The sequence below is a fragment of the Azotobacter tropicalis genome, assembly GCF_059739045.1.
Window position 1 is genome coordinate 3073670 of the sequence record NZ_AP046059.1, and the last position, 225950, is coordinate 3299619.

General features: G+C 68.0%; 193 protein-coding genes, 1 tRNA gene, 21 pseudogenes and 2 riboswitches (2 of these 217 running past the window's edge). Of the genes and pseudogenes, 97 read left to right on the top strand and 118 right to left on the bottom strand.

The genetic code is table 11. The features are described 5' to 3' along the window. The 9 genes and pseudogenes from fhuB to Atro_RS14545 all read right to left on the bottom strand — a co-directional run. A protein-coding gene (gene fhuB, locus Atro_RS14505; RefSeq protein WP_497923334.1) for a Fe(3+)-hydroxamate ABC transporter permease FhuB crosses the window boundary here: on the bottom strand, window positions 1-850 show its start. 1163 nt of this gene lie to the left of the window's left edge; only the first 850 of its 2013 coding nucleotides appear in the window; the start codon lies at window positions 848-850; the stop codon falls past the left edge of the window. Next, complete coding sequence (gene fhuD, locus Atro_RS14510) at window positions 847-1725, bottom strand: Fe(3+)-hydroxamate ABC transporter substrate-binding protein FhuD (RefSeq protein WP_497923336.1); 879 nt, start codon at window positions 1723-1725, stop codon at window positions 847-849. Before fhuD ends, fhuB begins: the two co-directional genes overlap by 4 nt. Continuing rightward, on the bottom strand, window positions 1725-2492 hold the full coding sequence (locus Atro_RS14515; protein ID WP_497923338.1) for an ATP-binding cassette domain-containing protein: 768 nt from the start codon (window positions 2490-2492) through the stop codon (window positions 1725-1727). Before Atro_RS14515 ends, fhuD begins: the two co-directional genes overlap by 1 nt. A gap of 358 nt (window positions 2493-2850) precedes the next feature. Then, window positions 2851-3222, bottom strand: coding sequence for a helix-turn-helix domain-containing protein (locus tag Atro_RS14520; protein ID WP_131298734.1), 372 nt, complete (start codon window positions 3220-3222; stop codon window positions 2851-2853). Window positions 3223-3227: 5 nt separating this feature from the next. Further along, window positions 3228-3530 carry a type II toxin-antitoxin system HigB family toxin gene (locus Atro_RS14525; protein WP_497923341.1) on the bottom strand — a complete coding sequence of 101 codons (303 nt, stop codon included), beginning with the start codon at window positions 3528-3530 and terminating at the stop codon, window positions 3228-3230. Window positions 3531-4381: 851 nt separating this feature from the next. Continuing rightward, a complete protein-coding gene (locus Atro_RS14530; protein WP_497923343.1) occupies window positions 4382-5131 on the bottom strand; it encodes a hypothetical protein in 750 nt (249 codons plus the stop codon). Between the two features lie 90 nt (window positions 5132-5221). Continuing rightward, on the bottom strand, window positions 5222-6025 hold the full coding sequence (locus Atro_RS14535) for a restriction endonuclease (RefSeq protein WP_497923345.1): 804 nt from the start codon (window positions 6023-6025) through the stop codon (window positions 5222-5224). Window positions 6026-6577: 552 nt separating this feature from the next. Beyond that, complete coding sequence (locus tag Atro_RS14540; RefSeq protein WP_497923347.1) at window positions 6578-7420, bottom strand: TIM barrel protein; 843 nt, start codon at window positions 7418-7420, stop codon at window positions 6578-6580. Between the two features lie 38 nt (window positions 7421-7458). Further along, window positions 7459-7662: pseudogene (locus Atro_RS14545) on the bottom strand (methylmalonate-semialdehyde dehydrogenase (CoA acylating)); the annotation flags it as partial. Window positions 7663-8059: 397 nt separating this feature from the next. On the opposite strand from Atro_RS14545, the pseudogene Atro_RS14550 reads away from it, so the two are divergent. Continuing rightward, window positions 8060-8991 (top strand): annotated as a pseudogene (locus Atro_RS14550) (MurR/RpiR family transcriptional regulator). Between the two features lie 8 nt (window positions 8992-8999). Here the strand turns inward: Atro_RS14550 and Atro_RS14555 are convergent. Beyond that, on the bottom strand, window positions 9000-9284 hold the full coding sequence (locus tag Atro_RS14555; protein ID WP_497923349.1) for a hypothetical protein: 285 nt from the start codon (window positions 9282-9284) through the stop codon (window positions 9000-9002). A 709-nt stretch (window positions 9285-9993) separates the two neighbouring features. On the opposite strand from Atro_RS14555, the gene tpiA reads away from it, so the two are divergent. Beyond that, window positions 9994-10749 (top strand): triose-phosphate isomerase, encoded by a 756-nt coding sequence (gene tpiA, locus Atro_RS14560; RefSeq protein WP_497923351.1) that lies wholly within the window; start codon window positions 9994-9996, stop codon window positions 10747-10749. A 218-nt stretch (window positions 10750-10967) separates the two neighbouring features. Beyond that, a pseudogene (locus tag Atro_RS14565) lies at window positions 10968-11845 on the top strand (oxygenase MpaB family protein). A gap of 72 nt (window positions 11846-11917) precedes the next feature. Here the strand turns inward: Atro_RS14565 and Atro_RS14570 are convergent. After that, on the bottom strand, window positions 11918-13225 hold the full coding sequence (locus tag Atro_RS14570) for an MFS transporter (protein ID WP_497923353.1): 1308 nt from the start codon (window positions 13223-13225) through the stop codon (window positions 11918-11920). 227 nt (window positions 13226-13452) lie between these two features. Between Atro_RS14570 and Atro_RS14575 the strand changes: the two genes are divergently transcribed. Both Atro_RS14575 and Atro_RS14580 read left to right on the top strand, forming a co-directional pair. Then, a complete protein-coding gene (locus Atro_RS14575; RefSeq protein ID WP_497923355.1) occupies window positions 13453-13602 on the top strand; it encodes a hypothetical protein in 150 nt (49 codons plus the stop codon). A gap of 494 nt (window positions 13603-14096) precedes the next feature. Continuing rightward, complete coding sequence (locus tag Atro_RS14580) at window positions 14097-14567, top strand: calcium:cation antiporter family protein (RefSeq protein WP_497923357.1); 471 nt, start codon at window positions 14097-14099, stop codon at window positions 14565-14567. Here Atro_RS14580 and tnpC read toward each other — a convergent pair. The 3 genes from tnpC to tnpA all read right to left on the bottom strand — a co-directional run bounded on the left by tnpC (window position 14521) and on the right by tnpA (window position 16772). Next, complete coding sequence (gene tnpC / locus Atro_RS14585) at window positions 14521-16032, bottom strand: IS66 family transposase (RefSeq protein ID WP_497927609.1); 1512 nt, start codon at window positions 16030-16032, stop codon at window positions 14521-14523. The genes Atro_RS14580 and tnpC overlap by 47 nt on opposite strands. Window positions 16033-16113: 81 nt before the next feature. Beyond that, entirely contained in the window at window positions 16114-16449 is a 336-nt protein-coding gene (tnpB, locus tag Atro_RS14590) for an IS66 family insertion sequence element accessory protein TnpB (protein ID WP_497923359.1), read from the bottom strand. Further along, the gene (gene tnpA, locus Atro_RS14595) at window positions 16446-16772 is read right to left on the bottom strand and encodes an IS66-like element accessory protein TnpA (protein WP_497923361.1); all 327 of its coding nucleotides are present in this window, start codon (window positions 16770-16772) and stop codon (window positions 16446-16448) included. The genes tnpB and tnpA overlap by 4 nt, the downstream gene beginning before the upstream one ends. Before the next feature lie 321 nt (window positions 16773-17093). Between tnpA and Atro_RS14600 the strand changes: the two genes are divergently transcribed. Next, window positions 17094-18842, top strand: a complete 1749-nt coding sequence (locus tag Atro_RS14600; protein ID WP_497923362.1) for a SulP family inorganic anion transporter — start codon at window positions 17094-17096, stop codon at window positions 18840-18842. Window positions 18843-18900: 58 nt separating this feature from the next. On the opposite strand, the pseudogene Atro_RS14605 reads toward Atro_RS14600, so the two are convergent. The 13 genes and pseudogenes from Atro_RS14605 to Atro_RS14665 form a co-directional block, all read right to left on the bottom strand. Continuing rightward, a pseudogene (locus Atro_RS14605) lies at window positions 18901-19067 on the bottom strand (integrase arm-type DNA-binding domain-containing protein); the annotation flags it as partial. Between the two features lie 155 nt (window positions 19068-19222). Further along, window positions 19223-19299, bottom strand: a tRNA-Arg gene (locus Atro_RS14610). Between the two features lie 155 nt (window positions 19300-19454). Further along, complete coding sequence (locus Atro_RS14615) at window positions 19455-21530, bottom strand: multicopper oxidase family protein (RefSeq protein ID WP_497923364.1); 2076 nt, start codon at window positions 21528-21530, stop codon at window positions 19455-19457. Window positions 21531-21829: 299 nt separating this feature from the next. Then, window positions 21830-22081 (bottom strand): multicopper oxidase domain-containing protein, encoded by a 252-nt coding sequence (locus tag Atro_RS14620; RefSeq protein WP_497923366.1) that lies wholly within the window; start codon window positions 22079-22081, stop codon window positions 21830-21832. After that, on the bottom strand, window positions 22078-23889 hold the full coding sequence (locus Atro_RS14625) for a multicopper oxidase family protein (protein ID WP_497923367.1): 1812 nt from the start codon (window positions 23887-23889) through the stop codon (window positions 22078-22080). The genes Atro_RS14620 and Atro_RS14625 overlap by 4 nt, the downstream gene beginning before the upstream one ends. A gap of 279 nt (window positions 23890-24168) precedes the next feature. After that, complete coding sequence (locus tag Atro_RS14630) at window positions 24169-24669, bottom strand: hypothetical protein (protein WP_497923369.1); 501 nt, start codon at window positions 24667-24669, stop codon at window positions 24169-24171. Window positions 24670-24710: 41 nt separating this feature from the next. Next, window positions 24711-25106: a calcium-binding protein gene (locus Atro_RS14635; protein WP_497923371.1), complete on the bottom strand. Its 396-nt coding sequence runs from the start codon at window positions 25104-25106 to the stop codon at window positions 24711-24713. 85 nt (window positions 25107-25191) lie between these two features. Then, a riboswitch (cyclic di-GMP riboswitch) is annotated at window positions 25192-25266 on the bottom strand. Window positions 25267-25382: 116 nt separating this feature from the next. Continuing rightward, window positions 25383-26129, bottom strand: coding sequence for a TerC family protein (locus Atro_RS14640; RefSeq protein ID WP_497923373.1), 747 nt, complete (start codon window positions 26127-26129; stop codon window positions 25383-25385). An 88-nt stretch (window positions 26130-26217) separates the two neighbouring features. Then, entirely contained in the window at window positions 26218-27522 is a 1305-nt protein-coding gene (locus Atro_RS14645) for a CitMHS family transporter (protein WP_497923375.1), read from the bottom strand. Window positions 27523-27881: 359 nt separating this feature from the next. After that, on the bottom strand, window positions 27882-29336 hold the full coding sequence (locus tag Atro_RS14650; RefSeq protein WP_497923378.1) for a TolC family protein: 1455 nt from the start codon (window positions 29334-29336) through the stop codon (window positions 27882-27884). After that, window positions 29333-30595 carry an efflux RND transporter periplasmic adaptor subunit gene (locus Atro_RS14655; RefSeq protein WP_497923379.1) on the bottom strand — a complete coding sequence of 421 codons (1263 nt, stop codon included), beginning with the start codon at window positions 30593-30595 and terminating at the stop codon, window positions 29333-29335. The genes Atro_RS14650 and Atro_RS14655 overlap by 4 nt, the downstream gene beginning before the upstream one ends. Continuing rightward, window positions 30595-33888: an efflux RND transporter permease subunit gene (locus Atro_RS14660; protein WP_497923381.1), complete on the bottom strand. Its 3294-nt coding sequence runs from the start codon at window positions 33886-33888 to the stop codon at window positions 30595-30597. Before Atro_RS14660 ends, Atro_RS14655 begins: the two co-directional genes overlap by 1 nt. 490 nt (window positions 33889-34378) lie before the next feature. Continuing rightward, entirely contained in the window at window positions 34379-34999 is a 621-nt protein-coding gene (locus tag Atro_RS14665; RefSeq protein ID WP_497923383.1) for a recombinase family protein, read from the bottom strand. Window positions 35000-35473: 474 nt separating this feature from the next. Here Atro_RS14665 and Atro_RS14670 point away from each other — a divergent pair, with 474 nt between their 5' ends. Next, a complete protein-coding gene (locus Atro_RS14670; protein ID WP_497923384.1) occupies window positions 35474-36808 on the top strand; it encodes an OprD family porin in 1335 nt (444 codons plus the stop codon). A 15-nt stretch (window positions 36809-36823) separates the two neighbouring features. Here the strand turns inward: Atro_RS14670 and Atro_RS14675 are convergent, their stop codons facing one another. Beyond that, window positions 36824-38497 carry an AMP-binding protein gene (locus Atro_RS14675; RefSeq protein WP_497923386.1) on the bottom strand — a complete coding sequence of 558 codons (1674 nt, stop codon included), beginning with the start codon at window positions 38495-38497 and terminating at the stop codon, window positions 36824-36826. A gap of 123 nt (window positions 38498-38620) precedes the next feature. Here Atro_RS14675 and Atro_RS14680 point away from each other — a divergent pair, with 123 nt between their 5' ends. From Atro_RS14680 to Atro_RS14710, 7 genes are all read left to right on the top strand, one after another. Continuing rightward, entirely contained in the window at window positions 38621-39025 is a 405-nt protein-coding gene (locus Atro_RS14680) for a MerR family transcriptional regulator (protein WP_497923387.1), read from the top strand. 25 nt (window positions 39026-39050) lie between these two features. Further along, window positions 39051-40232 carry an isovaleryl-CoA dehydrogenase gene (locus Atro_RS14685; RefSeq protein ID WP_497923388.1) on the top strand — a complete coding sequence of 394 codons (1182 nt, stop codon included), beginning with the start codon at window positions 39051-39053 and terminating at the stop codon, window positions 40230-40232. A gap of 131 nt (window positions 40233-40363) precedes the next feature. Further along, window positions 40364-41971, top strand: coding sequence for a carboxyl transferase domain-containing protein (locus Atro_RS14690; RefSeq protein ID WP_497923390.1), 1608 nt, complete (start codon window positions 40364-40366; stop codon window positions 41969-41971). A 12-nt stretch (window positions 41972-41983) separates the two neighbouring features. Continuing rightward, window positions 41984-42784, top strand: a complete 801-nt coding sequence (locus Atro_RS14695) for a gamma-carboxygeranoyl-CoA hydratase (RefSeq protein WP_497923392.1) — start codon at window positions 41984-41986, stop codon at window positions 42782-42784. Next, entirely contained in the window at window positions 42781-44727 is a 1947-nt protein-coding gene (locus tag Atro_RS14700) for an acetyl/propionyl/methylcrotonyl-CoA carboxylase subunit alpha (protein WP_497923394.1), read from the top strand. Before Atro_RS14695 ends, Atro_RS14700 begins: the two co-directional genes overlap by 4 nt. Before the next feature lie 116 nt (window positions 44728-44843). Beyond that, a complete protein-coding gene (locus Atro_RS14705; protein ID WP_497923395.1) occupies window positions 44844-45743 on the top strand; it encodes a hydroxymethylglutaryl-CoA lyase in 900 nt (299 codons plus the stop codon). A gap of 183 nt (window positions 45744-45926) precedes the next feature. Next, entirely contained in the window at window positions 45927-46604 is a 678-nt protein-coding gene (locus tag Atro_RS14710) for a potassium channel family protein (protein ID WP_497923396.1), read from the top strand. Between the two features lie 36 nt (window positions 46605-46640). Here the strand turns inward: Atro_RS14710 and Atro_RS14715 are convergent, their stop codons facing one another. The 6 genes and pseudogenes from Atro_RS14715 to Atro_RS14740 form a co-directional block, all read right to left on the bottom strand. Continuing rightward, window positions 46641-47705 carry an NHL repeat-containing protein gene (locus Atro_RS14715; protein ID WP_497923397.1) on the bottom strand — a complete coding sequence of 355 codons (1065 nt, stop codon included), beginning with the start codon at window positions 47703-47705 and terminating at the stop codon, window positions 46641-46643. 172 nt (window positions 47706-47877) lie between these two features. Next, window positions 47878-48953: pseudogene (locus tag Atro_RS14720) on the bottom strand (AbrB family transcriptional regulator). Between the two features lie 106 nt (window positions 48954-49059). Further along, on the bottom strand, window positions 49060-50037 hold the full coding sequence (locus tag Atro_RS14725; RefSeq protein WP_497923398.1) for a Bug family tripartite tricarboxylate transporter substrate binding protein: 978 nt from the start codon (window positions 50035-50037) through the stop codon (window positions 49060-49062). 260 nt (window positions 50038-50297) lie between these two features. After that, a pseudogene (locus tag Atro_RS14730) lies at window positions 50298-51819 on the bottom strand (tripartite tricarboxylate transporter permease). 1 nt (window position 51820) lies between these two features. After that, window positions 51821-52279, bottom strand: a complete 459-nt coding sequence (locus tag Atro_RS14735) for a tripartite tricarboxylate transporter TctB family protein (RefSeq protein ID WP_497923400.1) — start codon at window positions 52277-52279, stop codon at window positions 51821-51823. A 46-nt stretch (window positions 52280-52325) separates the two neighbouring features. After that, entirely contained in the window at window positions 52326-53306 is a 981-nt protein-coding gene (locus Atro_RS14740) for a Bug family tripartite tricarboxylate transporter substrate binding protein (RefSeq protein ID WP_497923402.1), read from the bottom strand. A 379-nt stretch (window positions 53307-53685) separates the two neighbouring features. On the opposite strand from Atro_RS14740, the gene Atro_RS14745 reads away from it, so the two are divergent. From Atro_RS14745 to Atro_RS14755, 3 genes are all read left to right on the top strand, one after another. After that, window positions 53686-54357 (top strand): response regulator, encoded by a 672-nt coding sequence (locus tag Atro_RS14745; protein ID WP_497923404.1) that lies wholly within the window; start codon window positions 53686-53688, stop codon window positions 54355-54357. 13 nt (window positions 54358-54370) lie between these two features. Then, the gene (locus tag Atro_RS14750; protein ID WP_497927690.1) at window positions 54371-55774 is read left to right on the top strand and encodes a sensor histidine kinase; all 1404 of its coding nucleotides are present in this window, start codon (window positions 54371-54373) and stop codon (window positions 55772-55774) included. A gap of 296 nt (window positions 55775-56070) precedes the next feature. After that, entirely contained in the window at window positions 56071-56394 is a 324-nt protein-coding gene (locus Atro_RS14755; protein ID WP_497923406.1) for a DUF2790 domain-containing protein, read from the top strand. Window positions 56395-56929: 535 nt separating this feature from the next. Here the strand turns inward: Atro_RS14755 and Atro_RS14760 are convergent. Both Atro_RS14760 and Atro_RS14765 read right to left on the bottom strand, forming a co-directional pair. Then, window positions 56930-57751, bottom strand: coding sequence for an amino acid kinase family protein (locus tag Atro_RS14760; protein ID WP_497923408.1), 822 nt, complete (start codon window positions 57749-57751; stop codon window positions 56930-56932). Between the two features lie 11 nt (window positions 57752-57762). Beyond that, a complete protein-coding gene (locus Atro_RS14765; RefSeq protein WP_497923410.1) occupies window positions 57763-58575 on the bottom strand; it encodes an amino acid kinase family protein in 813 nt (270 codons plus the stop codon). Window positions 58576-59237: 662 nt separating this feature from the next. Between Atro_RS14765 and Atro_RS14770 the strand changes: the two genes are divergently transcribed. The 3 genes from Atro_RS14770 to Atro_RS14780 all read left to right on the top strand — a co-directional run bounded on the left by Atro_RS14770 (window position 59238) and on the right by Atro_RS14780 (window position 62471). After that, a complete protein-coding gene (locus tag Atro_RS14770; RefSeq protein WP_497923411.1) occupies window positions 59238-59549 on the top strand; it encodes a DUF2790 domain-containing protein in 312 nt (103 codons plus the stop codon). Window positions 59550-59862: 313 nt separating this feature from the next. Continuing rightward, window positions 59863-60603, top strand: coding sequence for a hypothetical protein (locus Atro_RS14775; RefSeq protein WP_497923413.1), 741 nt, complete (start codon window positions 59863-59865; stop codon window positions 60601-60603). 221 nt (window positions 60604-60824) lie between these two features. Further along, entirely contained in the window at window positions 60825-62471 is a 1647-nt protein-coding gene (locus Atro_RS14780) for a glycosyl hydrolase family 28-related protein (RefSeq protein ID WP_497923415.1), read from the top strand. A gap of 41 nt (window positions 62472-62512) precedes the next feature. Here Atro_RS14780 and Atro_RS14785 read toward each other — a convergent pair whose 3' ends face one another. Continuing rightward, window positions 62513-63025, bottom strand: coding sequence for a hypothetical protein (locus Atro_RS14785; RefSeq protein ID WP_497923416.1), 513 nt, complete (start codon window positions 63023-63025; stop codon window positions 62513-62515). A gap of 229 nt (window positions 63026-63254) precedes the next feature. Here Atro_RS14785 and Atro_RS14790 point away from each other — a divergent pair, with 229 nt between their 5' ends. The 4 genes from Atro_RS14790 to Atro_RS14805 all read left to right on the top strand — a co-directional run bounded on the left by Atro_RS14790 (window position 63255) and on the right by Atro_RS14805 (window position 66799). Further along, a complete protein-coding gene (locus Atro_RS14790) occupies window positions 63255-64391 on the top strand; it encodes an efflux RND transporter periplasmic adaptor subunit (RefSeq protein ID WP_497927691.1) in 1137 nt (378 codons plus the stop codon). A gap of 5 nt (window positions 64392-64396) precedes the next feature. Further along, window positions 64397-65617, top strand: coding sequence for an ABC transporter permease (locus Atro_RS14795; RefSeq protein WP_497923419.1), 1221 nt, complete (start codon window positions 64397-64399; stop codon window positions 65615-65617). Continuing rightward, window positions 65610-66332, top strand: coding sequence for an ABC transporter ATP-binding protein (locus tag Atro_RS14800; RefSeq protein WP_497923423.1), 723 nt, complete (start codon window positions 65610-65612; stop codon window positions 66330-66332). The genes Atro_RS14795 and Atro_RS14800 overlap by 8 nt, the downstream gene beginning before the upstream one ends. Window positions 66333-66541: 209 nt before the next feature. Further along, entirely contained in the window at window positions 66542-66799 is a 258-nt protein-coding gene (locus Atro_RS14805; protein ID WP_497923428.1) for a DUF2790 domain-containing protein, read from the top strand. Window positions 66800-66919: 120 nt separating this feature from the next. Here the strand turns inward: Atro_RS14805 and Atro_RS14810 are convergent, their stop codons facing one another. The 5 genes from Atro_RS14810 to Atro_RS14830 all read right to left on the bottom strand — a co-directional run bounded on the left by Atro_RS14810 (window position 66920) and on the right by Atro_RS14830 (window position 76037). Further along, complete coding sequence (locus Atro_RS14810; RefSeq protein ID WP_497927692.1) at window positions 66920-69490, bottom strand: M10 family metallopeptidase C-terminal domain-containing protein; 2571 nt, start codon at window positions 69488-69490, stop codon at window positions 66920-66922. An 889-nt stretch (window positions 69491-70379) separates the two neighbouring features. Continuing rightward, complete coding sequence (locus Atro_RS14815) at window positions 70380-71654, bottom strand: OprD family porin (protein ID WP_497923431.1); 1275 nt, start codon at window positions 71652-71654, stop codon at window positions 70380-70382. A 311-nt stretch (window positions 71655-71965) separates the two neighbouring features. After that, window positions 71966-73543, bottom strand: a complete 1578-nt coding sequence (locus Atro_RS14820; protein WP_497923435.1) for an aldehyde dehydrogenase (NADP(+)) — start codon at window positions 73541-73543, stop codon at window positions 71966-71968. Window positions 73544-73706: 163 nt separating this feature from the next. Further along, a complete protein-coding gene (gene araD1, locus Atro_RS14825; protein ID WP_497923437.1) occupies window positions 73707-74702 on the bottom strand; it encodes an AraD1 family protein in 996 nt (331 codons plus the stop codon). Between the two features lie 33 nt (window positions 74703-74735). Beyond that, on the bottom strand, window positions 74736-76037 hold the full coding sequence (locus Atro_RS14830) for an MFS transporter (RefSeq protein WP_497923439.1): 1302 nt from the start codon (window positions 76035-76037) through the stop codon (window positions 74736-74738). Between the two features lie 185 nt (window positions 76038-76222). Between Atro_RS14830 and Atro_RS14835 the strand changes: the two genes are divergently transcribed. Next, the gene (locus Atro_RS14835) at window positions 76223-77959 is read left to right on the top strand and encodes an IlvD/Edd family dehydratase (protein ID WP_497923441.1); all 1737 of its coding nucleotides are present in this window, start codon (window positions 76223-76225) and stop codon (window positions 77957-77959) included. 102 nt (window positions 77960-78061) lie between these two features. Next, window positions 78062-78784: a FadR/GntR family transcriptional regulator gene (locus Atro_RS14840; RefSeq protein ID WP_497923443.1), complete on the top strand. Its 723-nt coding sequence runs from the start codon at window positions 78062-78064 to the stop codon at window positions 78782-78784. A gap of 6 nt (window positions 78785-78790) precedes the next feature. Here Atro_RS14840 and cho read toward each other — a convergent pair whose 3' ends face one another. The 9 genes from cho to Atro_RS14885 all read right to left on the bottom strand — a co-directional run bounded on the left by cho (window position 78791) and on the right by Atro_RS14885 (window position 84313). Then, entirely contained in the window at window positions 78791-79639 is an 849-nt protein-coding gene (gene cho, locus Atro_RS14845) for an excinuclease Cho (protein WP_497923445.1), read from the bottom strand. A gap of 81 nt (window positions 79640-79720) precedes the next feature. Then, complete coding sequence (locus tag Atro_RS14850; protein WP_497923447.1) at window positions 79721-79903, bottom strand: hypothetical protein; 183 nt, start codon at window positions 79901-79903, stop codon at window positions 79721-79723. A 204-nt stretch (window positions 79904-80107) separates the two neighbouring features. Continuing rightward, window positions 80108-80287, bottom strand: a complete 180-nt coding sequence (locus Atro_RS14855) for a hypothetical protein (protein ID WP_497923449.1) — start codon at window positions 80285-80287, stop codon at window positions 80108-80110. Between the two features lie 300 nt (window positions 80288-80587). Continuing rightward, window positions 80588-81004, bottom strand: a complete 417-nt coding sequence (locus Atro_RS14860; protein ID WP_497923451.1) for a hypothetical protein — start codon at window positions 81002-81004, stop codon at window positions 80588-80590. After that, window positions 81001-81390, bottom strand: coding sequence for a hypothetical protein (locus Atro_RS14865; RefSeq protein ID WP_497923453.1), 390 nt, complete (start codon window positions 81388-81390; stop codon window positions 81001-81003). The genes Atro_RS14860 and Atro_RS14865 overlap by 4 nt, the downstream gene beginning before the upstream one ends. Before the next feature lie 137 nt (window positions 81391-81527). Beyond that, window positions 81528-81971 carry a 3TM-type holin gene (locus Atro_RS14870; RefSeq protein ID WP_497923455.1) on the bottom strand — a complete coding sequence of 148 codons (444 nt, stop codon included), beginning with the start codon at window positions 81969-81971 and terminating at the stop codon, window positions 81528-81530. After that, window positions 81968-82450: a hypothetical protein gene (locus tag Atro_RS14875; protein ID WP_497923457.1), complete on the bottom strand. Its 483-nt coding sequence runs from the start codon at window positions 82448-82450 to the stop codon at window positions 81968-81970. Before Atro_RS14875 ends, Atro_RS14870 begins: the two co-directional genes overlap by 4 nt. A gap of 228 nt (window positions 82451-82678) precedes the next feature. Next, on the bottom strand, window positions 82679-83362 hold the full coding sequence (locus Atro_RS14880; RefSeq protein WP_497923459.1) for a polysaccharide lyase family 7 protein: 684 nt from the start codon (window positions 83360-83362) through the stop codon (window positions 82679-82681). 543 nt (window positions 83363-83905) lie between these two features. Next, window positions 83906-84313 (bottom strand): hypothetical protein, encoded by a 408-nt coding sequence (locus tag Atro_RS14885; RefSeq protein ID WP_497923461.1) that lies wholly within the window; start codon window positions 84311-84313, stop codon window positions 83906-83908. 548 nt (window positions 84314-84861) lie between these two features. Here Atro_RS14885 and Atro_RS14890 point away from each other — a divergent pair. Then, entirely contained in the window at window positions 84862-85344 is a 483-nt protein-coding gene (locus Atro_RS14890; RefSeq protein ID WP_497923462.1) for a helix-turn-helix domain-containing protein, read from the top strand. After that, a complete protein-coding gene (locus Atro_RS14895) occupies window positions 85328-86206 on the top strand; it encodes a hypothetical protein (RefSeq protein WP_497923464.1) in 879 nt (292 codons plus the stop codon). The genes Atro_RS14890 and Atro_RS14895 overlap by 17 nt, the downstream gene beginning before the upstream one ends. A gap of 26 nt (window positions 86207-86232) precedes the next feature. Here the strand turns inward: Atro_RS14895 and Atro_RS14900 are convergent, their stop codons facing one another. After that, a complete protein-coding gene (locus tag Atro_RS14900; RefSeq protein WP_497923466.1) occupies window positions 86233-86469 on the bottom strand; it encodes a hypothetical protein in 237 nt (78 codons plus the stop codon). An 86-nt stretch (window positions 86470-86555) separates the two neighbouring features. Here Atro_RS14900 and Atro_RS14905 point away from each other — a divergent pair, with 86 nt between their 5' ends. Next, a complete protein-coding gene (locus Atro_RS14905; RefSeq protein WP_497923467.1) occupies window positions 86556-87086 on the top strand; it encodes a hypothetical protein in 531 nt (176 codons plus the stop codon). A 195-nt stretch (window positions 87087-87281) separates the two neighbouring features. Here Atro_RS14905 and Atro_RS14910 read toward each other — a convergent pair whose 3' ends face one another. Beyond that, window positions 87282-88199, bottom strand: a complete 918-nt coding sequence (locus Atro_RS14910) for a LysR family transcriptional regulator (RefSeq protein ID WP_497923468.1) — start codon at window positions 88197-88199, stop codon at window positions 87282-87284. 158 nt (window positions 88200-88357) lie between these two features. On the opposite strand from Atro_RS14910, the gene Atro_RS14915 reads away from it, so the two are divergent. Then, on the top strand, window positions 88358-89275 hold the full coding sequence (locus Atro_RS14915) for an aldo/keto reductase (RefSeq protein ID WP_497923469.1): 918 nt from the start codon (window positions 88358-88360) through the stop codon (window positions 89273-89275). 7 nt (window positions 89276-89282) lie between these two features. Next, window positions 89283-90596 (top strand): NTP/NDP exchange transporter, encoded by a 1314-nt coding sequence (locus Atro_RS14920; protein ID WP_497923470.1) that lies wholly within the window; start codon window positions 89283-89285, stop codon window positions 90594-90596. Window positions 90597-90608: 12 nt separating this feature from the next. Here the strand turns inward: Atro_RS14920 and Atro_RS14925 are convergent, their stop codons facing one another. Next, window positions 90609-91070 (bottom strand): OsmC family protein, encoded by a 462-nt coding sequence (locus tag Atro_RS14925; RefSeq protein ID WP_497923471.1) that lies wholly within the window; start codon window positions 91068-91070, stop codon window positions 90609-90611. 113 nt (window positions 91071-91183) lie between these two features. Here Atro_RS14925 and Atro_RS14930 point away from each other — a divergent pair, with 113 nt between their 5' ends. Then, window positions 91184-91882, top strand: a complete 699-nt coding sequence (locus Atro_RS14930; RefSeq protein ID WP_497923473.1) for a cytochrome b/b6 domain-containing protein — start codon at window positions 91184-91186, stop codon at window positions 91880-91882. Between the two features lie 20 nt (window positions 91883-91902). On the opposite strand, the gene Atro_RS14935 is transcribed toward Atro_RS14930, so the two are convergent. Beyond that, the gene (locus tag Atro_RS14935; protein ID WP_497927693.1) at window positions 91903-92358 is read right to left on the bottom strand and encodes a c-type cytochrome; all 456 of its coding nucleotides are present in this window, start codon (window positions 92356-92358) and stop codon (window positions 91903-91905) included. 205 nt (window positions 92359-92563) lie between these two features. Here Atro_RS14935 and gabD point away from each other — a divergent pair. Together gabD and Atro_RS14945 are read left to right on the top strand one after the other, a co-directional pair. Then, window positions 92564-94014, top strand: a pseudogene (gabD, locus tag Atro_RS14940) (NADP-dependent succinate-semialdehyde dehydrogenase). 57 nt (window positions 94015-94071) lie between these two features. After that, window positions 94072-95145, top strand: a complete 1074-nt coding sequence (locus Atro_RS14945; RefSeq protein WP_497923475.1) for an FAD-dependent oxidoreductase — start codon at window positions 94072-94074, stop codon at window positions 95143-95145. Window positions 95146-95208: 63 nt separating this feature from the next. Here Atro_RS14945 and dibA read toward each other — a convergent pair whose 3' ends face one another. Continuing rightward, the gene (gene dibA / locus Atro_RS14950; RefSeq protein WP_497923477.1) at window positions 95209-97128 is read right to left on the bottom strand and encodes a phosphodiesterase DibA; all 1920 of its coding nucleotides are present in this window, start codon (window positions 97126-97128) and stop codon (window positions 95209-95211) included. A 573-nt stretch (window positions 97129-97701) separates the two neighbouring features. Between dibA and Atro_RS14955 the strand changes: the two are divergent. The 3 genes and pseudogenes from Atro_RS14955 to Atro_RS14965 form a co-directional block, all read left to right on the top strand. Next, window positions 97702-98211, top strand: a pseudogene (locus tag Atro_RS14955) (GGDEF domain-containing protein); the annotation flags it as partial. A gap of 280 nt (window positions 98212-98491) precedes the next feature. Beyond that, the gene (locus Atro_RS14960; RefSeq protein WP_497923479.1) at window positions 98492-99760 is read left to right on the top strand and encodes an OprD family porin; all 1269 of its coding nucleotides are present in this window, start codon (window positions 98492-98494) and stop codon (window positions 99758-99760) included. A 163-nt stretch (window positions 99761-99923) separates the two neighbouring features. Further along, window positions 99924-100247, top strand: coding sequence for an ArsR/SmtB family transcription factor (locus Atro_RS14965; RefSeq protein ID WP_497923481.1), 324 nt, complete (start codon window positions 99924-99926; stop codon window positions 100245-100247). Here Atro_RS14965 and aguA read toward each other — a convergent pair. The 3 genes from aguA to Atro_RS14980 form a co-directional block, all read right to left on the bottom strand. Then, the gene (gene aguA / locus Atro_RS14970) at window positions 100217-101341 is read right to left on the bottom strand and encodes an agmatine deiminase (RefSeq protein WP_497927694.1); all 1125 of its coding nucleotides are present in this window, start codon (window positions 101339-101341) and stop codon (window positions 100217-100219) included. The genes Atro_RS14965 and aguA overlap by 31 nt on opposite strands. A gap of 15 nt (window positions 101342-101356) precedes the next feature. Then, entirely contained in the window at window positions 101357-102235 is an 879-nt protein-coding gene (gene aguB, locus Atro_RS14975) for an N-carbamoylputrescine amidase (RefSeq protein ID WP_497923483.1), read from the bottom strand. Between the two features lie 124 nt (window positions 102236-102359). Beyond that, window positions 102360-103736, bottom strand: coding sequence for a glutamine synthetase family protein (locus Atro_RS14980; protein ID WP_497923485.1), 1377 nt, complete (start codon window positions 103734-103736; stop codon window positions 102360-102362). A 273-nt stretch (window positions 103737-104009) separates the two neighbouring features. Here Atro_RS14980 and Atro_RS14985 point away from each other — a divergent pair, with 273 nt between their 5' ends. The 4 genes from Atro_RS14985 to Atro_RS15000 all read left to right on the top strand — a co-directional run bounded on the left by Atro_RS14985 (window position 104010) and on the right by Atro_RS15000 (window position 108204). Beyond that, window positions 104010-104762 (top strand): gamma-glutamyl-gamma-aminobutyrate hydrolase family protein, encoded by a 753-nt coding sequence (locus Atro_RS14985; RefSeq protein WP_497923487.1) that lies wholly within the window; start codon window positions 104010-104012, stop codon window positions 104760-104762. A gap of 33 nt (window positions 104763-104795) precedes the next feature. Beyond that, on the top strand, window positions 104796-106157 hold the full coding sequence (locus Atro_RS14990) for a glutamine synthetase family protein (RefSeq protein WP_497923489.1): 1362 nt from the start codon (window positions 104796-104798) through the stop codon (window positions 106155-106157). Window positions 106158-106225: 68 nt separating this feature from the next. Beyond that, entirely contained in the window at window positions 106226-107599 is a 1374-nt protein-coding gene (locus Atro_RS14995) for an aspartate aminotransferase family protein (protein ID WP_497923491.1), read from the top strand. Between the two features lie 233 nt (window positions 107600-107832). Next, a complete protein-coding gene (locus Atro_RS15000) occupies window positions 107833-108204 on the top strand; it encodes a hypothetical protein (RefSeq protein WP_497923493.1) in 372 nt (123 codons plus the stop codon). A gap of 13 nt (window positions 108205-108217) precedes the next feature. On the opposite strand, the gene Atro_RS15005 is transcribed toward Atro_RS15000, so the two are convergent. After that, a complete protein-coding gene (locus tag Atro_RS15005) occupies window positions 108218-108409 on the bottom strand; it encodes a hypothetical protein (protein ID WP_497923494.1) in 192 nt (63 codons plus the stop codon). Window positions 108410-108564: 155 nt separating this feature from the next. Here Atro_RS15005 and Atro_RS15010 point away from each other — a divergent pair, with 155 nt between their 5' ends. The 4 genes from Atro_RS15010 to Atro_RS15025 all read left to right on the top strand — a co-directional run bounded on the left by Atro_RS15010 (window position 108565) and on the right by Atro_RS15025 (window position 112921). Further along, on the top strand, window positions 108565-109719 hold the full coding sequence (locus tag Atro_RS15010; protein WP_497923496.1) for a polyamine ABC transporter substrate-binding protein: 1155 nt from the start codon (window positions 108565-108567) through the stop codon (window positions 109717-109719). A gap of 264 nt (window positions 109720-109983) precedes the next feature. Continuing rightward, the gene (potA, locus tag Atro_RS15015; protein ID WP_497923498.1) at window positions 109984-111135 is read left to right on the top strand and encodes a polyamine ABC transporter ATP-binding protein; all 1152 of its coding nucleotides are present in this window, start codon (window positions 109984-109986) and stop codon (window positions 111133-111135) included. After that, a complete protein-coding gene (locus Atro_RS15020) occupies window positions 111132-112031 on the top strand; it encodes an ABC transporter permease subunit (protein ID WP_497923500.1) in 900 nt (299 codons plus the stop codon). Before potA ends, Atro_RS15020 begins: the two co-directional genes overlap by 4 nt. Then, window positions 112028-112921, top strand: a complete 894-nt coding sequence (locus tag Atro_RS15025) for an ABC transporter permease subunit (RefSeq protein ID WP_497923502.1) — start codon at window positions 112028-112030, stop codon at window positions 112919-112921. Before Atro_RS15020 ends, Atro_RS15025 begins: the two co-directional genes overlap by 4 nt. 43 nt (window positions 112922-112964) lie before the next feature. Here Atro_RS15025 and Atro_RS15030 read toward each other — a convergent pair whose 3' ends face one another. The 5 genes from Atro_RS15030 to Atro_RS15050 are packed head-to-tail and all read right to left on the bottom strand — an operon-like array spanning window position 112965 to window position 116812. After that, window positions 112965-113594: a glutathione S-transferase family protein gene (locus Atro_RS15030; RefSeq protein WP_497923503.1), complete on the bottom strand. Its 630-nt coding sequence runs from the start codon at window positions 113592-113594 to the stop codon at window positions 112965-112967. Further along, window positions 113591-113962, bottom strand: a complete 372-nt coding sequence (locus Atro_RS15035) for a hypothetical protein (protein WP_497923505.1) — start codon at window positions 113960-113962, stop codon at window positions 113591-113593. The genes Atro_RS15030 and Atro_RS15035 overlap by 4 nt, the downstream gene beginning before the upstream one ends. Then, window positions 113959-114321 carry a NifB/NifX family molybdenum-iron cluster-binding protein gene (locus Atro_RS15040; protein WP_497923507.1) on the bottom strand — a complete coding sequence of 121 codons (363 nt, stop codon included), beginning with the start codon at window positions 114319-114321 and terminating at the stop codon, window positions 113959-113961. Before Atro_RS15040 ends, Atro_RS15035 begins: the two co-directional genes overlap by 4 nt. Window positions 114322-114336: 15 nt before the next feature. After that, window positions 114337-115122, bottom strand: coding sequence for an ankyrin repeat domain-containing protein (locus tag Atro_RS15045; protein WP_497923508.1), 786 nt, complete (start codon window positions 115120-115122; stop codon window positions 114337-114339). Window positions 115123-115141: 19 nt separating this feature from the next. After that, window positions 115142-116812 (bottom strand): SagB family peptide dehydrogenase, encoded by a 1671-nt coding sequence (locus Atro_RS15050; protein WP_497923509.1) that lies wholly within the window; start codon window positions 116810-116812, stop codon window positions 115142-115144. Between the two features lie 331 nt (window positions 116813-117143). Between Atro_RS15050 and Atro_RS15055 the strand changes: the two genes are divergently transcribed. After that, window positions 117144-117539 carry an RcnB family protein gene (locus Atro_RS15055; protein WP_497923511.1) on the top strand — a complete coding sequence of 132 codons (396 nt, stop codon included), beginning with the start codon at window positions 117144-117146 and terminating at the stop codon, window positions 117537-117539. A 45-nt stretch (window positions 117540-117584) separates the two neighbouring features. Here the strand turns inward: Atro_RS15055 and Atro_RS15060 are convergent. After that, a pseudogene (locus Atro_RS15060) lies at window positions 117585-118348 on the bottom strand (class I SAM-dependent methyltransferase). A gap of 198 nt (window positions 118349-118546) precedes the next feature. Here Atro_RS15060 and Atro_RS15065 point away from each other — a divergent pair. The 3 genes and pseudogenes from Atro_RS15065 (at window position 118547) to Atro_RS15075 (ending at window position 120119) form a co-directional block, all read left to right on the top strand. Beyond that, window positions 118547-119889 (top strand): annotated as a pseudogene (locus Atro_RS15065) (catalase). After that, a pseudogene (locus Atro_RS15070) lies at window positions 119886-119939 on the top strand (hypothetical protein); the annotation flags it as partial. The pseudogenes Atro_RS15065 and Atro_RS15070, both read left to right, overlap by 4 nt. A gap of 3 nt (window positions 119940-119942) precedes the next feature. Beyond that, window positions 119943-120119: a hypothetical protein gene (locus tag Atro_RS15075; protein WP_497927743.1), complete on the top strand. Its 177-nt coding sequence runs from the start codon at window positions 119943-119945 to the stop codon at window positions 120117-120119. 40 nt (window positions 120120-120159) lie between these two features. Here Atro_RS15075 and Atro_RS15080 read toward each other — a convergent pair whose 3' ends face one another. Beyond that, complete coding sequence (locus Atro_RS15080; RefSeq protein WP_497923513.1) at window positions 120160-121074, bottom strand: D-hexose-6-phosphate mutarotase; 915 nt, start codon at window positions 121072-121074, stop codon at window positions 120160-120162. Window positions 121075-121183: 109 nt separating this feature from the next. Then, window positions 121184-121582: an acyl-CoA thioesterase gene (locus tag Atro_RS15085; RefSeq protein WP_497923515.1), complete on the bottom strand. Its 399-nt coding sequence runs from the start codon at window positions 121580-121582 to the stop codon at window positions 121184-121186. Window positions 121583-121847: 265 nt separating this feature from the next. Here Atro_RS15085 and Atro_RS15090 point away from each other — a divergent pair, with 265 nt between their 5' ends. The 6 genes and pseudogenes from Atro_RS15090 (at window position 121848) to Atro_RS15115 (ending at window position 129859) form a co-directional block, all read left to right on the top strand. Next, the gene (locus Atro_RS15090) at window positions 121848-122816 is read left to right on the top strand and encodes a phosphate ABC transporter substrate-binding protein PstS family protein (protein ID WP_497923517.1); all 969 of its coding nucleotides are present in this window, start codon (window positions 121848-121850) and stop codon (window positions 122814-122816) included. A 241-nt stretch (window positions 122817-123057) separates the two neighbouring features. Then, window positions 123058-125343, top strand: coding sequence for an ABC transporter permease subunit (locus Atro_RS15095; RefSeq protein ID WP_497923519.1), 2286 nt, complete (start codon window positions 123058-123060; stop codon window positions 125341-125343). A gap of 22 nt (window positions 125344-125365) precedes the next feature. Next, a pseudogene (gene pstA / locus Atro_RS15100) lies at window positions 125366-127035 on the top strand (phosphate ABC transporter permease PstA). A gap of 80 nt (window positions 127036-127115) precedes the next feature. Next, window positions 127116-127949 carry a phosphate ABC transporter ATP-binding protein PstB gene (pstB, locus tag Atro_RS15105; protein WP_497923520.1) on the top strand — a complete coding sequence of 278 codons (834 nt, stop codon included), beginning with the start codon at window positions 127116-127118 and terminating at the stop codon, window positions 127947-127949. 65 nt (window positions 127950-128014) lie between these two features. After that, on the top strand, window positions 128015-128758 hold the full coding sequence (gene phoU, locus Atro_RS15110; protein ID WP_497923522.1) for a phosphate signaling complex protein PhoU: 744 nt from the start codon (window positions 128015-128017) through the stop codon (window positions 128756-128758). A 129-nt stretch (window positions 128759-128887) separates the two neighbouring features. Next, window positions 128888-129859, top strand: a complete 972-nt coding sequence (locus Atro_RS15115) for a peptidoglycan DD-metalloendopeptidase family protein (protein WP_497923524.1) — start codon at window positions 128888-128890, stop codon at window positions 129857-129859. A gap of 42 nt (window positions 129860-129901) precedes the next feature. Here the strand turns inward: Atro_RS15115 and Atro_RS15120 are convergent, their stop codons facing one another. From Atro_RS15120 to Atro_RS15140, 5 genes are all read right to left on the bottom strand, one after another. After that, window positions 129902-131242, bottom strand: a complete 1341-nt coding sequence (locus Atro_RS15120) for a hemolysin family protein (protein ID WP_497923525.1) — start codon at window positions 131240-131242, stop codon at window positions 129902-129904. Window positions 131243-131299: 57 nt separating this feature from the next. Beyond that, window positions 131300-132625, bottom strand: coding sequence for a phosphate regulon sensor histidine kinase PhoR (gene phoR / locus Atro_RS15125; protein WP_497923527.1), 1326 nt, complete (start codon window positions 132623-132625; stop codon window positions 131300-131302). A gap of 42 nt (window positions 132626-132667) precedes the next feature. Then, complete coding sequence (phoB, locus tag Atro_RS15130; protein ID WP_497923529.1) at window positions 132668-133357, bottom strand: phosphate regulon transcriptional regulator PhoB; 690 nt, start codon at window positions 133355-133357, stop codon at window positions 132668-132670. A gap of 109 nt (window positions 133358-133466) precedes the next feature. Next, the gene (ubiA, locus tag Atro_RS15135; RefSeq protein WP_497923531.1) at window positions 133467-134360 is read right to left on the bottom strand and encodes a 4-hydroxybenzoate octaprenyltransferase; all 894 of its coding nucleotides are present in this window, start codon (window positions 134358-134360) and stop codon (window positions 133467-133469) included. Window positions 134361-134391: 31 nt separating this feature from the next. After that, the gene (locus Atro_RS15140; protein ID WP_497923533.1) at window positions 134392-134943 is read right to left on the bottom strand and encodes a chorismate--pyruvate lyase family protein; all 552 of its coding nucleotides are present in this window, start codon (window positions 134941-134943) and stop codon (window positions 134392-134394) included. A gap of 156 nt (window positions 134944-135099) precedes the next feature. Between Atro_RS15140 and Atro_RS15145 the strand changes: the two genes are divergently transcribed. Together Atro_RS15145 and Atro_RS15150 are read left to right on the top strand one after the other, a co-directional pair. Beyond that, entirely contained in the window at window positions 135100-135267 is a 168-nt protein-coding gene (locus Atro_RS15145; protein WP_497923535.1) for a rubredoxin, read from the top strand. 206 nt (window positions 135268-135473) lie between these two features. Beyond that, window positions 135474-135782, top strand: coding sequence for an HU family DNA-binding protein (locus Atro_RS15150; protein WP_497923537.1), 309 nt, complete (start codon window positions 135474-135476; stop codon window positions 135780-135782). Between the two features lie 240 nt (window positions 135783-136022). On the opposite strand, the gene Atro_RS15155 is transcribed toward Atro_RS15150, so the two are convergent. From Atro_RS15155 to Atro_RS15165, 3 genes and pseudogenes are all read right to left on the bottom strand, one after another. Continuing rightward, window positions 136023-137420, bottom strand: a complete 1398-nt coding sequence (locus tag Atro_RS15155; protein ID WP_497923539.1) for an aminoacyl-tRNA deacylase and HDOD domain-containing protein — start codon at window positions 137418-137420, stop codon at window positions 136023-136025. A 90-nt stretch (window positions 137421-137510) separates the two neighbouring features. Continuing rightward, window positions 137511-139586, bottom strand: coding sequence for an ATP-dependent DNA helicase RecG (gene recG / locus Atro_RS15160; RefSeq protein ID WP_497923541.1), 2076 nt, complete (start codon window positions 139584-139586; stop codon window positions 137511-137513). Next, window positions 139583-140517: pseudogene (locus tag Atro_RS15165) on the bottom strand (hydrogen peroxide-inducible genes activator). The gene recG and the pseudogene Atro_RS15165 overlap by 4 nt, the downstream one beginning before the upstream one ends. A gap of 88 nt (window positions 140518-140605) precedes the next feature. Between Atro_RS15165 and Atro_RS15170 the strand changes: the two are divergent. Beyond that, window positions 140606-141466, top strand: coding sequence for an NAD-dependent epimerase/dehydratase family protein (locus Atro_RS15170; protein WP_497923542.1), 861 nt, complete (start codon window positions 140606-140608; stop codon window positions 141464-141466). Window position 141467: 1 nt separating this feature from the next. Here Atro_RS15170 and Atro_RS15175 read toward each other — a convergent pair whose 3' ends face one another. Next, window positions 141468-142025: a DUF6436 domain-containing protein gene (locus Atro_RS15175; RefSeq protein WP_497923544.1), complete on the bottom strand. Its 558-nt coding sequence runs from the start codon at window positions 142023-142025 to the stop codon at window positions 141468-141470. 101 nt (window positions 142026-142126) lie between these two features. Between Atro_RS15175 and bipL the strand changes: the two genes are divergently transcribed. Further along, the gene (bipL, locus tag Atro_RS15180; RefSeq protein WP_497923546.1) at window positions 142127-143065 is read left to right on the top strand and encodes a phospholipase BipL; all 939 of its coding nucleotides are present in this window, start codon (window positions 142127-142129) and stop codon (window positions 143063-143065) included. 1 nt (window position 143066) lies between these two features. Here bipL and Atro_RS15185 read toward each other — a convergent pair whose 3' ends face one another. Further along, the gene (locus tag Atro_RS15185; protein ID WP_497923548.1) at window positions 143067-143810 is read right to left on the bottom strand and encodes a DUF2059 domain-containing protein; all 744 of its coding nucleotides are present in this window, start codon (window positions 143808-143810) and stop codon (window positions 143067-143069) included. 91 nt (window positions 143811-143901) lie between these two features. Between Atro_RS15185 and Atro_RS15190 the strand changes: the two genes are divergently transcribed. The 4 genes and pseudogenes from Atro_RS15190 to Atro_RS15205 all read left to right on the top strand — a co-directional run bounded on the left by Atro_RS15190 (window position 143902) and on the right by Atro_RS15205 (window position 147183). Next, a complete protein-coding gene (locus Atro_RS15190) occupies window positions 143902-144534 on the top strand; it encodes a 2OG-Fe(II) oxygenase (RefSeq protein WP_497923550.1) in 633 nt (210 codons plus the stop codon). A 25-nt stretch (window positions 144535-144559) separates the two neighbouring features. Continuing rightward, window positions 144560-145066 (top strand): 2-thiouracil desulfurase family protein, encoded by a 507-nt coding sequence (locus Atro_RS15195; protein ID WP_497923552.1) that lies wholly within the window; start codon window positions 144560-144562, stop codon window positions 145064-145066. Between the two features lie 122 nt (window positions 145067-145188). After that, a pseudogene (locus Atro_RS15200) lies at window positions 145189-146245 on the top strand (AbrB family transcriptional regulator). Between the two features lie 38 nt (window positions 146246-146283). After that, on the top strand, window positions 146284-147183 hold the full coding sequence (locus Atro_RS15205; RefSeq protein ID WP_497923553.1) for an AEC family transporter: 900 nt from the start codon (window positions 146284-146286) through the stop codon (window positions 147181-147183). Window positions 147184-147255: 72 nt separating this feature from the next. Here the strand turns inward: Atro_RS15205 and serA are convergent, their stop codons facing one another. Next, entirely contained in the window at window positions 147256-148485 is a 1230-nt protein-coding gene (serA, locus tag Atro_RS15210; protein ID WP_497923555.1) for a phosphoglycerate dehydrogenase, read from the bottom strand. Between the two features lie 207 nt (window positions 148486-148692). On the opposite strand from serA, the gene Atro_RS15215 reads away from it, so the two are divergent. From Atro_RS15215 to Atro_RS15225, 3 genes are all read left to right on the top strand, one after another. After that, window positions 148693-150084: a D-2-hydroxyglutarate dehydrogenase gene (locus Atro_RS15215; protein WP_497923556.1), complete on the top strand. Its 1392-nt coding sequence runs from the start codon at window positions 148693-148695 to the stop codon at window positions 150082-150084. Window positions 150085-150263: 179 nt separating this feature from the next. Next, a complete protein-coding gene (locus Atro_RS15220) occupies window positions 150264-150929 on the top strand; it encodes a fumarylacetoacetate hydrolase family protein (protein ID WP_497923557.1) in 666 nt (221 codons plus the stop codon). A gap of 99 nt (window positions 150930-151028) precedes the next feature. After that, window positions 151029-151937, top strand: a complete 909-nt coding sequence (locus tag Atro_RS15225; protein ID WP_497923559.1) for an SdiA-regulated domain-containing protein — start codon at window positions 151029-151031, stop codon at window positions 151935-151937. Window positions 151938-151964: 27 nt separating this feature from the next. On the opposite strand, the gene rpiA is transcribed toward Atro_RS15225, so the two are convergent. Beyond that, on the bottom strand, window positions 151965-152639 hold the full coding sequence (rpiA, locus tag Atro_RS15230) for a ribose-5-phosphate isomerase RpiA (RefSeq protein ID WP_497923560.1): 675 nt from the start codon (window positions 152637-152639) through the stop codon (window positions 151965-151967). A 147-nt stretch (window positions 152640-152786) separates the two neighbouring features. Between rpiA and ilvA the strand changes: the two genes are divergently transcribed. Continuing rightward, the gene (gene ilvA / locus Atro_RS15235) at window positions 152787-154301 is read left to right on the top strand and encodes a threonine ammonia-lyase, biosynthetic (protein ID WP_497923562.1); all 1515 of its coding nucleotides are present in this window, start codon (window positions 152787-152789) and stop codon (window positions 154299-154301) included. 43 nt (window positions 154302-154344) lie between these two features. Beyond that, a complete protein-coding gene (locus tag Atro_RS15240; protein WP_497923564.1) occupies window positions 154345-154869 on the top strand; it encodes a DUF2269 family protein in 525 nt (174 codons plus the stop codon). 3 nt (window positions 154870-154872) lie between these two features. Here the strand turns inward: Atro_RS15240 and Atro_RS15245 are convergent, their stop codons facing one another. After that, a complete protein-coding gene (locus Atro_RS15245) occupies window positions 154873-155526 on the bottom strand; it encodes a histidinol-phosphatase (RefSeq protein ID WP_497923566.1) in 654 nt (217 codons plus the stop codon). A 164-nt stretch (window positions 155527-155690) separates the two neighbouring features. On the opposite strand from Atro_RS15245, the gene Atro_RS15250 reads away from it, so the two are divergent. The 3 genes from Atro_RS15250 (at window position 155691) to Atro_RS15260 (ending at window position 159591) form a co-directional block, all read left to right on the top strand. Continuing rightward, entirely contained in the window at window positions 155691-156170 is a 480-nt protein-coding gene (locus Atro_RS15250; RefSeq protein WP_131338394.1) for an RNA pyrophosphohydrolase, read from the top strand. Between the two features lie 21 nt (window positions 156171-156191). Then, window positions 156192-158471 carry a phosphoenolpyruvate--protein phosphotransferase gene (gene ptsP, locus Atro_RS15255; RefSeq protein WP_497923567.1) on the top strand — a complete coding sequence of 760 codons (2280 nt, stop codon included), beginning with the start codon at window positions 156192-156194 and terminating at the stop codon, window positions 158469-158471. An 82-nt stretch (window positions 158472-158553) separates the two neighbouring features. After that, complete coding sequence (locus Atro_RS15260) at window positions 158554-159591, top strand: GGDEF domain-containing protein (RefSeq protein ID WP_497923569.1); 1038 nt, start codon at window positions 158554-158556, stop codon at window positions 159589-159591. An 18-nt stretch (window positions 159592-159609) separates the two neighbouring features. Here the strand turns inward: Atro_RS15260 and Atro_RS15265 are convergent, their stop codons facing one another. After that, the gene (locus tag Atro_RS15265) at window positions 159610-160359 is read right to left on the bottom strand and encodes an NRDE family protein (RefSeq protein WP_497923570.1); all 750 of its coding nucleotides are present in this window, start codon (window positions 160357-160359) and stop codon (window positions 159610-159612) included. A 127-nt stretch (window positions 160360-160486) separates the two neighbouring features. Between Atro_RS15265 and Atro_RS15270 the strand changes: the two genes are divergently transcribed. The 3 genes from Atro_RS15270 (at window position 160487) to Atro_RS15280 (ending at window position 163005) form a co-directional block, all read left to right on the top strand. Further along, entirely contained in the window at window positions 160487-161269 is a 783-nt protein-coding gene (locus tag Atro_RS15270) for a sulfite exporter TauE/SafE family protein (RefSeq protein ID WP_497923572.1), read from the top strand. A gap of 10 nt (window positions 161270-161279) precedes the next feature. Further along, on the top strand, window positions 161280-162077 hold the full coding sequence (gene lgt / locus Atro_RS15275) for a prolipoprotein diacylglyceryl transferase (protein ID WP_497923574.1): 798 nt from the start codon (window positions 161280-161282) through the stop codon (window positions 162075-162077). A gap of 133 nt (window positions 162078-162210) precedes the next feature. After that, window positions 162211-163005, top strand: a complete 795-nt coding sequence (locus Atro_RS15280; RefSeq protein ID WP_497923576.1) for a thymidylate synthase — start codon at window positions 162211-162213, stop codon at window positions 163003-163005. A gap of 21 nt (window positions 163006-163026) precedes the next feature. Here the strand turns inward: Atro_RS15280 and Atro_RS15285 are convergent, their stop codons facing one another. From Atro_RS15285 to Atro_RS15295, 3 genes are all read right to left on the bottom strand, one after another. Beyond that, window positions 163027-164394 (bottom strand): DUF3482 domain-containing protein, encoded by a 1368-nt coding sequence (locus Atro_RS15285; protein WP_497923578.1) that lies wholly within the window; start codon window positions 164392-164394, stop codon window positions 163027-163029. Next, window positions 164387-165778, bottom strand: a complete 1392-nt coding sequence (locus tag Atro_RS15290) for a DUF2868 domain-containing protein (protein WP_497923580.1) — start codon at window positions 165776-165778, stop codon at window positions 164387-164389. The genes Atro_RS15285 and Atro_RS15290 overlap by 8 nt, the downstream gene beginning before the upstream one ends. A gap of 112 nt (window positions 165779-165890) precedes the next feature. Beyond that, window positions 165891-167003, bottom strand: a complete 1113-nt coding sequence (locus Atro_RS15295; protein WP_497923581.1) for a glycerophosphodiester phosphodiesterase — start codon at window positions 167001-167003, stop codon at window positions 165891-165893. A gap of 131 nt (window positions 167004-167134) precedes the next feature. Here Atro_RS15295 and Atro_RS15300 point away from each other — a divergent pair, with 131 nt between their 5' ends. Next, window positions 167135-167650, top strand: coding sequence for a dihydrofolate reductase (locus tag Atro_RS15300; RefSeq protein ID WP_497923583.1), 516 nt, complete (start codon window positions 167135-167137; stop codon window positions 167648-167650). Window positions 167651-167659: 9 nt separating this feature from the next. Here Atro_RS15300 and Atro_RS15305 read toward each other — a convergent pair whose 3' ends face one another. After that, window positions 167660-168076: a hypothetical protein gene (locus tag Atro_RS15305; protein WP_497923584.1), complete on the bottom strand. Its 417-nt coding sequence runs from the start codon at window positions 168074-168076 to the stop codon at window positions 167660-167662. Window positions 168077-168366: 290 nt separating this feature from the next. On the opposite strand from Atro_RS15305, the gene Atro_RS15310 reads away from it, so the two are divergent. Beyond that, window positions 168367-170865: a cache domain-containing sensor histidine kinase gene (locus Atro_RS15310; RefSeq protein WP_497923585.1), complete on the top strand. Its 2499-nt coding sequence runs from the start codon at window positions 168367-168369 to the stop codon at window positions 170863-170865. 502 nt (window positions 170866-171367) lie between these two features. Continuing rightward, window positions 171368-171646 (top strand): hypothetical protein, encoded by a 279-nt coding sequence (locus Atro_RS15315; protein ID WP_497923586.1) that lies wholly within the window; start codon window positions 171368-171370, stop codon window positions 171644-171646. 146 nt (window positions 171647-171792) lie between these two features. On the opposite strand, the gene Atro_RS15320 is transcribed toward Atro_RS15315, so the two are convergent. From Atro_RS15320 to Atro_RS15355, 8 genes are all read right to left on the bottom strand, one after another. Beyond that, the gene (locus tag Atro_RS15320) at window positions 171793-172248 is read right to left on the bottom strand and encodes a metallophosphoesterase family protein (RefSeq protein ID WP_497923588.1); all 456 of its coding nucleotides are present in this window, start codon (window positions 172246-172248) and stop codon (window positions 171793-171795) included. A gap of 158 nt (window positions 172249-172406) precedes the next feature. Next, window positions 172407-174245, bottom strand: coding sequence for a dihydroxy-acid dehydratase (gene ilvD / locus Atro_RS15325; protein ID WP_497923591.1), 1839 nt, complete (start codon window positions 174243-174245; stop codon window positions 172407-172409). A 208-nt stretch (window positions 174246-174453) separates the two neighbouring features. Further along, entirely contained in the window at window positions 174454-175011 is a 558-nt protein-coding gene (locus Atro_RS15330) for a DUF305 domain-containing protein (RefSeq protein WP_497923593.1), read from the bottom strand. 269 nt (window positions 175012-175280) lie between these two features. Continuing rightward, a complete protein-coding gene (locus tag Atro_RS15335; RefSeq protein WP_497923594.1) occupies window positions 175281-176474 on the bottom strand; it encodes a class I SAM-dependent rRNA methyltransferase in 1194 nt (397 codons plus the stop codon). Window positions 176475-176522: 48 nt separating this feature from the next. Continuing rightward, complete coding sequence (locus Atro_RS15340; protein WP_497923596.1) at window positions 176523-177284, bottom strand: ABC transporter permease; 762 nt, start codon at window positions 177282-177284, stop codon at window positions 176523-176525. After that, the gene (locus tag Atro_RS15345) at window positions 177281-178207 is read right to left on the bottom strand and encodes an ABC transporter ATP-binding protein (protein WP_497923598.1); all 927 of its coding nucleotides are present in this window, start codon (window positions 178205-178207) and stop codon (window positions 177281-177283) included. The genes Atro_RS15340 and Atro_RS15345 overlap by 4 nt, the downstream gene beginning before the upstream one ends. Window positions 178208-178298: 91 nt before the next feature. After that, window positions 178299-179879 carry a methyl-accepting chemotaxis protein gene (locus Atro_RS15350; RefSeq protein WP_497923600.1) on the bottom strand — a complete coding sequence of 527 codons (1581 nt, stop codon included), beginning with the start codon at window positions 179877-179879 and terminating at the stop codon, window positions 178299-178301. Between the two features lie 172 nt (window positions 179880-180051). After that, complete coding sequence (locus Atro_RS15355) at window positions 180052-180615, bottom strand: type 1 glutamine amidotransferase domain-containing protein (protein ID WP_497923601.1); 564 nt, start codon at window positions 180613-180615, stop codon at window positions 180052-180054. A gap of 166 nt (window positions 180616-180781) precedes the next feature. Between Atro_RS15355 and mutM the strand changes: the two genes are divergently transcribed. Together mutM and Atro_RS15365 are read left to right on the top strand one after the other, a co-directional pair. Continuing rightward, window positions 180782-181594: a bifunctional DNA-formamidopyrimidine glycosylase/DNA-(apurinic or apyrimidinic site) lyase gene (gene mutM, locus Atro_RS15360; protein WP_497923603.1), complete on the top strand. Its 813-nt coding sequence runs from the start codon at window positions 180782-180784 to the stop codon at window positions 181592-181594. A gap of 108 nt (window positions 181595-181702) precedes the next feature. Further along, window positions 181703-182050: a multidrug transporter gene (locus tag Atro_RS15365; protein ID WP_497923605.1), complete on the top strand. Its 348-nt coding sequence runs from the start codon at window positions 181703-181705 to the stop codon at window positions 182048-182050. Between the two features lie 21 nt (window positions 182051-182071). Here Atro_RS15365 and Atro_RS15370 read toward each other — a convergent pair whose 3' ends face one another. Both Atro_RS15370 and Atro_RS15375 read right to left on the bottom strand, forming a co-directional pair. Continuing rightward, the gene (locus Atro_RS15370; RefSeq protein WP_497927695.1) at window positions 182072-183184 is read right to left on the bottom strand and encodes a DUF1615 domain-containing protein; all 1113 of its coding nucleotides are present in this window, start codon (window positions 183182-183184) and stop codon (window positions 182072-182074) included. Between the two features lie 215 nt (window positions 183185-183399). Further along, window positions 183400-183654 carry a hypothetical protein gene (locus Atro_RS15375; RefSeq protein ID WP_497923607.1) on the bottom strand — a complete coding sequence of 85 codons (255 nt, stop codon included), beginning with the start codon at window positions 183652-183654 and terminating at the stop codon, window positions 183400-183402. Window positions 183655-183671: 17 nt separating this feature from the next. Here Atro_RS15375 and Atro_RS15380 point away from each other — a divergent pair, with 17 nt between their 5' ends. Then, window positions 183672-185360, top strand: a complete 1689-nt coding sequence (locus tag Atro_RS15380; protein WP_497923609.1) for a DEAD/DEAH box helicase — start codon at window positions 183672-183674, stop codon at window positions 185358-185360. A gap of 76 nt (window positions 185361-185436) precedes the next feature. On the opposite strand, the gene Atro_RS15385 is transcribed toward Atro_RS15380, so the two are convergent. From Atro_RS15385 to Atro_RS15425, 9 genes and pseudogenes are all read right to left on the bottom strand, one after another. After that, window positions 185437-186519 carry a hypothetical protein gene (locus Atro_RS15385; protein ID WP_497923611.1) on the bottom strand — a complete coding sequence of 361 codons (1083 nt, stop codon included), beginning with the start codon at window positions 186517-186519 and terminating at the stop codon, window positions 185437-185439. A gap of 185 nt (window positions 186520-186704) precedes the next feature. Then, the gene (locus Atro_RS15390) at window positions 186705-188060 is read right to left on the bottom strand and encodes a (Fe-S)-binding protein (protein ID WP_497923613.1); all 1356 of its coding nucleotides are present in this window, start codon (window positions 188058-188060) and stop codon (window positions 186705-186707) included. Between the two features lie 172 nt (window positions 188061-188232). Beyond that, complete coding sequence (gene ggt, locus Atro_RS15395; protein ID WP_497923615.1) at window positions 188233-189945, bottom strand: gamma-glutamyltransferase; 1713 nt, start codon at window positions 189943-189945, stop codon at window positions 188233-188235. A 4-nt stretch (window positions 189946-189949) separates the two neighbouring features. Beyond that, on the bottom strand, window positions 189950-190201 hold the full coding sequence (locus tag Atro_RS15400) for a YfhL family 4Fe-4S dicluster ferredoxin (RefSeq protein ID WP_039801425.1): 252 nt from the start codon (window positions 190199-190201) through the stop codon (window positions 189950-189952). A 113-nt stretch (window positions 190202-190314) separates the two neighbouring features. After that, a complete protein-coding gene (gene coaD / locus Atro_RS15405; RefSeq protein WP_497923618.1) occupies window positions 190315-190794 on the bottom strand; it encodes a pantetheine-phosphate adenylyltransferase in 480 nt (159 codons plus the stop codon). Window positions 190795-190863: 69 nt separating this feature from the next. After that, window positions 190864-191852: pseudogene (locus Atro_RS15410) on the bottom strand (hydrolase). Window positions 191853-191901: 49 nt separating this feature from the next. After that, window positions 191902-192507, bottom strand: a complete 606-nt coding sequence (gene rsmD / locus Atro_RS15415) for a 16S rRNA (guanine(966)-N(2))-methyltransferase RsmD (RefSeq protein WP_497923620.1) — start codon at window positions 192505-192507, stop codon at window positions 191902-191904. Further along, window positions 192507-193976 carry a M16 family metallopeptidase gene (locus Atro_RS15420; protein ID WP_497923622.1) on the bottom strand — a complete coding sequence of 490 codons (1470 nt, stop codon included), beginning with the start codon at window positions 193974-193976 and terminating at the stop codon, window positions 192507-192509. Before Atro_RS15420 ends, rsmD begins: the two co-directional genes overlap by 1 nt. Beyond that, a complete protein-coding gene (locus tag Atro_RS15425) occupies window positions 193969-195315 on the bottom strand; it encodes a M16 family metallopeptidase (RefSeq protein WP_497923624.1) in 1347 nt (448 codons plus the stop codon). The genes Atro_RS15420 and Atro_RS15425 overlap by 8 nt, the downstream gene beginning before the upstream one ends. A gap of 126 nt (window positions 195316-195441) precedes the next feature. Here Atro_RS15425 and ftsY point away from each other — a divergent pair. The 4 genes and pseudogenes from ftsY (at window position 195442) to rpoH (ending at window position 199425) form a co-directional block, all read left to right on the top strand. Then, window positions 195442-196796, top strand: a pseudogene (gene ftsY, locus Atro_RS15430) (signal recognition particle-docking protein FtsY). Continuing rightward, entirely contained in the window at window positions 196793-197461 is a 669-nt protein-coding gene (gene ftsE, locus Atro_RS15435) for a cell division ATP-binding protein FtsE (RefSeq protein WP_497923626.1), read from the top strand. Before ftsY ends, ftsE begins: the two are co-directional and overlap by 4 nt. Next, a pseudogene (gene ftsX, locus Atro_RS15440) lies at window positions 197461-198467 on the top strand (permease-like cell division protein FtsX). The gene ftsE and the pseudogene ftsX overlap by 1 nt, the downstream one beginning before the upstream one ends. Window positions 198468-198570: 103 nt before the next feature. Further along, entirely contained in the window at window positions 198571-199425 is an 855-nt protein-coding gene (gene rpoH / locus Atro_RS15445) for an RNA polymerase sigma factor RpoH (protein WP_497923628.1), read from the top strand. Between the two features lie 86 nt (window positions 199426-199511). On the opposite strand, the gene Atro_RS15450 is transcribed toward rpoH, so the two are convergent. After that, the gene (locus Atro_RS15450) at window positions 199512-201089 is read right to left on the bottom strand and encodes an ABC transporter substrate-binding protein (protein ID WP_497923629.1); all 1578 of its coding nucleotides are present in this window, start codon (window positions 201087-201089) and stop codon (window positions 199512-199514) included. A gap of 186 nt (window positions 201090-201275) precedes the next feature. Here Atro_RS15450 and Atro_RS15455 point away from each other — a divergent pair, with 186 nt between their 5' ends. From Atro_RS15455 to Atro_RS15475, 5 genes and pseudogenes are all read left to right on the top strand, one after another. Beyond that, complete coding sequence (locus Atro_RS15455) at window positions 201276-202073, top strand: class II aldolase/adducin family protein (RefSeq protein ID WP_497923631.1); 798 nt, start codon at window positions 201276-201278, stop codon at window positions 202071-202073. Window positions 202074-202359: 286 nt separating this feature from the next. Continuing rightward, entirely contained in the window at window positions 202360-202596 is a 237-nt protein-coding gene (gene rpmB / locus Atro_RS15460; RefSeq protein WP_012703271.1) for a 50S ribosomal protein L28, read from the top strand. Window positions 202597-202606: 10 nt separating this feature from the next. Next, window positions 202607-202762 (top strand): 50S ribosomal protein L33, encoded by a 156-nt coding sequence (rpmG, locus tag Atro_RS15465; protein WP_012703270.1) that lies wholly within the window; start codon window positions 202607-202609, stop codon window positions 202760-202762. A gap of 132 nt (window positions 202763-202894) precedes the next feature. Beyond that, window positions 202895-204387 (top strand): annotated as a pseudogene (locus Atro_RS15470) (aldehyde dehydrogenase). 57 nt (window positions 204388-204444) lie between these two features. Next, on the top strand, window positions 204445-205581 hold the full coding sequence (locus tag Atro_RS15475) for an MFS transporter (protein ID WP_497927696.1): 1137 nt from the start codon (window positions 204445-204447) through the stop codon (window positions 205579-205581). 14 nt (window positions 205582-205595) lie between these two features. Here the strand turns inward: Atro_RS15475 and Atro_RS15480 are convergent. The 3 genes and pseudogenes from Atro_RS15480 to lrp all read right to left on the bottom strand — a co-directional run bounded on the left by Atro_RS15480 (window position 205596) and on the right by lrp (window position 208995). Then, window positions 205596-207148: pseudogene (locus Atro_RS15480) on the bottom strand (phospholipase D family protein). Between the two features lie 28 nt (window positions 207149-207176). Continuing rightward, window positions 207177-208496: an NAD(P)/FAD-dependent oxidoreductase gene (locus Atro_RS15485; RefSeq protein WP_497923634.1), complete on the bottom strand. Its 1320-nt coding sequence runs from the start codon at window positions 208494-208496 to the stop codon at window positions 207177-207179. A 10-nt stretch (window positions 208497-208506) separates the two neighbouring features. Then, window positions 208507-208995, bottom strand: a complete 489-nt coding sequence (gene lrp, locus Atro_RS15490; RefSeq protein ID WP_497923636.1) for a leucine-responsive transcriptional regulator Lrp — start codon at window positions 208993-208995, stop codon at window positions 208507-208509. A 132-nt stretch (window positions 208996-209127) separates the two neighbouring features. Here lrp and dadA point away from each other — a divergent pair, with 132 nt between their 5' ends. The 5 genes from dadA (at window position 209128) to Atro_RS15515 (ending at window position 213067) form a co-directional block, all read left to right on the top strand. Beyond that, window positions 209128-210426: a D-amino acid dehydrogenase gene (gene dadA, locus Atro_RS15495; RefSeq protein ID WP_497923638.1), complete on the top strand. Its 1299-nt coding sequence runs from the start codon at window positions 209128-209130 to the stop codon at window positions 210424-210426. Next, window positions 210401-210754: a RidA family protein gene (locus Atro_RS15500; protein ID WP_497923640.1), complete on the top strand. Its 354-nt coding sequence runs from the start codon at window positions 210401-210403 to the stop codon at window positions 210752-210754. Before dadA ends, Atro_RS15500 begins: the two co-directional genes overlap by 26 nt. A gap of 28 nt (window positions 210755-210782) precedes the next feature. Next, window positions 210783-211868: an alanine racemase gene (alr, locus tag Atro_RS15505; RefSeq protein ID WP_497923641.1), complete on the top strand. Its 1086-nt coding sequence runs from the start codon at window positions 210783-210785 to the stop codon at window positions 211866-211868. Window positions 211869-211955: 87 nt separating this feature from the next. After that, a complete protein-coding gene (locus Atro_RS15510; RefSeq protein ID WP_497923643.1) occupies window positions 211956-212504 on the top strand; it encodes a helix-turn-helix domain-containing protein in 549 nt (182 codons plus the stop codon). Between the two features lie 143 nt (window positions 212505-212647). Further along, window positions 212648-213067 carry a c-type cytochrome gene (locus Atro_RS15515; protein WP_497923648.1) on the top strand — a complete coding sequence of 140 codons (420 nt, stop codon included), beginning with the start codon at window positions 212648-212650 and terminating at the stop codon, window positions 213065-213067. A 52-nt stretch (window positions 213068-213119) separates the two neighbouring features. Here the strand turns inward: Atro_RS15515 and Atro_RS15520 are convergent, their stop codons facing one another. From Atro_RS15520 to Atro_RS15550, 7 genes and pseudogenes are all read right to left on the bottom strand, one after another. Further along, window positions 213120-213692, bottom strand: a complete 573-nt coding sequence (locus Atro_RS15520; RefSeq protein ID WP_497923652.1) for a xanthine phosphoribosyltransferase — start codon at window positions 213690-213692, stop codon at window positions 213120-213122. Between the two features lie 173 nt (window positions 213693-213865). Beyond that, complete coding sequence (locus tag Atro_RS15525) at window positions 213866-217435, bottom strand: DUF5801 repeats-in-toxin domain-containing protein (protein ID WP_497923654.1); 3570 nt, start codon at window positions 217433-217435, stop codon at window positions 213866-213868. A 103-nt stretch (window positions 217436-217538) separates the two neighbouring features. Beyond that, window positions 217539-217618, bottom strand: a riboswitch (cyclic di-GMP riboswitch). Between the two features lie 482 nt (window positions 217619-218100). Further along, entirely contained in the window at window positions 218101-219102 is a 1002-nt protein-coding gene (locus tag Atro_RS15530) for a catalase family peroxidase (protein ID WP_497923655.1), read from the bottom strand. Window positions 219103-219194: 92 nt separating this feature from the next. Continuing rightward, window positions 219195-219698: pseudogene (locus Atro_RS15535) on the bottom strand (formate dehydrogenase accessory protein FdhE); the annotation flags it as partial. 92 nt (window positions 219699-219790) lie between these two features. Beyond that, a pseudogene (locus Atro_RS15540) lies at window positions 219791-219972 on the bottom strand (L-seryl-tRNA(Sec) selenium transferase); the annotation flags it as partial. Between the two features lie 180 nt (window positions 219973-220152). Next, window positions 220153-221217 carry an SDR family oxidoreductase gene (locus tag Atro_RS15545; RefSeq protein ID WP_497923657.1) on the bottom strand — a complete coding sequence of 355 codons (1065 nt, stop codon included), beginning with the start codon at window positions 221215-221217 and terminating at the stop codon, window positions 220153-220155. A 269-nt stretch (window positions 221218-221486) separates the two neighbouring features. Continuing rightward, window positions 221487-221711 (bottom strand): hypothetical protein, encoded by a 225-nt coding sequence (locus Atro_RS15550; protein WP_497923659.1) that lies wholly within the window; start codon window positions 221709-221711, stop codon window positions 221487-221489. Between the two features lie 699 nt (window positions 221712-222410). Between Atro_RS15550 and Atro_RS15555 the strand changes: the two genes are divergently transcribed. The 3 genes from Atro_RS15555 to Atro_RS15565 all read left to right on the top strand — a co-directional run bounded on the left by Atro_RS15555 (window position 222411) and on the right by Atro_RS15565 (window position 223497). Then, on the top strand, window positions 222411-222593 hold the full coding sequence (locus Atro_RS15555) for a hypothetical protein (RefSeq protein WP_497923661.1): 183 nt from the start codon (window positions 222411-222413) through the stop codon (window positions 222591-222593). 138 nt (window positions 222594-222731) lie between these two features. Further along, the gene (locus tag Atro_RS15560) at window positions 222732-223013 is read left to right on the top strand and encodes a hypothetical protein (protein WP_497923663.1); all 282 of its coding nucleotides are present in this window, start codon (window positions 222732-222734) and stop codon (window positions 223011-223013) included. 199 nt (window positions 223014-223212) lie between these two features. Further along, entirely contained in the window at window positions 223213-223497 is a 285-nt protein-coding gene (locus Atro_RS15565) for a hypothetical protein (protein ID WP_497923665.1), read from the top strand. A 64-nt stretch (window positions 223498-223561) separates the two neighbouring features. Here the strand turns inward: Atro_RS15565 and Atro_RS15570 are convergent, their stop codons facing one another. Beyond that, window positions 223562-224236, bottom strand: coding sequence for a thermonuclease family protein (locus tag Atro_RS15570; protein WP_497923667.1), 675 nt, complete (start codon window positions 224234-224236; stop codon window positions 223562-223564). Between the two features lie 164 nt (window positions 224237-224400). Next, on the bottom strand, window positions 224401-225950 hold the 3' portion of the coding sequence (gene rep / locus Atro_RS15575; RefSeq protein WP_497923668.1) for a DNA helicase Rep. Its footprint extends 460 nt past the window's final position; 1550 of the gene's 2010 nt are visible here — the last part of the coding sequence; its start codon lies off the right edge, out of view; its stop codon occupies window positions 224401-224403.

Below are 225950 nucleotides of genomic sequence, written 5' to 3' on the forward strand. Positions count from 1 at the left end.
CGCCGAGCAGGCGGGCGATGGCCGGGGCGGCCAGGCCGATGAAGCCGATCACCCCGACGCTGGCGATCACGCAGGCGCTGACGTACACCGCCAGGGCCAGGCCCATGAAGCGCAGCAGGCCGAGCGGCACGCCGAGGCTGCGCGCGCCGCTGTCGTCCAGCTCCAGCAGGGCGAGCGGGCGCAGCAGCGGCAGCAGCAGGAGCAGCGCCACGGCCAGGCGCGGCAGCAGGAAGGTCACGCCCTGCCAGCCGTTCTGGCTGAGCGAGCCGGAGCCCCAGATGAACACCGCGCCGAGATCCTGCTCGCGGGACAGCATCAGGCCCTTGGCCAGGGCGCCGAGGTAGAGGCCGACCACCAGCCCGGCGAGGACCACCGTCAAGGGCGCCAGGCCGCGCCGCCAGGCGAGGGCGAACACCAGCAGGGTGGCCAGGCCGCCGCCGGCCAGGGCCACCCATTCGCGGCCGTCGACCAGCAGCTCCGGCGCCCACAGGGTGGCCAGCGCCAACGCCAGCTGGGCGCCGCTGGACACGCCGAGGGTGCCCGGCGAGGCCAGCGGATTGCGCAGCACCTGCTGCATCAGGGTCCCGGCCAGGGCCAGCGCGGCGCCGCACAGCGCGGCCATGCACAGGCGCGGCAGCCAGCTGAAGTGCAGGAGCAGCTGGCGCATGTCGTCCGCCGCCGGGGCGAACAGCGCCGGCAGCCACTGCGCCGCCGGCAGGCGCGCGGCGAGGTCGGCGCCGGCCAGCGCGGCGGCGGCGAGCAGCAGGGCGAGGCACAGCGGCAGCGGCGAAGGCGTGCGGACGGGGCGGGCGGCGGTCGCCGGCGGGGCGGCGCTGGGCAGGTCGGTCATGGCTGGGGCCTGGCGGAGTCCGGGGACGGGGTGGCGGTCAGCTGCGCTTCGAGCAGCCCGGCGAAGCGTTCGGCAGCGAGCAGGCCGTTGAAGCTCCACACCGGCGGTAGGGCGTGCGCGCGCCCGGCGCGGACCAGCGGCAGGCGCTGCCAGAGCGGGCTGGCGGCCAGGCCGCGCGCGGCGTCCGGCGGCAGCGGTTCGAGGTAGAGCAGCGCCGCTTCCGGGCGTTCGGCCAGCCGCTCGATGCCGACCTGGGCGAAGCCCCAGTAGTTGGTGTGCCCGCGCCAGGCGTTCTGCAGACCGAGCCGGTCGAGCACCCCCTGGTAGAGGCTTTGCGCGCCGAACAGGCGGACGTGCCGCGCATCGAGGAAGCTGACCACGTAGAGCGGCGGCTGCGGACGCTCGGCCAGCCGCGCGCGGACCGCCGCCAGGCGGGCGTCGACGCGGGCGATCAGCGCCTCGCCGGCGGCCTCGCGGCCGAGCAGCCCGGCCAGCTCGCGGACCACCCGCTGGGCGCCGCCGTAGGCCTCGCCGTCCGGGGTGAAGAGGGCCAGAGTCCTGACCGGGGCGATGCGCTCCAGGCGGGCGCGGGCGTTCTCGAACTGCGGGCTGATCAGGATCAGCTCGGGCTTGAGCTCGGCGAGCAGTTCCAGGTTCGGCTCGACGCGCAGGCCGAGGTCGACCACCTCGGCCGGCAGCGCCGGCTCGCCGACCCAGCGCCGGTAGCCGTCGAGCTGGGCCACGCCGACCGGGGTCACGCCGAGGCCGAGCAGGGTTTCGGCGAGTCCCCAGTCGACCGTGGCGATGCGTTGCGGCGGCGCGGCCGCCAGGGGCGTGGCGAGCGCCAGCAGCAGCGCGGCGAACAGGGTGCGCATCAGTGCACCACGGCGATCGGCCGGCCGGCCTCGGGATGCTGCAGCACGCGCATCGGGATGCCGTAGATCGCCTCCAGGGTGGCCGGATTCATCAGCGCGGTCGGCGTGCCGCTGAACAGCAGGCGCCCGCCGTGCAGGGCGACCAGCCGGTCGCAGTAGCGGGCGGCCATGTTGATGTCGTGGAGCACCACCACCACGCCGAGCCCGAGGTGGCGGCTGAGGTCGCGGACCAGGGCGAGGACTTCCACCTGATGGGCCAGGTCGAGCGCCGAGGTCGGCTCGTCGAGCAGCAGGTAGCGGCTGTTCTGCGCCAGCAGCATGGCCAGCCAGACGCGCTGGCGCTCGCCGCCGGAGAGCTGGTCGGCCAGCCGTTCGGCGAAGCCGGCGGTGCCGGTCAGCTCCAGGGCGCGGTCGACGTGGACCCGGTCGTCGGCCGTGAAGCGCCCGAGCAGGCCGTGCCAGGGATAGCGGCCGAAGCCGACCAGCTCGCGCACGGTCAGGCTTTCCGCCGCCGGCAGCTGCTGCGGCAGGTAGGCGACGTGGCGGGCGAAGGCGCGCTCGGACCATTCGGCCAGCGGCTTGCCGTCGAGCCGCAGCCGACCGCCGGCCGGGACGAGCTGGCGGGCCAGCAGCTTGATCAGGGTGGACTTGCCCGAGCCGTTGTGGCCGATCAGGCCGACCATCTGGCCGTGGGGAATCTGCAGGCTGACCTGCTGCAGCAGGTGACGGCCGGGCAGTTTGAAGCTGACGTCGTCCAGCTCGAACATCGATTCCGGTCCCTGGTGATGGCGCAGCGGCGCTGCGGGAGGACCGGACTTTAATTCAGATGATAATGCTTATCAATTGTTTGATCGGCCGGAACCTGTCTAGACCGAGGCCGATAGGCATTTGCATGCATGTTTTTGAAAATAAATTCCAGACAAGGTTCTGCCTTGCCAGACGAACAAGGGCGCCGGCTCGGCACTCTCCGATACCGGCGTTTTCGGCAGCGCCGCAACGGCGCGAACTTCGGCATGCAGGTCGAGTACTGGTGGGATTAGGGTGGCGGGGCTGGAGCGGATGGCACCGTTGTACGCAGGGGCCGTGTCCGCTTCAATCCAGTAACCGTGTTGAAAGGGTTGGGATTCAGGCCCGAGAGGCCGGCTTGATCAGACTTTCCGCTGGAATGCCGAACATGCTGTGCAGCCGCCAGACCATCGGCAGAGTGAGTGCGCGCTTGCCATTCAGGACTTCATACACGCGATTGGTCCGCCCGATGGCCGGCTCCAGGTCCTTCGCCGTCAGGCCGGATTGCTCCATGCGAAACTTGATGGCGTCAATCGGGTTCGGCAGGTCCACGGGGAAGTGCTTCGACTCGTAGGCCTCGATCAGCGTGACCATGACGTCGAAACGATCGCCTTCCGGCGTGCCGGGCTCCGGCTCATGATCGAACAAGGCCGACACTTCCTTGAGCGCTGCGCGATAGTCTTGATCGGTGCGAATCGGACGAATGTCCATGGCGGTCACTCCATCTCTATGGTCTCGGCATCAATGGCGTCATATTGCGCATGGGTGCCGACAAACTTGATGTAAATGGCGCCGAAGCGGTAGGCAACAGCAACAACCAGTCGGTAGCTATTGCCTTTGATGTTGAAGACAACCCCTCGGCTTTTGAGAATGCTCGCATTGCGAAACTGAGCCTTGATTTCGGCCGGGCTCGACCAGTCGGCTTTCCTGGCTTCATCGATCCAGGCAAGAAGCGGCTGTTCGGCATCCGGGTATTCATCCCAGAAAGCTTTCAGGTGGCTGATGGCGATAATTCTCATGGGGCCATGTTAGTCCCAATCTGGGACTTGGGTAATGCCGACGGGTGGCCGTTCTTGCCCGGCGGGTCAGACGGATACACCTTTCGAGGCAAGCGACGCCTTCGGCAGCCGCAGTGTTTCCTCGGCAACGCTCAGCTCGAAATGGGCATCACTTTCTCAGCCCTGCTCGCGGATGACATCCTTGTACTTCCTCGGGAAAACCGAGAGGGTGACGGGACTTGTGTATAACGGCGAGCGCTCCTGCGTGGGCACGTTGCAGGGGACACTTCGGCTCGGCGCCTCTGGGGCGCAGGAGCGCCCGGCCCTGGGCTTCCCACGCCGGAGCGTGGGAGCCATCAAACATTCCAATGGAGCATCCATCAGTGCCCCAGCGGTAAAAGTTGGCGAATGCGACAACTTCTCCACGTGATTCCACGACTGTACCGTCTGAGCGCTGCAAAATAGCCTCTCGCAATTGCAATGGAGTTAACGGGAATGACGCTTTCGGGAACAGAAAAAATAGCTCCTTCTCGCTTTGTGGAAAGCTGCAGATAATTGGAATGTCTTCCTCTTCAATGGAGCGGTGTGTCAGGAACATAGTGCCAGCAACCTAACGAGGCTGTAGAAAAACTGAGCGGCATTTTTGACAGCCGGAATTCTGTCTATTTTTTAGCCAAAAATCAGCATCTCTCTTGGAATCCAGCGCATTCATCATGCTCAAGTCCTCCAGATTTCGCGTGCAGCAAGGTCCTTAATCGAACCTTGAGGTTTTCCTACAGCCTCAACGTTTAGGTTAAGGGGCGACCGCAGTATGCGGGCGTCCCGAGTGAGCGAAGCGAACGGCCTTGAACCGTTTGTTAGAGCTGACCAAGCTACAGGCCAATCAGCTCTGTAATCCTAGTGCAAACTACCGCCTTGTGCCTTCTGTGATACTCAATCAAAATGGCCACTATTCTTGATATAACCTTGCCATCAACAATACTTAGCTGCCACACAGGTGTACCACTTAACCCATTGAGCGCAGGAGGCGTGATTACTTTATTCTCGGGCGTATATGCTCGCTTGGCATTGAAATTCAACACCAAGTGGGAGTTCCTTGAAAGACGCAAATTATTATAGACATCTTCGCCAACCTCTTTTGCCACAAACCCATACGGCACTGGGTCAATTACTTTATCATTCCAGCTTACGCCTTTTTTTCCCACACTCACTGGAATTCCCATGCAAACAAAGTCATCCCCAGCATCTTGACAGCCTCGCAAGCAAACTATATCTGGCTTTACAATTCCAACCCCACCAAGGTGGGGCTGTATACTACTATCAAGCTCAATTGTTGATATATCGAACCTATCCGACTCACGCTCTCTTTGACTGCTAACATCCTTGCATATTTCATTTCCAATTATTCGTATCAGCCGCCCGCCGTACTCAAAGAACAAATTCTTACCACCGTAGAAGTGATGGTCCATGACATGGGATGCGGTTATCAAATGAACCCCAACTGATGTGTCCAAACAAAATCCACTTCCGATAAACTCTGGCCTTCCACGATCATCCTCATGAATAATCGACCTTGTGTATGGATACACATTATCCATCAAAAAATCTTCAAAACTGGACATGATTTTCTATGTTGCTCTAACGTCTGAATTCACCGGCCTGCGCGGCTTTTCGCGCAGGTCCGGTGGAATGATGGGTTGGGCGTCTGACGGTCATAGGTCCACTTCGTCCCAGATGAGTTGAACATTCGGTCTTGCGACATCCATTACTTCAGATATCGTGGGAGGAGTGCGCCGATAGGTGAGGTTGAGCGAGGCCAGTAGGCGGCTACCGTCTACAAGCTCCACAATGAATCCCTTCTGCGCAGCCAGAGCTTGTTCCTTGGTGACTCCGCGCGTAAAGCCAGATGACGTAACAAGCAGTGAGTTTGTGGCGCCGTTGATTGCCATAGTTCCAACAAGCTCCCGAAGCACTCGCACACCAACTTTGTTTTTTGTGTGTTTGACTTGTGCATAGACGTCGCCAAACTCGGCATGGTCAACGATGACGTCAATGCCCCCATCCTTGGATCTGGCTGTCACACGCGCTTGGTAGCCGAATTCCCGAAAGACACCCTTAGTTACGTCTTCGAGAGCAGCCCATGCTGCTGAGGGGCCGTTGCCAAGCAAATGGGCTTGGATCTCGCTTTCTAGGATGACTAGCTGTTCATCATCTGGCCCTGAGGAAAAGGTTCTGAGTGCGGCTCCAGTTGCGGTAAGGCTACGAAGCGCGCGATCAGGTACTGAGCCGCAGGAACTATCCCAAGTATCTTTGGACACAAACCACCAACCGCACAGGTCACAACACATCACTTTGATGTATTCGGAATAGCGCCGACCGTCTGATTCATCATTGCGGTCAGAAACGGCAAGGCTCTGGCCTCTTGCGCAACAGGGACAAACGCTGCTGCGAAATACGGACGTGAGCAGAGGAGCGGATTGTGTGTGGCTGCCGTACTGCCAGATCGGTGAGGTCATACTCAAGACGCCCAACTACTATTAGACACCAACTGGTGTATAACTACCCGAACGGGCGTGGTGGATAACATTCCTGGTCATGCTCGCTCTCCCTGTCTAGATCGCGGGTTTCGCGGTCGTGATGACCGTTTCGGGAAGTTATACACCAATGTTTCCCGCGCCAGTATCTCCATACCTCGGCCGTGATGGCATCGGCAGGCACTGCGTGTAGCTGGCCAGCACGGCAAGCGGCAGCAGGGCGGCCAGCGCAGCCGTTCGGCGGTGGAGGGGGGAGTGTCCTTGGCCTGCCAGGGAGCAGGGCGCAGCGAGCGATGCCGTTTGCCGTGTCGAGCCTGTAGACCGCCGGAAAATGATCTTGCCCAGCACTCGTGGACACGGTTTTAAGCACTCATCCGGAGCTTCGTAGGGTGGGCGAAGCCCGCCGTTTTAGCGTGGGGTCCGGCTGTGTTCGGCTACGTCGCGGCGGTAGGGTGGATAACGGCGCAGCCTTATCCACCGTTGCCACAGGTGGAACATGCTGCGCAGTTTTCCAGCCGGATGGGCGCTTTCCCGTTACGCGGCGCAGCCTTCGGGTATCGCGACGCTCGCCTGCAGGTGGCGCATGCTCTCCTGCAGCGCCGGGCGGATCTCGGCCAGGGCGTGCACGCTCTCGGCGAAGGGCTCGAAGGAGAACGGGCCGCGGTAGCCCAGCTCCAGCAGGCGGCGGATCTGTTCGGCGTTGCCGAGGAGGTCGGCTTCGCCGACCAGCACGCGGTGGCCGTCGCGGATCTCGGCCAGCGCGACTTGGCGGTCCTCGACCCCGGAGATGTGCACGATGCCGGTCAGCTCGGGGAAGAACTCCTGCTCGCCGGCCAGGTGGTGGTGGAAGGTGTCGTGGACCAGGCGGAACACGTCCAGCCCGCCGATGCCCTTGATCGCCTCCACGGCATCGTGCTTGCGGCGCAGCGCGCTGCTCTCGAAGCCCTGCGGCTCGACGAAGCCGAGCAGGCCGTGCTCGCGCAGGATCGGCGCCAGCGCAGTCAGCGCGGTACGCAGTCCCCGGACCCGTTCGGCGCGGCCGCGCGGGTCGGCCGGGTCGTTCAGCGGGCAGAGCACCAGCCCCTCGGCGCCGCAGGCGCGGGCATAGGCGGCGAGCTTGAGCGCCTGCGCGCGGCGCTCGTTGTTCCACACGTCGAAGGGGTAGAGCGCGTTGATGCTCAGCACGCGGATGCCCTTGGCCCGGCACAGTTCGCGGACCCGTTCGGGCGACGTGCCGTCCTCGATCTCGTTGCCGGTGAGGTCGTTGCGCAGCTCGATGCTGCCGGCCTTCAGGGCGCGTGCCAGATCGAGGAACTCGGCCAGCGGCAGGGACGGGGCGACGATGCGGTTGAGGGCGAAGGGGAGGGACGGGGTCATCTTGTTATTCTCCGTAAGGCTACACGCAATGGGTTGGGTTACTTCGCGGTCGGCATGCTGAACTCCGGACCCTTGGCGATGCTGTCCGGCCAGCACTGCATGACGCTTTTGTAACGGGTGTGGAGGCGGATGCCTTCCTCCCCATAGGCGTGGTGATCGCCGAACCGCGAACGTTTCCAGCCGCCGAAGGGATGCCAGGCCATGGGCACCGGGATCGGCACGTCGATGCCGACCATGCCCATGCCGGCCTCCGGGTTCACGCCGTTGCGGATGCGCCGGCGGTCGATGCGCGGCAGCAGCTTCTCGATCAGCGCGTCGGCGGCCTGTTCGAGGTTGGCGTCGGGCAGCACGATCATGTGGCTCCTGGCGCCGCCCTTTTCAAGGGCTTGCCCTTTCCCCTTGGGCATGGTCCGGGAAGTGAGGTCGGTAGCGCTTCGGAGCGAATGTATGCGCGATGCTTCAGGTTTTTCCAATGATCGCAGATACATCTGCCCCCATGGCCTTGCTGGCAAGCAGCCGATTGGCGTTCAGCCGAAGACCTTGAAAGGGCAGGCTTTCAGTCGGAAGGCGCTCCGCGGGTTGCGCCGGTATGCTGTCGCCAGGCAGGCCACACGAATCACAACAAGAGGTAGAGACCGCATGTCCAGTTCCGAATTGCCCGACGCCGCCGGCGAGGCGCTGCAGGAGGTGCCGGCCAGCGTGGAGCGTCTGCAGCAGCTGATCACGGCGGAATACGAGAGCCTGCCGCGGCAGCTCAAGCGCATCGCCAACTACATGAGCCAGCAGGGCGACCGGGTGATGGTCGACCGGGTCAGCGATATCGCCCGGCAGTGCGAGGTGCATCCCTCGGCCATCGTGCGCTTTTCCCAGCGCTTCGGCTTCAAGGGCTTCAGCGAGATGCAGGCGCTGTTCCGCGAGGCCTACACCGACAAGGCCACGCCGATCCAGAACTACCAGCAGCGCATCCGCCGGATGATCGCCAACCGCTCGCACAAGGCCTCCAGCGGCGAGCTGGCGCGCGAGTGCATCAACGCCACCCGCTCGGGCCTCGACCGGCTGGCCCAGGAACTCGACGAAGCCGAGTTCGACAGGGCCGTGGACCTCTTGGCCGAGGCCGACAACGTCTACGTGGTCGGCGTGCGCCGCTCGTTCGCCGTGGCCCACTACTTGGTCTACAGCCTGCAGCACACCAACAAGCGCGTCCATCTGGTCAGCGGCCTGGGCGGCGGCTACCGCGAGCAGATGCGCAGCGTACGCGGGGCGACCTGGTGGTCGCCGTCAGCTTCAGCCCCTACGGCAAGGAAACCCAGCAGTGCGTGCGCATCGCCCAGCACCACAAGGCCCGCACGCTGATCGTCACCGACAGCCAGGTCGCCCCGCTGGCCAAGCACGCCAGCGCCCTGCTGCTGGTGAACGAGGGCAGCACCTTCGCCTTCCGCTCGCTCAGCGCCACCCTGAGCCTGTGCCAGGCGCTGTTCATCGCCGTGGCCTACCGGCTGGAACTCAAGGTCGAGGAGATCAGCGAGCCGGGCGGCACGGAAGATGAGGGCTTCGACGCCGCCGCCGACTAGCGCGTGCGTCAGCCGAGGAAGGTTTTGCGGTAGGCCTCGCCGATCAGGCCCGTGGCGCAGTCGCAATCGGTGACGCCGCGGGCGCCGATCCGTTCGATCTGCCCGGCCAGCCACACGAGGAGTTGCTCGCGGCCGAGAAACGCCGGGCCGAAGGTTTCCTCGAGCTGGTCGGCCAGATTGGCGAGCCGGTAGCGCCGATACACCTCTGCCGCGAGTTCCGCGGTCGCCCCTTTGATGATGCGCGTTTCCTGGCACTGGGCCAGCAGGGCGGCCAAGTCGTTTTCAGTGTCCATGTTCTGCTCCACCTCGATTGAGGCCTGTCGCCCCTCAAGGATGGGGCCTCTTTCAAACAGAATTATTTCGTGCTGTCCGGCTTGCCGGAGATTTGTATGGCAAGTCGCCGGCGACACAGCATATCTGACGAAATTTTCACATTCATCACGAAATTTTCACAATTTGTTGTGGCGTGCCTGATCCGCCAACCGCCAGGGGGCCGCCCGCGGGCCAGTCCCTGTGCTTCGAGAGCGAAAACCGGTGTTTTCGGCGTGGTCCGGCGGGCGGCCGGGGCCGGCCGTTTGAAAATCGGAATTTTATTTTTTGGTTATCATGGAATTCATTTTCCATGAGCGTTTCCCGCAAAATCCCGGCCCCCGCGGCCGACAAGAACAACGCAGGCGTCCTCATGGCTATCATTCCCCGTCAGGCTCCCGCCCCTGGGTCTGCCGCTTCCTTGACGACCATCGGACAAGAATGGCGGCGCCAGCGAACGGACAGCCGCCTCGCACCGTCGAAGGGAACGCGCGGGACCGGCCGCCGCGCTTTCGATCTTCGCGCCGAATACGCAGAATCACAGAACCGCTCGCGCCCGCCGGCCAGCCGGCCGCGGCGCCGAGCCCAGCACAGGACACCCGGAACCATGAATAGAAACAGCAAGACCGGCACGCCGCAGCGTCCCGGGCGGATCGGCAACCACCCCCGGCCGCTGGACTGAGGAGACGAGCCATGCGTGGAAAAATGGTCATCGGCAACTGGAAGATGAACGGCAGCCTGGCCGCCAACCGGCGCCTGGTCGAGGAACTGCTGCCGCCGCTGGCGGCCCTGAAGGGCGTCGACGTGGCGGTCTGCCCGCCCTTCCCGTACCTGGCGCAGGTCGCCGCCCTGCTGGAAGGCTCCGGCGTGGCGCTGGGCGCGCAGAACCTGCACAGCGCCGACACCGGCGCCTTCACCGGCGAGGTCGCCGGCGGCATGCTCAGGGAGCTGGGTTGCCGCTTCGTGCTGGTCGGCCACTCCGAGCGGCGCAGCCTGTTCGGCGAGAGCGACGAGGCGGTCGCCGAGAAGTTCGAGGCGGCGCTGCGCACCGGCCTGGTGCCGGTGCTGTGCGTCGGCGAGACCCTGGCGCAGCGCCGCGACGGCAGCACCGAGGCGGTCATCGCCGCCCAGGTGCAGGCGGTGCTGCAGCGGGTCGGCAGCGCCGGGATCGCCGCCGGCGTCGTCGCCTACGAGCCGGTGTGGGCCATCGGCACCGGCGAAACCGCCACGCCGGAGCAGGCCCAGGCCGTGCACCGGCATATCCGCGCGCTGCTCGGCGAGTCCGACCGCGCCTGTGCCGAGGCCACGCTGCTGCTCTACGGCGGCAGCGTCAAGCCCGACAATGCCGCCGCGCTGTTCGCCCAGCCGGACATCGACGGCGGACTGATCGGCGGCGCCTCGCTGGAGGCGGCCTCCTTCCTGGCGATCTGTCAGGCCGCCCAGCGCTGACGGCTCCGTCCGCCGCGCGGGCCGCTCCCTCTCCCGGCCGGGGAGGGACGCCCCTCCTCTCTGTCCGAGCTACCCGCCGCTCCGTGCGTCGCCGGCATCGCCGTGCGGCCCGGCGTAGGGGCGCGGGTCTTCTACGTTTTTCCAAGGGGGCCGATGCGCCCGCGCGGCGCCACGACCATCCGCTTGCTCGCTGGGGGAAGCTGTCCATGACCACGCTGTTGAACCGGTTTCGGCGGCACATCGAAAAGGAAGTGATCAGCCATACCGGGCTGGCCATCGGCGGCGTGGATTACGCACAGCCCCGGGCGATCCCGGCCTGTTCGGGCCGGACGCCGTGTGCTGGCGCATCCACGGGGACTTCCCCTCGATGATGGTCGGCGGCATGTCCGCGCTGCTGTTGCAGATGCTGCATCCGCTCGCCCTGGCCGGCGTCTGGGAACACTCGAATTTCCGCCAGGACATGCTCGGCCGGCTGCGGCGCACCGGGCAGTTCATCGCCGGCACCACCTTCGCCGGCACGGACGAGGCCGAGCGCCTCATCCAGCGCGTGCGCGCGCTGCATGCCCGGGTCAGCGGCGTCGCCGCGGACGGCCGGGCCTATGCCGCCAGCGATCCCCGGCTGCTGACCTGGGTGCACGTGGCCGAGGTCAGAAGCTTCCTGGCCGCGCACCTGCGGTATCTGAACGGGGGCTTGTCCCCCGCCTGCCAGGACCGCTACTACCGGGAAACCGCGCGGGTGGCGATCGCCCTGGGCGCACGGGACGTGCCGGCCTCGGTGCGGGAGGCCGAGGCCTATCTCGAGTCGATGCGTGCGGAACTGCGCTGCGACGCCAGGACGCTCGAGGTCTTCGGCATCCTGAGGCGTGTGCCCACGAGCAATCCGGCCGCCTGGCTGTTCGCCGTGCAGGCGATGAACGCCGCGATCGATCTGCTGCCGGATTTCGTCCGGGACTTCTATCCGCCTGCCGGGATGGCCCGGCGGCTGATGGGCCGGGCGTTCATAACAGGCAGCGCGCCGCTGATCCGCTGGGCCGTTCGCGACAACTCCTATTACCGGGCCCACCAGCGGCTCGGCCTGGTGCCGCCCCGGCGTTGAGCGGGCGCGGTCGCCGGAAGGCCGGGAGCGGAAGCCGGGCGCTCATGCTCTCGTGAGCGGCCCGGCCGGCGGCTACAGCGCCTCGGCTTTCTCTGGCGCCGGGGCGACTGCGGGCGCGGCTTCGGGGAGGGCGCCGGGCGAGGCGTCCTCGAAGCGGTCGACCCGGCGCAGCGACTTGAAGCCCCACATCCAGCCGCCCGTCACCGTCAGCGTGCACAGCGCGCCCAGCACCGCCGCCGGCACCGTGCCGAACCAGGCGGCGCTGCTGCCGGCGCGGAACTCGCCCAGCTCGTTGGAGGAGCCGATGAACAGCATGTTCACCGCGTTGACCCGGCCGCGCATGGCGTCCGGGGTGGAGAACTGGATCAGCGAGGAGCGGATGTACATGCTGACCATGTCCGCGCCGCCGGCCACCAGCAGGGCCAGGAAGGACAGCCAGAACAGGCTGGACAGGGCGAACACCAGGTTGGCGACGCCGAACAGCGCGACCGCGGCGAACATGGTCAGGCCGACATGGCGGTCGAACGGCCGCACGCTCAGGTAGAAGCCGACCAGCACCTCGCCGATGGCCATGGCGCTGCGCAGTGCTCCGAGTCCTTGCGGGCCGACCTGCAGGACTTCCTGGGCGTAGATCGGCAGCAGTGCCACCACGCCGCCGAGCAGCACGGCGAACAGGTCCAGGGAGATGGTGCCGAGGACGATCGGCCGCGAGCGGATGAAGACGATGCCGGCGGTGAAGCGCTCCCAGGCGCTGGCCTCGAGGGTCTTCGGCGGCTCGGCGAAGCGCACCGGCACCCAGCGCAGCAGTCCCAGTCCGAGCAGGAAGCCGGCCATGCACAGCGCGTAGCTCAGCGGGCCGCCGCCGAGGGCGTAGAGTGCGCCGCCGAACAGCGGACCGGCGATGGTGGCGCCGCGCATGATCATGCTGTTGGCGGCGATCGCCGCGGCCAGCCGCTCGCGCGGCACGACCTGCGGCAGCAGGCTCTGCAGGGTCGGCCCGGTGAAGGCCCGCGCGCAGCCGAACAGCGCCAGCACGGCATAGATCGCCGTGGTGTTCAGCGTGTCGCCGAGCGACAGCCAGAGCAGCAGGGCGCCGCACAGCGCCTCCACCGCCCAGCTGACGGCGAGGATGCGCTTGCGGTCGAAGCGGTCGATCAGGTCGCCGGCCGGCAGCAAGAGCAGCAGCATGGGGATGAACTGGGCCAGGCCGACCCAGGCCAGCGACAGCGGGTCGCGGGTCGCGTCGTAGACCTGCCAGGCCACCACCACGGCCTGGATCTGCAGGGCACAGACGGCCGCCAGGCGGCCGATCAAAAAGGGCAGGAAGCCGGGATAGCGGTAGATGCTGGAGCCGGCCTCGGAGGAAAGCGCGTCGGACACGTCGTTACTCGCAGGCAAGGGGGTGAGGAGAAGGGCGGGGACACAGTTTGTTACAGCAGGGTGACACCGTCTAGAACGCTTTCCAAGCGTCCGGGGGCGGACCTTGGGCGATCAGCGGCCATAAACCGAGTCGAAATGTCGCACAACCATGAGCTGGGTCAATATTGACAAGCGAAATCGGTTGCTAGATTCGATCCCGTCATCACGCCCGCCAAGGAGGGCAATCCATGCTGATCTCTATCGTTCTCACCATCGTGTTCGCCTGCTTCACCCTGTTCGTGGCCGGCCTGTGCCTGGGACGCTGGATGCGTCCATCGTCCGGTTCGGCGACGAATATGACCAATGACCTGCAGGGCATCGCGAACCGGGCCCGTTGAGCGGAAGCTGCGCCGGACGCAGCTTCCCCGACGCTGCCGGAGCCGGGCAGCGGACGGACAGGCGATGGCCAGGGGGCGGATGCCGGATAGAACCGGCATCCGCCCTTTTCATTCCGGTCGCTTTCGACGGGCAGGCGGGAGGGCCGAACGCCGGACGCATCGGCCGGCAGACGTCGGCGAGCGTCTGACATGTTCGGTAACTTGCTGAAGCCAAAGAACTTTATATGGATCGATTTTGGCTGGCATACGGACGGGAATACAGGCTGCCGGTTGCCAGCCTGGTTTTGGCTGCGTTCTGATCGGCATCCAGTTAGAACGGGGCTCGAATTACCCGCATAGGGTGCCCCTGAGAGGGGGCCATAGTGGCGGTTGCCACCTGGGCTTTTTCTTCGCCCCGGCTACCGGTGGACTGAGAAACTACACTTTCCCCGCTGCCTGCGAATCCATTGCAACGGGAAAGCGAGTTTCTGTGCACTACCAGGGAGCTGCCCTGCATGCTGAACTGGCTTCTGCTTTTCGTCGCGGTCACTCTCGCTCTGGAGTACCTCGTCCCGGATCGCTACTTGCTGATCTTTGCCTGCGCAGCACTGGCCATCCTGCCGCTGGCCGGGTTGCTCAACGCCACCTTCGGCAATGCCACTGAGCTGATCATTGGCATCGTGGCGCTGCGGGCAGGACTGCATGACATGGTCAAGGCATCCTTCGCCGGCTCGATAATCGGCGACATTCTCCTGGTCCTCGGCGGGGCCATGCTCTGTGGGGACATGCGTTATCCCGAGCAGCACTTCAATGCCACGGGAGCCTGCTCTCAAGCCCCTCTGCTGACCCTCGCCGCCATTGCCCTGCTCTTGCCGGCAGCCTACAAGGCCTCCGCCACCACCAAGATTCCTCAAGGGGCGCACTGTAAGCGGCCGGGCATCACACCTTGCAGGAAGGTTTCCAGTTGTGTGGCAGCAGCTGGGTGATCTCGCTGGCCTTCTGCGTCGGCAGCCGGGTCAGCACATCTTTCAGATAGGCATACGGATCATGCCCGTTCAGGCGTGCCGATTGAATCAGCGTCATCAGGGCGGCCGCACGCTTGCCGCTGCGCAGTGAGCCGGCGAACAGCCAATTTGCGCGGCCGATGGCCCACGGGCGTATCTGGTTTTCGCACCAGTTGTTATCTATCGCCACCATCCCGTCATCGAGATAGCGCACGAGGGCCGTCCAGCGCTTGAGGCAGTAGTCGAGTGCCTTGGCGATGGCCGTGCCTTCATGCACCAACCGGCGCTGGGTGAGCATCCAGCCGTGCAGGGCATCGGCGATGGGCTTGGCTTTTTCCTGGCGTATTCGCCATCGCTCGTCGGGCGGCAGGTCGCGCACCTCGCGCTCGATGTCGTACAGCTGACCGATGTAACGCAGAGCCTGCTCGGCCAGTTGACTCTGGTTGGCGACATGCAGGTCGTAGAACTTGCGCCGGGCATGGGCCAGGCAGCCGATCTCGGTCACGCCCCGCTCGAAGCAGGCCTTGTAACCGGCGAAGTCGTCGCAGACCAGCTTGCCTTTCCAGTCGCCCAGGAAGGTGCGGGCATGCTCGCCGGCACGGCTGGGGCTGAAGTCGTAGACCGTCGCACGCAGCCCGGCGAACGGGCTGGGAACGTAGGCCCAGACGTAGGCGCGCTGGGTCTTCTTCATGCCCGGCGCGAGCATCTGCACCGGGCTCTCGTCGGCATGGACGACGTTCTGCTCCAGGACTATGTCCCGCAGCGCATCGACCAGTGGTTGCAGTTGCACGCCGCAACGGCCGACCCACTGCGCCAGGGTCGAGCGCGGGAGGGCGAAACCGGCCCGGCCGAAGATCTTTTCCTGCCGGTACAGGGGCAGATGGTCGGCGAACTTGGCCACCATGACCTGGGCCAGCAGCCCGGCAGTCGGGATGCCCTTGTCGATCACCTGGGCCGGAACCGGCGCCTGGATCAGCGTTTCGCATCGTTCGCAGACCCATTTGCCGCGGATATGTTGCTCCACCGTGAAGACGCCCGGGGTGTAGTCGAGCTTTTCGCTGACATCTTCACCGATGCGTTTGAGCTGGCAGCCGCAGGAGCACTGCGTGGTGTCCGGCTCGTGATGGATCAGCGTGCGGGGGAACTGCGGCGGCAAGGCCGTGCGCTTGGGCTGCCGGCGTGGCTCGGTAGCGGCGGGAGCTGGAGCCAGTTCCTCGAGCTCGGCTTCGATGGCCGCGATATCGGTATCGAGCAGATCGTCCAGCAGGCTGAGCTGGGCAGCCTTGAGCTGCTCGCTGCGCCGGGCAAACCGATGCCGCTTGAGGACGGCAATTTCGTGAGCCAGCTGCTCGCCGCGGGTTTTGTAGTAATGGACCTGCTGCGTCAACTGCGCCGCCAGTTCGCGCAGTTGCTCGGGAGTCAGATGGTCGAAGCAAGCAGAAGTCATGGCGCCGAGTGTGCCTGCCTTGATCGCCATCGACGATAGACCGTTCGGTCAATTGCGCGGCATGGGGCACCTGACGGCCAACTATAAAAGGCGGATTTCGGCCCCCGATCCGACCCGCTGCCAAGGCAGCCCGACCACCAGTGCCTGAAGCTGCTCGGCGCTCAGTTCAAACTGGGCACCCTGCCAGCTGCCCGGCCAGACGAAGCGACCTCGGTTCAGCTGGCGCGAGGCCAGCCAGACACCGAAACCATCGTGAACCAGTACTTTCATGCGGTTGGCCCGCTTGTTGGCGAACAGGTAGGCGTTGTGTGGCTTCGCCGCACCGAAGACCTCCACCACCCTGGCCAGCGCCGTTTCCGTTCCGGCCCGCATATCCAGCGGTTCGGTGGCGAGCCAGATGGCATCGATACGGATCATTGCAGGATCTCGCGCACGAACCGGGCACAGCCCTGCGCATCGCCCGCAGGCCAGTGAACGGTCAAGGTCGTACGGCGATGAGGAATTTCGATACGGATGTCCGCGCTGGATGAGCACTCCGCTCGCGCCGGCGATTCAAGCGCAAGCGGGATGAACGCCGGCAGGGTTTCAACCGCCTGGCTGCGAGCCGTGCGTATCCATTTATGGACAACGTTGCTGTTGATGCCATGGCTCAGCGCCACGCTGGCGACGGAGGCGCCGGGCTGGCCACACTCCTGCACGATTTGAGCCTTGAAGGCCGTGGAATAGGAACGACGCTGCATGATTTCCCGCTTGAAAGCCTGGAGATGGTGTCCACGATAAATAGGTGGACACCATCTCTTAGCCTGGCGGGCTCAAACCAGATGACTTGGCCGGACGCTTACCACTACGCACTATCTGAGCGTATCGATTTCCGTGGTGTTGCTGATCGTCTATGCCTTGTCCCTCCTGTATTCGCTGATTACCCACAAAAGGGAGTTCGTCAGCGAGAGCCGAGACGATGACACGCCCAAGCAGGTCCCGTGGCCGATGGGAAAGGCACTCCTGGTACTGGGAGTGGCCACCTGAGCAGAGGCGTTGCTCCGCACAAGGAGAGCTTATCCATGCAGTCCGACAACCCACCGCCTGGCAGTACTACCCCATTCGTCACCGCCGCAGAGGGGTGGCTGCGCTGGCTGCCGGGCTTGCAGGTGCTCAGGCAGTACCGTCTCGCCTGGCTGCCGAACGACGTTGCCGCCGGGCTGGTGCTGACCACCATGCTGGTGCCGGTCGGAATTGCCTATGCCGAAGCCTCTGGCGTGCCGGGTATCTACGGTTTGTATGCCACCGTCGTACCGCTGCTGGCCTACGCGCTGTTCGGCCCCAGCCGGATCCTCGTGCTCGGGCCGGACTCGGCTCTGGCGGCGCCAATTCTTGCGGTAATCCTGGTGACATCCGGAGGCGATCCAAGCAAGGCGATCGTCCTGGCCAGCATGATGGCGGTGGTGTCCGGCGTGGTGTGCATCCTCGCCGGCCTGCTGCGCCTGGGGTTCGTTACCGAACTCCTGTCCAAGCCGATCCGCTATGGCTACATGAACGGTATCGCCTTGGCCGTGCTCATCAGCCAGCTGCCGAAGCTGTTCGGCATCCGCATCGACAGTCGCGGACCGCTGCGGGATATCCTGCAACTCGGGCAGGCGATCCTCGCCGGCGAGGCCAACTGGTACAGCTTTGCGGTCGGCGGCGGCTGCCTGGCGCTGATCCTGCTGCTCAAGCCTTTCAAGCGCCTGCCCGGAATCCTTGTCGCAGTGATCCTGGCGACGCTGGCGATCAATTTCTTCGACCTGCACAAGGTCGGAGTGAAGGTTTTGGGCGAACTCCCTCAGGGCTTGCCAGCGTTCGCCGTACCCTGGCTCAGCGGCGTCGACTGGATCGAGGTGTTGCTCGGCGGTTTCGCCGTCGCCCTGGTGTCCTTCACCGACACCAGCGTGCTGTCACGCACCTACGCCGCCCGCACCCGCAGCAAGGTGGATCCGAATCAGGAAATGGTCGGACTGGGCATCGCCAACCTGGCCGCAGGTTTCTTCCAGGGTATTCCGATCAGCAGCAGTTCCTCGCGCACGCCAGTGGCCGAAGCGGCAGGCTCGAAGACCCAACTGACCGGCGTGATCGGTGCGCTGGCGGTCGCCGCGCTGCTGCTGACGGCGCCCAATCTGCTGCGCTACCTGCCCAACAGTGCGCTGGCCGCCGTCGTCATCGCGGCAGCCATCGGCCTGTTCGAGATCGCCGATCTGAAGCGGATCTTCCGCATGCAGCAATGGGAGTTCTGGCTGTCGTTCACCTGCTTCGTCGGCGTCGCGGTATATGGCGCCATCCCAGGCATCGGCCTGGCGGTGGCGATCTCGATCATCGAATTCCTCTGGGATGGCTGGCGCCCGCACTATGCCGTCCTCGGCCGCGCCAACGGGGTGCGCGGCTACCACGACGTGCAACGCTATCCGGATGCCAGGCGCGTGCCCGGGTTGGTGCTGTTCCGTTGGGATGCCCCGCTGTTCTTCGCCAACGCCGAGCTGTTCCAGCAGCGTATCCTGCAAGCCATCGAGGAATCGCCCACGCCGGTACGCCGGGTGGTGGTGGCGGCCGAGCCGGTGACCAGCGTGGATGTCACTTCTGCCGACATGCTCGACGAACTGGGCGGGAAGCTGCACGAGCGCGGCATCGAACTCCATTTCGCCGAAATGAAGGACCCGGTCAAGGATAAGCTCAAGCAATTCGAACTGATGGAGAAGCTCGGTCCGAACATCTTCCAGCCCACCGTTGGCGCTGCCGTAGATGCCTATCTCGAGGACCACGGTGTGGATTGGTCACCTTGAGCGCGAAATCGCATCCAACTTAACCATCCCGGAAGCGGCCGGTTGGGGCGGTAGAGAGCGACCATTTGCCATCCGGTTTCTTGTAGCGCAGCTCCCATGACTTGCTGCCGTTCGGCTTCATCCTGAAGTACAGCCCTGGCCATCCCGCTGCCTGTATGTGCTGCCTTCCGGCGCCAGGCTGGCCAGGGTGGTATCCGCCAGCGGGCGGCGCTTAATCGCGTGTATGCCTCCGGTTCTAGCTTTTCGGAAGCATGCAAGGGGGCATACACGGCAGGAGGTTCTAGGGAGATAGCGAGAGACGGCTAGATACGAGAAAGCCCGCAGGGGGCGGGCTTTCGGGGGTGTTTGTAGACTGTTGGAGACAGCTAGAAACAGGTATTTGGCGCGCTCGGCGGGATTCGAACCCACGACCCCTGCCTTCGGAGGGCAGTACTCTATCCAGCTGAGCTACGAGCGCGTTACGGGGATGTTCCGGGGCGGGATTCGGTCGGGCGACCGGTGCCCCTGGAGCAAAGAGGCCATATTTAAGCATTAGCGCCGCGCTTGCACAACCAGCAACGCGCGACGCCAAGGCAGCGAACCGGGCGGCGCAGTGGCGCCGCCCGGTCTTTTTCAGTGGTGGGCCATCGGCATGCCGGAGTTCTCGGTGCCCGGCAGGGCGATGCGCACGTTCTGCATCATGCCTTCGTCCTCGTGGTCGAGGATGTGGCAGTGCAGCACGAAGTCGCCGATGTAGCGGCGATAGCGCGAGCGCACGGTGGCGGTGTAGCCCTGCTGGAGGAACAGGGTGTCGCGCCAGGTGCCCTGCAGGTTGGCGTACTGGCTGGGGATGCCGCTGGCGTCCGGCACCGGCGCGCCGCTCACCTCGTTGCCCTCGGGGTCCTTCACCGAGACGATCTGGAAGGGGTTCACGTGGATGTGGAAGGGATGGCCGAAGGCGAAGGCGGTCAGCTTCCACTCGTCGACGGCGCCCAGTTCCAGCAGGCGGTCGAGGCGGCCCGGCTCGTAGGGCGAGCTGTTGACCGGCACGGGCTTGCCACCCTCGCCGGTGCCGATCTCGCCCACCTCGAACAGCGGCGCCTGGCCCGGCGGCAACACGATCTGGAAGCCGAGGCTGCGCTGGCCGGTCACCTCGCTGGCGGCGATGTCGGCGTGCGGGGCGAAGGCGCTCAGCTTGAGGCCGTCGGCCAGGTCGGCCAGCACCTTGTCGCGCACGGCGCCCTGCGGCATGCGCGCCTTGGCGGCGCTTTCCAGCGCCTGGGCGAGGACCGCCTCGGGCGCCTTGGCGGCGGCCGGGCCGTCTACGGTCACGTAGCCGAGCAGCTCGCGCGGGTAGCTCTCGTTGTTGACGCTCTGTTCCGGACGCAGGGTCTCGTCGACGATGCAGTAGGTGCCGGGCTCGGGGAAGACCATCAGCAGGTCTTCGCGGTAGCCGGGCTGGAATACCGTGGCGTCGCGCCGGGAGACCGCGCCGCGGGTCAGGCCGTCGCTGGCGACGGCGAACTGCGCCAGGGGCGCGCCGGTGCAGGCCTGCTGGATGAACTGCTCGCGGGCCTTCTGGCCCTTGCCCGGTTTGGCCGCGGCCTGGGCTGCGTCGAGCTTGCGGAAGCTCAGGCGGATGGAGTCGCGCACCCCGGCGTGGATGAAGCGCCAGCGCTCGACGCTGCCGGCCTTGGCGCCGACCACGTAGGGCTCGACCAGGCCGTTGATCGCGGTGCGCCGGCCGGAAGCGTTCCATGCGGTGCCGCCGGTCGGGGTGATGCCGAACTGGCCCTCGTAGCTCTCGATGCCGCCGACGTCGCCCTTGTCGCAGACCCACTTGCCGTCGGCGTCCTTCTTGATGTTGCCGGCCTGGTCGCGGCAGGCATAGGCGATCTGCTGGAAGACCAGGAGGCGCTCGCGGAAGGCCTCGCCGTTGGGCGCGGCCAGCAGGGTGTCGAGGTCGCCGGAGACCAGGCTGCCGTCGTCGCGCACCTGCGGCAGGCGGTCGCCGCGGATGATCAGCGGGCCGGCCATGCCCGAGGCCACCTGCAGCGCGGTGGAGCCGTGCAGATGCGGGTGATACCAGAAGGTGCCGGCCGGGTGGTCGGCCGGGATGTTGTATTCGTACTGGAAGCTGGTCTGCGGGGCGATCTTCAGCAGCACGTTGTCGGAGTTGCCGCTCGGGCTCACCCACAGGCCGTGGGTATGCATGTTGGTGCTGTTGAAGCAATGCGGCCCGTTGTGTTCCCCGTTCGCGACGCAGCTCGGATCGTTCGCGTCCAGGTCGTTATGCAGGGTCAGGCGGAAGGTTTCGCCCGGCCAGAGCTCCACCTTGGGGCCGATGTAGGGAATCTGCGGATCGACTGCCTCGCCCGTGTAGGCGCGCAGCTTCACGGCATCGTCCTGCCCGGTGTCCGGGTTGTAGAGGGTGCTCTGGACCTTGTCGATGTGCAGGTCGTAGAAGACTTCCGTGCCGACGTTGGAGGTCTGCGGGCGGGCCTTGAGCGGCGCGGCGGTCATCAGGCTCGGTCCGCTCTTGCCGGCTGCGGCGGGCGCGCCGCGCAGCACGGCGGCCGGCGGTTCGCGGACGATGCGCGCGGCAGGCACGTCGGCCGCGGCGGGCTGGGCGGGGGCGAGCTGGGCGGCGACCCCGAGGGTGAGGCTGGAGGACAGGGCGAACAGGCGGCCCCGGTGGAGGGTGGTCATGGGTTTCGTTGATCCTTGAATTGCTTCTTCGTCGTCGTGCCGCCGCGGCGCGTGCCGTGGGCGGCTTCCCGCTCGACGAAACCGGCCGCTTTCCCGATTTCCGGTGCGGAGGAGGGGACTTACAACCGGAACGCTCGTCCCAGAGCGGTTTCGCGAGGCGGCTGGATTGTAGGGGAAGCCTTGCGCGATGCCCATTGCGAATGTGTGGGATTGCCCGGGGCCGCTTTCCGCGGCACACCGATTGTGGGCGAATGGCGAACAGCGGGGCAGAAGCGGGGCCATTGCGGCCCCGCCGCGGTTCAGTGCTGGTGTCCCGAGTGCTCGTCTTCTCCGCTGCCCGTCTGGGAGATGCGCACGTTCTGCATCATGCCCTGATCCTCGTGGTCGAGGATGTGGCAGTGCAGCACGAAGTCGCCGGTGTAGCGCCGGTAGCGCGAGCGGATGGTGATCAGGTGGTCGTCCTGGACGAACAGGGTGTCGCGCCAGGTGCCCCGCATGTTGGCGTACTGGCTGGGGATGCCGCTGGCGTCCGGGTCCGGCGCGCCGCTCACCTCCTTGCCCTCGGGTCCTTCACGGAAACGATCTGGAAGGGGTTCACGTGGATGTGGAAGGGATGGCCGAAGGAGAAGGAGGTCAGCTTCCACTCCTCGACGGCGCCCAGGGTGAGCTGGCGCTGCACCGCTTCTTGGTCGTAGGGGGCGCTCTCGAAGGGTTCGGGCTCGCCGCTGCTGAAGTCGATCTTGCCGACCTCGAAGCTGGGGGCCTGGCCGGGCGCCAGCACGATCTGGAAGCCGAGGGTGCGGTTGCCGGTCACCTCCTGGTCGGCGATGTCGGTGTGCGGCACGAAGGCGCCCAGCTTGAGGCCGTCGGCCAGATCCGCCAGCACCTGATCGCGCACCTTGCCGCGCGGCATGCGCGCCTTGGCCGCGGTTTCCAGCGCCTGGCGCAGGAGGTTCTCGGGATTCTGGCCGGCCGCCATGCCTTTCACCTCGACGTAGCCGAGCAGCTCGCGCGGGTAGCTTTCGTGGTTGACGCTCTGCTCGGGGCGGAGGGTTTCGTCGATGATGCAGTAGGTGCCGGCCTCGGGGAACACCATCAGCAGGTCTTCGCGGTAGCCCGGCTGGAGCACCGTCGCGTCGCGCTGGGAGACGGCCGCGCGGGTCAGGCCGTCGCCGGCGACGGCGAATTGCGCCAGGGGCGCGCCGGTGCAGGCCTTCTCGATGAAGCGCTGGCGCGCCAGCCAGCCCTTGCCGGGCGCGCTGGAGGCCTGGAGCGGGTCGAGCTTGCGGAAGCTCAGGCGGATGGAGTCGCGCACCCCGGCGTGGATCAGCCGCCAGCGCTCGACGTTGCCGGCCTTGGCATCGACCACGTAGGGCTCGACCAGGCCGTTGATCGCGGTGCGCCGTCCGGAAGTGTTCCACAGGGTGGTGAGGGTACCGTCGCCGAGTGGGACGATGCCGAACTGGTCGTAGCGCTCGAGCGCGCCGACGTCGTCCGCGGCGCAGAGCCACTTGCCGTCGGCGTCCTTCTTGATGGTGCCGTCCTGCTCGCGGCAGGCGTAGGCGATCTGCTGGAAGAGCAGGGTGCGTTCGCGGAAGGCGCGGCCGCTCGGCTCGACCAGCAGGGTGTCGAGATCGCCGGGGACCAGGCTGCCGTCATTCTTGGCCTGCGGCAGGCGGTCGCCGTGGATGATCAGCGGGCCGGCCATGCCCGAGGAGACCTGCAGCGCGGTGGTGCCGTGCAGGTGCGAGTGATACCAGAAGGTGCCGGCCGGATGGTCGGCCGGCACGTTGAATTCGTACTGGAAGCTGGTCTGCGGGGGGATCTTCAGGTGCACGTTGTCGGAGTTGCCGGCCGGGCTCACCCACAGGCCGTGGGTGTGGATGTTGGTGTTGTTGAAGCAGTGCGGCACGTTGTGGTCATGCTCGCCTTGGGGGCAGCTCGGGTCGTTGTCCGGCAGCTCGTTGTGCAGGGTCAGGCGGAAGGTCTCGCCCGGCCAGAGTTCCACCTTGGGGGCGACATAGGGGGTGGGGGCCTGCGAATCGGCCGCTTCGCCCGCGTAGGCGCGCAGGCGCACGGCGTCGTTCTGCCCGGTTTCGGGGTTGTAGATCTTGCCGTCGACGTAGCGGACCGTCAGGTCGTAGAAGACCTCGGGCTGGGCCCCGGAGGTCCGCAGGCGTTCGGCGGAAAGGCGCGGCCCCGGCGTTCCCGGCGCCGGGGGCGCGCCGCGCAGCACGGCGGCCGGCGGTTCGCGGACGATGCGCGAGTCCGGGATCGGCGGGGCGGCGGAGGCGTTCTGGCTGGCGAGGGCGAGAGTCGAGACAAGGGCGAGCAGGCGCCCCGGACTGATGCAAGTCATGTGCGATGGTCCCTGGTGTTTTTGTCGTACGCCGCAGGCGCACATCCGGCCCGGCGGACAGGCCCGCCGGCCGGCAGGCGCCCAACGGCGGCTTCCTGCCTCGATGAAGTCCGGTATCGCAAGGTGGTGATTGCACGGAGTGCCCGCTACTGCCTGGAATGCCCGTCCCGGCGCGGCTTGGCGAGGCTTTTCGAAGTCTAGTGGAGAGACCGGCCCGCTTGCGGGAAGCCGACGAAGGGCAGGGGGCGGCCGGCCGGCGCCGGCCGCCGGGACGCGGCATCAGCCGAACTGGATGTCGTCGCTGGAGAAATCGCTGACGCCGACCAGGGTCACCGACCAGCTGTCGTCGCCGTCGAGGGTCAGCACGGTGTCGTCGATGCCGTCGCCGTAGACGTCGACCACGTTGACGGTGAACAGCTGGTCGAACTGCTCGGCGCTCAGCCCGGCGAAGACGAGGGTGTCGTCCTCGCCGAAGTCGGTGATGACGTCGTGGCCGTCGTCGCTGCTGGCGGTGAGGCCGCTGCCGTAGCTGAACTCGTCGGAGTAGTAGCGGGTCTGGAGCGTTCTGCCGGCGGTGAAGGTGAAGTCCTCGGTCTCGCTGAGCAGGCCGGCCATCACGTCCACCCCGTCGACCCAGACCGAGGGCACGCCGGTGGTGGTCTGGTGGGTCTCGACGGTGATGCTCTGCCCCTCTTCGGCCAGCTCGTACTTGTCCACCAGGTAGAGCAGCCAGCCCTCGTAGTGGGAGGCGAAGAAGCCCTGGCCGGTGCCGTCGAGCAACTGGCCGTCGGCGCCGACGTATTCCTCCAGGCCCTGGCCGATCAGCCAGTCGGTGAAGTATTCGCTGGAGGCTTCCCCTCGCTGAGCGTGAAGCCGTAGTGGAAGCTGTCGGCCCCCGCGCCGCCGGTGAGGGTGTCGTCGCCTTCATGACCGGTGAGGTGGTCGTCGCCCGCGTCGCCGTACAGGCGGTCGTCGCCTGCCTGGCCGTGCAGGATGTCCGCGCCGTCGCCGCCGTAGAGGCGGTCGTCGCCCTGCTGGCCGTTGAGGACGTCGCTACCCTCGCCGCCGCCGAGGGTGTCGTCGCCCTCCTGGCCGTTCAGGTTGTCGTTGCCGCCGGCGCCTTCGAGGCTGTCGTCGCCCGCAAGACCGTTCAGCGTGTCCTTGCCGTCGGTGCCCGCGAGGCTGTCGTCGTTTTCGGTTCCGATGAATACTGCCATGTCACTTCCCCCAACCTGGCCTGCCGCCGTGGCACGCGCCCGAGCCGGCGAGCCGAGGTCTTCCATGTATAGATGAGGTTGAACGTCTGGCAGCCCGGCCATCTGCGTGAGATCCGTGGCTTTCCGTGCCCGCATCGCTGCGAGGTTGGCTTTTGCAGGCAAAACGCTAGCATCGGGATGGCGGTCCTGCCAGTCCGGGCCGCTGCCGGCCATGACCGGAGGGGGAGAAACGACAACGGGGCCGCGCGGGCCCCGTTGTCGTACAGCGCTTGCGGCTTACTGGCCGGGGATGTCCTTGCGCAGTTGCACCGGCTCGGCGCGCGGGCGGCGCATGCGGATGTTCAGCGCCTCCACCGCCAGCGAGAAGGCCATGGCGAAGTAGACGTAGCCCTTGGGCACGTGCACCCCGAGGCTCTCGGCGATCAGCACGGTGCCGACCACGATGAGGAACGACAGGGCCAGCAGCTTGAGGCTCGGGTGCTTGTCGATGAACTCGCTGATGGTGCCGGAGGCGGCCATCATCACCAGCACGGCGACGACGATCGCAGCGATCATCACCGGCACGTGGGAGACCATGCCGACCGCGGTGATCACCGAGTCCAGGGAGAACACGATGTCGATGATGGCGATCTGGATGATGGTGCCGATGAACTGGCCGTTGCCCTTGGGCGCCTCGTTGGTCTCGTCCTCGCCTTCCAGGCCGTGGTAGATCTCGGTGCTGCTCTTCCACAGCAGGAACAGGCCGCCGAAGAAGAGGATCAGGTCGCGCCCGGAAATGCCCTGGCCGAAGACGTGGAAGAGATCCACGGTCAGGCCCATCACCCAGGAGATCGACAGCAGCAGGAGAATCCGCGTGACCATCGCCAGCGCCAGGCCGAACAGGCGGGTGCGCGGCTGTATCTCCTTCGGCATGCGGCCGACGAGGATGGAGATCATGATGATGTTGTCGATGCCGAGCACGATCTCCAGCGCGGTCAGGGTAAAGAAGGCAACCCAGATCTCCGGGTTGGTCAGCCATTCCATAAGGGGTCCTCTAATTCGTCGGTTGTGCGGCCGGCAGCTGGCAGGCTGCCGAACCGGTGAGTCTGTACGCGACTGTGTGAAATTTTCGTCAATTGCCGGCCAGCGGGAAGACGCCGATCAGCAGCGCGGCGAACATTATCGCCAGGCAGAGCAGCGTGGCCAGTTTCAGGGTGAAGCGCTGCAGGTCGCCGAACTCGATCTTCGCCAGGCCCACCAGCAGGTAGGTGGAGGGCACCAGCGGGCTGAGCAGGTGCACCGGCTGGCCGACGATCGAGGCGCGCGCCATCTCCACCGGGCTGATGCCGTAGTGCGCGGCGGCCTCGGTGAGCACCGGCAGCACGCCGTAGTAGAAGGCGTCGTTGGACATGAAGAAGGTGAACGGCATGCTGACCAGCGCGGTCACCACCGCCAGATACGGGCCGAGCGCGTCGGGGATCAGCGCCAGCAGGCTCTTCGACATGGCGTCGACCATCCCGGTGCCGGAGAGGATGCCGGTGAAGATGCCGGCGGCGAAGATCAGTCCGACCACCGCCAGCACGTTGCCGGCATGGGCGGCGATGCGCTCCTTCTGCGCCTTGAGGCAGGGGTAGTTGATGATCATGGCGAGGCTGAAGGCGATCATGAACAGCACCGGCAGCGGCAGCACGCCGGCGATCAGCGTGCCCATCAGGCCCAGGGTCAGCAAGGCGTTGATCAGCAAGAGCTTCGGCCGGCGCGCTTCGGGGTACTGGGAGACGCTGACCTCGGAATGGTCTTCCTGGCCGTCGGCCAGCTGCAGCACGCCGAGGCGCGCGCGCTCGCGCTTGCCGTAGAGGTAGGCGAGGCCCAGCAGGGTTACCACGCCGAGCGCCATGGCCGGGATCATCGGCACGAACACGTCCGACGGATCGACGTGCAGGGCACTGGCGGCGCGGGCGGTGGGGCCGCCCCAGGGGGTCATGTTCATGATCCCGCCGGCGAGGATGATCAGCCCGGCCATGATCCGCGGGTTCATGCCGATGCGGCTGTACAGCGGCAGCATGGCGGCGACGCAGATCATGTAGGTGGTGGCGCCGTCGCCGTCCATGGAGACGATCAGCGCCAGCGCGGCGGTGCCGACCGCCACCCGCAGCGGGTCGCCCTTGACCATGCGCAGGATGAAGCGCACCGGCGGGTCGAACAGCCCCGAGTCGATCATCAGGGCGAAGTAGAGGATGGCGAACATCAGCATCACCCCGGTCGGGGCGAGCTTGGTGATGCCCTGCAGCATCATCGGGCCGATGTCGCCGGCGAAACCGCCGAACAGGGCGAACAGCACGGGGATGATGATGAGGGCGATCAGCGCCGAGAGGCGCTGGGTCATGATCAGGAACATGAAGGTCAGGACCATGGCGAAGCCGAGGAGGGTCAGCATGACGAGTACTCCGAAAGCGAGGGAAGGGGCAGCGCGGGGGTCAGCGCTGGGAGGTCGACGGGCTGGACGACGGCTGGGCGTGGTCGGACGAAGGCTGGATGGGGTGCATGGCAATCTCCACTCATTGTTTTTGTCGGGCGGGCCGGTCTGATGCCGGCTCTGGCGGTGGATGCTACGCAGCCAAGCTTTCAGTGGGCTTTCGGCAGCGAAAGGTGCTGATCGTAGAGGAAATTTCGACGATTCAGAGGTGATCGACGAGTGATCGTGGCCGTCTGCCGGCGCGAGGGAGGCGCGCGTGGGACGCCACCGGGGGCATGGGCCCGAAACGCCGCGCCGTTCCGGACCCGGGGTGCCGCCCGTCAGGGCTTCGGTGGTTGGCTGCCGTGCAACACGGAAAGGGTCAGGTCGGTACTGGCCCTGGAGTCGGGGTTCACCTCGACGCCGCCGGCGGGCGGGGAGTTGTCCAGCTTGCCGTATTGCAGGGTGCCGAAGGGCTGGATCTGCTCGGGCGTCGGCAGGGCGCTGCGCTCCCAGCCGCCGCCGAGTGCGCGGATCAGTTCGGTCGAAGCCTGCAGCAGCTCCGTCTTGATCTGCACTTCCCGGCTGCGCGAGGTCAGGGTATTCACCTGGGCCACGATCAGGTCGAGGCTGGTGTTGAGGCCGCCCTTGTACAGCTCCATGGTCATGTCCTGGGTCTGGCCGGCGGCGTCGACCGCGACGTGCTGGCTCTCGAGTTCCTCGCCAAGACGGCCGACCCGGCTCAGGCCATCCTCGACTTCGCGGAATGCGCCGAGGACCGTCGAGCGGTAATTGTCGCCGGCTTCCCGATACATCGACCACGCTTGCTGCACGCCGGCCCGCCGGGCGCCTCCGGTGAAGAGCGGCAACTCGACCGCGACACCCGGCTCGGGACCGCCCGCACGGAGGGACACGTCGGGGTAGAAGGAGGCGCGCCGGACGCCGATGGCGCGATTGGCCTCAGCCATCATGCGCTCGGCACGGGCGATATCCGGCCGGCGCTGCAGCAGTTGCGAGGGGACGTTCGCCGGAATGGCCGGGATGTTCGCCGCCATGCCGCTCGTCAGCGGCGGGATGTGGAACGCGCTCGGCGCGACGTTGACCAGGGTCGCGATGGCATGTTCCATGACCTGGCGCTGGGCCTGGAGGTCGAGCTCCTCCGCCCGGGTGCGGTAGAGCAGCTCCTGGGCCCGCACGGCGTCGAGCTTGGGCGACAGGAGGCCGGCCACGCGGGTCTGCACGATATCCAGCGATTGCTCGTAGTACGCGATCGACTGCCGGTAGTTCGCATCCTGGGCGTCGAGACCGCGCAGGGCGAAATAGTCGTGGGCGATCTCGGCCTGCAGGCTCAGGCGCGCCGCCGCGTATTCGGCGGCGCGCTGCTGGGCGACGGCGGTTTGCGCTCTCGTTTCGTTGCGGATCGCCGACCAGATATCCGGCTCCCAGGACACCAGGCTGGCGGTGGCGCCGAAGCCGAGGATGGCCTGCGGCATGAGCCGGGAGCGGGCCTGCATCATCGCGTCGCGCGCCTGCTGGAAGCGCTCGCCGGCGGCCTGCAGGTCGGCGTTGTTGGCGGTCGCTTGTTCCTCGAGCCGGTCGAGGACCGGGTCCCGGTAGAGCTTCCACCAGTCGGACTGCACGACCTGGTCGGCGGTGCCGGACGGCGCCGCCCCGCTCCAGTTCGCCGGGACGACCAGTTCCGGCGGGATGTAGACGGGAGCCAGGTCGCACGCCGAAAGGCTCAGGAACAGCGAGAGGCCGGCGGAGCGACCGATGGCACGCAAGACTCGCTTCATCGTTTCGCCTCGCCCGTCGGGGATTGAAGATGCGCCATGGCCGTTTGCCGGTGGGAGGCCTCGTCCCTGGCCGCTTCGGCCTCGCGGGAGGCATGGTTGTATCCGGGCGTGGGCGGGACGAGCTGGACCTCCTCGCCCTCCATCAGCGCGGCGGGCGGATTGTCGACGATGCGGTCGGCCGTGGTGACGCCATCGGTGATCTGCACCTGTTCGCCCAGCACCTTGCCGGAGACGACCGGCTGGTAATGGATGCGCCGGTCGGCGGTGACGGTCGCGACCTGCAGGCCGTTTTCCTCGAACACCAGGGCGCTGGTCGGCAGGGTCAGGATGTGGCCGTCGGCCGGCGCCGTCAGCCTGACCGTGGCGTAGGAGCCGGGCCACAGGCTGGCGTCGGCGTTGTCGAGGGTGAACTCGGTGACGGTCGTGCGGGTGTTCGGATCGTAGCCCTTGGCGACCGTCAGGAAGTTCGCCCGGTAGTGGCGGTTGGGGTATTGGGTCACCTCGACATCCGCCGTCAGGCCCGGCTTGAGCATGTAGGAGAACACCGCCGGGACGGAAACGAACAGGCGCATGCTGTGGGTGTCGGCCACGGAAAACAGCTCCGTGGCGTCGCCGCTGGCGCCCAGGCTGCCGCCGCCTTCGTTGACCAGATCACCGACGTTGATCGAGCGCGAGGTCACGGTGCCGTCGAACGGCGCGACGATGTTCTTGAACGTCTGCAAGGCCTCGTAGCGCTTGACGTTCTGCTTGGCGGCCTCGTACAGCGCCTCCTCGGACTGGGCGTTGGCTTCCGCCTCGGTGATCGACTGCTCCGACACCGCCTGGGAGTTGCGCAAGGCGCGCCAGCGCTTGGCCGTGACCACCGCGAGGTGGTACTTGGCCTCCGCCGCCTTCAGGTCGGCCTTGGCCTGGGCGTACTTGGCATCCAGCGCCGGGGTGTTGATCTCGGCCAGCAGGTCGCCCTGCTTCACATGGGCGCCGTAATCCTTGTGCCACATCTTCACGTAGCCGGAGACCTGCGCGTAGATCGGCGCCTGATACCAGGCCTCCACGGTGCCCGGCAGGGTCAGGTTCTCCTGGCTGGGCCCCGGCGCCGGATTGACGACGGACACCCTGGGCACCGCGCTTTCGAGGGTTTCCTCCCGGAGTGCTTCCGTATGGTGAATGCGGTTGTAGACCTGGTAGCCGCCGATCCCGCCGACGGCCGCCACGACCGCGACGGCGAGGATCGCGCCGCTTTTGCTCTTACTCTTGCGCATCAGGCGTTCTCCTTCTTGCGGTTTTTCCGGTGGTAAACGATGGCGTAGACGCAGGGCACGAACAGCAGGGTGGAGAGGGTGGCGACGGTCAGGCCGCCGATCACGGCGCGGCCGAGCGGCGCGTTCTGGGAGTTGCTCAGGGACATGGGCAGCATGCCGATGATCATCGCCGCGGCGGTCATGATGACCGGGCGGATCCGCCCGTAGCCGGCCTCGATGGCGGCACGGATGGCGTCGCCGTGCACCTCCAGGCGTTCGCGGGCGAAGGACACCACCAGGATCGAGTTCGCCGTCGCCGTGCCCATGCACATGATGGCGCCGGTCAGCGCCGGGATGGACAGGTTGGTCCCGGTGAGGAACAGGCCCCAGGCGATCCCCGCCAGCGCGCCCGGCAGGGCGGTGATGATGATGAAGGGGTCCAGCCAGGACTGGAAATTCACCACGATCAGCAGGTAGATCAGCGCGACCGAGATCGCCAGGCCGACCGCCAGCTGGCCGTAGGCGCTGCCCATGGTTTCCGTCTGGCCGCGGATGTCGACGGCCGAGCCCTTGGGCAGTTCGTGCTCCAGCTCGGCGATGGCTTTTTCCACGTCCGCCGTCACGGCGCCCAGATCGCGTCCTTCGTTGGACACGTAGATGTCGAACAGCGGGATCAGGTTGTAGTGCGAGACCTGGCCCGGCGTGCCCTTGGGCGTGAGCGTGCTCATGCTGCCGAGGAACGGGGTCGGCTTGCCCTGCGGGTTGCCGTCGCCGTTGCCGAGCGGGGTGGTCATCAGGTCGTTGATGCCGGTGAGCTGCTCCTGCGGGGTATAGATGTTGATGGGATAGGACAGGCCGTTTTCCGGGTTCAGCCAGTAGCTCTGGTGGACCTGCTGGCTGCCGGACAGGGTGATCAGTTCGTTGTTGGCCAGATCCTCTTCGGTGGTGTCGCTGCTCAGGCCCAGGGTGCGGTTGCCGTCGACCATGATGGTCGGCGTGCGCATGGTCTGCTGGATGTTGACGTCGGAGGCGCCGGCGATTCTCTTCAGCCGGTCCTCGAGCTTGAGCGCGAACTCGTAGTTCTTCTGCGCGTCGAGGCCGGAAATCTGCACGTCGATGGGCGCCGGGGAGCCGAAGTTGAGGATCTTGGCGGTCAGGTCGGCGGGCTGGAAGGTGAAGACCGTGCCGGGGAATTTCGTTGCCAGGCCGTCGCGCAGGACGGCGCGGTAGTCCCAGACGGGCGAGGTTTCGTTCTTCAGCGAGATGGTCAGGTCGCAGTCCTGGGTGCCGATGGTCGGGGTCGGGATGAACGCCAGGTTGTGCGGGCCGACCGGCAGGCCGCAGTTGTTGACGATGCCCTCGACCTGGCCTGGCAGCAGGCGCTCGATCTCCCGGTCGACCAGGGTCACGATCCGCCCGGTCACTTCGATCCGCGTGCCGAGCGGCGCCCGCATGTGCATCTGCAGGGTGCCCGACTTGATTTCCGGGAAGAAATCGCGGCCGCTGAAGCAGAACAGGCCGGTCGAGGCCAGCGACAGGATCAGGAAGCTGAAGACGAAGCCGGCGCGGTGCGCGATGGCCTTTTCCAGCAGGTCGCGATAGCCCTCGCGGAAGTTCGCGAAGCCCCGTTCGAAGCCTTTCTGGAAGCGCCCGAAGAAGCCCGGCGCCTGGCCGCCGTGGGCGGGCGGCTGGCCCTGTTCGGCCGCCCGTTTCTCCGACTGCAAGTGGCGGTGATGCGCTTCGTTGAATGCGGCTTCTTCCGCGGCATCCTGCAGCGCTGCCTGGTGCGGCTGGTCCGGCGCATGCGGAGGTCCCGCCGGCGCGTGGTGGGCGTGCCCGGCGAGCAGGTACTTGGCCATGGTCGGCACCAGGGTCCGCGACAGGACGAAGGAGGCGAGCATGGCGAAGACGATGGCTTCGGCCATCGGCATGAACAGCCAGCCGGACACGCCTTCGAGGGTGAACAGCGGGAACCAGACGATGCAAATGCAGAGCGTCGCGACCAGGGTCGGGATGACGATCTGGTTGGCGGCGTCGATGATCGCCGTCTCGATGTCCTTGCCCATCTCCAGGTGGGTATCGACGTTCTCGATCATCACCGTGGCGTCGTCGACAAGGATACCGACGGCCAATGCCAACCCCCCGAGCGTCATGACGTTGATGGTCTGCCCCGCCCAGCCGAGGCCGATGATCGAGCAGAGGATGGCCAGCGGGATCGAGGTGGCGATGATCAGCGTGGCGCGCCAGGAGCCGAGGAACAGCAGCACCACGATGCCGGTCAGCGCGGCGGCGGTGAGCATCTCGTGCACCACGTCCTTGATCGAGTCCTTGACGAAGGTCGAGGCATCGTTCATCAGGCTGACGTGCACGTCCGGCGGCAGGATCTTCTGCAGTTTCGGCATCAGGTCCTTGACGCCCTGCACCACATCCAGGGTCGAGGCCTCGCCGCTCTTCATGATGACCACCAGAACGGACTGCTTGCCTTTGACCAGCACGGAGTTGGTCTGCGGCGGTCCGGAGAGGGACACGTCGGCGATGTCGCGCAGGTGGACGTAGGCGTTGCCGGCCTTCTTGATCGGCAGGTCGTCGAAGTGGTCGATGGCCAGCGGAATCGCGTTGGTCTGCACCATCCAGTCCTTGGCGCCGATCTTCTGGTCGCCGGCCGGCAGCACGATGCTCTGCTTCTCCAGGGCCTTCTCGACGTCCACGCCGGACAGGTGGTGTGCCAGCAGCTGCTGCTGCTTGAGGTTGATCAGCAGGAACGGCGGCTTGCCGCCATAGGGGTGCGGAACGATGGCGCCCGGTACCGTCACCACGAACGGCCGGATGCGCGCGAAGGCGAGGTTGTAGAGATCCGCCGGGGTCCGCGAGTCGGAGGTCACCTGCATGGTCAGCACCGGCACCGACGAGGCCTCGAGGCGCATGATCATCGGCGGCGAGATGCCGGGCGGCAGTTGCGGGATCACCGTCTGGGAAATGGAGGCCACGTCCGCTTCGGCCGGGCCCAGATCGGTGCCGGGATGGAAGTAGATGTTGGTGATCGAGCTCCCGTAGTAGGAGGTGCTCTCGATGTGCTCGATGCCCTCCACCGTGGAGGTCACGGCCTGCTCGTAGTAACGCACGATGCGCCCGCTGACGTCTTCCGGCATCAGGCCGGAATAGGTCCAGACGACGGAGATCACGGGAACCCGGATGTTGGGAAAGACATCCGTCGGCGTATGGAAAACCGAGCGGATGCCGAACATCAGGATGAGCAAGGCGAGCACGATGAACGTATAGGGTCTTCGCAGAGCGGTAACGACAATCGCATTCATGTAGACAGACGTCCTGGCAATGAAAGGACTGGCGAATGCCCGGATATCGGTTCGGCCAAGGCTGCTCCGGCGGGCGTTCCCCTGGGTCCTCGGGAGAGGTGCGAGGCGCTGGGCGGCTTGCACCGGCGTGCAGGATTACAGGATGTCGACATACGTCGCAATAATTTGAAACAAATTGCTATTGTGTAAATAAAATGTGAAGTGAAATAATATAAAGTTTTTTACAGGTTTTTTTACGGATTTTCGTGGCCGTCGCCGACACGCTGGCAGCGAAGATTTTTTACTGTTCCAGGGCGATTTCAGGGGACGGACAGGCCGCTGCCCGGCCTGGACCGGATCGGGCAGGACGGCGCGGAAGACGGCTCGGCCGTCGTGCGCAGGCGGCACGGAGGGGCTGCCGGGCGCGACAGGGCCAATGGCGCTGCCGGCTTTCGCCGGGCGGAGGGGGCTTTCGGGAGGGAGGGGGCCGCGCTGCGGGCGGCTCAGCGGCTCAGCCGGTCTGCTCCAGCAGCCTGGCGCCGTCCGGTCGCAGCTCGCCGCTGGGCGAGACGTGCCGGTACAGCGTCTGGCGGGTGATGCCCAGTTCCTTGCAGAGTTCCGACACCTTGGTCTTCGGCTCGCGCATGGCCGCCATCGCCTGGCGCAGCTTGGCGGCGGTCATCTTGAGCGGCCGCCCGCCCTTGCGGACGCGCGCCCGCACGGCGGCCGTCCGTTCGGAAAACAGCTCCCGTTCGAACTCGACCAGCGCGGCGAAGACCCCGGACACCAGGCTGCCCAAGGCGGCGGTGGTGTCGATGACCGCACCATGGCCGCTCAGCACCTTCAATCCGACGCCGCGGACGATCAGCTCGTGCACGACGCCGATCAGGTGGCGCAGGTCCCGGCCGAGGCGGTCCAGCCGCCAGACCACGAGGGTGTCGCCCCGGCGCAGGGCCTTCAGGCAGGCGGCCAGGCCGGGCCGCTCGTCCTGGCGCCCCGGGATCAGGTCCGCATAGCAATGGTTCGCCGGTACCCCGGCGGCGAGCAGGGCGCTGCGCTGCGGGTCGGTCGTCTGGGGGGCGTCCGTTTCGGAGACGCGCATGTAGCCGATCAGCATGTCTTCACCTGTCATCTGGGCATCGACTGCGTGACAGCTTGCAGCGCAGGGGCTGTCACCGGAATGTCATTTAACAAGTTGTTGTTTGCACTAATCGGCGAAAGGTATTTGCTTAGGTAACGAATTACAAGATCGGCATGTCCGTGCGCTGTCCATAGGTTTTTCGTCTGTCTTTGTAAGAAAGTGTTGCCGTGACGGGCAGGGCCTTCCCGTCCGCCGCCCCCTGCGGCGCCGCCCTCCCTGAAAGCCTGCCGAAAGCTTGCGCGGTTAGGATGTGCCGCGAGGCACACCGCCGGGGCCGCCCGGCCCGCCGTTCCCGCTCCGAACCGTCCGTCCTCGCCACGAGGTTTCCCCGTCGACGGTTTCCGGTCGCCCCCGACTGCCGCCGTTCAACCCGTTACCGCCGATCCCTTTCGCGCGCCGCGCCCACGCCATGCCGGATGCCGCCATCCGGACCGCGCCGCGCGTCGTCCCTGCAGGAGATACAAGATGCACAAGACTCCACGCACCCTGAGCGCGGCCCTGTCCACGCTGGGAGCGGCCCTGGCCATGTCCCCGGCCGAAGCGGCCTTTCTCGAGGACAGCAAGGCCACGCTCAGGATGCGCAACTTCTACATCAACCAGGACACCCGCAACCAGGACGCTCCCAGGGCGGAGGAATGGGGCCAGGGCTTCATCCTCGACTACAAGTCCGGCTTCACCGAGGGCCCGGTCGGCTTCGGCCTCGACCTGTCGGGCCAGTACGCGATCCGCCTGGACGCCGGCGGGCGCGAGGGCAAGTCGGGCATCGAGCGCAGCCCGGGCTCGGTCTTCCCGCTGGAGAGCAACGGCAAGGCGACCCGCGACTTCAGCCGCCTCGGGGTAACCGTCAAGGTGCGCTTCTCCAGGACCGTGGCGCATCTCGGCACCCTGATGCCCAAGCTGCCGGTCTTGAGCTACAGCGACGGCCGCCTGCTGCCGCAGATGTTCCACGGCGCGCAGATCACCTCCAACGAGATCGAGAACCTGACGCTGATCGCCGGCAAGATCGAGCACTCCACCGAGCGCAACTCCAGCAACACCGACAGCCTGTCCATCGCCGGCGCCGACGGTCCGGACGAGGGGCGCTCCAGCAACGAGTTCTACTACGGCGGCGCCGACTACAGGGTGCGCGAGAACCTGCTGCTGCAGTACTACTACGGAAACCTGCGCGACTTCTACAAACAGCACTTCCTCGGCCTGGTCCACGACTGGCAGCTGCCGGTCGGCACCCTGACCACCGACCTGCGCTACTTCGACAGCGACTCCGACGGCAAGAACGGCAGCGCCGCCGGGCGTGCCGAGGGCTACGTCGGCAGCGGCTACTGGGGCGCCGGCTCGTCCAGTCGCGGCGAGGTCGACAACCACCTGTGGAGTGCCCTGTTCACCTACGCCCTGGAGGGCCACGAGCTGAGCGCCGGCTACCAGAAGGTCAGCGGCAACAGCGACTTCCCGCACATCAACCAGGGCAACGGCCGTTCGCTGTATCTGATCACCAACAGCCAGATGGGCAAGTTCACCAGTGCCGGCGAAAACACCTGGGTGGCCGGCTACGCCTACGACTTCACCAAGGCCGGCCTGCCGGGGCTGAAGGCCGGCGTGACCTACTACAGCGGCGACGACATCGATGCCGCCGGCAGCGACAGGCGCGAGTGGGAGCGCGACCTGCGGGTGGACTACACGGTGCAGTCGGGCCTGCTCAAGGGCGTCGGCTTCACCTGGCGCAACGCCATGATGCGCGGCAACGACACCCGCGACCGCGACGAGAACCGCCTGATCGTCAACTACAGCCTGCCGCTGCTCTGACGGACCGGCTGCTCCTCAGCCGGCTTTGAGCGCGGCGCTGCTGATCTCGCGCATGCGGAATTTCTGCACCTTGCCGGTGACCGTCATGGGGAAATCCTCGACGAAGGTGAAGTGCCGCGGCACCTTGAAGTGGGCGATGTGCTGCCGGCAGAAGGCGCGCAGCGCCTCGGCGTCGGCGCTGTGGCCGGGATGCAGGCGGACCCAGGCGACCACTTCCTCGCCGTAGCGCTCGTCGGGGATGCCGATCACCTGGGCGTCGGCCACCGCCGGGTGGCGGTAGAGGAACTCCTCGATCTCGCGCGGATAGATGTTCTCGCCGCCGCGGATGATCATGTCCTTGTTGCGTCCGACGATAGCGATGTAGCCGTCGTCGTCCATCGCCGCCAGGTCGCCGGTGTGCATCCAGCGCGCGCCGTCGATGGCCGCGCGGGTCGCCTCGGGGTCGTTCCAGTAGCCGAGCATCACGCTGTAGCCGCGGGTGCACAGCTCGCCGATCTGTCCGCGCGGCAGGATGCGGCCGTGCTCGTCGACGATCTTGCTTTCCAGGTGCGGCTGGGTGCGGCCGACGCTGCCGACGCGGCGCGCCAGATCATCGTGCGGGCCGGTCTGGGTCGACACCGGGCTGGTCTCGGTCATGCCGTAGGCGATCTGCACCTCGCCCATGTGCAGCTCCCCGATCACCCGCTTCATCACCTCGATCGGGCAGGTGGCGCCGGCCATGATCCCGGTGCGCAGGCTGGACAGCTCGAAGCCTTCGCGCTCGGGGTGGTCGAGCAGGGCGATGAACATGGTCGGCACGCCGTACAGCGCGGTGGCGCGCTCCTCGGCCACCGCCTGCAGGACGGCCAGCGGCTCGAAGGCGGCGCTCGGGTAGATCATGGCACTGCCGTGGGTCAGGCAGCCGAGGTTGCCCATCACCATGCCGAAGCAGTGGTACAGCGGCACCGGGATCACCAGGCGGTCGTGTTCGGTCAGCCCGAGGCTCTCGCCGACCAGATAGCCGTTGTTGAGGATGTTGTAGTGGCTGAGCGTGGCGCCCTTGGGAAAGCCGGTGGTGCCCGAGGTGTACTGGATGTTCACCGGGTCGTCGAACTGCAGGCCGGCGGCGCGCGCCTGCAACTGTTCGGGCGGCACCGTCTGCGCCCGCTGCGCCAGCTCGCCCCAGCGCAGGCAGCCGGCGGGCGCCGCTTCGGCCAGGCTGATCACCCCGCGCAGTGCCGGCAGCGCCGCGCTCTGCCAGGCGCCGGGGCGATGCTCGGCCAGCTCCGGCACCAGCTCGACGAGCATGGCGTGGTAGTCGGAGGTCTTGAAGCGCTCGGCGCAGATCAGCCAGCTGCAGCCGGAGCGCTCCAGCACGTAGCCCAGCTCGCCCACCCGGTAGGCCGGGTTGATGTTGACCAGGATGGCGCCGACCTTGGCGCAGGCGAGCTGGGCGATGCACCACTCGGCGCAGTTCGGCGCCCAGATGCCGACCCGCTCGCCCTGCGCGATGTCCAGGGCGAGCAGCCCGCGGGCCGCGAGGTCGACCGCCTCGGCCAGCTCGGCCCAGGTGTAGCGCAGTCCCTGCTGGCGCACGATCAGCGCCTCCCTCAGGGGAAATCGCCTGGCCGTGTCATCGAGCGCCGCACCGATGGTCATGGCCAGCAGCGCCCGGTCCTGGCGCCCGCGACTGTAGCTGAGTTCCGTCATCTTGCTTCCTCTCTTGTGCTTGTTATGCAAGGAATGCGTGCCGGCGGCGGCATCCGCCGCGCCGTTTGACAGGATAGACCGGGATGCTTACGTTTACGTAAAGGTAAGATGCAAGAGCCGAACATGTCCAAGACCTACAGCATTTCCGACCTGGCCCGCGAACTGGACGTCACCACCCGCGCCATCCGCTTCTACGAGGAGCAGGGCATGCTCGCCCCGGCACGGCGCGGCCAGGAGCGCATCTATTCGGCGCGCGACAAGGTCGCCCTCAAGCTGATCCTGCGCGGCAAGCGCCTCGGCCTGTCGCTGGCCGAATGCAAGGAGCTGATCGACCTGTACGACCCGGCCGGCAACAACCTGCGCCAGCTCGAACACTTCCTGGCGAAGATCACCGAGCGCCGCCGCCAGCTGGAGCAGCAGCTCTTGGACATCCAGCAGATGCAGCTGGAGCTGGACACCGCCGAGGAGCGCTGCCGCAGCGCCATGGCCGTCGCCCGCGGCGACACCAAAGCCCATTCACTCGAATAACTACAAGACCGGAGACTGACTGGAGATGAGCAACCTGCCTGGACTGAATTTCTTCCTCGGCGAGGAGATCGAGATGCTGCGCGACTCGGTGGCCGGCTTCGCCGCCCGGGAAATCGCCCCGCGCGCCGCCGAAGCCGACCGCACCGACCAGTTCCCCATGGACCTGTGGCGCAAGTTCGGCGAGCTGGGCCTGCTCGGCCTGACCGTCGCCGAGGAGTACGGCGGCGCCGGCATGGGCTATCTGGCGCACATGATCGCCATGGAGGAGCTGTCCCGCGCCTCGGGCGCCATCGCCCTGTCCTACGGCGCGCACTCCAACCTCTGCGTCAACCAGATCCACCGCAACGGCACGCCGGCGCAGAAGGCGCGCTTTCTGCCCAAACTGATCTCCGGCGAGCACATCGGCGCCCTGGCGATGAGCGAGCCCAACGCCGGTTCCGACGTGGTGTCCATGCAGCTGCGCGCCGAGAAGAAGGGCGACCGCTATGTGCTCAACGGCACCAAGATGTGGATCACCAACGGCCCGGACTGCGACGTGCTGGTGGTCTACGCCAAGACCGACCCGGCCGCCGGCGCGCGCGGCATCACCGCCTTCATCCTGGAGACGGACAGTCCCGGCTTCTCGGTGGCGCAGAAGCTCGACAAGCTCGGCATGCGCGGCTCGCACACCGGCGAGCTGGTGTTCCGCGACGTGGAGATCGCCGCGGAAAACGTGCTCGGCCGGGAGGGCGAGGGCGTCCGGGTGCTGATGAGCGGCCTGGACTACGAGCGTGCCGTGCTCGCCGGCGGGCCGCTGGGCCTGATGCAGGCGGCGATGGACGTGGTGGTGCCCTACATCCACGACCGCCGGCAGTTCGGCCAGGCCATTGGCGAGTTCCAGCTGATCCAGGCCAAGGTCGCCGACATGTACACCACGTTGCAGGCCTGCCGCGCCTACCTCTACGCGGTCGGCCGGCAGCTCGACGCGCCGGGCGCGGGGCACGTGCGCCAGGTGCGCAAGGACTGCGCCGGGGTGATCCTCTACTGCGCCGAGAAGGCCACCTGGCTGGCCGGCGAGGCGATCCAGATCCTCGGCGGCAACGGCTACGTCAACGACTACCCGACCGGCCGGCTGTGGCGCGACGCCAAGCTCTACGAGATCGGCGCCGGCACCAGCGAGATCCGCCGCATGCTGATCGGCCGCGAGCTGTTCGACGAGACGCGCTGATCGACCCATCCGGTGGAAAACCGCTGCGCGGGTTTTCCACCCCAGGCCCCACGGTCGCTCCGGTAGGGTGGAAAACGGCCGCCGGCCTTTGCCACCGGGACCCGCGCCAACGGCATCAGGGAGCTAGCCCCATGGCCATCCTGCACACCCAGATCAACACCCGTTCGCCGGAGTTCGCCGCCAACGGCGCGGCCATGCGCGAACAGGTCGACCAGTTGCACGCCCTGCTCGGGCGCATCCGCGAAGGCGGCGGCGCCAAGGCCCAGGAACGCCACACCGCGCGCGGCAAGCTGCTGCCGCGCCAGCGCATCGACCGCCTGCTCGACCCCGGCTCGCCGTTTCTCGAGATCGGCCAGCTCGCCGCCTTCGAGGTCTACGACGAGGAGGTGCCGGCCGCCGGGGTGGTCGCCGGCATCGGCCGCATCGAGGGCGTCGAGTGCATGGTCATCGCCAACGACGCCACGGTGAAGGGCGGCACCTACTACCCACTGACGGTGAAGAAGCACCTGCGCGCCCAGGCCATCGCCCGCGAGAACCGCCTGCCCTGTATTTATCTGGTGGATTCCGGCGGCGCCAACCTGCCGCGCCAGGACGAGGTGTTCCCCGACCGCGAGCACTTCGGGCGGATCTTCTTCAACCAGGCGACCCTGAGCGCCGCCGGCATCCCGCAGATCGCCGTGGTGATGGGCTCCTGCACCGCCGGCGGCGCCTACGTGCCGGCGATGGCCGACGAAACCATCATGGTGCGCAACCAGGCGACCATCTTCCTCGCCGGCCCGCCGCTGGTGAAGGCCGCCACCGGCGAGGTGGTGACCGCCGAGGAGTTGGGCGGCGCCGACGTGCACTGCCGGACTTCGGGGGTGGCCGACCACTACGCCGAGAGCGATGAGCACGCCCTGGCCATCGCCCGGCGCTGCGTGGCCAACCTCAACTGGCGCAAGCAGGGCCGGCTGCAGAGCCGCGCGCCGCGGGCGCCGCGCTACCCGGCCGAGGAGCTGTACGGGGTGATTCCGAGCGACGCCCGGCAGCCGTTCGACGTGCGCGAGCTGATCGCCCGCCTGGTCGACGACAGCGAATTCGACGAATTCAAGGCGCTGTTCGGCCCCACCCTGGTTTGCGGCTTCGCCCATCTGCACGGCTATCCGCTGGCCATCCTCGGCAACAACGGCATCCTGTTCTCCGAGGCCGCGCAAAAAGGTGCGCACTTCATCGAGCTGGCCTGCCAGCGCGGCATCCCGCTGCTGTTTTTGCAGAACATCACCGGCTTCATGGTCGGCCAGAAGTACGAGGCCGGCGGCATCGCCAAGCATGGCGCCAAGCTGGTCACCGCGGTGGCCTGCGCCCAGGTGCCCAAGTTCACCGTGATCGTCGGCGGCAGCTTCGGCGCCGGCAACTACGGCATGTGCGGGCGCGCCTACGACCCGCGCTTTTTGTGGATGTGGCCGAACGCTCGGATCGGCGTGATGGGCGCCCAGCAGGCCGCCGGGGTGCTGGTGCAGGTCAAGCGCGAGCAGGCCGGGCGCGCCGGGCAGTCCTTCTCCGCCGAGGAGGAGGAGGCGATCCGCCAGCCCATCGTCGAGCGCTACGAGCGCCAGGCGCATGCCTTCTATTCCAGCGCCCGGCTCTGGGACGACGGCGTGATCGACCCGGCGCAGACCCGCGAGGTGCTGGGCCTGGCGCTGTCCGCCGCGCTCAACGCGCCCATCGAGCCGACCCGCTTCGGCGTGTTCCGGATGTAAGAGGCCCCGACCATGACCGACTTCACCACCGTACAACTCGACTTCGACCCGCGCGGCTTCGCCACCCTCTGGCTCGACCGCCCGGACAAGAACAACGCCTTCGACGCCGCCATGCTCAAGGAGCTGATCCTCGCCCTCGACGCGCTGAAGGACCGCCGCGCGCTGCGCTTTCTCGTCCTGCGCGGACGCGGCCGGCATTTTTCCGCCGGCGCCGATCTGGCCTGGATGCGCGAGGCCGCCGATCTCGACTACGACGCCAACCTGGCCGACGCCCAGGCCCTGGCCGAGCTGATGTACAACCTTTACCACCTCAAGCTGCCGACCCTGGCCGTGGTGCAGGGCGCGGCCTTCGGCGGGGCGCTGGGGCTGATCGCCTGCTGCGACCTGGCCATCGGCGCCAGTGACGCGCAGTTCGCCCTGTCCGAGGTGCGCATCGGCCTCGCCCCGGCGGTGATCAGCCCCTTCGTGGTGCAGGCCATCGGCGAGCGCGCCGCGCGCCGTTACGCCCTGACCGGCGAGCGCTTCGACGGCGCCCGCGCCCGCGAGCTGGGTCTGCTCGCCGAGTGCTACCCGGCCGCCGAGCTGGATGGTGCGCTGGAGCAGTGGGTCGCCAGCCTGCTGCAGAACGGCCCGCAGGCGATGAAGGCGACCAAGGACCTGCTGCGCGAGGTCGGCAGCGGTGCGCTCAACCCGGCCCTGCGCCGCTACACCGAGAGCGCCATCGCCCGTCTGCGGGTTGGCCCGGAAGGCCAGGAGGGCCTGCGCGCCTTCCTGGAAAAGCGCCGCCCCGCCTGGCAGGAGGACCGCTCATGAACCGTCCTATCGACACCCTCCTGATCGCCAACCGCGGCGAGATCGCCTGCCGGGTGATGCGTAGCGCCAGGGCCCTGGGCATTCGCAGCGTGGCCGTGCACAGCGCCATCGACCGCCATGCCCGGCACGTGCGCGAGGCCGATCTGGCGGTGGACCTGGGCGGCGCCAAGCCGGCGGAGAGCTACCTGCGGATCGACGGGATCGTCGCCGCCGCCCGCGCGAGCGGCGCCCAGGCTATCCACCCCGGCTATGGCTTCCTGTCCGAGAACGCCGACTTCGCCCGCGCCTGCGAGGCGGCCGGGCTGCTGTTCCTCGGCCCGCCGGCGGCGGCCATCGAGGCGATGGGCAGCAAGTCGGCGGCCAAGGCGCTGATGGAGGCGGCCGGCGTGCCGCTGGTGCCCGGTTACCACGGCGAGGCGCAGGACTTCGAGACCTTCCGCGCCGCCGCCGAAACCATCGGCTACCCGGTGCTGCTCAAGGCCACCGCCGGCGGCGGCGGCAAGGGCATGAAGGTGGTCGAAGCGGAGGCCCAGCTGGCGGAGGCGCTGGAGTCCGCCCGCCGCGAGGCCCGGGCGGCCTTCGGCGATGCGCGCATGCTGGTGGAGAAATACGTGCTCAAGCCGCGCCACGTGGAAATCCAGGTGTTCGCCGACCGGCACGGCAACTGCCTGTACCTCAACGAGCGCGACTGCTCGATCCAGCGCCGCCACCAGAAGGTGGTCGAGGAGGCGCCGGCGCCGGGCCTGTCGCCCGCGCTGCGCCGGGCCATGGGCGAGGCGGCGGTGAAAGCGGCCCAGGCCATCGGCTACGTCGGCGCCGGCACCGTGGAGTTCCTGCTCGATGCGCGCGGCGAGTTCTTCTTCATGGAGATGAATACCCGCCTGCAGGTCGAGCACCCGGTCACCGAGGCGATCACTGGCCTCGATCTGGTCGCCTGGCAGATCCGCGTGGCCCGCGGCGAGCCGCTGCCGATCACCCAGGAGCAGGTCCCACTCAACGGTCACGCCATCGAGGTACGCCTCTACGCCGAAGACCCCGAGCACGACTTCCTGCCGGCCAGCGGCCTGCTCCAGTTGTACCGCGAGCCGGCCGCCGGTCCGGGACGCCGGGTCGACAGCGGGGTGGCCGAGGGCGATGCGGTGTCGCCGTTCTACGATCCCATGCTGGCCAAGCTGATCGCCTGGGGCGAAAACCGCGAGGAAGCGCGCCAGCGCCTGCTGGCCATGCTCGCCGAGACCGCGGTGGGCGGGGTGAGGACCAACCTGGCCTTCCTCAGGCGCGTGCTCGCCCATCCGGCCTTCGCCGGCGCCGAGCTGGACACCGGCTTTATCCCCCGCCATCGGGAGGCGCTGCTGCCGGAGCCGCGGGCGCTGCCGGAAGCCTTCTGGCAACTGGCCGCCAGCGCCTTCGTGCAGAGCGAGGCGCCGCGCCGGCGCGCAGACGATCCGCACTCGCCGTGGAGCGCCAGCAGCGGCTGGCGGGCCGGGCTGCCGGCACAGATCGACCTGACGCTGCGCTGCGGTGAGGTGCGGCGGGTGGTGCGTCTGGACGGCACGCCGCCCGCCCGCCTGCACGGCGAACGGCTGTGGCTGGAGCGGGACGGCGTGCGCCGCCAGCCTCTGGCACTGCGCCGGAGCGAGACCCTCTATCTGGAATGGGACGGCGAACTGCACGCCGTCGGCCGTGTCGATCCGCTCGACGAGGTCGAAGCCGGGCACGCCCAGCACGGCGGCCTGACCGCGCCGATGAACGGCAGCATCGTCCGCGTGCTGGTGGAAGCCGGCCAGAAGGTCGAGGCCGGCACGCCGCTGGTGGTGCTGGAGGCGATGAAGATGGAGCACAGCATCCGCGCGCCGCAGGCCGGGGTGGTCAAGGGCCTCTACTGCCGCGAGGGCGAGCTGGTCAGCGAGGGCACGGCGCTGGTGGAGCTGGAGGAGGCCTGAGGCTGGGCGGGCGTTCGCCGGCTGAGGCCGGACGATTGGGGGGATGGCCACCCCGTGGAAAACCCGCGCAGCGGTTTTCCACCATTCCTTTTTCCACCCTAGCGAGAGGTTATGCCATGACACTGCCCCAGCACGTCCGCCTGGTCGAAGTCGGCCCGCGCGACGGCCTGCAGAACGAGCCACAGCCGATCGGCGTGGCCGACAAGGTGCGCCTGGTCGACGACTTGACCGCCGCCGGCCTGGAATACGTCGAGGTCGGCAGCTTCGTCTCGCCCAAGTGGGTGCCGCAGATGGCCGGCAGCGCCGAGGTGTTCGCCGGCATCCGCCGCAAACCCGGCGTGGTCTATGCCGCGCTGACCCCCAACCTCAAGGGCTTCGAGGCCGCGCTGGAGGTCGGCGTCGAGGAGGTGGCGGTGTTCGCCGCCGCCTCCGAGAGCTTCTCGCAGAAGAATATCAACTGCTCGATCGCCGAGAGCCTGGCGCGCTTCGTGCCGGTGCTGGACGCCGCCCGCGTGCGGGGCGTGCGCGTGCGCGGCTACGTGTCCTGCGTGCTCGGCTGCCCCTACGAGGGCGAGGTCCCAGCGCAGCAGGTCGCCGGCGTGGCCGGCGAGCTGTTCGCGATGGGCTGCTACGAGGTGTCGCTGGGCGATACCATCGGCACCGGTACCGCCGGCAAGACCCGTCGCCTGTTCGAGGTGGTCGGCCGCGACATCCCGCGCGACCGGCTGGCCGGGCATTTCCACGACACCTACGGCCAGGCGCTGGCGAACGTGTACGCGAGCCTCTTGGAAGGCATCGCCGTGTTCGACGCCTCGGTCGCGGGGCTCGGCGGCTGCCCTTATGCGAAGGGCGCCAGCGGCAACCTGGCCAGCGAGGACCTGCTCTATCTGCTCAACGGCCTGGGCATCCACACCGGCATCGACCTCGACCGGCTGATCGCCGCCGGCGAACGCATCTGCGCCCTGCTCGGCCGGGACAACGGCTCGCGGGTGGCCCGGGCGCGGCGCGGCGGGTAGTTCTTCGCCGGAGACGCTGCTCCGCCCATCTACACTGAACACCTGCTCTGGCGTCGCGAATCGGACCACCGGGAGGCAGCCACCGCTATGGAAAGCTCGAATCATGAAGAGCCGGCTTGCAGGACGGGCAGTCCGCCCGGGGTTGCCGGTACGTCGATGGACCACCCGGGGAGAGCCCTCGCCATGCCGGCCATGACGCATCGCCCGTTACTGGCCAGAATGCTCGAGCAGCGCTGCTTCTTCATGTTCCTGGCCCTGCTTGCGCTGCTGGTGACGATGCCGTTCGTCGCGGACAGCCTCCTCGGCCGCGGGCTGATCGGTCTGCTCAACCTGCTGATCCTGCTGACCGCCGTCGCCGCGGTGGGGCGTTCCCGGCTTTCCTTCCTGGTTGCCGCCGCCCTCGGTCTGCCGACGCTGGTCTTTCAACTGCTCGCCCTGGCGTCGGGCTCGCGGGGCTATCTGACCCTCTCCTGGGGCTTCGGAGCGGCCTTCTATGCCTACGCCATCGCCCATCTGCTGCATTACGTGCTGCGCCGCGACGAAATGACTGCCGACAAGCTCTATGGCGCCGTCGCGGCCTACATCATGATCGCCATCTTCTGGGCCTACCTCTTCGGCGTGCTGCAGTATTTCCACCCGGGCGCCTTCGCGCTCTACGGCGCGCCCACCACCATGAACCTGGCGGACCTGATCTTCTACAGCTTCACCGTCCTTACCACCGCCGGGTTCGGCGACATCACCCCCGTGCTGATCCAGTCCCGTTTCCCGACCATCCTGGAGGCCGTGACGGGCGTGATGTACGTGGCCATCCTGATCGCGCGGCTGACGGGCGTCTATCCGGTGGTGGGGCCGAAGTCTTGATGAGGGACCGGCCCGCGCGGGCCGGCTCCGCCTGCGTCACTGCCCGTAGGCCAGGGTCGCGGGGTTGGTCGTCCCGAACGTCAGGTACCAGGGCTCCCGCAGCGGGGTGTCGGCGAAGACCTCGAACGTCTTGGCCGCCACGTCGTAGCGGCGCACGGCCCCGGTGGCCTCGGCCGGGTTGATGACGGGCACGAACAGGCGTCCCTCCGGGCCGAACAGGATCGCCTGCGAGAACACACGCGTTTCGCCGGTCTGGTAGAGGTCGATCTTGTCCAGGAAGGCTCCGCCGTCGTCGTAGATGCGGATCGAGTCCGTATCGTCCGGGCTGGCGCGGAAGCTGGTGACGTAGAGGCGGCCGTCGGGGCCGAAGACCAGGCCCTCCGGGCGGTTCAGGCGGTCGATGCCGCCCTCGTCGGCGATGAACACGTCGACGAACTTCCCTTCGGGCGTGAAGCGCAGCACATGGCCGCCCAGACCGTCCTTCTTCAGGTCCCGCACCGTGACGTAGAGCAGGTTGTCCGGCCCCTGCACGACTGCGCGCGGGTGGTAGTCGTTGTTGGGGAAGCCGGCGGCATCCAGGCGGTCGATCAGCTTGCCGTTCGCATCATAGGTAATGACGTTCCCCGGCGCGCCCCCATGCGGAAAGCCGCTGCTGGCCGTGGTCAGGTTCGCCACGTACAGGGTCTGGTTCGGGGTGCGGACGATGCCCCGGGGAGCGAAGGGCGCATTCTTGTCCGAAGCGGGCACCAGGGCGCCGAGGAGGGTTCCGGTCTGCCCGTCGAAGCGCAGGATCTCGCCGGGGATCTTCTCCTGCACGTTCTGGTTGACCACCAGCAGGTGGCCGTCGAACAGTAGGCCGAGTACTCCGTCCAGGCCGCCGCTGCCCGAGCGCACGAAGGCATCCGGATTGTTGGTGTCGTCGTTGTCGGCATCCAGGAAGGCCCCGGTGGTGGCATCGAAGCGTTTGACCGTGTTGTCGCCGTTGTCGCCGACGTACAGGATGTCCGCGAATGCGCCTTGCGCTCCGAGCAGTCCCGCCAGGGCGAGCGTGGCGAGAGGGCGAGGGCGACGGCATTGGGGTTTCGGGTTTCTGGTGTTCATTGTGTGCTCCGGTGGATAGGTGGAAGCACTCTGAACTACGACCGGGAGTTGTCGGTTGCAGGCCAATTTCATTTGGCCATCACATGCGAGTGGGGCTGTTCGCTGGAGTTCCGCGGCGAACCATTTGGCTGCCGGGAATCAGCCTCCCGGCAGCCCCTCGACAACCGCCAGCTCACTCCCGCACTGCCAGCTCCCCGCCCTTGCCGATCCCCAGCCGTCCGCTGCACAGGCGGAACACCGGCCCCGCCAGGAACAGCACCAGCAAGAGGCGCAGCACCTGCATCGCGGTGACCAGCGGCACCAGCAGGTTCAGCGCCTCGGCGGTGAGGCTCATCTCGGCGATGCCGCCGGGCACCATGCCGAGCAGCAGGGCGCGGGCGTCCAGGCCGAGGCCCAGCTCATGGCCAGGGCGATGGGCAGGGCGATCAGGATCGCCGCGACCGTCGCCAGCAGGGTGCGCAGCAGGAAGGCCGGGGCGCGGCGGAAGAAGGCGCGGTCGAAGTGGCAGCCCAGGGTGCTGCCGACCAGCCACTGGCCGACTTCGCCGGCGCCGGGCGGCAGGCCGATATGCAGGTCGAAGCCGATGCTGTACAGGATGCTGATCAGCAGGGCGCCCAGTTGCCAGGCGTTGGGGAAGCGCCAGCGCTGGAAAAGCAGCGCCAGTAGCCCGCCCAGGACGAACAGCAGGGCTAGCCAGGCGGCGTCGGGGCCGGGGTGGGCGAGGCTCGCGGCCTGCCCGTCGGCGAGCAGCCAGGCGTAGGTGGCGGGGATGCCGAGCAGCACCACGAACATCCGCAGGCTCTGGGCGGCGGCGACGTTCTGCAGGACGGCGCCGTGCCGGCTGCCCAGGTTGACCATCTCGTTGGCGCCGCCGGGCATGCTGGCGAAGTAGGCGGTGGCGAAGCTCTCGCCGTAGCGCCGGTGCAGGGCGATGCCGAGGGTGCAGGTGAGCAGGGTCAGCAGGGTGCCGAACAGCACCAGGCCCAGGTGGGCGAGGATCTGCTCCAGCACCGCCCGGTTGAAGTGCAGGCCGATGCCGATGCCGAGTATCCACTGGCCGGCCTTGACCCCGTGGGGCACGGCGACGCTCGGGCAGCCGAGGCAGCGCAGCGCGGCGACGCCGAGCAGCGAACCGATCATCCACGGCAGCGGCCAGCCGAGCAGCTGGGCGAGCCCGCCGCCGAGGGCGCCGGCCAGCGGGGTGAGTATCCAGGGGCGGCAGCGGGCCGCGAGGTCTGCAAAAGTCACGGCAAATCCTCGTGCAGGGGCGACGGCGCGCGGCGCCCGGGGCAGCGGCGCGTCGCGAAGTGGGGGACCGGGAGGGGGACCGGGAGGGCGGGTGCCGGCGGCCGGCTCAGCGGATCAGGCCGAAGTCGCGGGCCATTTCCCGGTAGCGGGCGACCTTCTGGCGGACATGCGCCTCCAGGTCCTCGCCGGTCAGGGCGTAGGGGAACAGCTCGTAGCGGTCGCGCAGGCGGGCGAAGTCCCCGGAGGCGAGCAGGCGGTCGAAGGTGTCCTTCCAGCGCCGGTAGTCGGCGTCGCTCACCTGCGGCCCCATGTAGAAGCCGCGCAGCACCGGCCAGACCACGTCGTAGCCCTGTTCGCGGGCGGTGGGGATGGCGGCCATTCCCGGCTCGTCCAGGCGCCGCTCGGCGAACACCACCAGGAGGCGGATGGCGCCGCTCTCGAGGTGCGGCATGGAGTCGGAGATGTCGGTGCTGCCCACCTGCACGTGGCCGGCGACCAGCGCCGTGGAGATTTCCCCGCCGCCCTCCAGGGCGACGTAGTGCAGCTCGTGCGGGTCGATGCCAGCCAGTCGGGCGAGCAGGGCGAGCTGCATCCAGTCCTGGCTGCCGACGGTGCCGGAGGTGCCGATCACCACCGAGTCCGGGTCCTTCCTGAGCGCCGCGAGCAGGTCGTCGAGGGTCTGGTAGGGCGAGTCGGCGCGCACCGCCAGGGCGCCGTAGCTGGTGCCGATCACCGCCAGCCAGCGCACCGCGGTCTCGTCGAAGCGGCCGAACTTGCCCAGCGCGAGGTTGAGCAGCGAGCCGCTGGAGAAGGCCACCAGGGTGTCGGGCTCGGCCGGGCGCTGCGCGGCGATGGTGTTGTAGGCCACCGCGCCGACGCCGCCCGGCATGTAGGCGAGGCGCAGCGGCTGGCCGGTCAGCCCGGCCTCCTGCAGCGCCTGGCGCGCCAGCTTGCAGACCAGGTCGAAGCCGCCGCCGGTGGCCGCCGGGACGATGCACTCCGGGGCGTGGGGCTCGGCGGCCTGGGCGCTGCCCAGCAGCAGCGCGGCGGCCAGCAGCAGGGCGCGACGGATCGATGGGCCCATGGATGTCTCCTCCGCTGCGGTTCATGGGCGGGCGCTCGGCCGGACGGGAGCGTGGCCGGGGCCGGCAGGCACAGGATACAGGCAGGAGAGCTGGGGAGGGGATGGCGCGGGGGGAGCAAGGCATGCGGGGGATTCCCTTGTTGTCGTCGTCGCCTGCGGGCGACGCTTTTGGCATCCGAGCCTAGTGCGGCTGGCTTTCGCCAGGCTTTCAGCCGGTGGGCGGGGCGCCCCGGACGTCCTGTCCGGGGCGCCCGCCGCGGTCACTCCGCCAGGGCGGCCGGCGCGGCCTGCCGGCGGCCGGCGCGGCGGCGCCAGAGGCGCAGCAGCGGCAGGACCAGCATCAGTGCGACCAGCGCCCAGGTGCCCTGGCTGATGCCGCTTTTCCAGAGGATCTCCAGTTCGCCGCTGGAGATCGACAGGGCGCGGCGCAGGTTCTCTTCCATGTGCCCGCCGAGGATGAAGCCGAGCAGCAGCGGCGACAGCGGGAAGTCCAGCTTGCGCAGGAAGTAGCCGAGGATGCCCACCGCGACCATCAGCAGCAGGTCGAAGGTGGTGGCGTGCACGGCGTAGACGCCGATGCCGGTGATGATCACGATCGCCGGCGCCAGCGCCCAGTTCGGCGCAGCGAGGATGCGGGTGAACACCTTGACCATCGGCACGTTGAGCACCAGCAGCATCAGGTTGGCGATGAACAGCGAGGCGATCAGGCCCCAGACCAGCTTCGGCTCGTTCTGGAACAGCAGCGGGCCGGGGTGATGTTGTAGAGGGTCAGCGCGCCGAGCATCACCGCCGTGGTGCCCGAGCCGGGTACGCCGAGGGTCAGCATCGGCACCATGTTGCCGCAGCAGGAGGCACCGATGGCGGTCTCCGGGGCGGCCAGGCCGCGCAGGTCGCCCTTGCCGAACTGCCCGTCGGCGCCGGCCAGGCGTTTCTCCGTCGAATAGGCCAGGGCGCTGGCCAGGGTGCCGCCGGCGCCGGGCAGCACGCCGATGATGAAGCCGCTGAGGGAGCAGCGCAGGTTGACCATGAACACCCGGCGCGCCTCGTTGAAATTGAACAGCATGCGCCCGGTGGCCTGGACCGCCTGGTGGCCGTGGTGGGTCTTCTCCAGCAGCAGGAGGATCTCGCTGACCGAGAACAGGCCGAGCACCAGGACCACGAACTGGATGCCGTCGGCGACGTGGATGCTGTCGAAGGTGAAGCGGTACACGCCGCTGTTGGCGTCGATCCCCACGCAGGAGAGGAACAGCCCGAGCAGCGCGACGACCAGGGTCTTCATCGGCTTGTCGCCGGCCATCCCGGCCAGCGACACGATGGCCAGCACCATCAGCGCGAAGTACTCGGCCGGACCGAAGGCGATCGCCCAGTCGGCCAGGAGCGGCGCGAACAGCACCATGCCGAGGGTGGCGATGAAGGCGCCGAGGAAGGAGCTCCAGGCCGACAGCGACAGGGCGACCCCGGCCCGGCCCTGGCGGGCCATCGGGTAGCCGTCCAGGCAGGTCATCAGGGTCGCCGCCTCGCCGGGATGTTGAGCAGGATCGAGGAGATCCGCCCGCCGTACTCGCAGCCCAGGTAGACCGCGGCCAGGAGGATCAGCGCCGACTCCGGCGGCAGGCCGAAGGCGAAGGCCACCGGGATCAGAATCGCCACGCCGTTGATCGGACCGAGGCCGGGCAGCAGGCCGACCACGGTGCCGATCAGGGTGCCGATCAGGGCGATCAGCAGGTTGGTCGGGGTCAGCGCGACGCCGAAGCCCTGCATCAGGAAGTTGAGGGTTTCCATGTCAGATCTCCAGGCCGGCGAGCAGGCCGAGCGGCAGGGGCACTTCGAGCAGGCGGTCGAACAGCAGGTACAGGCCGCTCGCCAGGGCCACGGCGAGGCCGAGGCTGGGCAGCCAGCGGCCGCCGTACAGGCGGGCGAAGCACAGCCCGGCGAGGCTGCTCGCGGGGATGAAGCCGAGCGGCTCGAAGGCCAGGGCGAAGCCGAGCAGCAGGGCGATGGCCACGCCCACCTTGCGGTAGGCCTGCAGGGTGGGCGGCGGCTCGTCGGGATCGTGCGCCACGGGCGTCGGGTGGATCAGCAGGTAGACCAGGCCGGCGACCAGCAGCCCCAGCATCAGCAGGGGAAAGGCCCGCGGGCCGACCGGCTCGTAGGCGAACGGCGCCTGGTAGGCGGAACCGATGTAGATCATGGCCAGCGCGGGCACGAGCCAGGCGGCCAGGAACAGGCGTTGCAGCAGCATGATGGCGTCCTCGGGCGAAGGCCCCGGGCGGGGCTTCGCCGCTCGATCACTGGGTGAGGCCGAATTCCCGGGCCAGCTCGCGGTAGCGGGCGACTTCCTTCGACACGTGGGCCTGCAGCGCGGGGCCGGTCATGGCGAAGGGGAACAGCTCGCGCTGGTCGCGCAGGCGGGCGAAGTCCTCGGAGGCGAGCAGGCGGTCGAAGGCGTCCTTCCACCAGGCGTAGTCGGCGTCGCTCACCTTGGGTCCCAGGTAGTAGCCGCGGATCACCGGCCAGACCACGTCGTAGCCCTGCTCGCGGGCGGTGGGGATGGCGGCCATCGCCGGCTCGGCCAGGCGCTGGTCGGAAAGCACCGCGAGGATGCGGATGCCGCCGCTCTGCACATGCGGCATGGAGTCGGAGATGTCGGTGCTGGCCACCTGGATATGCCCGCCGAGCAGCGCGGTGGCGATCTCGCCGCCGCCCTCCATGGCCACATAGCGCATCTTGCGCGGATCGACGCCGACGGCCTTGGCGATCAGCGCGGTCTGCATCCAGTCCTGGCTGCCGACGGTGCCGCCCGAGCCGATCACCACCTGTTCGGAATTGGCCTTGAGCGCGGCGGCCAGGTCGTCGAGGGTCTTGTAGGGCGAGTCGGCGCGCACGGCGATGGCGCCGTAGCTGGTGCCGACCGCCGCCAGCCACTTCACCGCGTTCTCGTCGAAGCGGCCGAACTTGCCCTGGGCGAGGTTCAGCAGCGAGCCGCTGGAGAAGGCGGTCAGGGTGCCGGGATCGGCCGGGCGCTGGGCGACGATGGTGTTGTAGGCCACCGCGCCGACGCCGCCGGGCATGTAGGTGACGCGCATCGGCTTCTCCAGCAGCTTCGACTCGACCAGCGCGCTCTGCGCCAGCTTGCAGGTGAGGTCGAAACCGCCGCCGGGAGCGGCCGGGGCGATGCATTCGGGGCGCTTGGGCTCGGCGCAGAGCGGGGCGGACAGCAGCACGGCGGAGCCGGCCGCCAGCAGGGTATGGCGCAGCGATGGACGCATGGAGGTTTTCCTCGGTTTGTTGTTGTTGTCGCAGGAAACGCGGTGTCAGCAGGACGGACAGGCCGCCGCGGGCGGCTGCCGCCGGCGGGCACGGAACGAAAGAAAGGCGGTTCGGGGCGGTCGGGCGCGCAGGGGCGCCGGGAACGGGATGCGAGGCATACAGTGGTTTCCATTGTTGTTGTTGTCGGGAGCCGCGTCACTGCACGGCGGCTGCCGGGGCGAGAGGCATGCGGGCGGGCCCGGGGAGCGACTCTGGAGCGATCCTAGAGCGCCAAGCTTTCATCAAGCTTTCACCGGGCTTTCGCCGCCGATCACGGCTGATCAACCTGGCTTCGTGCCTGTACACTGGCCGGCATGCCCCCCATCTGCGGAGACCGCCATGCGCATTCTTTTGGTCGAGGATCACGCCCCGCTGGCCGACAGCGTGGCCCAGGCGCTGCGCGCGGCGGGGCTGACCGTCGACGTGCTGCACGACGGGGTGGCCGCCGACCTGGCGCTGTCCAGCGAGGACTTCACCCTGGTGGTGCTCGACGTCGGCCTGCCGCGGCTCGACGGTTTCGAGGTGCTGGCGCGGCTGCGCGAGCGCGGCAACCGGGTGCCGGTGCTGATGCTCACCGCCCGCGCCGAGGTCAAGGACCGCGTGCAGGGCCTCAACCTCGGCGCCGACGACTACCTGGCCAAGCCCTTCGAGCTGACCGAGCTGGAGGCGCGGGTCAAGGCCCTGCTGCGCCGCAGCGTGCTCGGCGGCGAGCGCCAGCAGCGCTGCGGCGAGCTGGTCTACGACCTGGCCACCAGCCGCTTCGCGCTGGCCGGCGAGCCGCTCAACCTGACCGCCCGCGAGCAGGCGGTGCTGAGCGCGCTGATCGCCCGTCCCGGCCGGGTGATGAGCAAGGAGCAGCTGGCCTCCCAGGTGTTCGGCCTGGACGACGAGGTCAGCCCGGACGCCATCGAGATCTACGTCCACCGCCTGCGCCGCAAGCTGGAGGCCAGCGGCGTGCGCATCGTCACCTTCCGCGGCCTCGGCTACCTGCTGGAGGCGCGCGGTGAGTGAGCCGGCCGGCGGCATCCGCGTCGACGGCAGTCTGCGCGGGCGCCTGTTGCGGCGCATGGCGGTGCTGCTGGCGGTGCTGCTGGCGGTCAGCGGGCTGAGCGCCTACTACGACGGCCGCGAGGCCGCCGACCGGGCCTACGACCGCACCCTGCTGGCCTCGGCGCGGAGCATCGCCGACGGCCTGTCCGAGACCGACGGCAGCCTGCGCGCGGACATCCCCTACCTGGCCCTGGACAGCTTCGCCTTCGACAGCGCCGGGCGCATCTACTACCAGGTGCTGGACATCCACGGCCAGCTGGTCTCGGGCTACGAGAACCTGCCGGGCGCACCGGCGAACGCCCCGCTGACCCGCGACTACCCGGCCCTGGCGCGCTTCTACGACGCGCATTACCGGGGCCAGAACGTGCGCGTGGTCAGCCTGCAGCAGCCGGTCAGCGAAACCACCCTGAGCGGCATGGCGGAGATCCGCGTCGCCGAGACCGAGGAGGCCCGCGAGCGCATGGCCCGCGGTCTGCTCGTCGATACCCTGCTGCGCATGGGCCTCCTGGCCATCGGCGCCATGGCCCTGGCCTGGTTCGTGGTCACCGCCGCGCTGCGCCCGCTGGAGCGCCTGCGCCAGGCGGTGGACGAGCGCAGCCCGGAAGACCTCCGGCCCCTGCCGCCGGTCACGGTGCAGCGCGAGCTGCTGCCGCTGGTTTCCGCGCTGAACCTGTTCACCGGGCGCCTGCGCACCCTGCTGGAGCGCCAGTCGCAGTTCATCGCCGACGCCGCCCACGAGCTGCGCACGCCGCTGGCGGCGCTCAAGGCGCGCCTCGAACTGGGCCTGCGCGAGCGCGATCCGCAGGCCTGGTTCCGCACCCTGGAGGAGGCCCGGCAGAGCGGCGACCGCCTCTCCCACCTGGCCAACCAGCTGCTCTCCTGGGCGCGCATCGAGAGCAGCGCCCAGGCCATCGCCGAGGGCGGCGCCGAGCCGGTCGAGCTGGGCTCGCTGTGCCGCGAGCTGGGCCTGGCCCTGGCGCCGTTGGCCCACGCCCGCGGCGTGGCGCTGGCCTTCGAGGGGCCGGGCGAGGTCTGGGTGACGGGCGAGCCGACGCTGCTCAACGAGCTGCTCAGCAACCTGGTGGACAACGCCCTGGCGCACACCCCGCCGGGCGGCAACGTGATCCTGCGGGTCGCCGCGCCGGCCGTGCTGGAGGTCGAGGACGACGGTCCGGGCATTCCGGAAAGCGCCCGGCAGAAGGTCTTCGAGCGCTTCCAGCGGCTCGACCCGCAGCGCGGCGGCGCGGGACTCGGGCTGGCCATCGTCGGCGAGATCTGCCGGGCGCACCAGGCGGCGATCCGCCTGCTCGATGGCGCCGCCGGCGGGCTCAGGGTGCGGATCGAGTTCCCGCCGGTGCGCCGGGCGGAGGAGGCGTAGGGCAAGGCCGGGGTCGGCTATCGGGTGCCCGCTGAACCTGGTTTCATGCCGTCTTTTGTTTTCGACCGGTTATCCGAGATCGGCCGCTGAATATCGAGCGTGGCTGATGCGCGGCCATATTTTCCTAATGCTCAATAATGAATAAACGGAATTGCCCTTATTGAGCGTTCTTCGAACTTCTAAAATTATTCCCGAGAGACAGAAAAAGCCCCTCGACAATATTCCGGACTGAAAACAGGCATTGTCGGAAAAACCCGGCGAAGGGACCGGCTTGTCTGATGAAACAGGAGCGTGACATGAACCGTTTAGCTGTCGTGATGTTGGCCGTGGCCCCCTTTATGGCTATGGGCAACGTAGTAGATGCCGCCGAAGAGGAACCCGACCCCCTGACTGCCGATCTCCAACTTGTCGTGCCTCAGGACGCGGATAATGACGAAGCCACCGTAGAGGCTCATGACTACCAATACGGCGATAAACTGGATGTGGAAAAGGTCATCTCCATCGAAAGCGATTCGATGGCCTGTGGCGTCACTCCCGCGGTCATGACCTACGAGGACTCCCATGGCGAGAGACACGTCCTGCGTTATCAGGTCATGGGCACCGGTTGCCAGAACGGCTGAGGCTGGCGCCTTTGACTCGGCTATTGCCGAATCTCCGTTAAGTTAAGTTTCAGCTTGGAGTGCTAGGGAAGTGCATGTCTTGCGGAATTCTCTGTTGCACTTTTGAAGATGGGTGCCCACCGCCGTCGCCCGAAATACAACGCCATATTTAGTTATTACGAACTATCGGACAGTGGCGTGACGACGATACTTTTGCGCCGGTGCTACAGCACTTGCATCGGCGCCCGGACAAGTTGATCGATCCGGATATCTGAATAGGGGCACCACTTCGGTTCGAGCACTCCGGGCCGCCGGTGGTACGGGAAAGAAGTTCGCCAGAGCCGCTCCCCCGCGGGCGTTGAATGCCGTTGCCCGCGACGATCCCGTCGCGATCTTTCGAAGTGCTGAAGTCCAACAATGCAGTCGCCCGGCATCTGGTCCGGGCGCTCTCGTTTTCCGAGTGCCTGTGTCGCCTTGCATCCGGAAAGACGTCATTCCCCGTATTTAACCGCACCGCGCCCCCGGAACCCGGGGCACGGCGCGGAGGTGCGGGCACTCAAGCCGAACGCGCGCCGGTACGGATGATCGTTCCGACGTGCTCGCCGCGCAGCGCGGCGGTGAGGCGGCCCGGCACCAGGCCGTTGACCACTTGCACGCGCTCGAGCTGGCGGGCGTTGGCCATGACTTCGAGGAGCGCGCAGTCGAACGGCAGCGTGCCTTCGGCCTTCGCCAGCTCGGCGGCGCTGGTCTCGGCCAGGAACTGCGCCTTGCCGGCGTCGGGGCCTTTCGGGTCGGCGGTGTACACCCCGTCGACGTCTTCGACGATGGTCAGACCGGCCGCGCCGAGCGCATCGGCGACCAGGAAGGCGCCGGTGTCGGCGCGGTGCGGCGGGATGCGCGAGCCCGGGAACTCGTGGTGGTGGTAGGGCGGGAAGGCGCTGCCGACCACGGCGCGGGTGGCGGAGAGGTGGATGGCCAGCTGGCTCTCGATGGTCGGGTGCTCGACGTAGGAGACGCCCTCGGAGGCGAGCATCGCGGCGAGGATGTGGCCGTTCTGCCCGGCTTCGCTGGCGGCCAGCGGGGCGAGCGAGCCGACCGGCAGGCCGAGGTCGAGGCCGACGCTGAAGACGTGGCGGGCACGGATGCCGGCGCCGGTGAGAATCAGCAGGCGGTGCTCGGGCAGCAGTTTGCGCAGTTCCTCGACCAGCGGCAGGATCGCGTCGGCGCCGCGGTCCATGAGGCGGCCGCCGATCTTGACGACCTGCAGCCAGGGCAGCAGACGGATCGGGCGCTTGTCGGCGACCGGGCGGGTCAGGTCGCGGTCCTGCAGGGTCTGGCTCGCGAGCGGCGAGAGAACGTGCTTGATGGTGTTGGTCATGGCCGTGCTCCTCAGCTCGCGGTGATGATGGTGCCGACGTGCTCGCCTGCGAGCGCGCGGGTCAGGTTGCCGGGGACGAGGCCGTTGACGACCTGTACTTCGCGGATGTGCTGGGCGTTCTGCAGCAGGTCGAGCACCGGGAATTCGAGGATCGAGTCGTGCAGGCCCTTCTCCTTCATCTCGTCGACGGAGATCTTCGGAATGAAGGTGGCGTCCTTCGAGGTCTTCGGGTTGGCGGTGTAGAGGCCGTTCTCGTCCTTCACGTAGATCATCTGCTTGCAGCCGAACTGCTCGGCCATCAGGAAGCAGCCGGCGTCGGTGCGGTAGGGCGGAATCACGCCTTCGGCAGAGGGACGCATCCACAGCTTGTAGGGCGGCATGCCGCTGAAAATCACGGCGTTGACTTCGGCGAGCGACAACGGCACGGCGGAAAGGCCGGCACCGCCGACCACCGGGATACCGTGCTTGGCCAGCAACTGGCCGAGCATGGCGGCGTTCTGGTCGGCCACCGAGGAGCCCAGCTGGGCGAGCACGCCGGCCGGCAGGCCGAGGCCCGCGGCGATCGAGTAGAGATGGCGGGCGCGGGTGCCGGCGCCGGTACCGATCAGCAGCTTGTGGTTCTTGCGGGCGGCGACGATTTCCTCCACCAGCGGGTAGACAGCCGCGCGACCGCGGTCGATGACGCTCTGGCCGCCGATTTTGAGGACAGTCGCCTCCGGCAGGATGCGGAAATCCGCAGCCTGCGCCGCAGCCGCCAGAAGCTGCGGGTCGGTCAGCGAGCGCTGCATGAGGAGCTCTTCGAGCTCCGCGGTCGAGTGGGTCATGGAGGATCCTCTAGTCGTTTCGTTGCTGTTCACCGCAGCACTTCGGGCAGACCCGCAGAGGCGCGGCCCTCCCGGAAATACCCTGCGGAATATCCGGGATTGCTTTCGAGAACTTGTTCGGTGATGGATCGATGTGTCTGTAATAAGCACATCGCCCTTTAATTTTACGAAGTGGAATTCTATAGGCACAACCGCAGAATAGTTGGGTTTCTATATCCAACTGTCTATTGGAATTCATGACGCTCGATTGGCGGCTGTCTTTGCCATGCTGTCCGATCGTTCCGAACGGCCGTGAAGGCACTATTCCTGGTCTGCGCATGACAGTTCAATGGATGAATTCTGGCGGAAGTCGTGAAGACGGTGGTCGATGGCATGGATTTACCGCCTGCGCCCGTCGCGGAACTCTTCCCATTCCGGGACGCTGATACATGGACATGCCGGTGTCCGGGCTCTCCCTGCTATCGGCAAAGGGGCGGGCAATATGTTCCTGATAGTCAACGATGAATGATCGAAAAGGCGCTTATTCGAAAGGCGCCGAACTTCTAGAATAATCTCCAGAGCGACGGAAAAAGTCCCTCGGGAACATTCCAGTTTTCAAACAGGCATCGCCGGGCAAACCCGGTGAAGGGACCGGCATCGCCTGATGCAACGGGAGAACGATGATGAAATCCTTGGCTGTTCTGATGGTGGCCGCGGTTCCCTTCATGGCCATGAGCAATGCTGCTTCTGCCGCCGAAGAGCGTCCCGACCCTCTGACCGCCGATCTCCAGCTTGTCCAGCCCGGCAATGGCGAAGCGGTCGTCGAGGCCCATGACTACCGCTCCGGCGAGAAACTGGACGTGCACAAAGTCATTTCCATAAAGAGCGATTCGTCGGTTTGCGGGGTGACGCCGGCCGTCATGACCTACGAAGACTCCCAGGGCGGTATGCATGCCATGCGTTATCAGGTCATGGGCGGTGGTTGCCAGGGCTGAAGTTCGAACTTTCGGCTCGACCGAATATAAGGTGGGTATTGTGACGGTCCACTCCGCGAAGTTGCAGTAAGCGTATCGGCGACTTGCCAAGTTCGATATTCCGAAGGCCAGGCGAATTGCCAGATCCCCTGGCCTTCGTTCGTCTTGCAATAATTTACGACAACTTCGGCGCATAACTTCCTTGTGCCCGATAAAGCCCTGTCGCCGTCTTGAAGGTGTGTGGGGATATTTATCGGTGCGCCTCCATTAAGTCCTGTTTCAGTTTGGGTTGATATAAAGCTGCATGTCTTAAAAAGTTGTCTGGAGACTTGCAGTGAAGTTGCTTCGGTTCGTATGTTTATGGCCGGTCGTGGGCGTGTTGTCGTCCACCGTTGGATCGATTGCACAGGCGTCGTCCGGCGAAGCCGGCGATTATCCGCATATTCCGGAACCGATGGTTTTCGACATGATGCGTCCGCTCGGCGCGAAGCAGGGCGAGTTGGAAGCCAATGTGCTCGCCAGCGGCCCCTTGTCGGAGTCCGATCAGAAAACCGAATGGGCGCCGGAGGCGGAATATGCCTTTGCCGACGGCTGGGCCGTCGAGTTCGAGTTTCCCTTCGAAGACGACCGGCTGAGCGAATACAAGCTGGGGCTGCAGGCCACGCTCGGCACCTTCAACCAGGGACGCTCCGCCCACGGCGTGCAATACATGAACATCTACGACCGCGAGCAGCACAAATACTTCAACACCCTGGTCTATACGCTGGGCCACCGATTCAACGCGCGCTGGAGCACCATGAGCATGCTCGGGCTGGCCGATATCAGCTGGTCCGGCGCCAGCAGGCGCAATCAGCTGATCGTCAACCATTCGACCTTTTACGACGCGAGCGAAAACACGGTGCTCGGGGTCGAGCTCAATTATCGCAGCGGCCATGAGGGGCATGTCCTGCTGATGCCCCAGGTTCATTACAAACTGAGCCGGGCGGTGAACGTCCAGTTCGGTCTCGGAGCCAGCAAGGCGCGCGGCGAGTCGGCGCTCGCCGAGGCCGGCCTGCGCATCGTGCGCCAGTTCTGAACGACCCTTCGGCCAAAGAACTCGAAGCGCTTTCCGGCGGTCGGAAAGGAGCGTCCATGGTTCGGCCGCTCCGACGTGCCTTCGGGGCGCACGGGAAGTGCGGTGTTCAGTAATCGCGACGATGTCACGGGCCGGGATGGCTTGTTCGGGCAGTCGGCTGTTTCCGTCCCTCTCCCTCACATTGCGTTCAAGTACGCATTCTGGATACGGAAGCGAAGCAAATGGATTTCAACGTCAAGGATTTCGGGGCAAAGGGCGACGGCAGGACGGACGACACGGATGCCATCCAGGCGGCGATCGACGCCGCCTACAAGGCCGGCGGGGGGACCGTCTACCTGCCGGCCGGCGAGTACCGGGTCAGCGGCGGCGACAAGTCGTCGGATGGCGCGCTGATGATCAAGAGCAACGTCTACCTGGTCGGCGCCGGGATGGGCGAGACGGTGATCAAGCTGGTCGACGGCTGGGACCAGAACCTCACCGGCATGATCCGCTCGGCCAATGGCGAACAGACGCACGACTACGGCATCAGCGACCTGACCCTCGACGGCAACCGCGACAACACCAGCGGCCGGATCGACGGCTTCTATACCGGCTACATCCCCGGCGAGGACGGCGCCGACCGCAACGTCACGGTCGAGCGGGTCGAGGTCCGCGAGATGTCCGGCTACGGCTTCGACCCCCACGAGCAGACCGTCAACCTGACGATCCGCGACAGCGTGGCCCACGACAACGGCCTCGACGGCTTCGTCGCCGACTACCTGATCGACAGCACCTTCGAGAACAACGTTTCCTATAACAACGACCGCCACGGCTTCAACGTGGTCACCAGCACCCACGACTTCACCCTGAGCAACAACGTCGCCTACGGCAACGGCGGCAATGGCCTGGCGATCCAGCGGGGCATGGAGGATATCGCCCAGCCGGCCAATATCCTGATCGACGGCGGTGCCTACCACGACAACGCCCTGGAAGGCGTGCTGCTGAAGATGACCCACGACGTCACCCTGCAGAACGCCGAGGTCTACGGCAACGGCGCCTCCGGCGTGCGCCTCTCCGGGGCGGAGGACGTGCAGCTTCTCGACAACCGGATCCACGACAACGCGCAGAACGGCAGCTACCCGGAGGTCCTGCTGCAGGCCTTCGACGACAGCCAGGTCACCGGGGAGCGTTACGAAACCCTGAACGCCTGGATCGAGGGCAACCTCATCGAGGCCTCGGCCAACGCCGACTACGCCGTGCAGGAGCGCAACGACGGCAGCGACTACACCACCCTGCGGGACAACGACATCAGCGGCGGGAAGGTCGCCGCGGTGCAACTCTCCGGGAGCCATTCGACGGTGGCCGATTCGTCTCCCGTGCTCGTCCAGGGCAGCGACGGCAACGATGTGCTGGCCGGCGGCGAGGCCGACGAGCAGCTTCTCGGCGCTGCCGGCGACGACCGCCTGGACGGCGGGGGCGGCGACGATCTGCTCGACGGCGGCGCCGGACGCGACCGGCTGACCGGCGGCGAGGGCGCCGACACCTTCGTCTTCTCCGCCCGCGAGGACAGCTACCGTACCGGCAGTTCCAGCCTGGCCGACCTGATCCTCGACTTCGCGGCTGGCGAGGACCTGATCGACCTCTCGGCGCTGGGCTTCTCCGGCCTGGGCGACGGCCACGACGGCACCCTGGCCGTGCAGCTGAACGGCACCGGCTCGCGCACCTACCTCAAGAGCTACGAGGCCGACGAGCAGGGCAAGCGTTTCGAGGTCGCCCTGGACGGCAACCATGCCGGTTTGAGCGAGGCCAGCTTCGTCTTCGGCGAGAGCGGCAGCGCCACGGAGCTGGAGGTGGTCGGCAGCAGCGCGCAGAGCGATCCGGTGGCCTGACGTGCCCGTTGCCGCCGGCGTGCGCCGCCACGGGAGCGGGATCAGTTGATGCTGTAGCCCCGTCCGTTCAGGCAGGCGCCCAGCGCCCGCCGGTAGTAGTCGGCGGTGCCTGCCGCCGGCGCCTGGCTGGCGGTGGACGGGTCGAAGCCGCTCTGGTTGACCGCCCAGCGATGGCACTCGTAGCGGTCGCGCGCCTGCTGGTCCTGGTTCTGCCCGGCCGACGGGTAGGCGATCACCTCGTAGCTGTTGGCCGGCAGCGCCGGCACCGCGGGCGGCGGCTGGACCACCACGTACTGCTTGCGGTCGGCGCTCCACAGGTAATAGGTGCCGGCGGCGAGGAAGTACAGGGTGCTGCCGATCCACACCTCGCGGGCGTAGTCCGGCAGGCCGTGGCCGTGTCCCGGGCCGTGCGGGCCCCAGGCAGGACCGGGACCGGGGCCCGGGCCGGGGCTTGGGCCGGGACCGCCGGGACCGTCGTGCGGGCCGGCCAGGACCGGGCCGCAGAGGGCCGCCAGCAGCAGGGCGATCGCCGTGTGTCGACCGGGGGATTTCATCGTGCGCCTCCTGGTGAGAGAGGGCGGGGCCTGCCCCGCCGTTGGCCGGATTATCGGCGTCGCAGCGGTAAGGGACTGTCAGGGCAGGGTAAAGATGGGTAAAGGTCGCTGCGTCCCGCGGACGCTTGCCAGGCCCAAGGCGCCCGGTCAGGATTGAGCGTCCTGGCCGGATTCAAGGAGAGCCGGTGCCTTCCCCCTGCGTTCGCGTGTTCTGTGGTTCGTTCCGTTGATGCTGGCAAGCGCCGGCGGCTGGTTCTGGCGCGATTGGCGCGGGCCCGAGCTGCCCGGCTATCGCCTGGAGCTGCGGCCTTTGGTGCAGCGGGTGGTGGCCAGCGGCGAGGTCGGCAGCCAGTCCCTTGCCCAGGTCGGCAGCGAGATCACCGGCGTGGTGGCGGTCCGTCACGTGCGCGAGGGCGATGCGGTGCGCGCCGGCGACCTGCTCCTCGAGCTGCGCGACGACGAGCAGCGCGCCCGGGTGCGCGAGGCCGAGGCGGCGCTGGAGCAGTTGCTGCGCTCCACCCGCCCGCAGGCCGAGGCGCTGCTGAACGAGACCCGGACCAACCTGGAGCAGGCGCGCCGCGAGCGGGAGCGCCGCGACGTGCTCGCCGAGCGCCGGGTGATCGCCGCCGAGGAGCGCGAGCAGGCACGCCGCGCCGAGACGGCCGCGCGGGTGGCTCACGAGCGGGCGCGTCTGGCCGCCGCGGCGCTGGCCGAAGGCGGCAGCGAGGAGCGGGTGCTGCGCCAGCGCCTGGAGGCGGCGCGGGTGGCGCTGGCGCGCACGCGCATCCATGCCCAGGTCGACGGCATCGTGCAGACCCGCGCGGTGGAGCCCGGCGATCTGGTGCAGCCGGGGCGCACCCTGCTGGAGATCGCCCGCGAGGGCACCCGCGAGATCCTCCTGCCGCTGGACGAGAAGGACCTGGCGCCGGTCGAGCCCGGGCAGCTCGCCCAAGTGGCCGCCGACGCCTACCCCGAGCGGGTCCTCGCCGCCCGGGTCAGTTACCTGGCGCCGGCGGTGGATACCAGCCGCGGCACCCTCGACGTGCACCTGGACCTGCTCGAGCCGGCCGACTTCCTGCGCCAGGGCATGACCGTCTCGGTGAACATCGAGACCGGCCGCCGCGAGCAGGCGCTGGTGCTGCCCAACGACGCCGTGCAGGGACGCGACGGCTCGCGCGGTGCGGTGCTGCGCCTGAACGGCGAGCATGTCGAGCGGGTGGCGGTGCGTCTGGGCCTGCGCGGCACCGCGCTCAGCGAGGTGCTCGAGGGTCTGGCGCCCGGCGACCGGGTGCTGGCCGTGGCGGCGGCGGAGGGCGCGCGGGTGCGCCTGCGCGAGCAGCCGCTGCCCCTGGGGCGGACGGAGTGAGCGCGATGGGCCTGGGCGGATCGCTGTGGCTGGAGTGGAAGATCGCCCTGCGCTTTCTGCTCGACAACTACCTGCAGACGCTCTTGATTCTGGTGGGGATCACCGTCGGCTGCGCGGTGATCGTGTTCATCACCGCGCTGGTCACCGGGCTGCAGAGCAACGTCATCGCCCGCACCCTGGGCACCCAGGCGCATATCCGCATGCTGCCGCCGGACGAGGTCAACCGCGTGCTGCCCGCGCCGCCCGGAATGCTCGCCCTCGACCAGGAAAACCCGCGCCCGCAGCGGCTGCGCTCGATCAGCAACTGGCAGGAGGTGCGCGACGTGCTCGACCGGGAATCCGCCATCCTCGCCGTGTCGCCGGTGGTCAGCGGGCCGGCCATGGGCCGGCGCGGCGTGGCGCGGGCTTCCGTCGCCCTGCTGGGCATCGACCCGGAGCGCTACCAGCGCGTGGTGCCGGTGGCCGACGATCTGATCGCCGGGCGCTTCGAGGTCGGCGCCGGGCATGCGGTGATCGGCAAGGAGCTGGCCGACGACCTGGGCCTGGACCTGGGCGACAAGCTGCGCCTGGATGCCGGCGAGGGACGCGAGGCGATCGTTGACATCGCCGGCATCTTCGTGCTCGGCGTGCGCGAGCTGGACGCCCGCCACGTCTACCTGGATCTCAAGCAGGCGCAGACCCTGCTCGACCTGCCCGGCGCGGTGACGGTGATCGACACCAAGGTCGCCGACATCTTCGCCGCCGAGGACATCGCCGTGCGCCTGGCCCGGCTCACCGGACTGAAGGCCGAGAGCTGGATGGCCACCAACGGCGAGCTGCTCAATGCGCTGCGCTCGCAGACCATGACCACCCAGATGATCCGCCTCTTCGTCGGCCTCTCGGTGGCCTTCGGCATCGCCAGCGTGCTGGCGGTGAGCGTGGTCCAGCGCACCCGCGAGATCGGCATCCTGCGCGCCATGGGCAGCCCGCGCGGGCAGATCCTGCGGGTCTTCCTGCTCCAGGGCGGGCTGCTCGGGCTGCTCGGCTCGGGGATCGGCGGGGGGCTGGCCTGGCTGCTGGTGCAGGCCTTCAACCGCTTCGGCGCCCGGCTGTTCGAGATCCTCGTCGAGCCGACCCTGATTCCCGGCGCCATGGCGGTGGCGACCCTCACCGGGGTGCTCGCCGCCGCCGTGCCGGCGCGTCGCGCCGCGCACTACGACCCGGCGGTGGCGATCCGCTATGTCTGAGCCCGAAGAAGTCCTGCGCCTGGCCGGCGTGCGCAAGGTCTACAACCTCGGCACGCCGCAGGAAACCGAGGTGCTGCACGGCATCGACCTGCGCCTGGCGCGCGGCGAGCTGAGCGCGCTGATCGGCCCGTCCGGCTCGGGCAAGAGCACCCTGCTCAACCTCATCGGCCTGCTCGACAGCCCGAGCGCCGGCGAGCTCTACCTGCTGGGCCGGCCGACCCGCGCACTGGACGATGCGGCGCGCACCCGCCTGCGCAACGAGGCGATCGGCTTCGTCTTCCAGTTCCACCACCTGATCCCGGCCTTCAGCGTGCTGGACAACGTGCTGATGCCGCTGATGATCCGCCACGGCAAGCCGGATGCCGCGGACATCGAGCGCGCTCGCGGCCTCTTGGCCGAGGTCGGCCTCGAAGGCTTCGCCGCCAAGAAGGCCACCGAGCTGTCCGGCGGCCAGCAGCAGCGCGTCGCCATTGCCCGCGCGCTGGTCACCCATCCGGCCCTGCTGCTGGCCGACGAGCCGACCGGCAACCTGGATACCCGCACCGCGGAGAACGTCTTCGAGCTGTTCCGCCGCTTCAACGCCCAGTTCGGCTGCGCGGTGCTGGTGGTCACCCACGACCCGCGCCTGGCGGCCGGCTGCCCGCGCACCGTCGAGCTGGTGGACGGGCGGATCGTCGGCGCGCCGGCTCAGGCAGCCGGCCCCGCGTCTTCCTGAGCGATTCTTTCCGGAAAGTACGAAGCCTTTGGCCAAGCAGTGAATTTATCCTGGACCGTTAGGAAAATAATCTATAGCTGGCTTACGAAAAAGCCGCGACACCTGCAGATACCGGCTCACGCAAACGGCCCGGCAGGTTGCGCAGTGCCTTCAGCGTCATTCGTTCCGACTGAAGACTTTCCAAAGTTTGCACAGTTAGGACATTCCCGATGAAACGCTTCCTGTCCGTTTTCATGACCGCCGCCTCCCTTGCCCTGCTGAGCGGCACAATGGTCCAGGCCGCCGAGCAGCCCAAGGTCGAGCATTACTCCTACGCCACCAAGCTGGACATCGCCAAGGTCATCAGCGTCGAAGATCCGGGCAACGTCTGCGAAGTCGTGCCCGTGCACATGGTCTACGAAGACCATCAGGGCCAGCGGCACGTCGTCGAATACAGCGTCATGGGCAAAGGGTGCCAGGGCAACTGATACGGACCCCTTCCGCCGCCGGCCCGGCACTTCGGTCCTGACGAACGCCGCCTCGCGGCCGGCGTGAAAAGACCCAACGAGCCGGCGGGGCGCTCGCCCCCGGCCGGTCGCGATCCTTCCTCAGCCGACCTGTTCGGGCGGCGTGCTGCCGATGACCTCCAGTGGGTCGGGCGCGGCGAACAGGAGGGCGTCGGCAGAGAGCTGCCCGCCGTAATCGCCTTCCAGGACGACCTCGAAACGCCGTCCCTCGGCGTCCGCCTCGAAGCTCTTGAGGTAGGTGAGGGTGCCGGCGTCGTTCAACTGCACGGCCAGGGTGCCGTCGTGGCCGTCGCCCAGGCCGGAGAAGCCGAGCGCCGAGAGGTCGATCAGGTCCTCGCCGGCCGCGAAGTCGAGGATCCGGTCGGCGAAGCCCTCGCCGTCGGTGCGGTAGCTGGCCTCGCGGGCGGAAAAGACGAAGGTGTCGGTCCCTGCGCCGCCGATCAGGGTGTCGCGGCCGAGGCCGCCGTCGAGGCGGTCGTCGCCGGCGCCGCCATGCAGGTCGTCGTCGCCGGCCGCGCCGGCGAGGCTTTCCGCCGACGCGCTGCCGATCAGGTGGTCGCTTGCCTCGGTTCCCTCGACGGCCACAGGGGCGAAAAGCACATTGCTGCCGTCGAGCCGGTCGGCGAGGTTGCCCTCCAGGGCGATCTCGAAACGCTGCCCTTCGGCATCCGCCTCGAAGCTTTTCAGATAGGTCCGGGTGCCGGCCTCGTTCACCCGCACGGCCAGGGTGCCGTCGTGGCCGTCGCCCAGGCCGCTGAAGCCCAGCGCCGAGAGGTCGAGGCGGTCCTCGCCGGGATCGAAGTCGCGGATCCGGTCGGCGAAGTTCCCGCTGGCGGTGCGGTAGCTGTCCTCGCGGGCCGAGATGCGGAATACGTCGGCGCCGCTGCCGCCGATCAGCTGGTCGTGCCCGACGCCGCCGTCGAGCAGGTCGTCGCCGCCGGCGCCATGCAGGCGGTCATCGCCGTCTCCGCCGGCAAGAACTTCCGCCACCGGACTGCCGGTCAGGCCGTCGCCGGCCCCGGTGCCCTCGAGGGTCAGCGGCGCGAAGAGCAGGTTGCCGCTGCCGAGCAGGCCGGCGTAGTCGCCCTGCAGGACGAGCTCGAAACGCCGTCCTTCGGCATCCGTCTCGAAGCTCTTCAGGTAGGTGAGGGTGCCGGCGTCGTTCGTCTGCACGGCCAAGGTGCCGTCGTGGCCGTCGCCCAGACCGATGAAGCCGAGCGCCGAGAGGTCGAGGCGGTCCTGGCTGGGATCGAAGTCGCGGATCCGGTCGGCGAAGTTCTCGCTGTCGGTGCGGTAGCTGTCCGTGCGGCTCGAAACGCGGAACAGGTCGGCGCCCGTGCCGCCGCTCAGGCTGTCGCGTCCGGCGCCGCCGTCGAGGATGTCGTCGCGGGCTCCGCCGTCCAGGCGGTCCTCGCCGTCCTTGGCGAGGAGCAGTTCGCGGGCGTTGCCGCCGGCCAGCTCGTCGTTGCCGTCGCTGCCCTCGACGAGGGTGATGCCGTCGTCCAGGGCGCCGAAGTTCGTGTCGAGCGAGCCGTCGGCGTTCAGGCGGATCACGGCGAAGTCGTAGCGGCTGCTGGCGGGGTTGTAGCCGAGGCCCGAGATCAGGATCCTGCCGTCGGGCTGCACGGCGAGGCTGTGGCCCTCGTCGTAGCCCCGGGCGAGATCGACGCTGACCTTGCCGCCGTCGCCGAAGCCGGTATCGAGGCTGCCGTCGGTGTTCAGGCGGATCACGCTGAAATCGTAGTCGCCCTTGTCCGGCAGATAACTGAACCCGGCGAGCAGGATCTTGCCGTCCTCCTGCAGGACCAGGCTGTAGCCCTGGTCGTTGCCGCCGGCGATATCGACGACGGCCTTGCCGCCGTCGCCGAAGGCGGTATCCAGGCTGCCGTCGGCGTTCAGGCGGACCAGGCTGAAGTTGTAGTGGTAATAGTTGCCGCTGGTGTCGTAGCTGAAGCCGCCCACCAGGATCTTGCCGTCGGGCAGCACGTTCAGGCTGCGGCCGATGTCCACATCCCCGCCGACATCGAGGATGGCCTTACCGCCGTCGCCGAAGCTGCTGTCGAGCGAGCCGTCGGCGTTCAGGCGGATCACCCCGATATCGGCGGCGCTCTGTCCGACCATCAGGATCTTGCCGTCCGCCTGCAGGGCCAGGCCGTAGCCGAAGTCGTGGTCGCCGCCGTCGAAGCGGGCCTTGCCGTCGTCGCCGAAGCCGGTGTCGAGCGAGCCGTCGGCGTTCAGGCGGATCACGCTGAAATCGTAGTTCGCGCCGTTGTGGCCGTTGCCGGCCAGCAGGATCTTGCCGTCGGGCTGCACGGCCAGGGCATTGGCCTGGTCGTAACTGCCGGCGATATCGACGCGGGCCTTGCCGGCGTCGCCGAAGCCAGTGTCGAGGCTGCCGTCGGCGTTCAGGCGGATCGCCCCGAAGTCGTCTGCGCTCAGTCCCGCGACCAGGATCTTGCCGTCGGCCTGCAGGGCCAGGCTGCGGCCCCCGTCGCTCCCGCCGATGTCGACGACGCTCTTGCCGAGGTCGCCGAAGCCGGTATCGAGGGTGCCGTCGGCGTTCAGCCGGACGAGGCTGGTGTCATAGTTCCAACTGCGCGGGGCGTAGCTGTAGCCCGCCAGCAGGATCCTGCCGTCGGGCAGCAGGGCCAGGGCGTAGCTGTAATCGTCGTGGCCCCCACATCGACCAGCATCTTGCCGGTGGCGGCGCGGGGCGTGGGGTTCGGCACGCTACTGCTCAGTGTCGAGATTTCCATTCGAGGGTCCTTGCATCCTTTGTCGTTCTTGACGGGCTTCTCCGGTCGGGAAGCGCTCGCCCTTGCCGGTTCGGTTCAGCCAAGGGGCGAACGGCAAGGGCTTCCTATGGACAACGGATGGAGGCCGCCGGCTGCGCAGTGGCATGCGAAACAGGAAGCGGGGCTGTCCGCCTGGTTGCGGGCCGGACCTGTGCGGCAGCGAAAGCCCCGGCGAATGCCCAGGCCCAGAAACGACAAACCCCGTTCGGTGGCGGGGTTTGTGTTGAGAGCAAGCGCTTTAAGCCCACTCTTCTCCTTGTGCTATTCCATGCGCATTGGCAGCAATGACAGCCTTTTGCTCGGGTGTGAATGTGTCCCAGATAGTTCGTAACTCATCGCAGACGTAGCTTTTCCAGTCATACACTCGAAATTCATTATTCCAACAAGGCAATAAGTGATCATCGGGGACGCATACGGATTCAAACATATCCTCGGAATACAACCTGGTCATGTCGACAACCTCTCATCGAGAGCCACTGCATCATTAGAGGTACTTGAGGCGCGGAGAAAAGGTAGTCGCAGGGAACTGGCGCGGCCAAGCGGCATTGATCGGGCCGAAGTAGTCGGCCTGAGCTGCACTATCCCATCGCCCGCGGCGGCCTGCTCTGGCGGCAGATGCCTCATGATCCGGCCTCGACGCTGGCAGGGTTCCCCTTCATTGCCGTGGCTTGCCTGATGTTGCCGACGGCTATCGAGCCCTTGGCAGCACCAGGCCGAGCGAGAAACGAACGGGTGGATAACCGGCTCTAGAACAGCGAGATCGGGTACTGGGCGATCAGCCGGTTGTCGTCGAACTTGTTGTTCGCCCCCCAGTCGCGGCGGATCGTCGAGTTCCGCCAGCGCAGGATCAGGTCCTTCGCCGGGCCGCTCTGCACCACGTAGCTCAGCTGGGTCTCGCGGTTCCATTCCTCGCCGTCGTCGATATTCCCGGTGTGCACGTGGGTGCCCTTGATGTAGCGGGTCATCAGGGTCAGCCCGGGCATGCCCAGGGAGGCGAAGTCGTAGTCGTAGCGCGCCTGCCAGGAGCGCTCGCGGGCGTTGTCGAAGCTGCCGTTGTAGCTGTCGTTGGCCGCCGTGCCGCCGCTGGTGCCGTTGACCCGCAGCCACTTGCTGTCGCCGCTGACCCGCTGCAGGCCCAGGTAGAAGGTGTGCGCGTTGTAGCGCAGGGAGAACAGCCCGGAGAGCAGCTTGTTGTCCAGATGACCTTCCAGCGCCTCGCCGTCCTCCTCGCCGTCGAAGTAGCCGATATTGGCGCCGAGGGTCCATTCCTTGCCGAGCGGCTGGGTATGCAGCACCTGGAAGTAGCGCTGCTTGTAGATGTCCTTCAGGCGCGCGTACCAGGCGCCGACGGTGGTGCGCTTGTCGTTGAAGGTGTATTCGGCGCCGCCGAAGTCGAAGTCGTCGGACTGGCGGTCGCTGGTGTAGGGGTTGGTGCCGTTCAGGGTCATGTCCTCCATGCTGCCGTCGTCGCGCGGGCTGTTGCCGGTGATGTGGCCGGCGTAGAGGGTCAGGTTCTTGATCTCCCTGGAGGTGAGCATCGAGCCCTGGAAGGTCTGCGGCAGCGAGCGGCCGTCGTCGGCGCGCAGGATCGGCAGCACCAGGAACCACTCGCCGACGCGCAGCTCGGTTTCGGAATATTTCAGCTTGCCGGAGACGGCGATGCGGCCGTAGTGGTCGGCCGGCTTGCCGTCCTTGTCGAGCGGCAGCAGCTGGGTGCCGCCGGTGCCCTTGCCGCCGTCGAGCTTGACCGACCAGAGGCCGAGGACGTCGATGCCGAAGCCGACGGGGCCTTCGGTGTAGCCGGACTTGAGGTCGAGGATGAAGTTCTGGGTCCATTCCTCGGCCTTGCTGCGGGTGGCGCCGTCGTCGACGAAGTTGCGGTGGATGTAGAAGTTGCGCAGGGTCAGGCTGCCCTTGGCGTCGTCGAAAAATTCGGCCTGGGCGCCGCTGCTGGCCAGGAGCAGGCCGATGGCGAGGGCAGGGGACTGGCGGAGCGAAAAAGGCGAGAGGCTGTTCTTCATTGTTGTTGTTACCGGCGAAGATCGGTGGAAAAGGCGCAAAAAGGCCCCCCTCCGCGGGCGCGGATGCGTTGGGCGAAAGGGGGAAAGCCCGGCGACGGTGACCGGGTCTGGCAGATCAGGCGAGCGGCGTTCCCGGCGGCGTGCCGGAGGTGTGGGAATGCGGCGGAATACGGCGGCGCGCGCGGAGCGAAGTGGTCATGCGGTGTTCCCGTTCGTTGTTGTCGTTGTCGTCACGGAAGCCGGGGGCGGGCGCCCCCGGGTGAAGCCATGGTGCACGGACGCCCGCTCCCGGTCGGGGGAGCGGGGGCCGCTTACAGCGCCTCGCGACTCGGCTGGCCGTCGACCAGGCGCAGGATGCCCAGCGGGTTGGCGTTCTGCAGGGCCTCCGGCAGCAGCGCGTCCGGGTAGTTCTGGTAGCACACCGGGCGCAGGAAGCGGTCGATCGCCAGGCTGCCCACCGAGGTGCCGCGGGCGTCCGAGGTGGCCGGGTAGGGGCCGCCGTGGACCATCGCGTCGCAGACCTCCACGCCGGTCGGGTAGCCGTTGACCAGCAGGCGCCCGGCCTTCTGCTCGAGCACCGGCACCAGGGCGGCGAAGGCGGTCAGATCCGCCGGCTCGGCGATCAGGGTGGCGGTGAGCTGGCCGTGCAGGCCGTGCAGGGCGCGGACCAGCTCGGCCGGGTCGGCCACCTCGACGACCACGGTGGTCGGGCCGAAGACCTCTTCCTGGAGCAGCGCGTCGCCTTCCAGCAGCAGGGCGACGTCGGCCTGGAACAGCTGCGGGCGGGCCTGGTTGCCTTCCTGCGGCTGTCCGGCCAGGTGCTTGACCTTGGGATGGGCGTGCAGGGCGGCGAGGCCTTTCTCGTAGCTCTTCAGGGTGCCGGGGTTGAGCATGGTCTGCGGGCCCTGGTCGGCCATGGTGGCGGCGAACCGTTCCAGGAAGGCGGAGAACTCCGCCGAGCGCAGGCCGACGATCAGCCCGGGGTTGGTGCAGAACTGTCCGCAACCCAGGGTCACCGAGGCGGTCAGCTCCCTGGCGATCTGCTCACCGCGCTGCTTCAGGGCCGCGGGCAGCAGCAGCACCGGGTTGATGCTGGACATCTCGGCGAACACCGGGATCGGCTGCGGCCGGGCGGCGGCCATGTCGCAGAGGGCGCGGCCGCCCTTGAGCGAGCCGGTGAAGCCGACCGCCTGGATCGCCGGGTGCTTGACCAGCGCCTCGCCGACGCCGTTGCCGTAGATCATGTTGAACACCCCGGCGGGCATGCCGGTCTTCTCGGCGGCGCGGAGAATGGCGTCGGCCACGCACTCGGCGGTGGCCATGTGGCCGCTGTGCGCCTTGAACACCACCGGGCAGCCGGCGGCCAGGGCCGCGGCGGTGTCGCCGCCGGCGGTGGAGAAGGCCAGCGGGAAGTTGCTGGCGCCGAACACCGCGACCGGGCCGACGCCGATGCGGCACTGGCGCAGGTCGACGCGCGGCAGCGGCTGACGGTCGGGCAGGGCGCGGTCGATGCGCGCGCCGTGGAACTCGCCGCGGCGCAGGACCTGGGCGAACAGGCGCATCTGGCCGCTGGTGCGGCCGCGCTCGCCCTGGATGCGCGCGGCGGGCAGGGCGGTCTCGCGGCAGACGATGGCGACGAAGTCGTCGCCGAGGGCGTCGAGTTCGGCGGCGATGGCCTCAAGGAACGCGGCGCGGCGGGCGGCGGGCAGGGCGCGGAAGGCCGGGTAGGCGGCGGCGGCGGCCTCGGCGGCGGCGTTCACTTCTTCAGGGGTGGCCTGGTAGAAGTCATAGGATAACTTTTCGCCCGTGGTCGCCTCGACGCTGTGGACGACGACGTCGCCCTTCGCACTGCGGGTGCCTGCGATGTAGTTCTTGCCTTCGATCCGCATTGATTCAACTCCTCTAACCGTAAGGGTTTGGCGGTTATTGACGGGCTGCCTGGGGCGTTTCCCGGCGGGGGCGTCAGGGGGTGTGCAGGGCAACTGTACAACGTCAGATGTTGAATGTCATCGTATGACTGTTCGATTGTCGCGCCTGTATGGGAGGGACGGTTCACAGCCGGCCGACGGCGCCGGGCGGCAGGGCGTCTGCGGCCGGGGCTATGCCGTTGGTCAGCGGTTCGCCGAACTCGGCGATGCCGATCTCGAAGCGGTCGCCCGGCCGCGTCCGCACGCCGTCGGCGAAGGACAGGGTGGCGGTGCCGAAGAAGTGCACGTGCACGTCGCCCGGCCGGAGGAACTGGGCGTACTTGAAGTGGTGGTACTCCAGGTTCTCCAGGCTGTGGCACATGTTGTCCTCGCCGGAGAGGAACTCCCGCTCCCAGAGCACCTCGCCGTTGCGGCGGATGCGGCTGACGCCGGCCAGATGGCGCGGCAGCTCGCCCAGGCGCAGTTCCGGGCCGAAGCTGCAGCAGCGCAGCTTGGAATGCGCCAGATACAGGTAGTTGCGGCGCTCCATGACGTGGTCGGAGAACTCGTTGCCCAGGGCGAAGCCCAGGCGGTACGGCGTGCCGTCCGCACCGATCACGTAGAGGCCGGCCAGCTCGGGTTCCTCGCCGGCGTCCTCGGCGAACGGCGGCAGCGGCAGGTCCGCGCCGGGACGTACGACGATGCCGCCGTCGCCCTTGTAGAACCATTCCGGCTGCGCGCCCGGCTGGCCGGCGGCGGGTTTGCCGCCCTCCAGGCCCCAGCGGAACATGCGCATGGTGTCGGTCATGCCGGCTTCGACCTCGCCGTCGTGCTGGTGCATCTTGTCGCGGGCCGAGGCGCTGCCCAGATGGGTCAGGCCGGTGCCGCTGACCAGGCAGTGGGCCGGGTCCGGGTGGTCCAGCGGGACCAGCACGCGCCGCTCGGCGCGCAGTTGGGCATAGTCGTGGGCCTCACCCAGGCCCAGGCTCTCGATGTGCGCGGCCAGGCTCCGGCCGGCGGCGATGGCCGCCAGGGCCAGTTCGCGGGTGCTCGTCGCACCCCGTATTTCGCGGGCCAGACCGCCGTCCACCAGGCCGACGCGACGCGCGCCGCCGGCCGTTTCGAATTGAATAAAGCGCATTTTCGAATCCTCGTCTTGTGAGTGGCGGGCGCGTCAGACGCCGCCCAGGTGGGCCGGCTGCTGTGCCTGCCGGCGCTCGAGGCGCTGGTAGACGATGCCGGTCAGCAGCAGGCCGAAGCAGAGCACGGCGGACAGGAAGTACAGGCCCGAGGCCAGATTGCCGGTGTATTCCTTGAGCGCGCCGATGGCGAACGGCCCCAGGTAGCCGCCCAGGTTGCCGAAGGAGTTGATCAGGGCGATGCCGGCCGCCGCGCTGGCGCCGCTGAAGAAGCGTCCGGGCAGGGTCCAGAACACCGCGGTGATGGAGTAGAGGCTGAAGGCGACCAGCGACAGCGCGGCCAGTTGCAGGACCGGCGCGCCCAGCCAGGCGCTGAAGAACATGGCGCAGGCGCCCAGCCCGTGCAGCGCCGCCAGGTGCCCGTAGCGGTCGTTCAGGCGGTCCGAGCTGCGCGGCACGATCAGCAGGCCGAGGATGCCGAACACATAGGGCACCGCCGAGATGAAGCCGGTGGCCAGGGTGCCGCCGGCGAACTGGTGGACGATGGTCGGCAGCCACAGGCCGAGGCCGTAGATGCTCAGGGTTACCGGCAGGAAGAACAGCGCCAGCAGCAGCACGCGCTTGTCCTTCAGGGCGTGCAGCGGGTTCTCGTGGCGGGTCTGGCCGTAGTCCCGGCGATCCTTCTCCAGCTCGCCGAGCAGCCAGGCCTTCTGTTCGCCGCTGAGCCAGTCCACTTGGTCCGGGCGGTCCGGGAGGCGGCGCAGGGTCGGCCAGGCCAGCAGCACCGCCGGGGCGCCGATGGCGAGGAACAGCCACTGCCAGCCGTGCAGGCCGCTCAGCCCGTCGAGGCCCAGCAGCAGGCCGGACAGCGGGCCGGTGACCAGCATGGCGATCGGCTGGGAGAGGATGAACAGGCCGAGGACCTTGCCGCGGTGGCGGACCGGGTACCACTGGGTGATGTAGTAGAGCACGCCGGGGAAGAAGCCGGCTTCGGCGGCGCCGAGCAGAAAGCGCATGACGTAGAAGCCGCTCGGGCTGTCGACGAAGGCCATGCCCATGGTCATCAGGCCCCAGGTGAACAGGATGCGGGCGAACCAGCGGCGTGCGCCGAAGCGGTCGAGCATCAGGTTGCTGGGGATCTCGAAGAGGAAATAGCCGATGAAGAACAGGCCGGCGCCCATGCCGTAGGCGGCGTCGCCGAGGCCGATGTCGGCGCCCATGTGCAGCTTGGCGAAGCCGACCGCAGAGCGGTCGATGTAGGCGATCAGGTAGAGCAGGATCAGGAAGGGGATGAGTTTGGCGGTGATCTGGCGGACAAGCCGCGTTTCGGGGCTCATGTGCTGCGGTCTCCAGTTGTTGTTGTAAGGACCGGGTGCGGGGCGGTGGGCCGCCCTCGCGATGCCAGCGGACTATATAGTAATACTATTTATCGAAACAACCCTTCCATTTTGACTTATTAAGGGGTAATTTCGGCTGGCGTTGTTTTTATTAGTATTACTAAATCAAACAAGAGATCCTCGCCATGTCCGACAAGCGTCCCCTCCGTTCCGCCGCCTGGTTCGGCAGCACCGACAAGAACGGCTTCATGTACCGCAGCTGGATGAAGAACCAGGGCATCCCGGACCACGAGTTCCAGGGCAAGCCGATCATCGGCATCTGCAACACCTGGTCGGAGCTGACCCCGTGCAACGCCCACTTCCGCAAGCTCGCCGAGCACGTGAAGAAGGGCGTGCTGGAGGCCGGCGGCTTTCCGGTCGAATTCCCGGTGTTCTCCAACGGCGAATCCAACCTGCGCCCCACGGCGATGCTGACCCGCAACCTGGCGAGCATGGACGTGGAGGAGGCGATCCGCGGCAACCCGGTGGACGCGGTGGTGCTGCTCACCGGCTGCGACAAGACCACCCCGGCCCTGTTGATGGGCGCGGCCAGCTGCGACGTGCCGGCCATCGTGGTGACCGGCGGGCCGATGCTCAACGGCAAGCACAAGGGCCGCGACATCGGCGCCGGCACCGTGGTCTGGCAGATGCACGAGGCCTACAAGGCCGGGCAGATCAGCCTCGACGAGTTCCTTTCCGCCGAGGCCGGCATGTCGCGCTCGGCCGGCACCTGCAACACCATGGGCACCGCCTCGACCATGGCCTGCATGGCCGAGGCGCTGGGCACCTCGCTGCCGCACAACGCGGCGATCCCGGCGGTGGACGCGCGCCGCTACGTGCTGGCGCACCTCTCCGGCATGCGCATCGTCGAGATGGTCGGCGAGGATCTGCGCCTGTCGAAGATCCTCACCCGCGAGGCCTTCGAGAACGCCATCCGGGTCAACGCGGCGATCGGCGGCTCGACCAACGCGGTGATCCACCTCAAGGCCATCGCCGGGCGCATCGGCGTGAACCTCGAGCTGGACGACTGGACGCGCATCGGCCGCGGCATGCCGACCATCGTCGACCTGCAGCCGTCCGGGCGCTTTCTGATGGAGGAGTTCTACTATGCCGGCGGCCTGCCGGCGGTGATCCGGCGGATGGACGAGGGTGGTCTGTTGCCCAACCCCGGGGCGCTGACGGTGAACGGCAAGTCGCTGGGGGCCAACTGCGCGCAGGCGCCGATCTACGGCGAGGACGAGGTGATCCGCCGGCTGGACAACCCGCTGCGCGCCGACGGCGGCATCTGCGTGCTGCGCGGCAACCTGGCGCCCAGGGGCGCGGTGCTCAAGCCGTCCGCCGCCACCCCGGCGCTGATGCAGCACCGCGGCCGCGCGGTGGTGTTCGAGAACTTCGACGACTACAAGGCACGCATCAACGACCCGGCGCTGGACGTCGACGAAACCTGCGTCCTGGTGCTGAAGAACGCCGGGCCCAAGGGCTATCCGGGCATGGCCGAGGTGGGCAACATGGGCCTGCCGCCGAAGGTCCTGGCCAAGGGCATCACCGACATGGTGCGCATCTCCGACGCGCGGATGAGCGGCACCGCCTACGGCACCGTGGTCCTCCACGTGGCGCCGGAGGCGGCGGCCGGCGGTCCGCTGGCGGCGGTGCGCGACGGCGACATGATTGAGCTGGACTGCGCCGCTGGCCGCCTGCACCTGGACGTCTCCGCCGAGGAGCTGGCCGCGCGCCTGGCCGACCTGGCGCCGCCGGCCCCGCTGCTCTGGGACGGCGGCTACCGGCGGCTGTACATCGACCACGTGCTGCAGGCCGACGAGGGCTGCGACTTCGACTTCCTGGTCGGCTGCCGCGGCGCGGAGGTGCCGCGCCATTCGCACTGAGCCCCCCGCACGCGGACCCGGCCGCCGCCGGTCCGCGTCGCCCTGCTGGACTTCCCGCGGTCGGTGCTACTATGCGGGCCCCTCCGGAGCCGCCGCAGACCGATGGACTACCGCCAGCCCAAACCCCGCAAGAGCCAGCACGCGCGCATCGTGCACGAACTCGGCCGCCTGATCGTCTCCGGCCGCCTCAAGCCCGAGGAGAAGCTGCCCGCCGAGGCGCAGCTCTGCGAGGACTACGACGTCAGCCGCACGGTGCTGCGCGAGGCGACCCGGGTGCTGGTGGCCAAGGGCCTGGTCTACTCCAGGCCGCGAGTCGGCAGCGTGGTGCGGGCGCGCCGCGACTGGCACCTGCTCGACCCGGACGTGCTGCACTGGCTGATGCAGTGCAGCCCGCAGAGCGAGTTCTTCGACAAGCTGTCCAGCGTGCGCTGCATCATCGAGCCGGCTTCGGCCGCGCTAGCCGCGGTCAACGCCACCGCCGAGGACCTCGAGGCCATCGCCGAGGCCTATGCGCGCATGGAGGCGGCCAAGGACCCGGAAAGCTTCCTGGAGCCGGACCTGGACTTTCACAGCCGGATCGCCGAGGCCACCCACAACGAGCTGCTGGCGCACCTGTGCAACATGTTCTCGCTGGCCCTGCGCGAGTCGCTGCGCCACTCCAGCCGCCGCCCCAACCTGCACGAGCTGGCCCTGCCGCGGCACAAGGCGATCCTCACCGCGATCCAGAACCGCGACACCCTGGGCGCGCGGCATGCCTCGCTGGTCCAGCTGGAGGACGCGCGCGCCGTGCTGAACACCGTGCTGGGCGAGGATTTTCCGCTCTAGCCATCCTCAGGCCAGCGGGACGACCGTCGCGCCGCCGCCGAGGATCGGGCGCAGCAGGATCCGGTAGCTGTCGGCATCGAAGGGTCGCGACGGCCGCACGGGAGCCGCACGGGCCTCTTCCAGGCTGGCGTAGGTGCCGAGGAAGTGCCACTGGTCGACCACGTGATAGTCCTCGAGCGGTCCGCTGCGTTCGTGCAGGGCGACCGGGCCGGGATAGGGCCAGCCGGCGATTTCCTGCCCGGCCAGGGCGGCGCGCAGCCGGGCGGCGTGCGCCTCGCGGCTCTCGCGGCCGATGCAGGCGCCGGCGCACCGGCCGATCTGGGCGCGGAAGCAGGCGCGGCCGGGGATAGGTTTCTCGAGACCCAGCAGGGTATGGCACAGCCGCTGCCGGTCAGCCAGCGCCAGCAGCTGTTCGCCGGCCGCGCGCCGGCTGCGGAAGAGCCCGTACAGGGCCTGGCCGCGGCCGGGCACGGCCGCCTCGACGATGTCGGGCCGGCCGTCGGCGAGGCGGATCGCGTAGAGCCTGCGCTGGCGGCGCAGGCGCTTGTTGTAGAGCGGCTGCCGCTCCTTGATCAGGCGCGACTCGAGGAGCAGGGCGCCGATTTCGCCGGCGGTGCGGATATGCTCGATGCGCCGCGCCTGGCGCAGCAGGCGGGCTTCCTCGGGCGTGCGCAGGTGGGCGAGCAGGCGGGCGCGGATGTCCACGCTCTTGCCGATGTAGAGCGGCAGCGTGTCGTCGTCGCCGTGGAACAGGTAGACGCCGGGCGCTTTCGGTGCCGCGGCGATCTGCTCGCGCAAATGCTCGGGGTACTCGTAGGGCGCGGCGGGGCGGCGGGCGCGTCGGGTCGGAAGCATGCGGCGTCTTGCGGCGGTGCCGAGGTCGCGCTCATCCGGCGCCAGGCCGGACGGGGACGCCTGCGGGCGTGCCGCCGTTCTCTACGCGTACTCGAAATAGTCGAAGCCGAAACGCTTCTGGAACATGTCCCGCGCCAGTTGGCGGACGCTGGGGGTGGTCGCCGGGTTTTCCAGCAGTTCGATGCACAGTCGGTCCATGTACGCGATGCAGTCCCGGATACGCCGTTTTCGGCGCACGCGTTCCAGGTCGACTATGTTGCTCATGACGCTTGTTCTCCTCGTGGACGAGCGGGGCCCCGGCTTGCGGAAGGCCGTTTCAGGGGGATGGTGTACTGCCTGTTTACGTCGCCGTGCCGGCGGGGGGCAGGGCGGTGCGCTAGAAGCAGGGACGGATGACGGGCGTGTCGGGCTGGCGCTGCGGCTAGTGCCGGCGTTCGGAGCCTGGTCGAGCCTTGCGGCGGCAGGCGTTCATCGTTCGGCCAGCTCCTTCGGGAAGCAATGCAGCTTCTTGAGTTGGGCGCGGCGGTGGCCGTGCGCCGGCAGCACCGAGTACACCTGGAGCAGTTCGCCGCTGACGGTGCGCAGCACGACATAGCTCTGGCCGTCGAACTCCCGGACGGTGCTTCGGGTCATGCTCGGTATAGGCATGAGTTCTACCCTCGCGTAATGGACGCGGCGTACGCGTCGGATCAAGGCGCTGGCATCCCTGGTCGATTGTCCCTGGCTTCGACGTGGTTTCGCTCGTCGATGGCTAACGTTAGGGGCCTAACCGGTCGCTTGTAAATGCGGATTGGACGAATGGACGAGACGGCGTCGGCGCCGGGGGCGGGCGTCCTGCGTCGAAGACCGAAAGCGGCGCGGCAGTCCGCCAGGGGCCTGCGGCCAGCGGCATCGCGGTCATCGTTTGGCCGAACGATAGCCGCCGACGGCTTGCCGCCTGCCGAAACGTCACCACTCGCAATGGCTTTCCGTCTTGAGTGCCACCGCAAAGATCTCGTCTGGATAATCCCGCTCGCTGAGACAGTTCATCAAGGCGCTCTTGAAGAGTTCGTTACTTCGCGACGGGTTCCAGGCAAGGATCGGCATGCCGATTTTCGAGGCGACGAGCAGCGAACATGCTTGGACTTTCCCGATTCGCGACTCCAGGTTTATGTTCGGGCCGTCCACTATCACGCGGACATGGATCTTCTGCGGCCCATTGCGAATCGTGGGGGAAGTCGCTCCGAGCGGTCCGTTGTTTTCCCATTCGACTTTCCGGCAGGGGGAGAGATCGAAATGGCCCAGATGAAGTTCGACGGCTCTGCCGGGAGAGACGATCCCGGTAAAGAGTAGGGCGACGCCGAGACGCAGGGTTCGTTTGTTCATTTTTTCACCGCCCGCTCACAGGTGCCCGGTTTGAGGTTTTCGGCGGCCCGGCGCTGGGTGGCGTATTCGTTGGTCAGGTCGGCCTTGAGGCGGTTGATCTCCAGGGTGAGTGGGGTCGTGTCGACTTTTTCCTGTCCGGCCTTGCCGGTCAGCCGTTGTTTCTGTTCTTCGATCTCCTGTTTCAGGGTAATGATCTTCTTCGTGGCAAGTTCCACATTGATCCGGCTTTCCACCAGTGCAATGCCGTTGTCCGCCTGGCACTTCAGGACTTCGACTTCCTGTTTCGTGGCGAAGTAATCGCGAACGAAGAAAAGGCCGCCGGTCAGGCTGGCGATCAGTAACGTTATTTCCTTGTATTGCTTGGCGATTTCGAGGAATTGATTCATGGATGAGCGTCCAGGGTTGTCCGGGGCACTGAGGCGCAGTGTCCCTTGTCGGTGGGAAGTCGCTGTTCCGAACAGCGCGTCGACTGCCGGGTTGGCGCGGGGAGGGGCGAGCTGGAGTGCGGGCGGCCTGCCGGTCGTTACTTCGGCGCGATCACGCTCACTCGCTTCCAGCGTTCGATGGTGCGCAGGGTGCCGAGACCGAGCATCCCGAAGATCAGTTCGAACAGCACGTCGTCGAGCGAGGGCAGTGGCGGGACCTGCCCGGCGCCGGCCACGGTCAGGAGCCACGGCAGCAGCGGCCTGAGCAGAAACTCGTAGGCCAGGCCCGCCACGCAGACGTAGCCGGCGAGTGGCCGCCAGCCGGCCTGAAGCCCGGATTGGCTGGCCGCCTCGACTTCGTTGATCCGCGCCTGGGCCAGGTTGAGCTGCAGGGTCGCATCCAGCTCCTTGAAGGCGCCGTCCTGATGGAGCTTGAGTAGCTCGAGCTGGGCTCTGGCCTTGGCTTCGGGGTCGGGAATCACCCGCTCCAGCAGGTCGCTGATGGTCGGCAACAGGGCCGTGGCGACGGAAATCAGGCTCATGGCTCCACCTCGCGGACGGCTTCCAGCGCCTGGGCGTACAGCGGGTCCCAGCTGCCGCGACGAGGTTTTCCCGGGCGCCAGGTGCGCAGGTACAACTCCCACGCGGCGCCGACCTCGCCGACAGCCGGCAGCGGGGCCGGATCGGTCCAGAGCAGCAGACGGGCAAAGGCGGCAGCGAGCGTGTCGTCATCTTCGAGGGCGGCATGCACGGCGGCGCCTATCGGTTCGACGCCACGCGCAGCGCAGACCTGCAGGGCCTGCTCGCGGCTCGCGGGACAGCGCAGGACGCCGCGCACGCCGTCCGGCTCGAACATCCAGTAGCCACGGGCGGGGCCGCCGATCTGCTGGCGGTGCCGGAACGCCGACTCCTGCAGGCCGATGGAGAGGAGCAGGATTTCGGCGGCGGGGCTGGTCATCTTTGCCGGCAGCAAGGCCAGCGCCGGGGCAATGGCCCGTTGGCGGGCTTCGGACAAGCGCATGGGAAGTCTCCTGAAGAAAGTGCCGTGGCATGCGGAGCGTGCGAGCGTGTCGCCAAGGAACGCCCTGCGCGTGGATGCGGGGGGGCGATTGCCGTTCTCCGGCATGTGCTTGTACGGCGGATACAGGTGGCGGACGGAAACGTCCTGGAGAAGAAGGGGGGCGAGGCGTTATCCAATGAAAAGCCCGCACGAAGCGGGCTTTTCATTTACTGCCGAGCGCCGGAACAATCAGTAGTGCAGAAGTTCCAGGCCATGCCAGAGCGCCCGGCTACCCGAGGTCGCCAGCGTTGTCGCGGTCGGATCCTCCTGGTTGTATACCCCGGCCTTGAAATAAAGCTTCTTGCTATCCCACGTACTGTCGAAACCGAGATCGATCGAGCCGCTGTTCTGGCCATATTGCACGCTGACTTTCACCGCGCGGGTCGAGGCGGCGTAAATGCTGTACGAGAACATGGCGTCCAGCGGGACGTTCTGCAGGATCACGTAGTTCACGGGGTCGACTTGATTGTAGGTCTTGCGAAAGCCGACCCGAATCTTGCCGTTGTCGAAGAACAGTTTCAGCGGTGGCCGGTCGTTGTCGACCACATGAATCTGGCCGATGACGGTCTTGCCGTTGCTGGGCAGGGACTTCATGGTCAATGACGAGCGCAGATAGTGGTTCGGTTTGGAGGCCAGCGTGAAGTTGCGCAGCGTACGGGTATCCGGATAAATCTCCCGGAACTCGGTACGGGTTCTATCGGTGCTCTGCGTGCTGGCGCCTATGACCGGCGCCCACAACTCCAGATCGCCACTGGCCAAGGTTTTGAAGTAGTCGTTTTCGGGAAACTCGCCGGGCCAGTACGTCTTGGCTTCGCCGTCCGAGGTTGCCTCGGGGGTGGTCAGATTCACACGAGTCAGATCAAGAGTAGCCATTGCTCATTTCTCCTCTGTTTATCGAACCAGCGGCAGCCCGATAGGCTCGGACTTGTCCGCTTCGCAGCCCCGGCCAGTACGGTTGCGTACTGGACCGGCGGTGCTCCTTGCGCCGCGCGATCACGCAGCGGATGCGCTGCCGCCGCACTCCGGAGCAGGAGCGCGGCAGGCCGAATCGTTGGCCTCGGAGGGCGGTAGGCGAGCGGTCGAACGGGGCGAGAGCATCGCTGGCATGGCCGTGCGTCAGCCCGGCCTGCTGGCTCCTTGCCGCGTTCGCCAAGGGGGAAATAAAAAGGCCCGCACGAGGCGGGCCTGAATCGGAGAGTCGAATAGCGCGGTATATCCACGAACGGGTCGGCGGCATCTTTCCGCGCGGCCAAACCGGCTACCTGCCGGAATGGCCCATCAACGGTGTGCGCATGACGGGCCGCGGCGAAAAACAAAAAGCCCGGCCAAATCGCTTTGGGCCGGGCTCAGGTATTCGTTTCGCGTGGGCGTTATTGCCACAAGATAAAAACATAATTGATCAGTCGTTCACCCTGGTCAAGTCGCCTCGTCGATCAGCAGACCTTCGGCCAGGAGTATCCCGTGCACGGTGGCCAGGGCTTCCCTCGTCAGGGCTTCCAGCTCTTTGCGGATACCGGCGCGCCAGCGTCTACGGGTCGATTCGGGCTTTCCTTCGGGATCCCAGGTATCCATGTCGTAGAACTCCTGGGGCAGCACGATCAGGTCGGTCGAGCGCTTTCCGTTTCCGCCTTTCTGGGGCGGAATCGCCCAGGCCGTCACGGCCTTGTAACGGAACAGCTTGGGCGCCGGCGACCGGAGCTGCGGTACCAGGCGGCCAATGGCGTCTACCTTGCGTGCCTTGTGCGTACTGTACTTGGCCACCAGCGCATGCCAGAGGCGTGGTGGCAATTCCCTGTGCAAGCGGGCATGCACCAGGCAGTCCACGACGAGCAGTTCCTGTGGGGTCGCGCGGGCGTTCCGGCGTGAGCCCGGACTGCCCTCCTGGCTCAGCCTCTGCCACGTCTGCTTGCTTGCTGTATCGATACACTCGTCCGCCATGCAGCGGATGACAGCGCTCAGTGCGTCTCGGTAGATCACCTGTAGTCCCCCTCGAATGGGATGCTTCCTAAGGATTCAGGCGCCAAAGGGGGGGACTTCTTGCGCGGCCGACACCTGTCAGGTTTGGCGGCAAGAAGGGGGCAATCGAATCGTCGGCCTCTGCAACAAGCGACGGCTTCCCGGAAAAGGGCTAGTTGCCGTCTTTCTCGCTGGTTTTGGCGTCTCGAACGGGGCTATGTCGTAAAGAGGCCGCCTGGGGAAACGCACCCCCTGGCGGGTGCGGGGATGGAGGCGGAGCGATCCATGGCTGGCCGGCGTTTCATTGCGTTCTCCCTTTGCGTCGCCTGAAAAAAATTCAAGCATGCTTGTTGTTAAAGTGCAAACATGCTTTGCAAGGCTGCTTGTATATTGGCCGCATGAATATCACTGATCGAATGACCCAGCTGATTTTGGCAAGACAACCCAGAGTCGGCTCGCGCGGGATAAGACGGGCTATCGCCGATGCCTGCGGCATCAGCTACGAAGCCGTAAGACAATGGTTTTCGGGAAACACCGGAAGCATCAAGAACGAGAACCTGATCGCCATCGCCGAAACGTTCGACACAACGGTCGATTGGCTGTTGTCCGGCGACGGGGAGCCGCCTCGCCGAAAACCGATCGAGGCGGCTCCTACCGCCCGTGCAGACAGGGAGCAGGCCCTCTCCCTGGCGGCCATCGCTTCCCCCCGGTCCCGCGTGTTTCTGGAGCGGATCGCCAGCGCCGCGGCCGAAGGCCGGCTGACCGAGGCGGATCTGGCACTTCTCGATCAGATTGCCGCCCGCCTCGAAGGGGCGTCTGTGCCGGCGGATTCCTCAAGCAGTGCCGAGAGTCGTCAGCGCTTAAGGAGCAAGCTCAAGAGAAATGATCCACCTGCTTAGTGGCGATGCTTTCTCCGGCCAACTCAGCCCGCCCAAAAGTTATGGGGCCAGCCCTATTTTCCGGGCCAAGATCAGAGTCGATGACGCTTCCCTGCATTGCTACGTCAAGCCCCTGCCTGACCGTATCCGCTGTCCGGTAAGCGGAAAAGAGGTCGAGAATCAGGAAATAGTCAGCGAGGCCTTGGGATATGTGCTTGCCAAGTCGGTGGGACTGAAAGTGCCCGATGCTGCCGGCGTCATACTTCTGGAACGCCGGCAAATTCCCGAAGAGCTCCACTCCGCCTTGCACGAAGCCGGCAGCGGTAAAATTCAGAACGACTATTTCTGCTGGTTCAGCAAGGACATGAAATATCCTAGTCTGCGTCAGCTTCACTTGAGCGATGTTCGGCATCCCTATTTGCAGGCGCTTTGCGGTCGCCGTCTGGTTCAACAGTTGGCCAATAATCCGGAAGCCGCCCGTGTAATAGCGCTGGACGAGTGGCTGCTAAACAGCGACAGAAACATCGGTAACCTGCTGGAGTCGCCTTCTAAATCAATTTTTCTCATCGACCACGGCAGATTGTTTCATTATCCCAACTGGGAACCGGGCCGGATTGGCGCGGCGCCTTGGCCCTGTGAAAACCGGCTGCAGAAGTTGATCGACACTTTCATTCCTCGCTGGAGTGAAGCGCTGCCTAATAAAAGTGCCCGGGCACTGGCCTATAATGTGTTTGCCGTCAGCTTCAGAGAAAATGGAGCGGAGGCTGCCCGGATAGTATTGTCGGAGTTCTTCGAGCACGCGGATATCGAGGTTATTCTTCAGCTTCTGGCGGAGCGCCTCGACCAAGAACAATACCCCGAGGCAGCAGGCCTTCTTCTATGAGTTCCAGCGCACGACTTCGCTCTCGATTAATGGAGCAGCAACCGAAGCCGCAACTGATCGCTGGCCGGTGGCGTAGCATCCGTTTGTGTCTGGACGAAGATGCCGGCGAGTTTTTCAATGTCGGTGTGTTGTTCGCCTATGACGAGCAGGTCGAAGTACGCATGCTCGACAACTTCGAGCGCTTGAAATGTCTCTTCGACGGCCGTCTCGATTTCGATGAACTGTTTCGCACGCTTCACGATATCGAGGCCGCCATTATCCATAACGGCCCGGAACTGCCCGACGAGTTGGGCAGCACCATTCGCCTGGGCCCCCCCTGTATGCGTCGGGGTTCAGCGCCAAAGAGGTGGTGGACGAGTTCTTTGCCGATGTCGTGACCTTGGGCAGACCCAAGCGTAGTTCCCGGGAAACCGCTTTTCGTTATCAGTCCACTCTGAAACTGCGCAACAGTGTCTTCACGTTCATGAAGGAGCGCATGAGTATCCAGGCTTCACGCATCATCCAGAAATCACATTATGAACTGACGATCACTAGCGGACATCGCTTTGAAATAGACGTGCCGCTGATGAGCGCCAACGCTTCGGGCACTATTGTCTCGGGCTGGTATAAGAATCCGTCGGTCGTTAAAAACAGCCTGCTTCAGGCTTCGGCAGATTTGAATCTTATCCGCAGCAATACGAATCGCGACCGGGCTGTGATATCGATTCTGGTTCCCCATCGAGAAAGCGGATTGACCTCGCAAGAGTATGCGCGGCTGGTGGATATTACACGCAAGCAACTGACGCGTATTCGTGCAACCGGCGTCGAGATTATCGAGGCGGGTTCGGTTCTGGAGCTCGCCGAACTGACCAGCGACTGGTGGAGCAAGTGTTGCGCCTGAGGGTGGGCTGTTTTTCGAGACGGCGCTTTTGACTTTTATCTGTTCGGCTCTTGCCGCCGTCCCCTTGATCATCCGGTTGGTTCCGCAGCGCAACTTTTTCGGCTTTATGGTTCCGCGCTTTTCGTGGCCGATAAAAACAAGAATGCTTGTTTACTACTTGGCCGGACGACAGTGCGCCGAGCGGTCGGCCGTTTTTCACTGGCGCGCCGCGACCTCGGCGATTTCCTCCCGCCAGATGTGCTCCAGGCGTTCGCCGATGAAGTCGAGAAAGCGCCGCACCCGCGGTGCCAGCTGGCGGGTGTGCGGGTAGACGGCGTGCAGCGGGGCGGGGGCCAGGGGCTGGTCGGGCAGCACCGGCTGCAGGCGGCCGGCCCTGAGGTCGGCGGCGACGTCCCACAGCGATTTGCACACGATGCCGGCGCCCTGCAGCGCCAGCGCGTGGGCGGTTTCCCCGTCGCCGCACAGCAGCGCGCCCCGGACGTTCACCCGCAGGCCGCTGCGCGGAAACTGCCACTCCGCCTGCTCGCGCTCGCCGGACAGGATGCAGGCGTGCCGGCGCAGGTCGTCGGGGTGCTGCGGGCGGCCGTGCCAGTCGAGGTAGTCGGGGGCGGCGCAGAGCAGCCGGTGGCTGGGCGCCAGTTCGCGGCCGATCAGGCTGGAGTCCTGCGGCCGGCCGTAGCGGACGGCCAGGTCCGTGCCGGTCTGCAGCAGGTCCACCAGCCGGTCGTCGAGTTCCAGGCGCACCTGCAGGTCCGGGTATCGGTTACGGAATGTTGCGATCAGCGGCACCAGGTGGCGGCGACCGAAGCCGAATGGCGCGCTGATGCGCAGCAGGCCTTCGACCTGCTGGCCGCGCTGCTGCAGCCAGGCTTCGGCCTCGCCGACCTCGGCCAGGATGCGCCGGCAGTGCTCGTGGAAGCGCAGGCCCTCGTCGGTCGGCGCCAGGCGGCGCGTGGTGCGCTGCAGCAGGTGCACGCCGGCGCGCGCTTCCAGGCGGGCCAGGCGCTTGCTGACCACCGCCAGGGACAGGCCGGCTTCCCGGGCCGCCGCCGAGAGGCTGCCGGTGGCGAGGATGCGGTCGAACAGGCGCAGGTCGGAAAGGTCGCTCAGCATGGAATTGTTCTTCTTGTGGCAAGGCTCCATCTTCATTATGGAAATAATGAGTCCGGCTGCGTTGTCCATAATGCGCGTTCGACCCGGGGGCCGGCCACAGCCGGTATGGATGCCCCGTCAGACCGGCCCCGCCGCTCATCGTCAAGGAGGAAGATCCCATGCACACCCGTCGGCAGTTCCTGCAGCGCTCGGCCCTGCTCGCCGCCGTGGCGGCCATGGCGCCGCTGCTGTCCGCACCGTCCCGGGCCGCCGAGCCGCTGCTCGCGCGGCGCATTCCCGCCAGCGGCGAGGAGCTGCCGGCGATCGGCCTGGGCACCTCGCGGGTCTTCGACGCCGAAGTCGACGACGCCGCGCTGGCGCCGCTGCTGGAGGTGCTGCGTACCCTGGTCGAGGGCGGCGGCAGCCTGGTCGACACCGCGCCGAGCTACGGCCGCGCCGAGCGGGTGACCGGCGAGCTGGCCCGGCGCCTCGGCGTGCGCGACCGGCTGTTTCTCGCCAGCAAGGTCTCCTCCAGCGGTCGGAACGCCGGCCGCCGGCAGGTCGAGGCCAGCTTCAGAGCGCTGCAGACCGAGCGCATCGACCTGCTGCAGGTGCACAACCTACAGGACACCGCCACCCAACTGGCCCTGCTGCGCGAGTTGAAGGAGGAGGGGCGGCTGCGCTACATCGGCGTGACCCACTACCGGGAGTCGGCGCACGACGAGCTGCTGACGGTGCTGCGCAAGGAGAAGGTCGACTTCGTGCAGTTCAACTACTCGGTCGGCGAGCGCAACGCCGAGAAGCAGTTGCTGCCGTTCTGCGCCGACCACGGTATCGCCACCTTGATCAACCGGCCGTTCCAGCGCGGCGCGCTGTTCGCCCGGGTCAAGGGCAAGCCGCTGCCGGCGCTGGCCGAGGAACTGGGCGCGAGCTCCTGGGCGCAGCTGCTGCTCAAGTACATCCTCGCCGAGCCGGCGGTGACCGCGGTGATCCCGGCCACCGACAATCCGCGCTACATGGCCGACAACCTGCTCGCCGGCCAAGGCCGCCTGCCAGACGCCAGGCAGCGCGCACAGATCGTCGAGCTGTTCGCCTGAGGCACGCATGTCTTCGACCCTGCCGGCACCGCTGCGGCGCCTCGCCGGCCTGATCAATGCCGGGCCCGGCGAGCTGGCGGCGGCGCTGTCGGGATTTGCGCTGTTCTTCTGCCTGTTCGCCGGCTACTTCATGCTGCGGCCGATCCGCGAGTCGATGGGCGTGATGGGCGGGGTGGAGAACCTGCAGTGGCTGTTCAGCGCCACCTTCGTGGTGATGCTGACGGCCGTGCCGCTGTTCGCCTGGCTGAATTCGCGGGTGCCGCGGGCGCACTTCATCGACTGGGTGTACGGCTTCTTCAGCCTCAACCTGCTGCTGTTCGCCGCGCTGTTCGCCGGCGCGGAGGGCAACGTCTGGCTGGCGCGGAGCTTCTATGTCTGGCTGTCGGTATACAACCTGTTCGTCGTCTCGGTGGCCTGGAGCCTGATGGCCGACGTGTTCGACGCGCCTCAGGCCAAGCGGCTGTTCGCCTTCATCGCCGCCGGGGCCAGCGTCGGCGGCCTCACCGGGCCGGCGCTGAGCACCCTGCTGGTGGGCGTGCTCGGCCAGGCCGGCCTGCTGGCGCTGTCCGCCGGCCTGCTGCTGGCGGCGCTGGCGCTCAAGCAGTACCTGATGCACTGGCGTGCCGTCGGCGGCGCCGGCCGCCCCGGCGCGCTGCCCTCGGAAAGCCCGCGCCGGCCGGTGCCGGGCAATCCGTTCAGCGGCCTGATCCGGGTGCTGCGCTCGCCCTACCTGCTCGGCGTCGGCGCCTTCGTGATCCTCCTGGCGACGGTCAGCACCTTCCTGTATTTCGAGCAGGCGCGCCTGGTCGCCGAGCGGTTTCCCGAGCGCAGCGAGCAGATCCGCGTGTTCGGCCTGATCGACTTCGTGGTGCAGGCCGGCGCGCTGCTGTCGCAGCTGTTCGTCACCGGGCGCATCGCCGAGCGCCTCGGCGTGCGGGTGCTGCTGGCCTGCGTGCCGGTGCTGATGTGCCTGGGCTTTCTCGCCCTGGCACTGCTGCCGACCTTCGCCGTGCTGGCGGCCTTGATGATCGTCCGGCGCATCGGCGAATACGCCTTCGTGCGGCCGGGGCGGGAGATGCTGTTCGCCCCGCTGGACGCCGAGAGCAAGTACAAGGCGAAGAACTTCATCGACACCGTGGTTTACCGCGGCGGCGACGCCCTCAGCGGCTGGGTCAAGAGCGGGCTCGACCTGCTCGGCCACGGCGCCTGGCTGGCGGCGCTGGTCGGGGCGGCCTGCGCCGCGCTCTGGGGGCTGCTCGGCTGGCGGCTGGGCGGGCGCGCCGACCGCGAGGCGCCGGCCGCGCGGGGCGAGACGCCCTGAGTCCGGACTGCCTTAATCCGCCGGCTGCTTGAGCAGTGTGCCCTCGGCGTCGCGGACCCACAGGCGGACCGGAATGCCCTGGGCCACGCTGCGGCCGACCGTGCAGAACTCCTCGAACTGGCCGAGGATGCGCGGCAGGTGCTCCAGCTCGGCGGCATTGCGCCCCAGGTGCAGTTCGATGCCGATGCCCAGCACGCGCAGGCGGTTCTGCGCGTTGCGGCCGACCTCCGCGCTGGCCCGGCAGTGCAGCGGCTCGGCGTCCTGCTTGAACTTGCGCAGGGCGAACAGCAGGCTGGCGGTCAGGCAGTTGGCCACCGCGGAGAGCAGCAGCTGCACCGGGCTGGGGCCCTGGCCGCTGCCCAGCGGCGGCGGCTCGTCGACGATCAAAGGCGGCTGGCCGTCGCCGAAGTCGAGGCTGCAGCGGTAGTCTTCCAGCTGCTGCAGGGTCAGGGTGACGCGTTCGGTGTCGCTCATGGGGTGCTCCTTGCTGGGTGGTCGGGGGTTGCCGGTCGCCGGGCTGCTGCTACCCTGCGGCGGGGGCCGAGCATCGGCCGGGCGCCGGTTCGTAAAGGGAGAAAATTCAGGACATGTCGGACAGTATCAAGGTCTGGGACGCGCCGCTGCGTCTGTTTCACTGGTCGCTGGCGCTGGCCGTCGGCGCCGCGATGCTCAGCGGCTGGCTGGGCGGCAATCTGATGGTCTGGCACGGCCGGCTGGGCCTGCTGATTCTCGGCCTGCTGGCGTTCCGCCTGCTCTGGGGCCTGCTGGGCTCGACCTACGCGCGCTGGTCGCGGATTCTCGCCGCGCCCCTGCGCCTGGGCGACTACCTGGGCGGGCGCTGGCGGCAGGCCGGGCACAATCCGCTGGGCGCCCTGTCGGTGCTGGCGCTGCTCGGCCTGGCGGCCTTCCAGGTCCTGACCGGGCTGACCGCGAGCGACGACATCGCCTTCCAGGGACCGCTGTACCGGCTGGTGGGGGTCGACACCAGCGCCTGGCTGACCGGTCTGCACCGGCAGGCCTGGTGGCTGCTGCTGGGGCTGGTCGGCCTGCATCTGCTGGCGGTTCTCTACTACGCCCGGGTGCGCCGGCGGCCGCTGCTGCGGGCGATGATCGGCGGGCGCAGTCCGCGGGAGTATCCCGAGCAGCGCGAGGCCGTCGGCGGGGCGCCCTGGGCGCTGGCCGTGGCGCTGGCCGGCGCCCTGCTGCTGGTCTGGGCGGTGCGCTCGGCGGAAGGCTGGCTGGCGCCGCCGCCCGCTCCGGCAGCGCCGGCCGCGCTCGACTGGTAGGCAGGACGGCCGGTCGGCGGTCAGTCCGTGCGGAACTGGTCGTGGCAGGCCTTGCAGGTCTTGGCGGCTTCGCCGAAGGCGGTCTTGATGCGCGCCTGGTCGCCGCTGGCCGCCTCGCTGGCCAGCTTGTTGACGGCGCCGGTGAAGTTGCGGGCCAGCTTGTTGGCTTCGTCGAGGTTCTTGAAGAACTCCGGCTTGAGCCGGGTCTGCTCGCCCATCTTGTCGGTGGCGGTTCCGGCGGGGAACAGGGCGCCCATGCCGGAGTTGGCGATGGCGGCGATGGCGTTGGCGGCGGCAACCACCTGCTCCTTCTTGTAGGGCTCGCTGCCGTCCACGACCTGGGCCTTGATCTTGCCCATGTTCCAGGCCATGAAGTTGTAGCCGGCCTTGCGGTACTTGACGCTATCTTCCGGCTTGAGCTGGGCCTGGGTGGTCAGGGTAGCCAGCAGCAGGGCGGCGCCGAGGCCGCCGGTCATCAGTCTTTTCACGATTTCTCCTTGTGGGGTCCGGGATCTTCCGGTGGCGTCGGTCGGCCGGGAGCCGTCCGCGCGGGGCTATACTCCCCGCCAGACTGCGACGAGCGCAAGCCGAGCGCTTGCGAGGGTGCGCAGAGAGCGTAGCGCGGCGGCCCGCCAGCCAGACGGTCCGCTGCCCTCATCGGTTACGAAGGAGTGGATCGCAATGCAATTGAACGATGCCCGGCTGTTCCGCCAACAGGCTTACATCGAGGGTCGCTGGCTGGATGCCGACAGCGGGCAGACCCTCGCGGTAAACAATCCGGCCAGCAACGAGATCCTCGGCAGCGTACCGAAGATGGGCGCCGTCGAGACCCGCCGCGCCATCGAGGCGGCCGAGCGGGCGCTGCCGGCCTGGCGCGCGCTGACCGCCAAGGAGCGCGCCGGCAAGCTGCGCCGCTGGTTCGAGCTGCTGCTCGAGCATCAGGACGACCTGGCCCGGCTGATGACCCTGGAACAGGGCAAGCCGCTGGCCGAGGCGCGCGGCGAGATCGCCTACGCCGCCTCCTTCCTCGAATGGTTCGCCGAGGAGGCCAAGCGCGTCTACGGCGACACCATTCCCGGCCACCAGGCGGACAAGCGCATCCTGGTGATCAAGCAGCCGATCGGCGTCTGCGCGGCGATCACCCCGTGGAACTTCCCGGCGGCGATGATCACCCGCAAGGCCGGCCCGGCGCTGGCGGCCGGCTGCACCCTGGTGCTCAAGCCGGCCTCGCAGACGCCGTTCTCGGCGCTGGCGCTGGCCGAGCTGGCCGAGCGCGCGGGCATCCCGGCCGGGGTGCTGAACGTGGTCACCGGCAGCGCTGCCGAGATCGGCGGCGAGCTGACCGGCAATCCGACGGTGCGCAAGCTGTCCTTCACCGGCTCCACCGAGATCGGCCGCCAACTGATGGCCCAGTGCGCCAAGGACATCAAGAAGGTGTCTCTGGAGCTGGGCGGCAACGCGCCCTTCATCGTCTTCGACGACGCCGATCTGGATGCCGCGGTGGAGGGCGCGCTGGCCTCGAAGTACCGCAACGCCGGGCAGACCTGCGTCTGCGCCAACCGCCTGTACGTGCAGGACGGCGTCTACGAGGCCTTCGCCGCGAAGCTCGGGGAGGCGGTGGCGCGCCTGAAGGTCGGCAACGGCCTGGAGGAAGGGGTGACCATCGGCCCGCTGATCGACGACAAGGCGGTGGCCAAGGTCGAGGAGCACATCGCCGATGCGGTTTCCCGTGGCGCCCGGGTGATCGCCGGCGGCCGGCCCCATGCGCTCGGCGGCAGCTTCTTCGAGCCGACCATTCTCGCCGAGGTGCCGGCGGATGCGCGAGTCGCCCGCGAGGAGACCTTCGGTCCGTTGGCCCCGCTGTTCCGCTTCAGGGACGACGCCGAGGCGATCGCCCTGGCCAACGCCACCGAATTCGGTCTGGCCGCCTACTTCTACGCCCGCGACCTGTCCCGGGTGTTCCGTGTGGCCGAGGCGCTGGAGTACGGCATCGTCGGCGTCAACACCGGGCTGATCTCCACCGAGGTGGCGCCGTTCGGCGGGGTCAAAGCCTCGGGCCTGGGCGCGAGGGCTCCAAGTACGGCATCGAAGACTATCTGGAGATCAAATATCTCTGCCTCGGCGGCATCTGAGCGCGCGGCGGCGCGGTCGTTCGGGCCGCGCTCGGGGGACGACGGAATCGAACGGAGGTGGTTATCGATCTGCTACTGATCGGCGCCGGGCACAGCCATCTGGGCGTGCTCCGACGCTGGGCCCGGGGACGCCGACCGAAGGGGCGCATCGGGCTGGTCAATGCCGTGCCGCAGGCCTGGTATGCGGGGAGGCTACCGGGGCTGCTCGCCGGACGCCATGCGCCGCAGGACTGTTGCATCGAGCTGGAGCCGCTGTGCCGTGCGGCGGACGTCGAGCTGCTCGTCGGCGAGGTGACGGCGCTGCAGGCCGAAACCCGCGAGCTGCTGCTGGCCGACGGACGTCGGGCGCAGGCCGCGTGGCTGTCGCTGAACGTCGGCGCCGGGCGGCTCGCGCCGCCGCAGCAGGGCGAGGACATGCAGGTGCTGTCGGTCAAGCCGTTCGCTGCCTTCCTCGACGGCTGGCAGCGCTGGCGACAGGCGCCGGAGCCGCTGGCGATCCTCGGCGGCGGTCCGGCCGGGGTCGAGCTGGCCCTGGCGCTAGCCGGGCAGGTGCCGGCTTTGTCGCTGTTCTGCGCCGGAGCGCTGCTCGAGGGCCGCGCGGCGGGGCTGCGCCTGCGCGCCCTCGGCGTCCTGCGCCGGCGCGGCGTGTGGGTGCGCGAGCACTGTCCGATCAGCGGGATCGACGGGCAGTTCCTGCTCAGCGCCGGAGAGCCGGTCTGGCAGGGGCCGCGCCTGCTGCTGGCCGGCGAGGCCGCGGCGCCGTCCTGGCTGGCGCAGAGCGGCTTGGTCTGCGATGCGGCCGGCTTCGTGCAGGTCGGTGCGACCCTGCAGAGCCTGTCCCATCCGCAGATCTTCGCCAGCGGCGACTGCGCCGCGCTGAGCGGCGTGGGGCGCAGCGCGCTCCAGGCGCTGCGCCAGGCGCCGGTGCTCAGCCACAATTTGCGCGCGGTGCTGGCCGGCCGTGCGTTGCACCACTATCGGCCGCAACGGCAGAACCTGCTCCTGCTCGCCTCCGGCGATGGCGGGGCGCTGCTCGGCTGGCATGGCTGGAGTGCCGACGGGCGCTTCTGCGGCTACTGGCGGGAACGGCTGGACCGGCGTTTCATGCAGCGGCACGCCTTGGGCGGCTGAGGCGCGGCAGTCCTCCCGGCCGCCGGCAGTTTTGGGCGCAGCGGCAGGTTTCAGCCGGGATGGTCAGCTGGCCAGGGCTTTCGCGTACAGCGGCGCCGCTTCCAGGGACAGCGCTTCCGCCGGCTGCGGCCGGCCGAAAAGGTAGCCCTGGCCCAGCTGACAGTGGTTGCGCTCGAGGAACTCGGCCTGTTCCGGCTGCTCGATGCCTTCGGCCAGCACGGTCAGGCCCAGGCTGTGGGCGAGCACGATCACCGAGCGGGCGATGGCGGCGTCCTTGCCGTCAGCGGGCAGGCCGGCGACGAAGCCGCGATCGATCTTCAACTTGTCCACCGGCATGTTCTTCAAGCGCTGCAGCGAGGAATGGCCGGTGCCGAAGTCGTCGATCGCCAGGCGCACGCCCAGCTCGTGCAGTCGCTGGAGTTGCCGGCGGGCGCTGTCCGGGTCGTCCATCACCGCGCTCTCGGTGATTTCCAGCTCCAGGTGGTGAGCGTCGAGGCCGGTACGGGCGAGGATCTCGGCGACCTGCCGGTCCAACCCGCCGCGGCCGAACAGGCGGGTGGAGATGTTCACCGCGACGAACTCGAGGGCGTGTCCGGCCTGCAGCCAGCTGCGCATCTGCCGGCAGGCCTGCTCCAGGACCCAGAGGTCGATGGCGCCGATCAGACCGTTTTCCTCGGCGACCGGAATGAACTCTCCCGGTGGCACCAGGCCGCGCTCGGGGTGCTGCCAGCGTACCAGCGCCTCGAAACTGACCAGCCGGCCGCTCTTGATGTTGTGGATCGGCTGGTAATGGACACGTAGCTCGCCGTACTCCAGGGCATGCCGCAAGGCGGAGATCAGCTCGACGCGCTGCCGGGCGCAGACGGTCAGCTCCTGGCTGTAGAAGGCATAGGTGGCGCGCCCGGCGCTCTTGGCCTTGTGCAGGGCGGAGTCGGCATTGCGCAGGGCCTGCTCGACGCTCTGCGCGTCGCCGGGAAACAGGCTGATGCCGAGGCTGGCGCCGATCGTCAGTTCGTGCGTGTCCAGGTGGAAGGGCTGGTTCAGCGCCTCGTGGATGGTGGCGGCCAGCGTCACGGTCTGTTGCGGCGAGCAGTTCTCGCAGAGCAGGCCGAACTCGTCGCCACCGAGGTGGGCGAGGGTCATGCCCGGGCGCACCACGTGGTAGGTCAGGCGCTGGCCGATGCTCTTGAGCAGCCGGTCGCCCTGCTTGTGGCCGAGACTTTCGTTGATGTGCTTGAAGTGATCGAGGTCGAGCAGCAGGACCGCGCCTTGGCCTTTCTCCAGACGGGCCCGTTCCAGGGCGTGCTGGAGACGTTCCTTGAACAGCAGGCGGTTCGGCAGGCCGGTCAGCGGGTCGTAGTGGGCCAGGTAGTCGAGTTCGGCCTGGGAGCGCTTGAGCATCGACAGGTCGGAGAACACCGCCACGTAGTGGCTGATCGTGCCGGCTTCGTCGCGGATGGCACGGATGCTCTGCCATTGCGGATACACCTCGCCGCTCTTGCGGCGGTTCCAGATCTCCCCGCTCCACGCGGCGCGCTGGTGCAGCGCCTGCCACATCGTGCGGTAAAAGTTTCCGTCATGCCGGCCGGATTTGAACAGGGTGGGCAACTGGCCCAGCACTTCGGTTTCGGTATAGCCGGTGATGCGGGTGAAGGCCCGGTTGATGTAGACGACCCGCTGCTCGGCATCGGTGACCAGCACACCCTCCAGGGTGCTGTCGAACACCGCGGCGGCTTGGCGCAGGCTGGCGGCATGGGCGTTGCTGTCGGCGAGCTGGCGGCGGCCGAGGACATAGAACAGCAGGGCGGTGAGGAGGATGAAGGCGCTGCCCTTGAGCGTCTGCCAGGCGCTCAGGTGCGCACTATCCTCCAGCAGGAACAGAAGCAGCCAGTCGCTCAGGGCGATCCACAGGACGGCGAAAAGAACGTAAGTCAGGCAGATGAACAGCAGTGGGAGGCGCGTTTTCAGCGACCAGTCACCCATCCATGGCTGCCGGACAGGATGATCATTCTGTGGAAACATTTCTTATCCAAAAGGGTGCGGGTTTTTCAGCCGAACGCGCTGATAACGGGGCTCACCATAAGCCGCTGTTCGAACTCCGAGGTAGGCATGCATGCGATACGACGGATTTCTCGATCGGTCACCCTGGTGACTCATCTTAGTGAACCGGCTCCTCGCACCTTTGACCGTGGTCAGCGCAACCGTGTATTTGCACTGTTATTCGGCATACCGTGCGCTGGATCTACATTCGGGTGTGAAGCAGTCCTCCATTTCTGGTCGCGGCCGGCCATCGGCACGAATACTGATGCTTCGCGCGGCGCACCCCGCAGTATCCGGCCCCGGCGCGAACACGCCGAGCAGCTGCGGAGCTGCTTGCCGCATCCTGATCCGTCGTCCGCTTGACGGGGCGAACTTTGCCGTCTGCCATTGATCTGATGGCTAGCCCTCGTCCGTGTAGGCCAGGTCACGGGAGCTGAATCGATGAGCCGCGAAGAAGTCAGCTGCGAACAGTCGGCCGTCAAGTCGGGCGTGGGGAGAGCGGCCCTGCAGATGCCGCAGGCCGAGCTGCAGTGCCTTGCCCGTACCGACGGGCTGACCCACAGCCGCAATCGCCGGCATTTCTTCGCGTGCGCCCAGCGCGAGCTGCTGCTCGCTCGCCAGTACGGCATGCCGCTGGCCTTTTGGCTGCTGGACATCGACGACTTCAAGCGGATCAACGACAGTCATGGCCATCAGGTCGGCGATCAGGTATCGCGGCGCCTGGCCGACTGCTGCGCTGCTACGTTGCGCGGCGGCGACCTGTTCGGACGGATCGGTGGCGAGGAGTTCGCCGCGCTGTTTCCCCGCTGCCGGGCGGAGCAGGCCCTGCCGATTGCCGAGTATTTGCAGCGGAGTATCGGAGAGCTGGTGTTCCCGGTTGGCGACGAGACCTTGCGCATCACTGTCAGCCAGGGGCTGGCTGGCCTGGAGCCCGGGGATGCCGATCTCGGTTCGCTCTATGCTCGTGCCGATGCAGCGATGTACTTGGCCAAACGGCAGGGCAAGAATAGGGTCGTGCTGCTCTGAGTCCGGCTCCTGACGTCGTTCTTCTGCCGGGCCGAGAGCGTCTAGGGGGTTGATTGCAGTCTGCCTACCATAGCTATATATCTAGTGTCTATTAGACATTGATCTATAACCAATAGGTCGTTTCGCTTCTATTTTCTCTTATTGTCCCTAGCTATCGTTGGCTCGCTCCTGCGTGACGGTCGTAGGAGGCTCAATGGATTCTGCCCGGGCCCCTTTCCTCCAAGGACTGGGGCGTGCTGATGCAGTACCACTTACAAAAATAAAAATGGAGAATAACAAGATGAAAAAAGCCACCCTGGCGTTGGCCGTGGCGGGCGGTGTTCTGGGCCTGTCGGCTAGCCAGCAGGCTGCTGCCGAATTCTTCAAGGACAGCAAGGCCAGCCTGGAGTTGCGCAACTTCTACATGAACAAGGATTTTCGCGACGAGGTCAGCGCTGCTCCCAACCAACAGGCGAAACAGGACGAATGGGCGCAGGGTTTCATCCTGCGGATGGAATCCGGCTATACCGAGGGGCCGGTCGGCTTCGGCCTCGACGTGCTCGGCCTGGCGGGCGTGAAGCTGAATTCGAGCCCAAGCGAGGCCGGGACCGGCCTGCTACCCGGTGGGTACAACAACCGGGCGCCGGACGACTACAGCGAAATAGGCGTGACCGGCAAGGTCCGCTTCTCCAAGAGCGAGCTCAAGGTCGGCACCCTGATGCCGAAGAACCCGGTACTGGTCTACAACGACACCCGCCTGTTGCCGCAGACCTTCCAGGGCGGCAGCCTGAAGGTGCAGGAAATCCAGGGGCTGACCCTCGACTTCGGCTATCTGAACGAGGTCAACTACCGGAACTCCACCGACAACGAAGAAATGAGCCTGATTAACGCCAACCGGCGCAACATCACCATCAAACGCGGTGGCGAGAACGAGGCGAACTTCTTCATGTACGGCGGCGCCACCTACCAGGTGACCAAGGATCTGACCGCCACCTACTACTACGGCGAACTGGACGATCTCTACAAGCAGCATGCCTTCAACGTGGTGCACATATTGCCGCTCGGCAAGAACTCGCTGAAGACCGACCTGCGCTATGCCCGCTCCACGGACGACGGCGAAGCGCATGTCGACAACCATGCCTTCGGCCTGATGAGCACCTACGCCATGGGCGCCCACAAGTTCGCTTTGGGCCTGCAGAAGATGCAGGGCGATACCGGTTTCGCGCAGATCAACGGCACCGACCCCTTCCTGGTCAACTACATCCAGGTCAACGACTTCGCCAACGCCGACGAGCGCTCCTGGCAGCTGCGCTACGACTACGATTTCGCGGCGCTCGGCGTTCCCGGTCTGACCTTCATGACCCGCTATGTATCGGGCGACCATGTCGACCGCGGCCCGGGTTCCGACGGCAAGGAATGGGAGCGCGATACGGATATCGCCTATGTGTTCCAAAGCGGCATGCTGAAGAACCTGAGCCTGAAGTGGCGTAACGCGACCATGCGCAGCAACTTTGTCCGTGACGTCGACGAGAACCGTCTGATCGTCAGCTACACCCTGCCGTTGAAGTGATCCCCCGGGGCGGCCTTGCCGCCTCTTCCCGAGGCCCCTGCCCGCCAAGGCGGGGGTGGCTCGGTGCCGCGATCCTCGCATTGCCTCCTTCCCGCGCCGTCAGGCGTTGAAAAAGCTGTTATCTCTAAATAGCTTATGCGCAGCGCAATCGAGCTTCTAGCCCATGACCGAAACCACTGCTGCCATCGACATCCAGCGCTTGCGCGAATCTGCCGCCCAGGCGGAGCAACTTCTCAAGGTGCTGGCCAATCCGGATCGCCTGATGCTGCTCTGCCAGCTGTCTCACGGCGAGCGCAACGTCGGCGAGCTCGAGGCCCTGCTGGGCATCCGCCAGCCGACCCTGTCCCAGCAACTCGGCGTGCTGCGCCGCGAAGGGCTGGTGGAAACCCGTCGCGACGGCAAGCAGATCCACTACCGGATCAGCAGTCCGCAGGCCCTGGCGGTGATCGACACCCTCTACCGGCTGTTCTGCGCCGATGGTCGCTGAGCGGCCGGCTGCTGCTGGGTGATGCAGTGGATGTTGCCGCCGCCGAGGAGGATTTCCCAGCCGGGCAGCATCAGCACCTCACGCTCGGGAAACAGCCGCCGCAGGATCGTCTCGGCTTCGCTGTCGCGGGGATCGTCGAAGGCCGGCGCGATGATGCCGCCGTTGACGATCAGAAAGTTCACATAGGAGCCGGCCAGGCGGATCGACGGGTCGCGTAGCTGGCTGCCGGCGACCAGGTCGACGCCGGCACACTCCTCCTCGCTAGCGTACAGCGGGCCGGGGATCGGCATGCGCTGCACGCTGAGGCGGCGACCACGGGCATCGCGGGTACTCTCGAGCGCCTCCAGGGCCGCCCGGCAGCGCGAATGGTTGGGGTCCTGCGGATCGTCGGTCCAAGCCAGCAGCACTTCGCCGGGGCGCACGAAACAGCAGAAATTGTCGACGTGACCGTCGGTCTCGTCGTTGAACAGGCCCTGCGGCAGCCAGATCACCCGCTCGATGGCCAGATGCGCGGCGAGCATGGCCTCGATCTCCTCGCGGGAAAGGTGCGGATTGCGATTCGGGTTGAGCAGGCATTCCTCGGTGGTCAGCAGGGTGCCCTCGCCGTCGACGTGGATGGCGCCGCCCTCCAGGACAAAATCATCGGTACGGTAGCGGGCGCAGCGCTCGATGCCGAGGATCTTGCGCGCCACCTGGTCGTCACAGTTCCAGGGCGCGTACAGGCCGCCGGCGAAGCCGCCCCAGGCGTTGAAGGTCCAGTCCACGCCACGCACTTCGCCGGCAGCGTTGATCACGAAGGTCGGTCCGGTGTCGCGCACCCAGGCATCGTCGCTGCTCAGCTCGACCACGCGGATATCGGCGCCGTCGAGGCGGGCGCAGGCGTTCTCGTACTGGGCCGTGGAAACGCCGACGGTCACCGGCTCGAAGCGGGCGATGGCGCGGGCCACCGCGGCGAAGGCGGCCTGTGCCGGCTTGCCGCCGAGCCGCCAGTTGTCCGGGCGTTCCGGCCAGATCATCCAGGTCTGGCCGTGCGGCTCCCACTCGGCGGGCATGCGAAAGCCGTCGGCACGCGGGAGGCTGGTCAGGGTCCGCATCGGTTCGGCCACGGCTCAGGACTCCAGGTTGCCATCAAGGGTCTTGATCGCGCCGTACAGGTTGGGCCGGCGGTCGCGGAATACCCCCCACGCACTGCGGATGTGTTCCAGGCGGTCGAGGTCGAAGCTGTGCACCAGCACGCCTTCTTCCGTCTCGTTCAGTTCCTCGACCTTGGCGCCGAACGGGTCGGCGATGAACGACGAGCCGTAGAAGTCGATGTGGTAGTCCTCCTGCACCTCGCGGCCGATGCGGTTGCTGGCGATCAGCGGCGTCAGGTTGGCGCCGGCATGACCTTGCTGCACGCGCTGCCAGTGATCGCGGGAAAGAATGCTCGGGTCGTGGGGCTCGCTGCCGATGGCGGTGGGGTAGAGCAGCAGCTCGGCGCCCTGCAGGGTCATGGCTCGCGCGCTCTCCGGGAACCACTGGTCCCAGCAGATGGCCACGCCGATCCGTGCATACCGGGTATTCCACACCTTGAATCCGGTGTCGCCGGGGTTGAAATAGTACTTCTCGTGATAGCCGGGGCCATCCGGAATATGGCTTTTGCGGTAGAGGCCGAGCATCCGCCCGTCCGCATCGAGGATGGCGATGCTGTTGAAGCGCGCCCGTCCGGCCCGTTCGTAGAAGCTGATCGGCAGCACCACGCCCAGTTCGGCGGCGACCTTCTGGAAGTGGCGGATGGCCGGATTTTCCTCGACCGTGGTGGCCAGCTGCAGGTAGTCCGGGTTGGGCTTCTGGCAAAAGTAGGGGGTTTCGAACAGCTCCTGGAGCAGGATGACCTGCGCACCCCTGGCCGCGGCCTCGCGCACCAGCCGTTCGGCGTTGGCGATGTTGGCGGCGCGATCCCAGGAGCAGGCCATCTGGGTGGCGGCGACGGTGACGGTGCGGGACATGGCGACCTCGTGGCGGCGGATGGGTGTGAACCCTCAAGCTGGCAGAGGATGATGCCGGGGTCAAATGACGTTAAACAGCGGGTAGCGGCGGGCCAGAAGGCGCAGCGGTTTTCCGGGCGACCGATCAGACCGTGTGCAGGTACCAGTTGTATTCCAGATCGGAGATCGAGTGCTCGAACTCCTCCAACTCGCTCTCCTTGCAGGCGACGAAGATGTCGATGTAGTCCGGGCTGATGTAGCGGGCGAGGATTTCGCTCTCGTCCAGCCGGCGCAGGGCGTCGCGCAGGTTATTGGGCAGGCTGGGTTCGACCTGTTCGTAGGAGTTGCCCTCGACCGGCTGGCCCGGCTCGATCCGGTTGGTCAACCCGTGGTGCACGCCGGCGAGCAGCGCGGCCATCACCAGATAGGGGTTGGCGTCGGCACCGGGGACGCGGTGCTCGATACGCACCGCATCCGCGCTGCCGGTCGGCACGCGCAGGGCCACGGTGCGGTTGTCCAGGCCCCAGCAGGGCGCGTTGGGCACGTAGAACTGGGCGCCGAAGCGGCGATAGGAGTTGACGTTGGGGCAGAGGAAGGCCATCGAGGCCGGCATGGTCTCCAGCACGCCGCCGATCGCATGACGCAGGGCGGCGTTCTGCTGGGGGTCGTCGCCGGCGAAGATGTTGCGGCCGTCCTTGTCGAGGATCGAGATGTGCACGTGCAGCCCGTTGCCGGCCTGGCCCGGGTAGGGCTTGGCCATGAAGGTGGTGTCCATCTCGTGGTCGTAGGCGATGTTCTTGATCAGCCGCTTGAGCAGCACGGCGTAGTCGCAGGCCTTGATCGGGTGGGCGACGTGGTGCAGGTTGACCTCGAACTGCGCCGGGGCGCTCTCCTTGACGATGGCGTCGGCCGGAATGCCCTGCTCCTTGGCACCTTCGAGGATGTCCTGCAGGCAGTCGACGTACTCGTCGAGGTCGTCGATCAGATAGACCTGGCTCGACTGCGGGCGCTTGCCGGAGATCGGCGAGCGCGGCGGCTGCGGCCGGCCGTTCACGTTCTCCTGGTCGATCAGATAGAACTCCAGCTCGAAGGCGGCGCAGACGGTCAGCTCCAGCGCCTCGAGGCGGGCAACCACCTGGCGCAGCACTTCCCGCGGGTCGGCGAAGAAGGGCGTGCCGTCGCGCTCGTGCATGGTCATCAATAGCTGCGCGGTGGGCCGTTTCTGCCAGGGCTCCTTGCTCAGGGTATTGGGGATGGGAAAGCAGATGCGGTCGGCGTCGCCGATATCGAGACCCAGGCCGCTACGCTCGACGGTGGTGCCGTTGATGTCCAGGGCGAACAGCGAGGCGGGCAGGTTGATGCCTTGCTCATAGACCCTGTGCAGACTGGTGCGCTCGATGCGCTTGCCGCGCACCACGCCGTTCATGTCGGCGATGAGCAGGTCGACGAACAACACCTCGGGATGTTCCTTGAGGAACGCGTTCGCTTCGTTGAGCTGAACGGCACGCGGGGGTACCGACATGATGCAACACCTGGCTTGTTTAAAATTTCAATCATTCATGGACTCAATGTTGAGTCAATCCCAAAGCCTGAGCGCTGTCAAGGTAGGTTGCCCGCCCCTCGGAATGAGGCTTGCATACCGGCTTTGCGGCCGTTGGCGGCGGCTTTCGCGTCGGGAGCCGAGGTCCGCCCGGGCCGGCAAAGACGGCCGCGTGCCGTTTCGTCTCGGCGGCTGTTGTCTAAAAAAATGAACAAGACTAAGCTCGATTCCACCCCCGACAGCCAGGATGATGCCATGCCCCGTCTGCCCCTGATCGGCGTGACCGCCTGTACCCGCCAGATCGGTCTGCACCCTTTCCATATTGCCGGCGACAAGTATCTGCGCGCAGTGGCGGAGGGCGCTGGCGGCCTGCCGCTGGTCATTCCCGCGCTCGGCGGGCTGGTCGACCAGCAGGCCCTGCTGGAGCGCCTCGACGGCCTGCTCTTCACCGGCTCGCCGTCGAACGTCGAACCGCACCATTACCAAGGCGACGCCAGCGAGCCGGGCACCCACCACGATCCGGACCGCGACCGCACCACGCTGCCCCTGATCCGCGCCGCGGTCGCCGCTGGCGTGCCGCTGCTCGGCATCTGTCGCGGTTTCCAGGAAATGAATGTGGCCTTCGGCGGCAGCCTGCACCAGAAGGTCCACGAGGCCGGCCCCTATGCGGACCACCGCGAGGTGCAGGACGAGGCACTGGAAGTCCAGTACGGGCCGCGTCATGCACTGTATATACAGCCGGGCGGATTGCTCGCCGGCATCGGCCTGCCCCGGCAGATCGAGGTCAACTCGCTGCACGGTCAGGGCGTCGAGCGCCTGGCTCCCGGCCTGCGCATGGAAGGGCTGGCGCCGGACGGGCTGATCGAGGCGTTTTCCGTCGAGGGCGCGCCGACCTTCGCCCTCGGCGTGCAGTGGCATCCGGAGTGGCAGTTTCACACCAATCCCCATTCCCGGACCCTGTTCCAGGCCTTCGGCGATGCCTGCCGGCGTCGGGCGGAGCGCCTTTAGCGGGCCTTCGGCCCGAGTGCAAGGAGTGTCATCATGAACGCCAGTGGCAAGCTCGACCGTCTCACGCTCTGGCTCAAGGAGCGCAAGATCACCGAAGTGGAATGCCTGATCAGCGACCTGACCGGCATCGCCCGCGGCAAGATCGCCCCGACCAGCAAATTCATCGCCGAGAAGGGCATGCGCCTGCCGGAGAGCGTGCTGCTGCAGACCGTGACCGGCGACTACGTCAACGAGGACGTCTATTACCGGCTGCTCGATCCGGCCGAGATCGACATGTTCTGCCATCCCGACGAGAGCGCGGCGTTCCTCGTGCCCTGGGCCATCGAGCCGACCGCCCTGGTGATCCACGACACCTGCGACAAGTGGGGCAATCCCATCGAGCTGTCGCCGCGCAACCTGCTCAAGAAGGTGCTGGCGATGTACGCCGAGCGCGGCTGGCAGCCGATCGTCGCGCCGGAGATGGAGTTCTACCTGACCCAGCGCAGCGACGACCCCGACTACCCGCTGCAGGCGCCGGTGGGCCGCTCCGGCCGCCAGGAGACCGGCCGCCAGTCGTTCTCCATCGACGCCGCCAACGAGTTCGACCCGCTGTTCGAGGACATGTACGACTGGTGCGAGGCCCAGGGCCTGGATCTGGACACCCTGATCCACGAGGAGGGCACCGCGCAGATGGAGATCAACTTCCGGCACGGCGAGGCGCTGCACCTGGCCGACCAGATCTTCGTGTTCAAGCGCACCCTGCGCGAGGCGGCGCTCAAGCACAACGTCACCGCGACCTTCATGGCCAAGCCGATGAGCGGCGAGCCGGGCAGCGCCATGCACCTGCACCAGAGCGTGGTCGACCGCGACGGGCAGAACGTCTTCTCCAACCCGGACGGCTCGATGAGCGAGCTGTTCCTCAACCATATCGGCGGGCTGCAGAAGTACATCCCCGAGCTGCTGCCGCTGTTCGCGCCCAACGTCAACTCGTTCCGCCGCTTTCTGCCCGGCACTTCGGCGCCGGTCAACGTCGAATGGGGCGAGGAGAACCGCACCGTCGGCCTGCGCGTGCCGGACTCCGCGCCGCACAACCGGCGGGTCGAGAACCGCCTGCCGGGCGCCGACGCCAATCCCTATCTGGCGATCGCCGCGAGCCTCCTGTGCGGCTACATCGGCATGGTCGAGCAGCTGCAACCGAGCGCGCCGGTGCAGGGCCGCGGCTACGAGCGGCGCAGCCTGCGCCTGCCGCTGACCCTGGAGGCGGCGCTGGAGCGCATGGAGAACTGCCGCGCCCTGGAGCGCTACCTGAGCCCGCGCTTCATCACCGCCTACGTCGCGGTGAAGCGGGCCGAGAACGAGAACTTCAAGCGGGTGATCAGCTCCTGGGAGCGCGCCTTCCTGCTGCTCTCGGTGTGACCCGTCAGGCGTTACCCGGCCAGCCCGCCGCCCCGGTGGGCCGGCCCTGTCGTAGAGGAGGGGCTCCCATGAAAGGCACTACCGGCAATCCGCAAACCCGGCAGTGGCAGGATCTCAGCCATGCCCACCACCTGCCGCCGTTCACCGACTACAGGCAGCTCAAGGAGCGCGGCCCGCGGATCATCACCCGCGCCTCCGGCGTCTACCTCTGGGACAGCGAAGGCAACCGGATCCTCGACGGCATGGCCGGGCTCTGGTGCGTCAACGTCGGCTATGGCCGCGAGGAGCTGGTCGAGGCGGCCAGCCGGCAGATGCGCGAGCTGCCCTACTACAACCTGTTCTTCCAGACCGCCCACCCGCCGGCCGTGGAGCTGGCCAAGGCGATCGCCGAGCTGGCGCCGCCGGGCATGCACCATGTGTTCTTCACCGGCTCCGGCTCGGAGGCCAACGACACCGTACTGCGCCTGGTGCGCCATTATTGGGCGATCAAGGGGCAGCCGCAGAAGAACGTCATCATCGGCCGCTGGAACGGCTACCACGGCTCCACCGTCGCCGGCGTCAGCCTGGGCGGCATGAAGGCCATGCACGCCCAGGGCGACCTGCCGATTCCCGGCATCGAGCACATCGACCAGCCCTACTGGTTTGGCGAGGGCGGCGACCTCGATCCGGACGAATTCGGCATCCGCGTCGCCGACCAGCTCGAGCGCCGCATTCTGGCGATCGGCGAGGAGCGGATCGCCGCCTTCATCGCCGAGCCGATCCAGGGCGCCGGCGGGGTGATAGTGCCGCCGGACAGCTACTGGCCGCGGATCCGCGAGATCCTCGACAAGTACGACATCCTGTTCGCCGCCGACGAGGTGATCTGCGGCTTCGGCCGCACCGGCGAGTGGTTCGGCAGCCAGTACTACGGGCTGGAGCCGGACCTGATGGCGATTGCCAAGGGGCTGACCTCCGGCTACCTGCCGATGGGCGGGGTGGTGGTGCGCGACCGGATCGTCGAGGTGCTCGAGGAGGGCGGCGAGTTCTACCACGGCTTCACCTACTCCGGGCACCCGGTCGCAGCGGCGGTGGCCCTGGAGAACCTGCGCCTGCTGCGCGAGGAGGGCATCGTCGAGCGGGTCAGGACAGGCACCGCGCCCTACCTGCAAAAACGCTGGCGAGAGCTGGCCGAGCACCCCCTGGTCGGCGAGACCCGTGGGGTCGGCATGCTCGCCGCGCTGGAACTGGTCAAGGACAAGCGGACCCGCGAGCGCTTCCCCGCCGACCGGGCGGCCGGCCTGCGCTGCCGCGAGCACTGCTTCGCCAACGGGCTGGTGATGCGCGCGGTCGGCGACACCATGATCGTCGCCCCGCCCCTGGTGATTTCCGAGGCGGAGATCGACGAGCTGATCGCCAAGGCGCGGCTCTGCCTGGACCTCACCGCGAGCGAGATGCCGGGCTGAATGGCGGGCGTGCGGAGCAGGGATGGAACAAGCCGGGCACTCGCCGAACTTTCTCTACGCAAAGAAGTACCGGCAAGCGCTCGGAGTTCCTTTGCTCGTACCATTTCATCCAGCCAGGGAAGCTCGACTCCGCATCGTTTGCTGCGTCGCAGAAACTGCGCTTTTACTCGCCTGTTAGCCTAATTGTCAGGCATACCAGAAACACATTCTCGCAACTGCACATGGAGTTAACAGTGGAGCCCAATGTTCAAGCGGACCTGGCACAGATCAAAGCTGACCTACTCGAAGGGATGCGCGAGTACATGGTCGATGTCTCGGAGGACGGCGGCGATCCCGGCTATACGGAGACTGATATCGCTAAGTGCGAGTCTATTTTGGACAGCTTCTTGGCAAAGGCTCTCTCTGCCGGGGCCGGCAATAGCGCTTCTGTCTTGGCCGCTGTGAAAGAGGCTGTCTTGTCGCTCAATATGCTTAACGAGAACTGCGAGCAGAGTCTTATCGAGACGGAGCAACGTGAGCAGATCTGCGATCTGATCATTCAAGGAGCAGCCGTGGCGGGGGTAGGTTCTGGTGAGGACATCACTGAGCAGTGGCGTGAGTGGTGAGCGCGCCTATTGCTTAACAATCGAGGAAACCACAAAAACCGAGCTCGACACCCGACCGTTTCGCCAAGGCGTTGCCCCGTTCCATCACGAACTCAGCGCCGCCGAACGCACCATGACCCAGCCCCGGCCCGCCGCCCGGCGGGCTAACTGCCTTGCCAATCGCCATAGAAGCATGCAACTCGATGCGACTGCGCGGCGTATCCATATAAGTTCCGCATATCCCTCTTTGTGGTGCTTGTAAAGCAGCCCCCAGCCTTGCCAGACTGCGCGCCGTTGCACCACCCCGAGCCGGCCGGGTCGGGCGGCAGCGCATAGGTGCCCGCCCGCCCGGAGACTTCAACGACAAAAGGAGCGGTACGCATGAAACACTTTGGCAAGACCCTTCTCGCGCTGTCCCTGGGCATGCTCGCCGCATGCGACAAGCCCGCCGAGAACGACGGCAAGAAGGCGGAAACCCCCAGCGCGGCCGCGCCTGCGACGGCTCCGGCCGGGAAGATCCTGCACGTCTACAACTGGTCGGACTACATCGGCGAGAACACCCTGGCGAACTTCTCCGCGGAAAGCGGCGTCAAGGTCGTCTACGACGTGTTCGACAGCAACGAGGTCCTGGAAGCCAAGCTGCTCGCCGGCAGTTCCGGCTACGACGTGGTGGTGCCGTCCAACCCCTTCCTGGCCAAGCAGATCAAGGCCGGCGTGTTCCAGAAGCTGGACAAGAGCAAGCTGCCGAACTGGCAGAACCTCGACAAGGACCTGCTCAAGGCGCTGGAGCCGAGCGATCCGGGCAACCAGTACGCGGTGCCCTACATGTGGGGCACCGTCGGCATCGGCTACAACCTCGACAAGGTCAAGGCCGCCCTCGGCGACCAGGCGCCGGTGGACTCCTGGGACCTGGTGTTCAAGCCGGAGAACATCGAGAAGCTGAAGGCCTGCGGCGTGTCCTTCCTCGACTCGCCGACCGAGATGCTGCCGGCCGCCCTGCATTACCTGGGCTACGCGCCGGACAGCAACAAGCCCGAGGAGCTGAAGAAGGCCGAGGAGCTGTTCCTGAAGATCCGCCCGAGCGTGGCCTACTTCCATTCCTCCAAGTACATCTCCGACCTGGCCAACGGCGACACCTGCGTGGCCATCGGCTATTCCGGCGACATCTACCAGGCCAAGGCGCGCGCCGAGGAAGCCGGCAACAAGGTGACGATCGGCTACAGCATTCCCAAGGAGGGCGCCGGCAGCTTCTTCGACGTGCTGGCGATTCCCGCCGACGCGAAGAACGCCGCCGAGGCCCACGCCTTCATCGACTACCTGATGAAGCCGCCGGTGATCGCCGAGATCACCAACGAGGTGCAGTTCCCCAACGGCAACGCCGCGGCCACCCCGCTGGTCGACGAGGCGCTGCGCACCGACCCCGGCATCTATCCGAGCCAGGAGGTGCTGAAGAAGCTCTACACCTTCCCGGACCTGGCGGCCGACACCCAGCGTGCCATGACCCGCAGCTGGACCCGGATCAAGTCGGGGACCTGAGGGTCCTGACGGGGCCGACCGGCGGTCGCCGCGCGGTCCCGGCGCTCACAGCGGACGTGTCGCGCCAGCGGCCGGCCGCGTCTCCTGCAGCGGGCCGCCGCGCCCGGCAGGAAGGCGCGGGCGGCCCGTACCACGGGAAGCGCCCCGCCGGGCCGGCGGGCGTCCCACGACAACCCGATTGCCGCCTCCCGAGGCTGCCTGGACGATTGGCCGAAGGCCGACGGGGCGAGCGGAGGCCCCTGTTCATATAGTGGAGTTGTGACCATGGCGACTGTCGCCGGTGCTAACACGATTGCTCTCGCCGACGACCAGCCGGCGAAGGAGGTGCTGGTCAGGATCGACCGGGTGACCAAGAAGTTCGACGACATGGTGGCGGTGGACGACATCTCCCTGTCCATCCACAAGGGCGAGATCTTCGCCCTGCTCGGCGGCTCCGGCTGCGGCAAGTCGACCCTCTTGCGCATGCTCGCCGGCTTCGAGCGGCCCACCGAAGGGCGCATCTACCTGGAAGGCCAGGACATCACCGAGCTGCCGCCCTACGAGCGGCCGATCAACATGATGTTCCAGTCCTACGCGCTGTTCCCGCACATGACCGTGGAGCAGAACATCGCCTTCGGCCTCAAGCAGGACCGCCTGCCCAAGGCCGAGATCGATGAGCGCGTGGCGGAAATGCTCCGCCTGGTGCAGATGACCCAGTACGCCCGGCGCAAGCCGCACCAGCTGTCCGGCGGCCAGCGCCAGCGCGTGGCCCTGGCCCGTTCGCTGGCGAAACGGCCCAAGCTGCTGCTGCTCGACGAGCCGATGGGCGCGCTGGACAAGAAGCTGCGCTCGCAGATGCAGCTGGAGCTGGTGCAGATCATCGAGCGGGTCGGCGTGACCTGCGTGATGGTCACCCACGACCAGGAGGAGGCGATGACCATGGCCGCGCGCATCGCCATCATGCACCAGGGCTGGATCGCCCAGGTCGGCAGCCCGATGGACATCTACGAGAGCCCGGCCAGCCGGCTGGTCTGCGAGTTCATCGGCAGCGTCAACCTGTTCGACGGCGAGCTGGTGGACGACAGCCCCGACCACGCGGTCATCGCCTGCCCGCAGCTGGAGCGGCCGATCTACATCGGCCACGGCATCTCCACCCGTGCCGAGGAGAAGCGCGTGACCTACGCCCTGCGCCCGGAAAAGGTCCAGCTCAGCGTGGAAAAGCCCGAGCTGCAGCACGAAGGGCACAACTGGTCGGGCGGCCGGGTGAAGGACATCGCCTACCTGGGCGGCCACTCGATGTACTACGTCGAACTGCCGTCGGGGCAGGTGGTGCAGGCCTTCATGGCCAACGCCGAGCGCCACGGCAAGCGTCCGACCTGGAGCGATCAGGTGTACGTCAGCTGGTTCGACGACGGCGGGGTGGTGCTGCACACATGAAAAGACTCCGCCAACTGTTCCCCGGCCGCCAGCTGGTCGTCGGCATCCCCTTCGTCTGGCTGCTGCTGTTCTTCCTGCTGCCTTTCGCCATCGTGTTGAAGATCAGCTTCTCCGAGGCCGCGGTGGCGATTCCGCCGTACACGGAGATCTTCACCTACGTCGACCAGCAGCTGACGATCCTCGCCAACCTGAACAACTACGTGTTCCTCGGCCAGGACGAGCTGTACCTGTCCGCCTACCTGGGCTCGCTGAAGATTGCCAGCGTCGGCACGTTGCTCTGCCTGCTGATCGGCTACCCGATGGCCTACGCCATCGCCCGCGCCAGCAAGGAGATGCAGACCGTCTACCTGCTCTTGATCATGATGCCGACCTGGACCGCGATCCTGATCCGCGTCTACGCCTGGATGGGCATCCTCGGCAACAACGGTCTGCTCAACGGCCTGCTGCAGGGGCTCGGGCTGATCGACGCGCCGCTGCGCATCCTCAACACCGACCTGGCCGTGTACATCGGCGTGGTCTATGCCTACCTGCCGTTCATGGTCCTGCCGCTCTACGCCAACCTGGTCAAGCACGACCCGAGCCTGCTGGAGGCCGCTGCCGACCTGGGCGCGCACCCGCTGGCCAGCTTCTGGAAGATCACCGTGCCGCTGTCGAAGAACGGCATCGTCGCCGGCTGCATGCTGGTGTTCATCCCGGTGGTCGGCGAGTTCGTCATCCCCGAACTGCTCGGCGGCCCCGAGACGCTGATGATCGGCAAGGTGCTCTGGCAGGAGTTCTTCAACAACCGCGACTGGCCGGTGGCCGCGGCCCTGGCGGTGGTGATGCTGGCGATCTTGCTGGTGCCGATCATCCTGCTCAACCGCAACCAGGCCAAGGAACTGGAGGGACGGCTATGAAGCGCCCGAGCTTTTCCAGCCTCATGCTGTGGGCTGGCCTGCTGTTCATCTATCTGCCGATGGTCATCCTGGTCATCTATTCGTTCAACGACTCGCGGCTGGTGACCGTCTGGGGCGGCTGGTCGGTGCGCTGGTACGCCGGGCTGCTCGACAACCGCCAGTTGCTGGGCGCGCTCGGGCGTTCCCTGCAGATCGCCCTGTGCACCGCCGTCGCCGCGGTGGCCCTCGGCACCCTGGCGGCCTTCGTGCTGACCCGCATCCCGCGCTTTCGCGGCCGCAGCCTGTTCGGCGGGCTGGTCACCGCGCCGCTGGTAATGCCCGAGGTGATCACCGGCCTGTCCCTGCTGCTGCTGTTCGTGGCCATGGCCCAGCTGGTCGGCTGGCCGGCCGAGCGCGGCCTGACCACCATCTGGATCGCCCACACCACCTTCTGCACCTCCTACGTGGCGGTGATCGTCTCGGCGCGCCTGCGCGAGCTGGACCTGTCGATCGAGGAGGCGGCGATGGACCTGGGCGCGCGGCCCTGGAAGGTGTTCCTGCTGATCACCCTGCCGATGATCGCCCCCTCGCTGGGTGCTGGCGGCATGCTGTCGTTCGCCCTGTCGCTGGACGACCTGGTGCTGGCCAGCTTCGTCTCCGGCCCCGGCGCGACCACCCTGCCGATGGAGATCTTCTCCGCGGTGCGCCTGGGCGTGAAGCCGGACATCAACGCCGTGGCCAGCCTGATCCTGCTGGCGGTGTCGCTGTTCACCTTCCTCGCCTGGTTCTTCATGCGCCGCGGCGAGGCCCGCCGGCGGCGGGCCCTGCAGCAGGCCCACGAGGCCGAGCAGCACCCGTCTGTCTGGCAAGGCGCCGGCCAGGGTGCCCCGGCGCCGGGCGGCCAGGCCTAGGACCGGCTGCGGCGGCGTCCCGTGCGGGGCGCCGCCGATCCTCTCAGCGCAGCGCCGCGGCGTAACCTTCTTCCATCAGCACCTGGCGCACCGCCGGGCGCTTGAGCATCCGCCGGTAATGGGCCTGGCAGTTGGCGGGCAGGGCGAGGCCGGTGCGGTCGGCCCAGAACTCCACGTAGAACAGCGCGCAGTCGGCGATGCCGAAGCTGCCGACGAGGTAGTCGCGCCCGTCGAGCAGCCGGTCGGCGACCGCGAAGCCGCGCTCGAGGATCTCCCGGCCCTGGGCCTTGATCGCCTCGTGCTGGGCCGGGTCGGCGGCGAACTTCTCGGTGGTGAAGATCCGCGCGAAGCCCTGGCCGTGCAGGGTGCCGACGGCGAAGTTCATCGCCTCCAGCACCCGCGCCTCGCCGTCGGCGTCTTCCGGCAGCAGGCGGCGCTTTGGATAGCTGCGCGCCAGCCACCAGGCGATCGACTGGAAGTCGGTGAGCGCGCTGCCATCGTCGCGCACCAGGGTCGGGATGGTCGCCTTGGGGTTGATGGCCAGGTATTCGGGCCGCTGCTGGTCGCCGGCCAGCAGGTTGACCAGATGCGCTTCGAACACCAGCCCCAGCTCTTCCAGCAGGATGTGGATGCCGGTGCTGCAGGAGCCGGGGGTCATGTAGAACTTCATCATGCCTCGGCTTCCTCCCAGTCGAGTTCCGGTTCGAGCAGTCCGGTTTCGCGGAGCATCGCCTTGAAGCCTTTCATCACCGGACGGGAGATCATGGTTTCGGCCAGCACGCGCTTTTCGTAGAGCAGGAACTGCATGTCCTCGTCCAGGCGCTTGCGGGCGTCGGCGATCAGCTGGCGGATCTCCGTGCCGAGCTTCTCGCCGGGACGGCCCTTGACCTGCTCGTAGAGCAGCGCCATGACCAGCTTCTCGGTGGGCTTCATCTTGCACTTGCCGTCGAGGATCTTGAGCATCACCGCGGTGGCGCAGTCGACGTGGATCGGCGACAGGGGATGCGCCTCGGCCCAGCGGGCCACGCGCGCAGCGGTCATGCCACCACCTCGCCGGCGGCGCTGCGCCGCGCGTAGTCGAGCAGGGAGGACTCGATGGTTTCCCAGGCGTAGGAAGAGACGGCGCGCACGCCGATGGCCTTGAGCTTCTCGGTCGGCCCGTCACCGATCTTGGCGACGAACACCGCCTGGCAGTCCTTGATGGCCTCGAGGATGCCGGCCATGGCGCTCTGGTTGGAGCTGTTGCCCAGGCAGTAGTGCTCCACCTCGCGCGACTCCAGCAGGCGGCAGCTTTCCGGGGTGACCTCGTAGACCGCGAAGCGCTTGGCATGGCCGAAATGCTCGCTGATCGCCTGGCCTTCCTTGCTGGCCACGGCCAGTTTCACCGGGAATTCGATCATCTTATTGTTGTTCCTTTAATCAGCGGTATGACGCAGAAGTTTCAGGCAGGCCCGCGAGGCCGCCAGCTCCACGGCGCGTAGGTCATCGAAGTTGCGCACGTGCGGGTCGGCGCCGGCCTCGAGGAGGATCTTCAGCAACTCCGGGCGGTCGCTGGAGGCGGTATACATCAGCGCCGTGGAGCCGGCGTCGTTGCGGTTGTCCAGCTCGATGCCGGCATCGATCAGGTCCTGCACCAGGCCGGCGTCGCGCGACACGCAGCCGAGCCAGAGGGCGGTGTTGCCGTCGTCGTTGCGCGCGCGGACGTCGGCACCCAGGGCCAGCAGCTCGCGGACGATCTCCCGGCGGCCCTGCAGGGCGGCGCGCATCAGCGGGGTCAGGCCGTGCTGGCCGCGGGCCTCGAGGTCGCCGGTCGGGTACTGCCACTCGGCGAGGAAGGCCGCCAGTTCGGCGCTGGGCGCACCGGCCGGCGCCGCGGCTTCGGCCAGGGCCGTGGCCAGCGGCCGGTAGCCGCCATCGACGCTGTAGACGCGGGCGAAGCGGAAGTCGCTGAACATCTGCGCGAAGGTCTTGCTGGAGTTGCCGTGGTAGCAGTAGATCAGCACCGGCGCCTCCTTGGGCAGGCGGCCGAGCCACAGCGGCACGCGGTCCTCGGTCAGGTGCATGGCACCGTCGAGGTGCTCCTGCTGGTAGCTGTGCATGTCGCGCACGTCGAACAGCTTGAGCTCCGGCTCGGCGCGGATCAGGGCCGCGGCTTCGACCGCGGAGAGGCATTGGTAGGGAATCCGTTCGGCTGAGGCCATGAAGGGTCTCCGCAGGAAATCAGTGGGGGAAGGTATCGGCATCCTCGGCGTAGGCCGGCGCGGATTCGATGCGCGGGTCCTCCACCGGCAGGCCGACGGTAAAGTGGTAGAGCGTCTGCCAGGCACTGCCGGACAGGCCGAGCAGGGCGTGCACCGGGTCGTCGAAGAAGCAGCCGATGCCGGTGCCGCGCAGGCCCTGGGCCTCGGCTTCCAGGTAGAGCGCCTGGCCGATCAGTCCGGCTTCGCGGTACAGGCTGCGGTAGGCGGCCGGGCCGCCGGCGGCCAGCGCGGCGTCGAACTCGGCGAGCATGCCGAGGGCGAAGCAGGCGTTGGCGGCGATGTCCTGATGGCAGTGCAGGCTGCGGGTGGCGCGCTGCAGTTCGAGCGGCTCCAGGTCGGCCAGGTGCAGCAGGGGCTCGAGGCCGGGCAGCGGGGCGAGGGCGAAGCGCCCGGCCAGCAGCGGGCGCAGGGCGTCGCGCTGCGCCTCGCTGCGCGGCAGCAGGTAGAGCCCCGGCGCCAGCCCCTCGACGCGGGCGACGAACAGCACCAGCGCCATCCGCGGGGCTTCGCCGAACACGTCCCAGGGCAGCCCGGCCGGCTGCAGCCGGGCGAGGATCGCGGCGAACTGCGCCTGGCTCATCAGATGATGGCGGTCGAAGCGCTGGGCGCTGCGCCGCTCGCCGAGCAGCGCCTGCACCGGCTTGGCGGCCTCGCCGGGCGCGCGCGGGGGGGCAGCTTTCAGGGCCGCGGCGGGCTGCGCCACGCGGTCCTCCCGACGGCTGGCGGCGGCCACCTGGGCGATCGTCGGCCAGCTGTACATGGGGTGGCGGTCGATGGTCGAAGCCACGCCGTGCCAGGTCGAATGCTCGGCCAGCGCCTGCAGCGCGGCGCTTTGCAGCGGCACCGGCGCGGCGGCACAGAAGCTCGCGGCGAGGAGGATCTCCGCCTCTTCCCGTTCGGTCTCGGCGCGCTTGCGGGCGGGAAACTCGGCGAGCCGGTCGATGCCGGCCAGATGCGCGAGGGTGTCGCTGCCGACGTGGGCCTGTTCCGCGAGCCGCCAGCCGAGCGCCGCGGCGGCGTAGCGCAGGGCGCCGGCGGCGTGGCCGGTGTCCAGCTGGCAGTAGCGGAAGGCCCGCTCGCCGTACTTCCAGGCTTCGCGCCACATCACCGAGCTGAGCAGGATGGCCAGGCGCGGCTCCCCGCCGCCGGCGGGATGCGCGGCGCGCAGTTCCAGTGCGTGGTTTTCGGGACGATAGTGGTACAGACCGTCCTCGAGGGCGTCGAGGCCGGCGATCAGCAGGTAGGCCTCGGTCGGGTGCAGGTTGCCGCTGGACGGGTTGGCGCGCACCGCCCAGCGGTCCGGGCCGTAGCGCTTCCAGGCGGTGAGGCCGAGCGACAGCTGCAGCAGGGCGCCGAGGCTGGCCAGGTCGGGCGGCAGCGGCGCCTGGGCCGGATCGTCCAGGCCGGCGAAAGGGCGCATGAGCGCGGCGTGCAGGGCACTGCCGGGCGGCACGGCCGAAAGCCGGGGCAGGGCGATCTGCGGCGCGCCGTCGAAGTGGCGGAAGGGCGCCGGCTGGGCATCCCAGTCGAGGGTTCCGGGTCCGGAGGCATAGGCCTCGAAACGGTGCTTGGTGCGCTGGTGGTAGTCCAGCACGGTCGCCAGGGCGGCGGGCGGAGTCTGGGTCGGCATGGTTCTATGGAATTTTTTTGTCGGCCGGGGGAACTTACCTGCAAGAGCAATACCAGGCTACGGTTTTCCCGTCTGGCAAGGGTTGCTGCGTGCCGCCGCAGAGGCGGCAGTGCGACATTGTCGGCTTTGTGACAGGGTGCAGGAGCAAAATCGGTGCATGCGCCGGTAGCCTGTAAGGTTTGCCTGACATTTTCCGGGGTTGTGTAAAAGTCCGGGTAAAGCCTGGCTGACAACGGTTTTTCCGCCCGTGGCGCGCTTAGGATGCCCCCGTACCCGGCGCCGCGAATGGCTGCCGGTGTCGTCATCCATCGCATCGATCCGAGGGCACTCCATGCATTCGATCCGTCTATTCGCCGGCCTGGGCCTGGCGCTCTGCCTGGGCAGTTCCGTGGCGCTGGCCGCCCCTTCCCACGAGCACGCGCCGCATGGCCGAGTCCAGGACGACGCCCATGGGCAGCCGCGGCCACCGGCGGATTTCGGCCCGCTGCGCGAGTCGATCCGCGAGCACCGCCACGACATCGGCCGTGGCCCGGCCGTACCGGCGCACGTGAAGATCGTCAGGGGCAAGCCGCTGCCGCCCGGCTGGGGCAGCCGCCTGAGCGCCCGGCAACTGCGGCACCTGCCGCAGTACCGCGGCTACGAGTGGCGCCGTGCCGGCAGCAGCCTGTTGCTGGTCGACAGCCGCAGCGGCGCCGTCCACGAGGTCCTGCACGGCGTGCTGGACTGAGTCGCCGTCCCGGAAAGGTGCGGGGGAGGGCAGCGCGATGTGAGTTCAGGGCGTGCCGACCCGGCCGAGGCGCAGCGCCAGCGGCCAGCGGACCGTGCGGCACGTCCCGGGATCGCCCCAGGCCGCGGCCAATCCGGCGGTGAACTGCTCCAGGGGCACGCGGCCCTGGGCCTTTTCCAGGGCGCGCACGGCGGACCAGGTATCGATGTAGCCGAGCAGGTCGGCCAGCGCCCACTGCACCTCGATCGCCAGCGCCGGTGCCCGGCGTTCCGCGAAGGGGAAGGGCAGGCGCCGGTAGCCTTCCTCGACGTGGCGCCGCTCGGCCGGCCACCAGGGGCCGAGCACCCGGTAATAGAAGTGCTCGACCAGCGGCGCCGGCGCGCCCTCCACCTGCAGCACCCGTAGCTGATCAGCGCCAGCAGCGCGCCCGGCCGGGCGACCCGCCGCACTTCGGCGTAGAAGCGTTCGAGATCGAGCCAGTGGGCCGCCTGGGCGACCGTGACCAGGTCGACGCTGGCCGGCGGCAGGCCGCTGTCCTCGGCGAGGGCGACGCGGTATTCCACGCCCGGATGCGGCTCGGCCGCGGCGATCTGCGCCGCGCTGGCATCGGTCGCCAGCACGCGGGCGAAGCGCCGGGCCAGCGGCACCGAGAGCTGGCCGGTGCCGCAGCCGCAGTCCAGGGCGCAGGCGGTGGTCGGCGCGAGGTCGGCCAGGCAGTCGATCAGCGCGGCGGGATAGCGGGGACGGTGCGCGGCATAGCCGGCCGCCGCCGCGGAGAAGTGATCCTTGAAGGCGCGTGGTTCTGTCATGGACGGCTCCGGCATTGTGGTTCGAGAAGGGTGGGTTACCTGGCGCTCGCGGCCGAATCAACGCTATCAGGCCGGATGGCCGGGATCCATGGCGGGTCTGCCAGCTTTGCCGGCGCAGAACGGACGGGCGGTGGCGAACCAGCGGCCCGGGGCCGAGCCCTAAATAACTCCATACCGGCAGCATGCTTGGAGACAGTCATGGGCGAAGAGAACAAGACGCTGACCACCCGCCAGGGCCATCCGGTGCGCGACAACCAGAGCCTGCGCAGCGTCGGCGAGCGGGGGCCGGCGACCCTGGAGAACTACCAGTTCATCGAGAAGATCACCCACTTCGACCGCGAGCGGATTCCCGAGCGCGTGGTGCACGCCCGCGGCACCGCGGCCCACGGCTGGTTCGAGGCCTACGGTCGGATCGGCGCCGAGCCGGCCGGCAAGTACACCCGGGCCAAGGTGCTGACCCGCGCTGGGGTGCGCACCCCGGTGTTCCTGCGCTTCTCCACGGTGATCGGCGCCCGCGAATCGCCGGAGACCGCCCGCGACCCGCGCGGCTTCGCCATCAAGTTCTACACCGAGGACGGCAACTGGGACCTGGTCGGCAACAACCTCAAGGTGTTCTTCATTCGCGACCCGATCAAGTTCCCGGACATGATCCACGCCTTCAAGCCCGATCCGCTCAGCAACCGCCAGGAGCCCTGGCGCTTCTACGACTTCGTGCAGTTCCACCCGGAGGCGCTGCACATGGTCACCTGGGTGAAGAGCCCCTGGGGCATTCCCGCCGACTACCGGCACATGCAGGGCTCCAGCGTGAACACCTACAAGCTGGTCAACGACGCCGGCGAGGCGGTGCTCTGCAAGTTCTCCTTCGAGCCCGAACTCGGGTGAAGAACCTCACCGCCGCCGAGGCCGCGGAGATCCAGAGACACGACATCGGCTACGCCACCCGCGACCTGTACGAGGCCATCGCGCGCGGCGACTTCCCGGGATGGGAGATGTGCGTGCAGATCATGTCCGACGACGCCCACGACGAGCTGGACTTCGACCCGCTGGACGACACCAAGCGCTGGCCGGAGGACCGGTTCCCGCTGCTGCCGGTGGGCCGCCTGGTGCTCGACCGCAACCCCGCCAACGTCTTCGCCGAGAGCGAGCAGGCGGCCTTCGGCACCGGCGTGCTGGTCGAGGGCATCGACTTCTCCGACGACAAGATGCTGCAGGGGCGCACCCTGTCCTACTCCGACACCCAGCGCTACCGGGTCGGCCCGAACTACCTGCAGTTGCCGATCAACGCGCCGAAATGTCCCTTTGCCACCAACCAGCGCGACGGGCAGATGGCCTTCAGCGTCGACAGCGGCGGGGAGATCCGCACGTCAACTACGAGCCGAGCAGCCAGGGCGGTCTGGGCGAAGCGGCCAAGCCGGCCCGCGACTACCGCCAATGGATCGCGGGGCACCTGGGGCGCTACCGGATCAGCCGCACCGGGGCCGACTACCGGCAGGCCGGCGAGCGCTACCGGACCTTCGAGGACTGGGAGCGGGACGAGCTGATCGCCAACCTGGCCGCCGACCTCCGGCAGTGTCCGGAGAGCATCGCGCTGCGCATGGTCTGGCACTTCTGGCACTGCGATCCGGACTACGGCCGGCGGGTGGCCGAGGGCGCGGGAGTCGATCTGGAAAAGGCCAGGGGCCTGCCGCCGCTCGACGGCCATCCGGCACCGGGCGAGGACCGGCCCGGACCGACCTACTCCGACGGTCAGGCGGAGGAGGGCAGCCGCTGAGACGGGACGGGCGCCGGCGGGACCCCGAGGTCCCGCCGGTTCAGAGCGGTTCGCTCCACAGGCTGAGGGCCAGGGTGGCGCTCTGCTCGGGCGCCAGCTCCACGGCGTCGTCCAGCACGTTGGCCGTCTCGATGCAGAGCATGCGCTGCCAGGCGTCGTCGGCGAACTGCGAGAGGCGGGCGGCCTTGTCGATCCAGGGGTTCCAGACGATGGCCGAGTGCGAACCGCTGGCTTCGAGGCAGATCCGCCGCTTCCAGCCCGGATCGACCAGGTCGAGGCGCGGCGGGGTGTCCAGGTAGATGCGGTCGGTCTCGCCAGTGAAGTGCAGGATGCCGTGCTGGTGGCGCTCGTCCCAGTTCTCCAGGGTTTCGATGTAGCGCAGGCCGTCGAGGCCCTCGATGCTCGCCTCGCGGATGTCGCTGATCGCCAGGTAGGTGTGCAGCGCCTGGCTCAGGGCGACCCGGTAGCTGCCGCGGTTGTGGGTGGTCAGGCAGAGGTCGAGGCGCTCGTCGAGGCGGATGGCGAGGGTCAGGTCGAGCGCATGGGGCCAGTCCGGCAGCGCGCCGGCCGCCGCTTGCGGCAGGCTGAAGGTCAGGGTCACCGCGCCGTTCTCCTTGGCGATGTCCTGCAGCTGCCAGTCGCGACCGCGCGCCTCGCCGTGGGCCGGTGCCGCATTGTGCCCTTCGCGCATGGCGCGCACCCCAGCCGGGTTGCGTGCCAGGTCGCCGAACCAGGGCCAGCAGACCGGCACACCGCCGCGCACCGACTGGCCGCGGCGAAATTCCGCCTGCTCGCTGAGCCAGATCAGCGGCTGTTCGCCGTCGCGCTGGTAGCTGAGCAGCTGGGCGCCCTGTTCGGCGACCAGCAGCTCGGCCGAGGCGGTCCTGACCCGCCAGCAGGGCAGCTCGCCCATCTCGATCCGTTCGACCTGAGGGCCGGTTAATGGTTGATTCATGACGAGTTCCTCTCGAGGCAGATGCTGACTTATTAGATCCCGCGCGACGGAAAAGCTCCATCACGCGGAAAGGGGGGCTGCTCGGCGAGGGGAGGGCGGGCGCGCCGCCCTAACGGCGCGGCACCGCGCGGGTGCGGCCGCCGCCGTCGATGGCGACGAAGACGAACACCGCCTCGGTCACCTTGCGCCATTCGCTGGACAGCGGGTCGTCGCTCCATACCTCGACCAGCATCTGGATCGAACTGCGGCCCTGCTGCAGGAGCTTGGTATAGAAGGAGAGCTGGGCGCCGACCGCCACCGGCACCATGAAGGCCATGCGGTCGATCGCCACCGTGGCCACCCGCCCGCCGGCCAGCCGGCTGGCGGTGGCGGTGCCGGCGAGGTCCATCTGGGCGACCAGCCAGCCGCCATAAATGTCGGCGAAGCCGTTGGCATCGCGGGGCAGCGCAGTGATCTGCAGAGCCAGATCGCCCTGGGGCACCGGGTCGTCCTGTTCGAGTTCGTTCATGGGGTCGGTTCGTCGGGCGCTGAGCGGGAGGCAGGGAGCTCCGATTATAACGGCAAGGCCGGGCGGCAGGCGAGGGTGGCCGGCGCGGAAATGTCAAGCGCCGGCTGCCGGTAGCCTGTTCCGCCGCTGTGGCGGGGCGAACGGGAAAAGTTCCCCGGGGTCGGCTAAGGTCATAAAGTTGTCATGTTCCATTCATAGAGTAGTCATGCGGCCTCCCGATACTGGCCCGCGATCCGACCCACATCGTCCTGCTTGGGAGCAAGGCATGAAATTGAAGCGTTTGATGGCGGCCATGACGTTCGTCGCCGCTGGTGTGACGACCGCGAGCGCGGTAGCCGCCGTCGACCCGGCCCTGCCGGCCTACGAGAAGACTTCCGGCGTCTCCGGCAACCTGTCCAGCGTCGGTTCCGACTCTCTGGCCAATCTCATGACCCTGTGGGGCGAAGAGTTCAAGCGCCAGTATCCGAACGTCAACATCCAGATCCAGGCCGCCGGCTCCTCCACCGCGCCGCCGGCGCTCACCGAAGGCACCGCCAACCTCGGCCCGATGAGCCGCGCCATGAAGGACAACGAGCTGCAGGCCTTCGAGCAGAAGCACGGCTACAAGCCGACCGCCGTGCCGGTGGCCATCGACGCCCTGGCGGTGTTCGTGCACAAGGACAACCCGATCAAGTCCCTGGACATCGCCCAGGTCGACGCCATCTTCTCCAGTACCCGCCTGTGCGGTGGTCCCAAGGACATCAAGACCTGGGGCGATCTGGGTCTGACCGGCGAGTGGGCGGCCAAGCCGATCCAGCTGTTCGGCCGCAACTCGGTGTCCGGCACCTACGGCTACTTCAAGGAAGAAGCCCTCTGCAAGGGCGACTTCAAGCCCAACGTCAACGAGCAGCCGGGCTCCGCCTCGGTGGTGCAATCGGTGTCCAGCACCCTGAACGGCATCGGCTACTCCGGCATCGGCTACAAGACTTCCAGCGTGCGCGCCGTGCCGCTGTCGAAGAAGGGCGGCGAGCCCTTCGAGGCCAACGAGACCAATGCCCTGGCCGGCAAGTTCCCGCTGGCGCGCTTCTTCTATGTCTACGTGAACAAGGCGCCGAACAAGCCGCTGAGCCCGCTGGAGGCGCAGTTCGTCAAGCTGGTCCTGTCCAAGCAGGGCCAGGAAGTGGTGGTCAAGGACGGCTATATTCCGTTGCCCAAGCGGGTCGTGGACAAGACCCTGCAGGAGCTCGGCCTCTAATTCGAGGCTTTCCGCCCGGCACGGACGCCGGGGCTTGAGAGCGGGATGCGCAGCGCCCGCCACTCGTGGTGAGTGGTGGGCGTTGGCACGTCATCGCTCTGTAATCTTTCTGTCATAGATGGCGATTAGAGTGCCGCCGGCCGATGGTCGTTGGAGTAACGGCGAGCGAAGGCCAGGCCGCGAAGCCGGTGCAGCCGCTCCTCGACGGCCAGCTGAACGCCCATGCAACCGAGCCCTAATGATGACCGACATGGCCAAAGACCTTTCCACTGCTGCTCCCCAGACGCCGCGCCTGGACTTCAATACGCCCGCCCTGCAACGCAAGCGTCGGCGACGCGCCCTGCAGGACCGCCTGGCGCGCTGGTACGTCAGCGTGGGGGGATTGGCGGTGCTGGGCGCCATCACCCTGATCTTCTTCTATCTGGCCCAGGTGGTCCTGCCGATGTTTCAGGGTGCCGAGCTGAGCGCGCGTGGCGAGCCGCAGCGGCCGGCCTGGCTGGCCGAGCAGGGCAAGGCCCTGCTGATGGCGGTCGAGGAGCAGAACCAGGTCGCCATGCGGCTGGACGCCCGCGGCCAGGTGCAGTTCTTCGAGGCGGCCGGCGACAAGCTGCTCAGCCAGGTCGCGCTGCCGATCCCCGCGGGAGCCGAGGTCGTGTCCCTGGGCCAGGACCAGCCGGGCAGCAACCGCCTGGTGCTGGGCCTCTCCAACGGCCAGGCGCTGGTGTTCGCTCACACCTACCGGGTGACCTATCCGAATAACCAGAAGACCATCACCCCGAGCATCGAGTACCCGTTCGGCGAGGCGCCGATCCAGCTCGATCCGCAGGGCCGGCCGCTGCATCGGGTGGCGATGAACGTCGGCAGCGACGGGCTGCTGCTGGCCGCCGCGACCGGCAATCAGGTGCTGGCCCTGGAACTGGGCCGCGAAGAGAATCTGCTGACCGGCGAGACCACCCTGAGCGAGCGGCGTCTCGAGCTGCCGCAGATCGCCGAGCCGGTCAAGAGCGTGCTGATCGATCCGCGCCAGCTCTGGCTGTACGTGATCAGCGGGCGCTCCACCGCCGATGTGTTCGACCTGCGCCAGCAGCAGCTGAACGGCCGTTACAAGCTGCTCACCGACCCCCAGGCCGAGGTGACCGAGGTGGCGGCCCTGCTCGGCGGCATCTCGCTGATGGTCGGCGACTCCAAGGGCGGCATCCAGCAGTGGTTCATGGCGCGCGGCGAGAACGGCTCCGAGCTGAAGAGCGTCCGCGGCTTCCAGCTGGCCGACCGCCCCATCGTGCAGATCCTTCCGGAAGAACGCCGCAAGGGCTTCCTCGCCCTGGACGCCGCCGGCAACCTGGGCGTGTTCCACAGCACCGCGCATCGCACCCTGCTCGTCGAGCCGGTCGCCGGTGCCGGCGCGCTGGGCGCCCTGTCGCCGCGCGCCGACCGGGTGCTGGTGGAGTCCGCCGGCCAGTTGCAGGACTTCGAACTCGATAACCCGCACCCGGAAATTTCCTGGAGCTCCCTGTGGAGCAAGGTGTGGTACGAGAACTACGACGAGCCCCAATACGTCTGGCAGTCGACTTCCGCCAACACCGACTTCGAGCCCAAGCTGAGCCTTTCGCCGCTCACCTTCGGCACCCTCAAGGCGGCCTTCTACGCCATGCTGCTGGCCGCGCCGATGGCCATCTGCGCGGCGATCTACACCGCCTACTTCATGGCCCCGGCGATGCGCACCAAGGTCAAGCCGGTGATCGAGCTGATGGAGGCGCTGCCCACGGTGATCCTCGGCTTCTTCGCCGGTCTGTTCCTCGCCCCCTACGTCGAGTCCCACCTGCCGGGCATCTTCAGCCTGCTGCTGCTGACCCCGCTGGGCATCCTCGCCGCCGCCTATGCCTGGAGCCGCCTGCCGGAGAGCATCCGCCTGCGCGTGCCGGACGGCTGGGAGGCGGCCCTCTTGATCCCGGTGATCCTCGCCGTCGGCGCCTTCGCGCTGGGCATGAGCGGCCACCTGGAGAACTGGTTCTTCGGCGGCGACATGCGCCTCTGGCTGAGCAACGATCTGGGCATCCCGTTCGATCAGCGCAACGCCCTGGTGGTCGGCCTGGCGATGGGCTTCGCGGTGATCCCGAACATCTACTCGATCGCCGAGGACGCCGTGTTCAGCGTGCCCAAGAGCCTCAGCCTCGGCTCCCTGGCCCTCGGTGCGACGCCCTGGCAGACCTTGACCCGCGTGGTGCTCCTCACCGCCAGCCCCGGCATCTTCTCGGCGCTGATGATCGGCCTCGGCCGCGCCGTCGGCGAGACCATGATCGTGCTGATGGCCACCGGCAACACGCCGATCATGGACATCAACATCTTCGAGGGCCTGCGCACCCTGGCGGCCAACGTCGCGGTGGAAATGCCCGAGTCGGAGGTCGGCAGCACCCACTACCGCGTGCTGTTCCTCGCCGCGCTGGTGCTGCTGAGTTTCACTTTCGTGATGAACACCGCGGCCGAGATGATCCGTACCCGCCTGCGCAAGAAATATTCGTCGCTCTGAGCTCGAGATAAGGTAGACGACCGTGAAACAGCAAAATCTGAAGACCTGGTTCAAGAGCGGCTCGCCCTGGATCTGGTTCACCGGCGGCGGCGTGTCCATCGCCGTGATCATGACCATCGGCCTGCTGGCGCTGATCGCGGTGCGTGGTCTCGGCCACTTCTGGCCGGCCGACGTGCTGGAGGCCGACTACCGCATTCCCGGCCAGGAGGCCCGGCTGCTGGCCGGCGAGGTGGTGGAGGTCGAGGAGGTGCCACGCGCGCGGCTGGCCGCCAGCGGCCTGCCGGTCGATGTCGACGGCGGCGAGTTCATGACCCGCGAGCTGCTCAAGGTCGGCAACCGCGAGCTGTACGGCGCCGACTTCAGCTGGGTGGTCGGCGAGTGGCTGGCCAATCCGCGCAAGCCGGAAACCCTGATGGCGGTCGAGCGCCGCGAATGGGGCAACTTCTACGGTTACCTGCTCGGCGTGAAGGAGAACGGCCAGCTGGTGGCCGAGGGCGAAGCGGCCTGGAATGCCCTGCTGCCACGCATCGAGCGGGTCGCCGAGCTGTACGAGCAGCTGGAACGGCTGGAGAAGCAGGACATCGGCCACATCAACCATGCCCTCGAGCGGTTGCGCCTGACGACCCGTGCGCTGGAGCTGCAGGGGCGTCTGGATGCCGCTGCCCAGGCCGATCTGGCCGCCGAGCGCGCCCAGCTGGACGGCGAATACCAGAAGCTGGAAAGCCAGCTGGTCGCCTTGCAGCAGGCGTTCAATCGCGACAGCATGCTGGTGCGCACGGCCGACGGCCGCGAGGCGGAGATCAGCCTGGGCAAGGTGGTCCACGCCTACCGGCCGAACGCCATGGGGACCGTCGACAAGCTCGGCTTCTACTTCGCCAAGCTCTGGGAGTTCGTCAGCGACGAGCCGCGCGAGGCCAACACCGAGGGCGGCATCTTCCCGGCGATCTTCGGCACCGTGATGATGACCTTGATCATGGCGGTGCTGGTCACCCCGTTCGGCGTGTTGGCGGCGATCTACCTGCGCGAGTATGCCAAGCAGGGGCTGCTGACCCGGATCATCCGCATCGCGGTGAACAACCTGGCCGGGGTGCCGGCGATCGTCTACGGTGTGTTCGGCCTGGGTTTCTTCGTCTACGTGCTGGGCGGCTCGATCGACCGGCTGTTCTTCGCCGAGTCCCTGCCGGCGCCGACCTTCGGCACGCCGGGCCTGCTGTGGGCCTCGCTGACCCTGGCGATCCTCGCCGTGCCGGTGGTGATCGTCGCCACGAGGAAGGCCTGGCGCGCATCCCGCGGGCGTTGCGCGAAGGCTCGCTGGCGCTCGGCGCGACCAAGGCGGAAACGCTCTGGAAGGTGGTGCTGCCGATGGCCAGCCCGGCGATGATGACCGGCATGATCCTCGCCGTGGCCCGCGCCGCCGGCGAAGTGGCGCCGCTGATGCTGGTCGGCGTGGTCAAGCTGGCACCCTCGCTGCCGGTGGACGGCAACTACCCGTACCTGCACCTCGACCAGAAGATCATGCACCTGGGCTTCCACATCTACGACGTCGGCTTCCAGAGCCCCAACGTCGAGGCGGCCCGCCCGCTGGTGTACGCCACCGCGCTGCTGCTGGTGCTGGTGATCGCCCTGCTCAACCTGAGCGCGGTGTACATCCGCAACCGCCTGCGCGAGAAGTACAAGGCGCTGGAACACTAAACACCGGCTGGAAGCCGACGGCCGGCCTCACGAGCGGTCGGCCGGCCGGCTTCGGGCTCCACGCTTGAACGGAGTGAGTCATGCGACACGAATCCCCCAGCCACGGCATCGACCTCGATGCCCTCGGCCGCAAGAAGCAGACCTTTGACCTCGCCAGCGAGCCGGTGGCCCTCGAGGTGCCCGGCCTCAGCCTGTTCTACGGCGAGAAGCAGGCGCTGCACGACGTCCGGCTGAACATCCCGAGGAACCGGGTGACCGCCTTCATCGGCCCGAGCGGCTGCGGCAAGTCGACTTTGCTGCGCTGCTTCAACCGGATGAACGATCTGGTCGACGGCTGCCGGATCGACGGCGCGATCAACCTCGACGGACAGAACATCTACCGCAAGGGCGTCGACGTCGCCGAACTGCGCCGGCGGGTCGGCATGGTGTTCCAGAAGCCCAACCCCTTCCCCAAGAGCATCTACGAGAACGTGGTCTACGGCCTGCGCATCCAGGGCATCAACAAGAAGCGCGTGCTCGACGAGGCGGTGGAGTGGGCGCTGAAGGGCGCGGCGCTGTGGGACGAGGTCAAGGACCGCCTACACGACTCGGCCCTCGGCCTCTCCGGCGGTCAGCAGCAGCGCCTGGTGATCGCCCGCACCATCGCCGTGGAGCCGGAGGTGCTGTTGCTCGACGAGCCCTGCTCGGCGCTCGACCCGATCTCCACCCTCAAGGTCGAGGAGCTGATCTTCGAGCTGAAGTCCAAGTACACCATCGTCATCGTCACCCACAACATGCAGCAGGCCGCGCGGGTGTCCGACTACACCGCGTTCATGTACATGGGCAAGCTGATCGAATACGGCGATACCGACACCCTGTTCACCAACCCGGCGCAGAAGCAGACCGAGGACTACATCACCGGTCGTTACGGCTAGCGGCCGGCCGAGCGAAGACCACGACCAAGCGGCTTGATGCCTTCAGCTTTTGCGCGGAGCGAACCATGATCGACAAAGACAACATTTCCCTGCATATCTCCCAGCAGTTCAACGCCGAACTCGAGGATGTGCGCAGCCACCTGCTGGCCATGGGCGGCCTGGTCGAGAAGCAGGTCAACGATGCGGTCACCGCCCTGATCGAGGCCGACTCGGGACTCGCCGCCCAGGTGCGCGAGATCGACGCCCAGACCAACCAGATGGAGCGCAGCATCGACGAGGAGTGCATCCGCATCCTCGCCCGCCGCCAGCCGGCGGCTTCCGATCTGCGGCTGATCATCAGCATCTCCAAGTCGGTGATCGATCTCGAGCGGATCGGCGACGAGGCCACCAAGATCGCCAAGCGCGCCATCCTGCTCAGCGAGGAGGGCGAGTCGCCGCGCGGTTACGTGGAAATCCGCCACATCGGCGAACAGGTGCGCAAGATGGTCCAGGAGGCGCTCGACGCCTTCGCCCGCTTCGATGCCGACCTGGCGCTGTCGGTGGCGCAGTACGACAAGACCGTCGACCGCGAGTACAAGACCGCCCTGCGCGAGCTGGTCACCTACATGATGGAAGACCCGCGCTCGATCTCCCGGGTGCTGAACGTCATCTGGGTGCTGCGCTCCCTGGAGCGCATCGGCGATCATGCGCGCAATATCGCCGAACTGGTAATCTATCTGGTGCGCGGTACCGATGTGCGCCATACCGGGCTGGCACGCAAGAAGCCGGCCGGAGAGTCTGGGGCCGACGAAACGCCCGCCCAGAAGTGAGGCGGACGCCGGCTTGCCATTCGTCGGCTCGGGCGCCGTCTTCGTCACAGGCTTGATTTGGCCGTCTCGCGATAAGCGGGCGGCACTGATAGTCTTCGCGCTCCGTCCATTTTGTTGAGTCATGCATCGATGCTGGGACGTCCGTTACTGTTCGCCGCTCTTTTCGCTCTGGCCGCACCGGCGACGGCCGTGACCATCTACAAGCACGTCGACGACAACGGTATGGTGAGCTACGGCGACCAGGCCCGGCCGGGCGCGCGGGTCGTCCATGTCATCCAGCCCGGGCGCGGGCTGCGCGATCTGCGCAGCTTCCGCAGCCTGCAACCCGCCCCGGCACGGCTGCCGGGAGGCATGTCGCGGAGCGACGCGCCGGATGAGCGGGTGCGTCTGAATACCCTCAAGCATGGCGGCGGCCACACCCTGCAGGTGCAGAACGACATGTTCGCACCGGTGGAGGTCGAGCTGACCCTGGATGACCTCGGCAACGTCAGCGGCGCGCCGAACGGCCCGATCCGCTGGATCGTGCCGCCGCGCAGCCAGATCCGCCTGACCACGCTGGCCGCACGCGATCCGGACAAGCCGCTGCGCTATACCCCCAAGCTGCGCCATGCCCTCGGCGATCCGCGCCTGCGTCCGCTGCCGCACCGCTATCCGCTGCCCTGGCGCGGCGGCCCGTTCCGCCTGACCCAGGGCTCCAACGGCCAGTACAGCCATTACACCCCCAAGGGCCGGCATGCCGTGGACATCGCCATGCCGGTGGGCACGCCGATCGTCGCCGCCCGCGGCGGAGTGGTGGTGCATACCGAGAACGACCAGCGCGGACGCAGCCCCAATCCGGGCGGCAACCAGGTGCGCATCCTCCACGACGACGGCACCATGGGCGTCTACCTGCACCTGCAGGAGGGCTCGGTGCGGGTGAGCGAGGGACAGCGGGTACAGGCCGGCACGCCGATCGCCCGCTCCGGCAACACCGGCCGCAGCACCGGACCGCATCTGCACTTCGTGGTGCAGCGCAACGTCGGTCTGGCGGTGGAATCGATTCCCTTCCAGTTCAGCCAGCCGGTCAACGCCCTGCCGAACTTCGCCGTCGGCGGCGACTGACCGCAGCAAGGCGGGCCGGAGCCTCTCCAGCCCGCCTGTTCCTCACGCCAGCCTCAGCACCTTGGCCAGGACCACCTTCGGGCCCTTCATCTTCTTGACGATGATCCGCAGGCCCTGGGTCTCCAGTACTTCATCCTCCTCGGGCAGGCGCTTGAGGGTCTCGTGGATCAGCCCGGACAGGGTGTCGGCCTCGACGCTGGTCGGCAGGCTGATCTGCAGCAGACGCTCGACCTTGAACAGCGGAGTGTCGCCGCGCACCAGCAGCTTGCCCGGCTGGTAGGCGACGATGCCGCGTTCGGCCTTGCGGTGCTCGTCCTGGATGTCGCCGACCAGCGCTTCCAGCACGTCCTCCATGGTCAGGTAGCCGACCACCTTGCCGTCGGCCTCCTCGACCAGCGCGAAGTGCGAGCCGCCGCGACGGAAACGCTCGAGCAGCTCGGTCAGCGGCATGTGCCGGTCGACCCGTTCGATCGGCCGCATCAGTTCGTCGAGCTTCAGCGCCGAGGGCAGCATTTCCAGCAGGGACAGATGCATCAGCAAGTCCTTGATGTGCAGCACGCCGACGAAGCGCCCGGCGCTTTCGTCGTACACCGGATAGCGGCTGTACTTGTGCCGGCGGAAGGTGCTCATGACCTCGTCCAGCGGCGCGCTGCGCTCCAGGTAGACCAGGTCCTCGCGCGAGTTGGCCCAGTCCACCACTTCCAGCTCGCCCATTTCCACCGCCGAGGCGAGCACGCGCATGTCCTGGTCGCCGGGATCGTGGGCCCGGCTGGAGTAGAGGATCAGCTTCAGCTCGTCGAGGCTGTACTGGTGCTCGTGATGGCCGTCCGCACCACCCTGGCCGGCGATGCGCAGCATGGCGTTGGCGCTGGCGTTGAGCAGCCAGATCGCCGGGTACATCAGCCAGTAGAACAGGTACAGCGGCACCGCGGTCCACAGCGACAGCCGCTCCGGCTGGCGGATCGCCCAGGACTTGGGCGCCAGCTCGCCGACCACGATGTGCAAGTAGGAAATGATGAAGAAGGCGGTGAAGAAGGACACCCCGTGGACCAGTGCCGGCGTGTCGATGCCGAGCTTGGCCATGAGCGGCTCGAGCAGGTGGGCGAAGGCTGGCTCGCCGACCCAGCCGAGACCCAGCGAGGCAAGGGTGATGCCCAACTGGCAGGCCGAGAGGTAGGCATCCAGCTGGCTGTGCACGCGGCGCAGGATCTGCCCGCTCCAGCCGTGCTGGCCGGCGATCAGCTCCACGCGGGTGGCGCGCAGCTTGACCATGGCGAATTCGGCGGCGACGAAGAAGCCGTTCAGCAGAACGAGGAACAGCGCGAAGAGAATGAGGCCGAGGTCGGCGAAATAGGCAAAACCGGTACTAGGGGAGGGGTCCATGAAGTGTTCGCGAAATGAATGACAAGAGGAAGCATATTAGGGCGTCGGTCGGCACTTTCAAGAGGCGTTGCCGAGTGCCTGGTGCGTCGCCAACTGGGTCGGTGGGAAGTGGCAGGTGAAGCGGCTGCCCTTGCCGGGCTCGCTGGTGATCTCCAAGCGGCCGTTGTGGTGGATCAGCGCATGCTTGACGATGGCCAGGCCCAGGCCGGTGCCGCCGGTGCTCGCCGAGCGGCTGGCGTCGACCCGGTAGAAGCGCTCGGTCAGCCGCGACAGGTGCCGCGACTCGATACCGATGCCGGTGTCCTGCACGCTCAGGTGTGCACCGTCCTGATCGGCCCACCAACGGATGCGAATCTCGCCGCCGGCCGGGGTGTACTTCACCGCGTTGAACACCAGGTTGGAGAAGGCGCTGCTCAGTTCCGCCTCGTTGCCCTTGAGCGCTAGGTGCGGCTCGGCGTCGAGCAGAATGCGGTGGTTGCCTTCGCCGGAGAGTGCCTGGGCATCCTTCACGATCGCCTGCAGCAGCGGCTCCACCGCCACCGGCTGCCTGTTCTGCTGGTGGTTGTCGTGGGCCTCCAGACGGGCCAGCAGCAGCAGGTCGTCGAGCAGGTTCTTCATGCGCTGGGCCTGCTGCTGCATCTGTTGCAGGGGGCGGCGCCAGCGCGGGTTCACCTCGTCGGCATGCTCCAAGAGCGGCTCCAGATAGCCGGCGATCACCGTCAGCGGGGTGCGCAGCTCGTGGGAGACGTTGGCGACGAAGTCCTTGCGCATCTGCTCCAGCTGGCGCACGTGGGTCACGTCGCGGACCAGCATCAGCTGCTCGCCGTTGCCGTAGCGGGTGATCTGCAACTGCAGGTGGAGACGGTCGTTGAGCGGCGAGGACAGTTCGAGGGCGTTCTTGAAATCGCCCTGCTCCATGTAGGTCTTGAACTGCGGATGGCGGACCAGGTTGGTGATCGGCTGGCCGCTGTCCTGCGGGGTCTTCAGGCCGAGCAGGGTTTCTGCGGCGCGGTTCCACCACTCCAGGTTGCCTTCGGCGTCGAGCATGATCACCGCGTCCTTGAGGGCGGCGGTGGATTCCTGCACGCGATCGATCACCGCCTGCAGGCGGCCGCGCACGCGCTGGTCGCGGCGCTGGATGTTGTAGAGGCCGTCGAACACCTCGCCCCACAGGCCGTGGCCGTCCGGCGGCGGCTCGTCGGGCTGGTAGGTCTTCAGCCAGTGGTGCAGGCGGATGAGCTGATAGAGGTGCCAGGCGAGGTAGGTAGCCAGGCCGGCGGCCAGCGACCAGCCGTAGTCGCCGTCGAACAGGCCGAGCAGCAGGCCGACGGCCGTGGGCGGCACGAGGCTGCGCAGCAGCGGACCGAGCCAGTGGTGTGTCACGGTATGGCGTCCTTGTCCTGCGGGCCGATGCGGCGCCGGGGATCAGCTCTTGGTGGAAAAACGATAACCGGTTCCGCGCACCGTCTGCACCAGGTTTTCGTAGGCTTCGCCGAGGGCCTTGCGCAGGCGGCGGATGTGCACGTCGACGGTGCGCTCCTCGACATAGACGTTGCCGCCCCACACCTGGTCGAGCAACTGGCCGCGGGTGTAGGCACGCTCTTGGTGGGTCATGAAGAACTGCAGCAGGCGGTATTCGGTGGGGCCCATCTCGGCCGGCTTGCCGTCGATGGTCACCCGGTGGCTGACCGGATCGAGCAGCAGGCCGCCGACCTCGATCGGCGTTTCGCTGTCGCTGGGGCCGGTGCGGCGCAGCACGGCCTTCAGGCGGGCGACCAGTTCGCGCGGCGAAAAGGGCTTGGTGATGTAGTCGTCGGCGCCGACTTCCAGACCCTGGATCTTGTTGTCCTCTTCGCCCTTGGCGGTGAGCATGATCAGCGGAATGCCGGCGGTCAGTTCGTCGCGCTTCAGGCGGCGGGCCAGCTCGATGCCGGAGGTGCCGGGCAGCATCCAGTCGAGCAGGATCAGGTCGGGCTTGCGGTCGACGATGACCGCATGGGCCTGCTGGGTGTTTTCCGCTTCAAGGCATTCGTAGCCGGCCATCTCCAGGGCAACGGCGATCATCTCGCGGATGGGGGCCTCGTCGTCGACGATAAGGATTGTCTTGCCTGCCATGGGCAGCTGTCCCGTTGTGGTTCCTGTCAGTGCAGCGCATTAGATAACGGAATTATTGCAGCCGTGTGACAGGTCGGTGCGGCCGCAGGACGGCCGGGGCGGCACGCGGTTACGGCCGGAGCGCATAGTCGAGGACCAGGCCGAGCAGGATCGCCAGGCCGGCCCAGTGGTTGTGCAGGAAGGCCCGGAAGCAGGCCTGCGGCTCGCGGCGGCGGGTGGCGACGAACTCCCAGGCAAAGCACAGGGCGGCGGCCAGCAGGCCGAGGTGGAAGCACAGGCCGAATCCCTGGCGCATCCCGACGAGCAGCAGAAGGCCGAGGGTCAGGCCCTGCAGGGCGAGGATGATCGCCCGGTCGGCGGCACCGAAGAGGATGGCGGTGGATTTCACGCCGATCTTCAGGTCGTCCTCGCGGTCGGTCATCGCGTAGTAGGTGTCGTAGCCCACGGTCCATGCCAGGTTGGCGACGAAGATCAGCCAGGCCTCGAGCGGCAGGCGGCCGGTCGCGGCGGTGAAGGCCATCGGGATGCCCCACGAGTAGGCCGCGCCGAGCACCAGTTGCGGCAGGTGAGTGTAGCGCTTCATGAAGGGGTAGAGCGAGGCCACCGCCAGAGCACCGAAGGACAGGGCGATGGTGGTCGGATCGGTCAGCAGCACCAGACCGAAGCTCAGCGCCACCAGTACGGCGAACAGCGTCCAGGCTTCGCGCGGACAGATACGGCCGGTGGCCAGCGGCCGCTGCCGGGTGCGGCTGACGTGGCCGTCGAAGTGGCGGTCGGCGAAGTCGTTGATCACGCAGCCGGCCGAGCGCATGAGGATCACGCCGCCGGCGAAGATCAGCACGTGTTTCAGGCTCGGCCTGCCGTCGGCGGCGATCCACACCGCCCAGAGGGTCGGCCAGAGCAGCAGGTAGATGCCGATCGGCCGGTCCAGGCGCATCAGCTGGATGAAGTCCCAGGCGCGCGGATGCAGGCGGTTCATCGATTGCAGCAGGGCGGTGTACATAGGATCGGTTCTCCCGGACGGCTCCGGCGGATTATAAGGCGTCCGGGTCGATTCCCTGGTATCGCCAGAGATCCGGTAGGAAGACCTCCGCCACCAGTACCCGCAGGGTGTCGCGCCGGAAGCAGGAGCGCCGCCCCCAGAGTCCTGCGCGGCGTACCGCAGCCGGCAGCCAGGCCGGCGGATAGCGGGTCGCCTGGAGTGGGCCGCGAACGAAGGCCGGATCGCTGAACAGCAGCTCGCCGAGGGGGCGGCGGCCCAGCTCGACCAGCACCGGGGCGAAATCCTCCAAGGCTGCGCGCACCGCCACGCTGCGGGCGAACACCCAGGGCCGTTCCGCGCCGAGCAGGTAGACCTCGCGCACCCAGCCCGCGCTGCCGGGCGCCACGCAGAGGGCGGCGCATTCGTCGTCGCGCAGGGGTTGCCAGCCTTCCGCCAGCGGGGTCACGGCGAAGCGCTCGGCGGAGAGGGCGGTCAGCCGGCGGGTCAGCGAGCCGGTATCGCACAGCCAGTCGGCCAGGACGGCCGGGAGAGTGGGCTGCAGCTGGTCGGCGCCGAGCCAGTGGAAAGCGGGGGCAGCGGTCACGGGGACATTCCGGCAGAGTGGACGGGGAAGCGAGTCTAGGGCCTGGCGCCGATTGTCGCCATGCTTGCGTATGCGCCCGCCGACGCTGGCACCGGCCTTGGCGCTGCCGACGACTTGCAGTAGCGTGAGGAGACTCGGGGCCTTGGGAGGCGAACCATGCGCAAGTGGCAATGCATCGTCTGCGGCTTCATCTACGACGAGGTCTGTGGCCTTCCGGAGGAGGGCATCGCGGCGGGAACGCCCTGGGAAGACGTGCCGCCCGATTGGCTGTGTCCGGAGTGCGGTGCCAGCAAGCAGGATTTCGAGATGATCGAGATCGTTTGATGCGAATTGCCTGCTTTTCTCCGATGCTGCCTTGAAGCTTGGCCATTGCATGCGGGCCGTGCCCCTGCCATGCGCCGCGGCCGGGCGTGGCGCCCTGTCGCCCCGGGCCGCTCAAGGGCGCGGGTTGACTGGCGAAGACCCGAGGGGCATGCCATCCTCCCTGAACACGCTGCGATACGGAGCCGTTGCAGTGTCGGGAAGAGCGTATGGATACAACAACAAGAAACGTCACAGAGGTAATCATGCGTAAACCGGAACTCGCTGCCGCCATCGCCGAAAAGACCGATCTCACCCGGGATCAGGCCAATCGGGTACTCAATGCGATGCTCGAGGAAATCACCAGCGCGCTGAACCGCAAGGACAGCGTCACCCTGGTCGGTTTCGGCACTTTCATGCAGCGCCATCGCGGCGCCCGGACCGGAAAGAATCCGCAGACCGGCCAGCCGGTCAAGATCAGAGCCAGCAACACGGTCGCCTTCAAGCCGGGCAAATCGCTTCGGGACGCGGTCAACTGACCGGCTGAGGGGCATGTCGCCCGAGCGGGAGGGGTTCGGGCGATTGCCTCTTTTCATACCGGCGGCACAGAAGGCGCCGGTGCCCTGCCGTCCCACCGCCGAGCGGTCCCAGCACCACGGCCGGTAGGTTTCCCTTTTCCGCTCCGTCATTGGCCGGCTTTCGGCGTAGCGTGCAACCTGCTTGCCGTATGGTCGCAGCCGTGCAGGACGGCCAGTCCGCTTTGCCCGGGCCGCCCCGCCTTATTCCGGATGCGCCAGCAGTGCGCGCAGTGCCGTTTCCGCTGCCAGCACCCGGTCGAGCGCCTCCTCGGCCCTGGGTCTGCTCAGTCCCAGCTCGTCGAGCAAGCGCTGAGGGATCTCCTCCTGCGGCGTGCCGCCGATGCCGCGGTTGCGCAGCAGGTTGACCGCCACATAGACCAGATTGGCGTACACCGCATGGCGGCCCCGGTAGTCGGGATCGTGCTGGTAGCTCAGGGCGATCGCCAGTTCCTCGGGCATTCGCCAGTGCTCCATCAGCCAGGCGCCGATCCGCTCGCGGGTAATGCCGAGCAGGTGGTGTTCGACCAGGATATGCGGCACGTGTGGGTTGATCTGCAGGTGCTGGCTGAGCAGTCTGAAGTAGGAGGGGAAGATGTGCGCGAGGGTCAGGTAGCCGAAGTTGTGCAACAGCCCGGCCAGGTAAGCCAGCCCCGGCTCGGGGCGCTTGCCGCGCGGCATTGCCCGGCACATGCCGTCCATCAGGGTGGCGGTATAGATGGCTTCCTCCCAGTAGGGCGTCAGGTCCTCCTGGGCTCCGGTGCGTTCGGCGGGCTTGATCTCGGACAGGCCGAGCGACAGGTTGAGCACCACGTCGGAGCCAAGCACCCGCACGATGGCGTCCTCCACCGAGAGTATCCGCTCCGGCACCGGATGGCGGGCGGTGCCGGCCAGTCCGGCCCAGCTGACCACCTGGGCGGCCAGGGCCGGATCGGTCTCGATCAGGTCGGTGACGTCGTCGTCGCTGCAGGCCCGCGGGTTGCCGTGCAGCTGGCGGATCCTGAGCGTGGTGTTCTGCCGCGGCGGGATCTCCACCCGGCGCTCCAGGCGCTGGCGGATGCGCCGGGCGGTGAAGCCCTGCACGGCCTCCATCGGATCTTCGGCATGCATCTGCAGGTTGTGGCGCAGGCGCATCAGCGGGATGCCGAAGCGGGCGCTGGCGGCATCGGCGAGCAGACTGCGGTAGTGATCGCTGTCGATCTCCAGGAGCACGTGGGGCTGGCCGGAGTCGAGCAGCACATGCGGTCCCTGCAGCAGGCGTTCGTCGTACAGGCAGGGGCCGTCGATCAGTGGCGGCAGGGCGGGTAGCGCGCTCAGTCGTTCGCGATTGAGCAGTTTGCGCAGGCTCGCCTCGGCCGGGGCCAGGGTGCGGCCGATGGCCGTCTTCAGGCGGTTGAGGTCGAGCAACTGGTCGCGCGGGAACAGCACGAGCAGGCTGCCGACGTCGTCTTCGAGCAGCGCGGCCTGTACCCGCGGCTGAGCGGAGCCGGGGCGTTCATGCACGATGCGTACGGGAAGCCCGAGTCTGTCCAGCAGGTCCCGGATGATCTGCGGTAGCTGGGGTTGCAGCAACTCGGCGGCGGTCGACATGGTTTCGGGCATAAGGCGTCTATAAGGCGTCTGCCGAATGAGGCAAAGTCGGAGGAGTATAACCAGTCGGTCGGACACTGCACTGACCTGGGCCAATATGGCTCAGACTTGCCCATATTGCTGGCCGTGGCGCAGCCAGCGTTCCAATAGCGGACTGACATGCTGTGGCCAGCGCACCAACAGGGTCTGCGCTGCTTCGCGCACCGCCGGCAGCAGATCGGCGTCGCGCATCAGATCGGCGACCTTGAACTGCAAGAGGCCGGTCTGCCGGGTGCCGAGCATCTCGCCGGGACCGCGCAGTTCCAGGTCCTTCTCGGCGATGACGAAGCCATCCGAGGTTTCGCGCATGATCGCCAGGCGCTCGCGGCCGAGCTGCGAGAGCGGCGCGTGGTAGAGCAGCACGCAGTGGCTGGCGGCGCTGCCGCGGCCGACCCGCCCGCGCAGCTGGTGCAACTGGGCGAGCCCCAGGCGTTCGGGGTTCTCGATGATCATCAGGCTGGCGTTGGGCACGTCCACGCCCACCTCGATCACCGTGGTGGCAACCAGCAGTTGCAGCCGGCCGGCCTTGAACGTCTCCATCACCGCGGCCTTCTCCACCGGCTTCATGCGCCCGTGGATCAGCCCGACGGCCAGCTCGCCGAGGGCCGCGGAGAGTTCCTCGAAGGTGGTTTCCGCGGCCTGGCAGGTCAGTTCCTCGGATTCTTCGATCAACGTGCACACCCAGTAGGCCTGACGCCCCTCCAGGCAGGCGGCGCGGACCCGCTCGATCACTTCCAGACGCCGGCTGTCGGCGATCACCAGGGTGTTCACCGGGGTGCGTCCGGGTGGCAGTTCGTCGAGGATCGAGGTGTCCAGGTCGGCGTAGGCGCTCATCGCCAGGGTGCGCGGGATGGGCGTGGCGGTCATGATCAGCTGGTGCGGGCAGAGGCGGCCGTCGATGCCCTTCTGGCGCAGGGCCAGGCGCTGCTGGACGCCGAAGCGGTGCTGTTCGTCGATGATCGCCAGGGCCAGGTTGCGAAAGCGCACCTCGTCCTGGAACAGCGCATGGGTGCCGACCACCATCGGGCTGCCGCCGGCGATCTTCTCCAATGCCGTGGTGCGCGCCTTGCCCTTGAGCTTGCCGGCCAGCCAGGCGATGTCGATGCCCAAGGGCTCCAGCCAGCGGCTGAAATTGAGGTAATGCTGCTCGGCGAGAATCTCGGTGGGCGCCATCAGCGCCACCTGGTAGCCGGCCTCGATGGCCTGCAGCGCAGCCAGCGCGGCGACCACCGTCTTGCCGGCGCCGACGTCGCCCTGTACCAGGCGCAGCATGGGCTCCGCCTGGCTGAGGTCATGGGCGATCTCGGCGCCGACCCGGCGCTGGGCGCCGGTGGGGGCGAAGCCGAGGTTGGCGAGGAACGCCTCCGGCAACCGGGTGGCCGGCGGCAGGGCCGGGGCCTGCTGGGCACGCACGCTTTCGCGCAGGCGTTGCAGCGACAGCTGGTGGGTCAGGAGTTCCTCGAAGGCCAGGCGGTGCTGGGCCCAGTGGCGGCCTTCGGCCAGCTCCTCGAGGTCGGCATCCGGCGGCGGCCGATGCAGGTAGCGGATCGCCTCGTCCAGCGCGCCGAGCCGATGGGTGCGGGCCAGCTCAGCCGGCAGCCAGTCCGGCAGACTGTGCGGGCCTAGGCGGGCCAGCGCCTGTGCGGTCAGGCCGCGCAGGCGCTGCTGGGTGAGGCCCTCGGTGCTCGGGTAGATGGGCGTCAGGGTCTGCTCGACCGGCGCCGGCTCGTCGCCGTTCTGCGCGCGGTATTCCGGATGGTAGATCTCCAGACCCGAGGCGCCGGGGCGCACCTCGCCGTAGCAGCGCAGCAGGGTGCCGCGCTTCAGGCCATCCTGCTGCGCCTGGCTGAAGTGGAAGAAGCGCAGGGACAGGGTGCCGCTGCCGTCCTGCAGGCGCACCAGCAGGCTGCGGCGGCGGCCCGTGACCACGTCGGCGGCGGCCACCGTGCCCTCGACCACCGCATCCTGGCCCGGGCGCAAGGCGCCGATCGGGGTGATGCGGGTGCGGTCCTGATAGCGCAGCGGCAGGTGGAACAGCAGATCCTGCAGGGTCTCTAGGCCGACCCGGGCGAGCTTCTCGGCCAGCGCCGCGCCGACGCCCTTGAGGGCGGTGACCGGAACCGCCGCCAGCTCGGTCATGCCGTCTGCTGGGCGGGGCCGGCCGGCGAATGAGTCACCGAGCACAGGCGGATGGATTCGGCCAGCACCTCGATCGCCTTGGGCCGCGGGAAGCTGGCGCGCCAGGCGAGGGCCACCGTACGGAACGGCACCGGCGAGGTCAGCGGGCGGACCTCGAGCACGCCGGGGCATAGTGATGGCTGTTCACCGCGGTGAACGGCAACACCGAGATGCCGAGTCCGGAGGCGACCATGTGGCGGATGGTTTCCAGCGAGCTGGATTCCACCGTGGTGTGGCGGTGCGCCTCGTCGCTCTTGCGCAGCGACGGGCAGGCCTCCAGCACCTGGTCGCGGAAGCAGTGGCCTTCGCCGAGCAGCAGCAGGCTCTTGTCGTTGAGCATCTCGCTGTCGATGGTGCGCAGCTTGGTCCACGGATGGTCGGCCGGCAGCAGGGCGTAGAAGGGCTCGTCGTAGAGCGGCTTGGTCAGCACGTCCGCCTCGTTGAACGGCAGGGCGACGATGATCGCGTCGAGCTCGCCGGTGCGCAGCTTGTCGCGCAGCACGTGGGTGAAATTCTCCTCGATGTACAGCGGCATCTGCGGCGCCGCCTTGTGCAGCTGCGGGATCAGGTGCGGGAACAAGTAGGGGCCGATGGTGTAGATGGCGCCGACCTTGAGCGGCGCGGCCAGCTGGTTCTTGCCGGCCTGGGCCAGTTCGCGGATGCTCTGCGCCTGCTCCAGCACCTTCTGCGCCTGGGTGACGATGCCCTCGCCGACCGGGGTCAGGCGCACGGCGGTCTTGCTGCGCTCGAAGATCAGCACGCCGAGTTCGTCCTCGAGCTTCTTCACGCCCACCGAAAGCGTCGGCTGGCTGACGTGGCAGCGCTCGGCGGCGCGTCCGAAATGCTGTTCCTGGGCAAGGGTGACGATGTAGCGCAGTTCGGTGAGGGTCATAGCGAATATCCATTAGCTCGCCAGCAAGAATAGCCTTTGCGTGGCAGAGAACCAACTATGCCTGCGGACGCCGCAGGGGGAGATCCGCATGGAAACCACCACACCCGTACTGCTGATCGCCGGCTGCGGCGACGTCGGCGGCCGCCTCGGCGAGCGGCTGGCCGCCGCCGGTTGGCGCGTGCACGGCCTGCGCCGGCAGGTGGCGGCCCTGCCGCCGTCGATCCTGCCGCTGCACGGCGATCTCGAAAGCGCGCAATGCCCGGCGGACTGGCCGCCGGGGCGGGTCGACTACCTGCTCTACAGCGCCGCGGCCAGCCGTCACGATGAGCCCGGCTACCGATCCGCCTATGTGCAGGGCCTGCGCCATGTGCTGGACTGGCTGGCGCAGCACGGCCAACGGCCGCGGCGGCTGCTGTTCGTCTCCAGTACCGGGGTCTACGGCCAGCAGGACGGCGAGTGGGTCGACGAAAGCTCGCCGACCGAGCCTTCCGGTTTCTCCGGGCGGCTCCTGCTGGAGGCCGAACGCCTGGCCCTGGGCAGCGGCCTGCCGGCCAGCGTGGTGCGTCTGGCCGGCATCTACGGACCCGGCCGCGAGTGGCTGCTCGGCCAGGTGCGCCGCGGCGCGCGTGCCGATCCGGCGCTGCCGCTCTACGGTAACCGCATCCACCGCGACGATGCCGCCGGGCTGCTCGCCTTTCTGCTCGCGGCCGACGCCCGTGGCGTTCCGCTGGCCGACTGCTATCTGGGCGTGGACGATGCGCCGGCGCCGCTGCACGAGGTGGTGGCCTGGCTGCGCGAGCGACTGGGCGTGACCGGCGAGAGTGCGGAGCGCATCGGCCGGCGTGGCGGCAGCAAGCGCTGCAGCAACGCCAGGGCCCGCGCTCTCGGTTGGGCGCCACACTATCCCAGCTACCGCGAGGGCTATGCGGCGCTCTTGGGCGAGCCCTGAGTCAGGGCGCCCGCCAGGCGCAGAAGCAGCCCGCGGCCAGGGTACCTCCAGCACGCACCGGGCGGCCCGCGAGCAGGGCGTCGAGGATCGGTTCGACGAAGCTGTTGGCCGAGGTACAGCTCGCCCCTTCGCTGTAGGGGCCGAAGTAGGCCAGGCGGCCCTGACGGTCCCAGATCGCCAGCGCCGGGCTGGCCGGCAACCCCTCGCTGCCGGGGCGCGCCGCCAGCGGCTGCAGCGCGGCCAGCGCCGGCGGCAGGCCGCCGCGGCTGCCCGGCCGCTGCACGGCATGAAAGGTCACCCCCAGCGGGGCGTAGCGCTCGACCAGTTCGGCCAGATGCTGCTGGGTGCCGACGTTGCAGGGGCAGGCCGGGTCGTGGAAGTGCACCAGGCGGATCGGCCCGGGGCCTTCCAGACCGGGGGGCAGGCGCAGCTCGGCGGCGTCGAACAGCACGGTGCGCTGGTAGCGGTCGCGGTACCAGTCGTAGGCGGCGGCCAGGACGGCGAGGCCGAGAATGCCGAGCAGGAGGGCGAGCAGGGTCTTGCGCTTCGGGAGGGGCATGGCGTAAAGACGGGAAAAGGATGCCCAAGCTTGCCATGCCGCGCCCGCCGCATGAAGGGCGCGGTGGGCCGGGCATCGCCGTCTCTTTGGATGAGCGTGTCATGTCAGAGTCCTTCCACCCCGAACTCCTGCGTTCCCTGCTGCAGCCCCTGGCCACGGCTGGCGACGAGCCGCCGCAGATCCAGGCTTACCGCCGCTACTACGGGCTCGACCTGGGCGAGCATCGACCGGGCGTGCAGGGCCGCCTCGGCTGCTTCAATGTCGGCCCCTACCGGATCGTCGCCCAGGTCTGGTGGCCGGAGCGGCCGCGCGCGACCCTGCTGCTGCTGCACGGCTACTACGATCATATGGGCCTCTACCGGCACGTGCTCGACTGGGCGCTGGGCATGGGCTTCGCCGTGCTTTCCTGCGACCTGCCGGGGCACGGGCTGTCCAGCGGCGCGCCGGCCAGCATCGACGACTTCGCCGAATACCAGGCGGTGTTCCAGGGACTGCTGGCCGAGGCCGCCGCGCTCGATCTGCCCAAGCCCTGGCACCTGTTCGGACAGAGTACCGGCGGTGCGATCCTGCTCGACTACCTGCTGACCGGCGCGCCGCGTCCCGAAGTCGGCGAAACCATTCTCTTCGCGCCGCTGGTGCGGCCGCGCAGCTGGACCCTGTCGAAGCTCAGCTACCGGGCGCTGCGGCCGTTCGTCGCCTCGATCCCGCGGCGTTTCAGCGACAACTCCGGCGATCCGGCCTTCCTCGACTTCATCCAGCGCGATCCGCTGCAGGCGCGCATCCTGCCGACCGCCTGGGTCGGCGCGCTGGCGCGCTGGATTCCGCGGATCGAGGGGGCGGCGCCCAGCGAGCGCAGCCCGCTGATCATCCAGGGCGACGCCGACCTGACCGTCGACTGGCGGCACAACTTGGAGGTCCTGCAGGGCAAGTTCCGCGACCCGCAACTGCTGATGCTGCCGGACGCGCGCCATCACCTGGCCAACGAGCGCGAGGCGCTGCGCGAGCGCTACTTCGCCTTTCTCCGCGAGCGGCTGGAATGACTTATTGCTGTCCGACCGCCAGACCGGCGCGCAGGGCGGCGAGGGCGGCCTGGTAGTAGGCCTGGCCGGCGGGGGACTCGGCGAAGCCGACGAATTCCTCCAGCTCGGGGTCGGTCAGGTCCCGATAGACGTACATCAGGGTGTTGTCGAGATCCTGCTCGATCTCGGTGCGAATGCGCTGGCGCTGGTTGTCGAGCATGCCAAGGGTCTGGTCGCCGCCGCCGAACAGGCCGAAACCGGGCACCATCTGGCTGAGGCTGTCGGCCGCCACCCCGGCCAGCGCCAGGCTGAGCTCGGCGCCGGCCTCGCCGGCTGGGATGGCCTGCGCCAGGTGGCGAATCAGCAGCCGGCGAGTGGCGTCGGCCTGCATGCGCGGCAGGCCGTTGGCGTGCTTGGCCAACTGGTCGCTGCGCGTGGCGGCGACTTCGGCGGCGACGATCTTGCGGCCCAGCGGGCTCTCGAAGAAGGCCAGCGCCGGCCCCGGCTGGGGCAGCCGGGCGCGCAGCGCCGCCAGGGCGCGGCGGTCCATGGCCTGGGCGGCGAAGCGCTGGTTGCTGTTGTTGACCAGGGCTTGGTAGATCGCCGGCGGCAGGTTGGTGCGGTAGCGCTGCTGGGCGGCGGCGAGAGCGGCGTGGAAGTGCTCGCGCTGTTCTGGCCAGCCTCCGCTCCGGTAGAGCTGCAGGTGGTCGTCGGCAAAGCCGGGCAGGCTGAGCAGGGCGAGGACGAGGAAGGCGAGGGCGCGCATGGGAGCTCCGGTCGTTCGTGGCATTATTGTCGACGGCCCTGCGCGCAAAAGTCGAGGGGCCGTGCGCCATGGCGACAGGCTCCCTGCTAGAATGTCGCCCATGCCCATGTCTTCCGATCATCCCCTGCTGCTGCGCATCGTCGACGACCTGGCCGGCCCCGGCTGGTCGCAGCAGAGCATCTTCCTGCCTGCGGAGCTGACCGAAGAGCTGGCGGCGGAGTGTCGCGCGCGGGCCGCTGCCGGCGAGCTGACGCCTGCCGCCATCGGCCGCGGCAGCCAGCAATTGGTGCAGGACGGCGTGCGCGGCGACTACACCGCCTGGCTGGAGCCCGGCCAGTGCGCTCCGGGCGATGCCTGGCTGGCGCTGATGGAATCCCTGCGCCAGACCCTCAACCGCGAGCTGTTCCTCGGTCTGGAAGAGCTCGAATGCCACTTCGCGCTTTATCCGCCGGGTGCCTATTACCAGCGTCATCTCGACCGCTTTCGCGACGACGACAGCCGCACGGTGACCGTGGTGCTCTATCTCAACGAGGAATGGCAGCCCGACGAGGGCGGCGAGCTGCGCCTGTACCTGCCGAACGGGCGGATCCACGACGTGATGCCGCTGGGCGGCAGCCTCGCCTGTTTCATGTCGGCGGACTTCCCGCACGAAGTACTGCCGGCGACCCGCGAGCGGCTGTCGCTGACCGGCTGGTTCCGCCGGCGCGCCGGCAGTCCCCTATAAACGCGACCCGCGCCGGAGCCCGGCCATGCAGAAGATCCTGGTCAGCTGCTGTCTGCTCGGCGAACGGGTTCGCTACGACGGCGGCACTCACGGCCCCTTCGCCCTGCTCGAGGCGTGGCGGCGCCAGGGGCGTCTGGTGGCGATCTGCCCGGAGGTCGCCGGCGGCCTGTCGACGCCCCGTCCCCCGGCGGAGATTCCCGGCGGGCAGGGTGGCCGGGTGCTGGATGGCGAGTGCAGCGTGCTGACCGTCGAAGGCGCCGATGTCGGCGCGGCCTTCGTCGCTGGAGCCCGCGCTGCCCTGCAGCTGGTCGAGGCCCACGGCATCCGCCTCGCCGTGCTCAAGGCGCGCAGCCCGTCTTGCGGCAATCGCGAGAACTACGATGGCAGCTTCAGCGGCCGGCGGGTCTTCGGCGAGGGCGTCACCGCCGCACTGCTCAAGCGCCGTGGGGTGCTGGTGTTCAGCGAGGAGGAGCTTTCGGAGGCGGCCGCTGCCCTGGCGGTGCTGGAGGCAGCGGGCGGCGGCGCGGCCTGACCATTGGTTGCCACCAATGGCTACCCTGAGTCGGATAGACCTGATCAATTGTGCGGTCAATAATTCTCCCGGTCGTACATTTTCGTACGGATGACACTCATCCTCGCCGTGGAGAAACCGCGTTGTCGCAGTCGCCGCGCTTTCCGCTTCGCACCTGGCCCGCTGCGCTGCAGTGGCTGGCCCTGCTGACCGCTGCCGGGGCCTGCGGCTGGCTGCTCGGTTACCTGGGCCTGCCGGCCGCCTGGTTCCTCGGCCCCATGCTGGTGGCCGTGGCCTTCGGCGTCGGCGGCGCGACCATCCACATGCCCAAACCGGCCTTCAAGCTGGGCCAGGGCTGCGTCGGCATCCTGGTTGCCCAGTCCATGACCCTGTCGGTGCTGCTGACCTTGGCGCAGTCCTGGCTCGTGATGCTGCTGGCGACGGTGCTGACCCTGGGTCTGAGCCTGCTGGTGAGTCTGGGGCTGGTCTGGTTCGGCGGCATTCCCGGCAGTACCGCGGCCTGGGGGATGGCGCCGGGCGCGGCGTCGGCGATGGTCGCGATGGCCGAGGAGGACGGCGCCGACGGCCGCGTGGTGGCGACCATGCAGTACGTGCGGGTGGTCTGCGTGGTGCTGATCGGGGCGCTGGTCGGGCATCTGACCGGCATGGAGGGCGCCGGAGCGGCGGTGCTGCCGTCGGTGGGCGGGCCAGTGAACCTGGGGTCGAGTCTGGCGCTGATCCCGCTCGGCGTGCTGGCTGGCGCGCGCCTGCCGGCCGGTGCGCTGCTCTTGCCGCTGCTGGTCGGGGCTGCCCTGCAGGTGGGCGGCGTGCTGCACCTGGGGCTGCCGGACTGGTTGCCGCCTCTGGCCTATGGGGCGATCGGCTGCTATATCGGGTTGCGTTTCGATCCCGCGACGCTCAGCCATGTCTGGCGCCGTCTGCCGGCGATGATCGTCGGCGCGGTGGCGCTGATCGTGCTCTGCGCGCTGTCGGCCTGGCTGATCGCGCTGCTGCTCGGCAAGGACTTCCTGTCGGTCTATCTGGCGACTACCCCGGTGGGTTGGATGCCATGGCGATCATCGCCGTGGACACCCGTTCGGATGCCGGTCTGGTGCTGGCCATGCAGACGCTCCGGCTGTGCGGGGTGATTCTCACGGGGCCTTCTTCGCCCGGCAGATCATGCGTCTGGCGCAGCGTTGACGCCCCGCCATCCTCCCCTTTGACGGAGTTCTCCAGTCGTGACCGTCTTGCAGGCCATTCTGCCGATCTTCGCCCTGATCGTGCTGGGCTACGTCCTGGGTCGCCGCCAGTGGCTGAGCCACCAGGCCGCCCGGGAACTGGGCAACCTGACCTTCAAGCTGTTCATGCCGATGCTGCTGTTCAGCGGCATCGCCAAGGCCTCGCTGGAGGAGGGCTTTTCCCCCGCCCTGCTGCTGGCCTACTTCGTGCCGGCCCTGGGCATCTTCGCCGCGGTGAATTGGATCGGCCACCGTCTGCGCGGGCGGCCCACGCCGTTCGGCCTGACCGCCGGCTTCTCCAACAACGTGCTGGTGGGCATTCCGCTGGTCGCCAGCCTGTTCGGCAACTCCGGACTGGTTTACGTGTTCGCGGTGCTGGCCTTCCACAGCCTGCTGCTGTTTTCCTTCCAGAGCCTGTATGGCGCGCTGGCTGCCAGGGAGGCCGTGAATGTCCGTTCCCTGCTGCTGAACCTGGCCAATCCGATGATCGTCGGGCTGCTGCTGGGCGTGCTGCTGAATCTCTCCGGCCTGCAGCTGCCGGCGCCCCTCGAGCGCCTGACCCAGTGGCTGGGCCAGGCGGCGCTGCCCTGCGCGCTGATCGTGCTCGGGGTCAACCTCTCGAATTACCGCCTGCTTCCCAGCCGCGAGGCGCTCGGCATCGTCTTCGCCAAGCTGCTGGTGTTCCCGTTGGCGGTGCTCGCCCTGTGCGCCGCGCTCGGGTTGGGGCCGCTGGCCAGTTCGGTGCTGACCGCCATGGCCGCCTGCCCCAGCGGGGTGAACGTGTTCGGCTTCGTTCGCCATCCGGAGGACAGCGGGGTGGTCAGCTCGGCGATCACCCTGTCGACCCTGCTGGCGGTGCTGACCCTGCCGCTGTGGGTGTTTCTCAGCGCGCAGCTGTAGGGTCTGAAAACGACGAGGCCCGTACCGGATGGCACGAGCTTCGTCGTCAGGGGGCTGGTGGGCGCCGGCCGATCAGAACAGCACGCGGCTGCGGATGGTGCCGTTGACCTGCTGGAGCTTCTCCAGAGCCATTTCCGAGTACTCGGCGTCGACATCGATCACCACGTAGCCGACCTTTTCGTTGGTCTGCAGGAACTGGCCGGAGATGTTGATGCCGTTCTCGGCGAAGACCTTGTTGATCTCGCTCATCACGCCGGGGATGTTCTTGTGGATGTGCAGCAGACGGTGCTTGCCCGGGTGGGAGGGCAGGGCCACCTCCGGGAAGTTGACCGAGGACACCGAGGTGCCGTTGTCGCTGTACTTGACCAGCTTTTCGGCCACTTCCGAACCGATGTTGGCCTGGGCCTCCATGGTCGAGCCGCCGACGTGCGGGGTGAGGATGACGTTGTCCAGGCCGCGCAGCGGGCTGACGAATTCGTCGTTGTTGGAGCGCGGCTCCACCGGGAACACGTCGATGGCTGCGCCGTTCAGGTGCTTGTCCTTGATGGCCGCGGCCAGGGCGTCGATGTCCACCACGGTGCCGCGGGCGGCGTTGAGCAGGATGGCGCCCTTCTTCATGGCGCGGATTTCCTTCTCGCCGATCATCCACTTGGTCGCGGCGGTTTCCGGCACGTGCAGGGTGACGATGTCGGCCTGGCCGAGCAGGTCGTAGAGGTTGCCGACCTGGGTGGCGTTGCCCAGCGGCAGCTTGGTCACCACGTCGTAGAACAGCACCTGCATGCCCAGGCTCTCGGCCAGCACCGAAAGCTGGGTGCCGATCGAGCCGTAGCCGACGATGCCGAGCTTCTTGCCGCGGATCTCGTAGGAGTTGCTGGCGCTCTTCAGCCAGCCGCCGCGGTGGCAGACCGCGTTCTTCTCGGGAATGCCGCGCAGCAGCAGGATCGCCTCGGCGAGCACCAGCTCGGCCACCGAGCGGGTGTTGGAGAAGGGCGCGTTGAATACCGCGATGCCGCGCTCGCGGGCGGCCTCCAGGTCGACCTGATTGGTGCCGATGCAGAAGCAGCCGACCGCGACCAGCTTCTTCGCGCAGTCGAAGACCTCCTCGGTCAGCTGGGTGCGCGAGCGGATGCCGATGAAGTGGGCGTCGGCGATCTTCTCCTTCAACTGCTCCTCGGGCAGCGAGCCGGTCAGGTACTCGATGTTGGTGTAGCCGGCAGCCTTGAGCGTATCCAGTGCAGTCTGGTGAACGCCTTCCAGCAGGAGGAAGCGGATCTTGCTCTTGTCGAGAGAGGTCTTGCTCATCTACGTAAACCTGTTTTCCTGGAGGTAGGTGGCGATGTAGGCGGGCAGCGTCGGTAGTGCTGCCCGGAAAGGGCTACAGCCGGCCCGGAAATCGGCGGGAGGCACGACTCACGGGGCGGCTATGCTAGCATATCGGGCTTGCCAAACCGCCATTCCTGGTACTTGAAGGGTACTCAGGACGGCCATGAATCCTTTGAGAGTTGTCCCATGACCAATCCTGCCCTGATAGACGAGTTGAAGACCCTGGTGGAGCCCGGCAAGGTGCTCACCGACGCCGATTCCCTCAACGCCTACGGCAAGGACTGGACCAAGCATTTCGCCCCCGCCCCGCTGGCCATCGCGTTCCCGAAGAGCATAGAGCAGGTCCAGGCCATCGTCCGCTGGGCCAACGAGCGCAAGGTCGCGCTGGTGCCTTCGGGCGGACGCACCGGGCTGTCCGCCGCCGCCGTCGCCGCCCATGGCGAGGTGGTGGTGGCCTTCGACTACATGAACCGCATCCTGCAGTTCAACGAGATCGACCGCACCGTGGTCTGCGAGCCGGGCGTGGTGACCAAGCAGCTGCAGGATTTCGCCGCGGACAAGGGTCTCTACTATCCGGTCGACTTCGCCTCGGCCGGTTCCAGCCAGATCGGCGGCAACATCGGCACCAATGCCGGCGGGATCAAGGTGATCCGCTACGGCATGACCCGCAACTGGGTGGCCGGCCTCAAGGTGGTCACCGGCAAGGGCGATCTGCTCGAGCTGAACAAGGACCTGGTCAAGAACGCCACCGGCTACGACCTGCGCCAGCTGTTCATCGGCGCCGAGGGCACCCTGGGCTTCGTCGTCGAGGCCACTATGCGCCTCGATCGCGCGCCGACCAACCTCACCGCCATGGTCCTCGGCACGCCCGACCTCGACGCCATCATGCCGGTGCTGCACGCCTTCCAGGACAAGATGGACCTGACCGCCTTCGAGTTCTTCTCCGACAAGGCGCTGGCCAAGGTGCTGGCCCGCGGCGACGTGCCGGCGCCGTTCGAGACCGACTGCCCCTTCTATGCGCTGCTGGAGTTCGAGGCCAGCACCGACGAGCGCGCCGATCAGGCACTGGCCACCTTCGAGCACTGCGTCGAGCAGGGCTGGGTGCTGGACGGGGTGATGAGCCAGAGCGAGCAGCAACTGCAGAACCTCTGGAAGCTGCGCGAGTACATCTCCGAGACCATCTCCCACTGGACCCCGTACAAGAACGACGTCTCGGTCACCATCGGCAAGGTGCCGGCCTTCCTCAAGGAAATCGACGCGATCGTCGGCGAACATTATCCGGATTTCGAGATCGTCTGGTTCGGCCACATCGGCGACGGCAACCTGCACCTGAACATCTTGAAGCCCGATGCCATGGACAAGGACGAGTTCTTCGCCAAGTGCGCCACGGTGAACAAGTGGGTGTTCGAGATCGTGCAGAAGTACGCCGGCTCGATCTCCGCCGAGCACGGCGTGGGCATGACCAAGCGCGACTACCTGGGCTACAGCCGCTCGGAGGCCGAGATCGCCTACATGAAGGCGGTCAAGGCGGTGTTCGACCCGAACGGCATCATGAACCCCGGCAAGATCTTCGCCTGACGTCCCGCTGTCCCGGACGCAGGCCCGCGTGGCCTGCGTTCCCGTCCTTTCCCGCTCCGGGGACCCACGCCCCGTGCCTGTGGCCGGCGCCTGCGCCCGAAAAGGCCTTCGACGCCGCGCGGATTTGCCGTAGAGTCGCCGTCATGGATTCCAGGCCATAAAGACACAAGGAGCCTTGCATGAGTTACCAGCACCAATACCTCGACGGTACGCGCATCCACTACCCGCTGGGCAAGGTGGTCTGCGTCGGCCGCAACTACGCCGAACACGCCCGGGAGCTGAACAACCCGGTGCCCAGCGAGCCGCTGCTGTTCATCAAGCCCGGCAGCTGTACCGTGCCGCTGGAAGGCGGCTTCGCCATCCCGCAAGACCGCGGCGCGGTGCACTACGAAGCGGAGATCGCCGTGCTGATCGGCAAGCCGCTGTCGCACCGGCCGAGCGCCGAGGAGGTGCGCGACGCCATCTCCGGCTTCGCCCCGGCCCTCGACCTGACCCTGCGCGACGTGCAGGCCAGGCTCAAGGAAAAGGGCCTGCCCTGGGAACTGGCCAAGGCCTTCGACGGCGCCTACGTGCTGGCGCCCTTCGTCTCCGGCGATGCCATCGAGGATCTGGCCGACATCGGCATCCGCCTGACCATCAACGACGAAGTGCGTCAGGACGGCAACAGCCGCGACATGCTCAACCCCATCGTCGCGCTGATCCAGCACATCGCCGGGCATTTCAGCCTGCAGCCGGGCGATGTGGTGTCCACCGGCACGCCGGCCGGCGTCGGCCCCTTGCAGAGCGGCGACCGCCTGGTGCTGGAGCTGAGCGGCCTGTCCCGCTTCGAAGGCCGGGTGCTCTGAAATCGCCGGCCGGACACGCCCCGTGTCCGGCCGTTTTCATCTTCAAGCAAGCTGGTTCTGGCACGCTTCCGGGCTGCCTTGTCCTGCGGAAGCCAATCCATGCCTCTTCCCTTTGCCCGCGCGCGCCATCGGCGCCTGCTGCTCTATATCGCCCTGGCGCTGTTCGTCCTGGTCGTGCTGCTGATCGGCCGCGCCTGGCACTGGCCCGACCTGCTGCGGCTGTCCTGGCAGGAATCCCGGCAGAGCCCGCAGGCGCGCGCCGCCGCCATCTGGCTGCCCGACTATCGGCTGGCGCTGGAAACCAGCCTGCACGGTCTGGAGAAGGACGAAACCTCCGGCCTGACCTGGAATCCGCAGACCGGCACCCTGTTCACCGTCACCGGCAAGCATCCCCATCTGGCGGAGATCAGCCCCGACGGCGTGGTCCTGCGGCGCATCCGCCTCACCGGCTTCGGCGATCCCGAGGGTGTGGAGGCGCTCGGCGACGGGCGTCTGGCCATCGTCGACGAGCGCCGCCGCGTGCTGGCGCTGTTCCGTCTGCCGGCGGACGCGCACAGCTTCGATCTGCAGGATGCGCAGCGCCACGACCTCGGCTTCGCCGAGGCCGGGAACAAGGGCTTCGAAGGGCTGGGCTGGGATGCGCGGACCAGCCGTCTGCTACTGGCCCGCGAACGCCCGCCGACGCTGTTCGGCCTGACGGTCGGCGAGGGCGGGACGGTCGGCGATCTGCAGCCGCTGCCCAGCGAGGAGCTGCCGGTGCGCGACCTGTCTTCGGTGAGCGTCGACCCGCGCAGCGGGCATTTCCTCCTGCTGTCCGACGAGTCGCGGCTGCTGGTGGAGTTCGACCGTCAGGGGCGGCCGTTCAGCTTCATCACCCTGCTCGGCGGCTTCAACGGTCTGCACCGCGGCATCCGTCAGGCCGAGGGGGTGGCGATGGATGCCGAGGGCAATCTTTACGTGCTGGGCGAACCGAACCACTTTTACGTGTTTCGCAAGGCGCATCCCTGAGTCCGGGCAGGCCCCGGTTCCACCGGGTCACGGGCGTTCGAGGCGCTCCACCCCGTTGGCGGTGCCGAGCAGCAGCAGGTCGGCCGGGCGCGCAGCGAACAGGCCGTTGCAGACCACCCCGACGATGTTGTTGATGTCGGTCTCCAGTTGCCGGGGATTGGTGATCTGCAGGTTGTACACATCGAGGAGCACGTTGCCGTTGTCGGTCACCACACCCTCGCGGTAGACCGGGTCGCCACCGAGCTTGACCAGCTCGCGGGCGACATGGCTGCGGGCCATGGGAATCACCTCCACCGGCAGCGGGAAGGCGCCGAGAAAATCGACCCGCTTGCTCTCGTCGGCGATGCAGATGAAGGTCTTGGCCACCGCGGCGACGATCTTCTCGCGAGTCAGCGCGGCGCCGCCGCCCTTGATCAGCTCCAGGTACTTGTTGCACTCGTCGGCACCGTCCACGTAGAACTCCAGCTCGACGACGCTGTTCAGGTCGTACACCGGAATGCCGTGGCCTTTCAGGCGCGCAGCGGTGGCTTCGGAACTGGCCACGGCGCCGTCGAAGGCCATCCGGTGGCGGGCCAGCAGGTCGATGAAGAAGTTGGCGGTGGAGCCGGTGCCGACCCCGACGACGCTTTTCTCGCTGAGCTTCGGAAGGATGTGGTCGAGGGCGGCCTGGGCCACGGCCTGCTTGAGCTGGTCCTGGGTCATGCTGAGGTCTTCGTCGGATGGGAAAGATGCGGCGATTATAGCCGCGTCCGTCCCGACCTGGCGCCCGCCGGCGCAGCGGTGGGTGGTCGGCCGGGATGCCGGCGGGGTAGACTGGCCCATTCCTTTCCTGCTTCCCGATGTCCGCCGATGCTCGAACAGTACGTCAAGAAGATCCTCACCTCGCGCGTCTACGACGTCGCCGTGGAGACCCCCCTGCAGCCCGCCCGCCAGCTCTCCGAGCGTCTCGGCAACCAGGTTCTGCTCAAGCGCGAAGACCTGCAGCCGGTGTTCTCCTTCAAGATTCGCGGTGCCTACAACAAGGTGGCCCAGCTGAGCGAGGCGGAGCTGGCGCGCGGCGTGGTCACCGCCTCGGCCGGCAACCATGCCCAGGGCGTGGCCCTGGCGGCCAAGCACCTGGGCATCAAGGCGGTCATCGTGATGCCGCGGACCACCCCGGAGATCAAGGTCCAGGCGGTACGCGCCCGCGGCGCCAAGGTGGTGCTGCACGGCGATGCCTTCCCCGAGGCGCTGGCCTATTCGTTGAAGCTGGTCGAAGAGAAGGGCTACGTCTATATCCACCCCTACGACGATCCCGACGTGATCGCCGGGCAGGGTACCGTGGCCATGGAAATCCTCCGCCAGCAGCCGGGCCGGCTGGATGCCGTCTTCGTGCCGGTCGGCGGTGGCGGGCTGGTGGCGGGCATCGCCGCCTACGTGAAGTACCTGCGCCCCGAGGTCAAGGTGATCGGCGTCGAGCCGGCGGACTCCAACTGCCTGCAGGCGGCGCTGGCCGCCGGCGAGCGGGTGGTGCTGCCGCAGGTCGGGCTGTTCGCCGACGGCGTGGCGGTGGCGCAGATCGGCGCCCACACCTTCGACATCTGTCGGCACCACGTCGACGAGGTGGTCACCGTCAGCACCGACGAGATCTGCGCGGCGATCAAGGACATCTACGACGACACCCGCTCGATCACCGAGCCGGCCGGCGCCCTGGCGGTGGCCGGGATCAAGCGCTACGTCGAGCGCGAGGGGGCGAGCGGGCAGACCCTGGTGGCCATCGACTCGGGCGCCAACATCAACTTCGACCGCCTGCGCCACGTCGCCGAACGCGCCGAATTGGGCGAGAAGCGCGAGGCGATCATTGCCGTGACCATTCCCGAGCAGCCGGGCAGCTTCAAGGCGTTCTGCCAGGCGATCGGCAAGCGGCAGATCACCGAGTTCAACTATCGCTACAACCGCCCGGACCACGCGCACATCTTCGTCGGCGTGCAGACCCATCCGGAGAACGACCCGCGCGAGCAACTGGTGGCCAGCCTGCGCGAGCAGGGCTTTCCGGTGCTCGACCTGACCAACGACGAGCTGGCCAAGCTGCACATCCGCCACATGGTCGGCGGCCATGCGGCCAATGTCAGCGACGAGGTGGTGCTGCGCTTCGAGTTCCCCGAGCGGCCCGGCGCGCTGTTCAACTTCCTCAGCAAGCTCGGCGGGCGCTGGAACATCTCGATGTTCCACTACCGCAACCACGGCGCCGCCGACGGCCGCGTGGTCGCCGGCCTGCAGGTGCCGGCGGGGGAGCGTCACCTGCTGCCGGCGGCCCTCGACGCCATCGGCTATCCGTACTGGGACGAGACCGGCAACCCGGCCTACCGGCTGTTCCTCGGCTGAGCCACGAACGCCATCCGTTTGACCTCACAAGGACGTGCAAGCAATGGAATACTTCGCGCTTCTCAAGATGCTCCACGGCGTGGCCGGTGTGCTGCTGTTCGTGGCTTTCTTCGCGCTCGCCGGGCTCTGCTGGCGCTCACGTACCCGCACGGTAGCGTCACCGGAGGCGGGCGGCGAAACCGAGATGGATGCGGTGTTGGCGCCGGTGGCGCAGGGACTGGTAGCGACGGACCTGGAGCCGGCGCAGGAAGCTTCGGAGGAGGCGGCAGTGGAGGCCCCGCCGCGCCCCTCGCCCTGGCCCGCGCTGTGCGCCGTCCTGCTGCTGCTCTGTCTGGTCGGTCTGCCGGTCAGCGGCTGGTGGCTGGCGCACCTGGCCGCTCGGCCGCTGGGGCAGCTCTGGCTGCTCGGCAGCTCGCTGCTTTTTTTGCCGGGCTCGCTGTGCGGACTGTGGCTAGCATCGAGAGTCGCGGGTCGCAAGCCGGGCGTGTGGCTCGGCCTGGGGCTGGCGGTGGTCGGGCTGTTGTGCTTCGCCGCCAGCCTCGGGCTGATGATGGTCAAGCCCGTCTGAGGCTCAGCGCAGCGAGATCACCGGCCAGCCGCGCCGCTCAGCTTCTTCGCGCAGGGTCGGATCGGGGTCGACCGCCACCGGGTGACAGACCCGCTCGAGCAGCGGCAGGTCGTTGTGCGAGTCGCTGTAGAAGTGGCTGCCCTCCAGCGAATGGCCGGTTTCCGCCAGCCAGCGGTTCAGGCGCTCGACCTTGCCTTCCTTGAAGCAGGGCACGTCGGTGGTGCGGCCGGTATAGCGGCCGCCGGCCATTTCGCACTCGGTGGCGAGCAGGGTGTCGACGCCGAGGCGTGCGGCGATGGGGCCGGTGACGAAGCGGTTGGTGGCGGTGATGATCGCCAGCTTGTCGCCCTGGCTGCGGTGCCGCTCGATGAGTTCCCGGCCCTTGGCGAGGATGATCGGCTCGATGCACTCGTGCATGAACGCCCGGTGCCACTCGTCGAGCACGGCCATCTCGGTGCGGCCGAGGATCTCCAGGCTGAAGTTCAGGTAGTCGACGATGTTCAGCCGGCCGGCCAGGTAGTCCTGGTAGAAGGCGTCGTTGCGCGCCTTGTAGGCCTCGCCGTCGAGGATGCCGCGCTCGCAGAGCCAGTCGCCCCAGGCATGGTCGCTGTCGCCGGCCAGCAGGGTGTTGTCGAGATCGAATAGAGCCAGACGCACGCTAGAACCTCGGTAGGAAAAGGGGAGTCGAAGTGCGGCGAAGCATAACGGTTCTGTGCCGAAAGCTGGAGGGGCGTAGGTACTCCACCCCTTGTCCTGCCTGCTTCTGGCGCGCCCCTTTTTGTGGAACAATGCGGACACATGCGTTCGCAAGGTTCATTGCCGTGATCGACCCCGATGGATTTCGTCCCAATGTCGGCATCATCCTGACCAATGACATCGGCCAGGTGCTCTGGGCACGGCGGATCAACCAGGATGCCTGGCAATTTCCCCAGGGCGGCATCGACGCTCGGGAGTCGCCGGAAGAGGCGCTGTTCCGCGAGCTCAACGAGGAAGTCGGCCTGGAACAGCAGGATGTGCAGATCCTCGCCTGCACCCGTGGCTGGTTGCGCTATCGTCTGCCACAGCGCCTGGTGCGTTCGCACAGCCAGCCGCTGTGCATCGGCCAGAAGCAGAAGTGGTTTCTCCTGCGCCTACTTTCCGACGAGCAGCGGGTACGCATGGATCTGACCGGCAAGCCGGAGTTCGACGGTTGGCGCTGGGTCAGCTACTGGTACCCGCTGGGCCAGGTGGTCGCCTTCAAACGCGAGGTCTACCGGCGCGCGCTGAAAGAACTCGCCCCGCGCCTGCTGGCACGGGACTGATCAACGGAGCCAACGCGAGCCATGCTCAACACGCTGCGCAAGATCGTCCAGGAAGTGAATGCCGCCAAGGATCTCAAGACGGCACTGGGCATCATCGTGCGCCGCGTCAAGGAGACCATGGGCAGCCAGGTCTGCTCGGTCTACCTGCTCGATCCGGAAACCAACCGCTTCGTGCTGATGGCCACCGACGGGCTCAACAAGCGCTCCATCGGCAAGGTCAGCATGGCCTCCAACGAGGGCCTGGTCGGCCTGGTCGGCACCCGCGAGGAACCGCTCAACCTGGAGAACGCCGCCGCCCACCCGCGCTACCGCTACTTCGCCGAGACCGGCGAGGAGCGCTACGCCTCCTTCCTCGGTGCGCCGATCATCCACCACCGGCGGGTGATGGGCGTGCTGGTCATCCAGCAGAAGGAGCGTCGCGAATTCGACGAGGGCGAGGAAGCCTTCCTGGTGACCATGAGCGCGCAGCTCGCCGGGGTCATCGCCCATGCCGAGGCCACCGGCTCGATCCGCGGCCTCGGCCGGCAGGGCAAGGGCATCCAGGAGGCGCGCTTCGTCGGCGTCCCGGCGGCGCCGGGCGTCGCCGTCGGCAAGGCCGTGGTGGTGCTGCCGCCGGCCGACCTGGACGTGGTGCCGGACAAGCCGGCCGAGGACGTCAAGGCCGAGCTGGAGCTGTTCAACAGCGCCCTGGAGGCGGTGCGCACCGACATCCGCACGCTGTCGGCCAAGCTCGCCACCCAGTTGCGCCCCGAGGAGCGCGCGCTGTTCGACGTCTACCTGATGATGCTCGACGACGCCTCCCTGGGCAGCGAAGTGCAGCGGGTGATCAAGACCGGCCAGTGGGCCCAAGGCTCGCTGCGCCAGGTGGTCAACGAGCACGTCAAGCGCTTCGAGCTGATGGACGACGCCTACCTGCGCGAGCGCGCCTCCGACGTCAAGGACCTCGGCCGGCGTCTGCTCGCCTACCTGCAGCAGGCCCGCCAGCAGACCATGGTCTACTCGGACAACACCATCCTGGTCAGCGAGGAGCTGAGCCCGGCGATGCTCGGCGAGCTGCCCGAGGGCAAGCTGGTCGGCCTGGTCTCGGTGCAGGGCTCGGGCAACTCCCATGTGGCGATCCTCGCCCGGGCCATGGGCATTCCCACGGTGATGGGGGCGGTCGATCTGCCCTATTCGAAGATGGACGGCATCGACCTGATCGTCGACGGCTACCACGGCGAGGTCTACACCAACCCCAGCGAGATGCTGCGCCAGCAATTCGCCGAGCTGGTCGAGGAGGAGCGCCAACTGACCCAGGGCCTCGATGCCCTGCGCGAGCTGCCCTGCGAGACCCTCGACGGCTACCGCCTGCCGCTGTGGGTCAACACCGGCCTGCTCGCCGACGTCGCCCGCGCCCAGGAGCGCGGCGCCGAAGGGGTGGGGCTGTACCGCACCGAAGTGCCGTTCATGAACAACGAGCGCTTCCCCAGCGAGAAGGAACAGCTGGCGATCTACCGCGACCAGCTGTCTGCCTTCCATCCGCTGCCGGTGACCATGCGCACCCTGGACATCGGCGGCGACAAGGCGCTGTCCTACTTCCCGATCAAGGAAAGCAACCCCTTTCTCGGCTGGCGTGGCATCCGTGTCACCCTCGACCACCCGGAAATCTTCCTGGTCCAGGTCCGCGCCATGCTCAAGGCCAGCGAGGGCTTGAACAACCTGCGCATCCTGCTGCCGATGATCTCCTCGATCCACGAACTCGACGAGGCGCTGCATCTGATCCATCGCGCCTGGGGTGAGGTTCGCGACGAGGGCACCGATGTGCCCATGCCGCCGATCGGGGTGATGGTGGAGATTCCCGCGGCGGTCTACCAGACCCGCGAGCTGGCGCGTCTGGTGGATTTCCTCTCGGTCGGCTCCAACGACCTGACCCAGTACCTGCTGGCGGTGGACCGCAACAACCCGCGGGTCGCCGATCTCTACGACTACCTGCACCCGGCCGTGCTGCAGGCGCTCCACAAGGTGGTGCAGGACGCCCATACCGAAGGCAAGCCGGTGAGCATCTGCGGCGAGATGGCCGGCGATCCCTCGGCGGCGGTGCTGCTGCTGGCGATGGGTTTCGACAGCCTGTCGATGAACGCCACCAACCTGCCCAAGGTCAAGTGGTTGCTGCGCCAGATCACCATGGGCAAGGCTCGCGAACTGCTCGGCCAATTGCTGGCCATGGATAACCCGCAGGTCATCCACAGCACGTTGCAGCTGACCCTGCGCAGCCTCGGCCTCGGTCGGGTGATCAATCCGGTGGCCTCGCTGCAAGGATAAGCGGCAGGCCGGTACGCTTCCCGGTGTCATGCCCGGTCGGGAAGCTTGCGGCGGCGGAGCCGATCCGACGCCAGCGATGCTCATGGAGGAGCTCGAAATTACCGACAACATCCCTCATGATTTGTCCCCCGAGACCATCGCGCGGACCCTGCGTTTCGCGCTGGAGATCGTCAGCGACGGAATCTGGGACTGGGACATCCGTACCGGTCACGTCAAGCGCAGTCCGGGCTGGTATTCCATGCTCGGCTATGCCGTGGACAGCCTGTCGGAGAACGTCGCGACCTGGCACGAGGTAATCCATCCCGACGACTTCGAGCGGGTCATGCGCGGTTTCCAGGCCTATCTGGACGGGACGCAGCCGGTCTACGCCGAGGAGTACCGCTGCCGTTGCCGCAATGGCGACTACCTGTGGATAAGCGATCACGGCCGTTTCGTCGAGTTCGACGAGGAGGGGCGGGCGACCCGGATGATCGGCGCACACCGCAACATCCACGAACGCAAGCTGGCCGAACTGGCCCTGCAGCAGAAGAACCAGGAGCTCCTGGAGCTCAACCGTACCCTCGAAGACCTGGTGGCGGCGCGTACCGAGGCCCTGCAGCAGGCCAACCGGGCCCTGGCCGAGCAGGCTGCGCTGGCTCTGCGCCTCAGCGAGATCGATCCGCTCACCCAGGTCGCCAACCGCCGCTGCTTCGAACGGCAGGTGCAGGCCGAATGGCACCGCCTGCAGCGGCATGGCCATCCCTGCGCGTTGCTGATGTTCGACCTCGACCATTTCAAGCGCATCAACGACAGCCTTGGCCATCCGGCCGGGGACCGGGTGCTGGTCGCGGTGGCGGAGATGGTGCGCCAAGACCTGCGGGACGTGGACTGCTTCGCCCGCTGGGGCGGCGAGGAGTTCGTCGTGCTGCTGCCGGACACCGATGTCGATGCGGCGCTGGCGCTGGCGGAGCGCCTGCGCCTGAACCTGCGGCGGATCGATGCCGCGTTGCCGCTGCAGCTCACCGCCAGCTTCGCCGTGGGGAAGATGTGTCCGAACGAGGAGCCGATCGCGCTGATCCGCCGTCTGGACGCTGCGCTGTACCTGGCCAAGCAGCAGCGCGATTGCATCGTGGTCTGCTAGCAGCCTGAGCCGCACGGCTCACGGGAGATCGAGTTTCACCTCGGCGAGGCGGACGCCGTAGGGGCCATAGCGGCGCTCGACCAGTTGCCGCGAGCCGTCCGCGCAGGCGATCAGCGCAGTGCTCGAGCAGGTGCCGTAGTCCGCACTGGCGATAAACACGCTGGACAGCAGGCGTTCCCTGACCAGGCCGACGCCGGTGTCCGGCAGCTCCGCGTCCGCCGCCGGCCGGCGGTCCTGCACCGCTGCCAGCAGACAATCCGCTCGCGGCGTTTCCAGGCATTCGGCGAGGGCTGCCTTGGCGCGGCGCAGCTTCGGCCAGGGGCTGTCCAGGGCGGCGTTGGAGAGGCCGTAGAGGCCCGCCGGCAGACGCCGCGGCGCCGTCTCGCGGGCGTGGTAGTACCAGAGCTCCTCGGCCGTGCCGGCCAGCAGGTTGAAGCCGGTATAGTCCCGCGCCCGTTCCGCCACCTGCTCCAGATAGGCTTCGGGCGACAGCTCGCCGAGCAGAAAGCCCACCGGCAGTTCGCCGCGGCTGCGCCGGCCGAGCGGCTGGGACGGATCGCGGATGTTGGTCACGGCGGCGATGCGCCCGCCGGGGCCGACGCCCAGCCAGGTGCCGCCGGCCTCCAGATCGCGCCCGGCATGCACGCCCGGCGCTTCTGGCCAGGCGGCCAGGGGCAGGCTGGGGCGGGCGTAGAACTCGTCACGGTTGGCCGCCAGCACCAGCGGCGTGGCATGGCCGGGGCGCCAGGCGAGAACGATCAGGCACATGGACTTTCCTGCCGGTGGTCATGGAGAGAGGCTATCGGCGATGCGGGGGCGGGGCAAGGGCCGCAAACCTCCCTCGCCGCTCGCCCAATTCCGGTACCATGCCGCCTTTGCTCAAGAGGGGGCCGCGATGGAGTTTCTGCTGTATTTGCCGCTGGGAGCGGCGGCCGGCGTGCTGGCCGGACTGTTCGGGATCGGCGGCGGGATCATCATAGTGCCGGTGCTGGTGTTCAGCTTCACCGCCCAGGGTTTCGATCCGGCCGTGCTGACCCACCTGGCGGTGGGCACCTCGCTGGCCACCATCGTCTTCACCTCGATCAACTCGGTGCTGGCACACCACAGCAAGGGCGCCGTGCTCTGGCCGCTCTTCGTCTGGCTGACCGTCGGCATCCTCGCCGGTGCGGTGCTCGGCAGCCTGACCGCGGCGGCGATTCAGGGACCGCTGCTGCAGAAGATCATCGGTCTGTTCGCCGTCGCCATCGGCCTGCAGATGGGCCTCGACCTCAAGCCCAAGGCCAGCCGCGAACTGCCCGGCAAGCCCGGCCTGAGCCTGGCCGGCGTGGTGATCGGCTGGGCCTCGGCGATCTTCGGCATCGGCGGCGGCTCGCTCACCGTGCCCTTCCTGACCTGGCGCAGCGTGCCGATGCCACAGGCGGTGGCGACCTCGGCGGCCTGCGGCCTGCCGATCGCTCTGTGCAGCGCGCTGAGCTTCATGATCGTCGGCTGGAACGAGGCCCATCTGCCGGACTGGAGCCTGGGCTTCGTCTACCTGCCGGCGGTGCTCGGCATCGCCGCCACCAGCATGTTCTGCGCCCGCTTCGGCGCCCACCTGGCGCACCGCCTGCCGCCACTGCTGCTCAAGCGCCTGTTCGCCCTGCAGTTGCTGGGCGTCGGCCTGTATTTCCTGTTCTGAGGAGACCCGGATGCTGCCCTATCCGCACATCGATCCCGTGGCCATCGCCATCGGTCCGCTCAAGGTGCACTGGTACGGCCTGATGTACCTGGTCGGCATCGGCGGCGCCTGGTGGCTGGCCTCACGCCGGCTGGCCGGCTTCGCTCCCGAGTGGAGCCGCGAGAAGCTCTCCGACCTGGTGTTCTGGGTCGCCCTGGGGGTGATCGCCGGCGGCCGGCTCGGCTATGTGCTGTTCTACGACCTGCCGGCCTACCTGCACGACCCGAGCCTGATCCTGCAGGTCTGGCGGGGCGGCATGTCCTTCCACGGCGGGCTGCTCGGCGTGCTGCTGTGCAGCTGGATCTTCGCCCGGCGCAACGGCAAGGGCTTCTTCGAGCTGATGGACTTCATCGCCCCGCTGGTGCCGATCGGCCTGGGCGCCGGGCGGATCGGCAACTTCATCAACGCCGAGCTGTGGGGCAAGGCCACCGACCTGCCCTGGGCGATGGTCTTCCCCACCGATCCGGCGCAGCTGCCGCGCCATCCCTCGCAGCTCTACCAGTTCGCCCTGGAGGGCGTGGCGCTGTTCACCATCCTCTGGTTCTACTCGCGCCGGCCACGGCCGACCATGGCGGTGTCCGGACTGTTCGCCATCTGCTACGGGATCTTCCGCTTCATCGTCGAGTTCGTCCGGGTGCCGGACGCCCAGCTCGGCTACCTCGCCTTCGGCTGGCTGACCATGGGCCAGCTGCTCTGTCTGCCGATGATCCTCGGCGGCGCCGGGATGATGGCCTGGGCCTATCGCCGCGAGGCCAGGCTCGCCGGTTGAGCCCTGGGGTGGAAAACCCGTGTAGCGTTTTCCACCGCCCTTGGCAAGGGTGGAAAAGACCTGCGGTCGTTTTCCACCCTACGTACCGGTTAGAATTCACGGCCTTTTCCTGCGCGCAGCCACTTGTCCCTTCATGAAACAGTACCTCGACCTGATGCGCCTGGTGCGCGAGCACGGCACCTTCAAGAGCGACCGCACCGGCACCGGCACCTATTCGGTGTTCGGCCACCAGATGCGCTTCGACCTGGCCGAGGGGTTTCCCCTAGTGACCACCAAGAAGTGCCACCTGAAATCCATCATCCACGAGCTTTTGTGGTTCCTGAAGGGCGACACCAACATCAAGTACCTGAAGGACAACGGCGTGCGCATCTGGGACGAATGGGCCGGCGCGGACGGCGAGCTCGGCCCGGTCTACGGCTACCAGTGGCGCAGCTGGCCGGCGCCGGACGGCCGGCACATCGACCAGATCGCCAACGTCGTGGAGATGATCCAAAAGAATCCGGACTCGCGCCGGCTGATCGTCTCGGCCTGGAACCCGGCGCTGATCGACGAGATGAAGCTGCCGCCGTGCCATGCGCTGTTCCAGTTCTACGTGGCCGAGGGCCGGCTGTCCTGCCAGCTCTATCAGCGCTCGGCGGACATCTTCCTCGGCGTGCCCTTCAACATCGCCAGCTACGCCCTGTTGACCCTGATGGTGGCGCAGGTCACGGGCCTTGCGCCCGGCGAGTTCGTCTGGACCGGCGGCGACTGCCACCTCTACGCCAACCATCTGGAGCAGGCCGACCTGCAACTCTCCCGCGAGCCGCTGCCGCTGCCGACCATGCGGCTCGACCCAGCGGTGAAGGACCTGTTCGCTTTCCGCTTCGAGGACTTCGAGCTGGTCGGCTACCAGTCCCATCCGCACATCAAGGCGCCAGTAGCGGTCTGAGCCCGGCTGGCAGCGGGAGTTCTAGTCCAGCTCCGCGGCCAGCACCCGGATCTGCTCCTGGCGCTCGGACTGCTCGCGCTGCCGGCCCGGGTTGAGCGACGACCATTCCGGATGGGCGCGGGCCTTGTTGAGCGCCTCGGGCAGCCGGTCTTCGCGCCAGCTCCGGTCCTGCGGGGTGTCCAGCTGGATCGCCTGCTGCGCGGCGTGGCCGCGGGCGGCGAGGGCCTTGAGCAGCTGGCGCTGGCGCAGGGCGAGCAGGCGCAGCACGGCGTCGTCCACGGTCAGTTCGCGCTCGCCGCGCAGTTTGCCCATGATGCGGTTGCCGTAGTGGCGGGCGGTCTGTGCGCCGCCGCCGGCCAGCGCGCCGATCAGCGCGGCGGCGCCCAGGGTCAGGCCGCCGACCAGCAGGTCGACTCCGGCGCCGGCCGCCGCGCCCGCGGCCATCCCGCCGCCGATCTTCTCGCCGAGCTGGCGCAGGGTTTCCGGATTGAACAGGTCGTCGCCCCAGCGTCCGCCGGCCAGCGGCAGGTCGGCGGCGGCGGCGTCCTCCGGGCGGAAGGCGTAGAGGCGCAGCAGGGCCTCGACGCAGCGCTGCTCGCGCTGGCGCACGGTCTCGTGCAATTCGCGGACGGCCTCCGCCTCCAGCTCGGCGCGGGCCTCGACGCGGCGCCGGCAGGCGGCGACGTCGAGCAGCAGCTCGGCGATCAGCCGCCTGCCACTGTCCTGGCGCGCGGCGGCCTGGGCCTCGTGGGACTGGATCAGCCGCTCCAGCTGCGGACGGGCCGGCTCCAGCAGCAGGGCCAGGCTCTCGTAGAGGCGCCGCTCGCCGTCCTGCGGCGGCGCCACGGTGTCGAAGCGCACCATGGCGTGCAGGCCGAGCCGCGCCAGCGCCGTGCGCCAGGCGTCCTCGCGGGTACCGGCGCGGGCGACGAAGTTGAGCACCGGCAGCAGCGGCCGGCCGCAGGCGGTGAGCACCTCGAGTTCGTCGCGGTACTTGGCCAGCACCGGCTCGCGGGCGTCGATCACGTAGAGACCGGCGGAGGAGCCGAGCAGCTGGCGCAGCACCTTGGCCTCCTGCTCGAAGCGCTGGCGCGCCTCGGCGCCGTCGAGGAAGCGGGCGATCCGCGCCGGGCCGTCGAGGCGCTCGCCGGGGCGGTCCAGGCGCTCGATGTGCTCGAGCAGGGCGATGGCGTCTTCCAGGCCGGGGGTGTCGTACAGCTCGAGCAGCGCCTCGCCGTCCACCGACAGGCGCGCGCCCTCGACGTGGCGGGTGGTGCTCGGCCGGTGCGAGACCTCGCCGAAGCCGCTGTCGCGGGTCAGGGTGCGCAGCAGCGAAGTCTTGCCGACGTTGGTGTGGCCGACCACCGCGAGTTTCAGCGGCTCAGTCATGTCCGGTCTCCAGCCAGGCCAGCGGGCTGTCGCTGCCGTGGGGCAGGCCCAGCTGGTTGAGGGCGATGCGCCAGTCGTCCAGGCGCTCTGCGTTCAGCGCTCCGCCGGGCGGTGCCGGCAGCAGCCAGACGCGCGTCTGTCCGGCGCTGCGCGAGAGTTCGCCGAGCAGCGCCAGGGTGCCGCGGTCCGGCGAGCGCAGCGGATCGACGGCCACCGCCAGGCGCGCCGGCGGCCGTTCGGCGAAGCGCTCGAGCAGCCGCCGGCGCTGTTCGCGGCTGTCGAGAACGCCGGCGTCGCCGACCGCACCGGGCAGCGCCGGCGGCCAGGGGCGACTCTCGTCCAGCTCGACCGCCACCAGTTGGGCGGGCGTGCCCTCGACCGGCCTGGCCAGGGTCGCGGCGGGAATCGTCGGCATGATCGCGGGCGCGGCGTCGCAGACGCCGATGCGCTCGCTGGACGGCTGCAGGCGCTCGGCGAGCAGGCGGTAGCCGGGCAGCGACAGGTCCAGGGCCAGGCGGGCGCGGCCGGAGAGCCAGCGGCCCAGGCAGAGCAGGGCGAGCAGCAGGCGCGGCAGCAGGCCGTAGACCAGCAGCACGCCGAGCAGCCAGCCGGCCCAGGCCTGGCGTGCGGCTTCGGCGGTCAGCGCCTGGTCGGCGCTGGCGCGGATGGTGGCCGGGTCCGGCAGGCTGAAGCCGAGCAGCGCCGGCAGGGCGCCGAGGCCCTGGGTCAGGGCGACGAAGGCGTCGCTGTCGAGCAGGGTGGTTTCCCAGTAGAAGCCGTAGTTGCGGGTCGACAGCAGCGCCACCAGGGTGACCAGCGCCGCCGTCAGGGCGAGCAGCCAGACGCCGTGGACCAGCAGGCCCAGGCCCCAGCGGCCGAGGTGCCGGCGCTGCAGCAGGAGCAGCAGCGCCGGCACCAGCTGCGCGGCCTGGGCGTCGCGGGCGAACTTCTCGCTGAGCCACAGCCACAGGCGGCCGAGCACGCCGCCGCTGTCGCCGGCGAAGAGCAGGCCGAGCAGCCAGCCGCTGAGGGTCAGAAGATGCAGGCCGAGCAGGCTGCCCAGGGCCCAGAACACGTTGACCGGCCCCTGCTGCTCGGGGCCGAAGGAGGCCAGGGCCAGGCCGGCGCCGCCGAGCAGGGCGCAGGCCAGCAGGGCGGCCAGAGCCAGGCCGCCGCCCTGGCGCCAATGGCGCAGGGCGGCGAGCAGGCCGTCGCGCTCGGCCAGCCACAGGGCGCGGGTCTGGATGCGTTTGCCGAGATCGCCGCCGGCGGCGCGGGCGCGGCGGTTGGCCTCGCCGTCCTCCAGCGGGCCGGCGAACTCTTCGCGCAGGCGGATGGTTTCGGTCAGCCAGAGGCGGTGGAAATCGTTCGGTGGGGTACTCACGCGGTCTCTCGATGGCGGTTCGGTTTCTGCCAATGAGGATAACCGCTCAGGCCCGGCCGCGGGCAAGTCGATACGGGCATGCCGGGAGCGCGTGGCGTACCCGGCAGGCGTGTCACGGCCGCTCGCGCAGGCGCAGGGCGATGTCCGGATGGTCGCTGAACAGGCCGTCGATGCCGGCCTCGAGGAAGGCGCGGATTTCCGCTTCGAGGTCGCCGCGCTCGGCGGGGTTGCCGCTGCTGCGCAGCGCGGTGGGCAGGAAGTTGTTCTCCGCGCGGAAGGTGTAGGGGTGCACCGTGAGGCCGGCGGCATGGGCGTTGGGCACGAAGTCGCTGGGGCTGCCCAGGTTGCCGTTGGCGTCGCGCGGGATCACATAGCCCTTGTCCGGGCCGACGCCGTCGGCATAGGCGGCGATGGCCTGCAGTCCGGCCGGGGTGGCCATCTGCGCGTAGGTCAGGGCGCTGCCGATCACTTCCTGGTCGTAGGGCTGGCCGGAGCCGAACAGCTGGACCAGGCGCAGCGGGGTCAGCCGGCGCAGGGTCTTGAGGTTCTCCACCTCGAAGGACTGGATGTACACCGGCGCGTGGCGGCTGTGGTAGCCGTTGCGGCGGAGGGTCTCCACCAGCGGCTCTTCCATGGCCAGGCCGAGGTGCTGGAAGTGGGTCGGGTGCTTGGTCTCCGGGTACAGGCCGATGCGCCGCCCCTGGCTCTTCTCCAGGCTTTGCACCAGGTCGATGATCTCCTGCAGGGTGGGCACCTCAAGGGACTTGTCCAGGCGGGCGTTGCCGGGGCGGATCTTCGGGATGCGCTCGATGGCGCGCAGGGTCTTGATCTCCGCGAGGCTGAAGTCCTCGCTGAACCAGCCGGTCAGCTCGACGCCGTCGACACGCTTGGTACGCTTGCGCTCGGCGAACTCGGGGCGGGCGGCGACGTCAGTGCTTAGGTCGAGCTGGTTGTCGTGACGGGCGACCAGTTGGCCGTCCCGGGTCATCACCAGGTCCGGCTCGACGTAGTCGGCGCCCTGCAGCACCGCCAGCGCGTAGGCGGCCAGGGTGTGCTCCGGCAGGTAGCCGCTGGCGCCGCGGTGGGCGATGACCAGCGGCCGGGGCTCTTCGGCCTGCGGCTGTGCGGCCGCCGGCGGTTCCGCGGTGGCGCAGGCCACGAGGGGCAGCAGCAGGGCGCCGGCGGCGAGCCAGCGGCGAGACAGTACGGACGGCGTGCGGGACATCGGTTCCTCTCCTTGGGACATGGAGCGCCCAGCCTGCCCGAGCGCGGTGACGCTTCGGCGATGGCCGGGTAACGGCCTTGTGGCGGTTGCATGACGGTAGAGGGAAGTCGGGCTCTGCTATCCTTGCCGCCATGAACACGTCCCGACTCCCCCTCGCGCTGATCGCCGCCGTCGCCGCCAACGGCGTGATCGGCCGCGACAATAAAATGCCCTGGCACCTGCCGGCGGATCTCAGGCACTTCAAGGCCAGCACCCTCGGCAAGCCGATCATCATGGGCCGCAAGACCTGGGACTCCCTCGGCCGCCCTCTGCCCGGCCGGCTCAACCTGGTGGTCAGCCGCCAGCCCGGCCTCGCTCTGGAGGGCGCCGAAACCTTCGCCTCGCTCGATGCCGCCCTGGAGCGTGCCGACGCCTGGGCCCGCGCGCAGGGCGTCGGCGAGATCATGCTGATCGGCGGCGCGCAGCTCTATGCTCAGGCTCTGCCGCTGGCCGAGCGCCTCTACCTGACCCGCATCGACCTCTCTCCGCAAGGCGATGCCTTCTTCCCCGCCTGGGACTCCGCCGACTGGCGTCTTGTCTCCCAGGAGGAACACCCGGCCACGGCAGACGCGCCGGGGCATGCCTTCGAGGTCTGGGAGCGGGGCTAGCCGGGGGTGTTACTTGCCGGCGCCTCCGCGGGCGATGGTGGAGCTGGCGGAAAAACGCCTGGCCGGCCAGATGAAGAATCCGAGCAGAACCGCCTCGATGAACAAGCCTATTGGCGTCAATATCCGGGTGAAATAGCCGTCGAAGCCGAGGGTGCAGAATCCCGCCGTCGAGATGGCCAGCAAAATAGCGGCGACGATACGCATCCTGGGATTCCTGGCGCCGGCCACCAGCCTGGGAAGGCCGATGAGCAACGGCCCCGCCCCAAGGGCCAGCCCAATCGCCAGAGTCGGCGAAAGGAAGGTGGCGATGGCATGGGTCGCATGGGGCTCTCCCAGCGCATAGGCGAACAGCAGAAACGCATACGGCGGGGCGACGATCAAGGCGCAGCCCAGAAGAAGCGATGTCAGTCGAAGCAGTGTGATCATGACCGTTGAGGCTTCAGGCAAGGGCGACCGGAGCGCCGTGGGGCCAGGGTGAAGCCAGAGCCTAACCTCGGGCGGGCCGCTTGACGACCGGCTTCGATCCGCCCCGCTAACCGGAGCCAGCCGGCAAGCTGATGTTCGAATGAGGCTGCAAGGCTTTTGATAGGTCGTCTGGTCGGCACCCTGGCGCCAACGGCGAAAGCGCCCGCATTACGGAGCCGCACCGCAAAGCATTAATGCATTCCCTGTTATCGTATCCGGCTCTATATCTCCTTGCTCCGGGTGCTGCGCGCATGCCTTCCCCCTCCCGTATCGGACTCCGCCAATGGATCTGGCGGGCATTTGCACGGAGCGCATTGATACCGCTGCTGCTGGTCGAGACGGTGCTGATCGCCGTCTATCTGTTCAGCAACGGCGCGATTCGCGACGCGCAGATCGATCATCTGCGCAAAGTCGCCCTGTTCGACCTGCAGGCGGCCGCCCGCCAGGAGGCGCGCAGCATCGACCAGCAGCTGGCGCAGATCGGCTCGCTGACCGAGCTGTTCCGCAACCTGACCGCCCGTGCCCTGCTGGAGCCGTCGGCAGCGACGCTGGCGCCACCGCTGCTGGCGACCACCCCGGACGGGGTGCGCTACAGCCCGGAGGATCAGGGCGGCAGCGCGGTCTTCTACGCAGGCTCCACGCCGCGGGAACGCCAGGACCTGGGCAAGGTCGCGCGGATGAGCGCCCTCGATCCGCTGATGAAGGAACTGCAGCAGCGCAACCCGCTGGTCGCCAGCCTCTACTTCAACAGCTGGGACAACTACAACCACATCTATCCGTGGCTGCCCACCCACGAGCAGTACCCCCACGACATGGTCATCCCCGACTACAACTTCTACTACCTGGCCGACGCCCGGCACAATCCCGGGCGCGGCACGGTCTGGACCGACGTCTACCTCGACCCGGCCGGGCACGGCTGGCTGATGTCGGCCATCGCGCCGGTCTACCGGGGGGATTTCCTCGAGGGTGTGGTCGGCCTGGACATCACCGTCAGCACCCTGCTGGAGCAGATCGGCCGCCTGGCGGTGCCGTGGAACGGCTATGCCGTGCTGGTCAGCGACGACCTGGACATCATGGCCCTGCCGGAGCCGGGCGAGGCCGATTTCGGGCTCGGCGAGCTGACCGTGTCCTCCTACGACGAGGGAGTCCACCGTGAGCTGTTCAAGCCCGAGGACTTCAATCTGCGCCGGCGTTCGGCGACTACCGGGCTGGCAGCCGCCATCGCCGAGCATCCAGCGGGCATGCTGAGGGTGGAGCTCCAGGGGCAGCCGAAGCTGGTGGCCTGGACCAGCATTCCGCAGACCGGCTGGCACCTGCTGACCGTGGTCGACGAAGCCGCGGTGTTCGCCGAAACCAGCGGTCTCGCCAAGCGATACGAGCACATCGGCTACCTGATGATCGCCGGCCTGGTGGCGTTCTACCTGACCTTCTTCGCCTACATGTGGCTGCGCGCCCGTCATCTCAGCGAGCGCCTGCTGCGGCCCATCGACGGCATCTCGCAAATGATGGAGGAGATCGGCCGGGGCAACTGGCGCCCGCGCCGCATCACCTCGCGGATCGGCGAGCTGGACGCGATGGCCGGGCATGCCGAGCAGATGGGCGAGCGGCTCGAGCAGAGCGAACGGCAGCGCCAGCGGACCCATGAGCGTCTCGAGCTGGTGCTCGACAGCGCCACGGAAAGCCTCTGGGAGCACGACCAGCGTACCGGGCAGCTGGTCCTGCGCGGGCGCTTCTGCGAGCGCTTCGGTCTGCCTGCCGGTCCGATCGGCCAGGAGGTCTTCATGGCACGCGTCCATCCCGACGACGTGTCGCGGGTCGAGACGGGCTTCCGGCTCATCGACGACAGTCGCGGGCTGTGCGAGGCGGAGTTCCGCTTCCGCGACAGCCGTGGCGGCTATCACTGGCTGCTCGGCCGCGGCCGGGTGGTCGAGCGCGACCCGGATACGGGGCAGGCCGTTCTGCTCGCCGGCACCCATGTGGATATCGGCGCGCTCAAGCACACCGAGGCCGACCTGCGTCAGGCCATCGTCGAGGCGCAGGCCGCCAGCCAGGCCAAATCGCGCTTCATCTCCGGCATCAGCCACGAATTGCGCACGCCGCTCCACGCCATCTACGGCTTCGCCCAGCTGCTGCGCCTGGAGCACGACGAGCAGGGCGGGAGCCAGGAGCTGGAATACCTCGACGGAATTCTGGCCGCCAGCAAGCACCTCAACCAGCTGGTCGACGACGTGCTCGACTGGGCCAACGTCCAGGCGGAAAAGCCCAGCCTGGAGATACAGCCCGTCGCGGTGGCGAGGCTGATGGACGAGTGCGCCCGGCTGGTCCGGCTGGAGGTGGAAACCCGCGGACTGACGCTCGACCTGGAACTGCCCGGCGCGGATCTGCAGGTCCATGCCGACCCGCGCCGCCTGCGCCAGGTGCTGCTCAACCTGCTGTCCAACGCGATCAAGTACAACAGGCCCGCCGGGCGGATCGCCATGAGCTGCCAAACGGCGGCAGGCTGGGCGCGGCTGATCGTGACGGACACCGGCCTCGGCATCGACACGCCGCGGCAGGCGCAGCTGTTCGAGCCTTTCCAGCGCTTGGGGCGGGAGAACTCGGCGATCCAGGGCACCGGTATCGGCCTGTCGCTGTGCCGCCAGTTCGCCGAGCTGATGGGCGGCAGCATGGGCATGCTCAGCGAGCCGGGCGTCGGCAGCCGCTTCTGGATCGAGCTGCCGTTGGTGCAGGACGAGGCGGGAGGCTGCTGATCGTCGTCGGACGGAGAGGGACATCTGCCCTGGCGTTTGGCAAAAAAGAGGTGCCGGAGCTTGGCCGTTGTCCGGCAATTTCCTGCCGAGCGCGTTTTCCGAGCGGGTCGCTTGGGGCAAGCGGTCATGCACCATGGCCCGCCGGTTTCGATTGCCCGGCTGGCTGTAGGGTCAATCACCATTGGACATTCCTCCAGTCGCACCGACCAGTGCCCTTTGAAATCATGCCCGACCAGAAAGGGCCGCACGCCTTGGCAGAGGTTCTGCAGCCAGGCTGCCGTGCTGCGCCATTTCCCGGCGGGCATCGCCTGCACGATGGCGAGGACCTGCCGGGCGCCTCTTCATGCGGTCAAGTGTCGCAGTTGCCCTCCGCGCTTGAACTTCTCCAGTAAGCCCATGATCCATATCAAGTTTTGAGAGGGGTGCAGGCTCGCCCCCGGCTGCCTCGCGGCGGTAGCATTACTCGCAACAGATCAATCAATCTCGGCGGAAGTAGCAGCATATGAAACACCAGATTACCCGGCTGTCCCCCCATCAAAACGGCAAGGTCTGCGGCATTCTGACGGCAGCCACGTCGTTCTTCGTCTTCGTGCCCTTCCTGCTGTTCATGTCGCTGTTCGTGCCCGCGGCCGGTCGCCCGCCGTTCATCACCATCCTGCTGGTGCCGCTGTTCTATCTGGTCATGGGCTATCTCGCCGTGCTGATCGGCTGCAGCCTGTACAACTTCGCGGTCAAGTACATCGGCGGCCTGGAGTTCGACGCCAAGGACGAAGGCCAGTAATTCCGCATTCCCCTAGGCCGGAAACCGCCCGCGAGCGCAGGGCGTTCCGGACCTGACGAGCGCCGCCGGGCAGACACGCCGTCTGCCCGGCGGTGTCGTTTTCTGCTGGCGGTGAAGTGCCCCTGCCACTTCTTGCCGGCGCAGCCCTACGACGGCTCGACCAGCTCGGCGCGCACCTCGGCACCTTCGACCTGCAGCAGGGCGACCGCCACCGGCAGCCTGAAGCGCCGCGGGCCGGCGCTGCCCGGGTTGACCAGCAGCACGTCGTTCTTTTCCTCGATCCGCGGTTTGTGCGAGTGCCCGCAGACCGCCACCCGGATGCCGCGCCCGGCCAGATCGGCCGGCAGGTGAGCCGGCTGGTGGACGACGTAGAGGCGCAGGCCGCCCAGTTCCAGTTCGACCGCATGGGGCAGGGCGTCGGCCCAGGCGCCGCGGTCGTTGTTGCCGCGCACCGCGGTGACCGGCGCCAGCCGGCGCAGGGCGTCGAGGATTTCCGGCGTGCCGATGTCGCCGGCGTGGACGATCCGCTCGCAGCCTTCGAGGGCGGCCAGCGCCTGCGGGCGCAGCAGACCGTGGGTGTCGGAGATCAGACCGATCTTCATGGGCGCTCCGTACAAAAAGCCGAAGCCCGGCGCAGGGCCGGGCTCCGAAGGGGGAGGTTGGTGGGCTGGCGGGCAAGATCGCGCCGTTACCCAGCCTACGGCCTCAGGGTTCGTAGGGTGGGAAACGGCCACAGGCCTTTCCCACCACCGACTCCGATTCAGCCGTCGAGCAGCGCCTTGTTGCGCACTGCGCCCTTGTCGGCGCTGGTGGCGAGCAGGGCGTAGGCCTTCAGCGCGGTGCTGACCTTGCGCGCGCGCGGGGCGGCCGGCTTCCAGCCCTTGTGGTCCTGGTGCAGGCGGCGGGCCTTCAGCTCCTCGTCGGAGACCAGCAGGTTGATGCTGCGGTTGGGGATGTCGATGAGGATCTTGTCGCCGTCCTCGACCAGGCCGATGGCGCCGCCCGCGGCCGCTTCCGGCGAGGCGTGGCCGATGGAGAGGCCCGAGGTGCCGCCGGAGAAGCGCCCGTCGGTGAGCAGGGCGCACTGCTTGCCGAGTCCCTTGGACTTCAGATACGAGGTCGGGTAGAGCATCTCCTGCATGCCCGGGCCGCCTTTCGGGCCTTCGTAGCGGATCACCACCACGTCGCCGGGCTTCACCTCGTCGGCGAGGATGCCCTTCACCGCGGCGTCCTGGCTCTCGAAGATCTTCGCCGTGCCCTCGAACACCAGGATGGATTCGTCCACGCCGGCGGTCTTCACCACGCAGCCGTCCAGGGCGATGTTGCCGTAGAGCACGGCCAGGCCGCCTTCCTGGGAATAGGCGTTCTCGACGCTGCGGATGCAGCCCTCGAAGCGGTCGGTGTCGAGGCTCGGCCAGCGGGTCGACTGGCTGAACGCGACCTGGGACGGGATGCCCGCCGGACCGGCCTTGAAGAAGGTATGCACCGCCTCGTCGCTGGTCTGGGTGATGTCCCACTGGGCGATGGCGTCGTGCATGGTCGGGCTGTGCACGGTGGGCACGTCGGTGTGCAGCAGGCCGCCGCGGGCCAACTCGCCGAGGATGGCGAAGATGCCGCCGGCGCGGTGCACGTCCTCCATGTGGTACTTCTGGATGTTCGGCGCGACCTTGCACAGCTGCGGCACGCGGCGGGACAGGTGGTCGATGTCGCGCAGGTCGAAGTCGACCTCGGCCTCCTGGGCGGCGGCCAGGAGGTGCAGGATGGTGTTGGTCGAGCCGCCCATGGCGATGTCCAGGGTCATGGCGTTCTCGAACGCCTTGACGCTGGCGATCGAGCGCGGCAGCACCGACTCGTCGCCCTCGCCGTAGTAGCGCTGGCAGAGTTCGACGATCAGCCGCCCGGCGCGCAGGAACAGCTGCTCGCGGTCGGCGTGGGTGGCCAGGGTGGTGCCGTTGCCCGGCAGCGCCAGGCCGAGGGCCTCGGCCAGGCAGTTCATCGAGTTGGCGGTGAACATGCCCGAGCAGCTGCCGCAGGTCGGGCAGGCGCTGCGCTCGTATTCCTCGACCTTCTCGTCGGAGCAACTGGCGTCGGCGGCGGCGACCATGGCGTCGACCAGGTCGAGGCCGTGGCTGGCCAGCTTGGTCTTGCCGGCCTCCATCGGCCCGCCGGAGACGAACACCACCGGGATGTTCAGGCGCAGGGCGGCCATCAGCATGCCGGGGGTGATCTTGTCGCAGTTGGAGATGCACACCAGCGCGTCGGCGCAGTGGGCGTTGACCATGTACTCCACCGAGTCGGCGATGATCTCGCGGCTGGGCAGCGAATAGAGCATGCCGTCGTGGCCCATGGCGATGCCGTCGTCCACGGCGATGGTGTCGAATTCCTTGGCCACGCCGCCGGCCTTCTCGATCTCGCGGCAGACCAGCTGGCCGAGGTCCTTCAGGTGCACATGGCCGGGCACGAACTGGGTGAAGGAGTTGGCGACGGCGATGATCGGCTTCTTGAAGTCCTCGTCCTTCATCCCGGTGGCGCGCCACAGCGCGCGGGCGCCGGCCATGTTGCGGCCGAAGGTGGAGGTTTTCGAGCGATAGTCAGGCATGACGGTTCTCGGAAATCAGGCGGATACGGGACTGCGCAGGATAGCGCGATTGGCGGGAGGGCGCATCGGGCGGGCGACGCGGAGGGATAGGCATAGGGTGGAGGGTTGAGCCTTCCATTGCTTGTGGGTGGAGGCGGGACGGTAGGCTCAGCTCAGAGCGGACGCTCAACGCTCAAGGAGAGAGCAGTAACATTCAGTTCACTTGTTGTTACTGAACCGCTTCCCTAACCTTGCGTTCCATCTCAGGAGTGACCTCGGCGGAGCGCGCGGAAAGCTTGGTCGTACCTTGTTCACCATTACGAGCAATGTCGTCGATAAGCAGCTTCATCTCGGCTATTTCACGAACCTGAGACTCAATTATCTGGTCAGCCAGTTTCCGAACACGCGGATCGCTGATACTCGCTTTCCGTGCGTTGTTAATGGCAATGGAGTGATGAGGGATCATCGATTTCATGAAACTGACGTCGCTAATGAGGTACTGACTTCTGTTTACGAACAGGAGAACGGTACCGACCGCTGCGGCCACGACGAGAACCGCGATTTTGATTCCCAACCCTTTGTACATCGGCCACATGAAACTCAGCATCACGATGGCCATGACGCACCCCATCACCAATGAGGCAACCAACCGGTTCAAACTGAACATCGCGTGGTTAAGTGAATAGACGAGCTGATACATCAAAAAGAACATGATGAAGACCGAGGCCGTAATCATCGCCGCGAATCTGCCCCAGCTCATGCCCATATTGCGCTTTTGCTGATCCATACTGCTCCTTGCCGAGTTGCCCTAAGTCAGAAAACATCAAGGTCGTTTTAGTTCAGGCAAACCGATCGACGTGAGATGCTGCCGCAATTACGGGCTACAGCGCGGCGACGGAGCAACATCACCGGCGGCTTTTAGGGATGCATGGCTGAACGCCCGCTGGCCCCCGCATCCCCGCTCGGCTCAGGACAATCCCCATTTCCATCCCCCAACCACCGCGCCGGCGGTGGAAAATCGCTGCGCGAGTTTTCCACCCTGCGGTCGGGAATGCCTCAGCTCGGCAGAATGCGGCAGGTCAGGCTCTTGATGTAGCGGGTCTCGGCGATGGCCGGGTGGACCGGGTGGTCGGGGCCCTGGCCGCCGCGTTCGAGCAGTTGGATGTGGCGGTCGAGGTGGCGGGCGCTGCCGAGCAGGATGTTCTGCAGGTCGTCCTCCGGCAGGTGCATGGAGCAGGAGGCGCTGACCAGGATGCCGTCCTTGGTGAGCAGGCGCATGGCCGCCTCGTTGAGGCGGCGGTAGGCGGCTTCGCCGTTCTTCAGGTCCTTCTTGCGCTTGATGAACGCGGGCGGGTCGGCGATCACCACGTCGAAGCGTTCCTCGGCGGCCTTCAGCTCCTTCAGCGCCTCGAACACGTCGCCCTCGACGCAGGCCATCTTCTCGGCCACGCCGTTGAGCGCCGCGTTGCGCTCGACGCCATCCAGCGCCAGCGCCGAGCCGTCCACGCACATCACCTCGGTGGCGCCGAACGCCGCCGCCTGCACGCCCCAGCCGCCGACGTAGCTGAACAGGTCGAGCACCCGCTTGCCCTTGACGTAGGGCGCCAGGCGCGCGCGGTTCAGGCGGTGGTCGTAGAACCAGCCGGTCTTCTGCCCGCCCTGCACCGGGGCTTCGAACTTCACGCCGTTCTCCTCCAGGGAAACCCACTCGGGCACCACGCCGAAGGCGGTCTCGACGTAGCGCCCGAGCCCTTCGGCATCGCGGGCGCTGGAGTCGTTCTTGAACAGGATGCCGCGCGGCTTGAGCACCTGCACCAGCGCCTCGACCACCGCGTCCTTGTGGCGCTCCATGGCGGCGGAGGCGAGCTGCACCACCAGATGGTCGCCGAAGCGGTCCACCACCAGGCCGGGCAGCAGGTCGGAGTCGCCGTAGACCAGGCGGTAGCAGGGCGCGTCGAACAGCCGCTCGCGCAGCGACAGGGCGACGTTGATGCGGTGCACCAAGAGCGACTTGTCGAGCGGATGCTTGAGGTCGCGGGAGATCAGCCGCGCGCAGATCAGGTTGTTCGGCGAGAGCGCGACGATGCCGAGGGCCTTGCCGCCGGCCGCCTCGAGGATCGCCTGGTCGCCGGCCTGGAAGGCGGTCAGCGGGGTGGCGAGCACGTCCACCTCGTTGCTGTAGACCCACAGGTGGCCGGCGCGCAGGCGGCGCTCGGCGTTGGCTTTCAGTCGCAGGCTGGGCAGGGACATGGGGCACTCTCGCAAAAAGCGCGGAGTATAGCGGAGGGTGGCCCCGGTTCAGCTTTTCAGCCGATAACCCGTGCGGAAAATCCAGCGCACGCCGGCCATGCACAGGACCAGGAACAGCGCGGTCATGCCCAGGCTGAGGGGCAGGCTGACGTCGGCCACGCCGTAGAAGCTCCAGCGGAAGCCGCTGATCAGGTAGACCACCGGGTTGAACAGCGACACCGTCTGCCAGAACGGCGGCAGCATGTCGATGGAGTAGAAGCTGCCGCCGAGGAAGGTCAGCGGCGTGACGATCATCAGCGGGATGATCTGCAGCTTCTCGAAACCGTCGGCCCAGATGCCGATGATGAAGCCGAGCAGGCTGAAGGTGACCGCGGTCAGCACCAGGAAGGCGACCATCCACAGCGGGTGCTCGATCTCGAAGGGCACGCAGAGCCGCGCCGTGGCCAGCATGATGGCGCCGAGCAGGATGGACTTGCTGGCGGCCGCGCCGACGTAGCCCAGCACGATCTCGATGTAGGAGATGGGCGCGGAGTGGATCTCGTAGATGGTGCCGGTGAAGCGCGGCATGTAGATGCCGAACGAGGCGTTGGAGATGCTCTGGGTGAGCAGGGCCAGCATGATCATGCCGGGCACGATGAAGGCCCCGTAGCTGACGCCGTCGATGCTCACCATGTGCGAGCCGATGGCCGAGCCGAACACCACGAAGTACAGGGCGGTGGAGAGGACCGGCGAGGCCACGCTCTGCATCAGCGTGCGGCGCATGCGGGCCATTTCGAAGAGATAGATCGCGCGTATGCCGTAGAGATTCATGAGGGCGAGTGCACCAGGCTGACGAAGATTTCCTCCAGGGAGCTTTCCGAGGAGCTGAGGTCCTTGAATTCGATGCCGGCCTCGCCCAGCCGCTGCAGCAGGCGGGCGATGTCGCCGCCGTGTTCGCGGTTGTCGTAGGTGTAGACCAGCTGGCCGCCATCGGCCGACAGTTCCAGGCGGTAGGTCTGCAGCGAGTCCGGAATCCGCGTTAGCGGCTCGCCTAGGGTCAGGGTCAGCTGGCGCTTGCCGAGCTTGGTCATCAGCGCGTCCTTCTCTTCCACGAGGATGAGCTCGCCGCGGCGGATCACGCCGATGCGGTCGGCCATCTCCTGGGCTTCCTCGATGTAGTGGGTGGTCAGGACGACGGTGACGCCGCTCTCGCGCAGGCGCCGCACCATGTCCCACATGCCGCGGCGCAGCTCCACGTCCACGCCGGCGGTGGGCTCGTCGAGAAAGAGGATCTGCGGCTCGTGGGACAGCGCCTTGGCGATCATCACCCGGCGCTTCATGCCGCCGGACAGGGCCATGATGCGGCTGTCCTTCTTGTCCCACAGGGACAGCTCGCGCAGCAGCTTCTCGATGTAGGCGGGATCGGCCGGCTTGCCGAACAGGCCGCGGCTGAAGCTGACGGTGCTCCACACGCTCTCGAAGGCGTCGGTGGACAGCTCCTGCGGCACCAGGCCGATCCGGGCGCGCGCCGCGCGGTAGTCGGCGACGATGTCGTGGCCGTCGGCCAGGACCCGGCCTGCGCTGGGATTGACGATGCCGCAGACGATGCTGATCAGGGTGGTCTTGCCCGCGCCGTTGGGCCCCAGCAGGGCGAAGATCTCGCCGCGGCGGATCTCCAGGTTCACGTCGCGCAGCGCGGTGAAGCCCGAGGCATAGGTCTTGGACAGGCCATGGATGGCGATGGCTGGCTGCACACGAATCTCCCGAGGATGGCGTGCAGCGATTCTAGCCAGCCCGGCCCGGCCACCGCACCCCTGTGCGCCGGCCTGTGGCCGCCTGTGCGCCTCAGGCCATTGCCGGCGTGCGGCCCGCAGGGCTCTCGCGTGTCTTGAAGACGGCCACCCGCTGCTGCATTTCTGCCGCCTGTTCCTCCAGGGCGGCGGCGGCGGCGCGGGACTGCTCCACCAGGGCGGCGTTCTGCTGGGTGGTACCGTCCAGCTGGCCGATGGCGCTGTTGATCTGGCCGAAGCCGCTGCGCTGCTCGCGGGTCGCGGCGGAGATTTCCTCCATCAGGCTGGCGAGCTGGTGGATGGCATCCACCGCGTCGCGGATGCTCCGGCCGCTGTACTCGGCTTGGCGGGCGCCTTCGCTGATCCTCTCGCCGATGGCCTCGATCAGGCCGCGGATCTCCTGGGCCGAGGTGGCGCTACGGCTGGCCAGGTTGCGCACCTCGGCGGCCACCACGGCGAAGCCGCGGCCCTGCTCGCCGGCGCGGGCCGCTTCCACCGAGGCGTTGAGGGCGAGGAGGTTGGTCTGGAAGGCGATCGCGTCGATGACCCCGATGATGTCGTTGATCTTCTGCGAGCTGTCGGCCAGCTCGCGCATCAGCAGGATGCTGCGCTCCACGTCCTGGCCGCCGCTCTGCGCGGTGCGCGCGGCGGTGGCGGCGAGCCGGTTGGCCTGTTCGGTGGCCTCGCTGGTCTGCCGGGCGGTGGCGCTGATCTGCTCCATGCTGGCGGCCGTCTGCTGCAGAGCGCTGGCCTGTTCCTCGGTGCGCGCGGCCAGTTCCCGGCTGCCGTGGAAGACTTCCCGGGCGCGGCGGTAGACGCTTTCGCTGCCGCGGTGCAGGGAGCCGACCAGGTCGGAGAGCTTGCGATTGGTCTCGTCCATGGCATTGAGCAACTGGCCGGTCTCGTCATGGACATGCCCGGCGAGGTCCTGGGTCAGGTCACCCTCGGCCACCCGGCGGGTCGCCGCCAGTGCCCGCTGCAGGGGACCGGTGATGCTGCGGGTGATGTACAGGGCCATCAGCACGGCGATCAGCAGGGCCAGGGCGGCGAAGCCGAGCAGGCTGACGAGGGCGCTGTTCAGGCGCTCGGCGACCTGCTGCCGGGCTTGTGTCATGTGCTCGGCGGCCTGGTGGTCGATCGCTGCGGCGGCCTCGTCGAGCTGGTAGATCTCGTTCTTGTACTGGCCCATGGCGCCGTTGGCGGCGGCCGTGTCGGCGAACTCGCCCGCCCGGAGGCGCTGGTAGACCGCCTCGAGCCCTTTGGCGTAGCCCCCCAGGGCCGCGGCGGACGCATCGTACAGCGTGACCAGCTCCGCATCGGGGGCCTGGCCCCGGCCAGCCTGCAGGGCTTCCTGCAGCTTCTGCAGGGTCGCGTCCCAGCGGTCCTTGTAGGATTGCACCTTCGCCGTGTCGCGCAGGTTGATGAACATGTCCTTCTCGAAGCGTCGCTCCTCCAGGGCCAGCAGGCGCACTTGGTCGGCGTTCAGCGCCAGTTTGGCGTTGCGGTCGAGCGCTTCGGCCGAGTCGCGCAAAGCGCCCAGGCCGTACAGGGCCAAGGCGCTGGCCGAGACGAGGAGCAGCACGAGGGTACCGAAGGCGATGCCCAGGCGGGCACCGATGGGACGGCGGGAGAGCATCGGGAGGGGTCTCCTGGCATGGGCTGAGAGTCCCCCTTAGATCGGCCGCTATCCTGTGTCCTTGAGAGGTTTTCCGGCAGAGTTGCCGGATCTTTTGCCGGCCGGTGGCGGCGGGCTGCCGATGGCGCCCATGAAAAGGGCCCCCGGCCTCTGCCCGGGAGCTCTGAGGGAGTCAGGCGGCCGAGACGTGCTCGGCCTTGCCGCCCAGGCTGTCGATCAGCGCCTGGCTGAAGGCCGGGATGTCGGCGGGCTTGCGGCTGGTGATCAGCTGGCCGTCGACCACCACCGGCCGGTCGACCCAGGTGGCGCCGGCATTCTGCATGTCGTCGCGCAGCGACGGCCAGCTGGTCAGGGTCTTGCCCTTGACCAGGTCGGCGGAGATCAGCAGCCAGCCGCCGTGGCAGATCGCGGCGATGGGCTTGTTCTCGCGGGCCGCATCGCGCACCAGCTCCTGGGCCATCTCGTCCAGGCGGATGTTGTCCCCGTTGACCACGCCGCCCGGCAGCACCAGCGCGTCGCAGTCCTCGATGCGCAGGGCGTCGAAGGTGCGCTCGACCGGGAAATGGTCGGCGGGTGTGGTGTGGTTCCAGCCGGTCACCCGGCCCGATTTCGCCGAAACGATCAGGGTCCGGGCACCGGCCTGTTCGAGGGCCTCCTTGGGACCGGTGAGCTCGACCTGCTCGAACCCGTCGGTCACCAGGAAAGCCACGCGTTTGCCTTTCAGGGATTGCGTCATCGGGGTACCTCCTGAGCGGTGAATGGGGCGCCTGCGGGCGCGGGGTTCACAAGGAATCCGACCATCCCTGCCGGCAAAGTTCTGCCTCCGGTCGGCGCGCGGGATTTTCGCGCCGCGGCCTTCCTGTTATGGTCGGTGCCCGCTTTTTTCCGCCTGCCGTGCCGCCATGCCCGAACTGCCCGAAGTCGAAACCACCCGCCGCGGGATCGCCCCGCATCTGGTCGGCCAGCGCGTCGAGCGGGTCGTCGTCCGCGAACGCCGGCTGCGCTGGCCGATCCCCGAGGACCTCGACGTGCGCCTGTCCGGCCAGCGCATCGAGGCGGTGGAGCGCCGTGCCAAGTACCTGCTGATCCGCGCCGAGGCGGGCACCCTGATCGGCCATCTGGGCATGTCCGGCAGCCTGCGGCTGGTCGAGGGCGGCTTGCCGGCGCAAAAGCACGAGCATGTCGACATCCTGCTGGAGTCGGGATTGGCGCTGCGCTACACCGATCCGCGGCGCTTCGGCGCGCTGCTCTGGAGCCTCGATCCGCTGGCGCACGAGCTGCTGCGCCGGCTCGGCCCAGAGCCTCTGGGCGAGGCGTTCGACGGCGAGCGCCTGTACCGGCTGTCGCGCGGCAAGAGCCTGGCGGTCAAGCCGTTCATCATGGACAACGCGGTGGTGGTCGGGGTGGGCAACATCTACGCCAGCGAAGCGCTGTTCGCCGCCGGCATCGATCCGCGCCGCGCCGCCGGCTCGGTCTCGCGGGCGCGCTACGAGCGGCTGGCCGGCGAGATCCGGCGCATCCTCGCCGAGGCCATCGAGTGCGGCGGCACCACCCTGCGCGACTTCGTCGGCGGCGACGGCAAGCCCGGCTACTTCCAGCAGACCCTGCTGGTCTACGGGCGCGGCGGCGAGTTCTGCAAGGTGTGCGGCAGCACCCTGCACGAGGTGCGCCTCGGTCAGCGCGCCAGCGTCTACTGCGGTCGCTGCCAGCGCTGAACGGGCGCCCGGCCGCGATCTTCGCCGATTGATGGCCGTCACGCCGGCCGTGCCGGGGGCGCTGCTATAGTCGCGGCTCTGCCAAAAATCCCGATGAAGGACCGCCGCATGTCTCCGCTTCGCTCGCTCGCCCTTGTCCTGGCGCTGACCACTGGCCTTTCGACCCTGCCGGCGTACGGGTCGCACGCCGAGGTCGAGCAATCCAATGTCAGTGGCGACCCTGGCTACACCCTCGAGGCGCCGCCGGCCTATGCGATGCTCGGCGACCTGCTGGTCGCCCGGCCGTTTCTGATCGCCGGTACCCTCATCGGCACGGCGGCCTTCGTGATCAGCCTGCCGTTCACCGCGCTGGGCGGCAACGTCAAGGAGGCCGGGCAGGCGCTGGTCGTCGATCCGGGCCGGGAGGCGTTCGTGCGCTGCCTCGGCTGCACCACCAGCGGCTATCGCCAGGACTGAGCCGTTCGCCGGCGGCTGCCGCTACTTCTTCTTGCCGCCGCCCGCGGCGCGCGCCATGCAGCGCCGGTGGCGCTCGTCGACCCGCTTGGCGAACCAGGCGGTGGTGAGGTTGCGGGTGATCTTCGGGCTCTGCAGCTTGATGCCCGGCAGCACCGCACGCGGCAGCGCCTTGCCCTCCAGCCGTTCGGCCAGCGCGAACACGCGCTTGTAGAGCCTGGTGTCCTCGAAGTCGAGGCGATCGCCCTGTTCCAGGGCGCGGCGGATGGCCGTGTCGCCCATGTCCAGCTTCTTGCCCAGCGAGCGCACCGCCAGCTCCGTGGCTCCCGGCGTGAAGGAACCGTGGAGGATGAGATCGCCGTCGAGTTCCAGGGGAATGCCCGAGGCGCGACTGACGGCGTTCTGGAAGGCGGCATTGCGGCTGGCGTACCAGCCGGCATTGAAATCGGCGAAACGGTACAGCGGCCGGTCGTAGTTGGCGGGATAGCCCAGCAGGTGGCCGATGCCGAAGTACAGGCCGCCGCGGCGGCTGAACACCTCGTGGCGGATCGAGCCTGCGACCGGATAGGGATAGCCGCTCGCCCGGCTTTCGGCGAACTCGATGCTGACCTGCATCGGCCCGCCGGTACGCACGGGATTGAGGCTGCCGAACAGCTGCCGGCCCAGCGGCACCATGCCGGTGAAGTCCTCGAAGATCGCGTTCAGCTCCTGCTCGGTGCGCACGGCACCCAGGCGTTCGCTGTAGCTCTTGCCATTGGGCGAGTCGAGATTCAGGGCGGCCCGCACCAGAAACTCCGGGACGTGCAACTGGTCGGCCCGGCGCTCGATCTCCTTGCGCGCGATCCTGGCCAGCCCCGGCACCGGCGGGTTGACCTGGAAGGTCGACTCCTGCTCGGTCACGGCCAGCACCGCGCACAGGTTTTCGCGGGTCGGGGCGATGTCCTGCGCCGCGAAGGCCGCATAGATATCGGTCGCCCAGCCTTCGCGGTCGGGGACCCTGGCCGGTAGCAGCCGCACGATCTGCGCGCGCACTTCGGTCGGGCGCGGCTCCTCGGGGCGCTGCGTGCCGCAGCCGGCCAGCGCGAGCAGCAGGACGAGCCCGAGCGTACCGCGGCCCCGATGCCGCGAGGCCTTCAGGGCGGCCCAGGGTTCCTGCGGGGCCGCGGCACGGGGGATAAGAGGCTTCTGGCGCATGGTTCTCCGAATCGTCGAGGCTCTCCTGCTTTGGCAATGCGACGGCTGCGGCGGTTGCGGTACGCGCGCGAAAAATCGCCGGCGTCCCAGGCCGAGTCGCGTACCGGCGAAGGCCGGTCATGGGCAATGGCCGTCGAGGTGATAGTGGCCTGCTGATATCATGCGCCACCCTCAAGTGCGTGCTGCGCACGCCCGCCATCCTCCACGATCTGACCCGTGTCCGCGGGCACGCCACGGAAAAGGCAACGCAAATGGCCCAATTCTTTCCCGTCCGTTCCGCCTGCCGCTTCGACACCCCGGGCGAGCGGCGGCTCGCCGAGCGCCTGGAGAAGAAGCTCGAAGACGACTACCTGTGCTGGTTCAACGTCCCGGTCGGGCCCAAGGCGCTGCAGCCGGATTTCGTCATCCTGCATCCGCGGCGCGGGTATTGGTGCTGGAGGTCAAGGACTGGAAGCTGGAGACCATCCAGAGCATGGACCGCGGCAAGGCGCAGATCGTCGACGGCGGCAAGCTCAAGTCGCTGAGCAACCCGATGGCGCAGGCGCGGGTCTACGCGCTGGAAGTGGCGGTGACCCTGCAGAAGGACCCGGCGCTGAAGCAGGCGGCCGGTTCGCCGCATGCCGGCAAGCTGATCATGCCCTACGGCTGGGGCGTGGTGCTGGCGGGGATCACTCGCAGGCAGTTCGAGGCGGCCGAGCTGGCCGAGGTGCTCGACCCGCAGCGGGTGATCTGCCAGGACGAGATGACCGAATCGGTCGAGCCCGAAGCTTTCCAGCAGCGCCTGTGGGACATGTTCCACCAGGTCTTTTCCTGCCGGCTGTCGCTGCCGCAGATCGACCGGGTGCGCTACCACCTCTACCCGGAGGTGCGGGTCAACGCGCAGCCGGGGCAGTTCGGGCTGTTCGCCGAAGAGGACGCGCCGCTGCCGTCGCTGATCAAGGTGATGGACCTGCAGCAGGAACAGCTGGCGCGCTCGCTGGGCGAGGGCCACCGGGTGATCCACGGCCCCGCCGGCAGCGGCAAGACCATGATCCTCGGCTACCGCTGCGCGCAGCTGGCCCAAGTGGCGAGCAAGCCGATCCTGGTGCTCTGCTTCAACCGGTCGCTGGCCGGTCGCCTGCAGCAGGTGATGGACGAGCGCGGCCTGGGCGGGAAGGTCCGGGTGCGCAGCTTCCACGCCTGGTGCCGCGAGCTGCTGGTGGAGCACAAGCAGAAGTTGCCGGCCCCGAATCTGCCTACCGACAAGAAGATGGCGCTGATGGTGGACTACACCACCGACGGCGTGGCGCAGGGGCGGATTCCCTGCGGCCAGTACGCGGCGGTGCTGATCGACGAGGGCCACGACTTCGAACCCGACTGGTTCCGGCTGGCGGTGCGGATGGTCGACCCGGACAGCAACTCGCTGTTGGTGCTCTACGACGATGCGCAATCCATCTATCGCGGCAAGGGCGGCCGGCGCGGCCTGGACTTCAGCTTCGCCAGCGTGGGCATTCAGGCTCCCGGCCGCACCACCGTGCTCAGGCTCAACTACCGCAACACCCTGGAGGTGCTGTCCGTGGCGCGGGCCTTTGCCAGCGACCTGCTGAACGGGCGCGAGGCCGCCGAAGACGGCGTGCCCGTGGTGGCGCCGGAAAGCGCCGGGCGACGCGGCCCCTTGCCCGAACTGCTGCACTGCGAATCGGACTGGCAGGAGTGGAACTGCGTCGTCGAGCGCCTGCGCGACGAGCAGGGCAAGGGCCGGGCGCTGAGCGACATGGCGGTGATCTACCGCAGCAACGCCCAGGCCCGGCAAGCCGAGCGGGTGCTGGGCATGGCCGGCCTTCCCTACGCGTCGGGCGTCTCCTCCCAGGGCCGCGGCGCGCTGTATGGCGCGGAGGACGCAGTCAAGCTCGTCAGCATGCACTCGAGCAAGGGCCTGGAATTCGGTCTGGTGCTGATTCCCGGGCTGGGCGAGCTGCCGACCCAGGGCGAGGAGGAGGCCGACGAGGCGCGCCTGCTCTACGTGGCCATGACCCGCGCCACCGACCGGCTGATCATGACCTGTCGCGGCGATTCGGCGTTCGGTCGGAGGGTTGGGGAGGCGATCGGGGGGGTGAGGGCGCGGTTGGCGGATGCGTAGCACGCCGGTTCCAGCCGCGCGTTTGCCCGGCTCGGCAGATGCCCGCCAGCCGCTCGCATCGGGACATGCATGAGCGTTACCACGGCTGGCCGGGAACCGCGTCGCCCGTATTGCCGCGTTGAAGGGCTTGCCCGCCTGGCGGGAGAGCCGTCGGCCCGAGCCGGGCCGGCAGCGTAGTGTGGGCGAGGCCTCCCTCGATCTGTCCGGCCAGGTGCTGGACCCCCGCCAGCACCCCCGTGTCGGGGTTGCGCATCAAGGCCAGCCACTCTTCGTCGAAGGCGTCGTTCAGGCTTTTGCGCAGCTGTGCCTCGATTCTCGGACGTTCGCTCTCGTGCATGATGCTGTTGAACCCTGCGGCGCCCAGGGAGATCGCCATGCCTGCCGCCCGGCCGACCGCCGCGGCGAAGGCGCTGGCGACACCGCTGGTGGCGAGCTCGGCCGTCAGCTTTTCGCTGGTCCGCCTGGCGACCGAGGAGATGCCTGCGTTCGAGGTCCGGCCTTGCCCGGCGGCGTCGGCCGCAGCCTGGCGGATTCGAGCGATCAGGGCCGCATAGGCCGGCAACCGGTCGACGGGGTCGGCATGGAGGAGCTGGTGGAGCGAGGCGCTGTGGCCGTTGGGTGACGCCAGCGCGACGGCGGGGATGTCCTTGAGCCGGCGGTCGAACTGGTCCTGGGGAATACCGTGGCGCGGCGGGATTTTCCGCAGCAGCTCGCCGAGGAGCTGGATGTAGAACTTCGTCGCCTTCTCCATGACCCGGTCGGGATCGATCTCCTTGGCGACCGGTTTCAGCACGCGATCCTGGTATTGCTCCTGCAAGTAGAGGGCCAGGCGATCCACGACCTCTTCCTTCCGTTCGGCGTTCAGCTTGTACCAGGTCACCCGCATGGACAGCGCTTGCCGGGTCCAGTAGCCGGAAAACCACGGGATGAATTCCGTATCGGTGCGCCGGTAGACGAGGTCCATCCACTCGGCCATGAGTTCGCGCGCGTAATTCGTGGTCTGCCTTGTCGCGTCCTGCGAGGCGGCGACGATGTCGCTGTCGACCTGCTGCCAGGTGCTTTCCGGAATCACCGGCGGCCGCTCGGAAGTGCGCTCCGACGTGGAGCATCCGGCCAGCACCGCGAGCAAGACGACAATCAGGATGCGAAGATTCGCCATCGCTGGCCCCCTGGGCAGACGCGCCATCGAAAATGTTTCGACCCGGCCCATGCGACCGGATCGCTGTGCGCAATGGCGGTTTCTTCCTCGCCGTTTCGCCACCCCCTGTCCCATGGGGCTTTCTGTCGGCCCGCACGGGGCAAGACTGCGCCGTTGCCGCCGTACGAAAGGCCTTCCGGATGGCTTCAGCCGGCCTTTTCCGCCAGCGCATCGCGCAGCAGCTCGGCCAGATGGCGGGGGCGCTGATCGCCGTGGGCGCGCATCTGGTGGCGGCAGGAGAAGCCGTTGGCAACCACCCGCGCCGCGGGTTTTTCCCTGAGGGCCGGCATCAGCGCCTGTTCGGCCATCTTCGCCGACAGTTCGGCGTGTTCGGCTTCGATGCCGAAGGTGCCGGCCATGCCGCAGCAGCCGGATTCGATCAGGCTGAACTCGTGGTCGGGGATCAGCTTGAGCACCCGGCGCATGGACTTCATGGCGCCCACCGCCTTCTGGTGGCAATGGCCGTGGACCAGGGTTTCGCTGCCGGCCAGGGCCTTGAGCGGCAGGTCGAGGCGCTTGGCGGTGGCTTCCCGGGCGAGGAATTCCTCGAACAGCAGGCAGTGCTTGGCCACCTGTTCCACGGCTTCGCCGAGGCCGAGCGCCTGGGCGTCGTCGCGCAGGCCGAGCACGCAGGAGGCTTCCAGGCCGACCACGGTGCGTCCGGCCTGCACGTGGGGCAGCAGCGCCTGGACCAGGCGGCGGGCCTCGCTGCGCGCCTCGTCGATCATGCCCTGCGCCAGGTAGGTGCGGCCGCAGCACAGGGCGCGCGTCGGCTCGCCGTCGCTGCCTTCCGGTTCGGCGATCCGCACCCGGTAGCCGCCGGCCTGCAGCACGGCGAGCGCCGCCTCGGCGATGCCCGGCTCGAAGTGGCGGGTGAAGGTGTCGATCAGCAGCACCACCTCGGGCAGGCCTTCGGCGGGCGTGGCATCGGCCGGCGCGGCGGCGAAGGGCTTGGCCGCCGGCTCGGGCAGGGCGCGGCCGGCGGCCAGGCCGAACAGGCGCTCGGACAGCCGGGCCAGCAGCGGGCTGGCGTTGCGCAGGCGCACCAGGGGTTTCAGCCAGGGCGCGCGGTGCAGCCAGCGCGGGGTGTGGCCGAACAGCCGGCTGCGCCAGCCGAGGCCCTCGCGGGCGACGCGCTGGGCGAGGTATTCGGCCTTGATCAGCGGCATGTCGACGTTGGCCTCGCACTCGCGCTTGCAGCCCTTGCAGGCCACGCAGAGGTCCATGGCCTCGGCCAGGGCGGGATCGGCCAGCGCCTGCTCGGCCAGCTCGCTGTTCAGCGCCGCCTTGAGCAGGCGCACCCGCCCGCCGGTGGAAAGGTGCTCGTTGCCGCTGACGCGGAAGCTCGGGCACATCACCTGCTTGCCCTCGGCCTCGCACTGGCGGCTGTTGATGCACACCGCCACCGCCTTGGCGAAGTCGCCGCCGTGTCTGGGAATGTCGGCATAGGCGTCGCCCATGCCGGCGTCCTTGTAGGCGGACCAGTCGAGGAAGGTTTTCATCGGGCACGCTCCTTCCGGCAATGGGCCGGGAACGGGCGGCGAAGGGACGGGCAGGAGCGGCGAATGATCATGGTTCGGGCGGCTACGGGCTGGATACGGATGGATGCCATGCTAAGCAAGTGCCGGCACGGATGCCAGCACGGGCGTACCGCAGCGGCCGGGCGGACGTGGTTCAGCGCCGGGCGGGCAGGTAGTCCGGGCGGCCCAGGCCGCGCGGGTCGCTGGCCGCTTCGACCGCGCCGCTGCGCTTGTCCCAGCGCAGCACCTGCTGGTTGCCGTAGGGTTCGCGCTCCTTCAACTGGTGGCCGCGCGCCTGCAGTTCGGCGATTTCCGCGGCCGTGAAGGCCTCCGGCTCGTGCTCGACGACGTCCGGCAGGTACTGGTGGTGGTAGCGCGGCAGCGCCGGCCAGCGCTGGATCGGCTGGCCGTCGAGGTAGTCCAGCACGGCCAGCAGGACCATGCCGGGGATGCGGCTGCCGCCGGGGGTGCCGAAAGCGGCCAGGTCGTCGGCGCCTTCGATGAAGGTGGGGCTCATGCTCGACAGCGGGCGCTTGCCGGCGGCGACGGTGTTGGCCGGGCTGGCGGCGAGCCGGTAGGCATTGCTGCCCTGCAGGTCGGCGGCGAAGTCGTCCATCTCGTCGTTGAGCAGCACCCCGGTGCCCGGCACGGCGAAGGCGGCGCCGAACGGCAGGTTGATCGACAGGGTGGCGGCCACCGCGTTGCCCTCGGTGTCCAGCACGGCGAAGTGGGTGGTGTGCTCGCCCTCGCGCCAGGCCGGCGCCGGCTTCAGGCTGGCGCTGGGGGTGGCCCGCTGCGGGTCGATGCCGGCGGCCAGGTCGCGCAGGTAGGCAGGGGCGAGCAGGCGCTCGACGGGGTTGGCGACGAAGTCCGGGTCGCCGAGCAGGCCGCGGTCGCGGAAGGCGCGGCGCAGCGTTTCCACTACATAGTGGGCGCGTTGCACGCGGTCGGCCGCCTGCCAGGGCAACTGCTTGAGCATGCCGAGGCTCTGCGCCAGGGCGATGCCGCCGGCCGAGGGCGGCGGCGCGCCGATCAGTTCGCGGCTCGTGGCGAGGGCGAAGCGCAGCGGCTGGCGCTCGACCACCCGGTAGCGGGCCAGATCCTCCCGGCTCCAGATGCCACCGGCGGCACGCACTCCGGCGACCAGCCGTTCGGCGACGGGGCCGGCATAGAAGCCGTCCTGGCCCCGTTCGGCAAGATGCTCGAGGATCTCGGCCAGCTCCGGCTGGCGCAGGCGGTGGCCTTCGGCGGGGATCGCGCCGTCGGCGAGAAACAGCCGGGCGCTCTCCGGGTCGTCGCGCAGGGCGCTCAGGCGGAACTGGGCGCGCTGCCGGTAGACGCGGTCGACGGGAACGCCGTCGCGGGCCTGGCGGATCGCCGGCGCCAGGCTGTCTCTCAGCGGCAGGCGGCCGTGGCGCTCGGCCAGTTCGACCAGCGCCGCCGGCAGGCCGGGGATCGCCGCGGCCAGGGCGCCGTCGCGGGACAGCTCGGGCCGGGCGCGGCCGTCGCGCACGTAGAGCTCGGCGTGGGCGGCGAGGGGCGCGCGTTCGCGGGCGTCGAGGAAGCGGTAGCGAGCCGGCGTTTCGCCCCGGTCCTCGCGCAGCAGGAAGAAGCCGCCGCCGCCGAGGCCGGAGCCGTAGGGCTCGACCACCGCCAGGCTGGCGGCGATGGCCACGGTGGCGTCGAAGGCGTTGCCGCCGGCGGCGAGGATTTCCCGGCCGGCGGCGCCGGCTTCGGGATGGGGGGTGGCGAGGACGGCGCGAACCGGAGCCTGCGCCTGAGCCGTCGCGGCGAGGGCCAGCAGCGCCAGGCCGGCGAGGAGCCGGCCGAGGCGGAAGGGAACGGCGGGCGCTCCGTCGCCGGGCAAAAGATCAGGCCTTGCCGGTGATGATCAGGTACTTCTGCATCAGCTCGTCGCGGCTCTCGACGTGGTTCTCGTCCTTCGGGATGCAATCCACCGGGCAGACCTGCTGGCATTGGGGTTCGTCGTAGTGGCCGACGCATTCGGTGCACAGGTTGGGGTCGATCACGTAGATCTCTTCCCCCTGGGAGATGGCGCCGTTCGGGCACTCGGGTTCGCAGACGTCGCAGTTGATGCAATCGTCGGTGATCTTCAGGGACATTCAGGGCTCCTGCCGCAGGCGGGGCTGCGGCACTGGGGACAACGACAGGGGGCGAATTGTGCCGTATCGGCGCCCGCAGTGCACGTCCCGCCGGGCAGTCGGCGAGGGCGGCCTCAGGTGCGAAAGCGCTCGCGCAGGGCGGCGGCCACCGCCGGATGCACGAACTGGTCGATGTTGCCGCCCAGTGCGGCGATTTCCCGGACCAGGGTGGAGGAGATGTAGGAGTACTTCTCCGAGGGGGTGAGGAACAGGCTTTCCACTTCCGGGGCGAGCTGGCGGTTCATGTTGGCCAGCTGGAACTCGTACTCGAAGTCGGACACCGCGCGCAGGCCGCGCAGCAGCACGTTGGCTTTCTGGTCCCGGGCGAACTGCGCGAGCAGGCTGGAGAAGCCTACCACCTCGACGTTGGGCAGGTGGCGGGTGACCTCCCGGACCAGCTCGACGCGCCGCTCGAGGGGGAACAGGGGGTTCTTCTTCGGACTGGCGGCCACGGCGATGATCACCTGGTCGAACAGCTTGGCGGCGCGCTCGACCAGATCACCATGTCCTTTGGTGATGGGGTCGAAGGTTCCCGGGTAGATTACGCGGTTCATCACGGCGTCCTTGGCGGGTTCATGGAGGCCCGGATGGTAGCTCAGCCGGTTTGCGCGGCCAAGCCGGGCTCAGTGCGCGAGCGTGGCCAGCCAGGCGGGGATGCGTCGCTCCAGGTAATGGCCGGGACGCTGCGGCGAACCTTCGACGAAACCGACGTGGCCGCCGCCGGGCTGCAGCTCGAATTGGATGCTCGCCGACAGCTCGTGCGGCTGCGGCAGGCTGTGGGGGAACACGAAGGGGTCGTCGGCAGCCTGGATGAGCAGGGTCGGCACGCGGATGGCGGCGAGAAAATAGCGGCTGGAGGCGCGCCGGTAGTAGTCGTGGGCGTCGGCGAAGCCGTGCAGCGGCGCGGTGATGCGCCCGTCGAACTCCCAGAAGGTGCGCAGATCCTGCAGCGGGCCGAGGCGCTCCAGGGTGGCGAGGTGCTCGGCCTGGCCGAGGCGGGCGAACTGACGCTGCTTGTCTTCCACGTAGAGGCGCATGGCGCGGATGAAGTGCGCCTGGTAGAGCCGCGAGAGGCCCTGGCCGATGCGATCGGCGCATTGGTCCAGGCGAAACGGCACCGACACCGCCACGGCCGCCTGCAGGGCACACTCCGCACCGCTCTCGCCGAGGTGCTTGAGCAGTACGTTGCCGCCCAGGGAGTAACCGACCGCGTGCAGCGCGGCATGCGGGCGCAGCCTGCGCAGGTGGGCGATGGCGGCGGCGAGGTCGTCGCTGGCGCCGGAGTGGTAGGCCCGCGGCAGCCGGTTGGGCTCGCCGGAGCAGCCGCGCCAGTTCAGTGCCACGCTGGCCCAGCCGCGCTCGGCCAGGGTCTGTTGCAGGCCGAGCACGTAGAGCGAGCGGGACGAGCCGGTCAGACCGTGCAGCACCAGCACCAGCGGTGCGCGCGGGTCGTCCGGGCCGTGCCAGTCGAGGTCGAGGAAGTCGCCGTCCGCCAGCCACAGGCGTTCGCGGCGGCGTTCCAGCAGCGGTGGCCGGCGCACAGCGGTCCCCACAGGGTTTGCAGGTGCGGGCCGGGCAGCCACCAGGCGGGTTGGAAGGGCGCATCGTTCATCGGCGGAACCCGCAGGTTCGTCCATGATCGCGTCAAGGGACTTGGCGCTTCAGCCGGTCCTCTGCCACAGCGCGTAATACACCTGGCCGGCCTGCTTTTCCCGGTGCAGGCGCCAGTTGTCCGGCAGGCCGAGGCTGGAGGGCGGGGCTTCGCTCTCAGTGTAGATCCAGGCATCGCGGGCCAGCCAGCCACGCGCCTCGAGCAGCCGGCAGGCGGGCGCCAGCAGGTCCTGGTGGAAGGGCGGGTCGAGGAACACCAGGTCGAAGGCGCTCGGCGACTGCTGTTCCAGATAGCGCAAGGCATCGGCCTGCAGCAGCTGGCCGTTGCCGCAGCGCAGACTGTCGAGATGGCGGCGCAGGCTGGCGACGGCCTCGCCGTTGAGGTCCAGCGCCAGCGCCTGGCCGGCGCCGCGCGACAGGGCTTCCAGATAGAGCGCGCCGCTGCCGGCGAAGGGGTCGAGGACGCGGGCACCTTCTATATAGGGCGCCAGCCAGTTGAACAGGGTTTCGCGGACCCGGTCGGGCGTCGGGCGCAGGCCCGGCGCCTCGGGAAAGGCGAAGCGGCGCGAGCGCCACTCGCCGCCGATGATGCGCAGCTGGCCCTGGCCGCCGTGGAGACGGACGGCCGGGCGGGGAGAGCGGGCGGGCGGGCGCATCAGTGCTCCGGCGTGACGGCGGGGCGCTCGGCGGGCGCAGTCGGCGGCGGCAGCGGCTTCTGCTCGACGGTCGGGCCGGCGCTGACCACGACGAAGCCGTCCGGATCGATGTGCCTGGCCATGGCCGTCTTCACCTGCTCGACGGTGAGCGCCTGGACCTGCTGGAGGAAGACCTCCAGGTGGTTCAGCGGCAGGTTGTAGAAGCCGATGGCGCCGAGCTGGCCGACGATGTCGGCGTTGCTCGCGGTGGACAGCGGGAAGCTGCCGACCAGCTCGCGCTTGGCATCCTTCAGCTCCTTCTCGGTCGGGCCCTCGGCGATGAATTCGCGGACCAGCTTCTGCACCAGTTCCAGGGTGCCCTGGCTGTAGTCGGCGCGGGTCTGCAGGTTGATCATGAAGGGGCCGCGCACCTGCATCGGGGTGAAGCCCGAGTAGATCCCGTAGGTCAGCCCGCGCTTCTCGCGCACCTCCTCCATCAGTCGGGCGCCGAAACCGCCGCCGCCGAGGATCTGGTTGCCCAGGTAGAGCGCCGCGTAGTCCGGGTCGTCGCGGGCGATGCCGAGCTGGGCGAGCATCAGGTGGGTCTGCTGGGAGGGGTACTCGATGTGCTGCAGGCCCGGCTTGGGCGCCGCCGGGTCGGCCGGCTTGGCGAGCGCCGTGCCCTTCGGCAGCGCGGCGGAGATCGCCGCAGCCATGGCCTCGGCCTCGCTGCGCGAGAGGTCGCCGACCAGTGCGATGACCGCGTTGGCGGCGCTGTAGGCGCGGGCGTGGAAAGCCTGCAGCTGCTCGCGGCCGATCGGCGCGATCGATTCGGTGTCGCCGTCGCTCGGGTGGGCATAGGGGTGGGAGCCGAACAGCTGGCGGTTGAGTTCCAGGCTGGCCAGCTTGCCGGGGCTCTGCTTGCGCATCTCGAAGCCGGCCAGCAGCTGGTTCTTGATCCGCGCCAGGGCGTCGGCGGGAAAGTCCGGCCGGCCGAGCACCTCGCCGAACAGGGCGAGCGCCGGCTCGCGCTTGGCCGGATCGCTCAGGCTGCGCAGGCTGGCGATGGCCATGTCGCGGTAGGCGCCGTTGCCGAACTGGGCACCGAGACTCTCGAAGCCCTCGGCGATGGCGGTCGCGTCCTTGCCGGGTACTCCTTCGTTGAGCATGGCGTTGGTCAGCAGGGCCAGGCCGGGGGTGCCGCCGTCCTGGCTGCTGCCGGCGGCGAAGGTCAGGCGCAGGTCGAACATCGGCAGCTGGCGGGCCTCGACGAAGAGCACCCGGGCGCCTTCGGCGGTGCGCCAGTCCTGGATGTTCAGGGCGCGATGGACCGGCGGCTCGCCGTTCAGCCGGGCCAGCGATTCCAGCCGGGCCGGGGCCGCCGGGGCGGGCGTGCGCGGCGGCAGGCTGGCGAACCAGGCGATCAGGCCGAACAGAAGCAACAGGATCAGGCCGATCAGGCCGTAGCCCAGGCGGTTGCGCTCAATCATGGTTGGCCTCCTCGGGCAGGATGTGCGCGACGGTGAGGCGCGAGCGGGTGAAATAGCGGCGTGCGGCGTCCTGGATGTCCTGCGGGGTGACCGACTCCAGGGCGGCCAGCTCCTCGTCGATCAACTGCCAGGACAGGCCCACGGTTTCCAGCTGGCCGATGGTGGTCGCCTGCTGGGCGATGGAGTCGCGTTCGTAGACCAGGCCGGCGATGACCTGGGCGCGCACGCGCTCCAGCTCCTCGGCGGTCGGCGGGGTTTCCTTCAGTTCGTCGAGCAGGCGCCAGAGGCCGGCTTCGACGTCCTCCAGGGTGCGGCCCTTCTGCACGTTGGGCGTGGCGTTGAGGACGAACAGGCTGTCGCCGCGCACGTGGGCGTCATAGCCGGCGCTGGCACCGGACACCAGCTCCTCGCCGCGCTCCAGGCGGGCCGGGATGCGCGCGCTGTAGCCGCCGTCGAGCAGGCCGGCGATCAGGCGCAGGGCGTGGGCCTCGCGGGGATCCTTGGCGGTCGCCAGGCCGGGCACGTTGAAGCCGTAGAGCAGGCTCGGCAGCTGCACCTTGAGGTTCAGCTCGAGGCGCCGCTCGCCGGTCTCGGCCGGCTCCAGCGGGCGCTTGGCGACCGGCAGCGGACGCGACGGAATGGCGCCGAAGTAGTGTTCGGCGAGCCGCTTCACCTCATTGCCGGTGACGTCGCCGACCACCACCAGGACGGCGTTGTTCGGCACGTACCAGGCCTGGTACCAGGCGCGCAGGTCGTCGACGCTCATCCGGTCGAGGTCGGCCATCCAGCCGATGGTCGGCGTGCGGTAGCCGCTGGCCGGGTAGGCCATGGCCTTGAAGCGCTCGTAGGCCTGGGCGTTGGGACGGTCGTCGGTGCGCAGGCGGCGCTCCTCCTTGACCACCTCGATCTCGCGGTCGAACTCTTCCGGCGGCAGGCGCAGGCTGGCCAGACGGTCGGCCTCCAGCTCCAGGGCCACCGGCAGGCGGTCGCGCGCCAGTACCTGGTAGTAGGCGGTGTAGTCGTCGCCGGTGAAGGCGTTCTCCTCGGCGCCGAGCTCGCGCAGGATGCGCGAGGACTCGCCGGGGCCGAGCTTGCGGCTGCCCTTGAACATCATGTGCTCGAGGACATGGGAAAGGCCGGTCTGGCCGGGGGTTTCGTAGCTGGAGCCGACCTTGTACCAGAGCTGCGAGACCACCACGGGCGCGCGGTGGTCTTCGCGGACGATGACCTTGAGGCCGTTGTCCAGGGTGTATTCGTGGGTCGGTTGGGGGGCGGCGGCCAGCGCTGTCAGCGGCATGCCGAGCAGCAGGGCGACGGCATGGCGGGCGATCACGTTCATTGATGTCGGACCTGTGGGGCGGCCCGCGAGCTTAGCCCGGCGGGCGGGGAGGTGCTAGGATAACCATCCGTTTCGCCGGCGGCCAACCCCGCCGGTCTCATCGCCCCCCGTGAGAAAGCCGTCTGCATGTTTGGTTCAAACGACGACAAGAAGCCGGCCGAGGCCGGAGAAAAGAAAGGCCTGTTCGGCTGGTTCCGCAAGAAAGAACAAGCCGCACCGGCGCCCACTCCCGAGGAGCCCGTTCCTGACGAGGCCGGCAGCGAGCCGCCGCGGGCGGAGGACACGGTCGAGGCTGCCCGTCCGGCCGAGCCCGAGCCACAGCCGCCGCGCGACGAGGCACGGCCGTGACCTCGGTCGCCGCATCGTCCGTGCCCGAGGTCGCCGAGCCGGCGCCTGCCGCAGCCGAGGAAGAGGTGGTCTTCTCCAGCCGTTGGCGCAGCGCGCCGGCTCCCGCTGCGGAGCCGGTGCCCGTGAGCGAGTCCGAATCGCTGCCGGCGGTCGAGGCCGAAGTCCCGGTCCCGGTCGCCCAGCCCGCCCCGCGGCCGAACAAGTCCGGCTTCTTCGCCCGGCTCCGCCAAGGGCTGGCCAAGACCGGCTCCAACCTCGGCGAGGGTATGGCCAGCCTGTTCCTCGGCGAGAAGGCGATCGACGACGAGCTGCTGGAGGAGCTGGAAACCCGCCTGCTGCTCGCCGACGTCGGCGTCGAGGCCACCACGGCGATCATCCAGAGTCTGACCCAGCGGGTGGCGCGCAAGGAGCTGGCCGACAGCGAGGCGCTGTACCGGGCCCTGCAGGAGGAACTGACCGCACTGCTCAAGCCGGTCGAGCAGCCGCTGGCCCTCGAATCCGCGCAGCGGCCTTACGTGATCCTAGTGGTCGGCGTCAACGGCGTCGGCAAGACCACCACCATCGGCAAGCTGGCCGCGCGCCTGCAGCAGGACGGCAAGAAGGTCATGCTCGCCGCCGGCGACACCTTCCGCGCCGCGGCTGTCGAGCAGCTGCAGGTGTGGGGCGAGCGCAACCGGATTCCGGTGATCGCCCAGCACACCGGCGCCGATTCCGCCTCGGTGATCTTCGATGCCCTGCAGGCCGCCAAGGCGCGCGGCATGGACGTGCTGATCGCCGATACCGCCGGCCGCCTGCACACCAAGGACAATCTCATGGAAGAGTTGAAGAAGGTCCGCCGGGTACTCGGCAAGCTGGACGACACGGCACCCCACGAGGTGCTGCTGGTGCTGGATGCCGGCACCGGACAGAACGCCATCAGCCAGACCAAGCAGTTCAACCAGGCGGTGGAGATCACCGGGCTGGCGCTGACCAAGCTGGACGGCACCGCCAAGGGCGGGGTGATCTTCGCCCTGGCCAAGCAGTTCGGCCTGCCGATCCGCTACATCGGTGTCGGCGAGGGCGTCGACGATCTGCGCAACTTCGTCGCCGAGGAGTTCGTCCGCGCGCTGTTCGCGGAGAAGCCGGCGCAATGATCCGCTTCGAACAGGTCGGCAAGCGCTACCCCAACGGCCATGTCGGCCTGCACGAGCTGAGCTTTCGCGTGCGGCACGGCGAGTTCCTGTTCGTCACCGGCCATTCCGGCGCCGGCAAGAGCACCCTGCTGCGCCTGCTGCTGGCCATGGAGCGGCCGACCAGCGGCCGGCTGCTGCTCGCCGGGCAGGACCTGTCGAGCATCACCACCGCGCAGATCCCCTTCCTGCGCCGGCAGATCGGCGTGGTGTTCCAGAATCACCAGTTGCTCTTCGACCGCAGCGTGTTCGACAACGTGGCCCTGCCGTTGAAGATTCTCGGCCTGCGCAAGGACGAGATCGCCCGGCGTACCCTGCTCGCCCTGGAGCGGGTCAGCCTGCAGGACAAGGCCGAGCAGTTCCCGGCCGACCTGTCCACCGGCCAGCAGCAGCGGGTCGGCATCGCCCGCGCGGTGGTCCACCAGCCGGCCCTGCTGCTGGCCGACGAACCGACCGGCAACCTCGACCCGCGCCTGGCCGCGGAAATCATGAAGGTGTTCGAGGACATCAACCGTCTCGGCACTACGGTGCTGATCGCCAGTCACGACCTGGCGCTGATCGCGCGCATGCGCCACCGCTTGCTCACCCTGCAGCGCGGCCGCCTGATCGCCGACGGGGAGGCCGCCTGATGAGCGACTCCAACATGCCCGAGCCGCGCCCGTCCGAACGGGTCGGAGCCCTGCCCAGAACGGAAGTGAAGGGCGAGGAGCCGGATTTCGCCACGCTGCTGGCGGCCTGGCTGGACAGCCACCGCGCCAGCCTGTTCGACAGCCTGCGCCGGCTCGGCCGTCAACCCCTGGGCAGTTTCCTCACCTGCCTGGCGATGGCCGTCGCCCTCAGCCTGCCGATGGGACTGTCGCTGCTGCTCGACGACATCGAGCGGCTCGGCGGCTCCTGGCAGCGCGCCGCGCAAATTTCGCTGTTCACGGCGCCGGAGGTGGACGACGCGGCGGGCGAGCGCCTGCGGGCGCGGATCGCCGCGCTGCCGGAAGTGGCCGAGGCTGAGTGGATCGGTCGCGAGCAGGGGCTGGAGGAGTTCCAGCGCCAGTCCGGGCTCGGCGAGGCGCTCCGCGAGCTGCCGGAAAACCCGCTGCCCGGAGTGGTCCTGGTCACCCCCGGGAGATCGACAAGGCCGGCCTCGAATCGCTGCGCGAACAGCTGGCGGATCTGTCCGGCGTGCAGCTGGCACAGCTCGACCTGCTCTGGGTCGAGCGTCTCGGTGCGATCCTCGCGCTCGGCGAGCGCTTCGTCTTCGGTCTTTCCCTGATGCTGGTGCTGGCCCTGCTGCTGGTGATCGGCAACACCATCCGCCTGCACATCGAGAACCGCCGCAGCGAGATCGAGGTGATCAAGCTGGTCGGCGGCACCGACGGCTATGTGCGCCGGCCCTTCCTCTACATGGGCACGCTGTACGGCTGCGGCGCCGGGCTGCTGGCCTGGCTGGTGCTGTTCTACGGGCTCGACTGGCTGAACGCGGCGGTGCTGCGCCTGGCCGGGCTTTACGGCAGCGATTTCGCCCTTGGCGGGGTGCCGCTGGAGGACGGTCTGTCGCTGCTGCTCGGGGCCGTCCTGCTCGGTTATGTCGGCGCCTGGCTGGCCGTGGCGCGGCACCTGAGCGAGCTGGCGCCGCGCTGATCGGCGAACGGTCCGGCCCGCCTGGCAGCGGAGCTGCGGCGATGGCTTGCAGTCAAATCCGCTGGTGCTACACTGCCTATTCCCAGTGAGTCGGAGGATTCGCATGACCAATTCCCTGCAACCTGTTGCTGCCCTGGTCCCCGGTGCCAACCTGGAGGCCTACGTGCATGCGGTCAACAGCATTCCGCTGCTGACGGCCGAACAGGAGCGCGAACTGGCCGATCGTCTCTACTACCAGCAGGACCTCGAAGCCGCGCGGCAAATGGTGCTGGCGCACCTGCGCTTCGTCGTCCACATCGCGCGCAGCTATTCCGGCTACGGTCTGGCCCAGTCCGACCTGATCCAGGAAGGCAATGTCGGCCTGATGAAGGCCGTCAAGCGCTTCAACCCGGAAATGGGCGTGCGCCTGGTGTCCTTCGCGGTGCACTGGATTCGCGCCGAGATCCACGAGTTCATCCTGCGCAACTGGCGCATCGTCAAGATCGCCACCACCAAGGCGCAGCGCAAGCTGTTCTTCAACCTGCGCAGCCAGAAGAAGCGCCTGGCCTGGCTGAACAACGACGAGGTCGATGCCGTGGCCGAGAGCCTGGGCGTCGAGCCGCACGAAGTGCGCGAGATGGAAAGCCGCCTGAGCGGCCAGGACATGGCCTTCGACCCGGCTACCGATGCCGACGACGACAGCGCCTTCCAGGCTCCGGCCCATTACCTCGAGGACCAGCGCTACGATCCGGCGCGCCAGCTGGAGGAAGCCGACTGGAGCGACAGCGCCACGGCCAACCTGCACGAGGCCCTGGACGGGCTCGACGAGCGCAGCCGCGACATCCTCTACCAGCGCTGGCTGGCCGAGGAGAAGGCCACGCTGCACGACTTGGCAGCCAAGTACAAGGTTTCCGCCGAGCGCATCCGCCAACTGGAGAAGAGCGCCCTGAGCAAGCTCAAGGGCTCGATCCTGGCGTAACCTCCTTCCCCGTAGGGTGGGTAACCGCGCAGCGTTACCCACAGACGGCAGCGTCGCTGCCGTCTACACGGATTTCCCTCTTTCTCTCAGCGGTCCAGCCGCACCTTGCTGAAATCCTGGCGCCCGAACGGGCTGGCCTGGTAGCCCACGACGGCCTTGCGAGTCAGTGCGGCAGCGGTCGGGTGGGCCAGCGGTAGCCAAAGCGCCTGCTCGCGGATCAGCTTCTGCGCCTCCCGGTACAGCCGGCTGCGCTCGGCCGGGTCGCCGGTGCGCTTGCCCTCGGCGATCAGCCGGTCCAGCCGGGGATCGCAGTAGCGGGCGAAGTTCAGCCCCGACTCGACCGAGGCGCAGGCGAACTGCGGGGTGAGGAAGTTGTCCGGGTCGCCGTTGTCGCCGGCCCAACCCATGAACAACAGGTCGTGCTCGCCGGCCTTGGCGTGGCGGATCAGCTCGCCCCATTCGATCACCCGGATCTCTGCCTGGATGCCGACCTTGGCCAGATCGGCCTGCAACAGCTGGGCGCCGAGCGCGGGGTTGGGATTGAGCAGGCTGCCGGTCGGGCGTGTCCAGAGGGTGGTTTTGAAACCCTCCGCCAGGCCGGCTTTGGCCAGCAGTTCGCGGGCCTTGGTTGGGTCGTGGGGGTAGACCGGCAGGTCGGCGGCATAACTCCAGGTGTTCGGCGGGTAGGGGCCGTCGGCGGGCTGTGCGCTGTCTTCGAACACCGCTTTCAGGTAGCTGGCCTTGTCGAAGGCGAGATTGATCGCCTGGCGCACCTCCGGCTTGTCCAGCGGCGGGTGCCGGGTGTTGAGGGCGACGAAGGCGGTCATGAAGGCCGGCGTGGCGACCACCGCGAGGCTCGGGTCGTCCTGCGCCGCGCGCACGTCCTGCGGCTTCGGCGACAGGGCGATCTGGCACTCGCCGCGGCGCAGGCGCTGCAGGCGCACGTTGGCGTCCGGAGTGATGGCCAGGACCAGCCCGTCGACCGCAGGCTTTCCGGCGAAGTAAGCGGTATTGGCCAGATAGCGTACCAGCGCGTCCTTCTGATAACGCTTGAGCACGAAGGGGCCGGTGCCGACCGGCTGGCTGTCGAGTTTCTCCGGCGTACCGGCGGCCAGTAGCCGGGCGGCGTACTCGGCCGAATAGATGGAGGCGAAGCCCATGCTCAGGGTGGCGAGGAAGGTGGCGTCGGGACGGGCGAGGGTGAAGCGCACCCGTAGCGGCTCGATCGCCTCGATGCTGCGGATCAGCTCGCCCAGCTGCATCGACTGGGCGTGGGGGTAGCCGCCCGGTGCGCTCTGGTGCCAGGGATGCTCGGGGTCGAGCATGCGTCGGAAGCTGAACAGCACGTCCTCGGCGCTCAGCGTCCGGCTCGGGGTGAACCAGGGAGTCTGGTGGAAGGCCACGCCCTCGCGCAGCCGGAACTCGTAGACCAGGCCGTCCGCCGACACCTGCCAGTGCTGCGCCAGGCCGGGCCGCAGCCGGCCGCTCTGTGGGTCGAACTCGACCAGGCGGTCCATCAGCACGTCGGCGGAGGCGTTGGTGGTGGTCAGCGAGTTGTAGCGCACCACATCGAACCCCTCCGGGCTGGCCTCGGTGCAGACGACGAGACTGGCGGCCTGGGCCAGCAACGGGGCGAACAACAGCGGAAGAAGGGCGAGGCGCATGCGGGGCTCCTGAAGGGGCGGACGGGTGAGTCTCCGGCGAGGGAACCTATCCTAGAGCAGTTTCCCCGGAAGATGGCGTGCCCATACCCGTACGTTTCGGTAGGCGATTTGGCCTGCATGCCATATAGGGCGCCGTAACGAAGGCTATCCTTCGACAGGTATCAGGGCGCGCAGGAGGCAACGGACATGAGCGACAGCGCGAAGCCCAGGAGTCTGCTGATGGACCGGGCGCCTCGCCGCAGCGACCGGCGGCTGCCGATCACCGAGGCGGAGCGACAGGCCCGGGTGCGGCTCGCCGCCTGCTATCGCATCTTCGACCAGCTGGGCTGGACCGAGTCCATCTTCAATCACATCACGCTGCGCGTGCCCGGGCCGGAGACGGTCTTTCTGATCAATCCGTTCGGGCTGCACTACGGCGAAGTGACGGCGTCGAATCTCGTCGCCGTCGATCTCGAGGGGCGGCCCGTCCGCCCGGCCGAGCATCCGGTCAACCTGGCGGGCTTCGTGATTCACGGCGCCATCCACGGCCATATCCAGGCTGCCCATTGCGTCATGCACACGCACACGACCACCGGCAGCGCGGTCGCCTGCCTGGAGGAGGGGTTGTCCCACGATTCGTTCTACGGGGCGCAATTGCACGACCAGGTCGCCTATCACGACTTCGAGGGCGTGACGGTGAACCTCGGCGAGCGGGAGCGGATGCTCGCGAGCATCGGCGACAAGCGCGTGGTCATCCTGCGCAACCATGGCCTGCTGACCTGGGGCGAGACGCTCGAGGAGGCCTTCATGTGGCTGTGGCTGCTGCAGCGCGCCTGCGACATCCAGATCGCCGCCGCCTGCGCCGGGTCCATGACGCGCCTGCCGGCGGACGTACTGGCCCGGACCCGCCTCCAGGCCGGCGCCCGGCAGCCGCAGCTCTGCAAGGCGATGTTCGATGCCTGGGTGCGGAAGGTCGACGCGCTGGATGCTTCCTACCGGGACTGAGGCTTCGCGAGCGCTCGAAGAGGGCGGACTCATGGGGTTCGGCCCGTCGTCGGCGGCCGCCCGAAGCCTTGCGATTCTTGCCCCTTGGGGGGCTTTCTGATATAAAGCAGCGCTCTTTTCTAGGGGCCCGCTTCCTGCGTCGGCAGTGACAGCCGGTCAGACCCCGATGAATCGTGGCGCAGCTGGCGTGCGGAAGCCTTCCGCTCGAACCGCCGGGCGCCGAATGACTGAAAGATAAGCGGCCAACCCATGCCGGGTTGGGCATGTGGTTTTTGAGGGCTGAGGCATGTCGAGAGTCTGTCAAGTGACCGGTAAGGGTCCGGTTACCGGGAACAACATTTCCCACGCGAACAACAAAACCCGTCGTCGTTTCCTGCCGAACCTGCAGCATCACCGCTTCTGGGTCGAGTCCGAGAAGCGTTTCGTGCGTCTGCGCGTTTCCGCCAAGGGCATGCGCATCATCGACAAGCGCGGTATCGACGTAGTGCTGGCCGAGCTGCGTGCTCGCGGCGAGAAGGTTTGAGGAGAGAATCATGCGTGAACTGATCCGTCTGGTGTCCAGCGCCGGTACCGGCCACTTCTACACCACCGACAAGAACAAGCGCACCACCCCCGACAAGATCGAGATCAAGAAGTACGATCCCGTCGTGCGCAAGCATGTGATCTACAAGGAAGCCAAGATCAAGTGATTGATCCGGCTGCCTGACGAAGAGGCCCGCCTTTTGGCGGGCTTCTTCGTTTTCGGGCCCGATGTCCGTATTGAAAGCCCCGGGGCGGGGGGTAGGGTGTCCCGATCGCTCCAGTGACCCGAGGATGCCTTCATGACCACCCCGACGCGCACCGACTGGGAAGAACGTGCCCGCAGCTTGACTATCGAGGGCCGCGCCTTCGTCGATGGCCAGTACCTGACAGCCGCCGACGGCGCGACCTTCGACTGCCTGAGCCCGATCGACGGGCGCCGGCTGGCGCAGGTGGCCAGCTGTGCGGCGGCCGATGCCGAGCTGGCGGTGGCGGCGGCGCGGCGCAGCTTCGAGGACGGCCGCTGGTCGCGCCTGGCGCCGGCCAAGCGCAAGGCGGTGATGATCCGCCTGGCCGAGCTGCTGGAAATCCACCGCGAGGAGCTGGCTCTGCTGGAAACCCTGGACATGGGCAAGCCGATCAGGGACGCGCTGCGGATCGACGTGCCGGCCGCGGCCCGCGCGCTGCGCTGGAGCGGCGAGGCGATCGACAAGCTCTACGGCGAGGTGGCCGCGACCCCCGGCGACGAACTGGGCCTGGTCACCCGCGAGCCGGTCGGCGTGGTGGCGGCCATCGTGCCGTGGAACTTCCCGCTGCTGATGGCCTGCTGGAAGCTCGGGCCGGCGCTGGCCAGCGGCAACTCGGTGGTCCTCAAGCCCTCGGAGAAGTCGCCCTTGACCGCCATCCGCCTCGCCCAACTGGCGCTCGAGGCGGGCATCCCGCCCGGCGTGCTCAACGTGCTGCCGGCTACGGCCATACGGTGGGCACGGCGCTGGCGCTGCACATGGACGTCGACTGCCTGGTGTTCACCGGCTCGACCCGGGTTGCCAAGCAGCTGATGATCTATGCCGGCGAGTCGAACATGAAGCGCGTCTGGCTGGAGGCCGGCGGCAAGAGCCCGAACATCGTCTTCGCCGACGCGCCGGACCTCGGGGCCGCCGCCGAGGCTGCGGCGGGCGCCATCGCCTTCAACCAGGGCGAGGTGTGCACCGCCGGCTCGCGCCTGTTGGTCGAGCGCTCGATCAAGGATGAATTCCTGCCGCTGCTGCTGGAGGCGCTGAAGACCTGGCGGCCCGGCCATCCGCTGGACCCGGCGACCAACGTCGGCGCCCTGGTGGACCGCCAGCAGCTGGACACCGTGCTCGGCTACATCGAGGCCGGGCTGGGCGAAGGCGCCAGCCTGCTGGCCGGCGGCCGACGTATCCTAGAGGAAACCGGCGGCACCTATGTCGAGCCGACGGTGTTCGACGGGGTGAGCAACGCCATGAAGATCGCCCGCGAGGAAATCTTCGGTCCGGTGCTCTCGGTGATCGCCTTCGACACCGCCGAGGAGGCGGTGCAGATCGCCAACGACACCAGCTACGGCCTGGCCGCGGCGCTCTGGACCCGCGACCTGTCCAAGGCCCACCGCACCGCCCGGGCGCTGCGCGCCGGCAGCGTGTGGATCAACCAGTACGACGGCGGCGACATGACCGCGCCGTTCGGTGGCTTCAAGCAGTCCGGCAACGGCCGCGACAAGTCGCTGCACGCTTTCGACAAGTACACCGAGTTGAAGGCCACCTGGATCAAGCTGTGATGGTCCCGTCCTGACATGACCCGCCCGGAACCCTCGCCGGATCCGCTGGCGGCCGCCATGCCCTGGGCCAGCTATTTCGCCGTCTGCGCCGCGGTGATCAGCGTCGGGCTGGCCCTCGGCCTGAGCCTGCCGCTGGTCTCCCTGCGCCTGGCGGGCTGGGGCCACGGCTCCTTCGCCATCGGGGTGATGGCGGCGATGCCGGGCATCGGCGTGCTGCTCGGCGCCTCCCTGGCCGGTCGCCTGGCGACGGTCTTCGGCGCGGCGCGGCTGATGCGTCTGAGCCTGCTGGTCGGGGCGCTGTCGATGGCGCTGCTGGCCCTGCTGCCGAACTATCCGCTGTGGCTGGTGCTGCGCCTGTGGCTCGGCGTGAGCCTGACCCTGGTGTTCGTCCTTGGCGAGAGCTGGATCAACCAGCTGGCCGTGGAGGCCTGGCGCGGCCGGCTGGTGGCGCTCTACGGCACCGGCTATGCGCTGAGCCAGTTGTCCGGCCCGCTGTTGCTGACCCGGCTGGGGACCGCCGGGAATGCCGGCTTCTGGACGGCGGTGCTGCTCATGCTCGGTGGCGCGCTGCTTCTGCTCGGCGCGTGCGGTGCGCCGCGGATGGAGGCCCGGCCCGGCGCTGGGCGCGGGCTGTTCGGTTTCTGCCGGCACCTGCCGACGGTGGCCTGGGCGGTGGTGCTGTTCGCTTCCTTCGAGGTGATGATCCTCATCCTGCTGCCGGTCTACGGCCTGCGCCAGGGACTGGACCAGACGACCGCGCTGCGCCTGGCCAGCGCGGTGGTGATCGGCGATGCGCTGCTGCAGCTGCCGCTCGGCTGGCTCGCCGACCGGGTGCCGCGCCAGGCGCTGTTCCGCGCCTGCGGCCTGGTCCTGCTGCTGGTCAGCCTGGCGATTCCGGCGCTGTTGCAGAGCGCCTTCATCTGGCCGCTGCTGGTCCTGTTCGGCGCCAGCGCGGGCGGCCTGTTCACCCTGGCCCTGATCCTCGTCGGCGAGCGTTTTCGCGACGCGCAGCTGGTCCGCGCCAACGCCCATGTGGCCCAGCTGTGGGGCGTCGGCTGCCTGCTCGGGCCGCTGGCCACCGGCGCCGCCAGCCAGTGGCTGAGCGGCCATGCGCTGCCGCTGTTCATGGCTGCCGGCGCGGCCGGTTTCCTGCTGCTGACCGGCTGCCGTCCGGCGGCCGGCGATGCCTCCTAGCCGGGCGCGGTTGTTCAGAGCAGGTTCTCCAGGCCGATCAGCTCCGCCAGCCAGGCATTGACATGCCGCCAGAGGCTGCCGGGCTCCTGGTCCAGCGCGTGGCGTCGGCCGTTGTCCTCGGCGATCCAGACCAGCCGTCGCCGGCCGTCGCGCTCGACCAGACGCACCTCGTAGCTGATCGTCGGCCGCATCCCCTCCAGGCCAGTTCGCTCATCCGTTCGGCCAGCGCCGGGCTGTCCACCAGCACGCCGACCTCGGTATTCCACAGCAGCGAGCGGGGATCGAAATTGAGCGAGCCGATGAACACCTTGCGCCGGTCGAGAATGGCCGCCTTGCTGTGCAGGGCCGAGGCCGAGGTGCCGCTCCAGCTGTAGCGCGAGCCGCTGCCGTCGCCCTGCCGGCGCAGCTCGAACAGCCGTACGCCATGGCCGAGCAGCGGCTTGCGATAGGGCGCATAGCCGCCGTGGACGATGGGCACGTCGGTGGCCTCCAGCGAGTTGGTCAGCAGGCTGACGCGTACGCCGCCGTCGGCCAGGCCGGTCAGATAGACGAGACCGTTGGCGGTGGGCACCAGGTAGGCGGAGATCAGGATCAACTCGCGGGAGACCTGCTGCAGCTCGGGGGCCAGCTGCGCGCTGAGCAGCAGATGCGGATCGGGCGGATCCTCGCTGAGCACCTTGGCCGGAGCGTCCCAGAGCGCCTGGCTGTGGGCCCAGGTCAGCTGTTCCAGCCAGCGCCGCAGGCGCGGCTCGCGGCGGTAGAGGGTCAGGCTGCCATGCCGTTCCGGCTGCTCGATGGCGGCGCGGCTCAGCGACCGCTGCAGGCGGCTGCGCAGCCTCGCCAGCGCCCGGGGCGAAGGCGGTCGATAGAGGAACTGCTGGATGGGCACGCTCAGGGCGCTGTTCCAGTACTGGTCGAAGCTGTGCGCCAGATGGCCGGCGACCGGCCCGGCGCCGAGCAGGTCGATGTCGGCGAAGTTCAGTTCCGGCTCGGCATCGAAGTACTCGTCGCCGAGGTTGCGGCCGCCGACGATGGCCACGCTGCTGTCGGCCACCCAGAGCTTGTTGTGCATGCGCCGGTGCTGCCGGGCCAGGTACAGCACGCGGCCGAGGGTGCGGGTGAGGCCGTGGCCGCGGCCGAGATGCAGCGGATTGAACAGGCGGATCTGGATGTTCGGATGGGCGGTCAGTACGGCGATCTGGTGGTCGCGGCCGTCGCTGGTGGTGTCGTCGAGCAGGAGGCGAATGCGCACGCCGCGGTCGGCGGCCTGCAGCAGCTCCGCAGTGAGTAGCCGGGTGCTGAGGCCGTCGTGAGCGATGTAGTACTGCAGGTCGAGGCTGCGCTGGGCATGGCGGGTCAGTTCGGCGCGGGCCGCGAAGGCTTCGTTGCCGTCGGTCAGCAGACGGAAACCCGATTGCCCGGCCGGATGGCGCCCGGCTGCGGTCTGCACACTGGCGCCGAGCCGCGTGCCCTGGGCCGGCAGGGCCTCGCTGGACTCCCGCGGTGCCAGGCCGGTGCAGCCGGCCAGGCAGAGCAGGGCCAGCAGGACGAGGAGGTGCACATCGATCCTCCGGAAAAACGCCGATCGCTGCGTTTCAGCATAGCTCCCTGAGCCGGTACCAGAACATGCCCAGGGCCAGCAGCGGCGCGCGCAGGCGCGGGCCGCCGGGGAAGGTGCGATGCGGTACCCGGGCGAACAGGTCGAAACCGCCGCCCTGCTGCCCGGCGATGGCCTCGGCGAGCAGCCGGCCGGCGAGGTGGGTGGCGTTCAGCCCGTGGCCGGAATAGGCCTGGGCGTAATAGACGTTGGGCTGCTCCTTCAGCCGGCCGATCTGTGGCAGGCGGTTGGCGCCGATGCCGATCATCCCGCCCCAGGCGTAGTCGATCCGCACCCCGGCCAGTTGCGGGAACACCCTGAGCATCTTCGCCCGCATGTAGCCGGCGATGTCCCGCGGGTCGCGCCCGGAATAGTGGCAGGCGCCGCCGAACAGCAGGCGGCGGTCGGCGGACAGGCGGAAGTAGTCGAGTACCACGCGCTGGTCGCAGACCGCCAGGTTCTGCGGCAGCAGCTCGGCGGCCAGGGCAGGGGAGAGTGGTTCGGTGGCGATCAGGTAGCTGCCGGCCGGCAGTACCTTGCCGGCCAGTGCCGGTTCCAGGTCGCCGATGTGCGCGTTGCCGGCGAGCACCAGGCTGGCGGCGCGGACCCGGCCGCGGGCGGTGTGCACGCAGATTTCGCGGCCGTGGTCGATCCGCGTCGCCGGCGAATGTTCGAACAGGCGCACGCCGAGCGCCTGCGCCGCGGCGGCCTCGCCGAGCAGCAGCCGGAGCGGATGCAGGTGTCCCGAGCCGCAGTCCAGCAGGCCGCCGCAGTAGCGCCGCGAGCCGATCACCTCGTGCATCCGCTCGGCCTCCAGCAGACGCAGCTCGTGGCGGTAGCCGAGCGCCTGCAGCTCCGCGCATTCGGCCTGTAGGTGCTCGACATGCCGCGCCCGGGTGGCCAGGTCGCAGTAGCCCCAGGTCAGGTCGCAGTCGATGGCGTGGCGTTCGATGCGCCGGCGGACGATCTCCACCGCCTCCAGGCCCATCAGCTTCAGGGCGCGCACGCCGTCCGCGCCGAGCAGCGGGCGGAAGCGTTCCAGGTCGTGACCGAGGCCGCGGATTAGCTGCCCGCCGTTGCGCCCGCTGGCCCCCCAGCCGAGCACCCGGGCCTCCAGCAGGACCACCGAGAGGCCGCGCTCGGCCAGTTCCAGGGCGGCGTTGATCCCGCTGAAACCGCCGCCGACCACGCACACGTCGGCGCGCCGCTCGCCTTCCAGCACCGGAAACGCCGGCAGCGGGCCGGCGGTGGCGGCGTAGTAGGAGGGGGCGTGGCCGTCGTCGGCTGGCGCGGGCGCACTCACGGGCGATGCGTTCATCGGCGACTCCTCATTCCGGTACCGGCAGTTCCAGGGTTTCCTTGACCTCTTCCATGACGATGTAGCTCTTCGACTCGCGCACATGCGGCAGCCTGAGCAGGATGTCGCCGAGCAGCTTGCGGTAGGAGGCCATCTCCGAGATGCGCGCCTTGAGCAGGTAGTCGAAGTCGCCGGAGACCAGATGGCATTCCAGCACCTGGGGCAGCTTCAGCACCGCCCGGCGGAACTCCTCGAAGATGTCGCCGGACTTGTAGGCCAGGCTGATCTCGACGAACACCAGCAGGCTGGCCTCCAGGTACTGCGGGTTGAGCCGCGCCGCATAGCCGAGGATGAAGCCCTCGCGCTCCAGGCGGCGGACCCGCTCGGTGCAGGGCGTGGTGGACAGGCCGACCCGCTCGCCCAGCTCGGTGAGGGAGATGCGTCCCTCCTGCTGCAGGAGGCGCAGGATATGGCGGTCGATGCGGTCCAGTTCGCGGCGGCTCTGGTGCTGGGTTCTCACGAGGATTCTCCGGGCGCAGGCGCCTGTCTCTGGAAAAAGACCTGAATACCGGCCTTCAAACGGTGAAAGCCACTGGCTTGGGCTTTTTATACTGGAGACATTCAAGGTTTGCAGCTTCCAAGGGGAACCGTCATGCGCGTACTGGTACTGGGCAGCGGAGTGATCGGCACCACCACGGCCTACTATCTGGCCCGGGCCGGCTTCGAGGTGACGGTGGTCGACCGCGCCGAGGGGCCGGCCAGGGAGACCAGCTTCGCCAACGCCGGCCAGGTGTCGCCCGGCTACGCCTCGCCCTGGGCGGCGCCCGGCGTGCCGCTCAAGGCCCTCAAGTGGCTGCTCGAGCGCCACGCGCCGCTGGCCATCAAGCCGACCGCCGACTGGCGCCAGTACCTCTGGCTGGCGCAGTTGCTGCGCAACTGCACCGCCGCTCGCTACGCGCTGAACAAGGAGCGCATGGTGCGCCTGTCCGAGTACAGCCGCGACTGCCTCGACGAGCTGCGCGCCGAGACCGGCCTCGACTACGAGGGGCGCCAACTGGGCACTACCCAGCTGTTCCGCACCCAGCGGCAGCTGGACGCCGCGGCCCAGGACATCGCCGTGCTGGAGCGTTCCGGGGTGCCCTACGAGCTGCTCGACCGTGCCGGCATCGCCCGCGTCGAGCCGGCCCTGGCCGGCGTCGCCGAAAGGCTGGCCGGCGCGCTGCGCCTGCCCAACGACCAGACCGGCGACTGCCAGCTGTTTACCAGCCGCCTGGCGGAGCTGGCCGTCGCCCTGGGCGTGGAGTTCCGCTTCGGCCGGCACATCGAGGGCCTGGAGGGCGACGGCGAGCGCATCGCCGGCGTGCGCATCGACGGCCGCCTGGAAAGCGCCGACCACTACGTGCTGGCCCTCGGCAGCCATTCGCCGCAGCTGCTCGCGCCGCTGGGCATCCGCGCGCCGATCTACCCGCTCAAGGGCTATTCGCTGACTATTCCCATCGTCGATCCGGCCTTGGCGCCGACCTCGACCATCCTCGACGAGACCTACAAGGTCGCCATCACCCGCTTCGACGCGCGCATCCGCGTCGGCGGCATGGCCGAGCTGGCCGGCTTCGACCTGTCGCTCGACCCGCGCCGGCGCGAAACCCTGGAGCTGGTGGTGGGCGACCTCTATCCCCGCGGCGGCGACCTGGCCCGCGCCGAGTTCTGGACCGGCCTGCGCCCGGCCACCCCGGACGGCACGCCGATCGTGGGCGCGACCCGCTACCGCAACCTGTTCCTCAACACCGGGCACGGTACACTGGGCTGGACCATGGCCTGCGGCTCCGGCCGCCTGCTGGCCGATCTGCTGGCGCGCAAGCGCCCGCAGATCAGCGCCGCGGGCCTCGACATTTCCCGCTACGGCAACTCCCAGGAGAACTCCACCCATGTCCATCCGGCGCCTGCGAACTGAAGCGCGCTACAGCGAAATCGTCGTCCACAACGGCACTGTCTACCTGGCCGGGCAACTGGCGGACGACTACGACGGCGGTATCGAGGAGCAGACCCGGCAGACCCTGGCCAACGTCGACCGGCTGCTCGCCGAGGCCGGCAGCGACAAGTCGCGGCTGCTCTCGGTGACCATCTACCTGAAGGACATGGCCGCCGACTACGCCGGCCTCAACGCGGTGTGGGACGCCTGGCTGCCGGCCGACTGCGCGCCGGCGCGCGCCTGCGTCGAAGCCCGGCTGTACAGCGACGACGCCCGGGTGGAGATGACGGTCGTCGCCGCGCTGCCCTGAACCTTTCTTGCCGAGACGAACGCCTGCCATGCGCCCCGCCCGTGCCCTGATCGACCTCGCCGCCTTGCGGCACAACTATCGCCTGGCCCGCGAACTGGGCGGCGCCCGTGCCCTGGCGGTGGTCAAGGCCGATGCCTACGGGCACGGCGCGGTGCGCTGCGCCCAGGCCTTGGCGGCGGAGGCCGACGGCTTCGCGGTGGCCTGCCTCGAGGAAGCGCTGGAGCTGCGCGAGGCCGGCATTCGTGCGCCGATCCTCTTGCTGGAAGGTTTCTTCGAGGCCGCCGAGCTGGAGCCGATCCAGCGCCACGACCTGTGGTGCGTGGTGCATTCGCCCTGGCAGCTGGAAGCCATCGAACGCACCTCCCTGTCGAAGCCGTTGACCTGCTGGCTGAAGCTCGACTCGGGGATGCACCGGGTCGGCTTCGCGCCGGCCGACTACCAGGCGGCCCATGCGCGCCTCGCGGCCAGCGGCAAGGCGGCGAGGATCGTCGCCATGAGCCATTTCGCCCGTGCCGACGAGCTGGACAGCCCGCGGGTCGCCGAGCAGCTGGCGCAGTTTGCGACGGCCACGGAAGGCTTCGGCGGGGAGTTCAGCCTGCGCAACTCTCCGGCGCTGCTCGGCTGGCCGCAGCTGTTCCGCCGCGGCCAGGAGGGCGAATGGCTGCGGCCGGGGATCATGCTCTACGGCGCCACGCCCTTCGAGCACTACCAGGCGCAGGCGGCGCGGCTGCAGCCGGTGATGACCCTGGAGTCGAAGATCATCAGCGTGCGCGAGCTGCCGGCCGGCGAGCCGGTGGGTTACGGCGCGCGCTTCGTCAGCCCGCGGCCGACCCGCGTCGGGGTGGTCGCCATGGGCTATGCCGACGGCTACCCGCGGCACGCGCCGGACGGCACGCCGCTCGCCGTCGACGGCCGGCCGGCGCGGCTGATCGGCCGGGTGTCGATGGATATGCTCACCGTGGACCTCACCGATCTGCCCCAGGCCGGCCTCGGCAGCCGGGTCGAGCTGTGGGGCCCCCAGGTGCCGGCCGCCGAGGTGGCGGCGGCGGCCGGCACCATCGCCTACCAGCTGTTCTGCAACGTGCGGCGGGTCGCCCGCCTCTGGCACGACTGAACGGAATTTGCGGCGGGGCGTTGTAAATACTGAACGCCGTTGCCATCATTAACTTCACTTGTTCAGGCCCCCGAGAGGAGTCCCGTCTTGGACGTCGGCATTCGACTGCAATCCATACGCAAGCTCAAAGGCCTCTCCCAGCGTGAACTCGCCAAGCGTGCGGGCGTCACCAACAGCACCATCTCGATGATCGAGAAGAACAGCGTCAGCCCCTCGATCAGCTCCCTGAAGAAGGTCCTCGGCGGCATTCCCATGTCGCTGATGGAGTTCTTCTCCCTCGACTTGGAAGCGGAAACCTGCGCCCCGGTGGTCTACCGCGCGGCCGAGCAGATCGAGCTGTCCCGCGGCCCGCTGAGCATGCGCCTGGTCGGCAAGGAGCATCCCGACCGGGCGCTGGCCTTCCTCTCGGTGACCTATCCGCCGGGAGCCGACAGCGGCGAGACGCTGCTGGTCCGCGACGGCGAGGAGGCCGGTATCCTCGTCGAGGGGCGCCTGGAACTGCAGGTGGGCGAGCAGTGCTACCTCCTCGAGAGCGGCGACGGCTACTACCTGGTCGCCGGCCAGCCGCACCGCTTTCGCAACCCCTTCGAGGCCGCGGCCAGGCTGATCAGTGCCGCCAGTCCGGCGCATTTCTGAGCGCCGGAACGCGCTTCGGCGCAGCGTACCCTCCTTTATATCGGCTTGTTTCAGCCCTGCACGCCTTGGGGTTATACTCCCGCCCGCTCGCGAAAACCCGTGGCCGCGGGCGCACGTAACCAGCCACGATGAGGGGGGTAAGGGTGAATCTGATCAAGATGTTGGCGGCACCGGTCGCCGTGTTGTCCCTGTGGGCGGCGAGTGTCCAGGCCGCGACCGATGCGGAAATCGCCGAGCGTCTCAAGCCGGTCGGCGAAGTCTGCATAGCCGGTCAGGAATGCAAGGGCGTCGGCGCCGTTGCCGCTACCGCCGGCGGTGCGGCGCGCAGTGGCGACGAAATCGTCACCAAGCACTGCAACGCCTGCCATGGCACCGGTCTGCTGAACGCGCCGAAGATCGGCGACGGCGCCGCCTGGAAAGCCCGCGCGGATGCCAAGGGCGGCCTCGACGGCCTGCTCAAGTCGGCAGTCGCCGGTCTCAACGCCATGCCGCCGAAAGGCACCTGTGCCGACTGCTCGGACGACGAGCTGAAGGCCGCCATCGGCAAGATGTCCGGTCTCTGATCGCCACCTGGCCGAAGACGAAGCCGCCTGCGGGCGGCTTCGTCGTTTCTGCTCACTCCACGAAGCTGACCTGGCCGCTTGCCAGCGAGGCGATGCGCGCCAGCGACTCGACCCGGTAGCCCTGTTCCTCCAGCGCCCCGCGCCCGCTCTGGAAGGACTTCTCGATGACGATGCCGATCCCGACCAGGTGCGCCCCGGCCTGGCGGACGATGGATGCCAGCCCCAGTGCGGCCTGGCCGTTGGCCAGGAAGTCGTCGACGATCAGCACCCGCTCGCCGGCCGCCAGGTGGCTGGCGGACACGGCCACCGTGCTCTCCACCTGCTTGGTGAAGGAATAGACCCGGGCGGTCAGCAGGTTGTCGGTCAGGGTCAGCGAGCGGTGCTTGCGGGCGAAGACCAGCGGCACGCCCAGCTCCAGCGCGGTCATCAGCGCCGGGGCGATGCCCGAGGCTTCGAGGGTGAGCACCTTGTCGATGCCCTGGTCGCCAAAGCGCCGGGCGAACTCCCGGCCGATCGCCTGCATCAGCGGCGGATCGACCTGATGGTTGAGGAAGGCATCCACCTTCAGGACCTGCTCGGAGAGCACGCTGCCGTGCTCGCGGATCTTTTGCTTCAACTGCTCCATGACACTGCCTCGAATGAGCCGCGGGCCGCCGCACGGTCCGCCGGGAAAACCGACCGAGGCACACTACAGGGCAGCGCGGGCGGGCGAAAGAGCGGACAAAAAGAGGCCGGCGGTGGAACGAGCCACCGCCGGCCAGCGTCGTTGCCGGGCGGCGGGCGCCCGGGGTCTTGGGGTCAGACCAGCGGAGCCGGCTCCAGGGTCACGCCGACCAGGCCGACCGCGGTATCGGCATCGCCGTCCACCACGTTCACGTCGAAGGCGAGTTCGACGGGATCGCCCGCATCTCCACCGATATCGAAGCCGCCGATGGCCAGCGCATGCTGGTTGTTGGCGTCGACGTTCTGGATCAACAGGCGACTGAAGCCGCTCGCCGTGCTGACGAAGACCTGGTCGCGGGTCGTCGACTCGGGTGCATCGATGTTGAAGACGATCACATAGGGATTGTCGTTCAACGCATTGCCGTCCGTGCCGCTGTCCCAGAGCACCTTGCCGTCGCCGGACCGCCATGCGTTGCCGTCCTGGATCGCAGCGCTTCGCTCGTAGAGGGTCTTGAGCCCCGTCGTTCCGTCGAGCACCGAGACCGAGGTGATGGTGTCCTGCGTGCCGGCCGTCAGGTCCGAAGCCACCGAGGTGCCGTCCGTGCCGTCGATATTACGGGCCGCGTCGATGGCGCTGATCTGCACATCCACCAGCGAGTTCGCCTTGGTCTGCATGACGGTGAAGCCGACATCGTTCGCCAGATAGTGACTGGAGATGGGGATGTCGTTGAGATTGGAGGAACCGCTGGTGGTGTTGAGGCCATTGACGAAGTCGAGGCGGATCAGCTCGCTCGGATCGATCCACTGGTTGCCGGTGGCGATGTCGTCCGCGTCGTTGTTGACCGTGCTGCTGCCCGGCGTGCCGGCGGTGACCAACAGATCCCGGCTGGCATCCTCGGTGCCGGCCACGCCGAGCCAGTAGCGCAGACCGGCGCCGCCCGAGCCGAAGTTATCGAACGAAATCGATCCGTTGTCGACCTTGGCCTCCATGTCCACCGTGTATTGGCCCGTGGCGCCATCCAGGGTGACGGTGAACACCGTCGAGCCGTTCGCCGAGGCGGTCAGGACGTTGGTGCCGAAGCCGCTGAGCGTGATCGCCACGCCACCGGAGGTGAGGGCGTTGCCGTCGGTATCCTCCAGGGCGCTGCCATCGGTACCGACGAACACCACGCCGCCATAGGCGGTTTCCGGGCCGTCTTCGCCGTAGTTGTCGGCGAAGTCGGCCGGCAGCAGGTCCTCGTCCAGCGCGAAGGTGCCGGACGCACCGGCTGCGTTGGAAACCGTACCGTGCTCCGGATCGATGGACTGCGGTCCGTCGTCCTCGAAGGTGACCCGGTCGCCGATGGCCAGCCAGTCGCTGGCGACGTCGGCGTCGCCGTCGGTGACGGTGACCACCGCCAGCAGGGCGGCGTTGGCGATCTTGATGGTGTCGTCGGGATCGCTGTCGTCGGCATGCCAGAGCGAGGCGTACTGGGCGAGGCTGAGCACGCCGCTGTCGGCGTCGATGGCCACGGCGAAGGCCGCCGCACCGGCGCTGCTGCCGATGCGGCCGACCACCAGGTCGCCTTCCTTGTAGAGCAGGATGCTCTGGCCGTCGGTGGTGTCGAGGCCGGAGTCGACGCCGGCGGCGGAGACGTCCAGCGAGTAGGCGGTGGTGGCGCCTTCCTCGTCCTGGCCGTAGCTGCTGCCGGTGGGGTCGATCACCGAGGCGCTGCCCTGAGCATAGGCGGCGGTCATGTCGGTGCTGACGCTGGCGACGCCGGCGAACAGCGCGGCGACGCCCAGGGCGCTGGTGTCGTCGGCATCGGCGTCGAGACCGGCGGTTTCGTCATGGGTGACCGCGCCGCTGCCGAGGGCGGCGCTGGCGGTCGGCCCGTCGTCCTCGAAGGCGACCCGGTCGCCGATGGCCAGCCAGTCGCTGGCGACGTCGTCGTCGCCGTCGGTGACGGTGACCACCGCCAGCAGGGCGCCATTGGCGATGGACATCGCATCGTCGGGGTCGCTGTCGTCGGCATGCCAGAGCGAGGCGTACTGGGCGAGGCTGAGCACGCCGCTGTCGGCGTCGATGGCCACGGCGAAGGCCGCCGCACCGGCGCTGCTGCCGATGCGGCCGACCACCAGGTCGCCTTCCTTGTAGAGCAGGATGCTCTGGCCGTCGGTGGTGTCGAGGCCGGAGTCGACGCCGGCGGCGGAGACGTCCAGCGAGTAGGCGGTGGTGGCGCCTTCCTCGTCTTGGCCGTAGCTGCTGCCGGTGGGGTCGATCACCGAGGCGCTGCCCTGGGCATAGGCGGCGGTCATGTCGGTGCTGACGCTGGCGACGCCGGCGAACAGCGCGGCGACGCCCAGGGCGCTGGTGTCGTCGGCATCGGCGTCGAGACCGGCGGTTTCGTCGTGGGTGACCGCGCCGCTGCCGAGGGCGGCATCGGCGCTGGGGCCGTCGTCCTCGAAGTTCAGGTGGCTGCCGATTTCGACCGAGTCGGCCTTCTGGTTGCCGAGACCGATGTTGCCGAGGTCGAAGGATTTGTTGCCGCCGCTGGTGCTGACGTTCACCACGCTGAAGCGGTCGAGCTTGCCGGTGTCGTCGCCGTCGACGTCGGCCACGAAGAACTTGACCTGATAGCCCTCGAGCAAGCCGGTGATCTTCACCCCGCCGCTTTCGCGGGAGAAACCGACGTTCGCGTCGCTGCCGGTGGCCGTAGTGCCGTCCCAGCTGCGCACCAGCGTGTTGCCGTTCCACACCTCGACGGCGACGATGGTCTGCACCACACCGCTGATGGCTTCATCCTGGAAGGCTTTGGCCGAGTCGCTGGAGTCGTAGGCGGTGACCCTGGCGGCCACCCGGTTGGTCTGGCTGCCGCCGACCTGCACCAGGGTGAAGCTGCCTTCGGTGCCCTCTTCCCGTGCAGTGAAGTTGATGTTGTCGGTGTTCTTGGCGGTCGTCGAGGTCGGCGCCGTCTGGCCACTGACGAAGTCGAAGACCAGGCCTTCGCCGGCCTCGATCGACTGGTTGTTGCTGCCGAGGCTGGTGGCGCGGGTGTTGACGGTGTCGACGCCGAGGCGCAGGCCGGTCACCAGGATCTGTTCGCTGCCGCCGCCGCTGTCGCTCACCGCGGTCCAGAGGTTCTGCCCGGCCGGTGCCGACGAGAAGTCGTCGAACTGAAGAGTCTCGGCCGCATCGACGAACACCAGGCCGGTGAGGTCGACGGCCTCGTCGAAGGACGTGTCATTGGGATGCTCGATCGCCTCGTACTGGACGATGGTGACTCGCGCGCCGCCGGGATCGCCGACGGTCGGTTCGATCTTCTCCAGGACCAAGGCGAAGGCGACCCGTGCGTCCGGCTCACCATAGTTGGCATAGCCGAAGAGGGTGGTGGCGTTGATCCGGACCAGGGTAATAGGGTCGCTGCCGGCGGTGGTGGTCAGGCCGCTCGCCAGCGCGCTGACGCCGCCGGCCAGGCTGAACGAGATGTCCGGGTCCACGCCGTCCTGGAAGGTCAGCACCCGGTTCTGCGCCGCCTCGATGGCGTCGCCGGCGGCGGGAGCGCCCAGGGTGTCCAGGGTGCCGAGCAGCGTGGCGATGGAGCTCAGCAGTATGTCGTCGTCGTCATTGTCCTCGGTGGCCGTGGCGACGCCGCTGGTCTGCAGCCCGTCGCTTTCGTCGATGGTGACATCTGTGATGAGGATTTCGTCGAAAATGGTGCCCATGGTCAGGCTCCTGCTCGATGGAGGTTTTGGGAACTTCGTCCACTGAAGTGGCAGTTCCAGTCCTATCGATACGGATCGACCGACGTGCTCGTCGCATGCTGGGAGAGGCGGCCTGGCTGTCTTGCCTGAGCAAGACCCTGGGCTTTCCGGCCCCGCATCGCTGCGGGTGTGGCTTTGGCTTCAACGTCGTGCGACAGCTTCCGCGAAAACTCCGCAACGCCTCGAAGTGATTTCAAGCGTGCGGCAGGGGGCTGCCACCCCCTACCGCGTCAGAGCCAGCCTGGCGCCTCCGCTGCGGAGGCGGCCATTGGCTGGCACTCTGCTCCTGATTTTAGACAAAGATGGCAGGATGGAAGCAAAAAATTCCATTCTGCTATCTACCTGGGGAATAACAGGTATTTGTCGGTAACTTTCGAGCATCGTGCGATCTTCCAGCGGAAATTTTCATTTTGTTCGGCCTGCCGGGAAGGACACTCCTGTGTCGCGGAATAATGGCGTTCAGATATTGATTTGCCTTGTCGGTCTACCACGCCAGCTGGTGGCCGCCTCCGTCATCGGGTGGCTTGGGCTGCCCTCCTGACAGGCGGCGTCCAGCTTACGGCGCAGGCTCTTGAGCTGGCTGTCGTCGGTGCGCTCGCTGCGCCGGGGATGGGTCTACCCGCAGCTCATTGTCCGCTTTGCCGCTTGGCGAAGGACACCGCATAGGCGGGGGAGCGAAAGCGCAGGATCGGATCGTCGGTCGGGGCGATGCCTTCGGCCATCACCAGCGGGTCGAAGTTGATCTTTTCGCAGGCAGCGCCCTTCTGCGGCATCGCCGCGGTCAGGGTCAGGGTGCCGACCTTCACCTGCTCGCGCTGCTCCGGCCAGGCGACCGTCGGATCGTTCTCCGGGTCGCCGGGCTGGCCGATGCTCACCAGCATGTCCCAGCGCACCGGGCCCTGGGCGGTGCGCTGGATCAGCCGCTCCTCGAGGAAGTTGGCCGGCAAGCTCTTCAGCTCCTCGTCGGAGAGGCTTTTTTCCCCGTCCTCGGGCACGAAGCGCCAGCGCACCAGGGTGGTCTTGCCGGTGGCGTCGACGAACTTGAACGTGTGGATGCCGAAGTAGCTGCTGTTGGCGAAGCTCGGCGGCGGGTTGTGCGTGGCGAGAAATTGCGCCTGCGCCCGGCTGTCCGGGTGGCTGGCCCGGAAGGCCTCGAGCCTGGCCGGGTCGGGTTTGCCGGTGGCCGGGTCGGGTTTCTGGGCGACGATCTGGTCGAGGAAGGTCTTGGGGTGCGCCGCGCCGAAGACCGGTGTGTTGATCATCGTCATGTGCTGCAGGGCGCCGCCGGGCAGGCGGAACTCCAGGGCCATGCCGCGCACGCTCTTGGCCGTATCGGCGATCCTGGGGTTGCCGCCCGGCAGCGAGAGGCGCGCGACGACCGGCACGGGCTGCCCGGAAAACAGCGCCGAGCGCGACCAGCTGGCCGCGGCGGGCTGGCCGACGAACTCGCCGAGCGCGCAGGTGCCCTTGATGTGGTTGCGCCGCTCGCCCGGCGTCACCCCGAAGGTGTCCTCGAGAGCGGCCACCACCTGCGCCGGGGTCACCTCGTCCTGTGCCGCCATCCCCAAGGGGGCGACCAGTCCCAGCCCGACGGCCAGCAGCCAGCCCGGCAGATCGTTCTTGTGCATCTTCGTTTCCTCGTTGTCCCTGACTGAGAAGCGCCGTGGCGGATAGGCCCGGGCCGGCCGCGCGAAAGCCACTGGAGGCGTGGCGGCGCGGGCTATTCGCCGGCGATCAGCAGGGGATTGTAGCCGCTGCGCTGGTAGTCCCCCTGCTCGGCGAGGGCCACGTCCAGCGCCAGGCTGGCCAGATCGTCGGCCAGCGGCTCGGCGCGGGCGTCGAGCTCGCGCGGCACCAGCTTGAGGTAGTGCCCACAATCGCCGCAGGCTTCCGCCTGAGTCGGCAGGAACGGTTTGCCCCGTTCGTCCTCCAGGCCCAGGTAGAGGAGCTTGCCGCCGCGCCCGCAGACGCTGCACTTGACCCGCTCCAGGTGCCATTCCGTGGCGCAGAGGCTGCAATGCAGGTAGCGCACGCCGCTGCGCTGCGGCTCGATATGGACCACGCTGGCCAGCGGTGCCGAGCCGCAGCAGGGGCAGAGCGCCTGGGCCTCCGGGCCAGGGCGTTCCGGCGGGCGCGGCAGCGCTCGGGCCAGACGCACCCAGGCCAGCTGCAGGGCCGCCGCCACCAGCGGCATCAGCCCGCGGGTGGCCTCTGCGCCCGGGCGGCAGGTCCCAGAGGGTCAGGTCGACCAGGGTGCCGCTGCCCAGGTCCTCCAGCAGCGGCAAGTCGTGCGCGTGGGCGATGTTCACCAGTTCGGCGGTCGCCACGCCTGCCGCTGGCCAGGTCGAATTCGAGGTTGAGCGGATGGCGGGCAGAGCGGATGATCGCCTCGATGGCCTCTCCGGCAGCAGCGCCCGGCCCAGGTTGGTGTGCAGCACCGTGCCGTTCAGGTTGAACATGCGCCGCACCCGGCTGCCATGGCGGTTGGCCAGGCGGTCGACGGAGGGCAGGCGCGGAGTGGTCATGGCCGGCACCGGCGGCTGCGTCGTTGTCCGCCAGGCCGCCGGCCCGCGCCGATGATCCATGTCTTCGACTTTCCCATGGAGCAGCCCACCCCTTCGTCGTCGATCCTGCTACGGATCGACCGTGATCGACCGTCCGGCGGGGCGCGGAGTTCATCAGGGAATGATCCGCTGGGCCCTGAGCTGGGTGAACAGTTCGAGGAAGGAGGCGCGGCTGTCCTTGTAGCCGAGGAAGCCCAGCTCGCGGCTCTTGTTCATGTCGTTCACGCATTCGAACTCGCGGCCGAGATCGGCGTCGGTGTGCCACCAGGAGGCCAGCTTGTTCACGTCGGCCTCGACCAGGGTGTACTTGGTCGCCATCTCGTCCCAGACCGGCGGGGCGGTGTCCTTCAGGCGCGCCTCGAGCGGCATCGGCCGGTCGGGGTAGGGCGCCGCCTCCAGGCCAAAGAACGCGGCGATCTCGCCCCACATCCTGCGCCAGCGGAACAGGTCGCCGTTGACCGTGTTGAACGCTTGGTTGCGTGCCGCCGTCGAGAGCGCCGCCCATTCCAGCTGGCGTCCGAGCAGACCGGCGTCGGTGACGTCGGTGAGGCCGTCCCACTGCGCCCGCGAGCCGGGAAAGACGAAGGGCTGGCCGGTTTCCCTGCACAGCGAGGCGTACACGGCCAGGGTCACGCCCATGTTCATCGCATTGCTGCCCTTGGCCGGGCCGATCATGGTGTGGGAGCGGTGCACGCTCCAGGTGAAGCCGTGCTGTTCGGCGGCGGCGAAGAGGAGGTCCTCCAGGGCGTAGTAGAAGTTCTCGCCGGCCTGGCGCGGCTCGCTCTCGCGGAACGGCGTCTCGGCCTTGCCGCTGCCGTAGTGCTCGAAGGCGCCGAGGTAGTGCTTGGTGCCGGTCACCAGGGCCATGTGCTGCAGCGGGGCTCCTGCCAGCGCCGTGCACAGGTTGCGCATCATCGCGCCGTTGGCCTCGACGTTCTCTTTCTCGGTAGCGCGGCGCGTCCAGGTGCAGAAGAACGCATGGGTGATCGGCAGGCCGCGCAGGGCGTTCTCTGTGGCGGTGGCATCGAGCAGGTCGGCCGGCAGCGGGATCACCCCCTCCACCGCGGCCGGCTGGCGCGCCAGGCCGTAGACGGTCCAGCCGCTGGCGACCAGGACCTTGGCCAGGTTGTATCCGGAGATGCCGGTGACGCCGACGATCAGGGCGGTACCATTTTGCATGACTGATTTCCTCGACAGGTGCGCAGCGCGATGACCCGAGGCACGGCCTGCGACGGCAGGGCAGGCCGGCTTCCTGTCTTGAATGGAGTGCAAAGGCGGGAAAGAGTTTTGGCGGCGGGACTGCCGGAGCGGATCCGGCAGGAGGCGACTCCTGCCAGCCTGCTGGGCCGCCCGCGGCAGTTCGGGCGTCTACCGCGGCGAGCCGTGGGTGGCTGTGCCGCTGGCGGGACGGCGGGAATGGAAGGCGCCGAGAACGGGGAGGGGGTTGCTTACGACACCTCCCAGTGAACGGGGCAGACGTGGGACGCTTCGAGTCGTTCTGCTTCGACCCGCGCCTGGGCTTCCGAGTCCCATACGGCTTCCGAGTAGCGTACGACGCTGCTTTCGGCGTCGTGGAAAACGAGGTCGAAGGTCGGGCCGCCATACTGGGCGGAAATATCCCGAACCTGGAAGCGGCGGGTGAACGATTGGGACATGGCACTGGCTTTCATCATTTTTATTCTATTCGTCGATCTTCGTGAGCATGGCGGGCCGGGAGGTCGCTGAAACGTTCGGCCCGCGTTTCTTCTGTCCGTCGGTGGCAAGGCCCTACCCGCACGCGATGGTGCTGCAGGCTTGCGCGTGTCCAGGAGGGTTACTTGACCGGGTAGGAGGCGGCGAGTGAGGACGTCCCTGTTTCGGTGATGCCTGGTTCATTCCATGACCTGTTCCGCTGAACTGCATGCTGGCGAAGCGCCCGGCGGCCATCCCGGCCTGCCTGCGTCGATCCGCCACAGCGCGGAGGCGACTGTAGTGCGGTGGCCGCTTCGAATAAAGCCGCAAGGTTCGCAAGCCGTTGTAGGCAATGGCTTACAGGGTGGAGGGGTTAAGCCTGGGCGGGGGCGGTGCCTGGCTGAAGCGCCGAGGTTTTACGCCAGTAGGAGCGGGCCGGCTGGCGGCGGGCGAAGACGCGACGAGCGCTCCTGTGGTTGGCATACCGTTCGTCTCGACTTCCGCTGCCGTTCGGGACCCTGGCGGCGCGCTTGCATGATGGGCAGAAGGCTGCCGAGGCTCTGTGCGCCACCAGGGATCCGGAGCTTTTTCATCCTGGCACCCTGACCATCGTGCGCTGCGGGACGCTGTGAGCGAAGCGGTCATCCCCGACCACCATGGCCGCCTCATCGCTGCAGGCGGCGGCGTCTGCGGAGCCCAGTATGACCTCTGTACCGAACGACACCGCCGAGGCCAAGGCCCGGCAACTCGACCAGCGCGGGCATGAGAATTACCGGCTGGCCCGCGACCTGGAGCAGCGTGGGCTGGGCCTCGTCGCCGCCTATCTGCGCCGCTATGCCGACCTGCAATTGAAGCAGGCCCGGGAGTTGCGGCGTAAGGCCTGAACCTCGCTGGCGGGAAACCGGCCCCGTGCGTCGCCCTGCAATCCCCCATGGGGAGGATGGCCAATTTCTTGCGTGAATATCGTGGGTTCCGCTGGGAGCTCAAGGAGGATTCGGGAAGTCCCGAAAGGAGGCGTGCAATTGAAGCCGGTTGTGGTTTTTTTCGAGGCCCTGGTCGAGTGGGCCGACGACCCCCGGAGCTGGATGCGATTCTTGCGGCTGGTGGGCCTCATCGTGAGCGTCGTCGGCGTCCCGTACGCCTGCTCGAGCCTCTATCGCGACAATGCGCAGCGCCACATGGATGTGGCACTGGACATCGCCCTGGAAGACTGCGCGCTCAGTCGCATGGTGGTGGCCGATGCACAGACGCTGCCCCAATACAAGGCTTGCGTGAGATCTTTGGTGCGTCAGTACGGCCAATGAAAAGGGACTGATGCCCGCCGGCAACGGCGGCTGAGCCGGCAGCGGACGAGACTTGCCGAGCCGGGAAGGGCCTGGTCGAGGGTGTGCGGCTGGCTGGAGCAAAAAGCCGTTCGGGGCTGTTGTCTTGCGCCAAATCATATTGACAAGCGCGCTTGCTTGTTAGGTTGGCCCTCTCAAGCATGCCAGGGAGGGCAAAGCGATGATGCTCACTTTCATTCTTTATATCTTGCTCGTGTGGGGCGGCCTGTTCGCGGCCGGTTTGTGCATGGGCTGCTGGGCCGGGCGATCCGCTCGCGCGCGTCTGCCGGCGGGCAGCAAGGCGGTGGCCGATGACGCAGGACTCTTCCACGGGTGGGACAGCCTCTCGGCCGACGAGCGCAGGCGACGCCTGGGCCTGTACCGGCAGCGCGTGCTGTTGCAGAGCGCCGAGCAGGACCGGGCCTGGCTGCGGGCGCAGCGCAAGGAGTACGTGAAGGGCTGGTGAGACGACGCGCCCCGCGTGGCGCGGGGCTGCCCGTCGGCGGCGCCTTCGCCGTCAGGCCGGCGATCTACTTGCACAGCGACTCGCACGGCACGCCGTCGAGATCGCCATCGAGGCTGCGCGGCCCGCAATTCTCCACATAGAATTTGGCTTCGTCGCAGCTGCTCATCTGTTTGCAGAAGCGTTTTCCGCCGCACCGCAAGCCGTTGGCGGCCGGGGCTTCGGAGAGCGAGGCCGGACTGGTTTCGCTCGGTGCCGGGTGCTCGTTCCAGCCGAGGGCGCGCCACTCCCAGGGGGGAACGCGCTCTGCCTCGGGAAGGCTCCACAAGCCGCGCTTGTCCGCCTTGGCCTGGCTTTCCAGCAACGCGAGGCTCCGGTCATCGCTGTGCTGGCGATAGACCCAGGCGCCGCCCTGGCTGACCATCTCGGCATTGATATCGCGCGTGCCGACCTGGGCCCGTGCCACCGCGCGACCGCGGCGGTCGGTGTCCTGCACGTCGAGGGTCACCTGCTTTTCCAGCACCAGCTCGTTCAGCATCTGCCGGGACTTGTCGCCATAGGGCTGCTTGGCTTCGGGGCTGTCGATCTCCGCCAGCTTGACGCGGATGGGTTTCCCGGCGTCGGTCAGGCAGGTGAAGGCGTCGCCGTCGGCCACCTCGATCACGCGGCAGGAAAGACTGGCGGCAGAAACAGGAGGAGCGGCGAGGGCGAGCAGCAAGGCTGCGGACAGCGTGGCGCGCATGGTGCCTCCTGGCGAGGGGGATGATAGCTACGACTGTCCGGAGCCGGTGCAGTTCAGGGACTGGACCGGGCGCTCGCCCGCTGCACGGGTGGCGCGAACACGCCCCGACTCTTGTCGACCCAGGACAGCGGCTCGGTCGGCGGGGTTGGCGCTGACCGGCGGTCTCAGCGCTTGAGCATCGCCCGGATATCGGCCAGCGCATTCTTGCCGCGCGCCGCTTTGGCCTCCACCGGCGCATCCTCCTGGCCTTCCCAGGTCAGGTCGTCCTGCGGCAGTTCGGCGAGGAAGCGGCTGGGCGCGCAGTCGATGATCTCGCCGTACTGCTTGCGCTTGGCGGCGAAGGTCAGCACCAGGTTCTGCCGGGCGCGGGTGATGCCGACGTAGGCCAGGCGGCGCTCCTCCTCGATGGTATCGGCCTCGATGCTGGAGCGGTGGGGGAGGATCTCCTCCTCCACGCCGATGATGAACACGTGGGGGAACTCCAGGCCCTTGGAGGCGTGCAGAGTGAGCATCTGCACGCCCTCGGCGCCTTCCTCCTCCTCCTGCTGGCGTTCCAGCATGTCGCGCAGCACCAGCTTGCCGATGGCCTCCTCGATGGTCATCTCGCCGTCCTCGTCCTTCTCCAGCGTGTTCTTCAGCGCCTCGACGAGGAACCAGACGTTGCCCATGCGCGCCTCGGCGACCTTGTCGCTGGAGGCGTTCTGGCGGAGCCAGTTTTCGTAGTCGATGTCCATCACCATGCTGCGCAGGGCGGCGATCGGATCGTTCTGCGCGCACTGCCGGCGCACGCCGTCCATCCAACGGGTGAAGCGCGCCAGGCGCTCGCAGTAGCGGCTGTCCAGATGCTGGGCGAGGCCCAGCTCGCCGGCGGCCTCGTAGAGCGAGAGGTTGCGCTCGCCGGCGTAGTGGCTGAGCTTCTCCAGGGTCGCCGAGCCGATTTCCCGGCGCGGCACGTTGATCACCCGCAGGAAGGCGTTGTCGTCGTCCGGGTTGACCAGCAGGCGGAAGTAGCTCATCAGGTCCTTCACCTCCTGGCGGGCGAAGAAGCTGGTGCCGCCGGAGAGGCGGTAGGGGATCTGGTGGTGCTGCAGCTTGAGCTCCATCAGCCGCGACTGGTAGTTGCCGCGGTAGAGGATGGCGAAGTCGCTGTAGGGCCGGCCGGTCTTCAGGTGCAGGGTGAGGATCTCCATGGCCACCCGCTCGGCCTCGGTTTCCTCGTTGCGGCAGCGGATCACGCGGATCTCGTCGCCGTGGCCCATCTCGCTCCACAGCTGCTTGTCGAACACGTGGGGGTTGTTGGCGATCAGCACGTTGGCGCACTTCAGGATGCGGCTGGTCGAGCGGTAGTTCTGCTCGAGCATCACCACCTTCAGCGAGGGGTAGTCCTCCTTGAGCTGCATGAGGTTTTCCGGGCGCGCGCCGCGCCAGGCGTAGATCGACTGGTCGTCGTCGCCGACCACGGTGAACTGGTGGCGCATGCCGACCAGCAGCTTCACCAGCAGGTACTGGCTGGCGTTGGTGTCCTGGTATTCGTCGACCAGCAGGTAGCGGATGCGGTTCTGCCACTTCTCGAGGACGTCCGGGTGCTCCTGGAACAGCTTCACCGGCAGCAGGATCAGGTCGTCGAAGTCGACCGCGTTGTAGGCCTTGAGGGTGCGCTGGTAGTGCAGGTAGACGACGGCGGCGGTCTGCTCCCTGGGCGTGCGCGCCTTGT

What these genes read in the sequence shown, in the direction of transcription:
- fhuD (WP_497923336.1), bottom strand. Translation starts at nt 1,725, where the DNA reads ATGCGCACCCTGTTCGCCGCGCTGCTGCTGGCGCTCGCCACGCCCCTG.
- Atro_RS14515 (WP_497923338.1), bottom strand. Translation starts at nt 2,492, where the DNA reads ATGTTCGAGCTGGACGACGTCAGCTTCAAACTGCCCGGCCGTCACCTG.
- Atro_RS14520 (WP_131298734.1), bottom strand. Translation starts at nt 3,222, where the DNA reads ATGGACATTCGTCCGATTCGCACCGATCAAGACTATCGCGCAGCGCTC.
- Atro_RS14525 (WP_497923341.1), bottom strand. Translation starts at nt 3,530, where the DNA reads ATGAGAATTATCGCCATCAGCCACCTGAAAGCTTTCTGGGATGAATAC.
- Atro_RS14530 (WP_497923343.1), bottom strand. Translation starts at nt 5,131, where the DNA reads ATGTCCAGTTTTGAAGATTTTTTGATGGATAATGTGTATCCATACACA.
- Atro_RS14535 (WP_497923345.1), bottom strand. Translation starts at nt 6,025, where the DNA reads ATGACCTCACCGATCTGGCAGTACGGCAGCCACACACAATCCGCTCCT.
- Atro_RS14540 (WP_497923347.1), bottom strand. Translation starts at nt 7,420, where the DNA reads ATGACCCCGTCCCTCCCCTTCGCCCTCAACCGCATCGTCGCCCCGTCC.
- Atro_RS14555 (WP_497923349.1), bottom strand. Translation starts at nt 9,284, where the DNA reads ATGGACACTGAAAACGACTTGGCCGCCCTGCTGGCCCAGTGCCAGGAA.
- tpiA (WP_497923351.1), top strand. Translation starts at nt 9,994, where the DNA reads ATGCGTGGAAAAATGGTCATCGGCAACTGGAAGATGAACGGCAGCCTG.
- Atro_RS14575 (WP_497923355.1), top strand. Translation starts at nt 13,453, where the DNA reads ATGCTGATCTCTATCGTTCTCACCATCGTGTTCGCCTGCTTCACCCTG.
- Atro_RS14580 (WP_497923357.1), top strand. Translation starts at nt 14,097, where the DNA reads ATGCTGAACTGGCTTCTGCTTTTCGTCGCGGTCACTCTCGCTCTGGAG.
- tnpC (WP_497927609.1), bottom strand. Translation starts at nt 16,032, where the DNA reads ATGACTTCTGCTTGCTTCGACCATCTGACTCCCGAGCAACTGCGCGAA.
- tnpB (WP_497923359.1), bottom strand. Translation starts at nt 16,449, where the DNA reads ATGATCCGTATCGATGCCATCTGGCTCGCCACCGAACCGCTGGATATG.
- tnpA (WP_497923361.1), bottom strand. Translation starts at nt 16,772, where the DNA reads ATGCAGCGTCGTTCCTATTCCACGGCCTTCAAGGCTCAAATCGTGCAG.
- Atro_RS14600 (WP_497923362.1), top strand. Translation starts at nt 17,094, where the DNA reads ATGCAGTCCGACAACCCACCGCCTGGCAGTACTACCCCATTCGTCACC.
- Atro_RS14615 (WP_497923364.1), bottom strand. Translation starts at nt 21,530, where the DNA reads ATGACCACCCTCCACCGGGGCCGCCTGTTCGCCCTGTCCTCCAGCCTC.
- Atro_RS14625 (WP_497923367.1), bottom strand. Translation starts at nt 23,889, where the DNA reads ATGACTTGCATCAGTCCGGGGCGCCTGCTCGCCCTTGTCTCGACTCTC.
- Atro_RS14635 (WP_497923371.1), bottom strand. Translation starts at nt 25,106, where the DNA reads ATGGCAGTATTCATCGGAACCGAAAACGACGACAGCCTCGCGGGCACC.
- Atro_RS14640 (WP_497923373.1), bottom strand. Translation starts at nt 26,129, where the DNA reads ATGGAATGGCTGACCAACCCGGAGATCTGGGTTGCCTTCTTTACCCTG.
- Atro_RS14645 (WP_497923375.1), bottom strand. Translation starts at nt 27,522, where the DNA reads ATGCTGACCCTCCTCGGCTTCGCCATGGTCCTGACCTTCATGTTCCTG.
- Atro_RS14650 (WP_497923378.1), bottom strand. Translation starts at nt 29,336, where the DNA reads ATGAAGCGAGTCTTGCGTGCCATCGGTCGCTCCGCCGGCCTCTCGCTG.
- Atro_RS14655 (WP_497923379.1), bottom strand. Translation starts at nt 30,595, where the DNA reads ATGCGCAAGAGTAAGAGCAAAAGCGGCGCGATCCTCGCCGTCGCGGTC.
- Atro_RS14660 (WP_497923381.1), bottom strand. Translation starts at nt 33,888, where the DNA reads ATGAATGCGATTGTCGTTACCGCTCTGCGAAGACCCTATACGTTCATC.
- Atro_RS14665 (WP_497923383.1), bottom strand. Translation starts at nt 34,999, where the DNA reads ATGACAGGTGAAGACATGCTGATCGGCTACATGCGCGTCTCCGAAACG.
- Atro_RS14670 (WP_497923384.1), top strand. Translation starts at nt 35,474, where the DNA reads ATGCACAAGACTCCACGCACCCTGAGCGCGGCCCTGTCCACGCTGGGA.
- Atro_RS14675 (WP_497923386.1), bottom strand. Translation starts at nt 38,497, where the DNA reads ATGACGGAACTCAGCTACAGTCGCGGGCGCCAGGACCGGGCGCTGCTG.
- Atro_RS14680 (WP_497923387.1), top strand. Translation starts at nt 38,621, where the DNA reads ATGTCCAAGACCTACAGCATTTCCGACCTGGCCCGCGAACTGGACGTC.
- Atro_RS14685 (WP_497923388.1), top strand. Translation starts at nt 39,051, where the DNA reads ATGAGCAACCTGCCTGGACTGAATTTCTTCCTCGGCGAGGAGATCGAG.
- Atro_RS14690 (WP_497923390.1), top strand. Translation starts at nt 40,364, where the DNA reads ATGGCCATCCTGCACACCCAGATCAACACCCGTTCGCCGGAGTTCGCC.
- Atro_RS14695 (WP_497923392.1), top strand. Translation starts at nt 41,984, where the DNA reads ATGACCGACTTCACCACCGTACAACTCGACTTCGACCCGCGCGGCTTC.
- Atro_RS14700 (WP_497923394.1), top strand. Translation starts at nt 42,781, where the DNA reads ATGAACCGTCCTATCGACACCCTCCTGATCGCCAACCGCGGCGAGATC.
- Atro_RS14705 (WP_497923395.1), top strand. Translation starts at nt 44,844, where the DNA reads ATGACACTGCCCCAGCACGTCCGCCTGGTCGAAGTCGGCCCGCGCGAC.
- Atro_RS14710 (WP_497923396.1), top strand. Translation starts at nt 45,927, where the DNA reads ATGCCGGCCATGACGCATCGCCCGTTACTGGCCAGAATGCTCGAGCAG.
- Atro_RS14715 (WP_497923397.1), bottom strand. Translation starts at nt 47,705, where the DNA reads ATGAACACCAGAAACCCGAAACCCCAATGCCGTCGCCCTCGCCCTCTC.
- Atro_RS14725 (WP_497923398.1), bottom strand. Translation starts at nt 50,037, where the DNA reads ATGGGCCCATCGATCCGTCGCGCCCTGCTGCTGGCCGCCGCGCTGCTG.
- Atro_RS14735 (WP_497923400.1), bottom strand. Translation starts at nt 52,279, where the DNA reads ATGCTGCTGCAACGCCTGTTCCTGGCCGCCTGGCTCGTGCCCGCGCTG.
- Atro_RS14740 (WP_497923402.1), bottom strand. Translation starts at nt 53,306, where the DNA reads ATGCGTCCATCGCTGCGCCATACCCTGCTGGCGGCCGGCTCCGCCGTG.
- Atro_RS14745 (WP_497923404.1), top strand. Translation starts at nt 53,686, where the DNA reads ATGCGCATTCTTTTGGTCGAGGATCACGCCCCGCTGGCCGACAGCGTG.
- Atro_RS14755 (WP_497923406.1), top strand. Translation starts at nt 56,071, where the DNA reads ATGAACCGTTTAGCTGTCGTGATGTTGGCCGTGGCCCCCTTTATGGCT.
- Atro_RS14760 (WP_497923408.1), bottom strand. Translation starts at nt 57,751, where the DNA reads ATGACCAACACCATCAAGCACGTTCTCTCGCCGCTCGCGAGCCAGACC.
- Atro_RS14765 (WP_497923410.1), bottom strand. Translation starts at nt 58,575, where the DNA reads ATGACCCACTCGACCGCGGAGCTCGAAGAGCTCCTCATGCAGCGCTCG.
- Atro_RS14770 (WP_497923411.1), top strand. Translation starts at nt 59,238, where the DNA reads ATGAAATCCTTGGCTGTTCTGATGGTGGCCGCGGTTCCCTTCATGGCC.
- Atro_RS14780 (WP_497923415.1), top strand. Translation starts at nt 60,825, where the DNA reads ATGGATTTCAACGTCAAGGATTTCGGGGCAAAGGGCGACGGCAGGACG.
- Atro_RS14785 (WP_497923416.1), bottom strand. Translation starts at nt 63,025, where the DNA reads ATGAAATCCCCCGGTCGACACACGGCGATCGCCCTGCTGCTGGCGGCC.
- Atro_RS14790 (WP_497927691.1), top strand. Translation starts at nt 63,255, where the DNA reads ATGCTGGCAAGCGCCGGCGGCTGGTTCTGGCGCGATTGGCGCGGGCCC.
- Atro_RS14795 (WP_497923419.1), top strand. Translation starts at nt 64,397, where the DNA reads ATGGGCCTGGGCGGATCGCTGTGGCTGGAGTGGAAGATCGCCCTGCGC.
- Atro_RS14800 (WP_497923423.1), top strand. Translation starts at nt 65,610, where the DNA reads ATGTCTGAGCCCGAAGAAGTCCTGCGCCTGGCCGGCGTGCGCAAGGTC.
- Atro_RS14805 (WP_497923428.1), top strand. Translation starts at nt 66,542, where the DNA reads ATGAAACGCTTCCTGTCCGTTTTCATGACCGCCGCCTCCCTTGCCCTG.
- Atro_RS14815 (WP_497923431.1), bottom strand. Translation starts at nt 71,654, where the DNA reads ATGAAGAACAGCCTCTCGCCTTTTTCGCTCCGCCAGTCCCCTGCCCTC.
- Atro_RS14820 (WP_497923435.1), bottom strand. Translation starts at nt 73,543, where the DNA reads ATGCGGATCGAAGGCAAGAACTACATCGCAGGCACCCGCAGTGCGAAG.
- araD1 (WP_497923437.1), bottom strand. Translation starts at nt 74,702, where the DNA reads ATGCGCTTTATTCAATTCGAAACGGCCGGCGGCGCGCGTCGCGTCGGC.
- Atro_RS14830 (WP_497923439.1), bottom strand. Translation starts at nt 76,037, where the DNA reads ATGAGCCCCGAAACGCGGCTTGTCCGCCAGATCACCGCCAAACTCATC.
- Atro_RS14835 (WP_497923441.1), top strand. Translation starts at nt 76,223, where the DNA reads ATGTCCGACAAGCGTCCCCTCCGTTCCGCCGCCTGGTTCGGCAGCACC.
- Atro_RS14840 (WP_497923443.1), top strand. Translation starts at nt 78,062, where the DNA reads ATGGACTACCGCCAGCCCAAACCCCGCAAGAGCCAGCACGCGCGCATC.
- cho (WP_497923445.1), bottom strand. Translation starts at nt 79,639, where the DNA reads ATGCTTCCGACCCGACGCGCCCGCCGCCCCGCCGCGCCCTACGAGTAC.
- Atro_RS14850 (WP_497923447.1), bottom strand. Translation starts at nt 79,903, where the DNA reads ATGAGCAACATAGTCGACCTGGAACGCGTGCGCCGAAAACGGCGTATC.
- Atro_RS14855 (WP_497923449.1), bottom strand. Translation starts at nt 80,287, where the DNA reads ATGCCTATACCGAGCATGACCCGAAGCACCGTCCGGGAGTTCGACGGC.
- Atro_RS14860 (WP_497923451.1), bottom strand. Translation starts at nt 81,004, where the DNA reads ATGAACAAACGAACCCTGCGTCTCGGCGTCGCCCTACTCTTTACCGGG.
- Atro_RS14865 (WP_497923453.1), bottom strand. Translation starts at nt 81,390, where the DNA reads ATGAATCAATTCCTCGAAATCGCCAAGCAATACAAGGAAATAACGTTA.
- Atro_RS14870 (WP_497923455.1), bottom strand. Translation starts at nt 81,971, where the DNA reads ATGAGCCTGATTTCCGTCGCCACGGCCCTGTTGCCGACCATCAGCGAC.
- Atro_RS14875 (WP_497923457.1), bottom strand. Translation starts at nt 82,450, where the DNA reads ATGCGCTTGTCCGAAGCCCGCCAACGGGCCATTGCCCCGGCGCTGGCC.
- Atro_RS14880 (WP_497923459.1), bottom strand. Translation starts at nt 83,362, where the DNA reads ATGGCTACTCTTGATCTGACTCGTGTGAATCTGACCACCCCCGAGGCA.
- Atro_RS14890 (WP_497923462.1), top strand. Translation starts at nt 84,862, where the DNA reads ATGACCCAGCTGATTTTGGCAAGACAACCCAGAGTCGGCTCGCGCGGG.
- Atro_RS14895 (WP_497923464.1), top strand. Translation starts at nt 85,328, where the DNA reads ATGATCCACCTGCTTAGTGGCGATGCTTTCTCCGGCCAACTCAGCCCG.
- Atro_RS14900 (WP_497923466.1), bottom strand. Translation starts at nt 86,469, where the DNA reads ATGGATAATGGCGGCCTCGATATCGTGAAGCGTGCGAAACAGTTCATC.
- Atro_RS14910 (WP_497923468.1), bottom strand. Translation starts at nt 88,199, where the DNA reads ATGCTGAGCGACCTTTCCGACCTGCGCCTGTTCGACCGCATCCTCGCC.
- Atro_RS14915 (WP_497923469.1), top strand. Translation starts at nt 88,358, where the DNA reads ATGCACACCCGTCGGCAGTTCCTGCAGCGCTCGGCCCTGCTCGCCGCC.
- Atro_RS14920 (WP_497923470.1), top strand. Translation starts at nt 89,283, where the DNA reads ATGTCTTCGACCCTGCCGGCACCGCTGCGGCGCCTCGCCGGCCTGATC.
- Atro_RS14925 (WP_497923471.1), bottom strand. Translation starts at nt 91,070, where the DNA reads ATGAGCGACACCGAACGCGTCACCCTGACCCTGCAGCAGCTGGAAGAC.
- Atro_RS14930 (WP_497923473.1), top strand. Translation starts at nt 91,184, where the DNA reads ATGTCGGACAGTATCAAGGTCTGGGACGCGCCGCTGCGTCTGTTTCAC.
- Atro_RS14935 (WP_497927693.1), bottom strand. Translation starts at nt 92,358, where the DNA reads ATGACCGGCGGCCTCGGCGCCGCCCTGCTGCTGGCTACCCTGACCACC.
- dibA (WP_497923477.1), bottom strand. Translation starts at nt 97,128, where the DNA reads ATGGGTGACTGGTCGCTGAAAACGCGCCTCCCACTGCTGTTCATCTGC.
- Atro_RS14960 (WP_497923479.1), top strand. Translation starts at nt 98,492, where the DNA reads ATGAAAAAAGCCACCCTGGCGTTGGCCGTGGCGGGCGGTGTTCTGGGC.
- Atro_RS14965 (WP_497923481.1), top strand. Translation starts at nt 99,924, where the DNA reads ATGACCGAAACCACTGCTGCCATCGACATCCAGCGCTTGCGCGAATCT.
- aguA (WP_497927694.1), bottom strand. Translation starts at nt 101,341, where the DNA reads ATGCGGACCCTGACCAGCCTCCCGCGTGCCGACGGCTTTCGCATGCCC.
- aguB (WP_497923483.1), bottom strand. Translation starts at nt 102,235, where the DNA reads ATGTCCCGCACCGTCACCGTCGCCGCCACCCAGATGGCCTGCTCCTGG.
- Atro_RS14980 (WP_497923485.1), bottom strand. Translation starts at nt 103,736, where the DNA reads ATGTCGGTACCCCCGCGTGCCGTTCAGCTCAACGAAGCGAACGCGTTC.
- Atro_RS14985 (WP_497923487.1), top strand. Translation starts at nt 104,010, where the DNA reads ATGCCCCGTCTGCCCCTGATCGGCGTGACCGCCTGTACCCGCCAGATC.
- Atro_RS14990 (WP_497923489.1), top strand. Translation starts at nt 104,796, where the DNA reads ATGAACGCCAGTGGCAAGCTCGACCGTCTCACGCTCTGGCTCAAGGAG.
- Atro_RS14995 (WP_497923491.1), top strand. Translation starts at nt 106,226, where the DNA reads ATGAAAGGCACTACCGGCAATCCGCAAACCCGGCAGTGGCAGGATCTC.
- Atro_RS15005 (WP_497923494.1), bottom strand. Translation starts at nt 108,409, where the DNA reads ATGGATACGCCGCGCAGTCGCATCGAGTTGCATGCTTCTATGGCGATT.
- Atro_RS15010 (WP_497923496.1), top strand. Translation starts at nt 108,565, where the DNA reads ATGAAACACTTTGGCAAGACCCTTCTCGCGCTGTCCCTGGGCATGCTC.
- potA (WP_497923498.1), top strand. Translation starts at nt 109,984, where the DNA reads ATGGCGACTGTCGCCGGTGCTAACACGATTGCTCTCGCCGACGACCAG.
- Atro_RS15020 (WP_497923500.1), top strand. Translation starts at nt 111,132, where the DNA reads ATGAAAAGACTCCGCCAACTGTTCCCCGGCCGCCAGCTGGTCGTCGGC.
- Atro_RS15025 (WP_497923502.1), top strand. Translation starts at nt 112,028, where the DNA reads ATGAAGCGCCCGAGCTTTTCCAGCCTCATGCTGTGGGCTGGCCTGCTG.
- Atro_RS15030 (WP_497923503.1), bottom strand. Translation starts at nt 113,594, where the DNA reads ATGATGAAGTTCTACATGACCCCCGGCTCCTGCAGCACCGGCATCCAC.
- Atro_RS15035 (WP_497923505.1), bottom strand. Translation starts at nt 113,962, where the DNA reads ATGACCGCTGCGCGCGTGGCCCGCTGGGCCGAGGCGCATCCCCTGTCG.
- Atro_RS15040 (WP_497923507.1), bottom strand. Translation starts at nt 114,321, where the DNA reads ATGATCGAATTCCCGGTGAAACTGGCCGTGGCCAGCAAGGAAGGCCAG.
- Atro_RS15045 (WP_497923508.1), bottom strand. Translation starts at nt 115,122, where the DNA reads ATGGCCTCAGCCGAACGGATTCCCTACCAATGCCTCTCCGCGGTCGAA.
- Atro_RS15050 (WP_497923509.1), bottom strand. Translation starts at nt 116,812, where the DNA reads ATGCCGACCCAGACTCCGCCCGCCGCCCTGGCGACCGTGCTGGACTAC.
- Atro_RS15055 (WP_497923511.1), top strand. Translation starts at nt 117,144, where the DNA reads ATGCATTCGATCCGTCTATTCGCCGGCCTGGGCCTGGCGCTCTGCCTG.
- Atro_RS15075 (WP_497927743.1), top strand. Translation starts at nt 119,943, where the DNA reads ATGGTCTGGCACTTCTGGCACTGCGATCCGGACTACGGCCGGCGGGTG.
- Atro_RS15080 (WP_497923513.1), bottom strand. Translation starts at nt 121,074, where the DNA reads ATGAATCAACCATTAACCGGCCCTCAGGTCGAACGGATCGAGATGGGC.
- Atro_RS15085 (WP_497923515.1), bottom strand. Translation starts at nt 121,582, where the DNA reads ATGAACGAACTCGAACAGGACGACCCGGTGCCCCAGGGCGATCTGGCT.
- Atro_RS15090 (WP_497923517.1), top strand. Translation starts at nt 121,848, where the DNA reads ATGAAATTGAAGCGTTTGATGGCGGCCATGACGTTCGTCGCCGCTGGT.
- Atro_RS15095 (WP_497923519.1), top strand. Translation starts at nt 123,058, where the DNA reads ATGACCGACATGGCCAAAGACCTTTCCACTGCTGCTCCCCAGACGCCG.
- pstB (WP_497923520.1), top strand. Translation starts at nt 127,116, where the DNA reads ATGCGACACGAATCCCCCAGCCACGGCATCGACCTCGATGCCCTCGGC.
- phoU (WP_497923522.1), top strand. Translation starts at nt 128,015, where the DNA reads ATGATCGACAAAGACAACATTTCCCTGCATATCTCCCAGCAGTTCAAC.
- Atro_RS15115 (WP_497923524.1), top strand. Translation starts at nt 128,888, where the DNA reads ATGCTGGGACGTCCGTTACTGTTCGCCGCTCTTTTCGCTCTGGCCGCA.
- Atro_RS15120 (WP_497923525.1), bottom strand. Translation starts at nt 131,242, where the DNA reads ATGGACCCCTCCCCTAGTACCGGTTTTGCCTATTTCGCCGACCTCGGC.
- phoB (WP_497923529.1), bottom strand. Translation starts at nt 133,357, where the DNA reads ATGGCAGGCAAGACAATCCTTATCGTCGACGACGAGGCCCCCATCCGC.
- ubiA (WP_497923531.1), bottom strand. Translation starts at nt 134,360, where the DNA reads ATGTACACCGCCCTGCTGCAATCGATGAACCGCCTGCATCCGCGCGCC.
- Atro_RS15145 (WP_497923535.1), top strand. Translation starts at nt 135,100, where the DNA reads ATGCGCAAGTGGCAATGCATCGTCTGCGGCTTCATCTACGACGAGGTC.
- Atro_RS15150 (WP_497923537.1), top strand. Translation starts at nt 135,474, where the DNA reads ATGGATACAACAACAAGAAACGTCACAGAGGTAATCATGCGTAAACCG.
- Atro_RS15155 (WP_497923539.1), bottom strand. Translation starts at nt 137,420, where the DNA reads ATGCCCGAAACCATGTCGACCGCCGCCGAGTTGCTGCAACCCCAGCTA.
- recG (WP_497923541.1), bottom strand. Translation starts at nt 139,586, where the DNA reads ATGACCGAGCTGGCGGCGGTTCCGGTCACCGCCCTCAAGGGCGTCGGC.
- Atro_RS15170 (WP_497923542.1), top strand. Translation starts at nt 140,606, where the DNA reads ATGGAAACCACCACACCCGTACTGCTGATCGCCGGCTGCGGCGACGTC.
- Atro_RS15175 (WP_497923544.1), bottom strand. Translation starts at nt 142,025, where the DNA reads ATGCCCCTCCCGAAGCGCAAGACCCTGCTCGCCCTCCTGCTCGGCATT.
- bipL (WP_497923546.1), top strand. Translation starts at nt 142,127, where the DNA reads ATGTCAGAGTCCTTCCACCCCGAACTCCTGCGTTCCCTGCTGCAGCCC.
- Atro_RS15185 (WP_497923548.1), bottom strand. Translation starts at nt 143,810, where the DNA reads ATGCGCGCCCTCGCCTTCCTCGTCCTCGCCCTGCTCAGCCTGCCCGGC.
- Atro_RS15190 (WP_497923550.1), top strand. Translation starts at nt 143,902, where the DNA reads ATGTCGCCCATGCCCATGTCTTCCGATCATCCCCTGCTGCTGCGCATC.
- Atro_RS15195 (WP_497923552.1), top strand. Translation starts at nt 144,560, where the DNA reads ATGCAGAAGATCCTGGTCAGCTGCTGTCTGCTCGGCGAACGGGTTCGC.
- serA (WP_497923555.1), bottom strand. Translation starts at nt 148,485, where the DNA reads ATGAGCAAGACCTCTCTCGACAAGAGCAAGATCCGCTTCCTCCTGCTG.
- Atro_RS15215 (WP_497923556.1), top strand. Translation starts at nt 148,693, where the DNA reads ATGACCAATCCTGCCCTGATAGACGAGTTGAAGACCCTGGTGGAGCCC.
- Atro_RS15220 (WP_497923557.1), top strand. Translation starts at nt 150,264, where the DNA reads ATGAGTTACCAGCACCAATACCTCGACGGTACGCGCATCCACTACCCG.
- Atro_RS15225 (WP_497923559.1), top strand. Translation starts at nt 151,029, where the DNA reads ATGCCTCTTCCCTTTGCCCGCGCGCGCCATCGGCGCCTGCTGCTCTAT.
- rpiA (WP_497923560.1), bottom strand. Translation starts at nt 152,639, where the DNA reads ATGACCCAGGACCAGCTCAAGCAGGCCGTGGCCCAGGCCGCCCTCGAC.
- ilvA (WP_497923562.1), top strand. Translation starts at nt 152,787, where the DNA reads ATGCTCGAACAGTACGTCAAGAAGATCCTCACCTCGCGCGTCTACGAC.
- Atro_RS15240 (WP_497923564.1), top strand. Translation starts at nt 154,345, where the DNA reads ATGGAATACTTCGCGCTTCTCAAGATGCTCCACGGCGTGGCCGGTGTG.
- ptsP (WP_497923567.1), top strand. Translation starts at nt 156,192, where the DNA reads ATGCTCAACACGCTGCGCAAGATCGTCCAGGAAGTGAATGCCGCCAAG.
- Atro_RS15260 (WP_497923569.1), top strand. Translation starts at nt 158,554, where the DNA reads ATGGAGGAGCTCGAAATTACCGACAACATCCCTCATGATTTGTCCCCC.
- Atro_RS15265 (WP_497923570.1), bottom strand. Translation starts at nt 160,359, where the DNA reads ATGTGCCTGATCGTTCTCGCCTGGCGCCCCGGCCATGCCACGCCGCTG.
- Atro_RS15270 (WP_497923572.1), top strand. Translation starts at nt 160,487, where the DNA reads ATGGAGTTTCTGCTGTATTTGCCGCTGGGAGCGGCGGCCGGCGTGCTG.
- lgt (WP_497923574.1), top strand. Translation starts at nt 161,280, where the DNA reads ATGCTGCCCTATCCGCACATCGATCCCGTGGCCATCGCCATCGGTCCG.
- Atro_RS15280 (WP_497923576.1), top strand. Translation starts at nt 162,211, where the DNA reads ATGAAACAGTACCTCGACCTGATGCGCCTGGTGCGCGAGCACGGCACC.
- Atro_RS15285 (WP_497923578.1), bottom strand. Translation starts at nt 164,394, where the DNA reads ATGACTGAGCCGCTGAAACTCGCGGTGGTCGGCCACACCAACGTCGGC.
- Atro_RS15295 (WP_497923581.1), bottom strand. Translation starts at nt 167,003, where the DNA reads ATGTCCCGCACGCCGTCCGTACTGTCTCGCCGCTGGCTCGCCGCCGGC.
- Atro_RS15300 (WP_497923583.1), top strand. Translation starts at nt 167,135, where the DNA reads ATGAACACGTCCCGACTCCCCCTCGCGCTGATCGCCGCCGTCGCCGCC.
- Atro_RS15305 (WP_497923584.1), bottom strand. Translation starts at nt 168,076, where the DNA reads ATGATCACACTGCTTCGACTGACATCGCTTCTTCTGGGCTGCGCCTTG.
- Atro_RS15310 (WP_497923585.1), top strand. Translation starts at nt 168,367, where the DNA reads ATGCCTTCCCCCTCCCGTATCGGACTCCGCCAATGGATCTGGCGGGCA.
- Atro_RS15315 (WP_497923586.1), top strand. Translation starts at nt 171,368, where the DNA reads ATGAAACACCAGATTACCCGGCTGTCCCCCCATCAAAACGGCAAGGTC.
- Atro_RS15320 (WP_497923588.1), bottom strand. Translation starts at nt 172,248, where the DNA reads ATGAAGATCGGTCTGATCTCCGACACCCACGGTCTGCTGCGCCCGCAG.
- ilvD (WP_497923591.1), bottom strand. Translation starts at nt 174,245, where the DNA reads ATGCCTGACTATCGCTCGAAAACCTCCACCTTCGGCCGCAACATGGCC.
- Atro_RS15330 (WP_497923593.1), bottom strand. Translation starts at nt 175,011, where the DNA reads ATGGATCAGCAAAAGCGCAATATGGGCATGAGCTGGGGCAGATTCGCG.
- Atro_RS15335 (WP_497923594.1), bottom strand. Translation starts at nt 176,474, where the DNA reads ATGTCCCTGCCCAGCCTGCGACTGAAAGCCAACGCCGAGCGCCGCCTG.
- Atro_RS15340 (WP_497923596.1), bottom strand. Translation starts at nt 177,284, where the DNA reads ATGAATCTCTACGGCATACGCGCGATCTATCTCTTCGAAATGGCCCGC.
- Atro_RS15350 (WP_497923600.1), bottom strand. Translation starts at nt 179,879, where the DNA reads ATGCTCTCCCGCCGTCCCATCGGTGCCCGCCTGGGCATCGCCTTCGGT.
- Atro_RS15355 (WP_497923601.1), bottom strand. Translation starts at nt 180,615, where the DNA reads ATGACGCAATCCCTGAAAGGCAAACGCGTGGCTTTCCTGGTGACCGAC.
- mutM (WP_497923603.1), top strand. Translation starts at nt 180,782, where the DNA reads ATGCCCGAACTGCCCGAAGTCGAAACCACCCGCCGCGGGATCGCCCCG.
- Atro_RS15365 (WP_497923605.1), top strand. Translation starts at nt 181,703, where the DNA reads ATGTCTCCGCTTCGCTCGCTCGCCCTTGTCCTGGCGCTGACCACTGGC.
- Atro_RS15375 (WP_497923607.1), bottom strand. Translation starts at nt 183,654, where the DNA reads ATGCAGGATGACGAAATCCGGCTGCAGCGCCTTGGGCCCGACCGGGAC.
- Atro_RS15385 (WP_497923611.1), bottom strand. Translation starts at nt 186,519, where the DNA reads ATGGCGAATCTTCGCATCCTGATTGTCGTCTTGCTCGCGGTGCTGGCC.
- Atro_RS15390 (WP_497923613.1), bottom strand. Translation starts at nt 188,060, where the DNA reads ATGAAAACCTTCCTCGACTGGTCCGCCTACAAGGACGCCGGCATGGGC.
- Atro_RS15400 (WP_039801425.1), bottom strand. Translation starts at nt 190,201, where the DNA reads ATGTCCCTGAAGATCACCGACGATTGCATCAACTGCGACGTCTGCGAA.
- coaD (WP_497923618.1), bottom strand. Translation starts at nt 190,794, where the DNA reads ATGAACCGCGTAATCTACCCGGGAACCTTCGACCCCATCACCAAAGGA.
- rsmD (WP_497923620.1), bottom strand. Translation starts at nt 192,507, where the DNA reads ATGCGCCCGCCCGCCCGCTCTCCCCGCCCGGCCGTCCGTCTCCACGGC.
- Atro_RS15420 (WP_497923622.1), bottom strand. Translation starts at nt 193,976, where the DNA reads ATGATTGAGCGCAACCGCCTGGGCTACGGCCTGATCGGCCTGATCCTG.
- Atro_RS15425 (WP_497923624.1), bottom strand. Translation starts at nt 195,315, where the DNA reads ATGAACGTGATCGCCCGCCATGCCGTCGCCCTGCTGCTCGGCATGCCG.
- ftsE (WP_497923626.1), top strand. Translation starts at nt 196,793, where the DNA reads ATGATCCGCTTCGAACAGGTCGGCAAGCGCTACCCCAACGGCCATGTC.
- rpoH (WP_497923628.1), top strand. Translation starts at nt 198,571, where the DNA reads ATGACCAATTCCCTGCAACCTGTTGCTGCCCTGGTCCCCGGTGCCAAC.
- Atro_RS15450 (WP_497923629.1), bottom strand. Translation starts at nt 201,089, where the DNA reads ATGCGCCTCGCCCTTCTTCCGCTGTTGTTCGCCCCGTTGCTGGCCCAG.
- Atro_RS15455 (WP_497923631.1), top strand. Translation starts at nt 201,276, where the DNA reads ATGAGCGACAGCGCGAAGCCCAGGAGTCTGCTGATGGACCGGGCGCCT.
- rpmB (WP_012703271.1), top strand. Translation starts at nt 202,360, where the DNA reads ATGTCGAGAGTCTGTCAAGTGACCGGTAAGGGTCCGGTTACCGGGAAC.
- rpmG (WP_012703270.1), top strand. Translation starts at nt 202,607, where the DNA reads ATGCGTGAACTGATCCGTCTGGTGTCCAGCGCCGGTACCGGCCACTTC.
- Atro_RS15475 (WP_497927696.1), top strand. Translation starts at nt 204,445, where the DNA reads ATGCCCTGGGCCAGCTATTTCGCCGTCTGCGCCGCGGTGATCAGCGTC.
- Atro_RS15485 (WP_497923634.1), bottom strand. Translation starts at nt 208,496, where the DNA reads ATGAACGCATCGCCCGTGAGTGCGCCCGCGCCAGCCGACGACGGCCAC.
- dadA (WP_497923638.1), top strand. Translation starts at nt 209,128, where the DNA reads ATGCGCGTACTGGTACTGGGCAGCGGAGTGATCGGCACCACCACGGCC.
- Atro_RS15500 (WP_497923640.1), top strand. Translation starts at nt 210,401, where the DNA reads ATGTCCATCCGGCGCCTGCGAACTGAAGCGCGCTACAGCGAAATCGTC.
- alr (WP_497923641.1), top strand. Translation starts at nt 210,783, where the DNA reads ATGCGCCCCGCCCGTGCCCTGATCGACCTCGCCGCCTTGCGGCACAAC.
- Atro_RS15520 (WP_497923652.1), bottom strand. Translation starts at nt 213,692, where the DNA reads ATGGAGCAGTTGAAGCAAAAGATCCGCGAGCACGGCAGCGTGCTCTCC.
- Atro_RS15525 (WP_497923654.1), bottom strand. Translation starts at nt 217,435, where the DNA reads ATGGGCACCATTTTCGACGAAATCCTCATCACAGATGTCACCATCGAC.
- Atro_RS15530 (WP_497923655.1), bottom strand. Translation starts at nt 219,102, where the DNA reads ATGCACAAGAACGATCTGCCGGGCTGGCTGCTGGCCGTCGGGCTGGGA.
- Atro_RS15545 (WP_497923657.1), bottom strand. Translation starts at nt 221,217, where the DNA reads ATGCAAAATGGTACCGCCCTGATCGTCGGCGTCACCGGCATCTCCGGA.
- Atro_RS15550 (WP_497923659.1), bottom strand. Translation starts at nt 221,711, where the DNA reads ATGATGAAAGCCAGTGCCATGTCCCAATCGTTCACCCGCCGCTTCCAG.
- Atro_RS15555 (WP_497923661.1), top strand. Translation starts at nt 222,411, where the DNA reads ATGACCTCTGTACCGAACGACACCGCCGAGGCCAAGGCCCGGCAACTC.
- Atro_RS15565 (WP_497923665.1), top strand. Translation starts at nt 223,213, where the DNA reads ATGATGCTCACTTTCATTCTTTATATCTTGCTCGTGTGGGGCGGCCTG.
- Atro_RS15570 (WP_497923667.1), bottom strand. Translation starts at nt 224,236, where the DNA reads ATGCGCGCCACGCTGTCCGCAGCCTTGCTGCTCGCCCTCGCCGCTCCT.